General features: G+C 59.2%; 213 protein-coding genes, 1 tRNA gene and 3 pseudogenes (2 of these 217 only partly in view). 116 read left to right on the forward strand and 101 right to left on the reverse strand.

The window, feature by feature from the left end; translation table 11 throughout:
* The 3 genes from HKK55_RS02280 to HKK55_RS02290 all read left to right on the forward strand — a co-directional run.
* A protein-coding gene (locus HKK55_RS02280; RefSeq protein WP_169353178.1) for an efflux RND transporter permease subunit crosses the window boundary here: on the forward strand, positions 1-2,874 show its 3' portion. The gene continues 192 nt to the left of window position 1, outside the view; 2,874 of the gene's 3,066 nt are visible here — the last part of the coding sequence; its start codon lies beyond the left edge, outside the window; its stop codon occupies positions 2,872-2,874.
* 7 nt (positions 2,875-2,881) lie between these two features.
* Positions 2,882-3,508 (forward strand): hypothetical protein, encoded by a 627-nt coding sequence (locus HKK55_RS02285; protein ID WP_169353179.1) that lies wholly within the window; start codon positions 2,882-2,884, stop codon positions 3,506-3,508.
* 64 nt (positions 3,509-3,572) lie between these two features.
* Complete coding sequence (locus HKK55_RS02290) at positions 3,573-4,013, forward strand: hypothetical protein (protein WP_169353180.1); 441 nt, start codon at positions 3,573-3,575, stop codon at positions 4,011-4,013.
* A gap of 708 nt (positions 4,014-4,721) precedes the next feature.
* On the opposite strand, the gene HKK55_RS02295 is transcribed toward HKK55_RS02290, so the two are convergent.
* From HKK55_RS02295 to plsB, 3 genes are read right to left on the reverse strand one after another with little or no spacing between them, the layout of a single operon-like run.
* A complete protein-coding gene (locus tag HKK55_RS02295; protein WP_169353181.1) occupies positions 4,722-5,408 on the reverse strand; it encodes a DUF4197 domain-containing protein in 687 nt (228 codons plus the stop codon).
* 25 nt (positions 5,409-5,433) lie between these two features.
* Positions 5,434-5,835, reverse strand: a complete 402-nt coding sequence (locus tag HKK55_RS02300; protein ID WP_169353182.1) for a YbaY family lipoprotein — start codon at positions 5,833-5,835, stop codon at positions 5,434-5,436.
* A 51-nt stretch (positions 5,836-5,886) separates the two neighbouring features.
* Positions 5,887-8,391 (reverse strand): glycerol-3-phosphate 1-O-acyltransferase PlsB, encoded by a 2,505-nt coding sequence (gene plsB / locus HKK55_RS02305; RefSeq protein WP_169353183.1) that lies wholly within the window; start codon positions 8,389-8,391, stop codon positions 5,887-5,889.
* 192 nt (positions 8,392-8,583) lie between these two features.
* On the opposite strand from plsB, the gene HKK55_RS02310 reads away from it, so the two are divergent.
* Positions 8,584-8,793, forward strand: a complete 210-nt coding sequence (locus tag HKK55_RS02310; RefSeq protein ID WP_017844724.1) for a cold-shock protein — start codon at positions 8,584-8,586, stop codon at positions 8,791-8,793.
* Positions 8,794-8,941: 148 nt separating this feature from the next.
* Here the strand turns inward: HKK55_RS02310 and HKK55_RS02315 are convergent, their stop codons facing one another.
* The 4 genes from HKK55_RS02315 to HKK55_RS02330 all read right to left on the reverse strand — a co-directional run bounded on the left by HKK55_RS02315 (position 8,942) and on the right by HKK55_RS02330 (position 14,187).
* Complete coding sequence (locus tag HKK55_RS02315; RefSeq protein ID WP_169353184.1) at positions 8,942-9,319, reverse strand: hypothetical protein; 378 nt, start codon at positions 9,317-9,319, stop codon at positions 8,942-8,944.
* A 76-nt stretch (positions 9,320-9,395) separates the two neighbouring features.
* A complete protein-coding gene (locus tag HKK55_RS02320) occupies positions 9,396-10,205 on the reverse strand; it encodes a putative RNA methyltransferase (protein ID WP_169353185.1) in 810 nt (269 codons plus the stop codon).
* Entirely contained in the window at positions 10,205-11,356 is a 1,152-nt protein-coding gene (gene dapE / locus HKK55_RS02325; RefSeq protein WP_169353186.1) for a succinyl-diaminopimelate desuccinylase, read from the reverse strand. Before dapE ends, HKK55_RS02320 begins: the two co-directional genes overlap by 1 nt.
* Before the next feature lie 236 nt (positions 11,357-11,592).
* On the reverse strand, positions 11,593-14,187 hold the full coding sequence (locus tag HKK55_RS02330; RefSeq protein ID WP_169353187.1) for a glycosyltransferase: 2,595 nt from the start codon (positions 14,185-14,187) through the stop codon (positions 11,593-11,595).
* 218 nt (positions 14,188-14,405) lie between these two features.
* On the opposite strand from HKK55_RS02330, the gene tcdA reads away from it, so the two are divergent.
* Both tcdA and HKK55_RS02340 read left to right on the forward strand, forming a co-directional pair.
* Positions 14,406-15,215 carry a tRNA cyclic N6-threonylcarbamoyladenosine(37) synthase TcdA gene (gene tcdA / locus HKK55_RS02335; RefSeq protein ID WP_169353188.1) on the forward strand — a complete coding sequence of 270 codons (810 nt, stop codon included), beginning with the start codon at positions 14,406-14,408 and terminating at the stop codon, positions 15,213-15,215.
* Between the two features lie 329 nt (positions 15,216-15,544).
* Positions 15,545-16,491, forward strand: a pseudogene (locus HKK55_RS02340) (IS110 family transposase).
* A 32-nt stretch (positions 16,492-16,523) separates the two neighbouring features.
* On the opposite strand, the gene HKK55_RS02345 reads toward HKK55_RS02340, so the two are convergent.
* The 4 genes from HKK55_RS02345 to HKK55_RS02360 form a co-directional block, all read right to left on the reverse strand.
* Positions 16,524-16,937 (reverse strand): SufE family protein, encoded by a 414-nt coding sequence (locus HKK55_RS02345; RefSeq protein WP_169353189.1) that lies wholly within the window; start codon positions 16,935-16,937, stop codon positions 16,524-16,526.
* Entirely contained in the window at positions 16,934-18,139 is a 1,206-nt protein-coding gene (locus HKK55_RS02350) for an aminotransferase class V-fold PLP-dependent enzyme (protein ID WP_169353190.1), read from the reverse strand. Before HKK55_RS02350 ends, HKK55_RS02345 begins: the two co-directional genes overlap by 4 nt.
* Before the next feature lie 69 nt (positions 18,140-18,208).
* Positions 18,209-19,243, reverse strand: coding sequence for a 2,3,4,5-tetrahydropyridine-2,6-dicarboxylate N-succinyltransferase (dapD, locus tag HKK55_RS02355; protein ID WP_169353191.1), 1,035 nt, complete (start codon positions 19,241-19,243; stop codon positions 18,209-18,211).
* Positions 19,244-19,276: 33 nt separating this feature from the next.
* Positions 19,277-19,639 (reverse strand): ArsC family reductase, encoded by a 363-nt coding sequence (locus HKK55_RS02360; RefSeq protein ID WP_155581625.1) that lies wholly within the window; start codon positions 19,637-19,639, stop codon positions 19,277-19,279.
* A gap of 212 nt (positions 19,640-19,851) precedes the next feature.
* Here HKK55_RS02360 and HKK55_RS02365 point away from each other — a divergent pair, with 212 nt between their 5' ends.
* Positions 19,852-21,495 (forward strand): Na+/H+ antiporter, encoded by a 1,644-nt coding sequence (locus HKK55_RS02365; RefSeq protein ID WP_169353192.1) that lies wholly within the window; start codon positions 19,852-19,854, stop codon positions 21,493-21,495.
* Positions 21,496-21,507: 12 nt separating this feature from the next.
* Here HKK55_RS02365 and dapC read toward each other — a convergent pair whose 3' ends face one another.
* From dapC to map, 3 genes are all read right to left on the reverse strand, one after another.
* The gene (gene dapC / locus HKK55_RS02370) at positions 21,508-22,707 is read right to left on the reverse strand and encodes a succinyldiaminopimelate transaminase (protein WP_169353193.1); all 1,200 of its coding nucleotides are present in this window, start codon (positions 22,705-22,707) and stop codon (positions 21,508-21,510) included.
* 148 nt (positions 22,708-22,855) lie between these two features.
* On the reverse strand, positions 22,856-25,558 hold the full coding sequence (locus tag HKK55_RS02375) for a [protein-PII] uridylyltransferase (protein ID WP_169353194.1): 2,703 nt from the start codon (positions 25,556-25,558) through the stop codon (positions 22,856-22,858).
* A 60-nt stretch (positions 25,559-25,618) separates the two neighbouring features.
* Positions 25,619-26,401, reverse strand: coding sequence for a type I methionyl aminopeptidase (gene map, locus HKK55_RS02380; RefSeq protein WP_155581619.1), 783 nt, complete (start codon positions 26,399-26,401; stop codon positions 25,619-25,621).
* Between the two features lie 385 nt (positions 26,402-26,786).
* Between map and rpsB the strand changes: the two genes are divergently transcribed.
* The 23 genes from rpsB to ispD all read left to right on the forward strand — a co-directional run bounded on the left by rpsB (position 26,787) and on the right by ispD (position 52,989).
* Positions 26,787-27,524, forward strand: coding sequence for a 30S ribosomal protein S2 (gene rpsB / locus HKK55_RS02385; protein ID WP_048719953.1), 738 nt, complete (start codon positions 26,787-26,789; stop codon positions 27,522-27,524).
* A 203-nt stretch (positions 27,525-27,727) separates the two neighbouring features.
* Positions 27,728-28,591, forward strand: coding sequence for a translation elongation factor Ts (gene tsf, locus HKK55_RS02390; RefSeq protein ID WP_169353195.1), 864 nt, complete (start codon positions 27,728-27,730; stop codon positions 28,589-28,591).
* Positions 28,592-28,800: 209 nt separating this feature from the next.
* Positions 28,801-29,544, forward strand: a complete 744-nt coding sequence (pyrH, locus tag HKK55_RS02395; RefSeq protein WP_155581617.1) for a UMP kinase — start codon at positions 28,801-28,803, stop codon at positions 29,542-29,544.
* A complete protein-coding gene (gene frr, locus HKK55_RS02400; protein WP_010176756.1) occupies positions 29,541-30,098 on the forward strand; it encodes a ribosome recycling factor in 558 nt (185 codons plus the stop codon). The genes pyrH and frr overlap by 4 nt, the downstream gene beginning before the upstream one ends.
* 17 nt (positions 30,099-30,115) lie before the next feature.
* The gene (gene uppS / locus HKK55_RS02405; RefSeq protein WP_169353196.1) at positions 30,116-30,871 is read left to right on the forward strand and encodes a polyprenyl diphosphate synthase; all 756 of its coding nucleotides are present in this window, start codon (positions 30,116-30,118) and stop codon (positions 30,869-30,871) included.
* Positions 30,871-31,677 (forward strand): phosphatidate cytidylyltransferase, encoded by an 807-nt coding sequence (locus HKK55_RS02410; RefSeq protein WP_169353197.1) that lies wholly within the window; start codon positions 30,871-30,873, stop codon positions 31,675-31,677. Before uppS ends, HKK55_RS02410 begins: the two co-directional genes overlap by 1 nt.
* Entirely contained in the window at positions 31,674-32,864 is a 1,191-nt protein-coding gene (gene ispC / locus HKK55_RS02415) for a 1-deoxy-D-xylulose-5-phosphate reductoisomerase (protein WP_169353198.1), read from the forward strand. The genes HKK55_RS02410 and ispC overlap by 4 nt, the downstream gene beginning before the upstream one ends.
* A gap of 54 nt (positions 32,865-32,918) precedes the next feature.
* A complete protein-coding gene (rseP, locus tag HKK55_RS02420) occupies positions 32,919-34,271 on the forward strand; it encodes a sigma E protease regulator RseP (RefSeq protein ID WP_169353199.1) in 1,353 nt (450 codons plus the stop codon).
* 74 nt (positions 34,272-34,345) lie between these two features.
* Entirely contained in the window at positions 34,346-36,736 is a 2,391-nt protein-coding gene (bamA, locus tag HKK55_RS02425) for an outer membrane protein assembly factor BamA (protein WP_169353200.1), read from the forward strand.
* Between the two features lie 45 nt (positions 36,737-36,781).
* A complete protein-coding gene (locus tag HKK55_RS02430; protein WP_003219314.1) occupies positions 36,782-37,285 on the forward strand; it encodes an OmpH family outer membrane protein in 504 nt (167 codons plus the stop codon).
* A 3-nt stretch (positions 37,286-37,288) separates the two neighbouring features.
* Entirely contained in the window at positions 37,289-38,344 is a 1,056-nt protein-coding gene (gene lpxD, locus HKK55_RS02435) for a UDP-3-O-(3-hydroxymyristoyl)glucosamine N-acyltransferase (protein WP_169353201.1), read from the forward strand.
* A gap of 110 nt (positions 38,345-38,454) precedes the next feature.
* The gene (gene fabZ, locus HKK55_RS02440) at positions 38,455-38,895 is read left to right on the forward strand and encodes a 3-hydroxyacyl-ACP dehydratase FabZ (RefSeq protein ID WP_169353202.1); all 441 of its coding nucleotides are present in this window, start codon (positions 38,455-38,457) and stop codon (positions 38,893-38,895) included.
* Complete coding sequence (gene lpxA / locus HKK55_RS02445) at positions 38,892-39,668, forward strand: acyl-ACP--UDP-N-acetylglucosamine O-acyltransferase (protein WP_169353203.1); 777 nt, start codon at positions 38,892-38,894, stop codon at positions 39,666-39,668. The genes fabZ and lpxA overlap by 4 nt, the downstream gene beginning before the upstream one ends.
* A 2-nt stretch (positions 39,669-39,670) precedes the next feature.
* Positions 39,671-40,810 (forward strand): lipid-A-disaccharide synthase, encoded by a 1,140-nt coding sequence (lpxB, locus tag HKK55_RS02450; RefSeq protein ID WP_169353204.1) that lies wholly within the window; start codon positions 39,671-39,673, stop codon positions 40,808-40,810.
* Positions 40,807-41,439, forward strand: a complete 633-nt coding sequence (gene rnhB / locus HKK55_RS02455) for a ribonuclease HII (RefSeq protein ID WP_169353205.1) — start codon at positions 40,807-40,809, stop codon at positions 41,437-41,439. Before lpxB ends, rnhB begins: the two co-directional genes overlap by 4 nt.
* Before the next feature lie 75 nt (positions 41,440-41,514).
* Positions 41,515-45,036: a DNA polymerase III subunit alpha gene (gene dnaE, locus HKK55_RS02460; RefSeq protein WP_169353206.1), complete on the forward strand. Its 3,522-nt coding sequence runs from the start codon at positions 41,515-41,517 to the stop codon at positions 45,034-45,036.
* Between the two features lie 138 nt (positions 45,037-45,174).
* Positions 45,175-46,122, forward strand: coding sequence for an acetyl-CoA carboxylase carboxyltransferase subunit alpha (locus HKK55_RS02465; protein ID WP_169353207.1), 948 nt, complete (start codon positions 45,175-45,177; stop codon positions 46,120-46,122).
* 189 nt (positions 46,123-46,311) lie between these two features.
* Positions 46,312-47,631: a tRNA lysidine(34) synthetase TilS gene (gene tilS / locus HKK55_RS02470; RefSeq protein ID WP_169353208.1), complete on the forward strand. Its 1,320-nt coding sequence runs from the start codon at positions 46,312-46,314 to the stop codon at positions 47,629-47,631.
* 273 nt (positions 47,632-47,904) lie between these two features.
* On the forward strand, positions 47,905-49,536 hold the full coding sequence (locus HKK55_RS02475) for a CTP synthase (protein WP_169353209.1): 1,632 nt from the start codon (positions 47,905-47,907) through the stop codon (positions 49,534-49,536).
* 5 nt (positions 49,537-49,541) lie between these two features.
* Positions 49,542-50,387 (forward strand): 3-deoxy-8-phosphooctulonate synthase, encoded by an 846-nt coding sequence (gene kdsA / locus HKK55_RS02480; RefSeq protein ID WP_169353210.1) that lies wholly within the window; start codon positions 49,542-49,544, stop codon positions 50,385-50,387.
* 157 nt (positions 50,388-50,544) lie between these two features.
* Entirely contained in the window at positions 50,545-51,834 is a 1,290-nt protein-coding gene (gene eno / locus HKK55_RS02485; protein WP_169353211.1) for a phosphopyruvate hydratase, read from the forward strand.
* A 172-nt stretch (positions 51,835-52,006) separates the two neighbouring features.
* A complete protein-coding gene (gene ftsB, locus HKK55_RS02490; protein WP_169353212.1) occupies positions 52,007-52,285 on the forward strand; it encodes a cell division protein FtsB in 279 nt (92 codons plus the stop codon).
* Entirely contained in the window at positions 52,282-52,989 is a 708-nt protein-coding gene (gene ispD, locus HKK55_RS02495; protein WP_169353213.1) for a 2-C-methyl-D-erythritol 4-phosphate cytidylyltransferase, read from the forward strand. Before ftsB ends, ispD begins: the two co-directional genes overlap by 4 nt.
* Before the next feature lie 105 nt (positions 52,990-53,094).
* Here ispD and HKK55_RS02500 read toward each other — a convergent pair whose 3' ends face one another.
* A complete protein-coding gene (locus HKK55_RS02500; protein WP_169353214.1) occupies positions 53,095-53,991 on the reverse strand; it encodes a LysR substrate-binding domain-containing protein in 897 nt (298 codons plus the stop codon).
* Positions 53,992-54,099: 108 nt separating this feature from the next.
* Between HKK55_RS02500 and HKK55_RS02505 the strand changes: the two genes are divergently transcribed.
* The 8 genes from HKK55_RS02505 to rpoS all read left to right on the forward strand — a co-directional run bounded on the left by HKK55_RS02505 (position 54,100) and on the right by rpoS (position 61,224).
* Positions 54,100-55,212: an S-(hydroxymethyl)glutathione dehydrogenase/class III alcohol dehydrogenase gene (locus tag HKK55_RS02505; protein WP_169353215.1), complete on the forward strand. Its 1,113-nt coding sequence runs from the start codon at positions 54,100-54,102 to the stop codon at positions 55,210-55,212.
* An 8-nt stretch (positions 55,213-55,220) separates the two neighbouring features.
* Positions 55,221-56,066 (forward strand): S-formylglutathione hydrolase, encoded by an 846-nt coding sequence (fghA, locus tag HKK55_RS02510; protein ID WP_169353216.1) that lies wholly within the window; start codon positions 55,221-55,223, stop codon positions 56,064-56,066.
* A gap of 54 nt (positions 56,067-56,120) precedes the next feature.
* On the forward strand, positions 56,121-56,594 hold the full coding sequence (gene ispF / locus HKK55_RS02515) for a 2-C-methyl-D-erythritol 2,4-cyclodiphosphate synthase (RefSeq protein WP_169353217.1): 474 nt from the start codon (positions 56,121-56,123) through the stop codon (positions 56,592-56,594).
* Entirely contained in the window at positions 56,591-57,649 is a 1,059-nt protein-coding gene (gene truD, locus HKK55_RS02520; RefSeq protein WP_169353218.1) for a tRNA pseudouridine(13) synthase TruD, read from the forward strand. Before ispF ends, truD begins: the two co-directional genes overlap by 4 nt.
* Positions 57,637-58,386: a 5'/3'-nucleotidase SurE gene (surE, locus tag HKK55_RS02525; RefSeq protein WP_169353219.1), complete on the forward strand. Its 750-nt coding sequence runs from the start codon at positions 57,637-57,639 to the stop codon at positions 58,384-58,386. The genes truD and surE overlap by 13 nt, the downstream gene beginning before the upstream one ends.
* A 41-nt stretch (positions 58,387-58,427) precedes the next feature.
* A complete protein-coding gene (locus HKK55_RS02530) occupies positions 58,428-59,063 on the forward strand; it encodes a protein-L-isoaspartate(D-aspartate) O-methyltransferase (RefSeq protein WP_010176736.1) in 636 nt (211 codons plus the stop codon).
* A gap of 211 nt (positions 59,064-59,274) precedes the next feature.
* Positions 59,275-60,111 carry a peptidoglycan DD-metalloendopeptidase family protein gene (locus HKK55_RS02535; protein ID WP_169357767.1) on the forward strand — a complete coding sequence of 279 codons (837 nt, stop codon included), beginning with the start codon at positions 59,275-59,277 and terminating at the stop codon, positions 60,109-60,111.
* Between the two features lie 105 nt (positions 60,112-60,216).
* Entirely contained in the window at positions 60,217-61,224 is a 1,008-nt protein-coding gene (gene rpoS, locus HKK55_RS02540; RefSeq protein ID WP_155581596.1) for an RNA polymerase sigma factor RpoS, read from the forward strand.
* 227 nt (positions 61,225-61,451) lie between these two features.
* Here rpoS and HKK55_RS02545 read toward each other — a convergent pair whose 3' ends face one another.
* Positions 61,452-61,661, reverse strand: a complete 210-nt coding sequence (locus HKK55_RS02545; RefSeq protein ID WP_002554837.1) for a cold-shock protein — start codon at positions 61,659-61,661, stop codon at positions 61,452-61,454.
* 375 nt (positions 61,662-62,036) lie between these two features.
* Between HKK55_RS02545 and dcd the strand changes: the two genes are divergently transcribed.
* Positions 62,037-62,603 (forward strand): dCTP deaminase, encoded by a 567-nt coding sequence (dcd, locus tag HKK55_RS02550; protein ID WP_093412595.1) that lies wholly within the window; start codon positions 62,037-62,039, stop codon positions 62,601-62,603.
* 108 nt (positions 62,604-62,711) lie between these two features.
* Positions 62,712-62,912, forward strand: a complete 201-nt coding sequence (locus tag HKK55_RS02555) for a hypothetical protein (protein WP_169353220.1) — start codon at positions 62,712-62,714, stop codon at positions 62,910-62,912.
* Between the two features lie 57 nt (positions 62,913-62,969).
* Here HKK55_RS02555 and HKK55_RS02560 read toward each other — a convergent pair whose 3' ends face one another.
* The 7 genes from HKK55_RS02560 to HKK55_RS02590 all read right to left on the reverse strand — a co-directional run bounded on the left by HKK55_RS02560 (position 62,970) and on the right by HKK55_RS02590 (position 70,946).
* Positions 62,970-63,734: an ABC transporter ATP-binding protein gene (locus HKK55_RS02560; protein ID WP_155581594.1), complete on the reverse strand. Its 765-nt coding sequence runs from the start codon at positions 63,732-63,734 to the stop codon at positions 62,970-62,972.
* 13 nt (positions 63,735-63,747) lie between these two features.
* Positions 63,748-64,866, reverse strand: coding sequence for a succinylglutamate desuccinylase/aspartoacylase family protein (locus HKK55_RS02565; RefSeq protein WP_169353221.1), 1,119 nt, complete (start codon positions 64,864-64,866; stop codon positions 63,748-63,750).
* A 9-nt stretch (positions 64,867-64,875) separates the two neighbouring features.
* The gene (locus HKK55_RS02570) at positions 64,876-65,586 is read right to left on the reverse strand and encodes an ABC transporter permease (RefSeq protein ID WP_155581592.1); all 711 of its coding nucleotides are present in this window, start codon (positions 65,584-65,586) and stop codon (positions 64,876-64,878) included.
* Entirely contained in the window at positions 65,583-66,311 is a 729-nt protein-coding gene (locus HKK55_RS02575) for an ABC transporter permease (RefSeq protein WP_169353222.1), read from the reverse strand. The genes HKK55_RS02570 and HKK55_RS02575 overlap by 4 nt, the downstream gene beginning before the upstream one ends.
* Before the next feature lie 56 nt (positions 66,312-66,367).
* Positions 66,368-67,147 carry a transporter substrate-binding domain-containing protein gene (locus tag HKK55_RS02580; RefSeq protein ID WP_169353223.1) on the reverse strand — a complete coding sequence of 260 codons (780 nt, stop codon included), beginning with the start codon at positions 67,145-67,147 and terminating at the stop codon, positions 66,368-66,370.
* A gap of 503 nt (positions 67,148-67,650) precedes the next feature.
* Complete coding sequence (locus HKK55_RS02585; RefSeq protein WP_169353224.1) at positions 67,651-70,092, reverse strand: penicillin acylase family protein; 2,442 nt, start codon at positions 70,090-70,092, stop codon at positions 67,651-67,653.
* Between the two features lie 209 nt (positions 70,093-70,301).
* Positions 70,302-70,946, reverse strand: coding sequence for a glutathione S-transferase N-terminal domain-containing protein (locus HKK55_RS02590; RefSeq protein WP_169353225.1), 645 nt, complete (start codon positions 70,944-70,946; stop codon positions 70,302-70,304).
* Positions 70,947-71,081: 135 nt separating this feature from the next.
* On the opposite strand from HKK55_RS02590, the gene HKK55_RS02595 reads away from it, so the two are divergent.
* Complete coding sequence (locus HKK55_RS02595) at positions 71,082-71,633, forward strand: cysteine hydrolase family protein (RefSeq protein WP_169353226.1); 552 nt, start codon at positions 71,082-71,084, stop codon at positions 71,631-71,633.
* 72 nt (positions 71,634-71,705) lie between these two features.
* Here HKK55_RS02595 and HKK55_RS02600 read toward each other — a convergent pair whose 3' ends face one another.
* The 4 genes from HKK55_RS02600 to HKK55_RS02615 form a co-directional block, all read right to left on the reverse strand.
* Positions 71,706-71,906 (reverse strand): SEC-C metal-binding domain-containing protein, encoded by a 201-nt coding sequence (locus HKK55_RS02600; protein ID WP_053254769.1) that lies wholly within the window; start codon positions 71,904-71,906, stop codon positions 71,706-71,708.
* Positions 71,903-72,403, reverse strand: a complete 501-nt coding sequence (locus HKK55_RS02605) for an LEA type 2 family protein (RefSeq protein WP_169353227.1) — start codon at positions 72,401-72,403, stop codon at positions 71,903-71,905. The genes HKK55_RS02600 and HKK55_RS02605 overlap by 4 nt, the downstream gene beginning before the upstream one ends.
* 75 nt (positions 72,404-72,478) lie before the next feature.
* Entirely contained in the window at positions 72,479-72,949 is a 471-nt protein-coding gene (locus tag HKK55_RS02610) for a YchJ family protein (protein WP_169353228.1), read from the reverse strand.
* A 4-nt stretch (positions 72,950-72,953) separates the two neighbouring features.
* The gene (locus tag HKK55_RS02615; RefSeq protein WP_169353229.1) at positions 72,954-73,451 is read right to left on the reverse strand and encodes a DUF6231 family protein; all 498 of its coding nucleotides are present in this window, start codon (positions 73,449-73,451) and stop codon (positions 72,954-72,956) included.
* Positions 73,452-73,642: 191 nt separating this feature from the next.
* Between HKK55_RS02615 and HKK55_RS02620 the strand changes: the two genes are divergently transcribed.
* The 3 genes from HKK55_RS02620 to HKK55_RS02630 all read left to right on the forward strand — a co-directional run bounded on the left by HKK55_RS02620 (position 73,643) and on the right by HKK55_RS02630 (position 75,515).
* On the forward strand, positions 73,643-74,335 hold the full coding sequence (locus tag HKK55_RS02620; protein ID WP_155581583.1) for an OmpA family protein: 693 nt from the start codon (positions 73,643-73,645) through the stop codon (positions 74,333-74,335).
* Between the two features lie 141 nt (positions 74,336-74,476).
* Positions 74,477-74,764 carry a DUF1145 domain-containing protein gene (locus tag HKK55_RS02625; protein WP_169353230.1) on the forward strand — a complete coding sequence of 96 codons (288 nt, stop codon included), beginning with the start codon at positions 74,477-74,479 and terminating at the stop codon, positions 74,762-74,764.
* The gene (locus HKK55_RS02630; RefSeq protein ID WP_169353231.1) at positions 74,757-75,515 is read left to right on the forward strand and encodes a collagen-like protein; all 759 of its coding nucleotides are present in this window, start codon (positions 74,757-74,759) and stop codon (positions 75,513-75,515) included. The genes HKK55_RS02625 and HKK55_RS02630 overlap by 8 nt, the downstream gene beginning before the upstream one ends.
* Positions 75,516-75,635: 120 nt before the next feature.
* Here HKK55_RS02630 and HKK55_RS02635 read toward each other — a convergent pair whose 3' ends face one another.
* A complete protein-coding gene (locus tag HKK55_RS02635; protein WP_169353232.1) occupies positions 75,636-76,100 on the reverse strand; it encodes a CopD family protein in 465 nt (154 codons plus the stop codon).
* A 99-nt stretch (positions 76,101-76,199) separates the two neighbouring features.
* Here HKK55_RS02635 and dinG point away from each other — a divergent pair, with 99 nt between their 5' ends.
* The 6 genes from dinG to HKK55_RS02665 all read left to right on the forward strand — a co-directional run bounded on the left by dinG (position 76,200) and on the right by HKK55_RS02665 (position 84,774).
* A complete protein-coding gene (gene dinG, locus HKK55_RS02640) occupies positions 76,200-78,344 on the forward strand; it encodes an ATP-dependent DNA helicase DinG (protein ID WP_169353233.1) in 2,145 nt (714 codons plus the stop codon).
* Positions 78,345-78,442: 98 nt separating this feature from the next.
* Positions 78,443-80,806, forward strand: a complete 2,364-nt coding sequence (locus HKK55_RS02645; RefSeq protein WP_169353234.1) for a beta-galactosidase — start codon at positions 78,443-78,445, stop codon at positions 80,804-80,806.
* A gap of 83 nt (positions 80,807-80,889) precedes the next feature.
* Positions 80,890-82,035 carry a serine hydrolase domain-containing protein gene (locus HKK55_RS02650; protein ID WP_169353235.1) on the forward strand — a complete coding sequence of 382 codons (1,146 nt, stop codon included), beginning with the start codon at positions 80,890-80,892 and terminating at the stop codon, positions 82,033-82,035.
* Between the two features lie 154 nt (positions 82,036-82,189).
* The gene (locus tag HKK55_RS02655; RefSeq protein WP_169353236.1) at positions 82,190-83,362 is read left to right on the forward strand and encodes an OmpA family protein; all 1,173 of its coding nucleotides are present in this window, start codon (positions 82,190-82,192) and stop codon (positions 83,360-83,362) included.
* Positions 83,363-83,389: 27 nt separating this feature from the next.
* Positions 83,390-84,037: a pyridoxamine 5'-phosphate oxidase gene (gene pdxH / locus HKK55_RS02660; protein ID WP_169353237.1), complete on the forward strand. Its 648-nt coding sequence runs from the start codon at positions 83,390-83,392 to the stop codon at positions 84,035-84,037.
* A 272-nt stretch (positions 84,038-84,309) separates the two neighbouring features.
* Entirely contained in the window at positions 84,310-84,774 is a 465-nt protein-coding gene (locus tag HKK55_RS02665) for a glycine zipper 2TM domain-containing protein (protein WP_133099368.1), read from the forward strand.
* 71 nt (positions 84,775-84,845) lie between these two features.
* Here the strand turns inward: HKK55_RS02665 and HKK55_RS02670 are convergent, their stop codons facing one another.
* The 3 genes from HKK55_RS02670 to nhaA all read right to left on the reverse strand — a co-directional run bounded on the left by HKK55_RS02670 (position 84,846) and on the right by nhaA (position 87,671).
* Entirely contained in the window at positions 84,846-85,097 is a 252-nt protein-coding gene (locus HKK55_RS02670) for a pyocin S6 family toxin immunity protein (protein ID WP_169353238.1), read from the reverse strand.
* Between the two features lie 16 nt (positions 85,098-85,113).
* Entirely contained in the window at positions 85,114-86,313 is a 1,200-nt protein-coding gene (locus HKK55_RS02675) for an S-type pyocin domain-containing protein (RefSeq protein ID WP_169353239.1), read from the reverse strand.
* A gap of 170 nt (positions 86,314-86,483) precedes the next feature.
* Positions 86,484-87,671: a Na+/H+ antiporter NhaA gene (gene nhaA, locus HKK55_RS02680; protein ID WP_169353240.1), complete on the reverse strand. Its 1,188-nt coding sequence runs from the start codon at positions 87,669-87,671 to the stop codon at positions 86,484-86,486.
* Positions 87,672-87,887: 216 nt separating this feature from the next.
* Here nhaA and HKK55_RS02685 point away from each other — a divergent pair, with 216 nt between their 5' ends.
* The gene (locus HKK55_RS02685; protein ID WP_169353241.1) at positions 87,888-88,982 is read left to right on the forward strand and encodes a PLP-dependent cysteine synthase family protein; all 1,095 of its coding nucleotides are present in this window, start codon (positions 87,888-87,890) and stop codon (positions 88,980-88,982) included.
* 83 nt (positions 88,983-89,065) lie between these two features.
* Here the strand turns inward: HKK55_RS02685 and HKK55_RS02690 are convergent, their stop codons facing one another.
* The 3 genes from HKK55_RS02690 to HKK55_RS02700 all read right to left on the reverse strand — a co-directional run bounded on the left by HKK55_RS02690 (position 89,066) and on the right by HKK55_RS02700 (position 92,153).
* Entirely contained in the window at positions 89,066-90,679 is a 1,614-nt protein-coding gene (locus HKK55_RS02690; RefSeq protein ID WP_169353242.1) for an NAD(P)/FAD-dependent oxidoreductase, read from the reverse strand.
* Positions 90,680-90,785: 106 nt separating this feature from the next.
* Complete coding sequence (locus tag HKK55_RS02695; protein ID WP_169353243.1) at positions 90,786-91,457, reverse strand: COG3650 family protein; 672 nt, start codon at positions 91,455-91,457, stop codon at positions 90,786-90,788.
* 60 nt (positions 91,458-91,517) lie between these two features.
* On the reverse strand, positions 91,518-92,153 hold the full coding sequence (locus HKK55_RS02700; protein ID WP_272902589.1) for a short chain dehydrogenase: 636 nt from the start codon (positions 92,151-92,153) through the stop codon (positions 91,518-91,520).
* Between the two features lie 69 nt (positions 92,154-92,222).
* On the opposite strand from HKK55_RS02700, the gene HKK55_RS02705 reads away from it, so the two are divergent.
* Positions 92,223-93,131 carry a LysR family transcriptional regulator gene (locus tag HKK55_RS02705; RefSeq protein ID WP_169353245.1) on the forward strand — a complete coding sequence of 303 codons (909 nt, stop codon included), beginning with the start codon at positions 92,223-92,225 and terminating at the stop codon, positions 93,129-93,131.
* Here the strand turns inward: HKK55_RS02705 and HKK55_RS02710 are convergent.
* The 10 genes from HKK55_RS02710 to HKK55_RS02755 all read right to left on the reverse strand — a co-directional run bounded on the left by HKK55_RS02710 (position 93,128) and on the right by HKK55_RS02755 (position 100,841).
* On the reverse strand, positions 93,128-93,613 hold the full coding sequence (locus HKK55_RS02710; RefSeq protein WP_169353246.1) for a DoxX family protein: 486 nt from the start codon (positions 93,611-93,613) through the stop codon (positions 93,128-93,130). The genes HKK55_RS02705 and HKK55_RS02710 overlap by 4 nt on opposite strands.
* The gene (locus HKK55_RS02715) at positions 93,610-94,386 is read right to left on the reverse strand and encodes a DUF2063 domain-containing protein (protein ID WP_169353247.1); all 777 of its coding nucleotides are present in this window, start codon (positions 94,384-94,386) and stop codon (positions 93,610-93,612) included. Before HKK55_RS02715 ends, HKK55_RS02710 begins: the two co-directional genes overlap by 4 nt.
* Positions 94,383-95,261, reverse strand: coding sequence for a DUF692 domain-containing protein (locus tag HKK55_RS02720; RefSeq protein ID WP_169353248.1), 879 nt, complete (start codon positions 95,259-95,261; stop codon positions 94,383-94,385). Before HKK55_RS02720 ends, HKK55_RS02715 begins: the two co-directional genes overlap by 4 nt.
* Before the next feature lie 23 nt (positions 95,262-95,284).
* Positions 95,285-95,590, reverse strand: a complete 306-nt coding sequence (locus tag HKK55_RS02725) for a DUF2282 domain-containing protein (protein ID WP_169353249.1) — start codon at positions 95,588-95,590, stop codon at positions 95,285-95,287.
* Between the two features lie 256 nt (positions 95,591-95,846).
* The gene (locus HKK55_RS02730; protein WP_155581561.1) at positions 95,847-96,548 is read right to left on the reverse strand and encodes an ABC transporter ATP-binding protein; all 702 of its coding nucleotides are present in this window, start codon (positions 96,546-96,548) and stop codon (positions 95,847-95,849) included.
* Positions 96,549-97,316: a high-affinity branched-chain amino acid ABC transporter ATP-binding protein LivG gene (livG, locus tag HKK55_RS02735; protein WP_169353250.1), complete on the reverse strand. Its 768-nt coding sequence runs from the start codon at positions 97,314-97,316 to the stop codon at positions 96,549-96,551. It lies immediately after the preceding gene.
* Entirely contained in the window at positions 97,313-98,566 is a 1,254-nt protein-coding gene (locus tag HKK55_RS02740) for a high-affinity branched-chain amino acid ABC transporter permease LivM (protein WP_169353251.1), read from the reverse strand. The genes livG and HKK55_RS02740 overlap by 4 nt, the downstream gene beginning before the upstream one ends.
* Positions 98,563-99,486: a high-affinity branched-chain amino acid ABC transporter permease LivH gene (gene livH / locus HKK55_RS02745; RefSeq protein ID WP_088425213.1), complete on the reverse strand. Its 924-nt coding sequence runs from the start codon at positions 99,484-99,486 to the stop codon at positions 98,563-98,565. Before livH ends, HKK55_RS02740 begins: the two co-directional genes overlap by 4 nt.
* Positions 99,486-99,668 (reverse strand): hypothetical protein, encoded by a 183-nt coding sequence (locus tag HKK55_RS02750; RefSeq protein WP_169352802.1) that lies wholly within the window; start codon positions 99,666-99,668, stop codon positions 99,486-99,488. The genes livH and HKK55_RS02750 overlap by 1 nt, the downstream gene beginning before the upstream one ends.
* A gap of 45 nt (positions 99,669-99,713) precedes the next feature.
* A complete protein-coding gene (locus HKK55_RS02755; protein ID WP_169353252.1) occupies positions 99,714-100,841 on the reverse strand; it encodes a branched-chain amino acid ABC transporter substrate-binding protein in 1,128 nt (375 codons plus the stop codon).
* A gap of 341 nt (positions 100,842-101,182) precedes the next feature.
* Here HKK55_RS02755 and HKK55_RS02760 point away from each other — a divergent pair, with 341 nt between their 5' ends.
* A complete protein-coding gene (locus HKK55_RS02760) occupies positions 101,183-101,485 on the forward strand; it encodes a DUF2288 domain-containing protein (RefSeq protein WP_169353253.1) in 303 nt (100 codons plus the stop codon).
* Positions 101,486-101,732: 247 nt separating this feature from the next.
* On the opposite strand, the pseudogene HKK55_RS02765 reads toward HKK55_RS02760, so the two are convergent.
* The 3 genes and pseudogenes from HKK55_RS02765 to HKK55_RS02775 form a co-directional block, all read right to left on the reverse strand.
* Positions 101,733-102,161: pseudogene (locus HKK55_RS02765) on the reverse strand (hypothetical protein); the annotation flags it as partial.
* Complete coding sequence (locus HKK55_RS02770) at positions 102,149-104,413, reverse strand: bifunctional diguanylate cyclase/phosphodiesterase (protein WP_169353254.1); 2,265 nt, start codon at positions 104,411-104,413, stop codon at positions 102,149-102,151. The pseudogene HKK55_RS02765 and the gene HKK55_RS02770, both read right to left, overlap by 13 nt.
* Positions 104,414-104,557: 144 nt before the next feature.
* Positions 104,558-104,926 (reverse strand): YkgJ family cysteine cluster protein, encoded by a 369-nt coding sequence (locus HKK55_RS02775; RefSeq protein WP_169353255.1) that lies wholly within the window; start codon positions 104,924-104,926, stop codon positions 104,558-104,560.
* A 251-nt stretch (positions 104,927-105,177) separates the two neighbouring features.
* Here HKK55_RS02775 and HKK55_RS02780 point away from each other — a divergent pair, with 251 nt between their 5' ends.
* Positions 105,178-106,524, forward strand: coding sequence for an MFS transporter (locus HKK55_RS02780; protein WP_237151312.1), 1,347 nt, complete (start codon positions 105,178-105,180; stop codon positions 106,522-106,524).
* 184 nt (positions 106,525-106,708) lie between these two features.
* Here the strand turns inward: HKK55_RS02780 and rapA are convergent, their stop codons facing one another.
* Positions 106,709-109,555 carry an RNA polymerase-associated protein RapA gene (gene rapA / locus HKK55_RS02785; protein WP_169353257.1) on the reverse strand — a complete coding sequence of 949 codons (2,847 nt, stop codon included), beginning with the start codon at positions 109,553-109,555 and terminating at the stop codon, positions 106,709-106,711.
* 216 nt (positions 109,556-109,771) lie between these two features.
* Between rapA and HKK55_RS02790 the strand changes: the two genes are divergently transcribed.
* The 3 genes from HKK55_RS02790 to ccoM all read left to right on the forward strand — a co-directional run bounded on the left by HKK55_RS02790 (position 109,772) and on the right by ccoM (position 110,784).
* A complete protein-coding gene (locus tag HKK55_RS02790) occupies positions 109,772-110,113 on the forward strand; it encodes an aspartate-semialdehyde dehydrogenase (protein WP_169353258.1) in 342 nt (113 codons plus the stop codon).
* A 249-nt stretch (positions 110,114-110,362) separates the two neighbouring features.
* The gene (locus tag HKK55_RS02795) at positions 110,363-110,524 is read left to right on the forward strand and encodes a hypothetical protein (protein ID WP_090408332.1); all 162 of its coding nucleotides are present in this window, start codon (positions 110,363-110,365) and stop codon (positions 110,522-110,524) included.
* 143 nt (positions 110,525-110,667) lie between these two features.
* A complete protein-coding gene (gene ccoM / locus HKK55_RS29455; protein WP_010176679.1) occupies positions 110,668-110,784 on the forward strand; it encodes a cytochrome c oxidase subunit CcoM in 117 nt (38 codons plus the stop codon).
* Positions 110,785-111,358: 574 nt separating this feature from the next.
* Here ccoM and HKK55_RS02800 read toward each other — a convergent pair.
* Both HKK55_RS02800 and HKK55_RS02805 read right to left on the reverse strand, forming a co-directional pair.
* Positions 111,359-112,834 (reverse strand): inorganic phosphate transporter, encoded by a 1,476-nt coding sequence (locus tag HKK55_RS02800; protein ID WP_155586424.1) that lies wholly within the window; start codon positions 112,832-112,834, stop codon positions 111,359-111,361.
* 368 nt (positions 112,835-113,202) lie between these two features.
* On the reverse strand, positions 113,203-113,403 hold the full coding sequence (locus tag HKK55_RS02805) for a hypothetical protein (RefSeq protein WP_169357768.1): 201 nt from the start codon (positions 113,401-113,403) through the stop codon (positions 113,203-113,205).
* Positions 113,404-114,073: 670 nt separating this feature from the next.
* On the opposite strand from HKK55_RS02805, the gene pcaR reads away from it, so the two are divergent.
* From pcaR to pcaC, 11 genes are all read left to right on the forward strand, one after another.
* Entirely contained in the window at positions 114,074-114,916 is an 843-nt protein-coding gene (gene pcaR, locus HKK55_RS02810; protein WP_169353259.1) for a pca regulon transcriptional regulator PcaR, read from the forward strand.
* 165 nt (positions 114,917-115,081) lie between these two features.
* The gene (locus HKK55_RS02815; protein WP_169353260.1) at positions 115,082-116,428 is read left to right on the forward strand and encodes an MFS transporter; all 1,347 of its coding nucleotides are present in this window, start codon (positions 115,082-115,084) and stop codon (positions 116,426-116,428) included.
* Between the two features lie 147 nt (positions 116,429-116,575).
* Positions 116,576-117,433, forward strand: a complete 858-nt coding sequence (locus HKK55_RS02820) for a CoA transferase subunit A (RefSeq protein ID WP_169353261.1) — start codon at positions 116,576-116,578, stop codon at positions 117,431-117,433.
* A complete protein-coding gene (locus HKK55_RS02825) occupies positions 117,433-118,212 on the forward strand; it encodes a CoA-transferase subunit beta (protein WP_169353262.1) in 780 nt (259 codons plus the stop codon). Before HKK55_RS02820 ends, HKK55_RS02825 begins: the two co-directional genes overlap by 1 nt.
* Positions 118,209-119,414 (forward strand): 3-oxoadipyl-CoA thiolase, encoded by a 1,206-nt coding sequence (pcaF, locus tag HKK55_RS02830; RefSeq protein WP_178128827.1) that lies wholly within the window; start codon positions 118,209-118,211, stop codon positions 119,412-119,414. The genes HKK55_RS02825 and pcaF overlap by 4 nt, the downstream gene beginning before the upstream one ends.
* Positions 119,415-119,442: 28 nt before the next feature.
* Entirely contained in the window at positions 119,443-120,147 is a 705-nt protein-coding gene (gene pcaH, locus HKK55_RS02835; protein ID WP_169353263.1) for a protocatechuate 3,4-dioxygenase subunit beta, read from the forward strand.
* Between the two features lies 1 nt (position 120,148).
* Positions 120,149-120,715 carry a protocatechuate 3,4-dioxygenase subunit alpha gene (pcaG, locus tag HKK55_RS02840; RefSeq protein WP_169353264.1) on the forward strand — a complete coding sequence of 189 codons (567 nt, stop codon included), beginning with the start codon at positions 120,149-120,151 and terminating at the stop codon, positions 120,713-120,715.
* Between the two features lie 186 nt (positions 120,716-120,901).
* The gene (locus HKK55_RS02845; protein ID WP_169353265.1) at positions 120,902-122,197 is read left to right on the forward strand and encodes an MFS family transporter; all 1,296 of its coding nucleotides are present in this window, start codon (positions 120,902-120,904) and stop codon (positions 122,195-122,197) included.
* Between the two features lie 48 nt (positions 122,198-122,245).
* On the forward strand, positions 122,246-123,610 hold the full coding sequence (locus HKK55_RS02850; protein ID WP_169353266.1) for a 3-carboxy-cis,cis-muconate cycloisomerase: 1,365 nt from the start codon (positions 122,246-122,248) through the stop codon (positions 123,608-123,610).
* A gap of 10 nt (positions 123,611-123,620) precedes the next feature.
* A complete protein-coding gene (gene pcaD, locus HKK55_RS02855; RefSeq protein ID WP_169353267.1) occupies positions 123,621-124,412 on the forward strand; it encodes a 3-oxoadipate enol-lactonase in 792 nt (263 codons plus the stop codon).
* Positions 124,413-124,422: 10 nt separating this feature from the next.
* Positions 124,423-124,815 carry a 4-carboxymuconolactone decarboxylase gene (gene pcaC, locus HKK55_RS02860; RefSeq protein ID WP_169353268.1) on the forward strand — a complete coding sequence of 131 codons (393 nt, stop codon included), beginning with the start codon at positions 124,423-124,425 and terminating at the stop codon, positions 124,813-124,815.
* A 25-nt stretch (positions 124,816-124,840) separates the two neighbouring features.
* On the opposite strand, the gene HKK55_RS02865 is transcribed toward pcaC, so the two are convergent.
* The 6 genes from HKK55_RS02865 to emhA all read right to left on the reverse strand — a co-directional run bounded on the left by HKK55_RS02865 (position 124,841) and on the right by emhA (position 134,938).
* Positions 124,841-126,400, reverse strand: a complete 1,560-nt coding sequence (locus HKK55_RS02865) for a M91 family zinc metallopeptidase (protein ID WP_169353269.1) — start codon at positions 126,398-126,400, stop codon at positions 124,841-124,843.
* Between the two features lie 214 nt (positions 126,401-126,614).
* Positions 126,615-127,514 (reverse strand): polysaccharide deacetylase family protein, encoded by a 900-nt coding sequence (locus HKK55_RS02870; protein ID WP_169353270.1) that lies wholly within the window; start codon positions 127,512-127,514, stop codon positions 126,615-126,617.
* Positions 127,515-127,596: 82 nt separating this feature from the next.
* Entirely contained in the window at positions 127,597-128,847 is a 1,251-nt protein-coding gene (locus tag HKK55_RS02875; protein WP_169353271.1) for an OprD family porin, read from the reverse strand.
* A 308-nt stretch (positions 128,848-129,155) separates the two neighbouring features.
* Positions 129,156-130,613: an AdeC/AdeK/OprM family multidrug efflux complex outer membrane factor gene (gene adeC / locus HKK55_RS02880; protein ID WP_169353272.1), complete on the reverse strand. Its 1,458-nt coding sequence runs from the start codon at positions 130,611-130,613 to the stop codon at positions 129,156-129,158.
* Positions 130,610-133,777, reverse strand: coding sequence for an efflux RND transporter permease subunit EmhB (gene emhB, locus HKK55_RS02885; RefSeq protein ID WP_169353273.1), 3,168 nt, complete (start codon positions 133,775-133,777; stop codon positions 130,610-130,612). The genes adeC and emhB overlap by 4 nt, the downstream gene beginning before the upstream one ends.
* Before the next feature lie 3 nt (positions 133,778-133,780).
* Complete coding sequence (emhA, locus tag HKK55_RS02890) at positions 133,781-134,938, reverse strand: efflux RND transporter periplasmic adaptor subunit EmhA (protein ID WP_169353274.1); 1,158 nt, start codon at positions 134,936-134,938, stop codon at positions 133,781-133,783.
* 265 nt (positions 134,939-135,203) lie between these two features.
* Here emhA and emhR point away from each other — a divergent pair, with 265 nt between their 5' ends.
* Positions 135,204-135,836 carry an efflux system transcriptional repressor EmhR gene (gene emhR, locus HKK55_RS02895; RefSeq protein WP_169353275.1) on the forward strand — a complete coding sequence of 211 codons (633 nt, stop codon included), beginning with the start codon at positions 135,204-135,206 and terminating at the stop codon, positions 135,834-135,836.
* Between the two features lie 403 nt (positions 135,837-136,239).
* On the opposite strand, the gene HKK55_RS02900 is transcribed toward emhR, so the two are convergent.
* The 4 genes from HKK55_RS02900 to HKK55_RS02915 all read right to left on the reverse strand — a co-directional run bounded on the left by HKK55_RS02900 (position 136,240) and on the right by HKK55_RS02915 (position 141,432).
* Positions 136,240-138,405 carry an Ig-like domain-containing protein gene (locus tag HKK55_RS02900; protein WP_169353276.1) on the reverse strand — a complete coding sequence of 722 codons (2,166 nt, stop codon included), beginning with the start codon at positions 138,403-138,405 and terminating at the stop codon, positions 136,240-136,242.
* A 451-nt stretch (positions 138,406-138,856) separates the two neighbouring features.
* Positions 138,857-139,912: an alkene reductase gene (locus HKK55_RS02905; protein WP_169353277.1), complete on the reverse strand. Its 1,056-nt coding sequence runs from the start codon at positions 139,910-139,912 to the stop codon at positions 138,857-138,859.
* 25 nt (positions 139,913-139,937) lie between these two features.
* Positions 139,938-141,104, reverse strand: a complete 1,167-nt coding sequence (locus tag HKK55_RS02910) for an MFS transporter (RefSeq protein WP_169353278.1) — start codon at positions 141,102-141,104, stop codon at positions 139,938-139,940.
* 13 nt (positions 141,105-141,117) lie between these two features.
* Positions 141,118-141,432 (reverse strand): helix-turn-helix transcriptional regulator, encoded by a 315-nt coding sequence (locus tag HKK55_RS02915; RefSeq protein WP_169353279.1) that lies wholly within the window; start codon positions 141,430-141,432, stop codon positions 141,118-141,120.
* 157 nt (positions 141,433-141,589) lie between these two features.
* On the opposite strand from HKK55_RS02915, the gene HKK55_RS02920 reads away from it, so the two are divergent.
* On the forward strand, positions 141,590-142,174 hold the full coding sequence (locus tag HKK55_RS02920) for an ACP phosphodiesterase (protein ID WP_169353280.1): 585 nt from the start codon (positions 141,590-141,592) through the stop codon (positions 142,172-142,174).
* A gap of 112 nt (positions 142,175-142,286) precedes the next feature.
* Here the strand turns inward: HKK55_RS02920 and HKK55_RS02925 are convergent, their stop codons facing one another.
* Positions 142,287-143,078, reverse strand: a complete 792-nt coding sequence (locus HKK55_RS02925) for a lysophospholipid acyltransferase family protein (RefSeq protein ID WP_169353281.1) — start codon at positions 143,076-143,078, stop codon at positions 142,287-142,289.
* A complete protein-coding gene (olsB, locus tag HKK55_RS02930) occupies positions 143,078-143,833 on the reverse strand; it encodes an L-ornithine N(alpha)-acyltransferase (RefSeq protein WP_169353282.1) in 756 nt (251 codons plus the stop codon). Before olsB ends, HKK55_RS02925 begins: the two co-directional genes overlap by 1 nt.
* 131 nt (positions 143,834-143,964) lie before the next feature.
* Between olsB and HKK55_RS02935 the strand changes: the two genes are divergently transcribed.
* The 9 genes from HKK55_RS02935 to HKK55_RS02975 all read left to right on the forward strand — a co-directional run bounded on the left by HKK55_RS02935 (position 143,965) and on the right by HKK55_RS02975 (position 153,329).
* Positions 143,965-144,849: an acyl-CoA dehydrogenase family protein gene (locus tag HKK55_RS02935; protein ID WP_169353283.1), complete on the forward strand. Its 885-nt coding sequence runs from the start codon at positions 143,965-143,967 to the stop codon at positions 144,847-144,849.
* 67 nt (positions 144,850-144,916) lie between these two features.
* The gene (locus HKK55_RS02940; protein WP_169357770.1) at positions 144,917-146,011 is read left to right on the forward strand and encodes a serine hydrolase; all 1,095 of its coding nucleotides are present in this window, start codon (positions 144,917-144,919) and stop codon (positions 146,009-146,011) included.
* A complete protein-coding gene (locus HKK55_RS02945) occupies positions 146,008-146,322 on the forward strand; it encodes an amidase (RefSeq protein ID WP_169353284.1) in 315 nt (104 codons plus the stop codon). The genes HKK55_RS02940 and HKK55_RS02945 overlap by 4 nt, the downstream gene beginning before the upstream one ends.
* Before the next feature lie 237 nt (positions 146,323-146,559).
* Complete coding sequence (locus tag HKK55_RS02950) at positions 146,560-147,735, forward strand: M20 aminoacylase family protein (RefSeq protein WP_169353285.1); 1,176 nt, start codon at positions 146,560-146,562, stop codon at positions 147,733-147,735.
* A 56-nt stretch (positions 147,736-147,791) separates the two neighbouring features.
* Positions 147,792-149,102, forward strand: coding sequence for a citrate-proton symporter (locus tag HKK55_RS02955; protein WP_169353286.1), 1,311 nt, complete (start codon positions 147,792-147,794; stop codon positions 149,100-149,102).
* Positions 149,099-150,541, forward strand: a complete 1,443-nt coding sequence (locus HKK55_RS02960) for an amidase (protein WP_169353287.1) — start codon at positions 149,099-149,101, stop codon at positions 150,539-150,541. Before HKK55_RS02955 ends, HKK55_RS02960 begins: the two co-directional genes overlap by 4 nt.
* Before the next feature lie 63 nt (positions 150,542-150,604).
* Positions 150,605-151,375 (forward strand): IclR family transcriptional regulator, encoded by a 771-nt coding sequence (locus HKK55_RS02965; protein WP_169353288.1) that lies wholly within the window; start codon positions 150,605-150,607, stop codon positions 151,373-151,375.
* Positions 151,376-151,579: 204 nt separating this feature from the next.
* Positions 151,580-152,170 (forward strand): YceI family protein, encoded by a 591-nt coding sequence (locus tag HKK55_RS02970; RefSeq protein WP_169353289.1) that lies wholly within the window; start codon positions 151,580-151,582, stop codon positions 152,168-152,170.
* A gap of 1 nt (position 152,171) precedes the next feature.
* On the forward strand, positions 152,172-153,329 hold the full coding sequence (locus tag HKK55_RS02975) for a phosphatidylserine/phosphatidylglycerophosphate/cardiolipin synthase family protein (RefSeq protein ID WP_169353290.1): 1,158 nt from the start codon (positions 152,172-152,174) through the stop codon (positions 153,327-153,329).
* Between the two features lie 161 nt (positions 153,330-153,490).
* Here HKK55_RS02975 and bglX read toward each other — a convergent pair whose 3' ends face one another.
* A complete protein-coding gene (bglX, locus tag HKK55_RS02980) occupies positions 153,491-155,782 on the reverse strand; it encodes a beta-glucosidase BglX (RefSeq protein ID WP_169353291.1) in 2,292 nt (763 codons plus the stop codon).
* A gap of 241 nt (positions 155,783-156,023) precedes the next feature.
* Here bglX and HKK55_RS02985 point away from each other — a divergent pair, with 241 nt between their 5' ends.
* The 4 genes from HKK55_RS02985 to HKK55_RS03000 all read left to right on the forward strand — a co-directional run bounded on the left by HKK55_RS02985 (position 156,024) and on the right by HKK55_RS03000 (position 159,461).
* Positions 156,024-156,632 carry a LemA family protein gene (locus HKK55_RS02985; RefSeq protein ID WP_169353292.1) on the forward strand — a complete coding sequence of 203 codons (609 nt, stop codon included), beginning with the start codon at positions 156,024-156,026 and terminating at the stop codon, positions 156,630-156,632.
* Between the two features lie 21 nt (positions 156,633-156,653).
* The gene (locus HKK55_RS02990) at positions 156,654-157,385 is read left to right on the forward strand and encodes a YgcG family protein (protein WP_169353293.1); all 732 of its coding nucleotides are present in this window, start codon (positions 156,654-156,656) and stop codon (positions 157,383-157,385) included.
* A gap of 28 nt (positions 157,386-157,413) precedes the next feature.
* A complete protein-coding gene (locus tag HKK55_RS02995; protein ID WP_169353294.1) occupies positions 157,414-158,031 on the forward strand; it encodes a TPM domain-containing protein in 618 nt (205 codons plus the stop codon).
* Positions 158,032-158,243: 212 nt separating this feature from the next.
* Entirely contained in the window at positions 158,244-159,461 is a 1,218-nt protein-coding gene (locus tag HKK55_RS03000; RefSeq protein WP_169353295.1) for an SAM-dependent methyltransferase, read from the forward strand.
* A 110-nt stretch (positions 159,462-159,571) separates the two neighbouring features.
* Here the strand turns inward: HKK55_RS03000 and HKK55_RS03005 are convergent, their stop codons facing one another.
* The 4 genes from HKK55_RS03005 to HKK55_RS03020 all read right to left on the reverse strand — a co-directional run bounded on the left by HKK55_RS03005 (position 159,572) and on the right by HKK55_RS03020 (position 164,911).
* Positions 159,572-160,471, reverse strand: a complete 900-nt coding sequence (locus HKK55_RS03005; RefSeq protein ID WP_169353296.1) for a DMT family transporter — start codon at positions 160,469-160,471, stop codon at positions 159,572-159,574.
* 244 nt (positions 160,472-160,715) lie between these two features.
* Positions 160,716-163,277 carry a TonB-dependent receptor gene (locus HKK55_RS03010; protein ID WP_169353297.1) on the reverse strand — a complete coding sequence of 854 codons (2,562 nt, stop codon included), beginning with the start codon at positions 163,275-163,277 and terminating at the stop codon, positions 160,716-160,718.
* A gap of 129 nt (positions 163,278-163,406) precedes the next feature.
* Complete coding sequence (locus HKK55_RS03015; protein ID WP_169353298.1) at positions 163,407-164,375, reverse strand: FecR domain-containing protein; 969 nt, start codon at positions 164,373-164,375, stop codon at positions 163,407-163,409.
* On the reverse strand, positions 164,372-164,911 hold the full coding sequence (locus HKK55_RS03020) for an RNA polymerase sigma factor (protein ID WP_169353299.1): 540 nt from the start codon (positions 164,909-164,911) through the stop codon (positions 164,372-164,374). Before HKK55_RS03020 ends, HKK55_RS03015 begins: the two co-directional genes overlap by 4 nt.
* A gap of 170 nt (positions 164,912-165,081) precedes the next feature.
* Here HKK55_RS03020 and HKK55_RS03025 point away from each other — a divergent pair, with 170 nt between their 5' ends.
* Positions 165,082-165,414, forward strand: coding sequence for a YegP family protein (locus HKK55_RS03025; RefSeq protein ID WP_169353300.1), 333 nt, complete (start codon positions 165,082-165,084; stop codon positions 165,412-165,414).
* Positions 165,415-165,484: 70 nt separating this feature from the next.
* On the opposite strand, the gene HKK55_RS03030 is transcribed toward HKK55_RS03025, so the two are convergent.
* Together HKK55_RS03030 and HKK55_RS03035 are read right to left on the reverse strand one after the other, a co-directional pair.
* On the reverse strand, positions 165,485-166,372 hold the full coding sequence (locus HKK55_RS03030; RefSeq protein ID WP_169353301.1) for a dihydrodipicolinate synthase family protein: 888 nt from the start codon (positions 166,370-166,372) through the stop codon (positions 165,485-165,487).
* Positions 166,373-166,397: 25 nt separating this feature from the next.
* Positions 166,398-167,180, reverse strand: a complete 783-nt coding sequence (locus HKK55_RS03035) for an aldolase (RefSeq protein WP_169353302.1) — start codon at positions 167,178-167,180, stop codon at positions 166,398-166,400.
* Positions 167,181-167,340: 160 nt separating this feature from the next.
* On the opposite strand from HKK55_RS03035, the gene HKK55_RS03040 reads away from it, so the two are divergent.
* Positions 167,341-167,883 (forward strand): helix-turn-helix domain-containing protein, encoded by a 543-nt coding sequence (locus tag HKK55_RS03040; protein ID WP_169353303.1) that lies wholly within the window; start codon positions 167,341-167,343, stop codon positions 167,881-167,883.
* Between the two features lie 141 nt (positions 167,884-168,024).
* On the opposite strand, the gene HKK55_RS03045 is transcribed toward HKK55_RS03040, so the two are convergent.
* Positions 168,025-169,041, reverse strand: a complete 1,017-nt coding sequence (locus HKK55_RS03045; protein WP_169353304.1) for a DUF4917 family protein — start codon at positions 169,039-169,041, stop codon at positions 168,025-168,027.
* Between the two features lie 125 nt (positions 169,042-169,166).
* Here HKK55_RS03045 and yiaY point away from each other — a divergent pair, with 125 nt between their 5' ends.
* Complete coding sequence (gene yiaY, locus HKK55_RS03050; protein WP_169353305.1) at positions 169,167-170,315, forward strand: L-threonine dehydrogenase; 1,149 nt, start codon at positions 169,167-169,169, stop codon at positions 170,313-170,315.
* Here yiaY and HKK55_RS03055 read toward each other — a convergent pair.
* Complete coding sequence (locus HKK55_RS03055; protein ID WP_169353306.1) at positions 170,312-171,469, reverse strand: MFS transporter; 1,158 nt, start codon at positions 171,467-171,469, stop codon at positions 170,312-170,314. The two genes, yiaY and HKK55_RS03055, sit on opposite strands and share 4 nt — an antisense overlap.
* Before the next feature lie 132 nt (positions 171,470-171,601).
* Positions 171,602-172,829: pseudogene (locus HKK55_RS03060) on the reverse strand (aminotransferase class I/II-fold pyridoxal phosphate-dependent enzyme).
* Between the two features lie 346 nt (positions 172,830-173,175).
* Between HKK55_RS03060 and HKK55_RS03065 the strand changes: the two are divergent.
* From HKK55_RS03065 to HKK55_RS03085, 5 genes are all read left to right on the forward strand, one after another.
* The gene (locus tag HKK55_RS03065; RefSeq protein ID WP_169353307.1) at positions 173,176-173,850 is read left to right on the forward strand and encodes an NAD(P)H-binding protein; all 675 of its coding nucleotides are present in this window, start codon (positions 173,176-173,178) and stop codon (positions 173,848-173,850) included.
* Positions 173,850-174,767 carry a LysR family transcriptional regulator gene (locus tag HKK55_RS03070; RefSeq protein ID WP_169353308.1) on the forward strand — a complete coding sequence of 306 codons (918 nt, stop codon included), beginning with the start codon at positions 173,850-173,852 and terminating at the stop codon, positions 174,765-174,767. Before HKK55_RS03065 ends, HKK55_RS03070 begins: the two co-directional genes overlap by 1 nt.
* A gap of 130 nt (positions 174,768-174,897) precedes the next feature.
* Positions 174,898-176,091 (forward strand): CaiB/BaiF CoA-transferase family protein, encoded by a 1,194-nt coding sequence (locus tag HKK55_RS03075; protein ID WP_169353309.1) that lies wholly within the window; start codon positions 174,898-174,900, stop codon positions 176,089-176,091.
* Positions 176,088-177,026 carry a hydroxymethylglutaryl-CoA lyase gene (locus tag HKK55_RS03080; protein ID WP_169353310.1) on the forward strand — a complete coding sequence of 313 codons (939 nt, stop codon included), beginning with the start codon at positions 176,088-176,090 and terminating at the stop codon, positions 177,024-177,026. Before HKK55_RS03075 ends, HKK55_RS03080 begins: the two co-directional genes overlap by 4 nt.
* 60 nt (positions 177,027-177,086) lie before the next feature.
* Complete coding sequence (locus tag HKK55_RS03085) at positions 177,087-178,418, forward strand: MFS transporter (protein WP_169353311.1); 1,332 nt, start codon at positions 177,087-177,089, stop codon at positions 178,416-178,418.
* Between the two features lie 3 nt (positions 178,419-178,421).
* On the opposite strand, the gene HKK55_RS03090 is transcribed toward HKK55_RS03085, so the two are convergent.
* Positions 178,422-178,907: a DMT family transporter gene (locus HKK55_RS03090; RefSeq protein WP_169353312.1), complete on the reverse strand. Its 486-nt coding sequence runs from the start codon at positions 178,905-178,907 to the stop codon at positions 178,422-178,424.
* A gap of 77 nt (positions 178,908-178,984) precedes the next feature.
* Between HKK55_RS03090 and HKK55_RS03095 the strand changes: the two genes are divergently transcribed.
* The 4 genes from HKK55_RS03095 to HKK55_RS03110 all read left to right on the forward strand — a co-directional run bounded on the left by HKK55_RS03095 (position 178,985) and on the right by HKK55_RS03110 (position 181,670).
* The gene (locus HKK55_RS03095) at positions 178,985-179,890 is read left to right on the forward strand and encodes a LysR family transcriptional regulator (protein ID WP_237151354.1); all 906 of its coding nucleotides are present in this window, start codon (positions 178,985-178,987) and stop codon (positions 179,888-179,890) included.
* A gap of 27 nt (positions 179,891-179,917) precedes the next feature.
* Positions 179,918-180,328: a fosfomycin resistance glutathione transferase gene (fos, locus tag HKK55_RS03100; protein WP_169353314.1), complete on the forward strand. Its 411-nt coding sequence runs from the start codon at positions 179,918-179,920 to the stop codon at positions 180,326-180,328.
* Positions 180,329-180,384: 56 nt separating this feature from the next.
* Positions 180,385-181,023: a LysE family translocator gene (locus tag HKK55_RS03105; protein WP_155585016.1), complete on the forward strand. Its 639-nt coding sequence runs from the start codon at positions 180,385-180,387 to the stop codon at positions 181,021-181,023.
* 119 nt (positions 181,024-181,142) lie between these two features.
* Complete coding sequence (locus HKK55_RS03110) at positions 181,143-181,670, forward strand: DUF4142 domain-containing protein (RefSeq protein WP_169353315.1); 528 nt, start codon at positions 181,143-181,145, stop codon at positions 181,668-181,670.
* Between the two features lie 68 nt (positions 181,671-181,738).
* On the opposite strand, the gene HKK55_RS03115 is transcribed toward HKK55_RS03110, so the two are convergent.
* Positions 181,739-182,164, reverse strand: a complete 426-nt coding sequence (locus HKK55_RS03115; RefSeq protein ID WP_169353316.1) for a low affinity iron permease family protein — start codon at positions 182,162-182,164, stop codon at positions 181,739-181,741.
* 178 nt (positions 182,165-182,342) lie between these two features.
* On the opposite strand from HKK55_RS03115, the gene HKK55_RS03120 reads away from it, so the two are divergent.
* On the forward strand, positions 182,343-183,161 hold the full coding sequence (locus tag HKK55_RS03120; RefSeq protein WP_169353317.1) for a GNAT family N-acetyltransferase: 819 nt from the start codon (positions 182,343-182,345) through the stop codon (positions 183,159-183,161).
* On the opposite strand, the gene HKK55_RS03125 is transcribed toward HKK55_RS03120, so the two are convergent.
* The 5 genes from HKK55_RS03125 to HKK55_RS03145 form a co-directional block, all read right to left on the reverse strand.
* A complete protein-coding gene (locus HKK55_RS03125; RefSeq protein ID WP_169357771.1) occupies positions 183,124-183,885 on the reverse strand; it encodes an AraC family transcriptional regulator in 762 nt (253 codons plus the stop codon). The two genes, HKK55_RS03120 and HKK55_RS03125, sit on opposite strands and share 38 nt — an antisense overlap.
* Before the next feature lie 123 nt (positions 183,886-184,008).
* A complete protein-coding gene (locus HKK55_RS03130) occupies positions 184,009-185,238 on the reverse strand; it encodes an FAD/NAD(P)-binding oxidoreductase (protein WP_169353318.1) in 1,230 nt (409 codons plus the stop codon).
* Positions 185,235-185,453: a 2Fe-2S iron-sulfur cluster-binding protein gene (locus tag HKK55_RS03135; RefSeq protein WP_169353319.1), complete on the reverse strand. Its 219-nt coding sequence runs from the start codon at positions 185,451-185,453 to the stop codon at positions 185,235-185,237. Before HKK55_RS03135 ends, HKK55_RS03130 begins: the two co-directional genes overlap by 4 nt.
* A complete protein-coding gene (locus HKK55_RS03140) occupies positions 185,450-186,556 on the reverse strand; it encodes an FAD-binding oxidoreductase (protein ID WP_169353320.1) in 1,107 nt (368 codons plus the stop codon). Before HKK55_RS03140 ends, HKK55_RS03135 begins: the two co-directional genes overlap by 4 nt.
* Entirely contained in the window at positions 186,553-187,485 is a 933-nt protein-coding gene (locus tag HKK55_RS03145) for a 4-hydroxyproline epimerase (protein WP_169353321.1), read from the reverse strand. Before HKK55_RS03145 ends, HKK55_RS03140 begins: the two co-directional genes overlap by 4 nt.
* Before the next feature lie 241 nt (positions 187,486-187,726).
* Here HKK55_RS03145 and HKK55_RS03150 point away from each other — a divergent pair, with 241 nt between their 5' ends.
* The 4 genes from HKK55_RS03150 to HKK55_RS03165 all read left to right on the forward strand — a co-directional run bounded on the left by HKK55_RS03150 (position 187,727) and on the right by HKK55_RS03165 (position 193,064).
* Positions 187,727-188,647, forward strand: coding sequence for a dihydrodipicolinate synthase family protein (locus HKK55_RS03150; protein WP_169353322.1), 921 nt, complete (start codon positions 187,727-187,729; stop codon positions 188,645-188,647).
* A 241-nt stretch (positions 188,648-188,888) separates the two neighbouring features.
* Positions 188,889-190,457 (forward strand): APC family permease, encoded by a 1,569-nt coding sequence (locus HKK55_RS03155; RefSeq protein WP_169353323.1) that lies wholly within the window; start codon positions 188,889-188,891, stop codon positions 190,455-190,457.
* Between the two features lie 29 nt (positions 190,458-190,486).
* On the forward strand, positions 190,487-192,064 hold the full coding sequence (locus HKK55_RS03160; RefSeq protein WP_169353324.1) for an aldehyde dehydrogenase (NADP(+)): 1,578 nt from the start codon (positions 190,487-190,489) through the stop codon (positions 192,062-192,064).
* Entirely contained in the window at positions 192,057-193,064 is a 1,008-nt protein-coding gene (locus HKK55_RS03165) for an Ldh family oxidoreductase (protein WP_169353325.1), read from the forward strand. Before HKK55_RS03160 ends, HKK55_RS03165 begins: the two co-directional genes overlap by 8 nt.
* 137 nt (positions 193,065-193,201) lie before the next feature.
* Here HKK55_RS03165 and HKK55_RS03170 read toward each other — a convergent pair whose 3' ends face one another.
* The 4 genes from HKK55_RS03170 to HKK55_RS03185 form a co-directional block, all read right to left on the reverse strand.
* Positions 193,202-193,684, reverse strand: coding sequence for a methylated-DNA--[protein]-cysteine S-methyltransferase (locus HKK55_RS03170; protein ID WP_169353326.1), 483 nt, complete (start codon positions 193,682-193,684; stop codon positions 193,202-193,204).
* A gap of 98 nt (positions 193,685-193,782) precedes the next feature.
* On the reverse strand, positions 193,783-194,115 hold the full coding sequence (locus HKK55_RS03175) for a hypothetical protein (protein WP_169353327.1): 333 nt from the start codon (positions 194,113-194,115) through the stop codon (positions 193,783-193,785).
* Positions 194,116-194,204: 89 nt separating this feature from the next.
* Positions 194,205-194,615: a type II toxin-antitoxin system HicB family antitoxin gene (locus HKK55_RS03180; RefSeq protein WP_169353328.1), complete on the reverse strand. Its 411-nt coding sequence runs from the start codon at positions 194,613-194,615 to the stop codon at positions 194,205-194,207.
* 130 nt (positions 194,616-194,745) lie between these two features.
* Positions 194,746-195,654: a LysR family transcriptional regulator gene (locus tag HKK55_RS03185; protein WP_169353329.1), complete on the reverse strand. Its 909-nt coding sequence runs from the start codon at positions 195,652-195,654 to the stop codon at positions 194,746-194,748.
* A gap of 255 nt (positions 195,655-195,909) precedes the next feature.
* Here HKK55_RS03185 and HKK55_RS03190 point away from each other — a divergent pair, with 255 nt between their 5' ends.
* The 3 genes from HKK55_RS03190 to HKK55_RS03200 all read left to right on the forward strand — a co-directional run bounded on the left by HKK55_RS03190 (position 195,910) and on the right by HKK55_RS03200 (position 198,849).
* Positions 195,910-197,073: an MFS transporter gene (locus HKK55_RS03190; RefSeq protein WP_169353330.1), complete on the forward strand. Its 1,164-nt coding sequence runs from the start codon at positions 195,910-195,912 to the stop codon at positions 197,071-197,073.
* Positions 197,074-197,173: 100 nt separating this feature from the next.
* On the forward strand, positions 197,174-198,400 hold the full coding sequence (locus HKK55_RS03195; RefSeq protein ID WP_169353331.1) for an MFS transporter: 1,227 nt from the start codon (positions 197,174-197,176) through the stop codon (positions 198,398-198,400).
* A complete protein-coding gene (locus HKK55_RS03200; protein WP_169353332.1) occupies positions 198,397-198,849 on the forward strand; it encodes a GNAT family N-acetyltransferase in 453 nt (150 codons plus the stop codon). The genes HKK55_RS03195 and HKK55_RS03200 overlap by 4 nt, the downstream gene beginning before the upstream one ends.
* Before the next feature lie 50 nt (positions 198,850-198,899).
* Here HKK55_RS03200 and HKK55_RS03205 read toward each other — a convergent pair whose 3' ends face one another.
* The 6 genes from HKK55_RS03205 to HKK55_RS03230 form a co-directional block, all read right to left on the reverse strand.
* On the reverse strand, positions 198,900-199,199 hold the full coding sequence (locus HKK55_RS03205; protein WP_169353333.1) for an addiction module antidote protein: 300 nt from the start codon (positions 199,197-199,199) through the stop codon (positions 198,900-198,902).
* 2 nt (positions 199,200-199,201) lie between these two features.
* Positions 199,202-199,483: a type II toxin-antitoxin system RelE/ParE family toxin gene (locus HKK55_RS03210; protein ID WP_169353334.1), complete on the reverse strand. Its 282-nt coding sequence runs from the start codon at positions 199,481-199,483 to the stop codon at positions 199,202-199,204.
* Between the two features lie 279 nt (positions 199,484-199,762).
* Positions 199,763-199,836: transfer RNA gene (locus HKK55_RS03215), tRNA-Gly, on the reverse strand.
* Between the two features lie 208 nt (positions 199,837-200,044).
* A complete protein-coding gene (locus tag HKK55_RS03220) occupies positions 200,045-200,929 on the reverse strand; it encodes an alpha/beta fold hydrolase (protein ID WP_169353335.1) in 885 nt (294 codons plus the stop codon).
* A gap of 306 nt (positions 200,930-201,235) precedes the next feature.
* The gene (locus HKK55_RS03225; protein WP_169353336.1) at positions 201,236-201,928 is read right to left on the reverse strand and encodes a pseudouridine synthase; all 693 of its coding nucleotides are present in this window, start codon (positions 201,926-201,928) and stop codon (positions 201,236-201,238) included.
* Complete coding sequence (locus HKK55_RS03230) at positions 201,928-202,140, reverse strand: cysteine-rich CWC family protein (RefSeq protein WP_169353337.1); 213 nt, start codon at positions 202,138-202,140, stop codon at positions 201,928-201,930. Before HKK55_RS03230 ends, HKK55_RS03225 begins: the two co-directional genes overlap by 1 nt.
* A gap of 233 nt (positions 202,141-202,373) precedes the next feature.
* Here HKK55_RS03230 and HKK55_RS03235 point away from each other — a divergent pair, with 233 nt between their 5' ends.
* Positions 202,374-202,739 (forward strand): hypothetical protein, encoded by a 366-nt coding sequence (locus HKK55_RS03235; RefSeq protein WP_169353338.1) that lies wholly within the window; start codon positions 202,374-202,376, stop codon positions 202,737-202,739.
* Positions 202,740-202,900: 161 nt separating this feature from the next.
* Positions 202,901-203,335: a DUF3757 domain-containing protein gene (locus HKK55_RS03240; RefSeq protein WP_169353339.1), complete on the forward strand. Its 435-nt coding sequence runs from the start codon at positions 202,901-202,903 to the stop codon at positions 203,333-203,335.
* A gap of 13 nt (positions 203,336-203,348) precedes the next feature.
* On the opposite strand, the gene HKK55_RS03245 is transcribed toward HKK55_RS03240, so the two are convergent.
* Positions 203,349-204,461 carry an enoyl-CoA hydratase/isomerase family protein gene (locus HKK55_RS03245; RefSeq protein ID WP_169353340.1) on the reverse strand — a complete coding sequence of 371 codons (1,113 nt, stop codon included), beginning with the start codon at positions 204,459-204,461 and terminating at the stop codon, positions 203,349-203,351.
* A gap of 135 nt (positions 204,462-204,596) precedes the next feature.
* On the opposite strand from HKK55_RS03245, the gene ung reads away from it, so the two are divergent.
* On the forward strand, positions 204,597-205,289 hold the full coding sequence (gene ung, locus HKK55_RS03250) for a uracil-DNA glycosylase (RefSeq protein ID WP_169353341.1): 693 nt from the start codon (positions 204,597-204,599) through the stop codon (positions 205,287-205,289).
* 52 nt (positions 205,290-205,341) lie between these two features.
* Here ung and HKK55_RS03255 read toward each other — a convergent pair whose 3' ends face one another.
* The 5 genes from HKK55_RS03255 to HKK55_RS03275 all read right to left on the reverse strand — a co-directional run bounded on the left by HKK55_RS03255 (position 205,342) and on the right by HKK55_RS03275 (position 210,788).
* Positions 205,342-206,379: an AbrB family transcriptional regulator gene (locus HKK55_RS03255; protein WP_169353342.1), complete on the reverse strand. Its 1,038-nt coding sequence runs from the start codon at positions 206,377-206,379 to the stop codon at positions 205,342-205,344.
* Complete coding sequence (locus tag HKK55_RS03260) at positions 206,372-207,886, reverse strand: tripartite tricarboxylate transporter permease (protein WP_169353343.1); 1,515 nt, start codon at positions 207,884-207,886, stop codon at positions 206,372-206,374. The genes HKK55_RS03255 and HKK55_RS03260 overlap by 8 nt, the downstream gene beginning before the upstream one ends.
* A 1-nt stretch (position 207,887) precedes the next feature.
* On the reverse strand, positions 207,888-208,346 hold the full coding sequence (locus HKK55_RS03265) for a tripartite tricarboxylate transporter TctB family protein (RefSeq protein ID WP_169353344.1): 459 nt from the start codon (positions 208,344-208,346) through the stop codon (positions 207,888-207,890).
* 130 nt (positions 208,347-208,476) lie between these two features.
* The gene (locus tag HKK55_RS03270) at positions 208,477-209,460 is read right to left on the reverse strand and encodes a tripartite tricarboxylate transporter substrate binding protein (protein WP_169353345.1); all 984 of its coding nucleotides are present in this window, start codon (positions 209,458-209,460) and stop codon (positions 208,477-208,479) included.
* 35 nt (positions 209,461-209,495) lie between these two features.
* Complete coding sequence (locus HKK55_RS03275) at positions 209,496-210,788, reverse strand: OprD family porin (RefSeq protein WP_169353346.1); 1,293 nt, start codon at positions 210,786-210,788, stop codon at positions 209,496-209,498.
* Positions 210,789-211,036: 248 nt separating this feature from the next.
* Between HKK55_RS03275 and HKK55_RS03280 the strand changes: the two genes are divergently transcribed.
* Together HKK55_RS03280 and HKK55_RS03285 are read left to right on the forward strand one after the other, a co-directional pair.
* Positions 211,037-211,708: a response regulator gene (locus HKK55_RS03280; protein ID WP_155584980.1), complete on the forward strand. Its 672-nt coding sequence runs from the start codon at positions 211,037-211,039 to the stop codon at positions 211,706-211,708.
* Positions 211,701-213,086, forward strand: coding sequence for a sensor histidine kinase (locus tag HKK55_RS03285; RefSeq protein WP_169353347.1), 1,386 nt, complete (start codon positions 211,701-211,703; stop codon positions 213,084-213,086). The genes HKK55_RS03280 and HKK55_RS03285 overlap by 8 nt, the downstream gene beginning before the upstream one ends.
* Here HKK55_RS03285 and HKK55_RS03290 read toward each other — a convergent pair whose 3' ends face one another.
* Both HKK55_RS03290 and HKK55_RS03295 read right to left on the reverse strand, forming a co-directional pair.
* Entirely contained in the window at positions 213,087-213,908 is an 822-nt protein-coding gene (locus HKK55_RS03290; protein ID WP_169353348.1) for an HDOD domain-containing protein, read from the reverse strand. It abuts the gene before it with no gap.
* A gap of 36 nt (positions 213,909-213,944) precedes the next feature.
* The gene (locus tag HKK55_RS03295) at positions 213,945-214,886 is read right to left on the reverse strand and encodes a folate-binding protein YgfZ (protein WP_169353349.1); all 942 of its coding nucleotides are present in this window, start codon (positions 214,884-214,886) and stop codon (positions 213,945-213,947) included.
* A 138-nt stretch (positions 214,887-215,024) separates the two neighbouring features.
* Here HKK55_RS03295 and HKK55_RS03300 point away from each other — a divergent pair, with 138 nt between their 5' ends.
* Both HKK55_RS03300 and HKK55_RS03305 read left to right on the forward strand, forming a co-directional pair.
* Entirely contained in the window at positions 215,025-215,279 is a 255-nt protein-coding gene (locus HKK55_RS03300) for a succinate dehydrogenase assembly factor 2 (protein ID WP_169353350.1), read from the forward strand.
* Positions 215,263-215,715, forward strand: coding sequence for a hypothetical protein (locus HKK55_RS03305; protein WP_169353351.1), 453 nt, complete (start codon positions 215,263-215,265; stop codon positions 215,713-215,715). Before HKK55_RS03300 ends, HKK55_RS03305 begins: the two co-directional genes overlap by 17 nt.
* Here HKK55_RS03305 and nadB read toward each other — a convergent pair.
* The gene (nadB, locus tag HKK55_RS03310) at positions 215,684-217,300 is read right to left on the reverse strand and encodes an L-aspartate oxidase (protein WP_169353352.1); all 1,617 of its coding nucleotides are present in this window, start codon (positions 217,298-217,300) and stop codon (positions 215,684-215,686) included. The two genes, HKK55_RS03305 and nadB, sit on opposite strands and share 32 nt — an antisense overlap.
* A gap of 472 nt (positions 217,301-217,772) precedes the next feature.
* On the opposite strand from nadB, the gene rpoE reads away from it, so the two are divergent.
* The 4 genes from rpoE to HKK55_RS03330 all read left to right on the forward strand — a co-directional run bounded on the left by rpoE (position 217,773) and on the right by HKK55_RS03330 (position 221,623).
* Positions 217,773-218,354 (forward strand): RNA polymerase sigma factor RpoE, encoded by a 582-nt coding sequence (rpoE, locus tag HKK55_RS03315; RefSeq protein WP_003172477.1) that lies wholly within the window; start codon positions 217,773-217,775, stop codon positions 218,352-218,354.
* A 32-nt stretch (positions 218,355-218,386) separates the two neighbouring features.
* Positions 218,387-218,974, forward strand: coding sequence for a sigma-E factor negative regulatory protein (locus tag HKK55_RS03320; protein ID WP_169353353.1), 588 nt, complete (start codon positions 218,387-218,389; stop codon positions 218,972-218,974).
* Positions 218,975-218,990: 16 nt separating this feature from the next.
* Positions 218,991-219,950 (forward strand): MucB/RseB C-terminal domain-containing protein, encoded by a 960-nt coding sequence (locus tag HKK55_RS03325; RefSeq protein ID WP_169353354.1) that lies wholly within the window; start codon positions 218,991-218,993, stop codon positions 219,948-219,950.
* A 236-nt stretch (positions 219,951-220,186) separates the two neighbouring features.
* Positions 220,187-221,623: a DegQ family serine endoprotease gene (locus tag HKK55_RS03330; protein WP_169353355.1), complete on the forward strand. Its 1,437-nt coding sequence runs from the start codon at positions 220,187-220,189 to the stop codon at positions 221,621-221,623.
* 64 nt (positions 221,624-221,687) lie between these two features.
* Here the strand turns inward: HKK55_RS03330 and HKK55_RS03335 are convergent, their stop codons facing one another.
* Positions 221,688-223,121 (reverse strand): M48 family metalloprotease, encoded by a 1,434-nt coding sequence (locus tag HKK55_RS03335; protein ID WP_169353356.1) that lies wholly within the window; start codon positions 223,119-223,121, stop codon positions 221,688-221,690.
* A gap of 96 nt (positions 223,122-223,217) precedes the next feature.
* On the opposite strand from HKK55_RS03335, the gene HKK55_RS03340 reads away from it, so the two are divergent.
* Together HKK55_RS03340 and HKK55_RS03345 are read left to right on the forward strand one after the other, a co-directional pair.
* On the forward strand, positions 223,218-223,457 hold the full coding sequence (locus HKK55_RS03340; RefSeq protein WP_003211989.1) for a sulfurtransferase TusA family protein: 240 nt from the start codon (positions 223,218-223,220) through the stop codon (positions 223,455-223,457).
* Positions 223,458-223,499: 42 nt separating this feature from the next.
* Positions 223,500-224,570 (forward strand): AI-2E family transporter, encoded by a 1,071-nt coding sequence (locus tag HKK55_RS03345; RefSeq protein ID WP_169353357.1) that lies wholly within the window; start codon positions 223,500-223,502, stop codon positions 224,568-224,570.
* Positions 224,571-224,690: 120 nt separating this feature from the next.
* Here the strand turns inward: HKK55_RS03345 and HKK55_RS03350 are convergent, their stop codons facing one another.
* Together HKK55_RS03350 and HKK55_RS03355 are read right to left on the reverse strand one after the other, a co-directional pair.
* The gene (locus HKK55_RS03350; RefSeq protein ID WP_155584969.1) at positions 224,691-225,164 is read right to left on the reverse strand and encodes a peroxiredoxin; all 474 of its coding nucleotides are present in this window, start codon (positions 225,162-225,164) and stop codon (positions 224,691-224,693) included.
* 10 nt (positions 225,165-225,174) lie between these two features.
* Positions 225,175-225,431 carry the 3' end of a glycine cleavage system protein R gene (locus HKK55_RS03355; RefSeq protein WP_003172487.1) on the reverse strand. It continues 304 nt past the right edge of the window, so the window shows 257 of its 561 coding nt (coding positions 305-561); the start codon falls outside the window, past its right edge; its stop codon occupies positions 225,175-225,177.

Genomic DNA, 225,431 nt, shown 5'->3' on the forward strand with positions numbered 1-225,431 from the left:
GTCACCGAGCGCATTGAAAAGAAGCTGATGGAGACAGGCGAGTACGAGCGCATTGTTTCCTTCTCGCGGCCGGGTGAATCCCAAGTCACCTTCATCGCCCGGGACTCCATGCATTCGGCGCAAATTCCTGACCTGTGGTATCAGGTGCGTAAGAAGATCAGCGACATTCGCCAGACCTTGCCGCCGGACATCCAAGGCCCGTTCTTCAACGATGAGTTCGGCACCACCTTCGGCAATATCTATGCACTGACTGGTGACGGTTTCGACTATGCCGTACTCAAGGACTACGCCGACCGCATCCAGATTCAGCTGCAACGGGTGCCGGACGTGGGCAAGGTTGAATTGCTGGGGCTGCAAGACGAGAAGATCTGGATCGAGCTGTCCAACCTCAAGCTGGCGACCCTTGGGTTGCCATTGGCAGCGGTGCAGCAGGCGCTGCAAGAGCAGAACGCGGTGTCCACTGCGGGCTTCTTCGAAACCCCGAGCGAGCGCGTGCAACTGCGGGTGTCCGGCAATTTCAAGACCGTGGAAGAAATCCGCAACTTCCCGATTCGTGTCGGTGACCGTACGTTCCGTATCGGCGATGTGGCCGAGATCCATCGTGGCTTCAACGATCCACCCGCACCGCGCATGCGTTACATGGGGGATGACGCGATCGGCCTGGCAGTGGCCATGCGCGACGGCGGCGACATCCTGGTGCTGGGCAAGGCTCTTGAGAACGAATTCGCACGCCTGCAGAAGAACCTTCCGGCCGGCATGGAACTGCGCAAGGTGTCCGACCAACCGGCGGCGGTGAAAACCAGTGTCGGCGAATTCGTCCAGGTTCTGGCCGAGGCCCTGGCCATTGTGTTGCTGGTGAGTTTCTTCTCGTTGGGCGTACGCACCGGCATGGTGGTCGCGTTGGCGATTCCGCTGGTGTTGGCGATGACTTTTGCCACGATGTATTACCTGGGGATCGGCCTGCACAAGATTTCTCTCGGTGCGCTGGTACTGGCCCTTGGTTTGCTGGTGGATGACGCGATCATCGCCGTGGAAATGATGGCGATCAAAATGGAACAGGGTTACGACCGGCTCAAGGCCGCCAGTTTCGCCTGGACCAGTACCGCCTTTCCGATGCTCACCGGCACCTTGATTACCGCCGCTGGCTTCCTGCCGATTGCCACTGCGCAGTCGAGCACCGGCGAATACACTCGTTCGATCTTCCAGGTGGTAACCATCGCGCTGTTGGCCTCCTGGGTCGCCGCCGTGGTGTTCGTGCCTTACCTCGGGGAAAAACTCCTGCCGGACTTGGCGAAGATTCATGCGGCCAAACATGGCGCCGACGGCCCGGATCCCTACGGTACACCGTTCTATCAGCGTGTAAGACGCTTGGTGGAGTGGTGCGTGCGGCGCCGCAAAACGGTGATCGTGCTGACCTTGCTGCTGTTTATTGGCTCGGTGGCGCTGTTTCGTTTTGTGCCCCAGCAGTTCTTCCCGGCCTCCGGGCGACTGGAGCTAATGATCGACTTGAAACTGGCGGAAGGCGCCTCCTTGAGCAACACCGCTGACCAAGTCAAACGCCTGGAAGGACTGCTTAAAGAACACGCCGGGATCGAAAACTATGTGGCTTACGTTGGCACCGGTTCGCCACGTTTCTACCTGCCTCTGGACCAGCAATTGCCGGCCGCGAGCTTTGCCCAGTTTGTGGTTCTGGCCAAGACCATCGAGGAGCGTGAAAGCCTGCGCACCTGGCTGATCGAAACCCTGAATGAACAATTCCCGGACCTGCGTTCACGTGTCACGCGTCTTGAGAACGGTCCACCCGTTGGCTACCCGGTGCAGTTCCGCGTCACGGGCGAACACATCGAGAAAGTACGCGCATTGGCGCGCAAAGTGGCGGCCAAGGTTCGCGAAAATACCCACGTGGTCAATGTGCACCTGGACTGGGAAGAACCGAGCAAGATCGTTTATCTCAATGTCGATCAGGACCGCGCGCGCGCCCTGGGCGTCAGCACCGCCAACCTGTCGAAATTCCTCCAGAGTTCTCTGACCGGTTCCAGCGTCAGCCAATACCGGGAGGACAACGAGTTGATCGAAATCCTCTTGCGCGGCACCGTGCATGAACGCACCGAGTTGTCGTTGCTGCCAAGCCTGGCGGTGCCGACTGACAACGGTAAAAGCGTGGCGCTGTCGCAGATTGCCACCCTGGAATATGGCTTTGAAGAAGGCATCATCTGGCATCGCAACCGTTTGCCAACAGTGACCGTTCGCGCCGATATCTACGGTAAGGAGCAGCCGGCAACCCTGGTCCAGCAAATTCTACCGACCCTGGAAGGCGTACGTGCCGAGCTGCCGGATGGTTACCTGCTGGAGGTCGGCGGCACGGTGGAGGATTCCGCTCGCGGGCAGAACTCGGTCAAGGCCGGGGTGCCGCTGTTTATTGTGGTGGTGTTGACGTTACTGATGCTGCAATTGCGCAGCTTCTCACGCACGGCCATGGTCTTTCTCACGGCGCCCTTGGGCTTGATTGGTGTGACGTTGTTCCTGCTGGTGTTCCGTCAGCCTTTTGGCTTTGTGGCCATGCTGGGCACCATCGCACTGTCCGGGATGATCATGCGCAATTCGGTGATCCTCGTGGACCAGATCGAGCAGGACATCAAGGCTGGGTTGGCGCCGTGGCAGGCGATTATCGAAGCGACAGTGCGGCGCTTCCGGCCGATTGTGCTGACTGCGCTGGCGGCGGTGTTGGCGATGATTCCATTGTCTCGCAGCGTGTTCTTCGGGCCGATGGCGGTGGCGATCATGGGCGGGTTGATTGTAGCGACGGCGTTGACGCTGTTATTCCTGCCGGCGTTGTATGCCGCTTGGTTCAGGGTCAAACCATCGGCTTTGTAGAAGGGCGATGTCGGAAAATGTCGGTGGGTTGGAACTGAGGACGATGTTTTTAACACACAAGAAAGCGTTGCCGTTCAGCGGCAACGCTTTCGTGGGGGAGTGCCTTTCCTGGTCATTGAGCCCCATCTTCAGGAACAAACCAGACATAAGGAATACGATCATGGCTTTCTTTTTACCTTTATTGGCGGCTATTGCTGCGCCAATTCTTAAGGCCATAGGAGTGGGGGTAGTCAGTGGCGCGGCTGCTTTCGGTGCAACCAAGGCGATGGAAGCGATCACCAAAAGTAAGCCCGCCAGCCCGACCAAAGAGGATGATCCTCCCAGTAAGAAAGCTATTGACCTGGCCGACAACATTCAAACGAAGGTCGGGGAGACTCCAGGAGGGGCCCCCGAGAAAACACTCCTCACACCTACAGTGGCAACTGCCCCTGACGCCCCTGCAAAGTTTGCAACCCGCTCAACCCTAGCGCCCCGCACGGCGTTTGCGGTACCTGTGCCTCGCGAAATGCCTGTTGAACAGATATCCCATTCCCCTCTTGCTGAAGCTGAGCCTGCCGCCGCCGTGCCCTCTGCTGGCCCCGCTGTGCTTGCAGGCATATCCCCAGTCATGCCGCTTGCTTCCTTGCCCATTTAGTCGTTAGGGACAGCCTTGTATATGGTCATACATAGCTTTCCCTTGTTGCGGACGGTGCTTACGGTTGTTTCCGTTCTTTATATTCCTCCCTGGCCTAGCGCATCGCCACGGCGCCACCTATCAAAGATGCGCTGCTTGTTACCTGCTCTCTCTTTCCTATCAGTTGTGGCAGCGCAACAACAGCGTCGCCGACTCGACGGGGGACCGTTTCGGTGGGATGTATTTCTTTTTGCTTACCGTCATGAATTCCAAGGGTTTGTTGATTGTTTCGTTTATAGCGCCGGTCAATGCGTTCACCGAACTTGAAGGCTACTTGGCCTTTATGGCCACTCTCGCTGTGGCGATCATTCCCGTTGGCTTCACCTGGATACTGCTGGGTGCGGGATTCAAAAGCCTGCAGCAAACGTGGTTGGCCCCCCTGAAGATCAACCGGGCAGCGTCCGTCGCCATCTGTTGTTTCGCCTTCATCATGATTGGACGATTGGCTGATTCAGTTATCAACTGAAGGTTTTTCCTATGTGGCTGCAGGGTTGCATTTGATGACGCAGGTTCGTCGAGCCCGACGCCCTGCATTTGATGTCACTCAGCGTAGGAAGGTACAGATGTAGTGGCCAGGGTAAGGGGGGAAAGGACGCCTTCCTTATGGATGGGGAAATTTATGGCAGTGGAAAGCTATGACAGTGCATCGGAACCTTTCCTTCAAGTCTTGCCACACAAGGTCTACCTGATATGCAGGTGTTTTTCTTGTGCGTCCTGGCAGAGAAAACTTAAAGAAGACTTAAGGAGTGTTCATATGATACAGGCTCTTATGGCCCCAATAATGGGCCTTATTTCTCCACAAATGTTCCTTGGCCCTCTGTCCCAGAAGGGTATTGAGAAAATGGTGGAGGATGCCCATGACAAATATCATCAAAAGCCTGGCAACGATTGCAAAAAACATGATCACGGAGGCGGCAAGCCTGGTGGCGATTGTCATTCTCATACTGGGCCAAGATCGATTGAGATCTCGGGAACACTAAACATAAGCCGGAACTAACTGACGTGTTATCAGCGTAGCTCCTGAGCGCTGGGTAATACCTGTCCAAGCTAGAACACAAGCTCCCGAGTATTCGGGGGCATGTGTTCTTAAAGGGGCCGGGTTCATGCTTCCAGGAGTTGAGAGGCGCTGGAAGCGTTTGCAATATCGCCCACAAATCGGGGATTTTAAGGGCCTTTACAGCGTCCCAAACACCTTCTTCGCCAGACTGGTAGCTGCCGCTGCCGGGTTCTTGCGAATGGTCTCTTCCTGCTGGGCAATCATCTTGAACAACCCGTCCAGCGCTTGTTCGGTCACGTAGTTTTCGATACTGGCGTTCTTGTCTCCGAGCAGGTTCGCGGGAGCTTTTTTAGCCAGGGCGTTGTACTGCTGGGCCACGCCGACCTTGTCAGTGGATTGCTTGACGATGGGCAGAAACTTGGCGCGGATCTGCTCGCGGCTGCTCTTGTCGAGGTACTGGGTCGCTGAATCCTGGCCGCCGCTGAGGATGCCTTTGGCATCGCTCACGCTCATGTTTTTCACGGCATTTACCAGAATTGGCTGGGCCTGGGTCACGGCAGACTCGGCCGCCTTGTTCATGCTGGTTTCAAGTTGCGTGAGCTGGTCGCCCATGCCGAGCATTTTCAGCGCGCCGGCGGCTTTGTCCAACTTGCCCGGCAAGCCGATTTTTACTTCGGGGTTATTGCTGAAACCACCGGGCACGCCCAGTTGTTTGACGGCAATTTGCGCGCCTTGGGTCAAGGCGTCCTTGAGGCCACCGGTGGCGTCGCCCTGGGACAGGTCGCCCAGTGACAGGGCCATGGCGTTGGCACCGAGCAGCAGACCGGCACACAGGGCGGTCAAGCGAAGAGAGTTACGGAGCATGGGCGCTTCCTTTTGTCTGAGGGAATCAGTGAGCGACCGCATCAACGCGCAGGCGCAACGGTTGGACATCCTGGCCGTTCAACTGCACCGAATGCCGCTCGGTGGTGATAAACAGTAGCTTGCCATCCAGTTCGATGCGAGCGCTGACCGAATAGCTATGGCCGGGTTTGACCTGGGCGGGGTCGTAGCTCAGGTGAAACGGCAGCGGTACCTGGCCTTTGACCGGACCTTTCTGTTCGGCCAGGGTCACGGCAGGTGCGTCCATCAGGGAGACATCTTGCAGGCTGACACTCAAGGTCGCGGCCGGTGGCAGGGCGATGCGTTGCAGGTAGAACACTTCGCCGTCGAGGCTAGCCTTGGGAGTAGGGTTCATGGTGTGGCAGGCTCCCAGCAATGCAGTCAGGCCCAGCAGGATGATTTTTTTCATGGTACAGCTCCTTGTCAACGGCGCCAGAAACAGCCTGGCGCCTTGGTAAATCTAGCGGGTTTCTTCAGGGGCGGCCGGCTTGTCGGCCAGCTCTTCACTGCGATGCAACGCCACCTGGCGAATCGACAGGCGAATCTCCGCCGGCAACACGCGCTTGGCTGCGCCTTCTGCCAGCTCGCCCAGCAATGGGTGATAACTCAGCTTGCCGGCTTCATCGCGGCGCAGCACATCTTGCTCCAGAAGGGTCTGGATGAAGTGTCGGAAAAGGCTCTTGTCGAAGAACTCGGGGGCGTTCAGGCCGTGCAGGATCGACAGGCGCTGGGCCATGACCGTACACAGGTCTTCCAGTTCTTCGGCGCTGATACTGTTTTGGCCACTGTTGAGCAGCAGCGAGATGGCCATATAGAAGCGCTGGAGGGTCTGGGCGATGGTCTTGGATAACAGCGTCAACAGCACGAAGTGCCGCGAGCTGGGTGCCGGACGCAGGTAGACGGCATTTTCAAAGCGCAGCAGGCCCTGTTCGACAAAGGCGTCGAGCCACTGGTCGACCACCGCATCCAGTTCGTCCAGGGACCAGCGGATAAACAGCTCCGACTGCAAGTACGGGTAGAGCGCGCGGGTGTAGCGCAGGATCTGTTCGCGGTTCATGCGCGAGCTGCTCTGGAAGAAACTGGCCAACAACGCCGGCAGGGCAAAGATGTGCAGCACGTTGTTGCGGTAGTAGGTCATCAGGACGGCGTTCTGCTCGTCCAGGTACAGAATCTTGCCCAGGGCATCGCTCTGTTCCGATAGCAGTTGCATGTCCTTGACGTGCTTGATCAGGGCCTGGCCATCACCTTCGGGCAAGGTGGTGTGCGGCGAGTAGGGCACCTTGCGCAGCAGCGCCAAGTACAAGTCCAGCACCCTTGCCATGGCCTGGTCATCCAGGGCCAGGCGACTGGTGGACAGCAGCGCCAGCGCTACCAGGTTGACCGGGTTGATCGCCGCCGCTTCATTCAAGTGCTGCGCCACCCGCTCGCCGAGCCGGTTGGTGGTTTCGTTGAGCCACGCCGGCTTGTAGTTCGGTCCCAGTTCCTGGGCGCGCCAGTCGGGTTGTTCCTGATCGAGGAATTCGGCGAGCTTGATCGGTTCACCAAAGTTCACGGCGACCTGGCCAAAGCGCTGTTTCAAAGCACCGATGACCTTGAAGATATCGAAAATCGACTCTTTCTTCTTGCTGGCACCGCGCAGTTCACCCAGGTAGGTACGGCCTTCCAACACCCGCTCGTAGCCGATATACACCGGCACAAACACGATCGGCATGCGTGAGGAGCGCAAGAAGCTGCGCAGGGTAATCGCCAGCATCCCGGTTTTTGGCTGCAGCATGCGCCCGGTACGGGAACGCCCACCTTCGACGAAGTACTCCACCGGGAAGCCCTTGGTGAACAGGGTGTGCAGGTATTCGTTGAACACCGAGGTGTACAGCGGGTTGCCCTTGAAGGTGCGGCGCATGAAGAACGCCCCGCCACGACGCAGCAGGCTGCCGATCACCGGCATGTTCAGGTTGATCCCCGCGGCAATGTGCGGCGGGGTCAGGCCGTTCTTGAACAACAAATAGGAAAGCAGCAAGTAGTCGATATGGCTGCGATGGCACGGCACATAGATGACTTCATAACCTTGGGCGACTTTTTGCACGCCTTCGATGTTGTTGACCTTGATGCCGTCGTAGATCTTGTTCCAGAACCAACTCAGTACCACTTCCAAAAAGCGGATCGCGGTGTAGGTGTAGTCCGAGGCGATCTCGTTGCCATAGCGCAGGGCCTGGGCCTTGGCTTTTTCCGGGGTGATCTTCTCCCGTTCGGCTTCATCGAGGATCGCCTGGCGCACCAGCGGCATGTTCACCAGGCCCTTTACCAGGTTGCGGCGGTGGGACAGGTCGGGGCCGATCACGGCGGTCTTCAGGTTACGAAAGTGCACCCGCAGGATCCGCTGGGCCATCCGCACGGTGCGTTCGTGGCCTTTATTGTGCTCGATCAATTCGCGCAAGTTAATGGGGGCGGAGAATTGCACCCGGGTCTTGCGGCCGAGGATCAGGATGCTCAGCAACCGGCGCAGGCGGCCAGTGACGGCCCAGCTGTCGGCGAACAGCAGTTTCCATGGGCTGGATTCGCTGTCCGGCGACTGGCCCCAAAACACGCTGACCGGAATGATTTGTGCATTCTCTTCGGGGTGCTCGGTCAGGGCATTGACCAGGTGGGTCAGGGTCGGTGGTGCGCCGCGTTTGTCCTGGCGACCGAGCCAATCCGGGTCCGGGGTCAGGTAAAAGAACGCCGCAGGCTCCAGCAGTGCGCCAACCGATACTGGCAGCACCGGGCGCGGCAGGCCGGCCTTGGTGCACTCGGTATCGACCACGGCCAATTCGGTGAGGGATGGAGATTGCAGGACATAAAACACCGGTCGGCTGCGGTCGAGATTCAGGGTAAGGGACGACTGGTTGATCGTCTCCGAGCGAACCCAGAGGTACAACAGTCGGCGCAAGGTGCCAAATACCAGACGGCGAAATGGAGAACGGGTCATACGGCTTCTGCTTTGAGTGAGGAAAACCGAGCAGTTGCTCGGGCGACTAGTGTGCCGTATTCACCGAAAATCGGCAAAAAAGCAGCGAAGTAATCTTGAGTTGAGAGTTTTTGAGCCTGTCTTATACTCGGCAGTTCAATGCTTACTGACTCAACAAAAAACTCAACAATAAAATCAGGTGGGGGTAAACAGATGACAACGCGCGAGACCGGCAATGTGAAGTGGTTCAACGACGCCAAGGGGTATGGCTTCATCCAGCGTGAAGATGGCAAGGATGTGTTTGTGCACTACCGCGCCATTCGCGGTGAGGGGCACCGTTCCCTGGCCGAGGGCCAGCAGGTGGAATACGCCGTGGTGAGCGGTGAGAAGGGCTTGCAGGCTGAGGATGTGGTGGGGTTGTAAGCCTGAGCAGATCTTGTTCTGGTAACCCGATCAAATGTGGGAGCTGGCTTGCCTGCGATGCAGACACCTCGGTCTATCAGACAGACCACAGTGATGCTATCGCAGGCAAACCAGCTCCCACATTCTTAAACGGGTTCGCAGTTTTAGATCAGGCAGTTTTCCAGGTGATCTGCTCTTCACCGTCTTCGCTGATACGAATCCAGGTGTCGGCGCTTTCTTCACCTTCTTCCTCGACCCAGCTACCCGGCGCGCAGCGCACTTCGACGTTCAGCGCGGCAAAAGCGGCGCGGGCGCAGGCAATGTCGTCTTCCCATGGGGTCTGGTCGCTGTCCAGGAACAGGCTGTTCCACTTGCCTACGGCTTTGGGCAGCCACGTCACGGAGACGCTGCCGGCCTTGCACTTATAGGTCTGGCCTTTCTGGACCCAATCAGTGCACGGGCCCAAAGCGGCGCCCAGCCAGGCGGCAATGCCCTTGTAGTCGACGTCGGCGTCCTTGAGGTAAATCTCGATATCAGGTTGGCGCATGGATGTTCCTCGTTGCGGGATTTCGAAAATCCATTCGCGGGTTCAGGGTAGGCCCCAGAGGCCAAAAAATAGTGGGTTATTGAAGCACGAAATAGTCGTAGCGCATCGAAACGGTGACCAACAGCGGCTCCGGGTCCTCAATCACCTGCGCCCGGCGCTCGGCACTGGCGCGCCAGCCGTGGGGCGTCATGGCTAGCAGGTTGGCGCGGTCCTTGGGGTCGGCCAGGCTGAGCTGGAACTCCAGGGTTTCGCTGTGTTGCAGGCTCATGCCTTCCGGCACCAGGGCCAGGTGCTTATCGTCGGTGTACTCGCGCACTTCGTCGTACAAACGCTCGCGCAACTCCATCAGGTGGCCGCTGGTCGGGCCGACCTTCATCAGGCCGCCTCCGGGGCTGAGCAGGCGCTTGGCCTCTTGCCAGTCCAACGGGCTGAACACGCTGGCGAGGAATTGGCAGCTGGCATCGGCCAATGGCACCCGGGCCATGCTGGCGATCAACCAGGTCAGCGTCGGGTTGCGCTTGCAGGCACGCTTGACCGCTTCCTTGGAAATATCCAGGGCATAACCATCGGCGCGCAGCAGGGCATCGGCAATCTGCGCAGTGTAGTAACCCTCGCCACAGCCGATGTCCAACCAGCGCTGAGGTTTGCGCTCAGCGGCCAGTTGCGCCAGCCGCTTGGCCACCGGGGCGTAATGCCCGGCGTTGAGGAAGTCGCGACGGGCTTCAACCATAGCCAGATTGTCGCCCGGGTCACGGCTGTTCTTGTGCTGCACCGGCAACAGGTTCAAGTAACCCTGGCGCGCCCGGTCGAAACGGTGCCCGGCCGGGCAGGTCACGCCATTGTCCACTTCATTCAGCGGCGCACTGCAAATGGGGCAAGCAAGCATCAGGCGAGCAACTTGATCAGGGTCTGGTAATAAATTTCGGTCAATACATCGAGGTCGCTGGCGAGGATGCGTTCGTTGACCTGATGAATGGTCGCGTTGACCGGGCCCAGTTCCACCACCTGAGTACCGAGGGTCGCAATAAAGCGCCCGTCGGAAGTACCGCCGCTGGTGGAGGCCTTGGTCTCGCGACCGGTGATGGCCTTGATGCTCGCGGAGACGGCGTCCAGCAGTGCGCCCGGCTCGGTGAGGAACGGCAGGCCCGACAGCGCCCACTCCACATGCCAGTCCAGGCCATGCTTGTCGAGAATCGCCGCGACCCTCTGTTGCAGGCCTTCGACGGTGGACTCGGTGGAGAAGCGGAAGTTGAACACCGCCGTCAGGTCACCCGGGATCACGTTGGTAGCGCCGGTGCCGGAATTGAGATTGGAGATCTGGAAACTGGTCGGCGGGAAGAAGGTGTTGCCATCGTCCCAATGCTCGGCGGCCAGTTCGGCCAGGGCCGGGGCCGCGAGGTGGATCGGGTTCTTCGCCAGGTGCGGGTAGGCGACGTGGCCTTGCACACCGCGTACGGTCAACGTGGCGCCGAGGGAGCCACGACGGCCATTCTTGACCACATCTCCCACCAGAGTGGTGCTCGACGGTTCGCCGACGATGCACCAGTCCAGGCGCTCCTTACGGGCCGCCAGGCGTTCGATCACAGCTTTGGTGCCGTGGTGCGCCGGGCCTTCTTCGTCGCTGGTGATCAGGAAAGCCACCGAACCCTTGTGGTCCGGGTAGTCGGTCACGAAGCGCTCCGAAGCCACCAGCATTGCTGCCAGGCTGCCTTTCATGTCTGCTGCGCCACGGCCACAGAGCATGCCGTTTTCGTCGATCAGCGCGTCGAACGGGTCGTTCTGCCAGGCTGTTACCGGGCCGGTCGGCACCACGTCGGTGTGACCGGCGAAGCACAATACCGGGCCTTCGTGTTTACCGTGGGTAGCCCAGAAGTTATCCACATCCTCGATGCGCATTGGCTCAAGCGCAAAACCGGCGTCGCCCAGGCGCTGCATCATCAGCTTCTGGCAATCGGCGTCGACCGGCGTCACCGATGGGCGACGGATCAGGTCGATAGCGAGTTGGAGGGTCGGCGAAAGGTCGGCGTGGGCCGTCATGTAAAAACTCCGGAAGCATGTCAGGGCGCAGGGCTTATGTGGGAGGGGGGTTGTGTGGGAGCGGGCTTGCTCGCGAATACGGAGTGTCAGTCAACGATGCATTGGCTGACCCGGCGCATTCGCGAGCAAGCCCGCTCCCACACAAAGCATTGGCCTGGGCCAAGTCTCACAAAATGGCCGTTATCTTATAGCAAAACGGCGGCCAGAGGCCGCCGTTTAGTGCATTGCGCAGGTTTTTAGCCCACTGGAGCGGGTTCCGGCTCCGGTGCCGAAGGTTTCGGCAGCGACGACAGGAACGCCATGATCAATGCCGCTACGTACGGCAGCGATTGCACCAGCAGCATCACCACCCAGAAGCGTATGTCATTGCTTGGCAGGCCTTGCACCAGGTAAATCCCCAGCGCCGCGCCCCACAACAGAAGCATGATGAACATTTCTTCCCGTGCTTCGGAAATCGCGACCCAGAAGCCGTGGTTATCCGCGTTTTTCGGCGTACGAAAGAACGGAATGCTGGTGGTGAAGAAACCATACAGCACCGCTTTGGCGATGGTGTGGGACAACGCCAGCCCGGCCAGCGCCGCGCAGAACGCATCTTTGAGGTTCACACCCACCGTGCGACGGTAGAGGAAGATGATCTTGCCGACTTTGAACACGAACAGCGCCAACGGCGGGATCGCGAAAATCAGCAGCGGCGGGTCAACCCGCGTCGGCACGATAATCATCGCCGCCGACCACAACAGGGCGCCCACGGTGAAGAAGATGTTCATGCCATCCGCCACCCACGGCAACCAGCCCGCGAGGAAGTGGTAGCGCTGGCCACGGGTCAGTTCGGTGCCCTTACCGCGCAGCAGGCTGGCGGTGTGCCGCTTGATGATCTGAATCGCCCCGTAGGCCCAGCGGAAACGCTGTTTCTTGAAGTCGATAAAGGTATCGGGCATCAGGCCCTTGCCGTAGCTGTCGTGGTAATACGCTGCCGACAGGCCTTTCTCGAATACGCGCAGGCCCAATTCGGCATCTTCACAGATACACCAGTCAGCCCAGCCCAGCTCTTCAAGCACCGAGCGACGGGTCATGGTCATGGTGCCGTGCTGGATGATCGCGTCGCGGTCGTTACGGGTGACCATGCCGATATGGAAGAAGCCTTTGTATTCCGCGTAGCAGAGCTTCTTGAAGGTGCTTTCGTTCTGGTCGCGATAATCCTGTGGCGATTGCACCACGGCGATTTTCGGGTCGGCGAAGTGCGGCACCATGTGCTTGAGCCAGTTCGGCGAAACACAGTAATCAGAGTCGATCACCGCGATGACTTCGGCATCCTTGGCGGTATGCGGGATCAAGTAGTTCAATGCCCCGCCCTTGAAACCAGCCAGGGGCGATACGTGGAAGAACTTGAAGCGCGGGCCCAGGGTTTCGCAGTAGTCGCGCACGGGCTCCCAGACGGCCGGGTCCTTGGTGTTGTTGTCGATGATCAGGACTTCGTAGTCCGGATAGTCGAGGGCGGCCAAGGCGTCTAGGGTCTGTTTGACCATCTCTGGTGGCTCGTTGTAGCAGGGCACGTGGATCGAGACTTTCGGGCGGTAGTCCGAATCACCTTCAACCGGCAGGAATTCACGCCGGCGCTTGTGAGTCCAGACCGCTTCCGCCAGTTCGTGGGCCTCGGTCAGCAACACGATAAACACGCCCAGAGCGCCGAGCGCCAGCAGGAAACCCACTGTCAAACTGAACCAGGTGCTGTATTGCTGGCTGTAGTCGTAGCCGATCCACACCAGTACCGATCCGCAGAGGAAGGCGATAAAGGTCAGGAAGGTCCGTCCACGCTGGCGCAAGGCCGAACCGTCGATCATCAGCAACGTCAGGGACAGCAGCGCCAACACGACCGAGCCGATCGCCAGTACCCGCCATTGCGGGATCGCGACGACCGGGCCATCAAAATTGAATTTCTGTTGGCGTGCGGCGTTGTAAACGCCCCAATAGGCGCCGGCGGAACCTTCGTCACTGACTTTCCAAGGCTGGTCGAAGGCCTCGATCACAAAGTAGTTGTAGCCTTGGCGGTTCAGTTTATTCACCAGCGTACGCAGGTAAATCGCCTGGTCTGCCGGCGACGTTTCATTGCCACCGCGCATACGTCCGTTACTCGGCCAGCCAACTTCCGACAGCAGTAGCGGCTTTTTCGGGAACAATTTCTTCAGGTCCCTGGCACGGTCGAGTACGTACTGGCCAGCCTTATCCATCGGGATAAATTCCCAGAACGGCAGGATGTGGGCGGCGATCAGGTCGACGTGCTTGGCCAGTTGCGGGTTCTTTTCCCAGATGTGCCATTGCTCGGAGGTGGTCACCGGCACCTTGACGGCGGCGCGCACTCGATCCAGCAACACGATCAGCGCTTCAGGAGTGATTTCTTCGCGGAACAGGGCTTCGTTGCCCACCACTACCCGTACTACGCTGCGGGAGCTGTTGGCGATCTCGATGGCACGCTGGATCTCGCGCTCGTTGCGTTCCAGGTCCGGGCTGATCCAGATCCCCAGGGTCACCCGCAGGCCGAACTCTTCCGCCAGCTTGGGGATATCCCCCAGGGTGCCGTCGACCGAGTAGGTACGGATGTTGTCCGTCAGCTTGCTCATGATCGCAAGATCCTGGCGCATCTGGTCGTCGGTCGGGTACTGGTCTTTCTGCGGGAACTGGCCTTGCTGGAACGGCGAGTAGGAAAAACCGGAGATCTGCTCAGGCCAGTTAGGGGTAGTGACCGGGCGGTTGATCAGCGCCCAGAAGCCGGTGAACAGCGCGGCAATTGCCAGCACGACCACCAGGTTAAGTCCAAATTTACGCGATGACATGGCGATTTCGGGTTCCAAAGGGTGTGGAACGAAAAGAGGTGTCGGCTTGCGCCGAACGGCGCGCATCCTACACTGGCCTTTCACTGACCGTACAGCAAGCCGAGAAAAACCGGACATTGGGCAGCGAAAGTCCATCTAAGTTCTTAACTTGTAGCTGGAAGCTTCGAACTTGTCGCGGCAACGCCCTATAATGCGCGCCGGTTTTTGGGGTAATGGTCATGAGTACAGAAGATCCGCGGTTTGCTGGTGTCGCCCGCTTGTATGGCATTGAAGGCCTGGACCGCTTGAAGGCGGCCCACGTGGCGATCGTCGGCGTCGGCGGTGTCGGCTCCTGGGCGGCGGAAGCCATTGCCCGTTGTGGCGTGGGCGAGATTTCGCTGTTTGACCTGGACGATGTCTGCGTCAGTAACAGCAACCGCCAATTGCACGCGCTGGACAGCACCGTGGGCAAGGCCAAGGTCGACGTCATGGCTGAGCGCCTCAAAGGTATCAATCCGGACTGCACCGTGCATGCGGTGGCGGATTTCGTCACTCGCGACACCATGGCTGAGTACATCACCCCCGACATTGATTGCGTGATCGACTGCATCGACAGCGTCAACGCCAAGGCGGCGCTGATTGCCTGGTGCAAGCGGCGAAAGATCCAGATCATCACCACTGGCGGTGCGGGTGGGCAGATTGATCCGACGCTGATTCAGGTGTGTGATTTGAACCGCACGTTCAATGATCCGCTGGCGTCCAAAGTGCGCTCTACCTTGCGTCGTGATTATGGGTTCTCGCGTACCGTGACTCGGCATTACAGCGTGCCCTGCGTGTTCTCCACCGAGCAACTGCGTTATCCGAAGCCGGACGGCAGCATCTGTTTGCAGAAGAGTTTTGTCGGTGATGGCGTGAAGCTGGACTGCGCGGGCGGGTTTGGCGCGGTCATGATGGTGACGGCGACGTTTGGCATGGTGGCGGCCACCAAGGCGGTGGATAAGATTGTGGCTGGGGTGCGCCGGCCGTCGGAGCGGGTCAAACCCACCTAGATTTCAGCACCTTGCAAAGATCCAAATGTGGGAGCGGGCTTGTGTGGGAGCGGGCTTGCTCGCGAATACGTAGTGTCAGTCACCAGATGTTTGGCTGACCCACCGCCTTCGCGAGCAAGCCCGCTTGTATGCTAGGACTTGAAGGGAGGAGAAGGGACAAAGCCCGATTCTGACTGTTGGCGCAGTACAGACCGTGGGAGATTTCGCCCCTCCTCCTTTCACCCAAGCGCCGATAAAGAATGCATCTGGCTATGACCGACGATAGGAACAAGCCTGCGCCTCTGGGTGAGCCCTTCAAGTGCTCAAAACCTTAGCCCGGAGTAAGTCCCATGGCAATGCCAGTTCCCGTCTCAAAGCCGATCGCTGGCGTCGATGTCGCTAAAAATGAGCTGGTGATTTACCACGCCGAGCTCGATTTGCTGGAAGTGATCCCGAACAACAAACCGCTATTAAAAAATGGCTGAAGGCCCTACCGGGCGCCGTGGCGGTCGCGATTGAAGCTACTAACATCTATCACTTGGAGTTCGCTGATCTGGCCTATGAGGCCGACTGCATGATCTACATGGTGGGTGGTTATGAACTCAGCCATTATCGTAAAGGTGTGAATGTCCGGGCTAAAACCGATGCTCTGGATGCCAAGTTGCTCGCACGCTATCTGAAAAACGAAGCCGAGGAGCTTCGCCCCTGGACGCCGCCATCTCCTCTGTATCGCCAGCTTTTGAGCCTTTTCCGTCGCCGGGCGGCCCTGGTTCAAGCACGTGTCAGTCTGACTCAAAGCTGGGCGAATGAGCCGTTGCTGAAGGCCTCTTTTGCTGAGCAAGTGAAGTCGATGCAAAAGCTAGAGGGCCTGATCGAAAAGATGATCGGTGATCGCCTGAAAGAAGCTGGACTCTCGGATCAGCTAAAGCGTTGTTTGAAAGTTGAAGGTATCGGCTTTTTGACTGGAGCCCGCTTGGTTACTACCTTCCAACGAGGTGATTTTAGAAATGCGGATGCGTTTATCGCTTTCTTGGGCATGGATTTACGCGTTTCTAAGTCAGGACAAAAAGATAATCGTCGCAGCTTGAGCAAGCGTGGCGACTCAGAGGCTCGGCGTCTGTTGCACAACGCCGCAATGGCAGCGAGTCGAACGGCTGCATGGAAGGAGTTTTATCAAGCGCAACGGGCGCGGGGTTATAGCACCACACAGGTACTGGTAATGCTGGCCCGTAAGCTTGCTCGAGTGGTATTCGCCTTGCTGAAAGGACAAAGCGAATACCAACCGAAGGTTGGTTGAGGGTTGCCCCTCAACCATAGAATCTCCCACATTTAGATTTGTGTGCGGCTCAGATCCCGCATGCGCTGCAAGACTGCATTGAGGCCGTTACTGCGCGACGGCGACAACTGGCGGGAAAGCCCCAGTTGATTGAACCAGTCGGGCAAATCAACCGCCTGCAACTCAGCAGCAGATAAGCCATTAACCCGCGTCAGCAACAGCGCCACCAGCCCACGAATCAGCCGTGCATCACTGCTGGCAGCAAACTGCCAATGCCCCTGCTGCAAACGCCCCACCAGCCACACCAGGCTCTCACAGCCCTGCACCAGATTAGCGTCGACCTTATCCTCGTCCGCCAAGGCCGGTAGCCGCTCGCCCCATTGCATCAGCATGCGGGCACGTTGCTCCCAACTGACGACTGCCTGAAAGGCTTCCAGCGCTACCACTGCATCCGTCGGCAGGTTCATCGCAGCATGTCCAAGGCCTGGTCCAATGCTTCAAAAAAACGCTCCAAGTCATCGGAGTCGTTGTACAGCGCCAGGGACACCCGGATCGCCCCCGATAACCCCATGTGCTTGAGCAACGGCATCGCGCAATGATGGCCTGCGCGCACGGCAATCCCTTGTTCGGTCAGCAGGTGGGCGAGGTCGGCGTTATGCACGCCGTCCACCACAAAACTGGCCAAGGCCACTTGCGGTGAGCCCAGCAGCCGTACGCCATTGCGCGCTTTCAAGCCTCGCAGCAGATAGGCGTGCAGCGCGGCTTCGTGAGCCATCACCGCGTGCTGATCCAGTGAGGTCAGGTAGTCCAGGGTCGCCCCCAGGCCAATCACGCCGGCAATCGGCGGTGTTCCCGCTTCGAAACCCAGAGGTGCGGGACGGAAGCTGGCACTGTGATAGTCGGCCTGTTGCACCATCTCGCCGCCAAACTGCCAATGACGCAGGTGATGCAGCGCTTCGGTACGGCCGTAAAGCACACCGACGCCGTCCGGGCCGTAGAGTTTGTGGCTGGAAAATACATAGAAGTCGCAGCCCAGAGCCTGTACGTCATGACGACCGTGGACGATGCCTTGAGCGCCGTCGATCACCGTCATGGCGTCGTGAACCTTGGCCAGCGTCAATAACTGCGGCAACGGCTGCCAGGCGCCGAGCACATTGGACAGTTGGCTCACTGCCAGCAGGCGGGTGCGTGGGCCGATCAAGCGGGCAGCTGCTTCCAGGTCGATCAGACCGTCGTTGTCGAGCGGCAACACCACCAGCTCAAGCTCCCGACGTTTGGCCAGTTGCTGCCAGGGCAGCAGGTTGGCGTGGTGTTCCAGGGCGCTGATGACAATCTCATCGCCCGGCTTGAAAAGGTGCTCGAGGCCATAGGCCAAGAGGTTCAGCGCACAAGTCGCGCCGTGGGTGAAGATGATCTGCCCGTCGCCGCCGACATTGAGCCACTGCGCCACTTTGTTGCGGCTGTCCTCAAAGGCCTGGGTCGCATGGGCGCCTGGCAAATGCTGGGCGCGGTGCACATTGGCTGCGCCATTGGCGTAGTAATGACTGATCGCGTCCAGCAGGGCTTGAGGTTTTTGCGTGGTGGCGGCGTTGTCCAGATAGGTCTGGTCTTGCCGTTGCAGGGTGGCGATGGCCGGAAAATCGGCGCGCCAGGGAGAGGGCACAAGCATGATGATCAAGACTCGTATAAGCGAGCTACACCGCAAAGATGCAGCCCGCTAGTGGCATCGAGTTGCTGCTTAGTTGTGAGCGTGCAGCGCTGCGTTCAGCTCGATGGCCGATTTGTGGGTTTTGCATTCCACTGCACCGGTCTCGGAGTTACGGCGGAACAACAGGTCAGGTTGGCCTGCCAGCTCGCGAGCCTTGACCACTTTGACCAGTTGGTTCTGCTCGTCGAGCAGCTTTACCTTGGTCCCGGCGGTCACGTACAGGCCGGATTCCACGGTATTGCGGTCGCCCAATGGGATACCGATACCGGCGTTGGCGCCGATCAGGCAGCCTTCGCCGACCTTGATCACGATGTTGCCGCCGCCCGACAGGGTGCCCATGGTGGAGCAACCGCCGCCCAGGTCCGAGCCCTTGCCGACGAACACGCCAGCCGATACACGGCCTTCGATCATGCCCGGGCCTTCGGTCCCGGCGTTGAAGTTGACGAAACCTTCGTGCATCACGGTGGTGCCTTCGCCGACGTAGGCGCCCAGGCGGATACGAGCAGCGTCAGCGATACGCACGCCGCTGGGCACGACGTAATCGGTCATTTTAGGGAACTTGTCTACCGAGAATACTTCCAGCAGCTCGCCACGCAGGCGGGCTTCCAGCTGGCGTTCGGCCAGTTCGGCGATGTCGATGGCGCCCTGGCTGGTCCAGGCCACGTTCGGCAGTTGCGGGAACACACCGGCCAGGCTCAGGCCATGCGGCTTGACCAGACGATGGGACAGCACATGCAGCTTGAGGTAGGCCTCAGGGGTGGACGTCAGCGCGGCGTCTTCGGCCAGCAGCGTGGCAACCAGCGGCTTGTGGCTTTCCGCCAGGCGGGTGAGCAGGGCGGCCTGGGTTGCGTCGACGCCTTTGAGTGCGTCAGCCAGCTGCGAAGCCTGGGCGACGGTGAAGGTGATCGCTTGATTGCCTTCGCTGTAACCGAGGATCGGTGCGATGGCCGCGACGATTTCAGCCGATGGATTGAGCAGGGGCTGTGCGTAAAACACTTCCAGCCAAGCACCTTGGCGGTTCTGAGTGCCGACGCCGAAGCCCAGGCTGAACAGGGAATTGGACATGATGTTACCTCTACAAAAATGGAGTGGGCTGGCCTACTTGAGGGCCGCCGAATAACTATCTGGCTTGAAGCCAATCAGGGTTCTGTCACCGAGATCGAGCACCGGGCGCTTGATCATCGAGGGTTGTGCGAGCATCAATTCAATTGCTTTCGCCTGGTCGAGATCGGCTTTGCGTTCGTCTTCGAGTTTGCGAAAGGTGGTGCCCGCACGGTTCAAAACCACCTGCCAACCGTGCTCATTGCACCATTGGGTCAAGTGTTCGCGGTCGATACCGGCCGTTTTGTAGTCATGAAACTCATAGCTGACAGCGTGTTCATCGAGCCAGGTGCGCGCCTTTTTCATGGTGTCGCAGGCTTTGATGCCGAAAAGGTGCAACGTTTTGCTTGAAGCGGTCAAGGAATTGCCCCCCTTTGGGTTGCTGAAAATGAAAGACCACGGATTATGCCACGACCGGAAGGATTCGGTGCCGCTCGTCACCCTATGGCGTTAACGGGTGCGACTTTTGTGCAACGGCCAGAGGGCAGCATAGGCGGCTAATATGGCACTTCAACGGCGAGTTGTTGCCTGATGTGTGTTATTGCAAGTCGATTGTCTGGGAATCCCGCGTTATGCAAACCGCTTACACCGTTCTAATCCTGCTGATGTTGGTCAGCGTTTCGCGCCTTGTGGGGCGTGTCATTCCTTTGCCGCTGCCACTGGTGCAGATCGCCGCCGGAGCCTTGCTGGCCTGGCCGACCTTGGGCCTGCATGTGGCGTTGGACCCGGAATTGTTTCTTTTCTTGTTTCTGCCCCCGCTGCTGTTCTCCGACGGCTGGCGTATGCCCAAGCGCGAGCTATGGAGCCTGCGCGGGCCGATCCTGACCCTGGCCGTGGGGCTGGTGTTGTTCACTGTCGTGGGCGCCGGTTACTTCATCCACTGGCTATTGCCGTCTATTCCACTGCCCGTGGCCTTCGCCTTGGCGGCGGTGTTGTCGCCGACGGATGCGGTGGCGGTGTCAGCGATTTCCCAGAACCGTCTGCCGACGCCTTTGATGCATATGCTTCAGGGCGAGGCTTTGATGAACGATGCATCGGGCCTGGTGACGTTCAAGTTTGCCCTGGTGGCGGCGGTGACTGGGGTGTTCTCCCTGGCGAATGCCAGCCTGACCTTCGTGTTGGTGGCGGTGGGTGGCCTGGCTGTCGGTGTGGCCTTGAGTTGGCTGGTGGGCCGCCTGCGGGCCTGGATGATTGCCCGGGGCTGGGATGACCCTGCCACCCACGTGGTGTTCATGTTGCTGCTGCCATTTGCCGCTTACGTGCTGGCTGAGCGCCTCGGTGCTTCGGGCATCCTGTCGGCGGTCGCGGCGGGGATGATGCAAAGCTGGCTGGACCTGCTGCCGCGCCAGACTAGCACTCGCCTGCTCAATCGCAGTGTCTGGTCGCTGTTGGAGTTTGCCTTCAATGGCCTGATTTTCCTGCTGCTGGGTTTGCAGTTGCCGGACATTATCAAGGCGGTGACCAGTCACGAGGCCACGCTGTGGCCGACCTTGATGTATCGCTGCCTGGAGGTGGTCGCGATCTTCCTGGTGCTGGTGGTCTTGCGGTTTATCTGGGTGCAAAGCATTTGGCGCTTGTCAGGCTTGCTGCGGCGGCTGAGGGGCAAAGGTGCGCTGACGCTGGTGCCGACGGCCCGATCCTGCTGGTTGCTGACCGTGGGCGGTGTGCGCGGGGCTGTGACTCTGGCGGGTGTGATGTCAGTGCCGCTGCTGTTAAGCCCTGGCGAGGACTTCCCGGAGCGCGACCTGCTGATCTTCATTGCCGCCGGGGTGATTCTGCTGTCGCTGGTCGCCGCCTGCATCGCCTTGCCGCTGTTGCTGCGGGGTATTGAAAAGAGCCCGGACAACAAGCGTCGTGGAGAGGTGCGAGACGCCTGGAAGAAAACGGCCGAAGCGGCGATTCATGCGCTCGAGGTCGAAGAACCTGCCGATACCGCGCCTCAGGATGCGGCCCAGGCCGCTTTGTCTGCGGAGCTCAAGGCGCGGATCATGTCGGAGTATCGTCATCAGTTGGAGGTTTTCAACGACTCGGCCGAGGCCCAGGCATTGGCGTTCCAGATGGATCAACTGGAGCGCAAGTTACGGCTCAAGGCTCTGCGGGCGCAGCGCCTGGAACTGTATAGCCTGAGCCGCCATCACCAGATTGGCGATGACGTGCTGCGGGAAGTGTTGGCGGATCTGGATATGAGTGAGGCAAACCTGGGTCACGTGAAGTGACCCGCGATCGGCTTAGCGGCGGCGCTGGATAAAGTCGCGAATCCGCTCAGCGGCTTCAACACACTCGGCCAGCGGCGCAACCAGCGCCATGCGCACACGACCGGCGCCAGGATTGAAACCGTCCACTTCCCGGGACAGATACGAGCCTGGCACCACGGTCACATGCTCTTCCACGAACAAGTCCCGACAGAATGCTGCGTCGTCGCCTTCGACATTCGGCCACAGATAGAAACCGCCATCCGGGTTTTGCACATCCAGTACCGGCTTGAGAATCGCCAGCACGGCGTCGAATTTTTCCCGGTACAGGTCACGGTTGGCCTGTACATGGGCCTCGTCCTGCCAGGCGGCAATACTCGCCAATTGGGTTTGTACCGGCATCGCGCAGCCGTGGTAGGTGCGGTACAGCAGGAAGGCCTTGAGGATCTCGGCATCACCCGCCACAAACCCCGAGCGCAGGCCCGGCAGGTTGGAGCGCTTGGAGAGGCTGTGGAACACCACGCAACGCTTGAAGTCTTGGCGACCCAGCTCAACGCAGGCGCTGAGCAGGCCTGGCGGTGGAGCCTGCTCGTCGAAGTACAGCTCGCTGTAGCACTCGTCAGCGGCGATCACGAAGTCATGTTCGTCGGCCAGGGCGATCAGATTTTTCAGTACGTCGACGGGAATCAGTGCACCGGTCGGGTTGCCCGGGGAGCACAGGAACAGGATCTGGCAGCGCTTCCAGACATCGGCCGAAACCGCGTCGAAATCCGGGTTGAAGCCGTTTTCATCCAGGCACGGCAGGTAGTGCGGTTTGGCCCCTGCGAGGAACGCCGCACCTTCGTAGATCTGATAGAACGGGTTCGGGCTGATGACCAACGCGTCATCGCCACGGTTAACCACGGTCTGGGTGAAGGCAAACAGCGCTTCACGGGTGCCATTGACCGGCAGGATATTGCGCGCCGGGTCCAGCCAGCCCTTGGGTACGTTGAAGCGGCGTTCGCACCATGCACCAATGGCCTCGCGCAACGCGGGAATGCCCAGAGTGGTCGGGTACACTGCCATTTGGTCCAGATTGTTGGCCAGGGCCTGGGCGACGAAATCCGGGGATTTGTGCTTGGGTTCGCCGATGGACAGCGCGATTGGGCGCTTGTCCGGGTTCGGCGTGACACTGCCCAGCAGGGCGCGCAATTTCTCGAACGGGTAGGGCTGCAGCTGGTTCAGGGCGTTGTTCATGGAAAATCTCGTTCAATATGGGAGCAGCTTGTGTGGGAGCTGGCTTGCCTGCGATGGTATCAACGCGGTGTACCTGACACCCCGCGTCGCCTGCATCGCGGGCAAGCCCGGCTCCCACATGAGTCCGGGCCGGGGATAGGGGGTTGATTCAAATACTCAGTCGCGACAATTCAACCCCGGGCTCATGGCTGACGCTCAGTTGCTGGACGATTGCATCCTGCAAGCGGCGGCACAGTTCAGGGTCGGAAAGCGGCTGGTTGTCAGCGTCGGTGATAAAGAATACGTCTTCTACTCGTTCGCCCAAGGTCGCAATCTTGGCGTTCTGCAGCGACAGGTCGAACTCCAGGAAGATCGTACCGATCCGCGCCAGCAGTCCGGGTCGGTCCGGCGCGCTGAGCTCCAGCACGGTCACTGGGCGCTGTGCGTCGTTGTGAATGGTCACCTGGGGCGCAAAGGCAAAGTGCTTGAGCTGGCGGGGAACCCGGCGCTGGATAATGGTCGGGTAGTCGTCGGGGTTACGCAGGGCTTCGGTCAGGCCTTCGCGGATCTTCTTCACGCGGGCCGGATTGTCACCAATGGACTCGCCTTCCGTGTCGAGCACGATGTAGGTGTCGAGGGTGAACTGGCTGCTGGACGTGATAACCCGGGCGTCGTGAATGTTCAGGTTGAGCTGGTCCATGGCCGCCACGGTCACGGCGAAGAAGTCGTGCTGGTCTGGCGCATAGATGAAAATTTGCGTACCTCCTTCGAACTCACGCTGGGTGGTCTCCTTGATCAGCACCAGTGGTCCGCCGTCGGCTGGCTGCTGCAGAATTGCGTCGCTGTGCCAGGCCACGTCACCAGCGGTGTGGCGCAGGAAGTAGTCGTCACCCAGCTGTGACCAGAGCTGCTCGACGTCGTCCGGGTCGTTGCCGCCGCGTACCAGGATGTCCAGGGCCGCGCTTTGGGTGCGTCGGATCTGTTCTTCGCGGTCCACCGGGTTCTCCAGGCCGCGACGCAAGGCACGTTTGGTTTCGGTGTAGAGCTGGCGCAACAGGCTGGCGCGCCAGGAGTTCCACAACGTTGGGTTAGTGGCGTTGATGTCGGAGACGGTCAGCACGTACAGGTAGTCGAGACGGGTTTCGTCGCCGACGATCTGCGCGAAATCGTGGATCACCTGCGGGTCGGACAAGTCCTTGCGCTGGGCGGTGGTGGACATCACCAAGTGGTTTTGCACCAGCCAGACAATCAGGCGGCTGTCCCATACGGGCAACTGATGACGTTGGCAGAACGCTTCGGCGTCTACGGCGCCAATTTCCGAGTGATCGCCGTGACGGCCCTTGCCGATGTCGTGGTACAGGCCGGCGAGGTAGATCAGTTCAGGCTTGGGCAGGCGTGCCATGAGCTTGCTGGCCAGCGGGAACTTCTCTGACACCTGGGTGTACTGCAACTTACGCAGATGTTTGATCAGGTTCAGGGTGTGGGCATCCACCGTGTAGATGTGGAACAGGTCGTGCTGCATTTGCCCGACGATAAAGCCGAATTCCGGTAAATAACGCCCGAGAATGCCGTAACGGTTCATCCGTCGCAGGTTGCGATGGATGCCGATCTTGCACTTGAACAGCTCGATAAACAGGCTGGTGTTGCGGATGTCGTTGCGGAAATCGTCATCGATCAGGTGCCGGTTTTCCCGCAGTAGACGAATGGTGTCGGCGCGTACGCCCTTGATCTCCGGCTGCTGGGCCATCAGCACGAAGATCTCCAGCATGGCGAACGGCGTGCGGCTGAACACGTTGTCGTTGCGTGCTTCGATATAGCCGTCGTGCAGTTGGAAGCGCGAGTTGATCGGCGGCGGCGGCGTTTCGTCTTCCGGAGCCAGGATCACTTCTTCGAAGTGTTGGATGATCAGGTCGCTGAGCTGGGCAATGCTCATGACCACCCGGTAGTACTGCTGCATGAAGCTTTCGATACTGGTTTTGGCGTCTTCGCCTTCGAACCCCAGCAGTGTCGCGATAGAGCGCTGGTGGTCGAACAGCAGGCGGTCTTCGGAGCGTCCGGCGAGCATGTGCAGGGCGTAGCGCACCTTCCACAGGAACTCCTGGGATGAAGCCAGCAGGGCGTTTTCACTCTCTACCAGGAAGCCTTCGCCGGCCAGGGCTCGCAGGTTCAGGGTGCCGTATTGGCGCCGCGCGACCCACAAAATCGTCTGGATGTCCCGCAGCCCGCCAGGAGAACCTTTGACATTGGGTTCCAGGTTGTACTCGGTGTCGTTGTACTTGTGGTGCCGGGCCTTCTGTTCGGCGCGCTTGGCCAGGAAGAAATCCTTGCTCGGCCACATGTGGACAGTGCTGGTGACTTCCAGCATGCGCTGGCGCAGGCGCTCGGGGCCACAGATGGTGCGGCTTTCCATCAGGTTGGTGACGACGGTCAGGTCGGCGCGAGCCTCTTCGGCGCATTCGTCCACCGAACGTACGCTTTGGCCGACTTCCAGGCCGATGTCCCACAACAGCGTTAGAAAACGCTCGATGGAATCGCGAAAAATTTCATGATCGGCGCTGTCCAGCAGGATCAGCAGGTCGATGTCGGAGTAGGGGTGCAGTTCGCCGCGCCCGTAGCCGCCAACCGCCACCAGGGCGATGTCGGCGTCTTCACTCCAGTTGAACTGTTCCCAGGCCTTTTGCAGGATGTTATCGACGAACCAGGCGCGGTCCTCGATCAGCCGACGGATGTCCCGGCCACTGCGAAAGCGCTCATCGAGTACTTCCCGGGCCTGGCGGATGGCCTTCTTGAAGGCGGCGATGGGGCTTGCCTTCAGTGCCAGTTCCGCCTGGAACTGGCCACGGTCGAAGAGTTCGGGATCCACCTGGGGCATCGATCGGCTTTCCTTTCTATCTAGTAGGTCACACGCTTTGGGCGAAAACCGACGCAACAATCAGGCCGAAACGCGAGGAATCGTGTCGTCAGCGCGCAAGGTGAAGATCTCGTAACCGGTGTCGGTCACCAGCAGGGTATGTTCCCACTGGGCCGAGAGCTTGCGGTCTTTGGTGATGGCGGTCCAGCCGTCGCCCAGCACCTTGGTGTCGGCCTTACCCTGGTTGATCATTGGCTCGATGGTGAAGGTCATGCCCGCCTTGAGCTCCATACCAGTGCCGGCGCGGCCGTAGTGCAGGATCTGCGGCTCTTCGTGGAACACCTTGCCGATGCCGTGGCCGCAGAACTCGCGAACCACCGAGAAACCGTTCTTTTCGGCGTGCTTCTGGATCACTTCACCGATATCACCCAAGCGGCAGCCGGGTTTGACGATCTCGATGGCCTTGTACATGCATTCCTGGGTGATCTGCGACAGACGCTCGGCCCATACGGGTACGGTGCCGACGTGGAACATGCGGCTGGTGTCGCCGTGGTAGCCGTCCTTGATCACGGTGACGTCGATGTTCAGGGTGTCGCCGTCTTTCAACGGCTTGTCGCCAGGAATCCCGTGGCAGACCACATGGTTGATCGAGGTGCAGATCGACTTGGGGAAGCCTTTGTAGTTCAGCGGCGCGGGGATGGCCTTCTGCACGTCGACAATATAGTCGTGGCAGATGCGGTCCAGTTCTTCGGTGGTAACGCCGGGTTTGACGTGTTCGGCAATCATTTCCAGCACGTCGGCAGCCAGTTTGCCGGCAACGCGCATGCCAGCGATGTCTTCGGCGGTTTTGAGGGTGACGGTCATACAGGCTCTCTCTAGCGCGACGCGCTGAAATCAATACGGTTTACGGGTGTGCGACAAAAGGTTGCTGAATTCGCACAAGCCCAAAAACGCGATTCTAACAGACGCAGGGGGCAAACCATGAGCGTCTGGCTATCGCTTCTATCTATTAAGATGAGGGCATTCTGGCTCTATTCAAAGGCTTGCGCAAAAGCGGTTGTCGGCAAATGCGATTGCGGGTTTCGTTTTTGCCCTTCGTGTGGTATAAAATGCGCCGCTTTCCGGGGATACCCCGCAAAGCTTAAATCCACACACGTGTCGACACGATGACCTGGGTGCCGGAGGCTTGATGCCGCTGGTTGGTCATTGGGATACGTGGAGGCCAAACCCGACTTATTAAGGAACTATCATGTCCCAAGTCAACATGCGCGATATGCTGAAGGCCGGTGTGCACTTCGGTCACCAAACCCGTTACTGGAATCCGAAAATGGGTAAGTACATTTTCGGCGCGCGTAACAAGATCCACATCATCAACCTTGAAAAAACCCTGCCAATGTTCAACGAAGCTCTGACTTTCGTAGAGCGTCTGGCCCAAGGCAAAAACAAGATTCTGTTCGTCGGCACCAAGCGTTCCGCTGGCAAGATCGTTGCTGAAGAAGCAGCACGTTGCGGTTCGCCGTACGTCGATCACCGCTGGTTGGGCGGCATGCTGACCAACTTCAAAACCATCCGTGCTTCCATCAAGCGTCTGCGTGACCTTGAAGTGCAAGCCGAAGATGGTACTTTCGCCAAGCTGACCAAGAAAGAGGCGCTGATGCGCACTCGCGACCTGGAAAAGCTGGATCGTTCCCTGGGTGGTATCAAGGACATGGGCGGTCTGCCTGACGCACTGTTCGTTATCGACGTTGATCACGAGCGCATCGCGATCACCGAAGCCAACAAGCTGGGCATCCCGGTTATCGGCGTAGTCGATACCAACAGCAGCCCGGACGGTGTTGACTACATCATCCCAGGCAACGATGACGCAATCCGCGCTATCCAGCTGTACATGGGTTCGATGGCTGACGCTGTAATCCGTGGCCGCAACCACGTTGCTGGCGGCACCGAGCAGTTCGTTGAAGAAGCTCCGGTAGCAGCAGCTGAGTAATTGACGCCTTGGCGTTGACTCAGTAAGCAAAAAGGGGGCTTGGCCCCCTTTTTGCCACCTCGAAAACCATTTGTCGGTGCTCACTTGTGGCAGCGCAACATTGCGACTGTAACGTGCAGCGGCCTACAAGGGTGATTCGGGAAGAATTGATCGCCCGTTTGATCGGGTGGAATGGTTGAAAACCTATCCAAGAGGATTTTGAAATGGCAGAGATTACTGCAGCGTTGGTCAAAGAACTGCGTGAGCGTACTGGCGAAGGCATGATGGATTGCAAAAAGGCCTTGACCAAGGCCGGCGGCGACATCGAAAAAGCCATTGATGACATGCGTGCTTCGGGCGCCATCAAGGCTGCCAAGAAAGCAGGCAACGTAGCTGCTGAAGGCGCCATCGCCCTGAAGGAAGACGGTAAAACCGCCGTTCTGCTGGAAGTGAACTCGCAGACTGACTTCCTGGCTCTGCAGGACGACTTCAAGGCATTTGTTGCTGCAAGCGTTGAAAAAGCGTTCGCCGACAAGCTGACTGACGTCGCTCCGCTGATCGAAGCTCAAGAAGCTGCTCGCCTGGTACTGGTCGGCAAGGTTGGCGAAAACGTCAACATCCGTCGCCTGGCTCGCGTTGAAGGTGATGTTGTTGGTGGTTACCTGCACGGTAACAAGATTGGCGTTGTGGTTGCCCTTAAAGGCGGCAGCGTTGAGCTGGCCAAAGACATCGCTATGCACGTAGCGGCCAGCAACCCTGAATTCCTACTGCCATCGGAAGTGTCCGCTGAAGCGGTCGAGCGCGAGAAGGCTGTGTTCCTGAGCCTTAACGCTGACAAGATCGCCGGCAAGCCGGAAAACATCGTTGAAAACATGATCAAAGGCCGTATCAGCAAGTTCCTGGCTGAAGCGAGCCTGGTTGAGCAGGCGTTCGTCAAGAACCCTGAAATCAAGGTTGGCGAACTGGCCAAGAAAGCCGGTGCTGAAATCGTTTCCTTCACCTACTTCAAAGTAGGCGATGGCATCGAGAAGCCGGTCGACAACTTCGCTGAAGAAGTTGCTGCCCAGCTGGCTGCCGCCAAGCAATAAGACGGTTTTAACTGTCGCCCAAAAGAGGCTGCCCGCTCACGCGCGCAGCCTCTTTTCAAATGGGATGATCAATTTTATTTGGTTTCCCTTTGGAACTGGCTTACAAAGCCGTGTTCCGATGGCGCTGTGGTAGCGTCCAGCTAGAGTGAACGCAGGCCGTAAACGGCTTGCCAAGAATTTTTAAAAATACGCCGCAGGAGAGATTCGCAATGGCTCAGCAGGGCAGTGGTTATCAGGCTCGCTATAAACGCATTCTACTCAAGCTTAGCGGCGAGGCCCTGATGGGCTCGGAAGAGTTCGGGATCGATCCCAAGGTACTCGACCGCATGGCGCTGGAAGTCGGCCAACTGGTCGGCATCGGTGTTCAGGTCGGCCTAGTGATCGGCGGCGGCAACCTGTTCCGCGGTGCGGCGCTCAGCGCGGCCGGCATGGATCGGGTCACTGGCGACCACATGGGCATGCTGGCCACTGTGATGAATGCCCTGGCCATGCGCGACGCCCTGGAGCGGGCCAATATCACGGCGATCGTGATGTCGGCTATTTCCATGGTGGGTGTAACCGATCACTATGACCGCCGCAAAGCCATGCGTCACTTGGACGCCAAGGAAGTGGTGATTTTTGCTGCCGGTACCGGCAACCCGTTCTTCACCACTGACTCGGCAGCCTGCCTGCGTGGCATTGAAATCAATGCGGACGTGGTGCTTAAAGCGACCAAGGTTGACGGCGTTTACACTGCTGACCCGTTCAAAGACCCGCATGCCGAGAAGTTCGATCATCTGACCTACGATGAAGTGCTGGATCGCAAGCTGGGTGTTATGGACCTGACGGCTATTTGCCTGTGCCGCGACCACAAGATGCCGCTGCGTGTATTTAACATGAACAAGCCCGGCGCCCTGCTGAATATCGTACACGGCGGCGCGGAAGGGACTCTGATCGAGGAAGTCGAACAATGATCAACGAAATCAAGAAAGACGCTCAAGAGCGCATGCAGAAATCCCTGGACTCTCTGAACCATGCTTTTGGTCAGATTCGTACCGGTAAGGCTCACCCAAGCATTCTGGGTAGCGTGATGGTGCCGTACTACGGTGCGGACACTTCCATCACTCAAGTAGCCAACATTACAGTAAAAGATTCTCGCACCCTGCAAGTCGTGGCCTTTGAGCGCAACATGCTCGGCGCCGTCGACAAGGCGATCCAGAGTGCTGGCCTGAACCTCAACCCGACCAACCTGGGCGAGTTGCTGTTGATTTCCATGCCTGCCCTGACCGAAGAAACCCGTAAGGGCTTCACCAAGCAGGCGCGTAGTGCAGCTGAAGACGCTCGTGTTGCCGTGCGCAACATTCGTCGCGATGCCTTGGGTGACCTGAAGAAGTTGGTCAAGGACAAGGAAATCAGCGAAGACGAGGAGCGCCGTGCCGTCGCTGATATCGATAAGTTGACCAAAGACGCCGAGGCCCAGATCACCAAGGCCACGGAAGACAAAGAAAAGGACCTGATGGCCGTATAAGGGGTCAGGACGTTTTCATGGAAAAGACCAAGCAGACTGTGCCCTCCGTGGTGCCGCGCCATGTCGCGATCATCATGGATGGGAATAATCGCTGGGCGAAAAAACGCTTTATGCCGGGTGTCGCCGGGCATAAAGCGGGTGTCGATGCGGTACGTGCCGTGATCGAGGTGTGCGCCGAGGCCAAGGTTGAGGTGCTGACTCTGTTCGCGTTCTCCAGTGAAAACTGGCAGCGCCCGGCGGAAGAAGTCAGTGCTTTGATGGACTTGTTCTTCAAGGCATTGCGTCGTGAGGCCAAGCGCCTGAACGAGAACAACATCAGCCTGCGCATCATCGGTGACCGTTCGCGGTTTCATCCGGAGCTACAAGCGGCGATGCGTGAAGCCGAGGCGATCACCGCTGGCAGTAACCGTTTTGTGCTGCAGATCGCGGCCAATTACGGTGGCCAATGGGATATCGCCCAGGCTGCCCAGCGTCTGGCTCGCGAAGTACAGGCCGGTCACCTGCGGCCGGAAGACATCACGCCCGAACTGCTGCAAACCTGCCTGGTAACCGGCGATCTGCCGTTGCCTGACTTGTGCATCCGTACCGGTGGCGAGCACCGCATCAGCAACTTCCTGTTGTGGCAGCTGGCCTATACCGAGCTGTACTTCTCCGACCTGTTCTGGCCGGACTTCAAACACGATGCCATGCGCAACGCGCTGGCTGATTTCGCTTCCCGTCAGCGTCGCTTCGGAAAAACGAGCGAGCAGATTGAAGCTGGAGCCCGGGTTTAATGCTTAAACAACGAATCATCACGGCACTGATCCTGCTACCGATCGCCTTGTGTGGGTTTTTCCTGCTGGAAGGTTCCGGTTTTGCGCTGTTCATCGGCCTGGTCGTTACCTTGGGCGCCTGGGAATGGGCGCGCCTGGCAGGTTTTGCCGAACAACTGCCGCGTGTGGTGTATGCCGCTGTCGTGGCCTTGTTGCTGTTCCTGATGTACATCCTGCCGGACGTGGCGCCTTGGGTGCTGGGTGCGGCGGTTCTGTGGTGGGGGTTGGCGACGTTTCTGGTGCTGACGTATCCACAGACCAGCGGTCATTGGTCCAGTGTTGCCTGCAAATTGGTGATCGGCCTGTTGATACTGCTGCCGGCCTGGCAAGGGCTGATCTACATCAAGCAGTCGCCTTCGGGTAATTGGTTGATCATGGCTGTGATGATCTTGGTCTGGGGTGCTGATATTGGTGCCTACTTCTCCGGTCGGGCCTTCGGCAAGCGCAAGCTGGCGCCGGCTGTCAGTCCGGGCAAGAGCTGGGAAGGCGTGTTTGGTGGTCTCGCACTGACACTGATCATCACTGCTGTGACTGGCGTTGTCCTGGGTTGGGGCATCAAGCACGTGTTGCTGGCCTTGATCGGCGCGGCGGTGGTTGTGCTGATCTCGGTAGTCGGTGACCTGACCGAAAGCATGTTCAAGCGCGAGGCCGGGATCAAGGACAGCAGTAACCTGCTGCCGGGTCACGGCGGCGTGTTGGACCGTATCGACAGCCTCACTGCTGCTATCCCAATCTTTGCCGTACTGTTGTGGATGGCCGCTTCGTGAACCGCCTGCAACAAGTGACCGTACTGGGCGCGACCGGCTCGGTGGGGTTGAGCACCCTGGATGTGATTGCGCGTCATCCCGAACGCTATCAAGTATTTGCCTTGACCGGTTTCAGTCGCTTGAGTGAGTTGCTGGCGTTGTGTGTGCGTCATGTGCCGCGCTACGCCGTGGTGCCGGAGGCCGCAGTTGCGCGGGGCTTGCAGGATGATCTGCGGGCTGCGGGCCTGTCGACTCGGGTGTTGGTGGGGGAGGAGGGGTTGTGTCAGGTCTCGGCCGACCCTGAGGTCGACACGGTTGTGGCGGCGATTGTCGGTGCTGCCGGCTTGCGTCCCACCCTCGCTGCGGTCGATGCGGGCAAGAAGATCCTGTTGGCCAACAAGGAGGCGCTGGTCATGTCTGGCGCACTCTTTATGCAGGCTGTACGCAGGAGTGGCACGGTGTTGTTGCCGCTGGACAGTGAACACAACGCAATTTTCCAGTGCATGCCCGGGGATTTTGCCCGCGGCCTGAGCCAGGTGGGTGTGCGCCGGATCCTGTTGACCGCTTCCGGTGGCCCGTTCCGGCAGACGCCATTGGCTGAGCTGGAGCACGTATCTCCAGATCAGGCGTGTGCCCATCCCAATTGGTCCATGGGGCGCAAGATCTCGGTGGATTCGGCAAGCATGATGAATAAAGGCCTGGAGCTGATCGAGGCGTGCTGGCTGTTCGATGCGCGACCTGAACAGGTCGAGGTGGTGATCCACCCGCAAAGTGTGATTCATTCCCTGGTCGACTATGTGGATGGTTCGGTATTGGCCCAGTTGGGTAACCCGGACATGCGTACACCGATTGCCAATGCCTTGGCTTGGCCGGAGCGCATTGACTCTGGCGTAGCGCCCTTGGATTTGTTCGCTATTGCCCGTCTGGACTTCGAAGCGCCTGATGAGCAACGCTTTCCCTGCTTGCGTTTGGCGCGTGAAGCGGCCGAGGCGGGTAACAGTGCGCCGGCGATGCTGAATGCGGCCAATGAAGTGGCGGTAGCTGCGTTTCTCGAGCGGCGCATCCGTTTTCCGGAGATCGCGAGTATCATCGAGGACGTCCTGAGTCGCGAGCCGGTGGTTGCTGTGAATGAATTGGGTGCGGTGTTCGAGGCTGATACAAAGGCCCGGGCCCTGACCGAGCAATGGTTGAACCGCAACGCGCGCTAGCCCTGGGATATGTTTGGGCCTGCAAGGCACTGGATTGGAATGCGGAGAAATTAGATGAGTGCGCTCTACATGATTGTCGGCACCCTGGTTGCTCTGGGTGTGCTGGTCACCTTCCACGAATTCGGCCACTTCTGGGTGGCGCGTCGTTGCGGCGTCAAGGTATTGCGCTTTTCCGTCGGCTTCGGCATGCCGTTGCTGCGCTGGCACGACCGTCGTGGCACCGAGTTTGTGATCGCGGCCATTCCCTTGGGCGGCTACGTTAAGATGCTTGACGAGCGCGAAGGTGAAGTGCCGGCCGATCAGTTGGACCAGTCCTTTAATCGCAAGACCGTTCGTCAGCGTATCGCGATTGTTGCCGCTGGTCCCATCGCCAATTTCCTGCTGGCCATGGTGTTCTTTTGGGTGCTTGCGATGCTGGGCAGCCAGCAGGTACGTCCGGTCATCGGTGCGGTCGAGGCGGGTAGCATTGCAGCCAAGGCCGGCCTCAGCGCGGGCCAGGAAATTGTTGCTATAGATGGCGAGCCGACCATTGGCTGGGGGGCGGTCAACCTACAGTTGGTGCGCCGTCTGGGTGAAAGCGGTGTCGTGAAGCTGGTGGTGCGTGAACAGGATTCCACCGCTGAGACCCCGCGCGAGTTGACCCTGGACCATTGGCTTAAGGGGGCTGATGAGCCCGATCCGATCAAGTCCTTGGGGATTCGTCCGTGGCGTCCAGCCCTGCCGCCAGTGCTGGCAGAGCTGGATCCCAAGGGGCCGGCCCAGGCTGCGGGTCTGAAAACCGGCGATCGCCTGTTGGCCCTTGATGGCCAGGTGCTGGATGACTGGCAGCAAGTGGTTGATCAGGTCCGTGTACGTCCTGATACCAAAATTGTGCTGAAAATTGAGCGCGACGGTGCTCAAATCGACATCCCTGTGACCCTGGCGGTTCGTGGAGAAGCCAAGGCCGCCGGGGGTTACCTGGGCGCCGGGGTGAAAGGTGTCGAGTGGCCACCGTCGATGGTGCGAGAGGTCAGCTTCGGGCCTTTGGCAGCAATTGGCGAGGGTGCACGACGCACTTGGACCATGAGTGTGCTGACCCTCGATTCCCTCAAGAAAATGTTGTTCGGCGAGCTCTCGGTAAAAAACTTGAGTGGACCGATAACCATTGCTAAAGTGGCGGGCGCTTCTGCCCAGTCGGGCATGGCTGATTTCCTGAATTTCCTGGCTTATCTGAGTATTAGCCTGGGGGTTCTGAATTTGTTGCCCATTCCAGTATTGGATGGGGGGCATTTGTTGTTTTATCTGGTCGAGTGGGTGCGTGGTCGCCCCTTGTCGGATCGGGTGCAGGGTTGGGGGATACAGATCGGTATCAGTTTGGTGGTCGGAGTGATGTTGTTAGCTCTGGTCAACGATCTGGGACGACTGTAACGCTTCGCTGAATTGCGAATCTGCCGCATTTTGCGGCAGTTTGTTTATTGCCAGTTGGAATAAGAAAGGACTTCATGAAACGTCTGCTGCTAACTGCGGTTCTCACCGTATTGATGATCGCCGAAGTTCACGCCGAGTCCTTCACCATCTCCGATATTCGCGTCAACGGCCTCCAGCGGGTTTCCGCGGGTAGCGTCTTTGGTGCCTTGCCGTTGAACGTCGGAGAACAGGCTGATGACCGTCGCCTGGTGGAATCCACTCGTGCGCTGTTCAAAACCGGTTTCTTTCAAGACATCCAACTGGGTCGCGAAGGTAACGTCCTCGTTATCACCGTGGTCGAGCGACCTTCTGTCGCCAGTATCGAGATCGAAGGCAACAAGGCGATCTCCACTGAAGACTTGATGAAAGGCCTCAAGCAATCCGGCCTTGCCGAAGGCGAGATCTTCCAGCGTGCCACCCTCGAAGGCGTGCGTAACGAACTGCAACGCCAGTATGTTGCCCAAGGTCGTTATTCCGCTTCCGTGGAAACCGAAGTGGTGCCGCAGCCGCGTAACCGTGTCGGCCTGAAGGTCAAGATCAATGAAGGGACCGTGGCGGCCATCCAGCACATCAACGTGGTGGGTAACACCAAGTTTGCTGACGAAGACCTGATCGACCTGTTCGAACTCAAGACCACCAACTGGCTGTCGTTCTTCAAGAACGACGACAAGTACGCCCGTGAAAAACTCTCCGGTGACCTGGAGCGTCTGCGCTCCTACTATCTGGACCGTGGCTATATCAACATGGATATCGCTTCGACCCAGGTGTCTATCACCCCGGACAAGAAGCACGTCTATATCACCGTCAACGTCAACGAAGGCGAGAAGTACCGCGTTCGTGACGTCAAGCTCAGCGGCGACTTGAAAGTGCCTGAAGACCAGGTCAAGTCCCTGCTGCTGGTGCAGAAAGACCAGGTGTTCTCGCGCAAACTGATGACCACCACGTCCGAACTGATCACCCGCCGCCTGGGTAACGAGGGTTACACCTTCGCCAACGTCAACGGCGTGCCTACCCCGCACGATGATGACCACACCGTGGACATCACCTTTGTCGTCGACCCAGGCAAGCGCGCCTACGTAAACCGCATCAACTTCCGTGGCAACACCAAGTCTGCGGACGAAGTGCTGCGTCGTGAGATGCGTCAGATGGAAGGCGGTTGGGCCTCGACTTACCTGATCGACCAGTCCAAGACCCGTCTTGAGCGCCTGGGCTTCTTCAAGGAAGTCAACGTCGAAACCCCGGCAGTACCGGGTGTGGATGACCAGGTTGACGTGAACTATGCCGTGGAAGAACAGGCTTCCGGTTCGATCACCGCCAGCGTCGGCTTCGCCCAGAGCGCTGGTCTGATCCTTGGTGGCTCGATCACCCAGAACAACTTCCTGGGTACCGGTAACAAGGTCAGCATTGGCTTGACCCGAAGCGAATACCAGAGCCGCTATAACTTCGGTTATGTCGACCCCTACTGGACAGCTGACGGCGTGAGCCTGGGCTACAACGCCTTCTATCGCACCACCGACTACAAAGACCTCGATGTCGACGTAGCAAGCTATGCAATCGACAGCCTGGGTGCAGGCGTCAACATCGGTTACCCAATCAGTGAAACCTCGCGTCTGACCTTCGGTCTGACCGCGCAACAGGACAAGATCAAGACCGGTGTCTACACCGTGGATGAGATCTTCGACTTTGTACGTAAAGAAGGTGATCAATTCCTGAACTTCAAGGCCTCGGCCGGTTGGTCGGAATCGACCTTGAACAAAGGGGTCATGGCAACACGTGGTCACTCCCAGAGTTTGACTCTGGAAGCCACTACCCCAGGTAGTGACCTGTCGTTCTTCAAGCTCGATTACCGTGGCCAGGTGTTCGCGCCTCTGACTGAAAACTACACCATGCGATTCCATACAGAATTGGGCTACGGCGATGGTTATGGTTCGACCAGTGGTCTACCGTTCTACGAGAACTACTACGCGGGTGGTTTCAACTCGGTACGTGGTTTCAAGGACAGCACACTGGGTCCACGTGGTACGCCTAGTCGTGGCCAGGCAGTTACCGGTAACGTTGGGACGCAGCTGGATACTGATGACAAGCCGCTCCCATTCGGTGGTAACGTGCTGATTCAAGGTGGTGCGGAAATTCTGTTCCCATTGCCGTTCATCAAGGATCAGCGTTCCCTGCGGACTTCGCTTTTCTGGGATGTGGGTAATGTGTTCGACTCCAAGTGCGAGCAGGTCAGTAACCCAGCGCCTGGTTCAAAGTCCAACACCCAGTGCAACGACGTCAGTTTCAGCAACCTGGCCAGCTCTGTTGGTGTAGGTGTGACCTGGGTTACCGCCTTGGGTCCATTGAGCTTTGCTCTGGCCATGCCGGTGAAGAAACCGGATAACGCTGAAACCCAGATCTTCCAATTCTCCCTCGGCCAGACTTTCTAAGAGTCTGACCCAAGATAACGACAACGGATTCTGTAGGAGTGCATCGTGCGTAAGTTGACTCAATTGGTTCTCCTGGCGACTGTCCTGGTAGCGACCCCGGCCTTTGCCGAAATGAAAATCGCCGTCCTGAACTATCAGATGGCCCTGCTGGAATCCGATGCGGCCAAGAAGTACGCCGTGGATGCCGAGAAGAAATTCGGTCCGCAATTGACCAAACTCAAGACTTTGGAAAGCAGTGCCAAGGGTATCCAGGATCGTCTGGTTGCCGGTGGTGACAAGATGCAGCAGGGCGAGCGCGAGCGTCTGGAGCTTGAATTCAAGCAAAAGGCTCGTGACTACCAGTTCCAGTCAAAGGAGCTGAACGAAGCCAAGGCTGTTGCCGACCGTGAAATGCTCAAGCAGCTCAAGCCGAAACTCGACAGCGCTGTGGAAGAAGTCATCAAGAAAGGTGCCTTTGACCTGGTCTTCGAGCGTGGCGCTGTGATTGACGTCAAACCTCAGTACGACATCACCCGTCAGGTGATCGAGCGCATGAATCAGCTGAAGTAAGCCATGACCGCGACTATCAAACTCGGCCAATTGGCCGAGTTCCTGGGAGCTACCTTGCGTGGTTCTCCAGAGAAAGAAATCACTGGGCTAGCCACCTTGCAGGAGGCTGGCCCAGCTCAGTTGAGCTTTCTGGCAAATCCCCAATACCGTAAATTCCTAGGCGACAGCCAGGCCGCAGCTATATTGCTGAAGGCCGCTGATGCTGAGGGGTTTGCAGGGGATGCATTGATCGTAGCTAACCCGTACCTGTCTTATGCGCGGGTATCGCACCTGTTTGATCCAAAACCCAAGGCGCCGGCCGGGATTCATCCCTCGGCGGTGATCGCTGATGACGCGCAGGTTGATCCGGCCGCGAGCATTGGCGCTTTTGTGGTGATCGAGAGTGGCGCGCGTATTGCTGCTGGCGTGACGGTAGGCGCTCACTGCTTTATTGGTGCTCGCAGCGAAATCGGTGCAGGCGGCTGGCTCGCGCCTCGCGTGACCCTGTACCACGATGTGCGTATTGGCGAACGTGTGGTGATTCAGTCCGGTGCCGTGATTGGTGGTGAAGGCTTCGGCTTTGCCACCGAGAAGGGCATCTGGCACAAGATTGCCCAGGTCGGTGGCGTACTGATTGGCGATGATGTGGAAATTGGCGTCAACACGGCTGTTGATCGCGGTGCTTTGGCCGATACCGTCATCGGCAATGGTGTGAAGCTGGACAACCAGATTCAGATCGCCCACAACGTGCAGATTGGTGATCACACCGCCATGGCTGCCTGCGTGGGGATCTCCGGCAGTACCAAGATCGGCAAGCACTGCATGCTTGCGGGTGGTGTTGGCCTAGTGGGTCATATCGAAATTTGCGACAACGTATTCATCACTGGGATGACCATGGTGACCCATTCGATTACCGAACCTGGGTCCTATTCTTCCGGTACGGCCATGCAACCTGCGGCCGAATGGCGCAAGAGCGCGGCTCGTCTGAGGCAACTCGACGATATCGCTCGACGCCTGAAACATCTGGAAAAGCGTGTTGGGGACGTGACCCCTGGCGGTAATGCTTCATCAGATGGCTGATACCATTTCCATATCAAGTGTGCACAGCCGCTAGACTGCCTCCTTGATTTGCTAGAGGAGCGTGCCTTAGTCCGCGCGCTCCCAATCTTTATTACAGGCTTCCCCCCGAAATGATGGACATCAACGAGATTCGCGAATACCTGCCTCACCGTTACCCGTTCCTGCTGGTGGACCGTGTAGTGGAACTGAATGTTGAGGAAAAGCGCATTCGTGCCTACAAGAATGTCAGCATCAACGAACCGTTCTTCAATGGTCACTTCCCTGCGCATCCAATCATGCCGGGCGTGTTGATCATTGAGGCAATGGCCCAGGCTGCCGGTATCCTTGGTTTCAAAATGCTCGACCTGAAGCCTGCCGATGGAACGCTTTACTATTTCGTGGGCTCCGACAAGCTGCGTTTCCGAAACCCGGTGACCCCAGGTGACCAGTTGATTCTGGAAGCCAGGTTCGTGAGCTGTAAGCGCCAGATCTGGAAATTCGAATGCCAGGCTTCGGTCGATGGCAAACCTGTGTGCTCCGCTGAAATCATCTGCGCGGAACGCAAACTATGAGTTTGATTGACCCTCGCGCAATCATCGATCCGACGGCCATTCTGGCCGCCGACGTCGAGGTTGGCCCATGGTCGATCATTGGTGCTGGTGTGGAAATCGGCGAGGGAACAGTCATCGGGCCGCACGTGATCCTCAAAGGCCCGACGCGGATTGGCAAACACAATCGCATCTACCAGTTTTCCTCGGTGGGCGAAGACACTCCTGACATGAAGTACAAAGGCGAAGAGACACGCTTGGTAATCGGTGATCACAACATCATCCGTGAAGGCGTGACTATTCATCGCGGTACGGTCCAGGATCGCGCCGAAACCACGCTAGGTGACCACAACCTGGTGATGGCCTACGCCCATATCGGGCATGACAGCGTGATCGGCAACCATTGCATTCTGGTCAACAACACCGCGTTGGCCGGCCATGTGCATGTTGATGACTGGGCGATTCTGTCCGGCTTCACTCTGGTTCACCAGTACTGCCATATTGGTGCCCACAGCTTTTCCGGCATGGGCACCGCGATTGGCAAGGACGTTCCGGCATTCGTCACGGTATTCGGCAACCCTGCGGAAGCTCGCAGCATGAACTTTGAGGGCATGCGCCGTCGTGGCTTCAGTGAGGACGCGATTCACGCCCTGCGCCGCGCCTATAAAGTGGTTTATCGCCAGGGGCTGACAGTCGAGCAGGCCTTGGCCGAGTTGACAGAGCCGGCGTTGTTGTACCCGGAGGTCGCGGTGTTTCGTGACTCCATCCAGTCTTCGACTCGCGGCATCACTCGCTAACCATGGCCAAGTTGCGTATTGCGTTGGTGGCTGGAGAAGCTTCCGGCGATATCCTGGGTGCGGGTCTGATGCGAGCACTCAAGGTTCAGCATCCGGCTGTCGAGTTTATCGGAGTGGGAGGCCCTCTGATGCAGGCCGAAGGCCTGACTTCCTACTTCCCCATGGAACGCCTATCGGTCATGGGGTTGGTGGAGGTGCTGGGGCGCTTGCGCGAGCTGCTGGCTCGCCGCAAAAAGTTGATCCAGACCCTGATCGAAGAAAAGCCCGACGTCTTTATCGGAATCGACGCTCCGGACTTCACGCTTAATATCGAACTAAAGCTGCGTCAGGCCGGGATCAAGACTGTGCATTACGTCAGCCCGTCCGTCTGGGCGTGGCGGCAGAAGCGTGTGCTGAAGATCCGCGAAGGCTGCGACCTGATGTTGACCCTGCTGCCATTCGAGGCCAAGTTCTACGAAGAGAAGGGCGTGCCGGTGCGGTTTGTCGGCCATACCTTGGCTGACACCATTGCGCTGCAAGCTGATCGTGCCGCCGCTCGCGCCGAGCTGGGGTTGCCTGACGGTCCTCTGGTGGCGCTGATGCCAGGCAGTCGTGGTGGCGAAGTCGGTCGTCTCGGCGCGTTGTTCTTCGATGCCGCCGAGCGTCTGCAGGTTTTGAAGCCTGGTGTGCGCTTCGTGCTGCCATGTGCCAGCCCTCAGCGTCGTGCACAAATCGAGGCGTTACTGGTGGGGCGTAATCTGCCGTTGACCCTGCTCGACGGTGGTTCACACCTGGCTTTGGCGGCTTGCGATGCGGTGCTGATTGCTTCCGGTACGGCGACCCTTGAGGCCTTGCTCTACAAGCGCCCGATGGTCGTAGCCTATCGCCTGGCGCCACTGACCTATTGGATTCTCAAGCGTATGGTCAAAAGCCCTTACATCTCCTTGCCCAATTTGTTGGCCCAGCGTCTATTGGTGCCTGAGTTGCTGCAGGGTGATGCAACGCCGGATGCCCTGGCGCAGACGTTGCTCCCCTTGATTGAAGGCGGAGAAGAACAAACTCGTGGTTTTGACGAAATTCACCGGACCTTACGCCGCGATGCGTCGAACCAGGCCGCCGATGCGGTCCTGAGCTTGATTGGCCAAAAACAGGAAGCCCTATGAAGACGCAAATGGGCCTGGATTTCAGCCTGGTCGCCGAAGCTCATGAACTGGTTGCCGGTGTTGACGAAGTCGGTCGCGGTCCGCTTTGTGGGGCTGTCGTCACGGCAGCGGTGATTCTCGACCCGAGCCGCCCGATTCTCGGCCTCAACGATTCGAAGAAACTCACCGAAGCCCGCCGTGAAAAGCTCTTTGACGAGATCTGCGAGAAGGCTCTGAGCTGGCACATCGCCCGAGCCGAAGTCGAAGAAATCGACGAGTTGAACATTCTTCATGCCACCATGCTGGCTATGCAGCGCGCCGTAGAGGGCCTGCACATCACCCCCAAAATGGCGATGATCGACGGCAACCGTTGCCCGAAATTGGCAATGCCGTCTGAAGCCGTGGTCAAGGGCGATAGCAAGGTCCCGGCGATCGCTGCTGCGTCGATTCTGGCCAAGGTCAGCCGCGACCGTGAAATGGCCGCTTTTGAATTGATCTACCCCGGTTACGGCATCGGCGGGCATAAGGGCTATCCAACGCCCGTTCATCTGGAAGCCTTGGCTCGACTGGGCCCGACCCCGATTCATCGCCGCTCGTTTGCCCCGGTACGTCTGGCTTACGAGGTGCGGGAGAGTCTCAGCGAGGTTTAGTCGCGAGGCTGATGTTTTTGCCAAGGCCCGGTACAATCCGGGCCTTGTTGTCTCCACGTATTGAACAGGATCACTATGCCGGCTTCATTCGTTCATCTGCGCCTGCACACTGAATACTCCTTGGTCGACGGCCTGGTACGGATCAAACCGCTGGTCAAAACCCTGGTGGGCATGAATATGCCGGCCGTGGCGGTTACCGATCAGAACAACATGTGTTCCCTGGTCAAGTTCTACAAGGCTGCGATGGGTGCCGGTATCAAGCCGATCTGCGGTGCCGACCTGTGGCTGTCGAACAAAGACCCGGATAACCCTCTGAGTCGCATCAGCCTACTGGCGATGAACGCGGTCGGTTATCGCAACCTCACCGAGCTGATTTCCCGTGGCTTTATTGATGGCCAGCGCAATGGCTCGATCATCATCGAGCGCGAATGGGTGGCCGAAGCCAGCGAAGGGCTGATCATGCTCTCGGCAGCCAAGGAAGGTGAAATCGGCATTGCGCTGTTGGGCGGCAATCCTCACGAGGCTGAAGTTCTAGCCCGTGAGTGGATGGACGTCTTCCCCGACCGCTTCTACCTGGAAATCCAGCGCACCAATCGTCCCAATGACGAAGAGCAGTTGCACGCAGCAGTGGCCTTGGCTGAGAAGCTGGGCGCTCCGTTGGTTGCGACCAACGACGTGCGCTTTATCAAGCGTGAGGACTTCGAGGCCCACGAAACCCGTGTGTGCATTGGTGAAGGCCGGGCCCTTGATGATCCGCGCCGCTCGAAGAACTACAGCGAAGAGCAATACCTCAAGACCGCCGAGGAAATGGCCGAGCTGTTCAGTGACTTGCCCGAGGCGTTGGAAAACACCGTCGAAATCGCCAAGCGCTGCAACATTGAAGTGAAGCTGGGCAAGCACTTCCTGCCCAACTTCCCGATTCCCGATGGCATGACCATCGATGAGTATTTCCGCAAAGTTTCTTTCGATGGTCTGGAAGAGCGTCTGAGCGTTCTGCTGCCCAAGGACACCACTGAAGATTACGAGGCTAAGCGCCAGGTCTATGTCGATCGGCTGAATTTCGAGCTGGATATCATTATCCAGATGGGATTCCCCGGTTACTTCCTGATCGTAATGGACTTTATCCAGTGGGCCAAAAGTAACGGTGTACCGGTGGGACCTGGGCGGGGGTCGGGCGCCGGGTCGCTGGTGGCCTATGTGCAGAAGATCACTGACCTCGACCCGTTGGAATATGACCTGCTGTTCGAACGGTTCCTGAACCCGGAACGGGTATCGATGCCCGACTTCGACGTCGACTTCTGCATGGACGGTCGCGACCGAGTCATTGAGTATGTGGCTGAGAAGTACGGCCGCAACGCCGTAAGCCAGATCATCACCTTTGGTTCCATGGCGGCGAAAGCGGTAATCCGCGACGTGGCCCGGGTTCAGGGCAAGTCCTACGGCCTGGCTGACCGTTTGTCGAAGATGATTCCCTTCGAAGTTGGCATGACCCTGGAAAAAGCCTACGAGCAGGAAGAGATCCTGCGGGACTTCATCAAGGTTGATGAAGAAGCGGCCGAAATCTGGGACATGGCCCGCAAGCTTGAAGGTGTGGTGCGTAACGTTGGTAAGCACGCCGGTGGCGTGGTGATCGCACCGACCAAGCTGACCGACTTTTCGCCGATCTACTGCGACGAGGAAGGTGGCGGTCTGGTAACCCAGTTCGACAAGGACGACGTGGAGGCGGCCGGTCTGGTGAAGTTCGACTTCCTCGGCCTGCGAACCCTGACGATCATCGACTGGGCGCTGAAGACCATCAACCGCGAGCGTGCCAAGGTTGATGAGGCGCCGCTGGACATCGCCTTTATCCCGCTGGACGACAAACCGACGTACCAGTTGCTGCAAAAAGCCGAAACCACGGCCGTATTCCAGCTTGAGTCGCGCGGTATGAAAGAGCTGATCAAAAAGCTCAAGCCTGACTGCCTGGAAGACTTGATCGCACTGGTGGCCCTGTTCCGTCCGGGCCCGCTGCAATCGGGCATGGTGGATGACTTCATCAACCGTAAGCACGGTCGCGCCGAACTGGCTTACCCGCACTCCGATTACCAGTACGAAGGCCTCAAGCCGGTACTGGCGCCGACCTACGGCATCATTCTGTATCAGGAACAGGTGATGCAGATTGCCCAGGTCATGGCCGGTTACACCCTGGGTGGCGCGGACATGCTGCGTCGGGCCATGGGTAAGAAAAAACCCGAGGAAATGGCCAAGCAGCGTGGCGGTTTCATCGAAGGTTGCGCCACGAACAATATCGACGCCGACCTGGCGGGTAACATCTTCGACCTGGTGGAGAAGTTCGCCGGTTACGGGTTCAACAAATCCCACTCCGCCGCCTACGGCTTGGTGTCATACCAGACCGCTTGGTTGAAAGCCCACTACCCGGCGCCATTCATGGCCGCGGTACTGTCGGCGGATATGCACAACACCGACAAGGTCGTGACCTTGATCGAAGAAGTGCGGACCATGAAACTGCGCCTCGACGCGCCGGACGTGAACACTTCGGAGTTCAAGTTCACGGTGAACGACGAAGGTCGCATCATTTATGGCCTCGGCGCGATCAAGGGCGTGGGCGAAGGCCCGGTGGAGGCGATTACCGAAGCGCGTCAGGACGGACCGTTCCAGGACCTGTTTGACTTCTGCGCCCGGGTTGACCTCAAACGCATCAACAAACGCACCCTCGATGGCTTGATCCGCAGTGGCGCCCTGGATCGTCTGGGGCCGTATTTCCATGATGAGCCGAAGGCTTACCAGGCCAATATCGACCGTAACCGTGCGGTGTTGCTGACGGCCATGGAAGAAGCGATCAAGGCGGCGGAGCAAACCGCTCGCACCCATGACAGCGGCCACGCCGACCTGTTTGGTGGTTTGTTCGTCGAAGAGGACGCGGATGTCTACGCCAATCACCGCAAGGCCAAGGAGCTGACCCTCAAGGAGCGCCTCAAAGGCGAGAAAGATACCCTGGGCCTGTACCTCACCGGTCACCCGATTGACGAGTACGAAGGGGAAATCCGTCGTTTTGCCCGTCAACGCATCATCGACCTGAAGCCGGCGCGGGATACCCAGACCGTCGCGGGCATGATCATCGCCCTGCGGGTCATGAAGAACAAAAAGGGCGATAAGATGGGCTTTATCACCCTCGACGATCGCTCCGGCCGCATTGAAGCCTCGCTGTTTGCTGACGCGTTCCATTCCGCCCAGTCGCTGTTGCAGACCGATGCCATGGTGGTGGTGGAAGGGGAGGTCAGCAACGATGACTTCTCCGGTGGCTTGCGTTTGCGGATCAAGCGGGTGATGAGCATGGAAGATGCGCGCACCAACCTGGCGGAAAGCCTGCGCCTGAAAGTGCGCACTGAAGCGCTGAAAGGCGATCAGCTACGCTGGTTGGGGGATCTGCTCAAGCGCCATCGTGGTGCGTGCCCGGTGACCATGGAGTACACCGGCAACGATGCCAAGGCCATGCTGCAGTTCGGCGAGACCTGGCGCATTGACCCGGCGGATGGCTTGATTCAAGCATTGCGTGACCAGTTCGGGCGTGACAACGTCTTCCTCCAATACCGTTGACGGTCAGGTGCATGGACAATGCCCTGATCTCGACTAAACATTTAATCTCGACCTTGACGCGCCTCTCCCTTAAGGTGGGCGCGAATAGACAACCGGCTGGCCAGGCACCCCTTGGCCGTCGACCCAAGACGGACGCTTATGAACCCGAATTTTCTTGATTTCGAACAGCCGATTGCTGACCTGCAAGCCAAGATCGAAGAGCTGCGCCTGGTCGGCAATGACAATTCGCTGAACATCGGCGATGAAATCTCCCGCCTGCAAGACAAGAGCAAGACGCTGACCGAGGACATCTTCGGCAAGCTGACCAGTTGGCAGATCGCGCGCCTGGCCCGCCATCCGCGCCGTCCGTACACCCTGGACTACATCCAGCACATCTTCACCGAGTTCGACGAGCTGCACGGCGACCGTCACTTCTCCGATGACGCTGCCATCGTTGGTGGTATTGCTCGTCTGGATGACCAGCCAGTGATGATCATCGGTCACCAGAAAGGCCGCGAAGTGCGTGAGAAGGTCCGCCGCAACTTCGGCATGCCTCGTCCGGAAGGCTACCGCAAGGCCTGCCGCCTGATGGAAATGGCCGAGCGCTTCAAGATGCCGATCCTGACCTTCATCGACACTCCCGGTGCATACCCGGGTATCGATGCTGAGGAACGTAACCAGAGCGAAGCGATTGCCTGGAACCTGCGGGTCATGTCGCGCCTGAAAACCCCGATCATTGCCACCGTGATCGGTGAAGGTGGTTCCGGCGGTGCATTGGCCATCGGCGTTTGCGACCAACTGAACATGCTGCAGTATTCGACCTACGCGGTGATTTCGCCGGAAGGTTGCGCCTCGATCCTGTGGAAAACCGCCGAGAAGGCCCCGGATGCAGCCGAAGCGATGGGTATCACCGCTGATCGCCTGAAAGGCCTGGGTATCGTTGACAAAGTGATCGCCGAGCCACTGGGCGGCGCCCATCGTGACCCGGCTGCCGCTGCTGCGACCATTCGAGCAGAACTCAGCTCACAACTGGCGATGCTCAAGAAGTTCGACAACGATGCGCTGCTGGCTCGTCGTTATGAGCGTCTGATGAGCTACGGTCTCTAAGTCGACGCAGTACTAAATGTGGGAGCGGCGGTGCGACGATTCGACTTGCTCGCGAAAGCGTGGTGTCAGTCACTGAAATATTGACTGATATACCGTGTTCGCGAGCAAGTCGAATCGTCGCACCGCCGCTCCCACATTTGCTTTGTGTATGCTGAGTTATCGCATTCCAGATTGATGGCGTACTTTGCTATGAAGCCCACCTTAACCGCCAAACTTCTGCAAACCCTCGCCCCGTGGCACAATGCCCCTGCCTGGCATATCGCCTTTTCCGGCGGCCTCGACTCCACCGTCCTGCTGCACCTTCTGGCTACTCAGGCCAAAACTGACAAACTCCCGCCACTCAGCGCTATTCATGTCCATCATGGGCTGCAAGCTGCGGCTGACGCGTGGCCGGCTCATTGCCAGGCCCTGTGCGACGCCTTGGGCGTGCCCCTGCAAGTGATCCGCGTGCAGGTGCCGCCTGGTGCAAGCCCGGAGCGCGCGGCGCGTGAAGCGCGGTATCAGGCATTCACCCGGCTCATCGGGGCAGGGGAGTTGCTGCTCACCGGTCAACACCGTGACGACCAGGCTGAAACCATGTTGTTTCGCTTGTTACGTGGGGCCGGGGTGCGCGGACTTGCCTCCATGCCCAAACAGCGGCCACTGGGCGATGGTTGTCTGTTACGGCCTCTGCTGGATATCTCGCGGGCCGAACTGGAAACCTACGCTCGCGAGCAGCAGCTAGTCTGGATCGAAGATCCTTCCAACGCCGACTCGCGCTTCTCCCGCAATTACCTGCGCCATCATGTGCTCCCCCTGCTGACCGATCGCTGGCCCCAAGCCGTCAGCTCCCTGGCCCGCAGCGCCGAGCACCTGAGTGAAGCCCAAGGCTTGCTAGATGAGTTGGCACAAATGGATCTGCAGGCCGCCAGCCAGTCTTCGGCGTTTCCCTGGCTGCCACTGCCATCCCTGTCCCTTGCAGCGCTCTGTGCGCTCTCTGAAGCGCGTCAACGCAACGCCTTGCGGCACTGGCTGGCACCGCTGACGCGTTTGCCCGACAGCGACCACTGGGTTGGTTGGAACACATTGCGCGATGCCAAGAGCGATGCGCAGCCACTGTGGTGCCTGGCCGACGGCCAATTGCACCGTTGCGGCGGGTATATTTGGTGGTTGCCTGCCAGTTGGTCGGAATTTTTCGACGCTCCCTTGAGCTGGCCACAACCCGAAAACCCACTACAGTTACCCGGCAACGGCCATTTGCATTTCAGCGGCAACCCGCCCGTGGGTTTACTGAGTGTTCGCTACCGTCAGGGCGGCGAAATCATGGAAGTGCCAGGCCGAGGTCGGCGCGACCTTAAGCGTTTGCTTAACGAAAGCGGGTTGCCGGGCTTTGTCCGTGGCAGATTGCCGCTGCTGTATCAGGGCCAGCAATTGCTGGCAGTGCCCAACCTGCCGGGGCTGGCGGCAGACGCCCGTGGTGACTGGCAATTGCATTGGATGCCACCAACCTGCGATCAAGGTTTGAGCTGATAGCGCCTTTCCGGTAGACTACGCTCCCTTCTTGATACAACTTCTGTGGATTCGCCTGAATCGCAGTCGTTGCCGATTACCAAGCAGTCTTTGCTGGGCGATTCCAAAAAATGTGTAGCGATCAACGTACCGGTGTTCCATTGCTGGTCTGTCACAACGCGGCGGTTTTTTTGAAAGGTGCACTGTGATTAATGCAGGTGATCGGGGGCTTCGGCCTTCCTTCGCTTTCCCCGGCGGCTCGGACCGCTTTAACGCAGACTTCTAGGGTTTTTCATGACGCGCTACATATTCGTCACGGGCGGTGTTGTTTCTTCATTGGGGAAAGGCATTGCCTCCGCTTCATTGGCGGCCATCCTGGAGGCGCGGGGACTTAAGGTCACCATGCTCAAGCTGGACCCATACATCAACGTTGACCCGGGCACCATGAGCCCGTTCCAGCACGGTGAAGTGTTCGTCACCCACGACGGCGCAGAAACCGACCTGGACCTGGGCCATTACGAGCGGTTTATCCGCACGACCATGACCCAGAACAACAACTTCACCACCGGCCGTGTCTACGAGCATGTGCTGCGCAAGGAGCGCCGTGGTGACTACCTGGGTGCAACCATCCAGGTGATCCCGCATATCACCGACGAAATCAAGCGTCGGATCATCAAGGGCGCCGGCGATGCCGACGTGGCCATGGTCGAGATCGGTGGCACCGTGGGTGACATCGAATCCCAACCGTTCCTTGAAGCCATCCGTCAGTTGCGCTTCGAAGTCGGCGCCAAGCGCGCGATGCTGATGCACCTGACCCTGGTGCCGTACATCGCCACTGCGGGCGAAACCAAAACCAAGCCTACCCAGCACTCGGTCAAGGAACTGCGTTCCATCGGTCTGCAGCCGGATGTACTGGTGTGCCGTTCGGATCACCCGATCGATATCTCCTCGCGTCGCAAGATCGCCCAGTTCACCAACGTTGAAGAACGTGCGGTGATCGCCCTGGAAGACGCCGACACCATCTACAAGATCCCGGGCATCCTGCATTCCCAGGGCCTGGATGATTTTGTCGTCGAGCGTTTCGGCCTGCAGTGCGGCGGTGCCGATCTGTCCGAGTGGGAAGCCGTGGTCGACGCCAAGCTCAACCCTGAGCATGAAGTCACCATCGCCATGGTCGGCAAGTACATGGAACTGCTGGACGCCTACAAGTCACTGATCGAAGCGATGAGTCACGCCGGCATCAGCAACCGCACCAAGGTCAACCTGCGCTACATCGACTCCGAAGACATCGAGAATCAGGGTACCGCGTTGCTCGAAGGTGTGGACGCGATCCTGGTGCCAGGCGGCTTCGGTCTGCGTGGCGTGGAAGGCAAGATCACTGCTGTTCAGTACGCTCGGGAAAACAAGGTGCCGTACCTGGGCATCTGCCTGGGCATGCAAGTGGCGGTCATCGAGTTCGCCCGTAACGTGATGGGCTGGAAAGACGCCAACTCCACTGAATTCGACCACACCAGCGGTCACCCGGTCGTGGGCCTGATCACCGAGTGGGAAGATGCCACCGGCGCGGTCGAGACCCGTACCGAAACCTCCGACCTGGGCGGCACTATGCGCCTTGGCGCGCAGGATTGCCTGCTGACGCCGGGTTCTCTGGTTCATGACTGCTACGGCAAGGACGTGATCGTCGAGCGTCACCGTCATCGCTATGAAGTGAACAACAACCTGCTGCCGAAAATCATGGAAGCCGGCCTGAAAATCTCCGGTCGTTCCGGTGATGGTGCATTGGTTGAAGTGGTTGAAGCCCCGGATCATCCGTGGTTTGTCGCTTGCCAGTTCCACCCTGAGTTCACCTCGACCCCGCGTGACGGTCACCCGTTGTTCAGCGGCTTCGTCAAAGCTGCACTGACGCAACATCAGAAGAAGGCGTAAACCTGATGGCCCAGAAGATCATTCGCGTAGGCGATATCGAGATTGCCAACGACAAGCCCATGGTGCTGTTTGGCGGCATGAACGTGCTGGAAAGCCGCGACATGGCGATGCAGGTCTGTGAAGAGTACGTCAAGGTGACCGAGAAACTCGGTATCCCTTACGTGTTCAAGGCCAGCTTCGACAAGGCTAACCGTTCGTCCGTGGCCTCCTATCGCGGCCCGGGTCTTGAAGAAGGCATGCGGATCTTCCAGGACATCAAGCAAGCCTTCGGCGTGCCGATCATCACCGACGTCCACGAGCCTGAACAGGCTGCCGTGGTCGCCGAGGTGTGCGACATCATCCAGTTGCCGGCCTTCCTGTCGCGCCAGACCGATCTGGTTGTCGCGATGGCCAAGACCGGTGCGGTGATCAACATCAAGAAAGCCCAGTTCCTCGCACCCCAGGAAATGAAACACATCCTGAGCAAGTGCGTGGAAGCAGGTAACGACCAGTTGATCCTCTGCGAGCGTGGTTCGAGCTTCGGCTACAACAACCTCGTGGTGGACATGCTCGGTTTCGGCATCATGAAACAGTTCGAGTACCCGGTGTTCTTTGACGTGACCCACGCGCTGCAAATGCCCGGTGGTCGCGCAGATTCCGCTGGTGGCCGTCGTGCCCAGGTATTGGACCTGGCCAAGGCCGGCATGAGCCAGTCTCTGGCGGGTCTGTTCCTGGAAGCTCATCCCGATCCGGACAACGCCAAATGCGACGGTCCGTGCGCCCTGCGCCTGGACAAGCTGGAGCCCTTCCTGGCTCAGCTCAAGCAACTGGACGAACTGGTCAAGAGTTTTCCGACGGTAGAGACCGCGTAACAGCGATTTCTCCGGTAAAGTATCCCACGCTTAATGCTCAGGCCCCCGGGCCTGAGCCTTGTCGTCTGCAAGTCTGCCCTGTTGTTCCACCCTTGCGGTCGGTCAAAAAATTTCCTACAGCTGCGTCGTTTTCGTCAACTTTGGAGTGTTTACAACAATGGCAAAAATCGTCGACATCAAAGGTCGTGAAGTTCTCGACTCCCGTGGCAACCCCACCGTCGAAGCCGACGTGCTTCTCGATAACGGCATCATCGGCAGCGCTTGCGCGCCGTCCGGTGCTTCCACCGGTTCCCGTGAAGCACTGGAACTGCGTGATGGCGACAAGAGCCGTTACCTGGGCAAGGGCGTGCTCAAGGCTGTAGCCAACATCAACGGGCCGATCCGTGACCTGCTGCTGGGCAAGGACCCTCTGGACCAGAAAGCCCTCGATCACGCGATGATCAAGCTCGACGGTACCGAAAACAAAGGCAGCCTGGGCGCCAACGCCATCCTCGCTGTGTCCCTGGCGGCTGCCAAGGCTGCTGCTCAGGACCAGGACCTGCCGCTGTACGCGCACATCGCTAACCTGAACGGTACCCCGGGTGTGTACTCGATGCCGGTTCCGATGATGAACATCATCAACGGTGGCGAGCACGCCGATAACAACGTCGACATCCAGGAATTCATGGTGCAGCCGGTTGGCGCCAAGACCTTCTCCGAAGGCCTGCGCATGGGCACCGAAATTTTCCATCACCTCAAAGCTGTGCTGAAGGCCCGTGGCCTGAGCACTGCGGTGGGCGACGAAGGCGGTTTCGCACCGAACCTGGCGTCCAACGAAGATGCACTGAAAGTGATCTCCGAAGCCGTGGCCAACGCTGGCTACAAGCTGGGCACTGACGTGACCTTGGCCCTGGACTGCGCGGCAAGCGAATTCTACGAAGACGGCAAGTACAACCTGTCCGGTGAAGGCCACGTGTTCACCTCCGAAGGTTTTGCCGACTACCTGAAAGGCTTGTGCGAACGCTACCCGATCATCTCCGTTGAAGATGGCCTGGACGAGTCCGACTGGGCCGGCTGGAAAGTCCTTACCGACAAGATCGGCGAGAAAATCCAACTGGTAGGCGACGACCTGTTCGTGACCAATACCAAGATCCTGAAAGAAGGCATCGACAAAAAGATCGCCAACTCGATCCTGATCAAGTTCAACCAGATCGGCACCCTGACCGAAACCCTGGAAGCGATCCAGATGGCCAAGGCTGCTGGTTACACTGCCGTGATCTCCCACCGCTCCGGCGAAACCGAAGATTCGACCATTGCCGACCTGGCCGTGGGCACTTCGGCTGGCCAGATCAAGACCGGCTCCCTGTGCCGCTCCGACCGTGTATCCAAGTACAACCAATTGCTGCGTATCGAAGAGCAACTGGGCGGTAAAGCCAAGTACAACGGTCGTAGCGAGTTTCGTGGCTGAGTAGTTGATGGTAAAAAGACAGCAGGTCGTGTCGGAAAATTTACTTAAAGGTGAATTTTCCCACTAATCTGATGCCTATCAAGCACAAGCCTGGATTTTCCAGGCTTCGTGCTATCAGTTACTCAAAAAGTGTTTGCTTGGCTGTCTTTTTTCACTGGATACCCGATATTCGATGCGCAGTCCCAATTGGTTGTTCCTCGTCTTGCTCTTGCTGCTGGCTGGCCTGCAATACCGCCTATGGGTGGGAAATGGCAGCTTGGCGCAGGTAAAGGACCTGACCCAGCAAATTGCTGACCAGCACGCCGAAAACGAGCGTCTGTTGGAGCGCAACCGCGTGCTCGATGCGGAAGTGCTTGAGTTGAAAAAGGGCACGGAGACCGTTGAAGAGCGGGCTCGTCATGAGCTGGGCATGGTCAAGGAGGGCGAGACCCTCTACCAGTTGGCCCAATGAGCAGCAGCTTGCCGGCCTTCTGGGCCGTGATTCCTGCCGCGGGTGTCGGTGCCCGTATGGCTGCGGACCGTCCCAAGCAATATTTGCAACTGGGCGGGCGCACTATTCTCGAACACAGCCTTGGCTGTTTTCTCGACCATCCTGACCTCAAGGGGTTGGTGGTCAGTCTTGCTATCGATGATCCGTATTGGCCACGCCTGGCGTGTGCTGGCGACCCTCGCATCCAGCGGGTGGACGGCGGCGCGGAGCGTTCCGGCTCGGTGCTCAATGCATTGCTGCACTTGCATGAGCAAGGGGCCAATGATGACGACTGGGTGCTGGTGCATGATGCGGCGCGTCCCAATCTGAGTCGCGATGATTTGGACAAACTGCTGGCGGAACTGGCAGATGACCCGGTAGGTGGCTTGCTGGCGGTGCCGGCCCGGGACACTCTCAAGCGGGTTGACAGGCATGGGCGCGTGGTGGAAACCGTTGATCGCACTCTGATCTGGCAGGCCTACACACCACAGATGTTCCGCTTGGGCGCCTTGCATCGGGCCTTGGCCGACAGCCTGGTGGCCGATGCCGTGATCACTGATGAAGCGTCCGCCATGGAGTGGTCCGGCCAAGCGCCGCGCCTGATTGAAGGGCGCTCGGACAATATCAAGGTGACTCGACCTGAAGATCTCGAGTGGCTCAGGCTGCGCTGGGCTAACCGGTTGTAGCCGCTGCCGAGGTACGAGGCTGCGATGGGCTGCGTAGCGGCCCCTACGGCGGTCCTGCGGACCGCATCGCAGCCTCGTACCTCGGCAGCGGCTACAAAAAATCAATCAACCCCCGTACTCCGGCCGCCCAGCCAAGCCGTCCTTCAGAAAATCCACCAGCTTGCGAACCTTCGGCGACAAATGTCGCTGCTGCGGATACAGCGCCCACACCGCAGTATTCGGCGGTTGATGCGCTTCCAGCAGCGACATCAGCGCCCCGCTGTGAAAATGTTCCAGTACGTAATAATCCGGCAACTGACACAACCCCACTCCTTGCAGCGCCGCATCCAGCACTGCTTGCCCGCTGTTGCAGCGCCAATTTCCCTGCACTCGTTGGGAAAACTCTCGCCCGTCCTGGGCCAGTTGCCAAATATCAGAGCTGCCAATCAGGCAGTTATGCCGACTCAACTCCGACAAGCTATGTGGCCGACCATAGCGCTCAAGGTAGGAAGGCGATGCGCACAGGTACATGCGTCGTGGCGCCAGACGGCTGGCAACCATCCGTGAGTCTTGCAGGCGTCCCAGACGAATCGCCAGGTCCAGGCCTTCGTGGACCAGGTCCAGTTGGCGATTACTCAGCTCGATGTCTACCCGCAGTTGCGGATACAGCCCCATGAAGCGCGTCACCAGCGGCACGATAAAGCGTTCGCCATAGGCCACGGCGCAGGTCATGCGCAGCATGCCCTTGGGTTCGCTGGTGAGATCGCCCACGGCTCGCAACGCCTCCTCGCGGCCGTCCTGTAAGCGTTGGCAGTGCTGGAGGAAGGTCTGGCCTGCTTCGGTCAGTGTCACGCGGCGGGTGCTGCGATAGAGCAGGCGGGTTTGCAGGCGGTCTTCCAGGCGCGCCACTTGGCGGCTGATATGAGATGACGAAACGCCGAGGCGTTCGGCCGCCGCCGTAAATTGACTGCATTCAGCCACGGCGACGAACTCGTCGATGCCTTCCCAGCGGTTCTCCTGCACGGTGATTATCCCTATATGGCAATAAAGTTTTGCTTTTGGCTGGATTATTAATCAATCAGGCATGTTTTACACTGCCGTCCTCAGTTTTTTACTCCATGGAGAAATCGGATGATCAAGTCCCGCGCTGCCGTAGCCTTCGAAGCCAAGAAGCCCCTTGAGATCGTTGAAGTGGATGTCGCTTTGCCGAAGGCCGGCGAAGTGCTGTTGCGGGTCGTTGCTTCCGGCGTGTGCCATACCGATGCCTACACCTTGTCGGGCGCGGATCCGGAAGGCATCTTCCCGTCGATCCTCGGACATGAAGGCGGTGCAGTGGTTGAGGCCATTGGTGAGGGCGTGACCTCGGTAGCCGTTGGTGACCATGTGATCCCGCTGTACACCCCGGAATGCGGCAAGTGCAAATTCTGCCTGTCGGGCAAGACCAACCTGTGCCAGGCCATTCGCGCCACCCAGGGCAAGGGCCTGATGCCGGACGGCACTACGCGTTTCTCCTACAAAGGCCAGCCTATTTTCCACTACATGGGCACCTCGACCTTTTCCGAATACACCGTGCTGCCGGAAATCTCCGTGGCCAAGATTCCTAAAGATGCGCCGCTGGAAAAAGTCTGCCTGCTGGGCTGTGGCGTTACCACCGGGATCGGTGCGGTGATCAACACCGCCAAGGTCAAGCCAGGGGATACCGTGGCCATCTTCGGCCTGGGCGGTATCGGCTTGTCAGCGGTGATCGGTGCGGTGAAGGCCAAGGCTGGCCGAATCATTGCCATCGACATTAACCCGGCCAAATTCGAAATCGCCAAGCAATTGGGTGCAACTGATTGCATCAACCCGAAAGACTACGATCGCCCGATCCAGGACGTGATTGTTGATCTGACCGACGGCGGCGTGGACTTTTCCTTCGAATGCATCGGCAATGTCCAACTAATGCGTGCGGCGCTCGAGTGCTGCCACAAGGGCTGGGGCGAGTCGGTGATCATCGGCGTTGCCGGTGCTGGCCAGGAAATTGCCACCCGTCCGTTTCAACTGGTGACCGGTCGCGTCTGGCGTGGTTCGGCCTTCGGTGGCGTGCGCGGTCGCAGCGAACTGCCAAGCTACGTCGAGATGGCCCAGACCGGCGAAATCCCGCTGGATACCTTCATCACCCACACCATGGGCCTGGAAGATATCAACAAGGCGTTTGACCTGATGCATGAAGGCAAGAGCATTCGTACCGTCATTCACTTCTGAGGTCGGCCATGAGTCTGGAAAACCTGTCCTGCCAGAAAAGCTTCGGCGGCTGGCACAAACGCTATAAACACCATTCTGATGTGCTGGGTTGCGACATGACGTTCGCCGTGTATCTGCCGCCGCAAGCGGAGCAGGGTGGCAAGCTGCCGGTGTTGTACTGGCTGTCGGGACTGACCTGTACCGATGAGAACTTCATGCAAAAGGCTGGTGCCCAGCGTATGGCGGCCGAGTTGGGGTTGATTATTGTTGCGCCGGACACCAGCCCGCGCGGGTCAGGTGTGCCGGGCGACCCTGACGGCGCCTGGGATTTCGGTCTTGGCGCCGGGTTTTATCTGAATGCCACCCAGGAACCCTGGGCCAAGCATTATCGGATGCATGACTACGTTGTGCAGGAATTGCCGGCATTGGTCGAAGCGCATTTCCCTGCGTCAGACAAGCGCGGTATCAGTGGCCACTCCATGGGTGGGCACGGCGCGCTGGTCTGCGCCTTGCGCAACCCTGGGCGTTATCTGTCGGTGTCGGCGTTCTCGCCGATCAACAACCCGATGGATTGCCCGTGGGGGCAGAAGGCGTTTTCCCGTTACCTCGGGGATGAGCGCTCGAAGTGGCGCGAGTGGGACGCTTGCGTGCTGATCAGTGACGCGACGCAAAAGCTGCCGTTGCTGGTGGATCAGGGCGATCGTGACGATTTTCTCGCCGTGCAGCTTAAGCCTGAGGCCCTGATCCAGGCGGCGAAGGCGGCGAACCATCCGCTAGAGCTGCGGCTGCAACCGGGCTATGACCACAGCTACTTCTTTATCGCCAGCTTCATCGAAGACCATTTGCGACATCATGGACGCGCTTTGCTCGGTTAATGTCCGGCAAAAGTAGGTAGAATCACGCCCTGAATTAAATCGGGGCGTTTTTTTATGCGTATTGGCCACGGCTATGATGTTCACCGTTTCGCCGAAGGCGACTTCATTACCCTGGGTGGTGTGCAAATCACCCACCACCACGGGTTGCTGGCTCATTCCGACGGCGACGTTGTCTTGCATGCCTTGAGCGATGCCTTGCTCGGCGCGGCAGCGTTGGGGGATATCGGTAAGCACTTTCCAGATACCGACCCGACCTTCAAGGGGGCGGACAGTCGTGTTCTGCTGCGTCACGTGGTCGGGCTGATCCATGCCAAGGGCTGGAAGGTCGGCAATGTCGACAACACCATCGTGGCCCAGGCGCCGAAAATGGCCCCGCATATCGAATCCATGCGCATGCTGATTGCCGCGGATCTTCAAGTTGAGTTGGATCAAGTGAACGTAAAAGCTACCACCACCGAAAAACTAGGGTTTACCGGTCGCGAAGAGGGCATTGCCGTGCACTCCGTTGCCTTGTTGCTGCGCGCATGAATGATCTGCAACTGCTGGGCCCGCGTGCCTATGGCGATGCCTTGGGCAGTGCTGTACTGAAAGCCACTGCCGAAGATTTCCAGGTGGATGAAGTGCTGGATATCCCGCTGACCGGCGAGGGTGAACACCTGTGGCTGTGGGTGGAAAAGCGCGGCCTGAACACTGAAGAAGCGGCGCGACGTATCGCCAAGGCCGCCGGCGTGCCGTTACGCACGGTCAGCTATGCTGGGCTCAAGGACCGTCAAGCGCTGACTCGCCAGTGGTTCAGCGTGCAGCTACCGGGCAAGGCCGATCCTGACCTGAGCGCCGCAGAAAACGACACCCTGAAGATCCTCAAGATTGCCCGCCACAAGCGCAAGCTGCAGCGGGGTGCGCATTCGGCCAACGGTTTCACCCTGCGACTGACTCAGTTCGCTGGCGACAGCGCGGCCATCGACGCCCGCCTGCAACTGATTGCCAAGCAGGGCATTCCCAATTATTTCGGCGCCCAGCGTTTCGGCCATAACGGCGGCAACGTCGTCGATGCTCGGGAGTGGGCGGCCCGCAAGGCTTTGCCGGAGCAGCGCAATGTGCGTTCGCGCCTGCTGTCCACCGCCCGTAGTTTCCTGTTCAACAAAGTGCTGGCGGCGCGGGTCGCTGATGGTTCATGGCAGCGCGCCCAGGTAGGTGATTTGCTGGCATTCACCGACAGCCGCAGTTTTTTCCCGGCAGGGGAAGCTGAATGCAGCGACCCACGCCTGGCCATCCTGGATTTGCACCCTACGGGCCCGCAGTGGGGCGAGGGCGATTCTCCGGCCTCGGGTGCCACTCAGGCTCTGGAACAGGCGGTCGCGGCCAGTGAAGCGGATCTACGGGATTGGCTGGTCAATGCCGGCATGAGCCAGGAACGTCGCATTCTGCGACTGCCCATCGGCGGGTTGACGTGGCATTATCCCGAGTCTGACATTCTGCAATTGGAATTCGTCCTGCCGGCCGGATGCTTTGCCACTGTATTGGTGCGCGAGCTTGTAGATCTGGTGCCGGTGGGGCAGACGGACAGCCCATGCGTATTCTGATATCTAACGACGACGGGGTCACCGCCCCCGGCCTTGCCGCGCTTTATGCTGCGCTGGCGGATTACGCCGAGTGCGTGGTGGTTGCCCCTGACCAGGACAAAAGTGGCGCCAGCAGTTCGCTGACGCTCGACCGTCCGTTACACCCACAGACTTTGGCCAACGGCTTTATCAGCCTGAACGGCACCCCCACCGACTGTGTACACCTGGCAATTAACAGCCTGTTGGACCAGGAGCCGGATCTTGTGGTGTCCGGTATCAACCTGGGCGCCAATCTGGGGGATGACGTGTTGTACTCCGGTACGGTCGCGGCAGCCCTTGAGGGGCGCTTCCTAGGCCGAACTTCGTTCGCCTTTTCGTTTGCCTCCCGTCAGCTGGGCAACCTGCCGACGGCGGCCTATTTCGCCCGCAAGCTGGTGGAGGCCCATGAATCCCTGGCCTTGCCACCGCGTACGGTGCTCAACGTCAATATTCCCAACTTGCCCCTGGACCACATTCGTGGGATTCAGCTGACGCGTCTGGGCCACCGTGCCCGTGCGGCAGCGCCGCTGAAGGTGGTCGATCCCCGTGGCAAGGAAGGGTATTGGATTGCTGCAGCAGGCGATGCCGAAGACGGCGGGCCGGGCACTGACTTTCATGCGGTGATGCAAGGTTATGTTTCGATTACTCCGTTGCAACTTGATCGCACCTTCAGTGATGCCTTCAGTAGTCTCGATGGCTGGCTGGAGGGGCTGCGCTGATGGCTCGTGAACAAGACGACCTGCTGCGCCGGGGCATCGGGATGACCTCCCAACGTACCCGCGAGCGTTTGATTCAGCGGCTTTACGAAGAGGGCTTGTCCAACGCCCAGGTGTTGGAAGTCATCCGGCGTACTCCGCGGCACCTGTTTGTCGATGAAGCCCTGGCACACCGCGCTTATGAAGACACGGCGTTGCCGATTGGCCACAACCAGACCATCTCCCAACCTTACATGGTGGCGCGGATGAGCGAGTTGCTGCTGGCGGCAGGGCCTCTGGACAAGGTGCTGGAGATCGGCACGGGTTCCGGCTACCAGACCGCCGTGCTCTCGCAGTTGGTGGAGCGGGTGTTTTCCGTCGAGCGAATCAAGGTATTGCAGGATCGGGCCAAGGAACGTCTGGTGGAGTTGAATCTACGTAACGTGGTGTTCCGCTGGGGCGATGGCTGGGAGGGTTGGCCGGCATTGGCACCCTACAACGGCATCATCGTGACGGCCGTTGCCACGGATGTCCCCCAGGCATTGCTGGATCAACTGGCACCGGGTGGACGCTTGGTGATTCCGGTCGGGTCAGGCGAGGTGCAACAATTGATGTTGATCATTCGCGAGGAAGAGGGCTTTTCTCGGCATGTATTGGGTGCCGTACGCTTTGTCCCGCTACTTAATGGCCCACTGGCCTGATCATTTATGAGTAGGGCACTGAATTCTATTGCCGGGTATGTGTCTTACTGCGGGGTCTATTAAGTAAACATGATTGGTAATGGGTGTTAAACATGATGAATTTTTCTTTAAGGTCGTGTTTTCGGTAAAAGCTCTACTGCCCGTTATACTTGCGACATATTTCAAGCCTGATACAGGCATTCAGTTTCAGCCACCAAAAAGGGAGCGGCGGGTGAGTCTCACGGTCATTGCGCAGCGTATGAGTAAAACAAGCATTCAGCGACTGGTGATTGGCCTTGTCTTGGGTTCCTTATTGACGGCTTGTTCCAGCACGCCAAGTGGCGGTGCGCGGGTTGTTGATCGCAATAATGCGGTGCCACAAAAGCCGACGGTCACCACCGGGCAATATGTAGTGCGCAAGGGCGATACGATGTTTTCGATTGCCTTCCGTTATGGCTGGGATTACAAGGCATTGGCAGCGCGTAACAACATTCCTGTGCCATATACGATACATCCGGGTCAGACCATTCGTTTTGATGGGCGCACCGGCTCAACACCGACGGCAGTTGTCAAATATTCCGGTTCTTCAGCGTCATCTTCGAGCAGAACCACCATCATCACTCGGCCTGCAGGCACCGCTGCGCCTACGGTTGCGAGTAAACCGGCACCTGCGCCGCTGCCTCCTGCCGGGCCTGCACCCACCGGTTGGGGATGGCCTTCAAATGGCATTCTTATTGGAAAATTCTCTTCAAACGGTAGTTTGAATAAAGGCATTGATATCGCCGGGGATTTGGGACAGCCTGTTTTAGCTGCGTCTGATGGGACAGTGGTATACGCCGGGAGTGGTTTACGGGGCTACGGCGAACTGGTCATCATCAAACACAGCGATACCTACGTCAGTGCTTACGGTCATAACCGCAGGCTGTTGGTTCGGGAGGGGCAGCAGGTCAAAGTCGGACAGACAATTGCCGAAATGGGGTCGACTGGTACAGACCGGGTGAAACTTCACTTTGAGATTCGCCGCCAAGGTAAACCTGTTGATCCACTGCAATTCCTTCCCCGGCGTTGATGTGTTGCCAGCCTGTTCCCTCACGTAGAAGGAACAGGCTCCAGCGTTGCCAAGGATAAAGGCGTCGCTTGAGCTTGAGGTCGAACTCACCAAAGGACTATAACAATGGCTCTCAGTAAAGAAGCGCCGGAGTTTGACATCGACGATGAGGTTCTCCTTATGGAGACCGGCATCGCTATGGATTCGATGTCGAATGATGAGGGATCTGCTACACCTTCAGTTCGTACCAAATCCAAAAACTCCACCGCGTTAAAACAGCACAAATACATTGATTACACGCGGGCGCTTGATGCGACCCAGTTGTATCTCAATGAAATCGGCTTTTCCCCATTACTTACCCCCGAAGAAGAAGTCCATTTTGCGCGCTTGTCGCAAAAGGGCGATCCGGCCGGGCGCAAGCGCATGATTGAAAGCAACTTGCGACTGGTGGTGAAAATCGCCCGGCGCTATGTCAATCGTGGGCTGTCTCTGTTGGACTTGATCGAGGAGGGTAACCTCGGCTTGATCCGGGCGGTGGAGAAGTTCGACCCGGAGCGGGGGTTCCGCTTTTCGACCTACGCCACCTGGTGGATTCGTCAGACCATCGAGCGGGCGATCATGAATCAGACCCGCACCATCCGGTTGCCGATCCATGTGGTCAAGGAGCTCAACGTCTACCTGCGGGCGGCGCGTGAGCTGACACAGAAACTCGATCATGAACCTTCGCCTGAAGAAATCGCCAACCTGCTGGAAAAACCGGTAGGGGAGGTCAAGCGCATGCTTGGCCTGAATGAGCGGGTATCTTCGGTCGACGTCTCGCTGGGTCCTGATTCGGATAAAACCCTGCTGGACACCCTGACCGATGATCGTCCTACGGATCCTTGTGAGCTGTTGCAGGACGATGACCTGTCACAAAGTATCGACCAGTGGTTGTCGGAACTGACAGACAAGCAGCGTGAGGTGGTGATACGCCGCTTCGGGCTGCGTGGCCATGAAAGCAGCACCCTGGAGGATGTTGGCCTGGAGATCGGCCTGACCCGTGAGCGTGTGCGGCAGATCCAGGTGGAGGGTCTCAAGCGCTTGCGGGAGATCCTGGAGAAGAATGGCTTGTCGAGTGAGTCGTTGTTTCAGTAACGAAGCAAGACAAAATGTGGGAGCTGGCTTGTGCGGGAGCCGGGCTTGCCCGCGATAGCATCACCTCGGTGTAACTGACAGACCGAGGTGCCAGTATCGCGGGTAAGCCCGGCTCCCACATAAGCAAGTCCCACATTTTTTATGCCTGGCATTTGGCTGTCCCCAAACGCCAGACGTAAAAAAGCCCCGCTTTTAAGGGCAGGGCTTTTTGACTGGATCAGTACAAGTTAGATAACTTGAACTTCTTCAGCTTGCATGCCTTTCTGACCGCGGGTAGCGATGAAAGAAACCTGTTGGCCTTCTTTCAGGCTTTTGAAGCCGTCGGATTGGATAGCTTTGAAGTGAACGAACAGGTCGTCACCGGATTGTGGAGTGATGAAGCCGAAGCCTTTTTCATCGTTGAACCACTTAACGGTACCAGTTTGGCGATTAGACATGGTGTATCTCCTTGGACAAAGTTAACTGCGACTCAGGAAAAGCCCTGGCCGAGACTGAGTGCAAAGAGCAGGAAAAATTCTTGGAGATGGTTGGATCGAAATTCAACATCGTGTAGAGATTCTCAGTGACACAAGCAGCACAGTGGCGCCACCTTAACCCTTTTTCCGGGACGTGCCAATGATATTTCCGAAGGTTTCTCTATTTTCGTGACTGGCGGTGGTCTGTGAGGGTTTTGGCCGCTTCAATTCAAGCCTCGCCCCACGGGCTGTGGCCTGACAGCCTGCAAGAAAAACCTGCGGCCCTTTGAACCGCAGGGCCGGCCCCGGTAAGATGCCCAACAGAATTTTTCCACCTCGCTATTCAGGACACCCGCCATGAGCATCAAATCGGACAAGTGGATTCGCCGCATGGCGCAAGAGCACGGCATGATCGAGCCCTTCGTAGAGCGCCAGATGCGCGGCGAAGGCACCGAGCGGCTGATTTCGTTCGGGGTTTCCAGCTACGGTTACGACGTACGTTGCGCTGATGAGTTCAAGGTTTTCACCAACATCAATTCGGCCACCGTTGATCCGAAAAATTTCGACGAAAAAAGCTTCGTCGACGTCAAGAGTGACGTGTGCATCATTCCGCCGAACTCCTTCGCCCTGGCGCGTACCGTCGAGTTCTTCCGCATTCCGCGTAATGTCCTGACCATCTGCCTGGGCAAAAGCACCTATGCGCGCTGCGGCATCATCGTCAACGTGACGCCTCTGGAACCCGAGTGGGAAGGCCACGTGACGCTGGAGTTCTCCAACACCACTACCTTGCCGGCGAAGATCTACGCCAACGAAGGTGTGGCACAGATGTTGTTCTTCGAATCCGACGAAGAGTGTGAAGTGTCCTATAAGGACCGTGGCGGCAAGTATCAGGGTCAGCGCGGCGTCACCCTGCCACGCACCTGATCGAAACGTCTTACACGTTAAGGGAATTTGTCTGCGGGCAGGCACTCTATTGAGTGTACTGCTCCGGATCGTGCAAAACGTTCCGGGCCACGCTTGAGGAGTCCCCCTATGAAGCTCGATCCGCGAATCAGCGCCGAACTCGCCCGCCTTGAACCTAACCAGATTGGCGTCATGGCGTGGTCCTTGATGGCGCATCCGTCCGTCAGCGACGGCGGCATTCCCGGCCAGCCTGACGAAGATTATCCCCAGCCTACCGAACCCGGTGAGCCAACCTTGCCAGACGAGCCGCCACCGGCCCCAGTTGCCTGAATCACTCTGGACGCCTCTGAGAGCCTGATGAACGCTGAATGCTTAAGGAAGTGAGCGTTACTTCAGATTGCCGCTGAGGAACTGCTGGAGGCGCTCGCTCTTGGGATTTCCCAGTACGTCCTCCGGCGTGCCTTCCTCTTCCACCAGTCCCTTGTGCAAGAACAGCACCTGGCTCGATACCTTGCGGGCGAAGCTCATTTCGTGGGTGACCATGATCATGGTCCGGCCTTCCTCCGCCAGACCCTGAATCACCTTCAGCACTTCGCCTACCAGTTCCGGGTCAAGGGCCGAGGTGGGCTCATCGAACAGCATCACCTCCGGCTCCATCGCCAGCGCCCGGGCAATCGCCACTCGTTGTTGCTGGCCGCCCGAAAGAAACGCTGGGTATTGATCGGCGACGCGCGCCGGTAGACCCACTTTGTCCAGGTAGCGACGGGCACGGTCTTCGGCGTCCTTCTTGCTGCAGCCCAGCACCCGGCGCGGCGCCATGGTGATGTTTTCCAGCACGCTCATGTGGCTCCACAGGTTGAAGTGCTGGAACACCATTGCCAGCCGTGTGCGGATGCGCTGTAACTCGGCCTCATCAGCCACGCGCATGCCGTGGCGGTCGCTGACCATGCGGATTTGCTGGCCATCCAGGGTCATGGCGCCGTCATCGGGTTGTTCGAGAAAGTTGATGCAGCGCAAAAAAGTGCTTTTGCCCGAGCCGCTGGCGCCGATCAAACTGATCACGTCACCCGTCTTGGCCTTGAGCGAAACACCTTTGAGCACTTCATTGTCGCCATAGCATTTATGCAGGCCTTCAACGGTCAATTTGTACATGGGGCATGCATCCTCAAGGCGAAAGTAGATAGCCGCTGCGATAGGCCTCACGGCCTGCGACATGGGCGATGACCATCCCGGCAGTGGCCATGCGACGCAGTGAGCGGGCGTAAAGCAGGCCGGCATTGCGGCAATGCACCGGCGTTACGCGGTCATGAATGGGGTCAATGATTTCGGCGATCAACTGTCCGGCTTCCACGTACTCCCCCGGCAGCGCGCTGAACACCAGCAAGCCGCCTACGGGCGTGGCAACCGGTTCGACGCCCGCCAACGGTGTGGCGGGGTAGGACAGTTCCGGCAGAGGCGCAGGCTCACCGGTAATCGCCCCGAAGCGAATCAGGTAATCGATGATCGCCTGGCAATCGAGGCTCGCCAGACCATGGTTGACGTCGCCCTGGCCACGCAACTCGAGGGTCACGGAAAAACTGCCCATGGGAATGGTGAATCGATCGCCGAAACGTTGCTGCAATTGCCACCACACCAGCGTGAAACACTCATCGAAGGACTGTCCACCGGAATCGGTGGCCAGCAGACTGGCTTCAGCGCCGATATAGCGGGCCAATGGCTCGACCTGTGGCCACGCTTGGGGTGTGGTGTACAGGTGGGCCACGGCTTCGAAGTCGCAATGCAGGTCCAGCACCATGTCGGCATCACACGCCAGGCGTTGCAACACCAGGCGCTGGGATTGCAGTTGGGTGGCGGGTGTTTGCGCGGCCAGCGCCAGGGCCAGGGCGTCGCGGATCAGCTCAAGGTTGTGCTGCGGATCTTCCCCCAGCAAGTCTTCGACCTGATTGCCGACCTCTTCACTGAGGTCAACAAATAGCCGATTGAAGTTCTGCCCGCTTTCCAGCTCGTAGCGGCCCAGAGGGATATCCATCAATACCTGTTCCAGTCCCGCCGGGTTGGCAATTGGCACCAGTACGATTTCACTGCGTAGGCGCCCGGTGGCGGCCAGTTCGGCCAGGCGAGCCTTCAGGTGCCAGGCCACCAGCATGCCGGGCAGTTCGTCGGCGTGCAGCGAGGACTGGATGTAGATCTTGCCTTCGGCCTGCTCGGGACCGAAGTGAAAGCTGTGAATCTGCCGCTCGGTACCCGGCACCGGCGCCAGTAAGGGATGAATCTGATGACGCATGGAAGCTCCTTAGTGGCTGGGCCCGAGAAAGGCCAGCCAGCGGCGCTCCGCCAGACGAAACAGACCGACCAGGGCAAAGGTCACGGTCAAGTAGATCAGCGCAGCGATGCCGAATGATTGAAAGGTCATGTAAGTGGCGGAGTTGGCGTCCCGGGCGACTTTCAGAATGTCCGGGATGGTTGCGGTAAAGGCCACCGTGGTCGAGTGCAGCATCAGGATCACTTCATTACTGTAGTACGGCAATGAACGGCGCAGCGCCGATGGCATGATCACATAGGCATACAACTTCCAGCCGCTCAGGCCGTAGGCCTTGGCTGCTTCGACTTCACCATGGGCCATGCTGCGGATCGCTCCGGCAAAGATCTCGGTGGTGTAGGCGCAAGTGTTGAGGGCGAAGGCCAGGATGGTGCAGTTCATCGCATCGCGAAAAAATGCATCCAGCACCGGTTGTGCCCGAACCGCCGCAATGCTGTAGATCCCGGTGTAGCAAATCAGCAGTTGGATATACAGCGGCGTCCCGCGAAACAGGTAGGTATAAAACTGTACTGGCCAGCGCACCCAACGATTGCGCGAAACCCTGGCGATAGACAAGGGAATCGACACCAGAAACCCGATGAAGATCGAGGCACTGAGCAGCCACATGGTCATGGCCAGGCCGGTGATGTGCTGGCCGTCGCTATAGAGGAAGGGGCGCCAGTATTGCTGGAGAAGTTCGATCATCGCACGGCCTCCCGTACGCCCGAGGAGTAGCGGCGTTCAAGCCTGCGCAAAACGAAGTTGGAGGCACTGGTGATCAGCAGGTAGATCAAGGCGGCGAGCACCAGGAAATAGAACAGTTGATAGGTGCTCTTGCCCGCATCCTGGGCAGCTTTCACCAAGTCCGCCAGGCCGATGATCGACACCAGCGCAGTGGCCTTGAGCATCACCATCCAGTTATTGCCGATGCCTGGCAGGGCAAAGCGCATCATTTGCGGGAAGGTCACGTAGCGAAAACGCTGTCCGCGCTTGAGGCCATAGGCGGTAGCGGCCTCCAGTTGGCCGCGCGGCACGGCGAGGATTGCGCCGCGAAAGGTTTCGGTGAAGTAGGCGCCGTAGATAAAGCCCAGGGTGATGACCCCGGCGCTGAATGGGTCGATCTCGATGTATTCCCATTCCATGAAGTCGGTAAAACCGGTCAGCCAGATTTGCAGACTGTAGAAAATCAACAGCATCAGCACCAGGTCTGGTACGCCACGGATCAACGTGGTGTAGAGCTGGGCGGGGATGCGCAGGAACGGCACACGGGACAATTTGGCGGTGGCACCGAGCAAGCCCAGTAACACGCTGACGGCCAGAGACGCGACTGACAACTTGACGGTCATCCAGGTGCCTTGCAGCAACAGCGGGCCGAATCCCTTCAGACTGAAGGCGCTCAGTCCCAGGGTTTGCAAAAGATCTTCGAACATAAATCAGGGCCTATGGCGATAAAAAAGCGCCCATCCGGAAGATGGGCGCCAGGGTGTTATTTACCGCTGTACAGGTTCAGGTCACCGAAGTGTTTCTTCTGGATGGTGGCGTAGGTGCCATCATCGTGTAACGCTTTGATACCTTTATCCAACAAAGCCTTCAGGTCTTTGTTACCTTTTTTGATACCGACCGCAGTTTTGGCGGGCAGCAAAGGATCGTCAATGGCCTTGCTGACTTCGTAGTCAGCGCCTGCTGGCGACTTCAAAAAGCCCAGTTCGGCTTGCAGCATGTCCTGCACCGAAGCGTCCAGACGACCCGAGGTCAGGTCGGCATAGACTTGGTCCTGGTTGGCGTAGGCCTTGGTGGTTACACCGGCTTTGTCCAACACGGCCTTGGCGTAGGCTTCCTGGATGGTGCCTTGTTCGTAGCCGACGGATTTGCCCTTGAGGGATTCAGGCGTCGAGTAGCCAGCGCCTTTTTTGAACACCAGGGAGGTAGGGCCGGAGAACAGCTCGTTGGAGAAATCGATCGCCTTTTCACGGGCTGCGGTGACGGTCATGGAGGAAATCACGCCATCAAATTTGTTGGCGTTGAGGCCTGGAATCATGCCGTCGAAGTCACTTTCGACCCATTTGCATTTGACCGCAAGCTCGGCGCAGATGGCATTGCCCAGGTCGATATCGAAGCCCACCAGGCTGCCGTCAGCGGCTTTGGATTCAAATGGTGCGTAGGACGGATCGACACCAAAACGCAATTCCTTGTATTCCTTGGCCAACGCGGAACCTGCGGCCATGCACAGAGCCAGTGCAGAAAGGGTCAGCAATGCTTTTTTCATTATGTATTCCCTGGAAACCAAGATAAGCGCTTGTGGCGCGTTTAGGACTGTTACTGAACGGTGTCAGACGTAACCCAGGTAGCAATTTCTGCACCATAGTTCCGAGTGGTCGTTTTAAAAGGTGGGATCTGGGAAGGGAGTACGTAAGAAATGCCCGAAATCGGGCATTGATGGTTGAGTGCGTCATCTTGGAGCGAGCAGAGTAAAAATGTGGGAGCGGCTTCTACAGCGATGCCTTTCAGGTCTTTGAAAAACAGTTTTTGGCTAATATCGGTCAAGAGGCGAACACTGACCCTGTGGCGAGGGGGCTTGTCCCCCGTTGGGCTGCAGAGCAGCCCCAAAGGATCGCTGAGTTTTTTCAGATAGACCGAGATCGCAGGTTTTAGGGCTGCTTCGCAGCCCAACGGGGGACAAGCCCCCTCGCCACAGGGTCAGTGTTCTCTCTCCAATACGGCTGACTTTTTAAAGACCTTGAAAGGGCTGGCTTCTACAGCGAAACCGTTTTACTTGCCCGGCACCAAGGTCAACCGCGTCTTGCCGTACACCTTGTCAAAATTCTGCGGCTGCATCGGGAAGCTCAGGTATTGCGCCTTGAGCCACGGGTCGATGCCGTTCGCATAGTTCGGGCTGGCAGGGTTGCCGGATTGGCCAATGCCGTTCTGGCCCATCATCGGTTCCACCTCGCTGAAGTCGATAATCATCCGCAGGACTGGCACTTGGACGGTGTCGAAACGTTGGCCCCAGTTGTACGGGGAGCTGTTGAGCGTGTTGTGATCCCCGCCCGCCGCCAGTGGGCCGCGTACGGTCTGGCCGTTGGCGTTTTTCCAGGTGGTGCTGTGGAGCTTGCCCCACTGCCAGGCCTTGTGATCCGTGCCCAATTGACTGTCGCCTGCGGTCATCGCGGCAGCGAGGCTGCGGGCGAGGATCGCCGGTTTGTCTTCTTTTTGCGGCGTGCGTACGTCATCCCAGAACGGGCTGTCTTCGCGCCCCAGCAAGTGATCGGCCTGAGCTGAGTACGACAGGCTGGCGTTGGCGACAAAGGCTTTCCAGGTGGCGTTGTTTTCCGGTCCCAACTCGTCGAGGAAAATCTGCTTGGCACTTTCCTGCAGGAACAGTTCGTAAATCGCCGCGTCGCTGGACGTAGGCGCCAGACGTCCATCGAACGCCATCAAGCGACTGAACGCTTCCTGAGCCTTGGTCCGTTCGGCGGCTGGCAGGGCGTCGATGGCCTGTTTCAGCGGCTGGGCCATACCTGGCGCCTGGAACATCACCTTAAGCTTGGCGGCAAACGTGGTGGTCTGGTCGTACTGCATGGCGATCATGCTGCGGGTGTCGTGCTTACCGGCACCGGCCAGTTGCGCCAGCCGTTCACTGCGCTCGGGGGCGTCCCAAGAGTTGGACAACTGCATGCCGTAGCCCCGTGGGGCGGTACGTTGGTTGGCGGTGCCGAGCCAGCCCTGGGCCGGGTCCTGGTCATAGGGATGCAGCATCGCGTCGGCGTAACCGTCCCAGTCAAAGCGCGCATCCCAGCCCGGCGATGGCAGCAGGCCTTCGCCTTCGCGGCGGTTGGGGAAGCGGCCGGTGACTTGCCAGCCAATGTTGGTGGCGTCGGCGAAGACCATGTTCAGGGCAATGGCGCGGATTTCCCGGGTCGCATCCGAGGCCTTGCCGGCGTTTTGCGCTCGGGACAGGTCGAAGAACGCATCCAGGCTCTTGTCGTCCTTGAAGTCTGCCGTTTGCAGGGCCACGCCGTAGCCAGTGTTCAGGGATTGGCTGCTGTTGAGCAGGGCGCCATGGCGGGTTTCGTACACCACCTCGCGAATCGGACGCTGACCTTTGGCGAAAAAGGTTTCGTTACGCACCACTGCGGGCAGCCATTTTCCGTTGTTCTCGTAGTACAGCGCGCTGCCCTGGCGTTTGATTTTTTCCAGGAACAGGTCCTGGGTGTCGCCTTTGACCGCGCTCATGCTCCAGGCCACTTTGCCGTTGAAGCCGGAAAACAGTGTCGGCAGGCCGGCAATCGAGACACCTGCAGCCTGATATTTCGGGGCGCGAATCTGCACGTAGCTCCACGGCGACGGGGCTTGAGGCTTGGCCGACAGGTCATTGGCCAGCAGGCTTTTGCCGGCGCGGCTACGTTGAGGACCGACGGCCCAGTTGCTGGACGTGGTTACGCCGAGGCTGTTGAGGGCACTCACTTGCTGGGCGACCGTGTCCAGCGCGGCCATGCCGGCAATCTGGCTCAGGTTCACACCCTTGAGTTTCTCGGTCTCGCCCAGAGGCAGCGGCTCGTCTGGGGTGCTTGGGATCAGCCAGGCGAGTTTGTCGGCACCGACTTTTTGCGCCAGCACCAGCGATGACAATTCTTCCTGCAAGTTGGTCGACTCGCTGAAATTCAGCAGGCAGAACAACAGCGCCGAATCTTCCGGCTTCCAGTATTCCGGCTTATAGCCAGTCTGGGCCAGGTCCGGCGGCAGCTTGTCACGGTAGCGGAACAGGTAAGCGTTGACCCCGCGGGCATAGACTTCAAAGAAACGCTTGAGGCGCGGCGACGAGGCGTTATACAGCTCTGCGGCGCTTTTTTTCAGGTTGACCGCCCGCATGAAGCGGTCGACATCCAGCGCCTCTGGCCCGGACATCTCTGCCAGGCGGCCCTGGGCCAGCAGCCTCAGGGTGACCATCTGGTTGATGCGGTCGCTGGCGTGCACGTAACCGAGGGTGAACAGCGCGTCATGGAAGGTATTGCTTTCGATCAGCGGCATGCCCTGGCTGTTGCGGCGCACGGAAACGTTTTGCGCCAGGCCCTTGAGCGGCTGTACGCCGGATACCGGGGGCAGGGTGTCCTGGGTGTTCAGTGACTGGCAACCGACCAGGCCCAAGGCACTGACCACTGCCGCGGCAACGCCGAACCGGGGAAGAAAATGTGAGAGGGCTGGCGAGGCCATGGCAAAGCTCCTGCGGGGGGGTAGCGTCAGTAAAGGCGCTACGTTAGTGAGCGCGGCGAAACGACGCAAGCGGGAGGCGATGCTTATTTGTAGTTTGATCTTGTAGCCGCTGCCGAGGCACGAGGCTGCGATGGGTAGCGAAGCGACCCTCGAGGGCGGTCTTGCGGACACGCATCGCAGCCTCGTGCCTCGGCAGCGGCTACAAAGCATCAGGACTTCGGCGGATTCACTTTTGCCACCAGCTCATAAGCCCGTACCGTCGCCGGCCGTTCCTTGATGTGGCTGAACCAACGCTGCACATGTGGGAAGTCTTCCAGCTTCTGACTCTGCCACTTGTGGGAAACAATCCACGGGTAAATCGCCATGTCGGCGATGCTGTAGTCCTCGCCGCCTACAAACGCGCGGTCGGCCAGGCGCCGATCCAGCACGCCATATAAACGGGCGGTTTCATCGATGTACCGCTTGATCGCGTAGGGGATTTTTTCCGGAGCGAACTGGCTGAAGTGGTGATTCTGCCCAGCCATTGGCCCCAGTCCACCCATTTGCCAGAACAGCCATTGCAGGACTTCCTGGCGAGTGCGCAGGTCTTCGGGCAGGAACTGGCCGGTTTTTTCCGCCAGGTACAGCAGGATCGCGCCGGATTCAAAGAGCGAAATCGGAGCGCCGCCGTCGGTCGGGTTCTGATCGACGATGGCCGGGATACGATTGTTAGGCGCGATTCTCAGGAAGTCAGGTTTGAACTGATCGCCCTGGCCAATGTTGATGGGGTGCACCTCGTAAGGCAGACCGGCTTCCTCCAGGAACAACGAAATCTTGTGACCGTTGGGGGTGGTCCAGTAGTACAGGTCGATCATGAAGCTCTCCAAGGGTGGTAACACTTGAGCGGATAGCAAACAGATGAGTGGGCTGTTTTACTCCCGATGACTTGCCTGTAGGAATAGGTGATGTTCAAGTATCGAAAATTCAATGAAACATTTGGATCTATCGATATGGAAATCCGACCCGGTGCAGCGCTGATCCTGATTGACCAGCAAAAAGGTATTCATCATCCCAAGTTGGGACGGCGCAATAACCCTCACGCCGAGGAGTGCATGCTCGCGCTGTTGGCCCATTGGCGACGCAACGATTGGCCGGTGATCCATGTGCAGCATTTGTCCCATTCACCAGAGTCGGTGTTCTGGCCTGAGCAGTCAGGTGTGGAGTTTCAGGAGGCGTTTTTTCCACAGGCGGGGGAGTGGTTGATTCAGAAGCGGGTACCGGATGCGTTTTGCGGTACGACGCTGGAGACGAGTTTGCGCGATGCCGATATCGGGCAACTGGTGCTGGTAGGGGTGGCGACGAATAACTCGGTCGAGTCCACGGCCCGAACTGCTGGCAACCTGGGATTCGAGGCCTGGGTGGTTGAGGATGCTTGTTATACCTTTGACAAGGCGGATTTCTTTGGCGAACTACGCTCCGCCGAAGTGGTGCATGCCATGTCCTTGGGTAACCTGCACGGTGAATACGCGACGGTTATCTCTTCAGGACAACTGTTGGCTTAGTGCAATCTCTTGCTTTGAACACACCCCCCCCAGCGGGGTGGCGAGGGAGCGCACTCCCTCGCCGCCGAGGCATCACGCCCCGTGGCACTTCTTGAATTTTTTCGCACTGCCGCATGGGCATGGATCGTTGCGGCCTACGTCTTTCAATGTGTTGCGCACCGGCTCCTGGTGAGCGTGGCCGCAGTTCGGGCCGTGGACATGGCCGTGGTCGTGATCATGGTGATCGTGATCGTGGTTACAGTCAGGACCATGGACATGGGGTTGCTGAGTCATCGATGTCGCTCCGGAATAATATCGCCGGGGATTATCTCGCCATTACGCAGCACGTGCACGTCGTTACCGATGAATAATCCGGTTTTCAACTCGCCTTCCAGGCGATAGGGGATGGGCTGGCTTGGATTTTTCAGCATGACAACCAGCTCGCGGATTTGCGGCCACAGGTTGGTCCTTACCGACACCTTGAAAAATTTGTGGCCGCGAGGCGGTACGGTGAGCCACTCGTTAGACTCGCCTTCGGTCAGCAACAGGTCGTCCAAGGTGATTTTGTAGATCAGGCCGCGAACCGTCAGGTCCGAGTCATCACGGTTATCGACGCGAAAGTACAGCTTGAACTTCTGCTCGAGCAATTTGGCCCGGACCAGTTCGACCTTGACCAACTGCACCTGGGGCGCAGGTGTGTCATCGGCGAACCAGGACGCACAGCCGCCAAGCCCGAAGGTGATCGCCAGCAGAAGGCTGAAAGTCCTGAATATCCGTGCCTGAGAAACCATGCCGTTACTCCGTGAGAAGTTTCAGCATAGCAAGGGTGAGCCAGCGGAGTATTGACGAAATTTCTGCGGTGCTGTTCAGAGGTAGCTTGAGCAGCACTTCTTGAATTTTTGCCCACTGCCACACAGGCAAGCATCGTTGCGCCCAGCCTTTACTTCCACCGTCGGATCGATGAAATACCAACGCCCATCATTTTGTACGAAGGATGACTGTTCCCTGTGGCTGTGTTCACCGGTGCTGTCATGCCAGCGGGCGATGAAGGTGACGAAGGCGTGCTCGGGTTGCCCGCCGAATACCTTCGAGCTTTCCACCTCAAGACCCAGCCAGGTGCTTTGGGCGCTCCAGGCGCTGATGGCTTCGCGGTCCAGGCCGGATTGTTGCGCCGGCAGTGTCGTGGCCACCAGATAGTCCACCAGGCCCAGCACGTAGGCGCTGTAGCGCGAACGCATCAGCGCGCTGGCACAAGGCGCGGGGTGGCCGGCGTGATAATGGCCGCAGCAAGCATCCAGCAGGTTGCCACTGCCACATGGGCAAATGGATGTACTCATCGGGTTACCACCAATACTTTCCGAAGTTTTCCGGGTTGGCCCAGAAGCGGGCGTTCAGCCAATCCGGCACCTGTTTATAGTCAAGCAGATCGTAGGTAAACAGCGTCAATACCTGATCATCGCGCTGAAAACGCTCGCTGGCTTGCAGGGCCAGGGAGAAAAAGTCGGTTTCCTTCCAGTCGCACGCGCTCAGGTCCACCAGTACCGCGATACGGCTGGCATTGAGGTTACGAATGCCACCCAGTAGCGTCAGACCCGCAGATTTTGACAGGTGCTCCAGGCAATCAACCACCAGCGCCAGATCAAAGCGCTGCGCAGCCAATGTTTCAGGCAAAGGTCCTGGCTCGGCGAACGACACGACGGTATCGGGATGTGCCTCTTTGAACGCATCAAGGGCCCCGAACTGGCTCGCACCCAATAGCAGCAGGCGTTTTGGGGCATGCAGATCGAGCAAGGCAGCGAGCGCTTGCTGAGGTGTACGGGAAGAAATACCGGCGGTCATCGAAGATCCTCACATCTGGACCGTAGAGACTAGCCTGCCTGAGCGTGCGGGCCTAGAGCGGGGCGCTGGATAAAGTCTGAGAAAAGCAGCTTCGGCCAATGAATACTGGGGTGTGACACGCTGGCGCAGATGAAAAGAGCGGTCTTTACTCCAGCCATCGGCTCCCCGCCGATCCCCTCAGGAGAAATCAGATGAGCATCATGCGGACAGCTCTACCCTTGGTTCTGCTAACCGGAGTATTGACAGGTTGCGCAGGCTTGCAGAAAACCGATTGGCCCACCTGCGCCGCTGTCGGCGGGGTGACCGGCGCCGCCCTCGGCGCGACCGAAAGCTCGTCATGGGCGGGCGGTGGCGCACTGTTGATCGGTGGTATGGCTGGCGCCTGGTGCTGGGTCCATGGCGACGGTGACGAAGACGGCGATGGCGTGCCGGACAGCCGTGATAAATGCCCCGGCACTCCCAAAGGCGTGCAGGTGGATGCCAATGGCTGCCCACCGGTACCTGTAGCGGTGGTCGAGGAAGTGGTGGTGGTCAAGGAAGAAACCATCGTGATTCGCGATGTTCACTTTCAGTTCGACTCAGCCAAGCTCACGGCGGCGGACAAAACCAAACTCGACATCATCGCCACTCGTCTGAAAAAAGAAGCCCCGAGTGCGCAATTGCGTGTCAGCGGCCATACCGACAGCGTTGGCAAAGATGCCTACAACCAGAAACTCTCGGAAAAACGCGCCCATTCGGTGACCGATTATCTGGTCAGCTCCGGCGTGCCCCGCAGCAGCTTCGTCTCGGTAACCGGGGCGGGTGAAAGCCATCCGGTGGCGGACAACAAAACTGCCGAAGGCCGCGCCCTCAATCGTCGGGTTGAGATTCAGATCAACCGCTGACAGACCCATTGCCCCTGTGGGCTCCACAGGGGCTTTGCTGGCGAAGACCTGGCATCAAGTTTTTTTATCCTTCACTGGCAAATCGCCTGTAGAAGTCGTTACTGTGCGCCCAAAGAATAATGTGCAAGGGGAGCGTGCGGGATGAAGGTATTTTGGGGGTTGGGGAAGTTCCTGACATTGTTGTTCTGGGTTGTAGTGGTGATCAACTTGTTCAAGCCACTGATCAATCCGTTTCATTTGTTGGTCAACCTGGCCGGCAGTCTTTTGCTTGTGACTCATCTGTTGGAGTTGCTGTTATTCAACGGCAGCGTGAAAAACCGTGCCCATCCCTGGCGTGACCGCTTGCAGATTCTGCTGGTAGGTATGTTCCATTTGCAGAGCCTTCCGGCGCCCGTTGTTGATGTCAATGAGGAGGCCAATCATGCATAAGACTTTTCTATTGGCCCTGCTGGTCAGTCCCCTGGCCATGGCCCAGAGCGTCAGTGTCGAGACCAACTCATTGATGCGCCTGCCCAACAGTAGCAGCGTGTTGCAACTGGAACGGCTGGATGTGGCTGATTACGGCACTTTGCTGATTCCTTCCACGGTCACCCAGGTCAATGTCGACGAACTGCACCTGGGCCGCGAAGCCCGGATCGCCATCGTGCCCAGTAGCACCGTCCTGCAACTGCAGGTGCGCCACGCGCAACTGGAGCATGGCAGCCAGATCACCTCTCGCGGCGCCCCTGGTACTCACGAGAAACCGGCCAAGCCGGGGCGTGACCTGAGCTTGCGTATCCAATCCTTGAGCGCTGATGAACTGTCGGTGGACGCCCGTGGTGGCGCCGGAGCCCAAGGTTATTCCGGCCTCGACGGTGCCAACGGTGAAGACCCTGGTTGTACCTGGGGCTCGGCCGGGCGCGGTGCCAATGGTGACAACGGCGGTGACGGGCTGGCAGGTGCGGCGGGTGCGCAGGTACGAGTCGAATTGCCTCAGGATTATCCGAGCGAGCAGATCAAGGTCTGGGTGGATGGCGGCGCCGGCGGTTTGGCGGGCACTGCGGGCAAGCCTGGGAAGGGTGGGCAGTCCAAGGGCTGCCTGGTGTATCGCGCCGATGGCGGCGAGAAAGGCCGGTCGGGGCTTGAAGGGCAGCCGGGTGTGGCAGGGCCTGCGGGTTCTGTAACCGTTCAGCGCCTCTGAATCGAATGATCTGACGCCTTCGCGAGCAAGCCCGCTCCCACACTTGACCGTGTACATCCTGAAGGAATGCGGTCGAAATGTGGGAGCGGGCTTGCTCGCGAAGGCGGTGTATGGGGCGCTTCAGAACATCGGCCGTGCCGAAGCCACTGTCACCAACACCAACCCGACAATCAGATTGATCCCCACCAACTTGCGGATTTGCCCCAGGGCAGCAGCGCCTGCCGGCCAATCCTCAGCCGCCACCGCCGTGCGCAGCTCCGGCAGCTTCAGTGCCTGGATGCGGATAAACAGCGCCGTCATCACCAGATACAAGCCCATCATGATCTGCACATAACGCGGCGCGGTCTCAAACCCGTTGAAGCGCAATTGCAGCAGGCCGACGCCGCTGATCGGCAATACCAGCACCGCCACCCAGACCCACACGAAAAAACGTTGAAACACATTCACCCACAGTTTCAGTCGGGCAGGGCCCTCAAGCGCGGCCATGGCGGCCGGGCGCAGGATCATCCAGGCGAAAAACATACCGCCGACCCAGATCAGGGCGGCCAGTACATGCAGGGTGTAAGCGAGGCTAAAGACGGTCATTGGGGTACTCCGTTCTGCGCGGGATTAATTAGCGGGGTATGATAGCGGCCGATCCGAACCACTGAAAATTTATCCAGCGTTTTTTGCGCCCGACTATCCATGATCAGCACTGAACTCAAAACCACGATCCAGGGCGCCTACACGCGTTTTCTCGAAGCCAAGAGCTTGAAACCGCGCTACGGCCAGCGCTTGATGATCGCTGAAGTCGCCAAGGTCCTCGGGGATATCGACACCGACGACGAAGGCCGGCGCAGTGGCGACCCTGCGGTGGTGGCCGTCGAAGCCGGCACCGGTACCGGGAAAACCGTGGCCTACAGCCTGGCTGCGATCCCTACCGCCAAGGCCGCGGGCAAGCGCCTGGTGATTGCCACGGCCACCGTGGCCCTGCAGGAACAGATCGTCTACAAAGACCTGCCGGACTTGATGCGCAACAGCGGCCTGAACTTCACCTTCGCCCTGGCCAAGGGTCGTGGGCGCTATATGTGCCTGTCCAAGCTCGACGTGCTGTTGCAGGAAGGCCATGCGCAAACTGCCACGGCGTCGCTGTTCGAAGAAGAAGGCTTCAAGATCGAGGTCGATGAGGCCAGTCAGAAGCTGTTTACCAGCATGATCGAGAAGCTGGCCGGTAATAAATGGGACGGCGACCGTGACAGCTGGCCCAATGCCCTGGAAGATGCCGACTGGGCACGCCTGACCACCGACCACAGCCAATGTACCAACCGTCACTGCCCCAACTTCGGCCAGTGCGCCTTCTATAAGGCGCGGGAAGGCATGGGCAAGGTCGACGTTATCGTCACCAACCATGACATGGTCCTGGCGGACCTGGCCCTGGGCGGCGGTGCCGTGCTGCCGGACCCGCGCGACACGCTCTATGTATTCGACGAAGGTCACCACCTGCCAGACAAGGCCATCGGCCACTTTGCCCACTACACCCGGCTGCGTTCCACCGCCGACTGGCTGGAAACCACTGCCAAGAACCTCACCAAGTTGTTGGCCCAACACCCGCTGCCCGGCGACCTCGGCAAGTTCATCGAGCAGGTCCCGGAACTGGCGCGGGAGATCAAGACCCAGCAACAGTTCATGTTCAGCGCCTGCGAGCAGGTAGCGGACTTCAAACCCGGCGAAGATGTGGAAGGCCGTGAGCGTCCGCGCCACCGTTTCGTCGCAGGGATGATTCCCGAACATATGCGGGAAATGGGCATTGAACTGAAGAAGGGCTTTTCGCGCCTGACCGACCTGTTCACCCGCCTCACCGATCTGCTCAAGGAAGGTATGGACGGCGAGGTCAACATCGGCATCGCCAGCAACCAGGCCGAAGAGTGGTACCCGCTGTTTGGCAGTCTGTTGTCTCGTTCCCAGGGTAACTGGGAGCTGTGGACCGCCTTCACCGCCGAAGACCCGGAAGACAACCCGCCAATGGCTCGTTGGTTGACCCTGTCGGAAAGCGGCGCACTGTTCGACATCGAGGTCAACGCCAGCCCGATCCTTGCGGCGGAAATGTTGCGACGTAACCTGTGGAACGTGGCCTACGGCGCTTTGGTCACTTCGGCAACGCTGACGGCCCTGGGTACCTTCGACCGCTTCCGTATGCGTGCCGGCTTGCCAAAAACGGCCGTCACTGCGGTGGTGCCAAGCCCATTCCATCACGCCGATGCTGGCGTGCTCCGTGTCCCTGACCTCAAGGCCGACCCACGGGACGCACCGGCCCACACGGCGGCGATCATCCGCGATCTGCCTTCATTGGTCGAAGGTTCCAAAGGTACCTTGGTACTGTTCTCGTCTCGTAAGCAGATGCAGGATGTGTTCGACGGCCTCGACCGCGATTGGCGCAAGCAGGTGTTTATCCAGGGCAACCTGTCTAAACAGGAAACCCTGAACAAGCACAAGGCGCGGGTCGACGGCGGTGATTCCAGCGTGTTGTTCGGCCTGGCGAGTTTCGCCGAAGGCGTGGACTTGCCTGGTGCCTACTGTGAGCACGTGGTGATCGCCAAGATTCCGTTCTCGGTGCCTGATGATCCTGTGGAAGCCGCATTGGCCGAGTGGATCGAAGCGCGTGGCGGTAACCCGTTCATGGAAATCTCGGTGCCGGACGCGTCCTTGAAACTGGTCCAGGCCTGCGGTCGCCTGCTGCGTACCGAACAGGATCGCGGCACCATCACCTTGCTTGACCGGCGCCTGGTCACCCAACGTTACGGCAAAGCGATCCTTAACGCGTTGCCGCCGTTTCGCCGCGAAATATCTTGAACCACCGTGGGCGAAATCGCCCACTTCGTGGTCTATCTCACCGTTATTGATTTATGTCATCAGGCCATTCATCGGCCGTTTGGGAGAACCTTGTTCGTATGATTCGCACGCTGCCCGCTCTTTTTGCCTTGCTGTTCGCCGCGCCGTTGCTGGCTGCGCCTGCCGGACAGCAAACGTTGTTCAACTTTGTCCGGCCTGCCGACGTGGTCAAAGTGGCGACCCAGGACGCCAGCCTGCCGCAATACAACGCAGAACAAACCCCGGAAGGCGAAGTGCTGCGCCGTATTACCTTCAACCCTGCGGCAGAGCCGAGCCTGGTGCTCAGTCCGCAGACTGGCGCCTGGGATTGGTCCCAGTCCAGCGCCATGAGTTTGCGTATCCAGAGTGCGATGGATTGGGCGCTGACCCTCTACGTCAAGGTCCAGAGCAATGACGGCAAGACCCTGGTCAGCCGTATCGACTTGCCGGCAGGTCCGGCGCAGACCCTGCTGATCCCGTTGCAAGCCAACTCGCCCCTGACTCAGGGCATGAAGGCGGGGCCGCTGATGCCGATGATGGTGGAGGGCCAGCGTGTGTTGCTGGCCAGCAGTGCAGGGGAGGTCAACCGCAGCCAGATAGTGTCGGTGACACTGTCGATGATCCAGCCCAACGTAGCCCAAAGCATCCTGCTGGAGCGCTTCGGCGTGCAGGACAGCGAGCCGGTGCTCAAGGCCGTCTACAGCGACCTGGTCGATGCCTATGGGCAGTCCAGTCGTGGCAAGTGGCCGGAGAAAGTCAGCAGCGATGAGCAGTTGAAAGCCGCAGCGACTAAGGAGCAACAACAACTCAAGGGTTGGCTCGCTGAACGTGACCGTTCTTCCCTGGACAAGTTTGGCGGCTGGAACAAAGGCCCGGCCTTCGAGGCCAGTGGTTTTTTCCGCACCGAGAAGCGAGAGGGTCGCTGGTACCTGGTGACTCCGCAAGGTCATCCGTTCTATTCCCTGGGGGTCAACACCGTCGCCCCGGATAACAACCAGACGTATGTGGCAGGACGCGAATGGATGTTTGCTGCACTGCCCAAGGCCGGTGAGCCGTTCGACAAGTATTACGGCAGTAGCGACAACCGTAGCGGCAACGGCGCCGATCAAGGGCGTGGTTTCAACGCCGGCCGTTGGTACGATTTCTATGGCGCCAACTTGCAGCGCACCTACGGCCAGCCTTGCGTGCCCGGCGTACACCAGGCCGATGAAGCGAAAGCCGAGGCGACTGCGCCTTGCACGCCAGAAGGTTTCGACCAGAAACGGTGGGTCAATCACACCCTGGACCGCCTGCAGGCCTGGGGATTCAACACTGTTGGCAACTGGAGCGCTCCTGAACTGGCAACCGCTGACCGTGTGCCGTACACCTTGCCGCTGTCGATTGTCGGCGATTACGCGAGCATCAGTACCGGTACCGATTGGTGGGGAGGAATGCCCGATCCCTTCGATCCGCGCTTTGCCATGGCTACCGAGCGTGCAGTGGCGATTGCTGCCCGAGACCATCGTGACGATCCGTGGCTGATCGGCTTTTTTGCCGATAACGAACTGGCCTGGGCCGGTCCGGGAGACGACGCGAAGTCCCGTTACGCCTTGGCCTATGGCACCTTGCGCATGACCACTGACGTACCGGCCAAGCGGGCATTTCTCAAGCAACTGCGGGACAAATATCGCAACCAGGAAGGTCTGTCGCGGGCCTGGGGCATTGATCTGCCGGCTTGGGAATTGATGGAAGACCCGGGCTTTGTGCCGCCGATGCCGAGTCCTGAACACCCGGAAATCGAAGCGGACTTCAAATATTTCCAGAAGACCTTCGCCGATGCTTATTTCAAGACCATCTCCGACGCGCTGAAATGGCATGCACCCAACCAACTGTTGCTGGGTGGCCGCTTTGCTGTGAGCACGCCGGAGGCCGTGGCGTCCTGTGTGCAGTATTGCGACGTGTTGAGCTTTAACATGTACACCCTCAAACCCCAGGACGGTTACGACTTTGCCGCCTTGCGCGCGCTGGACAAACCCGTGCTGATCACCGAATTCAACTTCGGCTCGAACGATCGTGGCCCGTTCTGGGGCGGCGTGACCCAATTGGCCCGGGAAGAAGACCGTGGCCCGGCGTACGCCAACTTCCTCAAGCAGGCCATGGCCGAGCCGTCGATCGTTGGCGTGCACTGGTTTCAGTACCTTGACCAGCCTGTCACCGGTCGGCTGCTGGACGGTGAAAACGGTCACTTTGGCTTGGTGGGCATCACTGACGTGCCGTTCCAGGGCTTTGTCGACAGCGTGCGCAAAAGCAACATGGCAATGGTCGATCAGTTGGGCAAGGAAGCTGAAAAAGCCAAGGCGGCCAGTGCAGCCCACGCCGGTGACGGTGGCAAGTCCGGCCATGAAGGTAAAGGCGCCGGGCAGGAGGCTGGACATGCTGGTGGGCATTCGGGAAATGGTCATTGATTCATCGGTAACGGGTTTCCAAATTCCATAATCGCTGGAACAATGTCGGCCACTTTATGCGGTACTTTTCCTAGGGGGCTTCGGTGCAGATTCAGGGTCATTACGAGCTTAAGTTCGAAGCGGTGCGTGAAGCCTTTGCCGCGCTGTTCGATGACCCTCAGGAGCGTGGCGCCGCGTTGTGTATCCAGATTGGCGGTGAGACGGTCGTTGACCTTTGGGCGGGTACTGCGGACAAGGATGGCAGTGAGGCCTGGCACAGCGACACCATTGCCAATCTGTTCTCCTGCACCAAGACCTTTACCGCGGTCACCGCCCTGCAACTGGTGGCTGAGGGCAAGTTGCAACTCGACGCACCCGTGACCAGGTATTGGCCGGAGTTCGCCGCGGCCGGCAAGGAGTCCATCACCCTGCGCCATCTGCTCTGCCATCAGGCCGGGTTGCCGGCGTTGCGAGAGACGCTCCCTGCCGAAGCCCTGTACGACTGGCAAATGATGGTCGACGCACTGGCCGCCGAAGCGCCGTGGTGGAAGCTGGGCGAAGGCCATGGTTATGCCGCGATCACCTACGGCTGGCTGGTGGGAGAGCTGTTGCGCCGGGCCGACGGTCGAGGGCCGGGAGAATCCATCGTGGCGAGGGTTGCACGGCCACTGGGCCTGGACTTTCACGTCGGGCTGGCCGATGAAGAGTTTTATAGAGTCGCGCATATCGCCCGAGGCAAGGGCAATATGGGCGATGAGGCGGCGCAGCGTTTATTGCAAGTAACAATGCGCGAACCCATGGCCATGACTACGCGTGCATTTACCAATCCACCGTCTATTCTCACCAGCACTAATAAACCTGAATGGCGGCGCATGCAGCAGCCGGCGGCAAATGGTCACGGTAATGCCCGCAGCCTGGCGGGCTTTTATAGTGGGTTACTGGACGGTAGTTTGCTGGAGGCGGATATGCTCGAAGAGTTGACCCGCGAACACAGTATTGGCCCAGATAAAACCTTATTGACTCAAACCCGATTTGGCCTGGGCTGCATGTTGGATCAACCCCAGGTGCCGAATGCGACTTTCGGCCTTGGCCCACGGGCTTTCGGGCATCCGGGGGCGGGCGGTTCAGTGGGCTTTGCGGATCCGGAACATGATGTAGCCTTCGGTTTTGTGACTAATACCCTGGGACCTTATGTATTGATGGACCCGAGAGCGCAAAAGTTAGTAAGAATATTGGCCGGTTGTCTGTAAATAGCTTGCTGTTACGTGATTTTTTGTTACAAAGGCGTCTATAAAGCGTTGCTCAAAAAGACGCCGGACGAAATGCTGTAACTTTAATGTTCTAGAAGCGTCTGTTTAACGGGTCATCTAGACCCTTGGTTTTTTCTCATTTTGTGGAAATCTCATGTTATCGAACAAGTCCTTGGCATTGGCGCTCTGCCTCACTATTACCGGTTGCGCACAAACTCCGCAGAATGATGCGGAAGGTGGGCATTGGTGGTCATTCGGTTCCGACAAGACAGCTTCCAAGGACGACTCAGTCGTAGCCGGCGCTAAGCCGGATGCCAAACCAGATGCCAAGTCTAGCGTTACAGCCAAGGCTGATGCGCCTGTAAAAGCCGACGCTGCTGTGCCTGCGCCGGTTGCCAAGGCAGACACCAGCTACAGCTGGTGGCCTTTCTCCGCGAAAAGCGCTGACGAAAAGGCTGCTGATGCCAAAGCTGACCTGAAGGCCGATCTCGCGGCTGCAACCCCAGCATCGACTGCCGCGCCGGTTGCCAAGACCGATGCCGAGCCTCGCTGGTGGTGGCCGTTCGAAAGCAAGCCAAAGCCGTTGGCCAAGGTCGACGTGACCAACGTCCCGATGCCTGACCCGAAAATCACCCAGGCTTGGCTGGACGACTATGAGCCGCGTCTGCGCACGGCCATCAAGGGCACCAATCTGGTACTTGAACGTCGCGACAACGTACTGGTGGTGATTGCCCCGGTTGATGGTTCCTACAACCCGAAGCGCCCAGCCATGTTGCTGCCGGTAACCCTTGGTCCTTTCACCCGTGTAGCCAAGGCGGTTGAGAGCGATCCAAAGACTGCTGTTTTGGTTCTGGGCCACGTTGATGCCACGGGTACCGCTCCTCAGAGCCAGGCGCTGACCAAAGAACGCGCGCAATCCATCGCTTCGATTTTCAGCCTCAGCGGTCTGAAACAGGATCGCCTGATGTTGCGTGGCATGGGTGACCTGATGCCGCGTGCCGCCAATGACAGCACTCAGGGCCGTGCCTTGAACCGTCGTATGGAAATCATGTTCACCCAGCGCACCACCATGTTGGCCTTGCTCAGCAAGTACAACTCGGCGAACCCGCCGAAGGCTGAAATGGTGGCTGTACAGGACGTTCCGGCACCTGTTGCTCCGGCTGCGAAAAAAGCTGCCACAGCGAAAAAGGCACCGGCCAAGAAAGCTGCCGCCAAGCCTGCTGCCAAGACTGCGGCTAAAAAAGCCCCAGCCAAAGCAGCCGCGAAAAAGCCAGCACCGGCCAAGGCTGCTGCACCAGCGGTGTCGAACGACCAGGCAAAAAACTGATCCGCTGAGCAAGAAGGATAAAGCCGCATGACCCAGGCACTGGCCGATATGCGCCGTGACTACATACGGGACGGTTTGAGCGAGGCCCAGGCCCCGGACGAACCGTTTGCCTTGTTCCACCAGTGGTTCAGCGATGCGGTGAAAACCGAGCAGCCACCGGTGGAGGCCAATGCCATGACCTTGGCCACAGTCGACCAGGACGGTCGACCGCACTGCCGGATCCTGCTGCTCAAGGGGCTGGATGCACAGGGCTTTACCTTCTTCACCAATTATCAGAGTGCCAAGGGCGAGCAACTCGCCGCTTGGCCCTTTGCTGCCATGACCTTCTTCTGGCCAACCCTGGAACGCCAAGTGCGTATCGAGGGGCGGGTGGTCAAGGTTACGCCGCAGGAATCGGACGCTTACTATCAGGTCCGCCCTCTGGGCAGCCGCCTGGGCGCCTGGGCCTCCCCACAGAGCCGGGTGATCAAGGACCGCGAGCAGTTGCAAGACTTGCTCAAGGCCACCGAGCAGCGTTTCAGCGACACCCAGCCTGACTGTCCCGAACATTGGGGTGGTTATCGCTTGCTGCCGGAGCGCATCGAGTTCTGGCAGGGCCGCGCGAGCCGCCTGCATGATCGGCTGAACTACCGCTTGCAGGGCGCCGACTGGACCCGTGAGCGGTTGGCACCGTAATACCTGTTGATTACCCGTGGCCGTTTGCGGCTACGGGACTTCGTAATCATGCGCTGTGTCCTGCAGCCATTGCGGCAAATCCCTGCGCTTGACCTGCTCACCCCGAGCCTTGTCCAACTGTCTGTAGGCGTTGCAACGTGCTACCGTTCGTCGAGTTTTGCGGTACAGGTAGTCTGTACTAGGGCTGAATGAAAGCAATTTTATGCCGGGCATGCCGTGACAGGCGTAAAGCTGCGGAGTTTAATGAATACTTGTCCTTTGGAGTTGATGCTATGCGTAAGTCTGTTTTACTGGTTGCCTGCTTTACCACCATGTCGTTGCTGCTGGGTGGCTGCGCCTCGAGTCTGACGGGCGACTCCTATTCCCGTGACGAAGCGCGTCGTGTACAGACCGTGCGCATGGGCACCATCGAATCCCTGCGTCCGGTGAAAATCGAAGGCACCAAGACCCCAATCGGCGGCGCTGCTGGCGCCGTCATCGGTGGTGTTGGCGGCAGCGCCATCGGCGGCGGTCGTGGCAGCATCGTCACCGCAGTCATCGGCGCCGTAGCCGGCGGCCTGCTGGGCTCGGCCACTGAAGAAGGCCTGACCCGCACCCAAGGCGTTGAAATCACTGTTCGCGAAGACGATGGCAGCATGCGCGCCTACGTTCAGGCCGTTCAGGAAAATGAAATCTTCCGCATCGGTGATCGTGTTCGCATCATGACCGTTGACGGGACCAGCCGCGTTACTCGTTAAGGGTCAATGCAGCGGGAAAAGAAACCCCAACCGGGTGACTGGTTGGGGTTTTTTGTTTGGGGGGCGCTTTTTCATTGTTGTGTGCGTGTTCCGATGAAGTACTCCAGATCGTCGCGTAGGCTGATATTGAGCAGAGTCGCTAACTGTGACACTTGGTGTTTTGTAAGCTCCAACTCTCCAGGCGCCAGTTCTGCAAGAGGCTTTGACTCTGTGAGTTGTGCTGCGGCCTGGTTAAGCTGGTCCCCTTCAATATCAAATTTGAATTGCAGCGAATCGTCTTTTTTCTCGTCAGGGTAAAAACCCGTAATTGATAGGTACACCATAGGGTTGCTCTCATGATTATTGACGTGTGGTGGTTCTTCCCGGCTTTGCTTCTTTGGTTTGTTCACCGGTTATATGGTTGAACTCGCCAAGGTGAACCGCAAACCTGTCGAACTTTTCTACTGCGTTACTTTCATAGTCCCATTCGTAAATTCTCCCTTTTTTATCAACCCACCTTGCCCTTCTTTTGCCTCCGCCCCGGACAGAGGTTTTAGATTTGACGGGTAATGCATCAGGGAAGGCTGGGAGTGTTGCGGGGGCACCGTAGTACTTATGATCTCCCGGTCGAACACTTACCACCACGTACAGCGGTCTAACCCCGGAGTCCGCCGGAAACACCAGAATGAAATCCCGGTACTCCGGCGGGTAGATTGGGTCGACGATGATGTTGGCTGCTGCCTCAGTCGGCGGATACACCCAGATATGGGGAGACTGCGGCGCCGACTCCAGCGCAGGTATGCCGAGGGTGTCAGCAGGATCAAGAGCGGGTGTCCAGATCAGCTCAACGCCCTCACCCAGGGCGGCCACGTATTGCGTGCCACGCAGACCAAACTGCACGACATCGACCATTTCCCAATCGGGGGTCTTCCCGGTGTAGAACGCGTAGCCTTTGAGGCTGCCGCTGGCCTGTTGCTCGATATGCAAGCGAACCCGTGTGCGGGCTTGAGGCAGGGCACGAAGTTGTTCATCGCTATAAAGCGCACCATCACCGAGGCTTGAAGGCCAGAGCAGTGCTGCCAGGCCCACCATCAATCCGGTCGCGACAGTACCTGCCGCTGCTCCGGCAGCGGTGGTAATGCTCGAACCGCTCAGGGCGAATGTTCCCAGGCCGGCAGGCAGTGCGCTGCCACTTATTTTCTTGAGGTGCAGCAGCCCTGCGCCATCCGTCTCGCGGCCGCCAAGCAGGACATGCTCGCCGTAGTCCATCAAACGGTCAGTGGGTATGAAACCAGAGGGATTGCTGTAGTTGATGATCGCGTTCGGCAAGTTGCAGGACTTGACGAATACACAACCCGCAATGGGGGGCAGGGTAGGTTGTGGCTCAACCTTGATACGAGTCTCGTAAGCCTCCTGGCGGGTAAGCATGGCGTCGTATGCGTTTTGCCTGGCCTCACTGTCCGCCAGTTCGCGCGCGTTCATGTGCTCGAGGCGTCGATAGCCTCCGGTCCCGGTTCCGTAGGATCGCCAGACCTGGGGAACATCCTTGTTGTTTGCCATCGCGCCCTCCTGGCTTCATAACGAAGTCCGGCTCAATGCCGGGGGCACGACGTTATTGGAGGCGCAGGGAGAGGGATGTAGGAGGGTTCTGTGAGGAGGTGATGAACTGGCTGAAAAGGTAAGTGCTCCGGTGTGAACGCAAGTGCGCCACACCGGAACCGCAGCGGGGTTTAAGGCTGAACCACCGCCTGCTTGCGACTGGCCATTGCGGTCACCGCATAACCAATCAGCGCAGCCAGGATGGAACCGGTAAGAATACCCATGCGGTCCATGCCTGCGTATTCACTGCTGCCCGGTACGAACGCCAGGGAGCCGACAAACAGGCTCATGGTGAAGCCGATACCACACAGGATCGCGACCCCCAGCACCTGGCCCCAATTGGCGCCGCTGGGCAGGGCTGCGAGGCCGGCTTTCACAGCGAGCCAGGTCAGGCCGAAGACACCGATGGTCTTGCCCACCAGCAAGCCGGCAGCAATGCCCATCGGCACATGGTGGGTGAAGCTTTCCAGGTTGACCCCGGCCAGCGACACGCCGGCGTTGGCGAAGGCGAACAACGGCAGGATGCCGTAGGCCACCCAGGGGTGCAGGGCGTGTTCCAGGTTCAGCAGCGGCGAGGGTTCAGCGTTTTTGGTGCGCAGCGGAATGCAGAACGCCAGGGTGACACCCGCCAGCGTGGCGTGAACGCCGCTCTTGAGCACACACACCCACAGGATCAAGCCGATGATCATATAGGGCCCGAGCTTGACCACTCCCAGCCGGTTCATTGCAATCAAGGCGATCAGGCAGGCCCCCGCGCCGGCCAACGAGGCTCCGGACAGGTCGCTGGAATAGAAGATCGCGATGACGATGATTGCACCGAGGTCATCGATGATGGCCAGGGTCATCAGGAACAGCTTCAACGAGACCGGTACCCGCTTGCCCAGCAGGGCAAGAACGCCCAGGGCGAAGGCGATATCGGTGGCCATGGGGATCGCCCAGCCACCGAGCGCCGCCGGATTGTCCTTGTTCAACGCCCAGTAGATCAACGCCGGAACGACCATGCCGCCAATAGCGGCTGCGCCCGGCAGTACGATCTGCGAAGGCTTGGACAGGTGGCCGTCGAGCAACTCGCGCTTGACCTCCAGGCCGATCAGCAGGAAAAACAGGGCCATCAGGCCATCGTTGATCCACAACAACGCCGGCTTGGCGATTTTCAGCGCACCAATCTGTGCCACCACGGGCACATCGAGGAAACCGGCATACAGGTGCGACAACGGCGAATTATTGATGATCAGGGCCAGCGCGGCGGCGGCGATCAATAACAGACCGCTGGCGGCTTCCAGCTGGAAGAAACGGGTGACAGTGCTACGCAGAGGCAAGGGATGCTCTCCAATCAAGGTTCAATAGGTGGGTACCCTAACCCGTACCGTTAGTTGTTAAAACAAAAGTTATATTCTTTTTTGTTATAAGAAGAAGGTAGAGTGGGTATTGCGCCAGAGCCCAGCAATTGTGTGTCCAATTGAGTCTGGACTGTATCTGTGTGAAGTGTAGGAAACATCCTAAGATCGAGATTGAAAACCTTAGAGAAGCCAACCATGAGCGACAACCGACCTTGGGCCCGCGAAGCCATTCGCATTATTGAAGCGGACTTTCAGCGCAGCGCCGATACTCACCTGATCCCCTTGCCGTTGCCGGGCCTGCCGGGTATCGAGTTGTACTTCAAGGATGAGTCGAGTCACCCCACCGGCAGCCTCAAACATCGGCTGGCCCGTTCATTGTTCCTCTATGCATTGTGTAATGGCTGGCTCAAGCCCGGCGCGCCAGTGATCGAGGCGTCCAGCGGTTCCACGGCGATTTCCGAGGCGTATTTCGCGCGTCTGCTGGGCCTGCCGTTTATTGCGGTGATGCCGGCAAGCACGTCCCAGGAAAAGATTGCCCAGATCGCCTTTTACGGCGGCAAGAGCCACCTGGTACAGGATCCGACGCAGATTTACGCTGAGTCCGAACGCCTGGCCCGGGAAAGCGGTGGTCACTTCATGGACCAGTTCACCTACGCCGAACGCGCCACCGACTGGCGGGCGAACAACAATATTGCCGAGTCGATCTTCCAGCAGCTGCGCTTCGAACGGTATCCGGAGCCGAGCTGGCTGATTTCCAGCCCGGGCACCGGGGGCACAACGGCAACCCTGGGGCGGTATGTGCGTTATCGCCAGCATTGCACCCGTGTGCTGTGCGCGGATGCCGAGCGCTCGGTGTTCTTTGACTATTACTTGACCGGGGACGCGACGCTGCGCCTGGACTGTGGTTCGCGGATTGAAGGCATTGGCCGGCCACGGGTTGAGGCGTCGTTCCTGCCCAAGGTGATTGATGCCATGGTCAAGGTGCCGGACGCGTTGTCGCTGGCAGCCATGCATTATCTGGCGCAACGCTTAGGGCGGCGAGTGGGCGGTTCCAGTGGGACCAACCTGATTGGTGCCTTGATGGCGGCGCAGCAGATGAAGTTGGCGGGGGAAAGCGGGTCGATCGTGGCAATCTTGTGCGATGGCGGTGAGCGGTATGCCACCACCTATTACGATCCGGCGTGGCTGGCGGCGCAGGGGTATGAGCTGGACGGATTGATGGCGGCTGTTGCGGCCAGCGTGGAGCGAGGAGAAGCGCTGCCGGACAGCGTGTTGCGCGCGAATATCTAAGGTCTTCCAGGTCACCTGAATCAGTGTGGGAGCCGGGCTTGCCCGGCTCCCACATTTGATGGGTGTCACTTTCGGAATGGGTATCAGGCCTCGATGCCCAACATATCCCGTGCCACGGCCTCGGCAATCCGAATCCCGTCGACACCCGCCGACAGAATCCCACCGGCATAACCGGCACCTTCACCCGCCGGAAACAGGCCCTTCACGTTCAAGCTCTGCATCGTTTCGTTGCGCGTAATCCGCAGCGGCGATGAAGTGCGGGTCTCGATGCCGGTCAATACCGCGTCGTGTAACGAGTATCCCTTGATCTGCTTCTCGAACGCCGGCAACGCCTCGCGGATCGCTTCGATGGCGAAGTCCGGCAAGGCCAGGGCCAAGTCACCCAACGCCACGCCTGGCTTGTAGGACGGTTCTACAGTCCCGATGGCGGTGGACGGCTTGCCGGCGATGAAGTCACCCACCAGCTGCGCTGGGGCCTCGTAGTTGCTGCCACCGAGGATGAACGCGTGGGACTCCAGGCGCTCCTGCAACTCGATCCCGGCCAGCGGGCCACCTGGATAATCCACTTCCGGGGTGATGCCCACCACGATCCCGGAGTTGGCATTGCGTTCGTTACGCGAGTATTGGCTCATGCCGTTGGTCACGACACGGTTTGGCTCGGACGTCGCTGCTACCACCGTACCGCCCGGGCACATGCAGAAGCTGTAGACCGAACGTCCGTTCTTGGCGTGATGCACCAGTTTGTAATCGGCGGCGCCGAGCTTTGGGTGCCCGGCGTATTTGCCCAGGCGTGCAGCGTCGATCAGCGACTGCGGGTGCTCGATCCGGAAACCCACCGAGAACGGCTTGGCTTCCATGTACACACCACGGCCATGCAGCATGCGGAAGGTGTCGCGAGCGCTGTGGCCGAGGGCCAGGATCACGTGCTTGGACAGAATCTGCTCGCCGCCATCGACCACCACGCCATTCAGTTGGCCGTCTTCGATCAGCACGTCAGTCACACGTTGTTCAAAACGCACTTCACCACCGAGGGCGATGATCTGCTGACGCATGGTTTCCACTACACCCGTCAGGCGGAACGTACCGATGTGCGGCTTGCTGACGTAGAGAATCTCTTCCGGGGCTCCGGCGTTGACGAACTCGTGCAGGACTTTACGCCCGTGGAACTTCGGATCCTTGATCTGGCTGTAGAGCTTGCCGTCGGAGAAGGTCCCGGCGCCACCTTCACCGAACTGCACGTTAGATTCCGGGTTAAGCACGCTTTTGCGCCACAGCCCCCAGGTGTCCTTGGTGCGCTGGCGCACTTCCTTGCCGCGCTCGAGGATGATCGGCTTGAAGCCCATCTGCGCCAGCAATAGGCCGGCGAAAATCCCGCAAGGGCCAAAACCGACCACGATCGGTCGCTCAGTCAGACCTTCCGGCGCCTGACCGACCACTTTATAGCTGACGTCCGGTGCCGGATTGATGTTGCGATCATCGGCGAACTTGAGCAGCAGGGCCGCTTCGCCCTTGACGTTCAGGTCGACGGTGTAGATGAAGCACAGCTCCGATGATTTCTTGCGGGCGTCGTAGCTGCGTTTGAACAGGGTGAAATCGAGCAGGTCATCACTGGCGATGCCCAGGCGCTGCACAATGGCAGGCCGCAGGTCTTCTTCGGGATGGTCGATGGGCAGCTTGAGTTCGGTGATTCGTAACATGACAGGATCCGGTATGCGGCGTTGGTTGCGGCCGGCGGTTTTGCAAACCGGCGATTATAAGCCCCAATAGCGGTTTACGGTCATGTTAAAACAACCCGGGCCTGAATCAATCGTCCCGGGAACCGCCGAACGCCGCGCAACCACGCTGTACCTGGCCATTGACCCGCAGCTCTGCGCTCATGTGTTGCAGGCTGCCGCTGACGCTGTCAACACACCGTTGCGGGGCAACCCACAGTTCGATGTGCTGGTTATTGGCTTCAGTCATGAGATTGAAGCGGCCATCACCCGACTGCTCTTCCACATAAGGCACAGCCAGCGGTTGTTGGCCCTCACGCTCCAGGACCATGCCCTTGGCGGTGACATTCAATGCCCAGGCCGGCTTGTGGCCGTTGGCCCGCAGGATCATGCGCTTGAAGTCGGGGTCATCGCAGGCGGAGGTCGAGCGTTCAACACGGTAGAGCTGTTGCAGGTCGACTTGGCCTTGGGTCCCGCTGGCGACACCGGAGAATTTGCCGCGCAAGTCGGCAAACAGGGCGCCTTGCTGGCCCGCGAGTGAGGCCGCTTCCTGCAGGATGCTGGTGCCGCCGGTGTCGTTGACCACATAGTTGCGCTGGTCATGGCAGGGTTGGAACAGCAGTTTGTCGCCGACGGCTGTCAGTTCACCCTGCATACGGGTCAGGCTTGCGAGGGACGGCTTGGCCGGCTCGCTTTCGAACATCTGGCAGGCAGAGAACAGGGGGAGCAGGGCAATCAGCACTAGGGAACGGGCGGCACGCATTATCGGGTCTCCTGATAAGTGCCGCCACGTTACGCAGGCTGGCGGTGCATCACAAGCCCGTTACCCCACGATATAGATCTGTCCGGTTTGCAGGCCTTCCACGCTTTTTGCGTAGGCCAGTCCCACCTCCGCTCCCGGAACCGGTTTGAAACCGCGGAAGTACGGTGCGTAGCTGCCCATGGCCTCCAGCAGTACGGTCGGGCTGACCGAGTTGATACGCAGGCCTCGTGGCAACTCAATCGCCGCTGCTTTCACGAAGGCGTCGATGGCACCGTTGACCAGCGCGGCCGAGGCGCCGGTGCGAATCGGGTCACGGTTGAGGATGCCGCTGGTGAACGTGAATGATGCGCCATCGTTGGCGAACTCACGGCCAATCAGCAGCAAGTTGACCTGGCCCATCAGCTTGTCTTGCAGGCCCAGGTCGAAGTCGGTTTCGCTCATGTCGGCCAGGGGCACAAAGTTGACGCTGCCGGCCGCGCAGACCAAAGCGTCGAACTTGCCGGTTTGCTCGAACAACCGGCGAATCGAGGCGCTGTCGCTGATGTCGACTTGGAAGTCGCCGCTCTTGCGTCCGATGGCGATGACCTCGTGGCGCTGGGACAGTTCTGCCTTGACCGCCGAACCCACGGTGCCGCTGGCACCAATCAATAGGATTTTCATCGTGCCGTTCCTCCAGAGATGTAGGTGAGATTTCAGTCTAGAGTGGTTTTTTCATTGGATAAACGCGCTAATAGGCAACCTTTGGTTTTCAAATGGAAACAATCCATGAGCGAAATGGATGACCTGGCGGCCTTTGCCGTGTTGATCGAAGCGGGCAGCTTTACCCTGGCGGCCGAGCAACTGGGGTGCAGCAAGGGGCAACTGTCCAAGCGCATCAGCCAGTTGGAGGCCCGATTTTCCGTGGTGTTGCTGCACCGCACCACCCGCAGGCTCAGCCTGACCGCGGCGGGTGCGGCCTTGTTGCCTCAGGCCCAGGCGTTGGTCGTCCAGGTCGAACGGGCCCGTCAGGCATTGGCCCGGCTCAAGGATGACTTGGCTGGGCCGGTGCGTATGACCGTTCCGGTTTCCTTGGGTGAAACCTTCTTCGATGGCTTGTTACTGGAGTTTTCAAGGCAGTACCCGCAGGTGCAGATTGAGCTGGAGCTCAATAATGGTTATCGAGACCTGGCCCGGGATGGTTTTGATTTGGCGGTGCGCTCAGGAGCTGCGGATGACGAGCGGTTGGTGGCCAAGCCTCTGTTGGCCTGGCACGAGATGACATGTGCGAGTCCGGCCTACCTGGAACAGTACGGTGAGCCAGCGACGCCCGCGGAGTTGGCGGGGCATCGCTGCTTGCTCAACAGCCATTACAGCGGTCGCGAAGAGTGGCTGTATCACCAGCAGCACGAACTGTTGCGGGTTCGGGTTTCCGGGACGTTTGCCTCGAATCACTACAACCTGCTGAAAAAGGCTGCCTTGGTGGGCGCCGGTATCGCGCGTCTGCCGTCCTACGTCTTGCAGGCGGAATTGGCTGATGGCCGTTTACGCTGGCTCCTGCGTGACTATCAGACCCGGAGTATGCCGATGTACCTGGTCCACCCTTATCAAGGAGGGCTGCCGCGCCGGACCCAAGTGCTGGCGGATTATCTGGTGCACTGGTTCAAGCGCAGCGGCGAAGCGCTGGATCGGCTTTAGTGGAAGCGCCGGGCAATCCAGTGATCAAGGGACAGGCGGCCTGGCCCCTTGGCCATCAATAGCAGCAGCAGGGCAATCCAGGTGCCATGGGTGGGATAGGCGTCCGGGTAGACGAACAGTTGAATGGTCAGCGTCATGCCCAGCAATGCCAATGCCGAGAAACGGGTAGCGAAGCCCGCCAGGATCAGGATCGGGAAAAAGTGCTCGGCGAAGGCGGCCATATGGGCTGCCACTTCCGGCGATAGCAACGGTACGTGATATTCGCTGCGAAACAGTGGCAGGGTGGAGTTGGCCAGGCGTGGCACTCCCAGTTCAAAGGTGCCGTTGATCAGGTCCACGGCAAAGCCCTCAACCTTGGTTTGGCCGGACTTCCAGAACACGGCCGCAATCGAAAAGCGTGCGATGAAGGCGATCAGGCTGTAGGGAATTCTTTCGAAAAGCTGGATGACCCGTTGGATCAGGCACGGCGGGGCAGTGTTCATGGCGATACCTTTTGTTCGGTGTGTAAATGAGTGATGGCGCCGTAGCCGATCAGCAGGGCCAGGCATTGGTGCAGGTCGAATTCGGCGGCAGCGTCCAGGGCGTAGGCCAATGACATTTCCATTGGCCAGCCGTTGTTGAGGCTGTTGATAAAGGCCACCGAACCGCTGTCGATGGCGAACACCTTGACCTCCAGACCGTTGCGCAGAACCAGGGCGCTTTGGGCGTGCAGGGGATTGAGCGTGGCCCAGGACTCTCCTGTCTGGTGCGCGGCCCACAACCCCACCACGGCATAGGCCGAGTTCAGGGTCGCGACGCAGGGATGCAGTTGCAGGCGCAACTCGCCCAGGGTGGACTGTTGTTGCAAGGCGGTGATAACGGCCTGCTGATCCAGGGACAACACATCTGCCGCGTGATAGGCCTTCACCCGCAGACGCTCCAGCCGTGCCACATCGGCCAGGTACGGCACGCTGGCGGCGGGGGCAAAGCCCTGGATAAAGTCGGCGAAATCATTGCCGTACTCATTGATCAGTGGGCTGCCTGGCGGGAACGCCTGGACGTAGAGTCCCGCCATGGCCCGGAAAAACGCTTCGCCCACCAGTTGCAAGGTCACCGGATAACCGGCAGCCAGGGCGTTGATCAATGAGCTGTGAACGTTGTTGCGATAGACCGCAAAACGACTGGCCGGGTCAGCACCATTGCTGCTGAACAGGCCTCCGGGGCAAGGCCTCTCGAGTGCCAGCAGAGCATTGGCAAACTCATCCTGACGGCTCACGAGAGCACCTCCATCAGATACCGGTCGGCCTGGCGTGCTTCGGCATGCAGCACGCTGAAAGCAGGCACCTGATTATCCCGCTCGATCAACGTGGCCACTGGTCCGGTTCGCTTCAGCACATGTTGGTACAGGTGCCATACGGCGTTGTCGATGGGTGCGCCATGGTCATCGATCAGAAGGCGCTCACCAAGGCTGTCAGTGTCTTCAGCAAAACCTGCCAGATGAATCTCACCCACCGCGTGAAGTGGCAAGGCATCGATGTAGCTTACGGGATCACGCTGGTGGTTGATGCAGGAGACGTACACGTTGTTGACGTCCAGCAGCAGGCCGCAACCGGTGCGCCGAATGACTTCGCTGATGAAGACCGTTTCGTCCAGGGTGGAGGAGTGGAATTGCAGATAAGTCGACGGGTTCTCCAGCAGCATTGGCCGATTGAGGGCGGTTTGCACCTGGTCGATGTGCTCGCACACACGGTTCAGGGTTTCGTGATCGTAGGCCAGGGGCAGTAAATCGTTGAGGAACACCGGGCCATGGCTGGACCAGGCCAGGTGTTCGGAAAAGGAGTGGGGTTGATAGCGTTCGATCAGCATCGCCAGGCGTGCCAGGTGTTCGCGGTTCAGTGGGCCTTCGCCGCCGATAGACAGGCCGACACCGTGCAGCGACAGTGGGTACTGCTCGCGAATCAAACCCAGGTAGTGATGAAAAGGACCACCGGCCACCATGTAGTTTTCGGCGTGGACTTCAAAGAAACCGACATCGGGCAGGGTCTCGAGCACTTGCGTGAAGTGCTCGTTCTTGAGGCCCAACCCTGCCCGGCGGGGAAGGCCGGGCGCCTGAGTCTGGGAGGCGGAGCGGGGGGATGAAAGCGTCATCATCAGTACTCAGGCGAAGGGCTGTTTCAGGACTTGGCGGTGAAGGCCGCTTCCTGGCCGAAACCCGTCGGCGAGGTGGTGCTTGGGGTTTTGAGGCAGGTACCGGCCGGGACCAGTTTCCAGGCATTGGCCTGATCCTTGGTTTTCGAGGTTCCCGCGCAGGAAGTGCCAGCGCCCGCAGCGCAATCGTTCTTGCCGGCTGCGGCGACGCCGAAGCATTTCTGCATGTCGTCGGCAGCGTGGGCGGTGGTGGTCAGGGCAGACAAGCTCAGGGCGGTACCCAGGGCCAGGGCGAGGGTGGCAGCGGACAGGGAGCGAGTGGTGGTGGTCATGATGTTTCTCCAGCAGTGAGGTTGAGTAAGGAAGCGTTTGTGCTTGCTTACACCACTAGAGAAAGGGGGAGGGGAACCGTTACAGGCTCATCAAGAAAAAACTCAGATATTGCAAAACTGAAGGGGGCACGCAAAACAAATGTGGGAGCGGGCTTGCTCGCGAATGCGGTGAATCAGCCACCAGATGTATCAACTGATACACCGCATTCGCGAGCAAGCCCACTCCCACACAATCTCACTTATTATTCCAGAATGCTTAGCCGCCCAGGTAGGCCTCACGCACCTTTGGATCGGTCAGGAGTTGTTCGCCACTGCCCTGCATCACCACCCGACCGTTTTCCAGCACGTAGGCACGGTCGGCGATTTTCAGCGCCTGGTTGGCGTTCTGTTCCACCAGGAACACCGTGACACCGTCCTTGCGCAGTTGCTCGATGATGTCAAAGATTTGCTGGATGATGATCGGTGCCAGTCCCAGGGACGGCTCGTCCAACAGCAACAGTTTGGGCTTGCTCATCAGTGCCCGGCCGATGGCGAGCATTTGCTGCTCCCCGCCGGACATCGTGCCGCCACGCTGGTTGAAGCGCTCCTTGAGCCGCGGGAACAGGTGCAGCACCTTATCCATCTGTTCCTGATAGTCACCCTTGTCGGTGAAGAAACCGCCCATGGCGAGGTTTTCTTCCACGGTCAGGCGGGCGAACACGCGACGGCCTTCCGGCACCACCGCGATGCTCTTGCGCATGATGTCCGAGGAGTGTTGGCCCACCAATTCTTCACCCAGGTAGCGGATGCTGCCGCTATAGGCCTGGGGCGAACCGCACAGGGTCATCAGCAGGGTGGACTTGCCGGCACCGTTGGCACCGATCAGCGTGACGATCTCGCCCTGGCGCACTTCGACGTTGACGTCATGCAGGGCCTGGATCTTGCCGTAGAAGGTGGAAACGTTTTCGAATTGCAGCATTTACGCTTCCCCCAAATAGGCTTTGATCACTTCCGGATTGTCGCGGATCTGCTCCGGTGTCCCGTCGGCCAATGGCGTGCCCTGGTTGATCACCACGATATGGTCGGAAATGCTCATGACCAGTTTCATGTCGTGTTCGATCAGCAGCACGGTGGCGTTGTTTTCTTCGCGCAGCACACCGATCAGCGCCTTGAGGTCCTCGGTTTCGCGAGGGTTCAGGCCGGCGGCCGGCTCGTCGAGCATGAGGATCCGCGGGCGGGTCATCATGCAGCGGGCGATTTCCAAGCGGCGTTGCTGACCATAGGCCAGGGTCCCGGCAGGGCGGTTGGCAAACTCGGTGAGGTTGACCTTGTCCAGCCAGTACTCGGCGTACTCCATGGCCTCGCGCTCGCTCTTGCGGAACGACGGAGTCTTGAACAGGCCTGCAAAAAAGTTGGTGTTCAGGTGACGATGCTGGGCGATCAACAGGTTCTCGACCGCCGTCATGTCCTTGAACAACCGCACGTTCTGGAAGGTCCGCACCACGCCCTTGCGCGCAATCTCGTGGCCGGCCAGGCCCTGGATCGGCTGGCCGTCCAGCAGGATGGTGCCGCCAGCCGGCTTGTAGAAGCCGGTCAGGCAGTTGAACACCGTGGTCTTGCCGGCGCCGTTGGGGCCGATCAAGGCCACAACCTGTTTCTCTTGCACGGTCAGGGCCACGCCGTTGACCGCCAGCAAACCGCCGAAGCGCATGCTCAAGTTTTCGACTTTCAGGATCTCGCGGTTCATTTGCGCAGCTCCATGTGTGGACGTTGCATGGGCAGCAGGCCTTGAGGGCGCCAGATCATCATCAGCACCATCATGGCGCCGAACATCAACATGCGGTATTCGCTGAACTCACGCATCATTTCCGGCAGCAGGATCATCACGATCGCGGCGAGGATTACCCCCAGCTGCGAGCCCATGCCACCCAGTACCACGATGGCGAGGATGATTGCCGACTCGATGAAGGTGAATGACTCCGGTGTCACCAAGCCCTGGCGCGCGGCAAAGAAGCTGCCAGCGAAACCGGCGAATGTTGCCCCGAGGGTGAATGCCGAAAGTTTGATGATTGTCGGGTTCATGCCTAACGCACGGCAGGCGATTTCATCTTCGCGCAGCGCTTCCCACGCACGGCCGATCGGCATGCGCAGCAAACGGTTGATCACGAACAAGGCCGCCAGCGCCAGCAACAACGCCACCAGGTACAGAAACACCACTTTGCTCACCGGGTTGTAGTCGATCCCGAAGTACTCATGGAAGGTCTGCATGCCTTCGGCCGCGGTGCGGTCGAACGACAGCCCGAAGAACGTCGGCTTGGGGATGCTGCTGATGCCGTTGGGGCCGCCGGTGATATCGGTGAGGTTACGCAGGAACAGACGGATGATTTCGCCGAAGCCCAGGGTCACGATCGCCAAATAGTCACCACGCAAGCGCAGTACCGGGAAGCCCAGCAGGAAGCCAAATGTGGCCGCCGCCATGCCGGCCAGTGGCAGGCAGATCCAGAAGCCCCAGCCCAGGTAATGCGAGAGCAGCGCGTAGGTATAGGCGCCCACGGCATAGAAACCCACATAACCCAGGTCGAGTAAGCCGGCCAGGCCCACCACGATGTTCAGGCCCAGGCCCAGCAACACGTAGATCAGGATCAGCGTTGCGATATCCACCGCGCCACGGGAACCGAAGAACGGCCAGATCAACGCGGCCACGATCAGGCCGATGATGATGTAGCGCTGGGTGCGCGGCAGGGTCAGGAACTGGCTGACCTTGGGCGACACCAGTGGGCCACGATTGCCCTTGAACAAGGCACCGACCTGCTGACTAAACAGCACTCGCAGGAACATCAGTACCGAGCACAGGGCAATGAGGGACAAGGTCAAGGGGCCGGTGCCATGTACTTCAAGGTTGATCCCGACAATGCTCAGCTTCAGCCCGAGTACCGGGAAGGCCACGGCCCACACCAGTAAGGCGCTGAACAGCGCCTGTTTAAGATATTTACTCATACTTTCTCAACCTCCGGACGGCCCAGAATGCCGGTCGGCCGGAACAACAGCACCAGAACCAAAAGACCGAATGCCACCACATCCTTGTACTGGTCACCGAACACATCGGCGCCAAAGGCTTCGGCCACCCCCAGCACCAGCCCACCGAGCATGGCGCCCGGAATGCTGCCGATGCCGCCCAATACCGCCGCGGTGAAGGCCTTCAGGCCCACCAGGAAACCGGCGTTGGGGTTGATCACGCCATACTGCATGCTCAGCAACACAGCAGCGACGGCCGCCAGTGCGGCACCGATGACGAAGGTCAGGGCGATGATGTTGTTGGTGTTGATCCCCAGCAGGTTGGCCATCTTGATATCTTCGGCGCAGGCCCGGCAGGCGCGCCCCAGACGAGAGCGGGAGATGAACAGGGTCAGGCCCAGCATGGCCACCAGGGTGACGACGAAGACCAGGATCTGCATGTAGGAAATCAGCACTTCTTGTGCGCCGCCTGGACCAAAGGAGATGCTCCCCGGGATCAGGTTGGGAATGGATTTGTCCTTGGAATCCTGGGACAGCAATACGGTGTTCTGCAGGAAAATCGACATGCCGATCGCAGAGATCAGCGGGATCAAGCGGTTGCTGCCACGCAAGGGGCGGTACGCAACGCGTTCGATACTGTAGCCATAGGCACTGGTTACGACGATGGACGCCAGGAACGCAGCGGTCATCAACAGCGGCAGGGAATGGATACCCAGCATGGCCAGCCCGGCAAGGGCGATGAAGGCCACGTAGGAACCAATCATGTACACCTCGCCATGGGCGAAGTTAATCATTCCAATGATGCCGTAAACCATTGTGTAGCCAATGGCTATCAAGGCATAGGTGCTGCCAACGGTCATGCCGTTAACCAGCGTTTGGAAAAAATGATAGATCTCAGGCATTACAGCGCTCCTAAAAACCCGATACGCATTTCACTGGTGGAGTCAATTTCCGGCTCGGTGCCCTGTTCTGTGGCCAGGTTGCACGAAGCGTTTGCCAGCGAACCGCTGGTGACGGTTTTAAGATTTTCAGGTGAGCCAGCACCCGGATCGCGGGTGCGTGGCTCATAAACCTCGTAAAACAAAGCCCACTGCTTGCACAGTGGGCTTGTTGACCAGTAACGCCTGGCTTACTGAGGGGAGACTTCGGTTTTTGGTTTGCCGAAGTGCCATTCGTAGACGACGAATTTGAAGTCCTTCAGGTCGCCCTTGGCGTCGAAGCTCAGGTCGCCAGTCGGGGTCTTGAAGGTACCGGCGTGGATGGCAGCAGCCACCTTGGCGGTGTCTTCGCTCTTCGCGGCAGCGATACCGCCGGCGATCACTTCAACAGCCGAGTAGGCCGGGAACACGAACGGACCGGTTGGATCCTGCTTGTTCTTGGTGAACTCTTCAACGATTGCCTTGTTGGCAGGATCGGTGTCGAATGACTTCGGCAGGGTGACCAGCAGGCCTTCGGAAGCGCCCTGGGCGATTTGCGAGATGGAATCGTTGCCGACGCCTTCTGGGCCCATGAACTTGGCATTCACGCCTTTTTCCTTGGCTTGGCGCAGGATCAGGCCGAGTTCAGGGTGGTAGCCGCCGTAGTAGACGAAGTCGACGTTGGCTTGCTTGAGCTTCTGAATGAGCGAGCCGAAGTCTTTGTCGCCAGCGTTGATGCCTTCGAAGAGGGCAACTTTCACGCCTTTCTTCTCGAGGGTCTGTTTAACGGCGGTGGCGATGCCTTCACCGTATTGCTGTTTGTCGTGAATAACGGCTACGACTTTCGGCTTCACGTGGTCGGCGATGTAGTTGCCGGCTGCTGGGCCTTGAGCGCTGTCCAGGCCGATGGTGCGGAAGATCAGCTTGTAGCCACGGGAAGTGATTTCCGGGCTGGTGGCAGCCGGGGTGATCATGATCACGCCTTCGTCTTCATAGATGTCGGACGCTGGCTGAGTGGAGCTGGAGCAGAGGTGACCGACTACAAACTTGACGCCGTCGTTGACCACTTTGTTGGCTACGGCAACGGCTTGTTTTGGATCGCAAGCATCATCGTATTCCTTGGCTTCGAGCATTTTGCCATCTACGCCGCCCTTGGCGTTGATGTCCTCGATTGCCTGTTTGGCACCCATGAACTGCATGTCGCCGTACTGGGTCACCGGGCCGGTTTTAGGGCCGGCGATACCGATCTTGATGGTGTCAGCTGCGAACGAATGGCTGGCAACCCCGGCCAGAACCATAGCGGCAAACAGTTTGGAAATCTGCTTAGTAGCCTTATTCATAGTGCTCCACTCTTACTGTTGTATTTTTTATAGTTCTAGCGGCCTTGTGGGCTACAGAACCGGATCAGATATCTCGGATATCCCCCGGCAGCGGCCTGGCAACTGTACCGGTACAGTGTAGAGCGCCGGTTGATCGCTTGAAAAGCTAGCTGCTGGGGGCAAAACCCGGGCGTGTCGCTTAAATGAAAGAAAAAGACAGAATTGCGGCGGGGTCATGCCGGAGTTTCGGGCAATCCTTGGCTTTCCTGGCACTTTCTATCGGGACCTCATTTGCAACTGGGTTTTTCTACCTGGGGCTCGACGGTATGATTGCGCCGATTTTTTTCCTCAGGTGAACTCCCATGACGCAAGAACCTAGCACCCTCTATGCCAAGCTGCTCGGCGAGACCGCCGAAATCTCCTGGAAGGAGCTTGAGCCGTTCTTTGCCAAGGGTGCCCTATTGTGGGTCGACACCCGTCTGGATTTGATCGAGGCCGCCGAAGCGATGGCTGAAGATAATCGGGAGAAAGTCGCGGGTTGGCTGGCTTCAGAGATCTTTGGCGAGGTGTCTGCGACGCGGGCATTGGACCTGGTTGAGCGTGATCCGGCACTGTGGGCGGTGGTGGTTTCGCCTTGGATTCTGATCCAGGAAAGGGCGGCGTAAGAAAAGCCTGCACGAAAATAGTGCGTGAATTTTCCGGCAGCAAGTGTGTAGCGGAGTAACTGCTTTCACCATGATGGCATCTTGCCCGTGGAGAAAGGTCACAGGCGAGGGTGACGTGCGCGTCATGGGAACAGTTTTGCGGGTGGCGGAAGCGTAGGCGAATTGTTTCCGGGTGTGGCAAGGATGCGGTTATCTGGTGGCTGACAGGTCCCCTTCGCGGGCTTGCTCGCGAAGGGGGCGACGCGGTCTAGGCTGTCTTCCCCGTAGGGTTATTCAACGAAATCACCTTGGTCTTCCCAATCCGGTGACGATAAATCTCGCGCAAGTACTTGATCGCCTTCTTCACACAATCCCGAGACAGGCGAATGTCATTGATCGAGACAAACTTCTCTTTGTCATTGATCAGCTCGCGGTACTTCTTCTCATACATCGGCTTGATCGCGTGCCAGTTGGTGTCGAGGATTTTCGCCGGGTTTTCGAACTCATTGAGCAATTCGTCGATGCGGTCTTCGTCGAAATCCTCGTGGATGATGAAGTCCAGTATCGAGTTATCCAGCGTGTCATCAAACCGATACGGGTTGCGCGCAAAGCAGCGTTTTATAAAGGCGACGATTAGCGTCAGGAAATCGTCCGACAGGCACGGGCTCTTGGCGATCAGGGTGGTCAGCGAATTGGCCTTACCACAGAAGTTGAACCTGAACGACCGGGCGCGGGGTCCTGCAGCAGCCTGACATCCTTACCTCCCGCCAGGCTTAACGGGTTGAGCAGGTTGCGCTGATCCAGGCCCGCGATAACCGCAGTGATGTCGCTGACCGGCACCGCGGCGCTGAGCAGGTAACCCTGGACGAAGTCGCAGCCGTGTTTTTGTAATATCTCCAGTTGTTGCACGGTTTCGACACCTTCGGTGATCACCTGCAGGTGCAGTGTGTGGGCCATGCCGATGATCGCCTGGACAATCTCGATATCGGGGGTGGATTTGGGAATGTCCTGGATGAATGATCGATCGATTTTCAAGGTATTCAGCGGCAGGCGTTTTAAATAGGCCAGGGATGAGTAACCGGTGCCGAAGTCGTCGATGGACAGCGAGACGCCTAAGGCGCGGATTTGCCGCAGCAGCACCAAGGTACTGCTGATATTGCCCATCAACGCGTTTTCGGTTACCTCCAGTTCCAGGCGGTTGGCGGCGATTCCGCTACTGCGCAGGGCGCTTTCGATCTCATCAGCCAGCTCATCCCGTGCAAGGTTGAGCGCCGAGCAGTTCACCGCCACGGTCAGTTCGGGGTAGCCCCGCTCGGACAATAGGCTCAGGTCGGCACAGGCCTGGCGCAGAACCCAATTGTCCAGTTCACCAATCAACCCGTTGTGTTCGGCAATGCTGATAAAGCGATCTGGCATCAGTAGCCCGTGTTGCGGATGTTGCCAGCGCACCAGGGCTTCGAGCCGGGTGACTTTGCCTTTTTGCAGGTCAAGGATGGGTTGGTAGTAGAGCACCAGCTCGTTCCTGTCCCGCAGGGCGCTGCGCAGCTCTTCTTCCAATTGAAGCTCAAGAAAGGCTCGGGTTTTCAGGTTGGAGCTGAAGAAGTTCAGGCTGTTTCGGCCGGCGTCCTTGGATTGGTAGAGCGCAAGATCAGCGGTTTTCAGCAGCTCCTCGCTGGTACTGCCATCCTCGGGAAACAGGCTGATACCGATGCTGGTGGTCATTACCATGCGCCGCCCGGCCAGTTCTATCGGGTCTTTCATCTTCTGCATGATGCGCTGAGCCATATGCCGCGCTTCGTCGCGATGATGAATGCTGATCAGAATGCAGAATTCGTCGCCGCCAAAACGGGCGACCACGTCATCGTGGCTGCGTACTGAGCCTTTGATTTGGTTGGCGAGGACGGTGAGCAGTTGGTCGCCGGCGTCATGGCCGAGGCTGTCGTTGATGCGTTTGAAGTGATCGATATCGAGGAAGATCACCGCGAGCATACCTTCGCTCTGCGTCTTTTCAGCGAGCTTCTCGGCGAAGATCTGATTGAAACCACGACGATTGAGCAGGCTGGTCAAGGCATCGTAATGGGCCACCTGCTGCAGGGACGCCCGGGCCTGGTCCAGTTCGCTGAGCAGCGCGTTGACCCGCCGCAGGTCAGTTTCTTTGTGTTGCAGCTTTTTGTCCGCCAAGGCGGCGCTGACGCTGCTGCCAATCACCAGCAGGGTGATCACTGCCATCATCAGCCCCAGTTGCATGGGGTTGTTGTCCAAAGGCACCGAGGGGGCCACACCGCTGGGGAGCATCAGCTTCATCGCAGCCATGCCGGTAAAGTGCATGGTGAGAATGCCAGCACCGAGCACCAGACAGGCGGCGTATTTGAGCAACTGATGGAACATGCCACTGCCGTTGCGCAAATAGCGCGATAGCAAGAGCGCCGCCAGGCTGGCGCCCATCGCAATCACAATGGACAGCACGAGCAACCCAGTCTCGAAGTACGGCACCGCCTCGGAACGCATGGCGCCCATACCGACGTAGTGCATCAGCGCAATGCCCAGTCCCATCCATACCGAGGCCAGCAGGTATTGGTGCCAATGCAGTTGCGCATGACTGAGGGTTTGCATGGCGAACAACGACGCGATCAGCGCGATCAGCAATGAGGCGAACGTCATGGTCAATTCGTAGTGAATGGCAACGGGCGTCTGGAAGGCCAGCATGCTGATGAAATGGGTGGACCAGATGCCGCCTGCCAGACAAGCCGCACCGAGCCAGCGCCAACGGCGCTGTGCTGTGGGATTGTCGACATGACCGACCCGTTCGGCCATGTTGAGGGTGCCAAAACTCGCCGCACAGGCGACCAGATACGCCAGTAGCACCAGAAAGGGGTTATGACTGCAATTGAGTAATAAATGCCCGTTCTCTGGAAGGTCGGTAAAAAAATGCAAACCAAGCCATTCCATAGCATGTCCCGTTACAGAGTCATCTTGTGTCACTGCCAGTGGCTATGACCTATGACGTCCAGTATAGAAGCCTCGGGCGAATCACAAGGGGATAGTGGCATTTTGATTGCAATTATTTTGGCATGCCAGCGATAACGTTTAATACTAAGCGCTGATGGGTAGCTCGAACGCGTAGATTGGCTCCAGAAGCGGTGGCAATCCGAATGCCGCCCGAGCCGCATCACAATCGACATTCGCCTCGCCCTGGCTCCATGACGACTCGAATTCCCGGCAGACACTGGAGCGCTGCTGATAGATCGAGCAACTCGTGCTTTTTCCCACTTCTCCCTCGAGGCTGCAGCAACGCGCGGGTTTGGCGTCGGTACCGATCATTGCCACCCGGCTGGGATTGATCTGTACCACCAGGTCATCGGGCACCGTTCCACCCGATGAGGCGCATTCGCCCCAAAAGAAAGACACGCGAAAGTGTGAACAGCAGGCACCGCAACTCAGACACGGACTGGCTTCGGACATGGGCGTCTTCAATAAGAAAGGCAAGGAGGAGGGGGGAACGGAAGGCTCGCCATTCTAATCGTGTTGCAAGCCTTGGGAAGGGGGCCAGCGCTTATATTTCTGTGGGCCGAAGCCTTGCCTGCGGGAATGAAATTACGCCCTATCAGCTTTACGAATCATTACAGACAACCGGGTCGTGGCTGACTAGATTGCAGGTTCCGGGCAGGATGCGTCGGGCATCGCAGCTCTATAACAATAAAAGAGACGGACCCATGCAGAACTCGACCCAAGCGGCGAATGCCTGGCGCATTCTGTTCCTGCTGTTCCTGGCCAACCTGTTCAACTTCTTCGATCGCACCATCCCCGCGATCATCATCGAACCGATCCGTATGGAGTGGCACCTCAGCGACTTCCAGCTGGGCATCATCGGTACCGCCTTTACCATCGTCTATGCCATTGCCGGCCTGCCCCTGGGCCGCATGGCCGATACCGGTTCGCGCAGCAAACTGATGGGCTGGGGCCTGGCGGCCTGGAGCGGGCTGACGGCGGTCAATGGTTTGGTGGGCAGTTTCTGGACCTTCCTGCTGGTGCGCATGGGCATCGGTATCGGCGAAGCCAGCTATGCGCCAGCGGCCAATTCGTTGATTGGCGATCTATTTCCGGCCCACCGTAGGGCCAGGGCCATGGGCATTTTCATGCTGGGCCTGCCCTTGGGCCTGTTACTGGCGTTCTTCACTATCGGCGCGATGGTCAAGGCGTTCGACAGCTGGCGCGCACCGTTCTTTATTGCCGCCGTGCCGGGGTTGATCCTTGCGGTGTTCATGTTCTTTATCAAGGAGCCCAAGCGTGGCGCAGCGGAAACCGTGCAGGTTTCCCAAGAGCGTGTGGATCGTCCGGTTCGCCGCGTGTTGGCCATTCCAACTTTTCTCTGGCTGGTGCTGGCTGGGTTGTGCTTCAACTTTGCGACGTACGCCTGCAATTCATTTCTGGTGCCGATGCTACAGCGCTACTGTCTGATGCCATTGCAGGAGGCGGCTGTCGCGACCGGGGTAATTGTCGGGGTGACGGGCTTGGTAGGCCTGACTTTAGGCGGATGGATTGCTGACAAGATCCATCAGCGAATTGCCAACGGTAGGCTGTTGTTCGCCGCGTTCAGCCTGATCATCTCCACCGTCACCACCGCGTGGGCGTTACATGCCGGACGGATTGAGATCGGGGTGTTTGTGGCGCTGTTCAGCGTCGGCTGGTTGTTTGCCTACAACTTCTATACCTGTGTCTACACCGCGATTCAGGATGTGGTGGAGCCACGCCTGCGGGCCACGGCCATGGCGCTGTATTTTGCCGGGTTGTATTTGTTGGGCGGCGGTTTGGGGCCGGTGGTGGTGGGGGGATTGTCTGATCACTTTGCTCATTCGGCGATGTACGCGGCGGGTACCGAACAGATGACTGAGGCTTTTAAAGCCGTGGGGCTGCATGACGCCATGTACCTGATCCCGGTGGCGTTGTTTTTGACCATGCTGTTTCTGTTCCAGGCGTCGCGGTGTTTTGTGAAGGATGCCAAGCGAATGAAGGAAGGGTTGGTGGCGGAGGCGGTGCCGGGCCCGGCAGTTACGGCTTGAGACCGAGGTGAGGCTATCGCAGGCAAGCCAGCTCCCACAGTTGACCGAGGATAACTGGAGTAATTCGGTCAGCTGTGGGAGCCGGGCTTGCCCGCGATGAGGTCATCAAGGCCAACGCTGGAATTAAGTGATAAAAAAGGCCCGCATTGTGCGGGCCTTTCTATTCAGCAGGGCAGAGCGGTCATCAGCCCGCTACCAGTACCCGAATCGCTTCCAGTCGCAGCGCCGCCTTGTCGAGCATGGCCAGGCCTTGCTCGCGTTGCTGGCGCAGGGCAACCAGTTCGCTGTCACGCACGGTCGGGTTGACCGCTTGCAGTGCGGTCAGTCGCGCCAGTTCTTCGTCGGTGTCAGCGGCCAGACGACGCTGGGCCTCGGCCACACGCTCGGCGTGACGCGGGAAGATTTTCTCTTCACCGGCGTTGATCCGTGGCGTCAGCTGGTCGCGCTGGGCCTGGACGAACTTGTTGGCGCTGGCCCGTGGCACACTTTCCAGTTGGTCGTTCAAGGTTTCGAACGAGACCCGGCCCGACAGGTCATTGCCGTTGGCGTCCAGCAGGCAGCGCAGCGCGGCCGGTGGCAGGTAGCGGCCCAGTTGCAGCGAGCGCGGGGCAACCACTTCACTGACGTAGAGCAGTTCGAGCAATACGGTGCCGGGTTTGAGCGCCTTGTTCTTGATCAGCGCCACGGCGGTGTTGCCCATGGAGCCGGACAGCACCAAATCCATGCCGCCCTGGACCATCGGGTGTTCCCAGGTGATGAACTGCATGTCTTCGCGAGACAGCGCCTGGTTGCGGTCGTAAGTGATGGTCACGCCTTCGTCGTCGCCGAGCGGGAAGCTGGCATCGAGCATTTTTTCGCTGGGCTTGAGGATCAGCGCGTTTTCCGAATGGTCTTCGCTGTCGATGCCGAAGGCGTCGAACAGGGTTTCCATGTAGATCGGCAGGGCGAACTGATCGTCTTGCTCAAGGATGTCCTCGACCAGTGCGTCACCTTCGCCAGCGCCGCCGGAGTTGAGCTCCAGCAGACGGTCGCGACCGGTGTGCAGTTCGGCTTCCAGGCGCTCGCGCTCGGCGCGGGCTTCATCGATCAGCGCTTGCCACTCGCCGTCATCGGCGTTTTCCAGCAGCGGCAGCAGGCGTGGGCCGAACTGATGCTGCAGGGCGTTGCCAGTCGGGCAGGTGTTGAGGAAGGCGTTCAGCGCTTCGTGGTACCACTGGAACAGCCGCTCTTGCGGACTGGTTTCCAGGTAGGGCACGTGCAGTTCGATCACATGTTTCTGGCCGATCCGGTCCAGACGTCCGATCCGCTGTTCCAGCAGGTCCGGGTGGGACGGCAGGTCGAACAGCACCAGGTGATGGGAGAATTGGAAGTTGCGGCCTTCACTGCCGATTTCCGAGCAGATCAACACTTGGGCGCCGAACTCTTCATCGGCGAAGTACGCCGCAGCGCGGTCGCGCTCGAGGATGTTCATGCCTTCGTGGAACACCGTGGCCGGGATACCGGAGCGCACGCGCAGGGCGTCTTCCAGGTCCATCGCGGTTTCGGCGTGGGCGCAGATCACCAGGACCTTGGTGCGCTTGAGCATTTTCAACTGGTCGATCAGCCACTCGACCCGTGGGTCGAAACGCCACCAGCGTTGTTCTTCGTCGACGTCTGGCTGAGACTGGAAGCTGACTTCAGGGTACAGCTCCGCATGTTCGCCCAGCGGCAGTTCGAGGTACTCGTCCGGGCACGGCAGCGGGTAGGCGTGCAGTTTGCGCTCCGGGAAACCTTGCACGGCGGCGCGGGTGTTGCGGAACAGCACGCGGCCGGTGCCATGGCGGTCCAGCAGTTCGCGCACCAGACGGGCGCTGGCTTCGGCGTCGCCATCGTTAACGGCAGCCAGCAGGGCTTCGCCTTCGTTGCCGAGGAAACCCTGGATAGTCTTATGGGCTGCTGGGGACAGACGGCCCTTGTCCAGCAACTCCTGGACGGCCTCGGCCACCGGGCGATAGTTTTCGCTCTCCGCGCGGAAGGCGTGCAGGTCATGGAACCGGTTCGGGTCCAGCAGGCGCAGACGCGCGAAGTGACTGTCCTGGCCCAGTTGCTCCGGGGTCGCGGTGAGCAGCAGTACGCCTGGAATCACTTCGGCCAGTTGTTCGACCAGCGAATATTCAGGGCTGGCTTTTTCTTCATGCCAAACCAGGTGGTGGGCTTCGTCGACCACCAGCATGTCCCAGCCGGCTGCGAACAGCGCGTCCTGGGCCTTCTCGTCGTCCACCAGCCATTCCAGGGCCACCAGCGCGAGCTGGGTGTCTTCGAAGGGGTTGGCGGCATCGCTTTCGATAAAGCGTTCTTCATCGAACAGCGCAACCTGCAGGTTGAAGCGGCGGCGCATTTCCACCAGCCATTGGTGTTGCAGGTTTTCCGGGACCAGGATCAGCACGCGGCTGGCACGACCCGACAGCAACTGGCGATGGATCACCAGGCCGGCTTCGATGGTCTTGCCCAGGCCTACTTCATCCGCCAGCAAAACCCGTGGCGCGATACGGTCGGCGACTTCACGGGCAATGTGCAGTTGGTGCGCAATAGGCTGCGCACGTACGCCACCCAGGCCCCAGAGCGAGGACTGTAACTGGCGGCTGGTGTGTTCCAGGGTGTGGTAGCGCAGGGAGAACCAAGCCAGCGGGTCAATCTGCCCGGCGAACAGACGGTCACTGGCCAGACGGAACTGGATGAAGTTCGACAGTTGGGTTTCTGGCAGGGTGACCTGCTCGTTCTGCCCATTGAGGCCGTGGTAGACCAGCAGGCCGTCGACATCGTCGACTTCGCGCACGGTCATTTTCCAGCCTTCGAAATGGGTGATGGTGTCACCCGGCGAGAACCTCACACGAGTGAGGGGCGCATTCCGTAGCGCATACTGGCGGGTGTCGCCAGTGGCCGGATAGAGCACGGTTAACAAGCGGCCGTCCTGTGCGAGAACGGTGCCTAACCCCAGCTCTGCTTCGCTGTCACTAATCCAGCGTTGCCCCGGTTGATACTGCTGCGCCATGCTGCCTGACTCCCGCCGTGAAAAAGCCGACTATTCTAACGGAACACGGCTTCCAGACCAAAAGGAATAGGTGCAGCTTCAAGCTTTAAGCTGTAAGCGGCAAGAAAAAGGGCGGTGCGTTCGTCAGATAGATGACGATTGGTTCACAAGTTGGCGAGCGCAGGCTCAAGTCGTTACCTCGCCAGCCGACAGCTTGCTGACAGGAGACCGATAATTATGCTGCCACCCATGCTGCCCTTGAGTGTTGTGCCCGTGACGTCGCAACTTGATCCGGCACGCCAGAAACCCGATATCCCTCCCGTGGCGCCGGTTCAACCGGGCTCCAACCAAAGCACCATCGACTTGAAAAAAGGCGATGCCGAACAGTCGACTTTGCTGCTGCGCGAGGAACAGCGACGTCAGCAGGAACAGCAGAAGCGTCGGCGTGAAGCCAACGAAGATGCTGAACAGCACCTGGCTATTCCTGGCGATGAACTCAACGCCGACAATACCGTGCCGGTGATACCGCTGATCGAGGATGCGCCCCGGCAAGGGTTGTGGGTGGATGTCGAGGTCTAACGTAGCCGCTGAAGTACGAGCTGCATGGGCTGCCGCTTGGTAGACCCTGAGGGCTTCAAAGGCGCGCAGGGGGCAGCAAGGGCAGAAGATCCTTGTGCAGTAACACGTTGTGGGGCCGTTGGGTCAGTGGGAAAGTCCGATTTTGCAGGCAAATCGGGCCGATGACATGGATTTTGTTGACGGGCTGTTTGCGGCACGGCAAGTCAGGCCGCATTATTGAGGCATTCCAGCCACTGCGTAAGCCAAGCCATGAGTGACGATGACAAGCTGATTGACCTGAATGCCGAACGGGCCAAACGTGTGCATGACCTCAATGACAAGCGCCTGAATGAAGTACGCCAGGCGTTTGAACAGGCGATGCCGTTAGGGAAAGCCAAGAAAAAGTCGAAAAACAAACCGAAAAAGCGTTGAAATGCCCTGCACCTATTGATGCAGGTCAGTTATTTCCCTTCTTTACGCCCCGTCGCGGGCGACATTGATCCTTGTCAATTTCTCCTCTCGTCTTCTTGGTTAACTTAGCCCTATCGCAACAGGGCAAGAGCAGGAGGCCGGTCATGTTTTTCGATAATGTGGTATTTGCCGGAGTGCTGACGGTTGGCCTCATGGTGATGTTCTTTGTAGGGTTTGGAATTTTTATCTGGAAAGACGCTAACAAGCGCAAGAAGCCTTAGGTCTTTCCGGATTACATGAGCACGCAAGGCATTTTGGGCGACTTCGGTCGCCCTTTTTTTGCTTGGGATTTGATGGGGGGTATTTGGCAAGGATGAGTACATATCCGTTGTTGCGGTTACGGCTGCTATTGGTTCCGTTCTTACAGCGGATCACTTTTGGCTGGGCCGGCATTCCGGGCTCTTTTCCAAAAGTGACTCGCTGTAAGAGCCAGCTCTTTCAAGGTCTTTGAAAAAACAGTCATTAGAGGTGCACATTGACCCTGTGGCGAGGGGGCTTGCCCCCGTTGGGCTGCGAAGCGGCCCCAATAGGATCGCTGAGTTTCTTCAGATAGACCGAGATGGCAGGTTTTAGGGCTGCTCCGCAGCCCAACGGGGGCAAGCCCCCTCGCCACAGGTCAGTGTTCTCTTTCCAAGTACGGCTGCGTTCTCAAAGACCTTGAAAGGGCTGGCTGTAAGAGCGAAACCAATAGTAGCCGTAACCGCAACAACGGATATGTACTCAACCAACCGACCGACCAAGCATAAAAAAGGCACGACCCTCACAGGTCGCACCTCTTTTATCACAGCCGAACGATCAGCTACCCAACGCCTTGGACGCCAACCAGAACAACCCGGCCGACAAGGCCACAGTCGCCGGCAGCGTCAGCACCCAAGCCATCAGAATGGTCTTCACGGTGCCGCCTTGCAGCCCACTCTTGTTGGCTACCATGGTCCCGGCCACACCCGACGACAACACGTGAGTAGTCGAAACCGGCAGGCTGTAGATGTTGGCCAGGCCAATCATAGTGGCGGTAGTGATCTGCGCCGACATGCCCTGAGAGTAGGTCATGCCTTGCTTGCCGATCTTCTCACCAATGGTCAGTACCACACGCTTCCAGCCCACCATGGTGCCCAGGCCAAGGGCCAGTGCCACAGCCAGAATCACCCAGAACGGAGCGTATTCGGTGGTGGCGGTCAGGTCTTTGCGCAGCTTGTCCAGGTCGGACTTCTCACGGGCATCAAGGCCAGGCAATTTGCCGACTTTCTTCGCCGTGTCGTCCAGGCAGAGCAGGTAGCGACGCACTTCAATGCGGTGATCGGAGGTCAGAGAATGGTAGTCGGAGACCCCCTTCAATGTGCCAAGCAGCGCGTTGATGGTGGGTTCAGTCTGTTGCGGGTTGCAACGGAACTTGCCCGGCAGGTCGTCTTTGACGCTTTTGCCCAGGGCGAGGAATTCGCCGAGGGTTTCGTGGTTACGCTGGTAGAACTGATTGAGGTGCAGGGTGGCGTCGCGGGTGCGCTCGATCTGGTAAGTGGTGCTGCCCAGATCGAGTACGAACTGCGCGGGCACGATACCAATCAGCACCAGCATGATCAGGCCGATACCTTTCTGACCGTCGTTGGAACCGTGCACGAAGCTCACAGCCATGGCGGAAATCACCAACACCAGACGGTTCCAGAACGGTGGGTGTTTCTTGTCGTCCAGTTTGCGGCGTTGGTCCGGAGTCTTGTGCATCTTGGACAGCGGACGCCACCATTTCAGGCCGATCAGCACCAGGGCTGCCACCAGGAAACCGGCCATGGGTGAGAACACCAGCGAGGCGCCGATATCCACAGCCTTCTGCCAGTTGACCCCGTCAGCCAGTGGGATGTCGTTGATCAGGGCGTTGGCCAGGCCGACACCGAGAATCGAGCCGATCAGGGTGTGGGAACTGGACGCCGGGATCCCGAAATACCAGGTGCCCAGGTTCCAGGTGATCGCCGCCGCCAGCAATGAGAAGACCATGGCCAAGCCGTGGCCGGTATTCACATTGATCAGCAACTCCACCGGCAGCAAATGCACGATGGCATAAGCGACACCTACGCCGCCGAGCAATACGCCGAGGAAGTTGAATACCCCGGAGAAGAACACGGCCAGATGTGGTGGCATGGCTTTGGTATAGATGACTGTGGCCACCGCGTTAGCGGTGTCATGAAAGCCATTGATGAACTCGAAGGCGAGGACAAAGGCCAGGGCGAGCAACAGGCTCACTAGAACCCAAGCATCCAGTCCGCTGAATAAATCGATCATGAAGGTTTTCTGACCCGGTCGTAAGGGGGCGCGATTATGCCAGAAAACCTTGGTAATCGATGCACTAGCTGCTCATCGGTAACATTCTTCAACGAAAAAGTTTGTGGGACGGGCGCGCGTCCCAGGGTTTACGGGGCTTTGGCAAGTCATTGATTTATAAAGCCAAGGCCCGGCCTGTCGGGGTGTAGCAGGTGTCGGGATAACGTCTGAAACAAACGTATGAAATTTCGACAAGGCAGGGGCGGGGCCTGCTGGAGGGTTTGCCGAAGCCGTTGTAAGGGCAAATATAAGGGGCAGGCGGGATGCCCTCCCGGCCGGCCGTGCGTTGGCGGGGAGGTGGCGAACCCTGGGGACTCAACCCGAAGCGCTTATGGCTCTTCGGTTTTGAGGTCCTGTTCGATCTTTTGAATTTCCTGCGCAAAAGCCTGGTCCAGCAGGCTGGCCCGTTTGCGCCATGGCTTGCGTTCAGGTTCCGGCTGGGCGGCGTAGGTGGTGACTTCCCCGCCGTAAACATCCTTGTAACGTTGTTCCTGGCGCTCAAGTTCCGCGCGCAGTTCGTCTTTCGTCACATTATTACCTAATTGAGTTGAGTTTGATTCCAATGCCGCACGATGCCAAAAAGTCGGCCTCGAGTTCTCGCCATATTGAACAGTCAGGCTGCTCAGCATTTGAGGGTATACACGATAAACCACTTCTTTATTGCAGGCGGCCACAGCACCGGAGAAGAACAGCTGTCGTAGCAGCAGTTTTCTTTCAGGTCGCAGTAATAGGCAAACATTTGAAATGAGTGTCAGGTACTTGCGACGATGCATGCACAAAGCAGGTGCACAACCTACGGGGAATAGTGCGGGGCTTGAGGCCCATACGCATCCTCGTAGGATGCATTATAGCGATGCATTTGAATAACTCTATCACCGGCAAGTTAAAAATCGTCAACTTTGTGTGAGAGTTTTGTTACGTGTACAGGTGGGTATTTCCAAAGCTCGGGTGCTGTACTTGCTTATTCTTCGACAAATATCAGTTGCGGCAATAACTTCATTTATCAAACCACTGACTCGAAGAGTCAGGTGGCTTCAACCTGTGTGGTGAGGCCGATCAGGCCAGGCCTGAAAAGGACGGTCGTGGAAAATTGCGATTATCGGATGATCGTCCGATAATCGCCCAATGTTGGCGGGCCGGCCTTGTGTATCGATTGCCAGGCGGCTTGTAATAGCGGTTGAATCTTGAGAAGGATCTGAAATGAACGATCAATTGCGCAACTCCTTCGCGTCAGTGGCGCCACCGATCGTTGCCTCTCCTGCCAAGCGTATCCAGGCGTTCACCGGTGATCCGGATTTCATGACCTCTCTGGCCCGTGGCCTGGCAGTGGTGCAGGCATTCCAGGAGCGCAAGCGTCACCTGACCATCGCCCAAATCAGCCATCGCACGGAAATCCCCCGCGCTGCTGTACGGCGTTGCCTGCATACCTTGATCAAACTTGGCTACGCCACCACCGATGGACGCACCTATTCGCTGCTGCCCAAGGTTCTGACCCTCGGCCATGCCTATCTGTCCTCCACGCCGTTGGCGGTTTCCGCTCAGCCTTATCTGGATCGCATGAGCGAGCAACTCCATGAGGCCTGCAACATGGCGACCCTGGAAGGTGACGACATCCTTTATATCGCCCGTTCGGCGACCACTCAGCGCCTGATCTCCGTCGACCTGTCGGTGGGCGGGCGCTTGCCGGCTTATTGCACATCCATGGGCCGGATCCTGCTGGCGGCGCTCGATGATGCCTCGCTGCAGGACTACCTTGATCATGCCGACCTGCAAACCAAGACCAGCCGTACCGTCACCACGCCCCAAGCCTTGCTCGAATGTTTGCAACAAGTGCGTCAGCAGGGTTGGTGCATCGTCGATCAGGAACTGGAGCAAGGCCTGCGCTCCATCGCGGTGCCGGTGTATGACGCCTCGGGTCAGGTGCTGGCCGCACTGAATGTCAGCACCCATGCCGGGCGGGTCAGTCGCAGTGAGTTGGAGCAGCGTTTCCTGCCAAGCATGCTCAGCGCCAGTCGAGAGTTGAGTACTCAGCTATTTGCTTAAGTTGTTCGGTAAACGCCCATATCTCGGTTTGATGAATTGACGGTGTTTCCTCTGGCTCATTAATGTCGCGGCAGCGCATTTGACCGCGATGGCTCAAATCGCGCCCCAATAATAATGATGAGGCTCAGCCTCGTTCGCCCGCCCCTTGGTGTGGAAATAAAAATAATGAATCAGCCTTCTCCTTCTGTCGGCACTTGCCTGGACGTGCAGTCCTTTATCAATGCCCAGCCGCTGTCGCGTTATCAGTGGCGGGTGGTGATCCTGTGTTTCCTGATTGTCTTCCTCGACGGTCTCGACACCGCAGCCATGGGTTTTATCGCGCCGGCGCTGTCTCAGGATTGGGGTATCGACCGTGCCAGCCTGGGGCCGGTGATGAGTGCCGCGTTGATCGGCATGGTGTTCGGTGCATTGGGTTCCGGCCCGTTGGCTGACCGTTTTGGCCGCAAAGTGGTGTTGGTGGGTGCGGTACTGGTGTTTGGCGCCTTCAGCCTGGCTTCGGCCTATAGCAGCAACGTTGACCAACTGTTGGTGCTGCGTTTTCTTACCGGCCTGGGCCTGGGGGCGGGGATGCCGAATGCCACCACCTTGCTGTCGGAATACACCCCGGAGCGTCATAAGTCGCTGCTGGTGACCAGCATGTTTTGCGGTTTCAACCTGGGCATGGCCGGTGGCGGGTTTATTTCGGCCAAGCTGATTCCTGCCTTCGGCTGGCACAGTCTGTTGATGATCGGCGGTATCTTGCCGTTGATCCTGGCGGTGGTGTTGTTGGTGTGGTTGCCGGAGTCGGCGCGGTACCTGGTGGTGCGCAACCGCGGTACCGACAAGGTGCGCAAGACGTTGTCACCCATCGACCCGGGCATCGTCGCCCAAGCGTCCAGCTTCAGTGTCCCCGAGCAGAAGACCGTCAAGGCCCGCAACGTGTTTGCGGTGATCTTCTCCGGCACCTACAGCGCCGGCACCTTGCTGTTGTGGCTGACGTACTTCATGGGTCTGGTGATTGTTTATCTGCTGACCAGTTGGCTACCGACCCTGATGCGCGACAGTGGAGCGAGCATGGAGCAGGCCGCGTTTATCGGTGCGCTGTTCCAGTTTGGCGGTGTATTGAGCGCTGTTGGCGTTGGTTGGGCGATGGACCGGTTCAATCCCCACAAGGTCATCGGCATCTTCTATTTGCTGGCCGGGGTATTTGCCTACGCTGTGGGGCAGAGCCTGGGCAACATCACCTTGTTGGCGACCCTGGTGCTGGTCGCCGGCATGTGTGTCAACGGTGCGCAATCGGCCATGCCGTCCCTCGCCGCACGGTTCTACCCGACCCAGGGGCGCGCCACGGGCGTGTCATGGATGCTCGGTATTGGCCGTTTTGGTGCGATTCTCGGGGCGTGGATGGGCGCTACCTTGCTGGGCCTGGGCTGGAACTTCGAGCAAGTCTTGACCGCGCTGGTGGTCCCGGCCGCAGTGGCGACCGCAGCAGTGGTGATCAAGGGCATGGTCAGCCATGCGGATGCGACCTGACAGCAATCGATAGCTTGCCAACAATCTGTTCGATAATCGAACGCTCAGTCGATTATCGGATTGTTTGGTCTTTTCTCCCGGCTTAATCTTCAAGCACTTCGGCGCTATCCACGGCGCCTTTTTCGATCCAACCGGGAGCCCAACCCCATGGCTGAAATCCTATCGCTGGCTGATGCGGTGAAGCGGTTCGTCAATGACGGCGATACCGTCGCGCTCGAAGGCTTCACCCACCTGATCCCTACGGCGGCAGGTCATGAAATCATTCGTCAGGGCAAGAAAGACCTGACCCTGGTCCGCATGACGCCCGACCTGATCTACGACCAACTGATCGGGGCCGGCTGCGCACGCAAGTTGATTTTCTCCTGGGGCGGTAACCCGGGTGTGGGTTCCCTGCATCGCCTGCGGGATGCGGTAGAGAAGCAATGGCCACAGCCGTTGGAGATCGAAGAACATAGCCATGCCGACCTGGCCAATGCCTATGTCGCTGGCGCATCCGGCTTGCCATTCGCGGTATTGCGGGCTTACGCCGGTTCCGACCTGCCCAAGGTCAATCCGCTGATCAAGACCGTGACCTGCCCGTTCACCGGCGAAGTGCTGGCAGCAGTGCCGTCGGTGCGCCCGGACATCACCGTGATCCACGCACAGAAGGCCGACCGCAAGGGCAACGTGTTGCTCTGGGGCATTCTCGGGGTGCAGAAGGAAGCGGCCCTGGCGGCCAAACGCTGCATCGTCACCGTCGAAGAAATCGTCGATGACTTGAATGCACCGATGAACGCCTGCGTGCTGCCGACCTGGGCCCTGACTGCCGTTTGCCATGTGCCCGGCGGCGCGCATCCGTCCTACGCACACGGTTACACCGAGCGCGATAACCGTTTCTATCAAGCCTGGGACCCGATCGCTCGGGACCGTGGGACTTTTACCGCCTGGATCGACGAATACATCCACGGCACTGCTAACTTCAGTGAATTCCAGGCCAAACTGGCTGCCGCGCAGGAGGCCAAGTAATGGCTTACTCAACCAACGAAATGATGACCGTCGCCGCCGCGCGCCGCCTGAAGAATGGCTCGGTATGCTTCGTCGGCATCGGCTTGCCCTCCAAGGCGGCCAACCTGGCACGCCTGACGTCGTCGCCGGACGTGGTGCTGATCTACGAGTCGGGCCCGATTGGTGCCAAGCCTTCGGTGTTGCCGCTGTCCATCGGTGACGGCGAACTGGCGGAAACCGCTGACACCGTCGTCCCCACCGGTGAGATCTTTCGCTACTGGTTGCAGGGTGGGCGTATCGATGTCGGCTTTCTCGGCGCGGCCCAGGTGGACCGTTTCGGCAATATCAACACCACCGTGGTCGGTGATTATCACCAGCCCAAAGTGCGCCTGCCGGGTGCCGGTGGCGCGCCGGAGATCGCAGGCTCCGCCAAGAGCGTGCTGATCATCCTTAAGCAATCGGCGCGTTCGTTTGTCGACAAGCTCGACTTCATTACCTCGGTGGGTCACGGCGAGGGCGGCGACTCGCGCAAGCGTCTCGGTTTGCCAGGTGCGGGCCCGGTAGGAATCATTACCGACCTGTGCATCATGGAACCAGAGGAGGGCAGTCACGAATTTGTGGTCACCGCGTTGCACCCCGGCGTGACCCGCGAGCAAGTGGTAGCGGCCACCGGCTGGGCGATTCGTTTTGCCGATCAGGTCAGCACCAACGCCGAACCCACCGAAGTCGAACTGACCGCCCTGCGCGATCTTGAAGCCCGCACGGCCGCCGCCCATGGCCAAACTCCCGGAGAAGCATGATGCGTGACGTATTTATCTGTGACGCCATTCGTACCCCCATCGGCCGTTTCGGCGGTGGGCTGTCCACCGTACGTGCCGATGATCTGGCCGCGTTGCCGATCAAGGCGCTGATGGAGCGCAACCTGTCTGTGGACTGGAGCGCTGTCGACGAAGTATTCCTCGGCTGTGCCAACCAGGCCGGCGAAGACAACCGCAATGTTGCCCGCATGGCGCTGCTGCTGGCCGGCTTGCCTGAAAGCATTCCCGGCGTGACCCTCAATCGCTTGTGCGCTTCGGGTATGGACGCCATTGGCACCGCGTTTCGCGCGATTGCCAGCGGTGAGATGGAGCTGGCGATTGCCGGGGGCGTCGAGTCGATGTCCCGCGCACCGTTCGTAATGGGCAAGGCCGATGCCGCGTTCTCGCGCAACATGAAGCTGGAAGACACCACCATCGGCTGGCGTTTTATCAACCCGTTGATGAAGGCCCAGTACGGCGTCGATCCAATGCCGCAGACGGCTGACAACGTGGCCGACGACTATAAAGTCACCCGCGCTGATCAGGACGCTTTTGCCTTGCGCAGCCAACAACGTACCGCTGCCGCACAAGCCGCCGGGTTTTTCGCTGAAGAAATCGTTCCGGTGCGTGTCGTCCATAAAAAAGGCGAAACCGTGGTCGAGCACGATGAGCATCCACGGGCCGATACCACCCTGGAAGCCTTGACCAAACTCAAACCGGTCAACGGTCCAGACAAGACGGTCACCGCCGGCAATGCCTCCGGTGTGAACGACGGCGCCGCCGCGCTGATTCTTGCGTCTGCTGAAGCCGTGAAAAAACACGGCCTGACTGCCCGTGCCCGGGTATTGGGCATGGCCAGCGCCGGTGTCGCGCCGCGTGTGATGGGCATCGGTCCCGTGCCCGCCGTACGCAAGCTGGTGGAACGCCTGGGCTTGGCGGTCACCGATTTTGATGTGATCGAACTCAACGAAGCCTTCGCCAGCCAAGGCCTGGCGGTGCTGCGTGAATTGGGGATCGCGGACGACGCTCCTCAGGTCAACCCGAACGGCGGTGCTATCGCCTTGGGTCATCCGCTGGGTATGAGCGGTGCGCGTCTGGTACTGACGGCCCTGCATCAGCTTGAGAAAACCGGTGGCAGAAAAGGCCTGGCGACTATGTGTGTCGGCGTTGGCCAAGGCCTGGCGCTGGCCATTGAGCGCGTCTGAGATCCATAAGAAAAACGAGGATTGATTCATGAGTGACAAGCCCGGTTACCGGCGCCCGCAAGCGGGTACTCAGCCTGACTACCTGCACCCGGCCTACCAGTCGACGAACCTGCGTTCGCCGTCCAAGCCGTTGGTGTTTCTGCCCCATTCCTTGTCGGAAATTACCGGCCCGACTATTGGTGCCGAATACCTGCAAGAAAACGACAACGACCTGACCGCCCAACACGTTGGCGAGCCTCAGGGCGAACGCATCATCATTCATGGCCGCGTGCTGGATGAAAACGGCTTGCCCGTTCCCGGCATCCTGGTGGAAATCTGGCAGGCTAACGCTGCTGGTCGCTACAACCACAAGCGCGATGTGCACGACGCGCCCCTGGACCCGAACTTCACCGGCACCGGCCGCACCGTCACTGACGCTGATGGTTGGTACCAGTTTCAGACCATCAAGCCCGGCGCCTACCCGTGGGGCAACCACCACAATGCCTGGCGCCCGGCGCACATTCACTTCTCGCTGTTCGGCCCCAGTGTGCTGACGCGTCTGGTGACCCAGATGTATTTCCCTGGCGACCCGCTGCTGGCCTACGACCCGATCTACAACTGCGTCCCGGACACATCCGCCAAGGAGCGCTTGATTGCCAGTTTCGACCTGGAAAATACCATTGCGCACTATGCCCTCGGCTACCGCTGGGACATCGTCCTGCGCGGCCGCGATGCCACGCCGATGGAGAAATGAGATGACCCTCAACGCGACTACGTCCCACACCGTCGGGCCCTATTACCACATCGGCCTGACCTGGCTGAACCGCGAAGACCTGACCGTTACCGAAACCCTGGGCGAGCGCGTGGCGATCACCGGGCAAGTGGTGGACGGCAATGGCGACTTCGTCAACGACGCCATGCTGGAAGTCTGGCAGGCCAATGCTGCGGGTAAGTATGACCACCCGGAGGATGAGCAGGACAAAGCGCTGGACCCGCACTTTGAAGGTTTTGGTCGGGTGCCAGTGGACGCCGAAGGGCGGTTTCGGTTCACCACGATCAAGCCGGGCAGTGTGCCGGGGTTGAAAGGTACGACCCAGGCGCCGCATTTGGTGGTGCTGGTGTTTGCCCGTGGGCTGGTGAAGCATTTGTTGACGCGGATTTATTTTGACGGTGACGCGGCGAATGGGGATGACCCGTTGTTGGCGTGTGTTCCGCAAGAGCGGCGGCGGACGTTGATTGCCAAGGCGGATACGACCGGTGCGTATCAGTGGAATGTGATCTTGCAGGGCACAGACGAAGAGACAGTGTTCTTTGATTATTGAGTTGGCTTGAGATTTATCGCGGGCAAGCCCGCTCCCACATGTTGATGTGTGAATACCGTCAAATGTGGGAGCTGGCTTGCCTGCGATGAGGCCCGCCCAGGCAACAAATATCCAAAAGTCTGCTTGCGGAACATGGTTGTTGCAAAGTATGTCTAGGCTATAACCGTTCCCACTGAGTGAAAAACCATGACAACAAAAACGAGTCACTACACCGGAGAAGAGCGCAGCAAACGGATTTTTGCCATCGTCGGTGCGTCCTCCGGCAACTTGGTCGAGTGGTTCGACTTCTACGTCTATGCCTTCTGCGCCATCTATTTTGCCCCGGCGTTTTTCCCGTCGGATGACCCCACGGTCCAACTGCTCAACACCGCCGGTGTATTCGCCGCCGGCTTCCTGATGCGTCCCATCGGTGGCTGGCTGTTTGGCCGGGTGGCCGACAAACACGGTCGCAAAAATTCGATGATGATCTCGGTGCTGATGATGTGCGCCGGCTCGCTGGTTATCGCCTTTTTGCCCACCTATAAAGACATCGGCGCCTGGGCCCCGGCCCTGCTGTTGGTGGCTCGGCTGTTCCAAGGGCTTTCGGTAGGCGGCGAATACGGCACCACCGCGACCTACATGAGTGAGGTCGCCCTCAAGGGCCAGCGCGGTTTCTTCGCTTCGTTCCAGTACGTCACCTTGATCGGCGGGCAATTGCTGGCAGTGTTGGTGGTAGTGATCCTGCAACAGATCCTGACCGAAGACGAACTGCGAGCCTGGGGCTGGCGGATTCCATTCGTGATCGGCGCCATTGCGGCGGTGATTTCGCTGTTGCTGCGCCGCACGCTGAAAGAAACCACTAGCAAGGAAATGCGTGAAGACAAAGACGCCGGCAGCATTGCCGCGTTGTTCCGCGACCACAAGGCCGCCTTCATCACCGTACTTGGATACACCGCTGGCGGTTCGCTGATTTTCTACACCTTTACCACCTACATGCAGAAGTACCTGGTGAACACCGCCGGGATGCACGCCAAGACGGCCAGCTACATCATGACCGGCGCGCTGTTCTTCTATATGTGCATGCAACCGGTGTTCGGCATGTTGGCGGACAAGATCGGCCGACGTAATTCGATGCTGTGGTTCGGCGCCCTGGGTACGCTGTTTACCGTGCCCATCCTGCTGACCTTGAAAACTGTCACTAGCCCGTTCCTGGCCTTTGTGCTGATCACCCTGGCGCTGGCCATTGTCAGTTTCTATACCTCCATCAGCGGCCTGGTGAAAGCGGAAATGTTCCCGCCACAAGTGCGTGCGTTGGGTGTGGGCCTGGCGTATGCGGTGGCTAACGCGATTTTCGGTGGTTCGGCGGAATACGTCGCACTGGGGCTGAAAACGATCGGTATGGAAAACACCTTCTATTGGTATGTCACCGGCATGATGGCGGTGGCCTTCCTGTTCAGCTTGCGCCTGCCGAAACAGGCGGCGTATTTGCACCACGATCTGTAAACGGTCGGCGCATGCCTCTGGAAGGCATGCGCCACCTGGGGATGGTTTATGACATTGCGCACGAGCAATCAGTTGTTCGACGCCTATTTCACGGCCAATAGCATGGCCGAGGTGTTCTGCGATCAGGGGCGCCTGCAGGGCATGCTGGATTTTGAAGCCGCGCTGGCTCGGGCCGAGGCTCAGGTGGGGGTGATTCCGCAAGCGGCCGTCGCGCCCATTGCCCAGGCATGCCTGGCTTCACTCTACGATGTTGATGCCCTTGGCGAGGCGATTGCCACGGCGGGGAATTCTGCAATTCCGTTGGTCAAGGCGCTGGGCAAGCTGATTGCCAGTGAAGATGCCGGCGCCGAACGTTATGTGCACTTGGGCGCCACCAGCCAGGATGTGATGGACACCGGCCTGGTGCTGCAATTGCGCAATGCCGTGGCGCTGATCGAAAGCGACCTGTCACGTCTGGGGGAAATCCTTGCGGCACAGGCGGTACGTTACGCCGCGATTCCATTGGCCGGCCGCACTTGGTTGCAGCATGCGACGCCCGTCACCTTGGGCATGAAAATCGCTGGCTGGCTGGGCGCGGTGACCCGCAGCCGACAACGTCTCACGCAGCTCAAACCGCGCTTGCTGGTGCTGCAATTTGGCGGTGCCTCCGGAACCCTGGCGGCGTTGGGCGAACAGGCGATGCCCGTGGCCGAAGCGTTGGCCGCCGAGCTGCAACTGAGCTTGCCGGAGCAACCTTGGCACACCCAGCGTGATCGTCTGGTGGAGTTTGCCTCGGTACTCGGTTTGATCGCTGGCAGCCTGGGCAAATTGGGCCGGGATATCAGCCTGCTGATGCAAACCGAAGCAGCGGAAGTGTTCGAGCCATCGGCTCCCGGCAAAGGTGGGTCCTCGACCATGCCCCACAAACGCAATCCGGTGGGCGCCGCTGTGTTGATCAGCGCCGCGACCCGCGTTCCCGGTCTGGTGGCGACGATGTTCAACGCCATGCCCCAGGAACACGAGCGCAGCCTGGGCCTGTGGCACGCGGAATGGGAAACCCTGCCGCAGATTTGCCGGCTGGTGTCCGGTGCCTTGCATCAGGCGTTACTGGTGAGCGAAGGCTTGGAGGTGGACGCTGAACGCATGGCGCGAAACCTCGACCTGACGCAAGGTCTGGTACTGGCCGAAGCGATCAGTATCGTCCTCGCCCAGCGCCTGGGCCGTGAAACTGCGCACCATTTATTGGAGCAGTGCTGCAAGCGTGCAGTTGCCGAACATCGCCATCTGCGTGCGGTGCTCGCCGATGAGCCACAAGTGACTGCCGAACTGTCGCCCGCTGAACTCGATCGCCTGCTGGACCCAGCGCATTACTTGGGCCAGGCCCGAACCTGGGTCGCCCGCGCGGTTGCCGAACATGTTGCATTGATTGCCTGAGGAGGCTGCTGTGGGATTTGTACAACTCGCCGATGGCGAACTGAACTACCAACTGGATGGCCCTGAAGGTGCGCCGGTATTGATGCTGTCCAACTCGTTGGGTACGGACCTGCATATGTGGGATACCCAGATTCCGGCCTTCACCCAGTATTTTCAGGTACTGCGTTTCGACACCCGTGGGCATGGCAAATCCCTGGTCACCGAGGGTCCCTACAGCATCGAACAACTGGGCCAGGATGTTTTGGCGCTGCTGGATGCGCTGCATATCGAACGGGCGCATTTCTGTGGGCTGTCCATGGGTGGTCTGATTGGGCAGTGGTTGGGCATCAACGCCGGTGAACGCCTCAGGCGTCTGGTGGTGTGCAATACGGCGGCGAAGATCGGTACACCTGAGGTGTGGAACCCTCGGATTGAGATGGTCCTGCGCGATGGCCCAGCAGCGATGGTCGCGTTGCGCGATGCCTCGATTGCCCGCTGGTTTACCGCCGATTTTGCTGAGGCCAATCCTGGCCAGGCCACGTTGATCACCGACATGCTCGCGGCCACATCGCCTCAAGGTTATGCCGCCAACTGTGCGGCGGTACGTGACGCCGATTTCCGTGAGCAGTTATCGTCGATCAAGACGCCGACGCTGGTGATTGCCGGTACCGAAGACGCGGTCACGCCGCCGTCCGGTGGGCACTTTATCCAGGCGCATGTAAAAGGTGCCGAGTACGCCGAGTTTTACGCCGCGCACCTCTCCAACGTGCAAGCCGGTGCCGCGTTCAGCGACCGGGTGCTGGAATTTCTGTTAGCCCGCTGAGGAGTCTTTCGTGGACGAGAAACAACGTTACGCCGACGGCCTGCAGGTGCGTCGCGAGGTGCTGGGTGACGCGCATGTCGACCGTAGCCTGAATGCCCTGACCGAGTTCAATGCCGAGTTTCAGGAAATGATCACCCGTCATGCCTGGGGTGATATCTGGACCCGCCCGGGCTTGCCCCGGCACACCCGTAGCCTGATCACCATCGCCATGCTGATCGGCATGAACCGCAGTGAAGAGCTGAAGCTGCACCTGCGGGCCGCCGCCAGCAACGGCGTGACGCGAGCTGAGATCAAGGAAGTGCTGATGCAGAGCGCGATCTACTGCGGGATTCCGGCGGCCAATGCGACGTTTCATCTGGCGGAATCGGTGTGGGATGAGTTGGGGGTTGAGTCGCTGGATTGATGACTATTAACCCCCTCATATCCGCTCACTCCCCATCAGAGAGAAAGTAAGAGTTACGCCGTGGAAAGCCCGTTTCTTCACGGAGTGCGTTCTCAGTAAACGGTTTGGGGTTGCTTGTGGTGCGGGGAGTCGAAGGGTTGTTGTCAAAATCAAAGGCGGGTGCACTCGTCTCCAACCCAACCGCCTGTCGCTCCCCATTTGGCTCCCCTTCGGTCATGCCTGGTAAAAATGTGCCATTGGCGCCGTTATAGGCGTGGCTCATTTCATGGTAGAGGCTAATGGCCGGAGGTTCTCGGAAGATAAAACCTGGATTGTTATGTATCGTTGCGCCAGTTGCTACCGAGCCCTTCGTATTGCCTTGGACGAACCCTAGCAGGGGGGACTCTGCGATATCGTCATAATCTTTTAGTTGTTTGTCATGCTCTCTTGTGAAGTTATTGGTAAATGAATAGTTATGGCGCCCCGTGGTTTCTCGGATATTGATGGGAGAGCCGTTGCGTTCGGCGGCCTGGTCCAACTCATTCAGCATCTTTTGTGCCGTCGGCGAGTTTCTGAAAAATTCAAGGTCGTCCTGGACTTGCTGCTTGAACTTGTCTGAACCTTCAATGTTCAAGCCTTTGTGGCCGGCATTGCTTATTTCAACTTGTCTTAGTGTAGAACCGGCAACCCTGGCGATCCGATCACCTGCGTCGGCGTAGATCTTATCGCTGGCATTATTTGCCAAGACGGTGTCTCGACCTCGACCAGTGTAGAAAGTGGTCGGTCCTTTTCCGTACATCAAATCTGCACCGGCGCCACCATGCATCAGATTCATGGGACTTTCACTGACCATGATATCGTTGCCGTTGCCGCCATCCATATAACTGAAGGTTCCCTTGCTGCCGGAGCCGGAGAACATCACGTCGTTGCCGTTATTGCCATACATAACGGTTTTGCCGGTCCCACCCCTCATTGTGTCGTTGCCGCTATTACCTTCGGCATAGCTGTCACCGCTACCCAATGTTATGTCGTCATCTCCCGAACCACCATAGACACGGGTGTCACCACTGCCAAGGGTTTCAATCCGGTCTCGGCCCCTGCCGCCCTCAATGGTAATAGGGATAGTCACGCGAGGATCAACCCTGATCTGGTCATCGCCACCTTTTGACTTGATGTGCAGTGATTCCGGGTAGTCTTCGTGGTTATTGATTTTTAATCTGTAATGAATGCCATTGACTTCCAGGTGAATATCGTTGCCCGAAGAAGCGCTGACTTTTATGATGTCAGATTTTTCACCTGTTTCAATTTGAAGAACATTGTCTCTATTTATATGTCCGGGAGTTTTGGGCGTTTCCCATGTGGTTTTGTGGGTTATTTTTATGTTGCTGTCATTAAGTAGGGGGGTGGAGTTTGTATAGGTAGGATATTTCTCTACGTAGTTTTGGTCTGTGGTTAGTTTTGAACGTGGTGTGAAAAAAGCGTCAGCTTCTTGCAGTACTGGGCTTTGAATAATTATGGGGTTTGATGCTGAGTTTTCAGTTGGTGCTGTAATGGGGTGATTTGAGATGGGGTGGTTTGAATTTTGTGAAACGCCTGGGATTACCATTGCAAACTCTCGATATGGTGTGTGAGTTTTGAGAGATAGTGGTTGGCTGGTAAGGGACGTTCCGCAGTAAACTAATACTGTTTTTTTCGGCTGGACGTGGCCTGCAAGGTATTGGTATTAAAGCGTTGATGTAAGGGGCAGGGTTGTAAGTTATTTATGTCGTTTAATTTTTCAGATGTGCGGGGAGAGTTGTTCAGCGTCGCTGATCACAGTTTCAGTGGGAGTCGGCGTCCCATACCCAATTCCACACACCGGGCAAATGTACTACCTCATTGATGTCAGCCACTGTGCGGGCCATGGCGGCCCGCTGCAATGCCGCGTGGTCCGTGTAGAACGGTTCGGCGGCGGTATGCACTCCGGTCGCGCGAGCGCTGTCCATCAGGATCTGCAAGTACTCCTGCAGATGCCGCGCGGTGTAGCGGTTGATGTCGTGGAACGTCACGACCACCGGTATCACGCCGTCCACCGTCGGCAACTCTCCCAGGGCGATGCGCTCGCGTACCACCGACAGTTGCCGATACAGATTGGCCCGTCGACGCGGGCTGCCATTGAAGCCCCAGATTTTGCCGTCATTGGCGCTTAAGTCCGTCAGCAATACGTGCATGCCGTGGCGCTGGTAGGCGGCGAAGGTGCGTCGGTCGTAGTTCCAGAACGGCGGGCGTACCAGGGTGGGCGGCGCGCCGGTGATCGAGGCAATATCGGTCGCGCCCTGAGTGAGGGTGCGTTCAAGCTCCGCGTCGTTCAGCCAGCGGTGGTTGGTATGAAAGGCCGTGGCGGTGTGGAACGCCAGGATATGTCCAGCTGCGTATTCACGTTCCATAGTCTTGCGACCCCGGGGGTTGCCGCCTGAGCGGGACGCTTCGGTCTGCAGGAAAAATACCGCTTTGATGCCTGGCAACACCGGATTGTTCGCTAGATCAGTGACCACCGAACGGCTCGGGTTGTTATAGCCCGAGGCACTGGGGCCATCATCGAAGGTCAGCAGAAAACGGATCGGTGCCTGAGCTTGCAGGCGTTGTTCGGTCTGTGGTGTCAGGGCGATGGGGGCGCTGATGCAGCCGCTGAGGCTCAAGACAAGGGCAAGCAGGGCGGAGGTAAGGGCGAAGAATTTCATGGTGTAGGCCGGGCTCGTCGGGAGACCGCTGCTGAGTCAGCTCAGCAGCAGGCGCGCACCATACCGCAAGGTTGTCGTGGGTTTACAGCAGACTTATCGGATAGCTGACGATTAACCGGTTTTCATCAAACTCGTTGTTGTTGTAGTCGCGGCGCATGCTGGAATTGCGCAGCCGTAGGTTGAGGTTTTTCAAGGTGCCGCTTTGCACGGTGTAGGCCACTTCGCTTTCCCTGCCCCATTCTTTGCCGTCGGTCACGATGCCGCTGTGTACGTTACTGCCGCTGATATAGCGGTTCATCACCGTCAGGCCGGGAACACCGAGGGCCGCAAAGTTGTAGTCGTGGCGCACTTGCCAGGATTTCTCTTGGGCGTTGTCATAGCTGGCGTTGTAGCTGTCGTTGGCCAGGGTGCCGCCGCTGGTGCCGTTGACGCGCATCCAAGCGCTGTTTCCAGTGAGTTTTTGCAGGCCAACGTAGAAGGTGTTGCCACCGTATTTGGCCGAGAACAGGCCGGACCAGGTCTTGTTGTCCAGGCTGCCAGCGCGGGCGCTGCCGTCGTCCTTGCCGTAGAAGAACCCGAGGTTGGCGCCCAGGGTCCAGTCGCCCACAGGCTGGCTGTGGATCAGGTTGAGGTATTGCTGGCTGTAGATGTCTTTGAGTTGGGCGTTCCACACCCCGACCTGTGTGCGCTTGTCATTGAAGGCGTATTCCGCGCCCTGGAAGTTGAAGCGGTCCGAGGTGAACGCTGTTTTACCGAACATCGACATGTCGGTCATGCTGCTGTCGTCCCGCGGGCTGTTGGCGCGGAACTGGCCACCGTAGAGGGTCAGGCCGTCGATCTCTTTGGAGGTGATCTGCCCGCCGCGCAAGGTTTGCGGCAGCGAGCGACCGTCATCGGAACGTAGGATCGGTAGCACCGGCATCCATTCGCCGACCTTGAGTTCGGTCTTCGATAGCCGGGCTTTAAACGCCACCCCCAGGCGGCCGAAGTCATCGGCAGGCCGTCCGTCATGGTCCAGCGGCAACAACTGAGTGCCGCCAGTGCCTCGCCCACCATCCAGTTTCAACGAGTACAACCCCAACACGTCCACGCCGAAGCCAACCGTGCCTTGGGTAAAGCCTGACTTGGCGTCGAGAATGAAACTTTGCGTCCACTCCTGCGCACCGCCCTGGGCCTTGGTCGGGTTGGTGTAATTGCGATTGAAGAAGAAATTGCGCAGGTTCAGGTTGGCGCTGGCGTCTTCCAGGAAACCGTGTTCTTCAGCCATAGCCGGAAGCGCGAGGCTGGCGACGACGGTGGCCAACAGCAAGTGGCGGGCGGGGAGGGTGCTCATGGCGTCGGGTCTCTCTAATTGTTAGGGATGAAGCAGGGTGTTGCCGCAACGAGGGTTGCAGACAAGATTCAGTCCTGGGGAAAACGGAAGGCTGTCGTCAGCCCGAAAGCGCGGGGCGGGCAGTCATGATTGCGTACCTGTTGTTATTGGTTTTGCAGGTGCGGGCCATGGTGCGGGGCAGCGGCAGGGGGATTCAATCGGGCAGGGCGGGTTTTGGGCGGTGATCGAACGAAAGTAGTCAGGCGCTGCCCCGGCGGCTGGAAAACAAAAAGCCCACCAAAAGGTGGGCTTCGTTTTTGCCGGTGTTATCAGAACAACTTCAACTTCGGCGCTTCTTCTTTCAACGGCTCATTTTTCGCCGTCTGTTCGTTCCAGCCACCACCCAGCGCTTTATACAAAGTCACTTCGCTGGTCAGCTGTGCCAGGCGGTCGGTGATCAGCGTTTGCTGGGCACTGAACAACTGGCGCTGGGCGTCGAGGAAGGTCAGGTTGCTGTCGACACCAATGCGGTAGCGGCGCTCGGCCAGACGGTAGTAGTCCTGGTTGGCGGAGACGAAATCACGCTGGGCCTGCAACTGTTGGTTGTAGGTCGCGCGTGCTGTCAGGCCGTCGGAGACTTCCTGGAAGCCAGTCTGGATCGCTTTCTCGTAGGTCGCGACGTTGATCTCTTTCTGGATTTTCGAGTAATCCAGGCTGGCACGCAGGCTGCCGGCGTTGAAGATCGGAATGTTGATCTGCGGCGCAAACGACCAGGTGCCCGAGCCGCCTTTGAACAGGCCGCCGAGGTCCGGGCTCAGGGTGCCGGCGTTGGCCGTCAGGCTGATGCTCGGGAAGAACGCAGCCCGTGCCGCGCCAATGTTGGCGTTGGCAGCCTTGAGGTTGTACTCGGCTTGCAGGATGTCGGGACGACGTTGCAGCAGGTCCGAAGGCAGACCGGCCGGTACTTCGCTCAACAGGTCATCAGCCAATGGGCGGCTGACAAGGTTTGCCGGCAGGCCGGTGCCCAGTAGCAGGGTCAGGCTGTTTTCGTCCTGCGCCACCTGGCGGGTGTAGCGCGCCAGTTGGACCCGGGCGCTTTCCACCGAGGTACGTGACTGACTCAAGTCCAGAGCCGAGGCCACGCCGACTTCGTTGCTGCGAGAGGTGAGCCGATAGCTCTCCTCGTAGGCACCCAGGGTGTCCTGGGTCAGTTTCAGCAGTTCCTTGTCGGCCTGCCAGGTCAGGTAGGCGTTGGCCACGCTGGCCACCAGGCTGATCTGCGTGCTGCGGCGAGCCTCTTCGGTGGCAAAGTACTTCTGCAGCGCTTCTTCGCTCAGGCTGCGAACCCGACCGAACAGGTCGAGTTCATAGGAGCTGACGCCGAGGGTGACCGATGCCGAACTGGTGATGGTCTCCGAACCGGTTGACGACATATTCGCCGGCGTACGCTGGCGACTGCTGCTGCCATTGGCCGAAACCGCCGGGAACAGGTCAGCGCGCTGGATGCGGTACTGGGCAGCGTAGGCGTCGATGTTCAGGGCCGCGACACGAAGGTCACGGTTGTTCACCAATGCAGTCTGGATCAGCTGTTGCAGGGCAGGGTCATGGAAAAACTGCTTCCAGCCTTGCTCGGCAGCGGCCTGGCCCGGTGCCTGGGCCGACGAATACGCCGGCCCCTGCGGGAACTGCGCGGCCACCGGCGCTTCGGGGCGCTGATAGTCAGGTATCAGCGAGCAGCCACTAAGCACGAATGCCGTAACTGCCAGGGAAAGTAGCGACTTGCTCATCGGCCAGCCTCATTGTGTGGAGTTTCAGTGTCGTCTGGTTTGTCCGCATTTTTCCTGCGGCCCATGGACGATACCGTGACGAAGAACAGGGGTACCCAGAAGATCGCCAGGATGGTAGCGGTGATCATACCGCCGATCACTACGGTACCGATGGCGTGTTGGCTTCCCGAGCCCGCGCCCGTGGAGATGGCCAGTGGCACCACGCCGAGAATAAACGCCAGGGACGTCATGATGATTGGACGCAGACGCATGCGGCAGGCCTCAATGGCGGCCTCCTGCAAGCTCTTGCCCTGTTCATGAAGGTCTTTGGCGAACTCGACGATCAGGATGGCGTTTTTCGCCGCCAGACCAATGGTGGTCAACAGACCCACCAGGAAGTACACGTCGTTGGACAGACCGCGCAGCGTGGTCGCCAGCAGCGCACCGATAATCCCCAGCGGCACCACCAGAACAACCGCGATCGGAATCGACCAGCTTTCGTACAGTGCCGCCAGGCACAGGAACACCATCAGCAACGATAGGGCAAACAAGGCCGGTGCCTGGGAACCTGCCAGACGTTCCTCGTAAGACAGGCCGGTCCAGGAGATACCGACACCTTTTGGCAGTTTCGCGGCGATACGCTCAACTTCCGCCATGGCCTCACCGGTACTGTAGCCAGGCGCCGGAGCACCGAGGATTTCCATCGCTTCCACGCCGTTGTAACGGGCCAGTTTCGGCGAACCGTAGACCCACTCACCCTTGGCGAAGGCAGAGAACGGCACCATGGTTCCGGCGCTGTTGCGCACGTACCATTTCTTCAGGTCTTCCGGACTCATGCGAGAGTTATCGCGACCTTGCAGGAACACCTTCTTCACCCGACCGCGGTCGATGAAGTCGTTGACATAGCTACTGCCCAGCGCAATCGACAGGGTGTTGTTGATGTCAGACAGGGTCACGCCCAAGGCGCTGGCCTTCTCGTCGTCGACCTCCAACTGGTATTGCGGTTCGTCGTTCAGGCCGTTTGGACGGACCTGGCTGAGGATCTTGCTTTGCGCCGCCATGCCCAGGAACTGGTTACGCGCTTCCATCAGCTTCTCGTGGCCGATACCGGCACGGTCTTGCAGGAATACGTCGAAACCGGTGGCGTTACCCAACTCCAGTACGGCCGGCGGAGCAAAGGCAAACACCATTGCATCGCGGAAGCTGAAGAAGTGCATCTGTGCACGTTGGGCCAGCTTGAACACGCTGTTGTCAGCGTTACGCTCGTCCCATGGTTTGAGCATGATGAACGCCATACCCGAACTCTGGCCACGACCGGCGAAGTTGAAGCCGGTCACGGTGAACACCGAGTTCACAGCGTCACCCTCACCACCGTCCTTGGCTGGACGCAGGAGGTATTCGCGCATTTCGTCGACCACCACCTGGGTACGTTCGGCACTGGAACCGGCTGGCGTCTGGACCTGGGCAAACAGCACGCCTTGGTCTTCTTCCGGAAGGAAGGACGACGGGATACGCAGGAACATCCAGATCATGCCCACGAAGATGATCACGTAGATCAGCAGGTACGGTGCCTTGTGCCGTAGGATATTGCCCACGCCACGCTCGTAGCTCTTCACGCTGCGGTCGAAAGTGCGGTTGAACCAGCCGAAGAATCCGCGCTTTGGCGTGCCGTGTTCACCCTTGGGAATGGCCTTGAGCATGGTGGCGCACAGGGCAGGGGTGAAGATCAGGGCAACCAGTACGGACAGCGCCATGGCTGACACGATGGTGATCGAGAACTGTTTGTAGATTACGCCGGTGGAGCCGCCGAAGAACGCCATCGGCAACAGTACGGCCGACAGCACCAGCGCGATACCCACCAGCGCACCCTGGATCTGCCCCATCGATTTGATGGTGGCATCCTTGGGTGACAGGCCTTCCTCACTCATCACCCGTTCGACGTTCTCCACCACAACGATGGCATCGTCCACCAGCAAGCCGATGGCGAGCACCATTGCGAACATGGTCAACGTGTTGATGCTGAAACCGAAGGCCGCGAGGATCCCGAAGGTACCCAGCAATACCACCGGTACCGTCATGGTGGTGATCACCGTGGCGCGGAAGTTTTGCAGGAACAGGAACATCACCAGGAACACCAGCACGATCGCTTCGACCAGGGTTTCAACTACACCCTTGATCGACTCGGTCACCACTGGAGTGGTGTCGTACGGGAATACCACTTTCATCCCAGCAGGGAAGAAGGGTTCCAGGTCGGCGATGGTCTGGCGCAACGCTTTTGCGGTGTCCAGGGCGTTGGCGCCGTTGGCCAGTTTCACGGCCAGGCCGGAAGCCGGGCTGCCGTTGAACTGGGCGCTGATGCTGTAGTTTTCACCACCGAGGCCAACATCGGCCACATCACCGACGCGCACTTGCGAGCCGTCAGCGTTGACCTTGAGCAGGATCGCCTTGAACTGCTCGGCAGTCTGCAGGCGGGTCTTGCCAATGATCGTGGCGTTCAGCTGTGTGCCTGGGGCTGCCGGCAAACCACCCAGTTGCCCGGAGGACACCTGTACGTTCTGCGCGGAAATAGCGTTCTTCACATCGACCGGAGTCAGGTTGAAGTTGTTCAGTTTGGCCGGATCGAGCCAGATACGCATGGCGTACTGGGCACCGAAGACTTGGAAGTCACCTACACCGGCAGTCCGCGAGATCGGGTCCTGCATGTTGGACACGATGTAGTTGGACAGGTCGTCCTTGGTCATGCTGCCGTCGGTGGATACCACACCGATCACCAGCAGGAAGTTCTTCACGGCCTTGGTGACGCGGATACCCTGTTGCTGCACTTCTTGAGGCAGCAGCGGGGTGGCCAGGTTCAGCTTGTTCTGCACCTGAACCTGAGCGGTGTCCGAGTTGGTGCCTTGTTCGAACGTCGCGGTAATGGTCATGCTGCCGTCGGAGTTACTTTCCGAGGAGACATAACGCAGGTTGTCGATACCGTTGAGCTGCTGCTCGATAACCTGCACCACGGTGTCCTGCACGGTTTGTGCAGAGGCGCCTGGGTAGGTCACGGAGATGGCGATCGCCGGTGGGGCGATGCTCGGGTACTGGTTAATGGGCAACTTGAGGATCGATAGAGCACCGACCAGCATGATCACCAGGGCAATTACCCAGGCGAAAATCGGGCGGTTGATGAAAAAGTTCGACATGGTTTACTCCCCTTTGCCGCCCGCAGCTTTATCAGTTGCCGGGGCAGGGGCCGGGTTTGCTGCCTTCACGTTAGTCGCTTCGGTAGCCTTGACTTCAACGCCAGGGCGCACGAATTGCAGTCCTTCAGTGATCACGCGATCACCGGCTTTGAGGCCGTCTTCGATCAGCCATTGGCTGCCAACGGTACGGCTGGCCTTGAGCTGGCGCAATTCGACCTTGTTGTCCGCACCGACCACCAGAGCAGTTGGCGTGCCTTTGAGGTCACGGGTCACACCCTGTTGCGGGGCAAGAATCGCCGCGCTGTTCACACCGGCCTGCAATTGCGCGTGGACAAACATGCCCGGCAGCAGGGTGTGGTCAGGGTTGGGGAACACGGCACGAATGGTCACGGAACCGGTGGTTTCGTCGACCGAGACTTCCGAGAACTCCAGCTTGCCGTCGAGGCTGTACGGGCTGCCATCTTCCAGGGTCAGTTTGACCTTGGCCGAGTTGTCACCGGCTTTTTGCAGGCGACCGCTTTCCAGCTCGCGGCGCAACTCCAGCAGTTCAACCGAGGACTGGGTGACGTCGACGTAGATCGGGTCCAGTTGCTGGATCACCGCCATGGCGTTGGTCTGGCCGTTGCTGACCAGGGCACCTTCGGTGACCGAGGAGCGGCCAATGCGGCCAGTCAGCGGTGCGTAGACCTTGGTGTAGCGCACGTTGATATCGGCGCTTTGCAAGTTGGCTTCCGATGTCAGGCGGTTGGCGACGGCAGTGTCGTACTCCTGCCGGCTGACAGCCTGTTCGTTGACCAATTGCTTGTAGCGATCGGAAATCGACTTGGTCTGTTGCAGGTTGGCCTGGGCGCTTTTCAGGGTGGCCTCATAGACCGACGGATCGATCTGATAGAGCTGCTGGCCTTCTTTGACGTCACCGCCTTCCTTGAACAGGCGTTTGAGAATGATGCCGTTGACCTGAGGACGGACTTCCGCGATGCGGTAAGCCGTGGTGCGGCCCGGGAGCTCGGACGTCAGGGTGAAGGCTTGAGGTTGAATGGTGACCACGCCGACCTGAGGGGTTTGAGCGGGCGGAGCCGCTTCTTCCTTTTTACATCCGCTGAGCAGCGATGCCAGGGCGACGGCAGTGACCAGAGCGGTAACAGCTGGCTTAAGTTGCATGAAGATCCTCGGGTCAGGCGCGCAAAGTGCGCACAAGAATGGTGGAAGGGTAAAAAACAGGCACTGAGTGGATAAGTAGCTTGCTACGCAATATACTTACGTTCATGGTTGTTTGTAAACTCTTGACAGGCGTCCAGGATTCGTAACAAACCCGCCTCGAAAGCCACGATTTTAGTACGTTCGAAGCCCTTGATGGCCTCGTCCCATAATTATTCAGATGATCCTTAGCGATCACTCCATGTGTTCTGATTGAGGTTTTACTGCCATGGTCCGTCGTACCAAAGAGGAAGCTCAGGAAACGCGCAAACAGATACTTGAAGCCGCCGAGCAAGCCTTTTACGAGCGCGGGGTTGCGCGTACCACGCTGGCGGATATCGCAGCGTTGGCCGGTGTGACGCGCGGTGCCATCTATTGGCATTTCAGCAATAAGGCCGACCTGGTGCAGGCGATGCTCGACACCTTGCATGAGCCTCTGGACGAAATGGCCAGGGCCAGCGAGAGCGAGGACGAAGTCGACCCGCTGGGCTGTATGCGCAAGTTGCTGATTCATCTGTTCCGTCAAGTGGCCCTGGATCCGAAAACCCGGCGCATCAATGAGATTTTGTTTCATAAGTGCGAATTCACCGATGAAATGTGTGATCTGCGCCGTCAGCGTCAGACGGCCAGCCTTGAATGCAATTTGCGCATCGGGTTGGCCCTGCGTAACGCGGTCCATCGCGGGCAGCTACCGGAAAACCTCGACACCGTACGTGCGGCGGTGTGCATGCATGCCTATATCGACGGGATCCTCGGCCAGTGGCTGCTGGTGCCGGACAGTTTTCAGCTACACCAGGAGGCTGAGCGCTGGGTCGATATCGGGTTGGACATGCTGCGCTTGAGCCCTGGCCTGCGCAATTAAGACAAAATGCGTAATTGAGTCTAGTTGTGTCAACAGTAAAGACTCAAGGCGCTCAATCGAACCTGCGCCTGATTTTCTGGGGTGACGTTATACGTCAGGTTGATACGTAGCCGGCTAAGTATTTTGTAGCGATATTGTTGCAAGGCTGTGAAGGAGTGTTTCCCGTCGCCTTTATAAGAGTGAACTTGCTTTGGGCGCCGTCTCTCCTGCGGGTTCTACCTTTGTCTTCTTTAGAACGTTGAGATGCTGGCGCATGTCTCGTTGAGATTCAAGCGCATCAGGCTACGTGCCTTCTTGAGGGGCGACTTCATTGGGGTACCAAGGCGTTGCACCATGAAAAAGCCGGCGGCCCCAAACGAGGCTGCCGGCTTTCAGGTGTCATCAGCTCACCCTACGTGGGTCATTACGCCGCGTGAGTCAGTTCTGACTCCAGAATCAGGCTCGGAACTGCTACCCAGGTATTGATACCACCATCGGTTTCAACAACGACGCTCAGGTCCAACTCCGGGTGTATGTCGTTGATGGAAGGCAGCGTCATTTCACCGGCAAACAACTCGCCCGATGCATCCTGTAGCAAGTCGGACAACGACAGAGCCAGGGGCACCACGTCACTGGTGGTGTCGTCTTGTACTGCGGTCATCAATATTGATTCATCATCAATGCCAATGTGCAGAGTGAAAGGCGTCGAGTCGCTTACACCGTCGGACACAGTGAACACATTATGACCAGAAGCCAGCGAGCGGTTGCTATCTACACCCACTTCCCATGTCCCGTCTGACTGCACTACACCGCTACCGACCAGCAAGCGATCTCCGCCAGTGCTCACAAACAAGAACACCGGCGCATCCGGTTCACCATGGCCGTGGAAGACCGGCTGATGCTCGTCAGTGGCGCTACCGTCGCCAATCATTCCAGTCATCGGGCCTGTCAGGTCAAATGCTGACTCGATCACCAACGTTGCCGCTTGCGGAGCGTTAATCACGGTCAACACGAACGGATCGGACACCACATCATCCCCTCTCACGGTGAAAACGTGTTCGCCGGGTGCGAGGGCGCGTGGCGAGAGCAAGTTCCAACTGCCATCATCAGCCACTACGGTACTCACCATGTACCTGCCGTCTACGTACAGGGATACCGTGGTGTTCGGTTCGCCACGACCCTGCAGCGTCGGCCGCGCGTCGTCGGTGGTAGCACCGTCGCCAATCAAACCAGTATTGGCACCGATATTATCCAGCGCAGATTCGATCACTGGCTTGCCAAGGGTCGCTTCGGTCACGTTCAACACGAACGGTTCCGAACGATCGCCATTGTTGTCCGTCAGCGTAAACACGTGATTACCTGGCGCCAGGGAAACCTGATCGCTGATCGTCCAGTTGCCGTTCGCATCTACCAGGGTAGTAGCAAGGCGAGTGTCGCCCTCATAAAGGTAAATGCGAATACCTGGCTCGCCCTTACCGGAGAATGACGGGGTGCTGTCATCCGTACTACCACCGCTGATGACCGTGCCCGGTTCACCCCTATCGTCGTAAATTGATTCGATCACTGGCTTGCCAAGGGTCGCTTCGTTCACGTTCAACACGAACGGTTCCGAACGCTCGCCGTTGTTGTCCGTCAGCGTAAACACGTGATTACCCGGCGCCAGGAAAACCTGATCGCTGATCGTCCAGTTGCCGTTCGCATCTACCAGAGTAGTAGCAAGGCGAGTGTCGCCCTCGTAAAGGTAAATGCGAATACCTGGTTCGCCCTTGCCGGAGAATGACGGGGTGTTGTCATCCGTACTACCGCCGCTGATGACCGTGCCCGATTCACCGTTATCGTCGTAAATCGATTCGATTACTGGCTTGCCAGAGGGTTTTTCAGGAACTCCGGTCACGTTCAGCACAAACGGCTCCGAATGCTCACCTCCGTGGGCCCTCACTGTGAATACGTGCTCGCCAGACGACAGTTGATTTGAATCAATCGTCCAATTGCCGTCTGCATCCGCTAAGGCCCTGGAGACAACCTGATTGTCTTCATACAGGTAAACGTAGGTGCCAGGCTCACCCTTGCCGGTGAAAGTCGGGGTGTCGTCGTCAGTATTACCATCGCTGATGATCGTGCCTGTTTCGCCCACATTGTCGTAAGCCGAGGTGATTACGGGCTGGGCGACGTCCATCGCCGTTACCGTCACATGGAACGGTTCGGAACCCTCACCTGCTTCGTTGACCACGGTAAAGGCATGTTCACCTGGCTCGATCAGGGTGTCGAAGAAAAATACCTGTAGGCTCCAGCCGCCTGCCTTGTCGACGAGCGTCTGTCCCAGTACCTGGCCGTTGTCGTAGATCGTCACTACTGAACCTGGCTCACCTTGGCCACGCAACTGCGGAGCGGGATCGTCCATGCTGCCGCCGTTATTGACGATTTGCGAAGCGCCGTGTTTATCCAGTATCGCGGTGATCGACGGCGTTGATAATAGACCCGCCCCCAGACCGACCGGGTTGCTGCTGTTTAACATTTCGACCAGCGCACTCCCGACTCCTGCTTCAACAATCAACTGTGCTGGATTGATACTCTTGTCATTCGGGTTCATTTGAGATCCTTGATTATTTGTAATTGGATGTAGTGATCTCTCCGGGCATGTACCTAACCGAAAAATGATCAGGGCTCCATCTGGGCAGAGAAAATCCTGAGCCACACAGGACATCTCCATGGATCCTGACTCTTGAGTGCACTGAACGAAGGGGCGTTACATTTTTCTTGCGAAAAAGTTTCCGCTTAACTGAATGCATGATCACCGCCAACATTTGTGTGAGCAGTCGTCGTGCTGGCGAGGGAGTATTGGCGGGGAGCGACGCAAGCGTCGCTACGCTATATGGCGTCAATGGAAACAGCCCTCAACGAGGGGCCGTGACCGGATTGGAAACAGCTTGGATTGATCTCAATATTGGAGCGCGGTAATCCGGCTAAGTCGTATAGCCCGAACCGCCGTAGGATGATGAGAGGGCGGTGGTTGTGAGGCCACCCCCACTCGATTCAGCAGATCAGAGTGCCAGGGTCGGGTAGTCGATGTAGCCGACCGGGCCCTTGGCGTAGAACGTCTCAGGATGCGCTTCATTCAGTGGCGCATCGGCCTTCAGGCGAGCCGGCAGATCCGGGTTGGCAATGAAGGGCACACCAAAGGCCACCGCATCCGCTTTGCCCGAGGCCAGCCAGGCATTGGCGCTGTCCTTGGTGAAGCGTTCGTTGACGATGTACGGGCCGCCGAACGCTGCCTTGAGCTGTGGGCCCAGGCTGTCGCCGGCTTCTTTCTCACGGGAGCAAATGAAGGCGATGCCACGCTTGCCCAGTTCACGAGCGACGTAGGTGAACGTTTCCGACAGGTTTTCATCGCCCATGTCGTGAAGATCGGCGCGGGGCGACAAATGCACACCCACACGGCCAGCGCCCCAGACTTCGATCGCCGCGTCAGTCACTTCCAACAGCAGGCGGGCACGGTTTTCCACGGAACCCCCGTAGTTGTCAGTGCGCTGGTTGCTGCTGCTTTGCAGAAACTGGTCGAGCAGGTAGCCGTTGGCCCCGTGGATCTCTACACCGTCAAAACCGGCGGCCTTGGCATTCTCGGCACCTACGCGGTAAGCGTCGACGATGTCGGCGATTTCAGCGGTTTCCAGGGCGCGCGGAGTAGGGAAGTCGGCCAGCGGGCGGACCAGGCTGACGTGGCCCTTAGGCTGCAGGGCGCTCGGGGCCACCGGGGTCTCGCCGTTGAGGTAGGACCCGTGAGAAATCCGGCCGACGTGCCACAGTTGCAGGAAGATCTTGCCGCCTGCGCCGTGTACGGCTTTGGTCACGTTGGCCCAGCCGCGTACCTGGTCGTTGGACCAGATGCCCGGGGTGTCCGGGTAACCCACGCCCATCGGCGTCACGGAAGTCGCTTCGCTGAGGATCAGCCCGGCGGACGCCCGTTGTACGTAGTATTCAGCCATCAGCGCATTGGGGACGCGACCGGCGTCGGCACGGCAGCGGGTCAGCGGCGCCATGATGATGCGGTTCGACAGTTCCAGGTCGCCCAGTTTGATCGGATCGAAAATAGTCGTCATGGGAAACACCCTTCTCTTTAGTTGATCAGTTAGTCGCAGGGGCCAGGTCGGCATCGCCGCTCTGACGGAAAGTAATCAGGGTCACCAGCAGGGCGAGGACCGCCAGGACTGCAGCGGCCAAAGGCACGCTGGTCAGGCCGAAACCATGGGCGATCACGCTGCCGCCGACCCAGGCACCGAGGGCGTTGCCGACGTTGAAAGCACCGATGTTCAAGGTGGACACCAGGTTGGGGGCCGCCTTGCCGAAGGTCACCACGTTGATCTGCAGCGCCGGTACGGCGGCAAACGAGGCGGTGGCCCAGAGGAACAGGGTGATTTCAGTCGGGATCAGCGCGACGCTGGTCCAGGTCAGCACCGTGGAGACCACCGCCATGCTGATAAACACACCGATCAGGGTGGCCGCCAGGCGCTTGTCCGCCAGCTTGCCGCCAATGATGTTGCCGACAGTCAGGCCGAGGCCGATCAGCAGCAGGGTCCAGGTCACACCTTTGGGCGAGACGCCAGTGACATCCCCCAACAACGGTGCGACGTAGGTGAAGAGGGTGAACATGGATGCCGAAAACAGCGCGGTCATGGTCAACGACAGCCAAATGCCGGCGCCCTTGAGGGCCTTGAGTTCGGCACGCATGTCGAGTTTTTCTTCATCGCGCTTGGCCGGCAAGAAGCGGATCAGACCGATCAAGGCGACTACGCCAATCACGGTTACCGCCCAGAAGGTCGAGCGCCAGCCGGCTTCCTGACCCAGCGCGGTACCCAGCGGTACGCCGAGGACGTTTGCCAAGGTCAGGCCGGTGAACATCAAGGCCACGGCCGAAGCGCGCTTGTTGGCCGGCACCAGATTGGCTGCCACGACCGAACCGATACCAAAGAAGGCACCGTGGCACAGCGCGGTGACCACACGGGCAAGCATCAGCACGTTGTAGTCGCTGGCCATGGCACAGAGCAAGTTGCCGATGATGAAAATGCCCATCAACACTACTAGTGCGGCCTTGCGCGGCAGCTTGGCGGTGGCCAGTGCCATGAAGGGCGCACCGATGGCCACACCCAGGGCGTAGCCAGTCACCAGCCAGCCGGCGCCGGGAATCGATACACCCAGGTCGGCCGCCACATCGGGCAGCAGGCCCATGATGACGAACTCGGTGGTACCGATGGCGAAGGCGCTTAAGGCCAGGATGAGTAGCGAGAGGGGCATTGTCAGGTCCTTGTTACAGCGGTGTGCTGAGTTCTTCGGTGAGCGCTTTGAGGAAGGCTTGGATCACATCCTCGTTGCGTTTGAAAAAGTGCCATTGGCCGGCCTTCTGGCTGCTGATCAGCCCCGCCCGTTGCAAGTTGGCCAGGTGGGCTGACACGGTCGACTGGGACAAGCCGCAGCGCTGGTCGATCTGCCCGGCGCAAATGCCGTATTCGTGGTTGTGCAGTTGCTCGGGGAACTGCACTTTCGGGTCTTTCAGCCAGTTGAGGATGTCTCGCCGTACTGGGTGCGCCAGGGCTTTTATTATTTCGTCGAGGTCGATGGACATGGCAGTGGTGCTCGGTTTTGGTAAAACGTTATATCGCGATGAAGCGAACTTTAAATCGTTATATCTCGATACACCAATATGATTTTGGTCTTAAACCAGATTAAATCGGTATATCGGGTTATAACGATACGTTAGCGGCAGTGTTAGACTGCGCGCCATGAATTATCTCGCACATCTGCACCTGGGCGGCCAACTTCCTGCTCAACTGCTCGGCAGCCTGTATGGCGACTTCGTTAAAGGTCGCCTGCAAGGCCAGTTCAGCCCGCAAATCGAGTCGGCGATTCAACTGCATCGCTCAATCGATCGCTACACCGATAGCCACCCGCTTGTAGGGGCGGCGCTGTCGCGTTTCAGCCTGACCCGTCGACGCTACGCAGGAATCGTCCTTGATGTGTTTTTCGATCATTGCCTGGCGCGGGATTGGGCGTTGTATGCCGATCAGCCACTGGAGCGGTTTACGTCGGATGTGTATCGGGTGCTGGCGGCGGAACCGGCATTGCCGGGGAGGCTGGCGCAGATTGCGCCGTATATGGCGGCGGATGACTGGTTGGGTTCTTATCGCGAATTTGCGGTGATGGAACAGGTACTTCGGGGAATCGCCCGGCGCCTGACACGGCCCGAGGAATTGGGCCATGCCATGCAGGAATTGCGGCAGTTGTATGAGCCACTGAGTGAGGATTTTCGAGTGTTCTACCCACAATTGCAGGCGTTTTCGAACAGCCAACTGGCAACACAGAGCTAAATGTGGGAGCTGGCTTGCCTGCGATAGCGGTCTGCCAGTTGATATCTCTATTGCTGATCCATTGCTATCGCAGGCAAGCCAGCTCCCACATTTGAACCGTGTTCATATCACTTCAAGCCGCAAACGCTGGCCGAACCGGCATTCTTTCGGTCTCAGGCACCGCCCCAAACAACGCCTTCTGCACTGCCTGCTGCGCCTGAAACGCCAGCGCCGCACGCTCCTGCCCACCACAGACAATCGGCTTGAGCAGATGAATCTCCACATCCCCCTGATCATTGCTAAACAAGCGCATCAGGTGCGAGAGCAAATCATCATCCCCAATAAACGGCGCCAGCGGATCAATCTGTCCGTCACGCAGATAACGAATCGCCACCGGTTGCAACGACACCTCGGCTTCAATTGCACTGGCCAGCAACCGGCCGTGAAAAGTCCGCAAGGCGCGCCCGTCGGTGGTGGTGCCCTCCGGAAACATCAGCAGCGGGTGCTTTTGCTCCAGATGTCGGGTCATCTGCTTGCGGATCAACTGGCTGTCGCCCGAGCCGCGCCGGATAAACAAACTACCGGCCTTCGCCGCCAGCCAGCCCGCCACCGGCCAGGTGCGCACCTCAGCCTTGGACAGAAACGACATCGGCGCCACCATCCCCAACAACGGGATATCGGTCCAGGACACATGATTGCTGACCCACAACATCGACTGTTGCGGCAACTCACCGTGAACCGTCACACGAAAGGGCAGGGCATTGCTCAGTCGCGCCATGAAAAACCGCGACCAGCGCTGGCGCCGGACCATGGAGTTGGCGACCCTCAGGCGTTCGAACAGGCCAAACACACCGGCCATGCTCAAACCCAGGGCCACCACCAACAGTACGCGGGCGATCCGCCCGTAGACCCGAAGGCGGCTCATCACATGGCTGCCTTGAAGTGGCGGGCGTAGCGCGGGCACAGTTCGTCGCGCTTGAGCAGGATGAACACGTCGGCCACTTGGAAGTCTTCGTCCCAGCACGGCTCGCCGCAAATCTTCGCCCCCAGGCGCATGTAGGCCTTGAGCAAAGGCGGCATTTCGGCGATGACGTTGGAGGGCAGGTCGAGGCTTGGCAGCGGCTTTTTCGGCTCGGCCCGCAGGTGTTCGTTGCACAGGTAGCGCTCGCGCAAGCGCTGCATGATGGCGTGAGCCTGGATACCACCATCGTGCATCGGAATGCTCGCGCAGCCCATCAGGTAGCTGTAGCCGCCCTGGTTGAGGACCTCCGCCAATTCGCCCCACAACACGGCGATGGTGCCGCCGTTGCGGTAGGCCGGGTCGACGCAGGTGCGACCGATTTCCAGGATCGGCCCCTGCAAGTGGCCCAGGCCATGGAGGCTGAATTCTTCTTCACTGTAGAACCGGCCCAACGTGCTGGCAGCCTGGTGATCCAGCAAACGGGTGGTAGCCACCAGTCGACCGCTGTTCAAGTCCCGCACGCCGATATGGCTGCAGTGAACATCATAGTCATCCATGTCCAGGCCCAGTTCCGCGCCTTTCAGCTTGGCGTTGAATTCGCCGCTGAACACGTTGAAACGCAGGGCCTGGGCTTCCTGCAAAGCCTGGGCACCGATTAGGCGTTCGGCTTGCAGACGGCGTTCATTGCCGGTGTCGCTGATGCGGGCGATCTGAGTCATAGCGAGTCTCCAGGTGCCGGCCAGGGTTGCGGCCAGTCGACTTGTTTGTGCAAAGTCAGGCTATGTACCCCCGGTGTCATCTCCATGAAGTTACGATGACGCTTAGATGACAGCCCTTTGAGGACGCCCCCATGCCTTGGCCCGCCTTGCTCGATCGCCCCGACCGCCTGCCTGCCCATGCTGACCTGGCTGAGGGCTACAGCGTTTTGTTACAGCGACTGGGGCCTATGACCCCTTTCGAATTGGCAGTGCGGGGCGGGCACCTCATGACGACGCCGGGCTTGGCGTTTCTGGTGGGTTACCAGGCAGCGTTGCGCGCCCTGTGGCCCAGCGCGCCCCATAGCCTCGGCGCTTTATGTGTGACGGAGCAGCGCAGCCTGCGGCCGGTGGATATGCAAACGCGCCTGGATGATTTGCGCCTGACGGGCCGCAAGGATTTCGTCACCGCCGGCGATGCTGCCGACTGGCTGTTGGTGGCCGCCCGTTGCGAAGGTCCGGATGAGAAACCACGGCTGAGCCTGGCGGTGGTCCTGGCCGGTGATACGGGTGTGCGTCTGGAACCGCTGCCCGCCATCGCGCTGATGCCGGACATCAGCCATGGCCGGGTGCACCTGGATAACGTGTTGTGCGAGCGTTTACCGGGAGACGGTTGGGACCATTACGTCAAACCCTTCCGCACCCTGGAAGACACTTATGTACTCAGTGCGATGACCACCTGGCTCTATGGCGTCGGCCAGGAATGCGATTGGCCACAAGGCTTGCGTCTGCAATTGTTGGCGTTGTTGGCGGGGTGCGCGGAGGTCAGTCGCCAGCCAACGGCGTCCGGCGCCGGGCATGTACTGCTGGGGGGCTTGTTTGCGCAGTTTGAGGCACTGAAAGGGCAGGTTAATGACGCGCTGCTCAAAGGCCCCGCGTCCTGGGCAACGATGTGGCAGCGCGACCAGGCGGTGCTGGATCTGGCGGCCGGCGCGAGGGCCAAGCGGCTGGAGAAGGCCCTGAATCCTGCGCACAATTGAGGTGTCGCCAAACCGTCATTTTCCTCGGCTAGGCTCGCGGGCTTGAATGCCCCCCGAGTTCCTCTCCATGGTCAAAGGCCTGTTTTGCGTCGCCTTGCTGTTATTCACCATCACCGCCCGCGCCGAAAACTGGCCGACTAAAGACTGGTCCCGAGGGCAGGTGCTCAGCGGCCCTGCCGTCAAGGCCCTGGAAGACTACGCCTTTGCTGCGCGTGATGACGTCACGCGCAAGGGCATCCGTACCGATGCCTTGCTGGTGATTCGTGACGGCCAAGTGATCTACGAACGTTACGTCGCCCCAACCACTGCCAGCACCCCGCACCTGACCTGGTCCGTCAGCAAAAGCATCATGGCTACGGTGCTGGGCGTGGCCTTCAGCGATTACCGCTTCAAATTGAAAGACCCGGTTGCGCGCTTTTACCCACCGATGAAACAACACCCGACAGTCACCATGGCTGATCTGCTGCACTGGGCCTCGGGCCTGGATTGGCAGGAAGACTATGAGTTTGCCCCGCTGAAGTCCTCGGTGGTGGCGATGCTCTACACCCGTGGCCGGGGCGATATGGCGGAGTTTGCTGCCGATACCGGCACCTTCAGCGGTCCCGGGCAGGCCTTTCGTTATTCCAGCGGCGATACCAATCTGCTGTCCGCCGCCCTCAAAGGCATGCTCGGTCACAAGGCCTATGTCGATTACCCATGGACCGCATTGTTCAAGCCTTTGGGTATTCGCAACGCCACCTGGGAAGCCGATGCCGACGAGACCTTTGTTGCCTCGTCCTACGCCTACCTCACTGCCCGGGACTTGGCGCGGATCGGCCTGTTGATGCAACGGGGCGGGCGTTGGGGCGAGCGGCAGTTGGTGCCCAAGGAGTGGGTCGACTTCAACCGCCAGCCCTTCGATAAATACAGGGCGGGCCAGGACGAAGCGGTTCCTGGCGGCCACTGGTGGCTCAACCGCGAAGTGCAGGGCGCCGCCAAGCCTTGGCCGGATGCACCCGCCGATACCTTTGCCGCCCTTGGCCACTGGGGCCAGGCGCTGTATGTGATGCCCGCCGAGCAGTTGGTGATCGTGCGCTACGGCGATGACCGCGACGGCAGCTATCGCCACAACGAACTGCTCAAACGCGTATTGGCCGCAGTGGCCGGGCAGGTGCAGCCATGATCCGTCGCCATCCGCTCATCAGCCTGTTGCTCTTACTGTTGCTCGCGCTGCTGGGGTGGATCTGGCACGAGCGGGTCAACCTGCAATCCTTCCCCGACATCATCGCCGCCTACACCGCCAAGGAGTACTGCTCCTGCCGCTATGTGGAAGGCAACCCGGGCGAGTATTGCCTGGGTTATGTGAAGCAATACGTGCCCACCAGCGCCTTTGCCGACGACCCGGAGAAACGCCTGGTCACCACCAGCGGACTGGGCCGTACCCACAGTGCCCAGTGGCTGGGTGAACGCCAGGGTTGCCGCCTGACGCCCTGATCGCTGCTGCTGATCGGCTTTTTGTGGCGAGGGGGCAAGCCTCCTCGCCACAGAAAGCCCCGTTGCCACACAGACTCGCCAGCCACAACGGGTCTGTTTGAAGCACAACGAGCCTCCTGAGGTTCCACAGGGTGGAACCACCTTTGATTGTCCTCGTACGCACATCGCGGTTATCTGACGGTGTCGTGCCAAAAACGCAAAAAAGAACGGGAATACCCGCCTGCGAGGAGAATCACCATGAGCCCACACCAGCACATCCTGGATTGGCTGAGCGATGTCGCCAGCGACTTGCACGCCGTGCGCCAGGACATCCATGCCCACCCCGAATTGGGTTTTGAAGAAAACCGCACCTCGGCCCTGGTGGCAAACGCGCTCAGGGAGTGGGGCTATGAAGTCCACACCGGCATCGGCCAGACCGGCGTAGTGGGTGTGCTGCGCAACGGCAGCAGTTCACGAAAGCTGGGGATTCGTGCCGACATGGATGCCTTGCCGATCATCGAAAACACCGGCGTCGCCTACAGCAGTCAACACAGCGGTTGCATGCATGCCTGTGGCCATGACGGCCACACCACGATGCTGTTGGGCGCCGCTCGCTACTTGGCGGCGACTCGCCAATTCGACGGCACCCTGAACCTGATCTTCCAGCCCGCCGAAGAAGGCCAGGGAGGCGCCGAAGCCATGCTCGCCGACGGCCTGCTGGAACGCTTCCCCTGCGATGCACTGTTTGGCATGCACAATATGCCGGGGCTGCCGGCCGGCCATCTGGGCTTGCGGGTCGGGCCGATGATGGCCTCTCAGGACCTGCTCACCGTGACCCTCGAAGGCGTTGGCGGCCACGGCTCCATGCCGCATCTGACCGTGGACCCGCTGGTAGCGGCGGCCAGTATGGTCATGGCCTTGCAGACGGTGGTGGCGCGCAATATCGATGCCCAGGAAGCTGCCGTCGTCACGGTCGGTGCCCTGCAAGCCGGCCAGGCCGCCAACGTGATTCCCCAAGAGGCGCTGTTGCGCCTGAGCCTGCGGGCGCTGAACGCGACGGTCCGTGAGCAGATGCTGGAGCGGGTCAAGGCCATCATCCTCACCCAGGCCGCGAGCTTCGGCTGCACCGCGCAGATCGAACATCGCCCGGCCTACCCGGTGCTGGTCAACCATCCCGAAGAAACCGAATTCGCCCGCCAGGTCGGCGTCGCTTTGCTCGGCGAGGACGCTGTGGATGGCGACACCCGCAAGCTGATGGGCAGCGAAGACTTCGCCTGGATGCTGCAACGATGCCCCGGCAGCTACCTGTTTATCGGCAACGGCGTCTCGCGGCCGATGGTCCACAACCCCGCCTATGACTTCAACGACGACATCCTGTTGACCGGCGCCGCCTACTGGGGCGCGCTGGCCGAGAGCTGGCTCAAACCTGCCTGACGAACCCTTTTTCTGCCGCTGGACCTTTCCCCAATTGGTTGAATGGAGTGTTCCTCATGCAGACTTCAAAACAAGGCGTTTCCCGTACCCGCCAAGTGGTGGCGGCCGTGATCGGCAATGCGCTGGAATGGTATGACTTCATCGTTTATGGCTTTCTCGCCAGCATCATCGCCCGGCAGTTTTTCCCGTCGGACGATGAGTACGCTTCGCTGTTGATGGCGCTGGCCACGTTTGGTGTCGGTTTCTTCATGCGTCCGGTGGGCGGGATTTTGTTGGGCATCTATTCAGACCGCAAAGGGCGCAAGGCCGCGATGCAGTTGATCATCCGGCTGATGACCCTCTCTATCGCGCTGATCGCCTTTGCCCCTCCCTATGCGGCCATTGGCATGGGCGCGCCGCTGTTGATCGTGGTTGCGCGGATGCTCCAGGGGTTCGCCACGGGCGGTGAATACGCCAGCGCCACGGCGTTCCTGGTGGAAAGCGCGCCGGCCCATCGCAAAGGTTTGTATGGTTCCTGGCAGTTGGTGGGGCAGTGCCTGGCGGTGTTCGGCGGCGCGGCGATGGTGGCGTTGGTCACGCATTTCTTCTCCCCGCAAACCCTTGACCTGTGGGGCTGGCGCCTGCCGTTTATCTTCGGCTTGCTGATCGGCCCGGTAGGGTTGTGGATTCGCCGCCACATGGAAGACCCGGAAGAATTTATCGAAGCCCGCAAAAAAGCCACCGGCCCGGCGCCTACCCTGATGGAGGTCCTGCGCGACCATCGGCGCAGCATTCTGGTGTCCATGGGCTTGGCTTGCGGGGCGACGGTCTCGTTCTATGTGGTGCTGGTGAATATGCCAACCTTTGCCCACAAGAACCTCGGCCTGCCCCTGGATCAGGTATTGATGGTGCAAATGTTCGCCGTGGCGCTGATGACCGTGGTGATTCCGTTGTCCGGCCTGTTATCGGATCGGCTGGGACGGCGGCCGGTGTTGATGGCCTTCACCTTGGCGTTTTTCGTGATGGTCTATCCGCTCTATGTGTGGGTTGCCGCGGCGCCGTCCATCGAACGTCTGCTGGTGATGCAGGTGATGTTGTGCACCGCCATTGGCGGCTTCTTCGGCCCGGCGCCAACGGCCCTGGCCGAGCAGTTTCCCATCGAGGTGCGTTCCACTGGCGTATCGGTGGCCTACAACGTGGCGGTGATGGTGTTTGGTGGCTTTGCCCCGTTGATCGTGACCTGGCTCAGCAAGGTGCTGGGCACTCCGGTGGCGCCGGCGTTTTATGTGCTGTTCGCTTGCGTCCTGACGCTGCTGGGCACTTACTGCATGCATGAGGCGCCACGGGCGAAAAAGCCGCTGCCCTTTTCCAGCGAGGTGAAGCCTTGAGTATTGTTGATTGGGATGCCATCGAACTGTCGCGTGCGATCCATGCCCGGCAGGTGTCCTGCCACGAGGTGATGCAGGCATATCTGGCGCAGATCGAGCGCTTCAATCCCGTGGGCAATGCGCTGGTGTCGTTGCGCCCTCAGGACGAAGTACTGGCCGAGGCCCGAGCCTGTGATCAGGAATTGGACCGGGGCCACTCCCAAGGTTGGATGCACGGCATGCCCCAGGCGATCAAGGACCTGGCGGCCACCCGGGGTTTGCGCACCACCCTCGGTTCGCCGCTGTTCGCCGAGCAGTTGCCGGCCGAGGACGCCATCAGCGTGGCGCGCGTGCGGGCCAGCGGCGCGATCATTATCGGTAAGACCAACGTGCCGGAATTCGGCCTGGGCTCGCAGACCTACAACACGCTGTTTGGCACTACGGGTAATGCCTACGATCCGACCTTGATCGCCGGCGGCAGCAGCGGCGGTGCTGCGGTGGCCTTGGCGTTGCGCATGCTGCCGGTGGCCGACGGTAGCGACATGATGGGCTCGCTGCGTAATCCGGCGGCGTTCAATAACGTGTTCGGCCTGCGCCCCTCCCAGGGCCGCGTGCCCCATGGTCCGGCGCCTGAGCTGTTCGTCCAGCAACTGGCCACCGAAGGCCCGATGGGCCGCAGTGTGGCGGACGTGGCGCGACTGTTGAGTATTCAGGCCGGCTACGACCCTCGGGTGCCGCTGTCGCTCAAGGATGATCCCGCGGTGTTTGCTGAAAGCTTGCAGCGTGACTTCAAGGGCACACGGCTGGGCTGGCTGGGCGACTACAACGGCTACCTGGCGATGGACGACGGTGTGCTAAGCCTGTGTGAATCAGCACTGGCCGACTTCAGCGCCTTGGGCTGTGACGTCGAAAGTTGCCAGCCGGATTTTTCCCTGGAGCGTTTGTGGCAGACCTGGCTGGTTCAGCGCCATTGGTTGGTCCAGGGTTCACTGGGAGCGGCCTACGCCGACCCGCAAAAACGTGCGCTGCTCAAACCTGAGGCGCAATGGGAAGTGGAGGGTGGTTTGTACTTGAGCGCGGCGGATGTTTTCCAGGCCTCGGTCAGTCGCAGTGACTGGTACCGGGCCTTGGGCAAACTGTTCGAACGTTACGATTTCCTGCTGTTGCCCACCGCCCAAGTGTTCCCTTTCGATGCACAACAACCCTGGCCGCGCCTCGTTGGCGGGCGTGAAATGGACACCTACCACCGTTGGATGGAAGTGGTGATCGGCCCCACACTGGCCGGTCTGCCGAGCATGAGCGTGCCGGTGGGCTTCAACCCCCAAGGCTTGCCCATGGGTCTGCAAATCATCGGCCCGGCCCAGGCGGACCAAGCCGTGCTGCAACTGGCCTATGCCCATGAACAACTGACCCGTTGGGTACAACGCTGCCCTCCTGGATGCCTGGCGCCGACCGGCTGAATCCAGACGGGCCTGTATCTTGCTGTGAAAAAAGATCATCCATCCGCATCAAGGAGATCGACCATGGGCAGCAACGCCGAGACAGGCACCGTGCGCTCAGTGGAGCGGGCACTGGCGATCATCGAATTGCTCGGCGAGCATCAGGCGCTGGGGCTGGAAGAGTTGCATTACCTGACCCGCCTGCCCAAGGCCACGGTGTCGCGGATGCTGCTGACGTTGCAGGATCAGGGCTGGGTTTACCGCGGCCTGAGTGACCGTCGTTACCGGCTCACCGCGCAGCGACTGTTTGGCGACACCCAGCAACGCTTCAAGCGCCATCTGGTGGAGCGTGCGGCGCCGTGGCTGCTGGAGTTGAGTGAGCGCACCGGGTTGGTGGCGGATCTGTCGAGCTTTGATGGCGAGCGGCTGGAGGTAATGGAAAGCGCGATCCCCACGGTGTTGCGCAAGCTGTACCCGAACAACTGCCAGATCGTCGGTCAGCATGCCAGTCTGTTTCATTCGGCCATGGGCAAAGCGTGCCTGGCGCAACTGGCTCCGGATGAAGTGCAGCGCCTGGCGGGCCGGGATCATGTGGCGGCGGATGAGCAATATCGGGCCTGCGAGCAATCTCAGCATCAAGGCTTTGGCCAGCGCACGGAGGGTTATTGGGAGTACCCGGTGCGTTTGCCGTTCCTGATCCGCGCCGTGGCCTTGCCGGTTCGGGCCAATGGCCGGCTGGTGGGCAGCATGGCGTTGCATTGGCCGATGCATCAGGCGCCGGTGGAGCGGGTGTTGAGCCTGCACCTGGCGAGCCTGGAGTCGGCGATTCGGGATGTGCAGCAGGCGTTGGCTTGACATGTGGGAGCGGGCTTGTGTGGGAGCGGCGGTGCGACGATTCGACTTGCTCGCGAAGGCGGACTGTCAGTCAACTATGTATCAACTGACCCACCGCATTCGCGAGCAAGCCCGCTCCCACATTAGTTCTGTGTTGTCAGTTACATTGCGCCCGGTTAATGGCCCAGTTAAGGTTCGTTCAGGTTTATCGCCCAACGAGTCTTTATGTTCAACGTGTCCCTGCTCAAACCCTTCGCCTTCCTCCTCCTGGCCTGTGCAGCCTTGCCTGCCCACGCCGACTGGTACCTGGACAACGAATCCTCGCGCCTGTCATTCGTTACCACCAAAAATACCGATATTGCTGAAGTTCATCGCTTTCTGGTGTTGCACGGTAAGGTCGACAGCCAAGGTGCGGCGCAGTTGGAAGTCGAGCTGGAATCGGTCAACAGCGGCATTCCACTGCGCGATGAGCGCATGCGTAATGAGCTGTTCGAGATCAAGACCTTCCCCGACGCGTTGATCAATGCGCAGATCAATCTGCAACCAATCAACGACCTGGCGGCCGGTGCCCAGCTTGAGCTACGGCTGCCGGTGTCGGTGACGCTGCACGGCAAGACCCAGACCTATAACGCCGAGCTCTTGGCCACTCGCCTGGACGACCGACGTTTTCAGGTGGTGACCCTGGAACCGCTGGTACTGCACGCCGAAGATTTCGATTTGCTGCCGGGTGTGGCCGCGCTGCGCAAGGCGGCTGGTTTGGCGCAGATCAGCTTGTCAGTGCCGGTGGGTGCGGTGCTGATTTTCACGGCGCGCTGACATGAGCGGCGCGGTGTTCCCCTGGCGCAGTGCCAACCGTTTCGAGTTGCTGATCGACGGCCCAAATTTCTTTCCGCAGATGCTGGTGGGCATTGCCCGGGCCGAGCGTCAGGTGGAACTGGAACTGTACCTCGTGGAGGCGGGCGCGTGTGCCGAGGCCATGGTCCAGGCCTTGGTGCAGGCTGCCGAGCGTGGCGTGCGGGTGCGTTGCCTGTTCGATGATTACGGCAGCCTGGCGTTTACCCTGGGTTTGCGTCGGCGCTTGATCGAGGCCGGCGTGGAGCTGCGCTTCTACAATCGCCTGAGCTGGCGCCGTTGGATGCGCAACCTGTATCGGGACCACCGCAAACTGCTGCTGATTGACCAGAGCATCGCCGTGGTCGGCGGTACCGGTGTGACCGACGAATTCTGGACGCCCGGGCAAGACACCTGCGACTGGCACGAGGTGATGGTGCAGATTACCGGCCCGTTGGTGTTGGACTGGCAGGCGTTGTTCGACCGCCAATGGCTGGCTAACAAAGCCCGTACCGCCTGGAAACCGGCGACTTACTTTGGCCTGTCACGCTTGCCCAAGGTACCGGCCACCGGGCCGGGGCTGGGCCGTGTGGCCTATGCCGACGCCCGTCAGCATCGGGACATTTTGCAATCGTTGATTCGTGCGCTTAACAGCGGCCAGCGACGCATCTGGCTAGCAACGCCGTATTTCCTTCCAACATGGAGCGTTCGTCGCGCCTTGCGTCGTGCAGCCGCACGGGGTGTGGACGTGCGCCTGCTGCTGACCGGGCCGCGTACCGATCACCCGTCGGTGCGCTATGCCGGGCACCGTTACTACCCGCGCCTGCTCAGGGCTGGGGTGAAGATCTTTGAATACCAGCCGTGTTTCCTGCACCTGAAAATGGTGTTGGTGGACGATTGGGTGAGTATCGGCTCGTGCAACTTCGATCACTGGAACCTGCGGTTCAATCTGGAGGCCAACCTGGAAGCGCTGGATCCTGAATTGACGCTGGCGGTGGAGGGCAGTTTTGAGCGTGATTTTGCCCAGAGTCAGGCGGTGAGCCTGGAGGCGTGGAAGGCACGGCCGTTATGGCGGCGGGTGAAGCAGCGGGTGTGGGGCTGGATTGATCGGTTGGTGGTTAATCTGCTGGATCGGCGGGGGTAGTGAGCTAAGGGGAGGCGGCGGACTTGTTGTGGCGAGCGGGCTTGCCCGCGTTGGGCTGCGCAGCAGCCCCAAAATCTGTCACCGCAACCTGAGTGAAAAATCGCGGTGATCTTATTGGGGCTGCTGCGCAGCCCAACGGGGGCAAGCCCCCTCGCTACAGGTTAGAGCAGTTCGAAACTCTGCTGCTTCACATCCTGAGAATCCAAGCCAATCTGCACATTGAACTCGCCCGGTTCCGCCGCAAACTTGAGCTGGGTGTTGTAGAACTTCAAGTCATCTTCGGAAATGCTGAAGTGCACCACGCGTTCTTCACCCGCTTTGAGCATGATTTTCTGGAAGTTCTTCAACTCCTTCACCGGGCGAATCATCGAGCCGGCCACGTCCTGGATATACAGCTGCACCACAGTTTCGCCATCCACCTTGCCGGTGTTTTTCACCACCACACTGGCGTCGAGCTTGCCGGTCTTGTTCAGGGTGGTGGATGACAGCGCCATGTCCGACAAGCTGAACGTGGTGTAGCTCAAGCCATAGCCAAACGGGAACAGCGGACCTGTGGTGTCATCGAAGTACTGCGAGGTGTAGTTACCCGGCTTGCCCGGCGTGAACGGCCGGCCAATGCTCAGGTGGTTGTAGTAGGTCGGAATCTGCCCCACCGAACGCGGGAAGGTGATCGGCAGCTTGCCGGACGGGTTGTAGTCACCGAACAGCACGTCGGCAATTGCATTGCCGCCTTCGGTACCGGCGAACCAGGTTTCCAGAATCGCGTCAGCCTGTTGGTTCTCATCGAGAATCGACAGTGGGCGGCCGTTCATCAATACCAGCACCAGCGGCTTGCCGGTGGCTTTCAAGGCCTTGATCAGGTCGCGCTGGCTTTGCGGGATGTTCAGGTCGGTGCGGCTAGACGACTCGTGGGACATGCCACGGGACTCGCCCACGGCGGCCACGACCACGTCAGCGTCTTTGGCGGCCTTGACCGCTTCATCGATCAGCACCTGTGCCGAGCGCGGATCGTCCACCACTTCCGGGGCGTCGAAATTGAGGAAGTTCAGGTAGTCGACCACCTTCTTGTCATTGGTGATGTTGGCGCCACGGGCGTAGATCACTTTGCCTTTGTCACCGATGACGGCGTTCATGCCGTCCAGCAGGGTCACCGATTGCGCGGGTTTACCGGCGGCGGCCCAACTGCCCATCATGTCGATCGGTGCCTTGGCCAGTGGGCCCACCAGGGCAATGGTCGCGGATTTTTTCAGCGGCAGGGTGTCGTTCTGGTTTTTCAGCAAGACCAGGCTGCGGCGTGCCACGTCACGGGCATCGGCGCGGTGCAGACGGCTGTCGGCATAGGTGTCGGCCGGGTCATCCTCGGCTTTGCCGATACGCAGGTACGGGTCGGCGAACAGGCCCATGTCGTACTTGGCGCCGAGCACTTCGCGCACGGCATTGTCGATGTCGCTCTGCTGGATCTCGCCGGACTTGAGCAGGCCGGGCAATTCCTTGCCGTAGAGCTGGTCATTCATGCTCATGTCGATGCCGGCCTTGATCGCCAGCTTGGCCGCTTCGCGACCGTCCTTGGCCACGCCGTGCTTGATCAGCTCGAAGATAGCGCCGTGATCGCTCACCACCAGGCCCTTGAAGCCCCACTCCTTGCGCAGCAGGTCATGCATCAGCCAGGTGTTGGCGGTGGCGGGCACGCCGTTGATCGAGTTCAGGGCAACCATCACGCCACCGGCGCCGGCCTTGATCGCGGCGTGGTAGGGCGGCAGGTAGTCCTGGTACATCTTGACCGGGCTCATGTCGACCACGTTGTAGTCGCGACCGCCTTCCACTGCGCCGTACAGGGCGAAGTGTTTGACGCTGGCCATGAGGCTGTCGGCGTTGGCGGGGCTGGTGCCCTGGAAGGCCTTGACCATCACCTCGGCAATGCGCGACACCAGGTAGGTGTCCTCGCCAAAGCCTTCGGAGGTACGGCCCCAGCGTGGGTCGCGGGAAATATCGACCATCGGCGCAAAGGTGATGTCGAGGCTATCGGAGGCGGCTTCCTGTGCGGCGATGCGCCCGGAGCGGCCAATGGCGTCCATGTCCCAGCTCGACGCCAGGGCCAGGCTGATCGGGAAAATCGTCCGATGGCCATGGATCACGTCATAAGCGAAGAACATCGGGATCTTCAACCGGCTGCGCATGGCGGCGTCCTGCATCGGACGGTTTTCCGGGCGAGTGATCGAGTTGAAGGTGCCACCAATGCGCCCGGCCGCGATTTCCTTGCGGATCAGTTCCCGAGGCATTTCCGGGCCGATGCTGATCAGGCGTAACTGGCCGATCTTCTCATCGAGGGTCATCTGCTTCATCAGGTCGCTGACGAAGGCGTTCTTGTCCTTGAGCGCAGCGGGCTTGGTCTCGGCAAATACAGCGTGACTGGCCAGAGTGGCAACAAGGCCCAGCAAACACAGCTTCTTCATGAATATCCTTTCTCGCAGTCTTGGGGCCGACGCTGAGCGCTATGGAGCCAAAGTCTGGGGAGCGTCTATTGTTGTTCGGGTATTGTTCAGATAAATGCAGCACACTTCTGAACTCTTATTCGCGCTGGGCATCTTTTAGCTGATTGGCTCGATGCAATCCAGTGGGTGGTGGCGGATTATGCCCCAGGCGCGAGATGTATAGGGTTACCAAATTCCATAGGGTTGAGCAGGGAGAAACACAATGTCAGTCATTCAAGGTTACCGCTGGGGCTTCAAGGCTGCGGCATTGTTGCTGCTCGGCACGGTGCTCAGTGGTTGCGGTATCAACAATATTCCAACCCTGGACGAGCAGGCCAAGGCGGCCTGGGCTCAGGTGCAGAACCAGTACCAGCGGCGCGCCGACCTGATCCCCAACCTGGTGGAAGTGGTCAAGGGCTACGCTGCCCATGAACAAGACACCCTGACCGCCGTGATCGAGGCGCGGGCCAAGGCCACGTCGATCCAAGTGGATGCCAGCACCCTGGACAACCCGGAAAAACTCAAGCAGTTCCAGCAAGCCCAGGATGGCTTGAGCGGTGCCCTCAGCCGTCTGATGGTGGTGTCCGAGCGCTATCCGGACCTGAAGGCCAACCAGAACTTCCTGGCCTTGCAATCGCAACTTGAAGGCACGGAAAACCGCATCAGCGTGGCCCGTCGTGACTTTATTGCCGCCGTGCAGGCTTATAACACCGAGATCCGTACGTTCCCTGGCCGTCTGTGGCACACCGTGATGTACAGCGATTTGCCGATCCGCGCGAACTTCGAAGCTACCAGCGCTGATGCTGATAAAGCACCGCAAGTGAAGTTCTGATAACGCTTCAATGAGGTGTCGATGCGTTTACTACGGATAGGCCTGGCGCTGTGGCTCCTGGCATGTGTAACCACCGTCCAGGCGGCGCTGACGTTTCCTGCGTTGACTGGGCGGGTGGTGGACACCGCCCAGATGATCGACCCGGCCGTGCGCGAGCAACTGACCCAGCAATTGCAGGCGCTGGAGCAGACCAGCGGTGACCAGATCGTGGTGGTCACCGTGCCCGACCTGCAGGGCGTTCCCATTGAAGACTACGGTTATCAATTGGGCCGCCAGTGGGGCATTGGCCAGAAGGGCAAGGACAACGGCGCGCTGTTGATCGTTGCCCGTGATGAGCGAAAATTGCGCATCGAAGTCGGTTACGGCCTGGAAGGCGTGCTGACGGATGCGCAGTCTTGGGTGATCATCAACCAGGTGATGGCGCCGTCGTTCAAGGCCGGCAACTACAGCAAGGGCATCAGCGATGGTGTCGGGGCGATGTTGCAGGTGGTGGGCGGTGATCCACTGGCCGTGCCGGCGCGCGTGGCAGACCCCAATTTTGCCAAGGATAATCCGGCGTTTTCCATCGGACTGTTCGTGCTGTTGCTGATCGTGTTGTGGTTGTGCAACCGCATGGGCCTGCCGGTAGGTGCCATCCTCCTCGCCATTCTCAGCAGCAGTGGGCGAGGTGGCGGCGGAGGCGGTGGCGGCGGCGGTGGATTCAGCGGGGGCGGTGGTGGTTTCGGCGGTGGCGGGGCCTCGGGCGGCTGGTAATGACAATAACTAAAGAGCATCTGCAACCATGGCACTACTGACCGAACACGAACAACGCCAGGTCGCCGAAGCGATCGCCAAGGTCGAGCAACAGACCGACGCGGAGCTGGTGACCGTGCTGGCCGCTCGGGCCGACGATTACGCCTACATCCCGCTGCTGTGGGCCAGCTTGTTGGCGCTGGTGGTGCCGGGGATCATTCATTACCTGTCCGGCTGGATGACCATGCACACCTTGCTGTTGGCGCAATGGGCGACCTTCATTGTGTTTTGCCTGTTGTTCCGTTTGCCGAAGATCACCACGCGGTTGATCCCGCGTTCCGTGCGGCACTGGCGGGCCTCGAACCTGGCGCGGCGGCAGTTTCTGGAGCAGAACCTGCACCACACGGTGGGCAGCACCGGCGTGCTGATTTTTGTCAGCGAGGCCGAGCGTTATGTGGAAATCCTGGTGGATGACGGCATTTCCAAACGCCTGGACAACAGCAGTTGGGATGCCATCGTCAAAGCCTTCACCCAGCAGGTGAAACAGGGCCAGACACTGGCCGGGTTTATCGCCTGCATTGAAGCCAGCGGGGAATTGCTCAAGGTGCATGTGCCGCTGACGCAGACCCGCAATGAGTTGCCGAATCGGTTGGTGGTACTCGAATAGAACCAGCGCCGCGAAACAAATGTGGGAGCGGGCTTGCTCGCGAATACGGAGTGTCAGGCAAATATGTATCAACTGACCCACCGCCTTCGCGAGCAAGCCCGCTCCCACATTGATTTGCGACGTGGCTTTTACCGTTGATCAAATAACCCCGTGCCCTAAAGCCCCATCCCCCCTAAAATGCCCGGCATTCCCTGCCCGAGGCGTTTTTGTTCATGTCCGTTACCGCTAAACCTGCCAGCCTTGCGCCGGATCATCACGCACAGTTCCTCGAACTGCTGCGCGCCAGCCTCGAGCAAACCGCCTTTATCAAGCTGGTGCTGGCCAAGTACGTCGGCAGTGAAGCAGACCTGCAACGGCTGATCATCAAGCCGACGACGGTCAAGGACCAGCCTTGCCTGTCCTTCGTCTATCGCTACAAGACCCGTGACATCACCAAGAACTTCTCCCTGGCCGATGGCGTAGCGGCGATTGCCGAGCTGTTGCCGGCGTCGTTCAAGAACGCGCACTTGCTCTCTGTGACCGACGAAGCCCAGCTGGAATACAGCAAGAAGAACAAAAGCTCGTTGTTCAAAAGCAAGCCGCAGCAATTGCGTGAAGCGCCGTCCGCTGAGCACAACCGCGAGAAACACCGCTTCCTCGACCTGAGCCGGCCGTTTCTCGCCGACCTGGGCGTGACCAACGCCAAGCACGAGCTGATCCCGGCGATGTCGCGCAAGTGGAAGCAGATCAACAAGTTCATCGAAGTGTTCAGCCATGCGCTGACTTCCTCACCCTTGAAGCTGGACCAGCCGGTACGGGTCGCAGACTTCGGTTCGGGCAAGGGCTACCTGACGTTCGCCATCCACGATTACCTGCGTAACACCTTCAAGGCTGAGGGCCAAGTAACCGGTGTCGAATTGCGCGAAGACATGGTCACGTTGTGCAACGCCGCCGCCGCCCATCTGGAGCATCCGGGACTGGTGTTCAAGTGCGGTGACGTGCGCAGCGTGGCGCCCAGCGAGCTCGACGTGATGATCGCCCTGCATGCCTGCGATATCGCCACCGACTACGCGATCCATACCGGTATCCGCTCCGGTGCGTCGATCATCATGTGCTCGCCGTGCTGCCACAAACAGATCCGCCTGCAAATCCAGAGCCCGGTGCTGCTCAAGCCGATGCTGCAATACGGCCTGCACCTGGGACAGCAGGCGGAAATGGTTACCGACAGCCTGCGGGCGTTGTTCCTAGAGGCTTGTGGCTACGAGACCAAGGTCTTCGAGTTCATCTCGTTGGAGCACACCAACAAGAACAAGATGATCCTCGCCGTCAAACGCGCCGAGCCGTTGGACAACGCGCAGTTGCTGGCGAAAATCCAGGAGCTCAAGGCGTTCTACAGCATCACTGAACATTGCCTGGAAACCTTGCTACGGGCTGACGGTTACCTGGCCTGATTGCAATCAAAATGTGGGAGCTGGCTTGCCTGCGATGCATACGCCTCGGTGCTTCAGGTAAACCGTGTCGATGCCATCGCAGGCAAGCCAGCTCCCACATTGTTTTGTGTTTACACCGGGGTGATATTTACCACAGGCGCTGGCCGCACCGCCGTCTTGCGCCCCAGCATCACCGTGATAATCACCCCACAGGCAAACAGCCAGGTAATCGGCTCGATGTGTTCGCCAAAGAACAGCGCTGAAAAGGCGATGGTGAAGAAGATCTGCAACAGCTGAATCTGGCTGACCCGGGCGATGCCGCCCATGGCCAGTCCGGCGTACCAGGCAAAGAAACCAAAGAACTGGGAAAACAGCGAGACGTAACCGAACGCCCACCACGTGCGCGGGGAAATCGGTCCTTCATGCTGGATTGCCAGGTACAGCACCGGGCCGATCAATACCGGCGTCGACAACACTAGCGCCCAGCAGATTACCTGCCAACCGCCCATTTCCTTGGCCAATCGGCCGCCCTCGGCGTACCCCAGACCACCCACGGCAATCGCCCCGAGCATCAGCAAATCGCCCGCCTGAATACTGCCGGCTCCGGTGATCAGCGCATAACTCAGCACCAATGCACTGCCCAATGCCGCGCAGGCCCAGAAGGCTTTTGACGGCCGCTCGTGGGACAACCACGCCGCGTACAACGCCACGCACAGCGGTTGCAGACCGTTGACCAGCGCGCCGTGGGACGCCGGCAGGGTTTGCATGGCCCAGGCCGACAGCACCGGGAAGCCAAGGATCACCCCGGCGATCACCAGCGTCAGGCCACGGACCTGGCGCCAGGTCGGCCACTGCTCGCGCCGCCACAGCAACAGCAATGCCGCTGGAACTGCTGCAAACAGTGCTCGGCCCAGACCATTGAGCAACGGATGCATTTCCTGCACCACGATACGGGTGAAGGGCAGGGTCAGGCTGAAGATGATGACGCCCAGCAAGCCGAGGGCCATGCCGGTGTTTTCGCGGGAGCTCATGGGGGGACCAGAATCTGAAGGGCCGGGAGTGGGTCTTCATCTAGCCACAAAGCCCGAAAAGCGAGTGCCTACAGCTGGGTACAGATTTATCCGTACAGTTGCGGATTCTGTAGAACACCGCCGGACTAATGTGGGAGCGGGCTTGCTCGCGAATGCGGAGGGTCAGTCTCCAAATTTTTAACGGACCCACCGCTTTCGCGAGCAAGCCCGCTCCCACATTCTGATCGCAGTTCAACCTGAGGACTTAGAAGAAACGCGTCACGCTGATCTTGGCATTGCGCCCCTCGGTGTAAGCCATATCGCCACTCAACGCCGGTCGGTAATTATTGTTGAACAGGTTGTCCACGGTGAAGTTGACCTCTGTGCCTTTCAGGTAAGCCTGCTGCGGCTTCCAATTGGCGAACAAACCCTGGGTGTTATAGGCACGGTTATCGTACTGATCGTAGAAGGTATCGCCGATGCTGCTGCCCGGGCCACTGGAGTACTTGTCGCTGGGCAGGCGATCGGTCTGGCGAACGAACTGCCCTTGCCAGCCCACTTGTGCATCCCAGCTTGGGATCTTGGTCCCCAGCACCACCACCCATTTGGCCGGCGGAATATCGCGTGCCCAAACATCCGGTCCCCATGGGTTGGTGTAGGCACCTTCATGTTTGCCGGTGGCGTAAGAGTAAGACAGGGACCCGAACAGGTAGGTCGAATCGTAGTAGCCCTCGACCTCGAAGCCCTTGATGGTCAGGCCGCCAATGTTGCGGTAGTTGGACATCGGCCCCATGCCTTGGCACGCGCTCGAAATACTGCCGCCATTGAGTGCCTGGTTTTCACAGCCAACACCGGTGGCTTTGAAAATCTCGTCTTCGATCTTGTTGTGGAACAACGTGGTACGCAGTTGCAGGTTGTCGCCGCTGACAATCACGTTGGCGAAGCTGGTGATGTTGCCCAAGGTAATGGAGGTAATGCGCTCCGGGTTCAGGTTGACACTGGTGGCGGTGCGGTTGCCCAGGCCCTGGACTTCGTATTGCTCGTCGATCACCGGGGCGCGCCAGGTTTTGCTCCAGTTGGCGAACATCGCCACGTTCGGCGTGACGGTCCAGAACGCTGCCAGGCGCGGCGACCAGCCGGTGTAGGTGCGGTCGCTGTAGTCGTGGCCGACGCTTGGGGCCGGGTTGTTGTAGTACGGCGCATCGTTGCCTTCGCCACGGTTGCGCACATGGTCATAGCGCAGGGAGGGCGTGATCGTCACGTCGCCCAGGGTCACTGCGTCCTGGACAAAGAAGCTGTTGGTGTCGACCTTGCCTTGGGGCATGAACGCCGGCTGGAAGCGCCCGTAGTTGTATTTTGGCGTGTTGTAGCTGCTGCCGGGCATCCACATCTCGGTTTCACGGGTGTGCCGGCGGATCTGCATGCCGGTGGTCACGGCGTGCTCCAAAGGCCCGCTGGTGAACAGGCTGATATTGCGTACGTCGAGATTCTTGTCGTCGTAGGAGGTGTCCATCTTCCGACCGCCCGTGGCCATCTGGAAGAACGCCGTGGCGTCGCGTTCGTCGGTCTGCTCGGTATTGGACTGGGAGTATTTGACCGTCAAATCCACCAGTGGGTTGTCCATTGGCTGGTATTGGTACTTGGTCGACCAGGTGGTGTCGACGGTGTCGCGATTGGCCAGGAAGCGTTTCAGCGCGCCCTCATAACCATACCTGTCGATGTTGGCCTGGCTCGGCGGCGAGGGATAACTGGTGGCCGAGAAGGGTGCCCAGCGCTGGCTGTGGGAGCGGGAGTAGGAGAGGCCGACGCTGTGCTCGTCGTTGAGGTGCATGTTCAGTTTGAACAGCTTGCCATCTACATCCTGGGCGCTGTTGGGCAGGCGCTTTGGGTTGATCGGGTAGCGGTTGTCAGGATCGGGCAAGGTGCCGGCCAGCTTCATGTCGCCGCCGTCGCGCTGGGTCAGGTAGGCCAGGGCGTCGAAGCGGCCGTCATCGGTACGGCCATAGACGGCGCCACTGTAGACCTGTTCATGGTCGTTGCTGGAGTAGCCATATTTGAGCATCGCACCGCTGTTGCGGCCGTCCTTGAGCAGGTCTGGCGCATCCTTGGTGGTCATGTTGACCGTGCCGCCAAAGCCGCCGTTACCGGTAAAGGCAGAGTTCGGGCCCTTTTCCACCTCGATGCTCTTGATCAGCTCGGGCTCGATAAATACCGTGCCTTGCTGATAGCGCTCGAAACCGCTTTTGGTGGCGCCGTCGACCGTCAGCGGAACATCTTCGGCATCCCCCAGGCCGCGAATGTTGATGGTCTGGCCGCCGGGTTTGAGCGAGCCGCCCATGCTGACCCCGGGCAAGGTCTGCAGCAGGCTGGGGATGTTATTGGACTGGTAACGGTCGATATCAGCTTGGCTCAGGGTGGAGCGGCCGACGGTACTGGAGTCGACTTCGTTACCTGTGCCAATCACGCTCAACGCATCCAGTTGCAGGGCACCGCTGTTGGTGGTCTTGCCTTCGTCGGGGCGCACGACGTAGGTGCTGCCGACCTTGATCAGGGTGAATTCACCGTTCTTCAGCAAGGTACGGATCGCCACTTCCGGGGTGTATTCGCCTTTGAGGGCGGGCGCCTGGACGTTTTTCAGCAGGGCTTCATCAAACAGCAACTGGATTTTCGCCTGCTGCGCCACCTGACTCAGGGACGTGGCCAGGGACTGGGCGGGCAGTTGCAGGGTGAACGACTCGGCCTGGGCGTGCAGGCTGAAAGCCAGGCACGAGGCGATGAGCGTCGGTCGAAGAAGCAGGTGCTGGACGTGGTAAGGCGCGCGAAACATGAAATCCCCCAAAGCGGCAAAAAGTGCCAGAAAGGCATGCGTATCAAACGCAGACGGGAGGAAGACGTGGCAGGGAAAAAAATCCTCACATGAGAATGAAAAATATTCTCAAATGAGAGGTTGAGGACGCTACTTGCGGGCTTCGATCCTGATTTTTCCGTCGGCCAGGGCCACGGTTTTCACCGGTAGCAGGGCCGGTAGCGCGTTGAGCAGGGCATCCGGATCGTTCACGTCCAGATTGCCCGAGACCTTCAACTGCGCCACGGCGTTGTCCACTTGAAAGCTGGCGGTGGGGTGGTACAGGCCCAGTTCATCGATCAGGCTGGCCAGTTCGCGATTGCGAAACGACAGGTGCCCGCTGCGCCAGTCGGCGACCTCGCCAGCATTGAGTGTTTGTTGTTGCAAGGTGCCCTTTGCGTAGCTCCAAACGGCTCTTTGTTGTGCGCCGAGCAGGGTGGCGGCAATCTTGGAGTTCGGGTCGAAGGCCACCTGGCCGTGGGCGACGCTGACGACCAGTTGCTGCTGGCTGCGCCGCACATCGAAACCGGTGCCCACCACCCGTACATTGGCCTCGCCGGCCTGTACGAACAGCGGCCGTTCCTTGTCGGCAGCCACATCGATGTACAACTGGCCCTGCTCAAGGTGAACGATGCGTTGATGGGCATTGAAGTCCACCCGCAGACGCGTGTTGGCATTGACGTACAAGGTGCTGCCATCGGGCAGGTACAGGGTGCGCATGCCTGTGTGATGGGCCGCGATCTGGGTGTGGAACAGCGTCCGTGGCGCACCGATATTACTGGCCAACAGGGCGCAGACCAGAGCGCCCGCCACCGCCAGTGCCGGGCGCCAGACTGTGGGCTTGCGGGTGGGCAATGCCACCGGTTTATTCAGTTGCTGCAATTGGGCGAGGTCAGCCCACAGCTGTTCGAATTCAGCATAGGCTCGGGCATGGGCGGGCACGGCTTGCCAGGCGGCAAAGGCCTTGCGGTTGGTGCGACTGCTGTCGTTGCGGTTACGCGCAAACCAGCTGGCAGCCTGGGCATCGATGGAGTCGTGCGCTTCGATTTCACAGCGGTCGATGTCGCTCAAGCGGGTCATTCTGGCTGCTCCTTGCCGGGTATGTGTTGAAGTCGCTGCTTGCAGTGCAGCAGGGCAAAGGCGATGTGCTTCTCCACCATACTGATCGAAACCCCCATGCGCGCGGCGATCTGCGCCTGGCTCAAGCCTTCGAAGCGGTGAAGCATAAGGGCTTCTCGCCGGCGGGGCGAGAGTTCGGCGAGGACTTCTTTCAACTGTTCCAGGCGTTGCAAGCGTTGGGCGCCAGCCATGGGGTCGTTTTGCTCGTCGGTGACAGGCTCGACATCCCGGTCGGCCTGTTCGTGATGGACGGTGCTGCGCACCTTCTGTTTGCGCCAGTGATCACGCAGCAGATTGCGCGCCATCTGGAACAGAAATGCCCGTGGCTGTTCGACCTTGGCGCGGTCGCCGTAATCCAGCCATTGAGTGAAGACATCCTGGGTCATGTCCGCCGCGTCGCTGGCGTTGTCCGTGCGCTTGCGCAGGAAATGCAGGATGTCTGCATAGAGCCCGCGAAAGGCATCGGCCGACACCGGATCGGGCTTGGGACGAGACATGAATATCCTTCTTGACGAAGCACGCAGTAGAAAGGCTGCGAATGATATCGAGAATTATTGCTATTTGTCTCTAGGCAAATACCGGTGACGGGTCTTGGCTGGCAAAAAGCTGAGCATGGCCTTTAATCCTACGGGTCGTTGACGATATTCGTATTTAAAGGGAGCAGATCATGTCTGGATGGTATGAGTTAGCAAAAAGCAGCAATGGGCAGTTTCGTTTTGTCCTCAAGGCAGGCAACGCGGAAACCATTTTGACCAGCGAGCTTTACACCACCCGCAGCGCCGCTGAAAACGGTATCGCCTCGGTTCAGACCAACAGCCCGATCAATGAACGTTATGAGAAAAAAGTCGCCAAGAACGGCCAGCCGTACTTCAACCTCAAGGCTGCCAACCATCAAGTGATCGGTAACAGTGAGCAGTACTCGTCGGAAGCGGCGCGGGACAAGGGCATCGAAAGCGTCAAGACCAACGGCCCCACCACGACCATCAAAGACAAGACCTGACGGTTCCTCACCAACACGAAAGCCCCGACGCGTGAGCGCCGGGGCTTTTTTGTGGCGCAATCGTTATGGCTTAACGCAACTTGGCCAAGAGTTCACTCAGTTGAGTGCAACCAGCCTCGGCCAGCGGGAACACCGGCAACCGCGGATCACCCGCTTCCAGGCCGGTCAGCCGCAACCCGGCTTTGATCGTCGCCGGCAAGCCGCCCTTGAGGATGAAGTCCAGGAACGGCAACTGGCGATAAAACAGCTCCCGTGCCTTCGTCAGGTCGTTGGCCAGCACCGCCTGGTACAGGTCCAGGTTGAGCTGTGGAATCAGGTTCGCCGCCGCTGTGCACCATCCTTTGGCACCGGCCGCAAACGCTTCCAGGGCCAGCGGGTTGCAACCGTTGTAGAACGGCACCTGGCCATCGCTCAGGCGGTGCAACTGGTGCATACGCTGAATGTCGCCAGTGCTCTCCTTGACCATGGTCACGTTGTCGACCTGCTTGAGAATACGCAGGATCAAGTCCACCGACATGTCGGTGCCGCTGGTGGCCGGGTTGTTGTAGAGCATGATTGGCACGCCGACGCTGTCGCCGATGGCGGCATAGTGGGCGAGGATTTCCGCTTCGCTGAGTTTCCAGTAAGACGTCGGCAGGACCATCACCACATCGGCACCGTGGGCTTCGGCGAAGCGCGCACGGCGTACGGCCTTGGCGGTGGTCAGGTCGGAGACGCTGACGATGGTCGGCACGCGCTTGGCGACTTTTTGCAGGCTGTAGGCGCTGACTTCGTCCCACTCTGCATCGTTCAGGTAGGCGCCTTCGCCGGTGCTGCCCAGTGGCGCGATGGCGTGTACGCCGCCGTCGATCAAACGGTCGATGGAACGGCCCAGGGCGTCGAGGTCAAGGCGTTCACCGCCGGCGCTGAAAGGGGTGATGGTGTAGCCGATAATGCCGTGAATAGAAGGGCTGGACATGGAAAGTCTCCGGTCGAAAAGGGTTTCAGTTCAGGCAATCGGCGTGTTGACGCAGGTTCTGCCGAGCGTAGTAGTTAAAGGCGGCAGCATGGCGCTTGGGCTTGGAAATCCAGTCATGGGCCTCACGCCCCAGGGCCGGTAGGATCGATTTGACGGTGCCAGCCGACATCGCCAGCAACTGCAACTTGGCCGCGCGCTCGATCAACTGGGCGATCACGCACGCTTCTTCGATGGTGGTACCGGTGGACAGTTGGCCGTGGTGGGAAAGCAGAATGGCGCGCTTGTCACCCAAGGCGGTGGTGATGATTTCGCCTTCTTCATTGCCGACCGGCACGCCGGGCCAGGCTTCCAGGAAGGCACAATCTTCATACAGCGGGCAAAGGTCCATGTGGGACACCTGCAGCGGCACTTCGAGCATCGACAGCGCGGCGATGTGGGTCGGGTGGGTGTGAATGATGCAGTTCACATCCGGCCGGCCACGGTAGACCCAACTGTGAAAACGGTTGGCCGGGTTGGGCATGCCATGGCCTTCGAGGACTTCCAGATCTTCGTTGACCAGCAGCAGATTGCCAGCGGTGATTTCATCAAAACCCAGGCCCAGTTGTTGGGTGTAGTAGGTGCCAGGCTGCGGGCCGCGGGCGGTGATTTGCCCGGCGAGGCCGGAGTCGTGGCCGTTCTCGAACAGAATACGGCAGGTCAGCGCCAGCTTTTGCCGGTCGGTCCACGTATTATCCGCCAGGGTGTTTTGCATCTGGCTCAGCGCTTGCTTGACCAGTTGGTCTTTGGGGAGTGCTAATGTCTTGGCCATGTTGGTGTCCTTTGGCTAGTTCAATGGACGTCGGATGTGTTCGTTCCCCGTTGCTCGCAAGGTCGTTGGGTGAACGCAAATGACACTTAAGAGACTATATGACACAAAGTGTCATTGGCAAGCACTCATCATCGCCTCTTTCATGGATTAACCGCTGCACATGTCTATCCGTTTGAAAATACTGAGAAAAAAACTTGGCGTGACCTTGGAGGCCCTGGCCGAAAAGTCCGGGATGACCAAGAGCTACCTGTCGAAAGTCGAACGCGGCCTCAATACGCCGTCGATTGCCGCCGCGCTGAAACTGGCCAAGGCGCTGAACGTGAAAGTCGAAGAGTTGTTCAGCGAAGACAACGTCAGCCTCGACAGCTACAGCCTGGTGCGCAGCCACGAGCGTCAGGCGTTGTCCGGCACCGATGCGTCACCGGGTTACGCGGTGTTGGCCCATCAGGTCAGCGAGCGCAGCCTGTTGCCGTTCATCATCTACCCGCCGGCGGAGTTCACCGACAAGACCTTCAAGGAGCACTTGGGGGAGGAGTTTCTGTTTGTCCATGAAGGCCGGGTGGAGGTGGACTTCATGAACGAGCGGGTGATTCTGGAGCGGGGCGATGCGCTGCATTTCAATGCGCAGAAGCCCCACCGCATCAGGTCGGTGGGGGAGGTGCAGGCGCAGTTGTTGGTGGTGGTGCACAGCAGCGAAGAATGACCGCCACCTTGTTTTGGAATCCGGTCAATGTGGGTGTCGAGCTTTAGCGAGGCTGCGATAGGGTCACCACGGTGTACCTGTCAGACCGCAGCGCCTGCATCGTAGCCTCGCCAGGGCTCGACAACTGCTACGTTTAGAGGATTAGCGTTCCACGGGAACCGACAATGCCGGATTGCCCAGTGCATGCGTGCGCGCATCAAAGAACCGCAACTGCACGTCCATCCCTTCGAACAGCCCGGCATAACGCCGCTTTTGCTGCTGAATAAACCCTTCGCTGCGACCAAACACCGAAATCGCCAAGGTCTTCACCTTGGCCTGTCGAATCGCTTGCACCAGGTGTGAATCCTGCGGCCCCAGGTGATGCCCGAAGATGCACAGCGCACCTTCATGGTTCAGCAACTGCTCGTAGCAGAACGACAGGTAATCGGAACTGCGGATGGTCTTGAGCTTCTCCTCAACCTTGCCTTCGCTGACAAACAGCGGCACGTCGTCCAGGGTTTTGATCGTATTGTTGATCGCAAAACTGCTGAGCAAGGTGCTGTCGGTGGTCGGTAATTTACGCGCAGTTCCGTCCAGGTTGCGCACCAGATGCAGGCCGCCGTGCAGGTACAGAATACGACTGTTGTTGCTCACGGTATTACGCAGGTCAAAGCTGGCGTCGGCGCTGCGAAACAGATCATCGATACCGGGTACCTGCAGGACCGACCAGTAGTTGAGCAGGTCGTAGTTACTGGTAAATACCGTGGAATAGCTGGCCAGTTCCTGATTCATCGTCGCAAGCAGCGACGGCTGCACTAGGCGCCACGGAATATGCACGCCGTGGATGGTGTTGATCAGTGCTTCCTTGATTGCGTAGTAACGATTACGCGGCGCCGCCGAGCTGACCGCCAGGGCTTTGTTGACCCGACTGGTGGTTTTCAGCGCCCCCAGCACCTGCTCGAAACTGCGGGTCTGCATCGCGTCGAACACGCTCAGCTCGGATTGACTGAGCGGCTTTTCTTCCACCGTGCGGGCGTTTTCGAACAGGGAGTCGTAGGCAAAGTCTTCCCACACCGCACGGCTGGCGCCGTTGCCGATCAGAATCCCATTGAAGTCGGTGCTGCTGCGCAAGGCGCTCCAGTCTTCAAGGTGGGCGTCAACATCCTGGAAATCCTTCATTGCGGCGGGTCTACTCAAAAACGGCTGGGGGGGGACTTTATCATGAGCAGGGCTTGATCCTTGTCAAGATGCTACAGGCGAGGGAGGTCAATGCTGTAGCCATCAACGCTCCCAGAGGATTCTTCATGAGCAGCACCTTCTTCATCCCTGCGGTCAACATCATGGGCATCGACTGCCTCGACGAAGCCATGTCTGCCATCCGCAACTACGGCTTTCGCAAGGCGTTGATCGTCACCGACACGGGGTTGGTCAAGGCGGGCGTGGCCGGCATGATCGCCGAAAAGCTGGCGATGCAAGACATCGACTCGGTGATCTACGATGGCGCCAAGCCCAACCCCAATGTCGAGAACGTCGAAAAAGGCCTGGCGCTGCTGCAGCAAAGCGCCTGCGATTTTGTGGTGTCCCTGGGCGGTGGCTCGCCCCATGATTGCGCCAAAGGCATTGCCTTGTGCGCCACCAATGGCGGGCACATCGGCGACTATGAAGGTGTCGACCGGTCGACCAAGCCGCAACTGCCACTGGTGGCCATCAACACCACTGCCGGTACCGCCAGCGAGATGACCCGTTTTTGCATCATCACCGACGAAACCCGTCATGTGAAAATGGCCATTGTCGACCGCAACGTCACACCGTTGCTGTCGGTCAACGACCCGGCGCTGATGGTCGGCATGCCCAAGGGCTTGACCGCCGCCACTGGCATGGATGCCCTGACCCACGCTATCGAGGCCTACGTATCCATTGCCGCTACGCCGATCACCGACGCCTGTGCGATCAAGGCCATCGAACTGATCAGTGCCAACCTGCGCCTGGCGGTACGTGATGGCAACGATATGGCCGCCCGGGAAAACATGGCGTATGCACAGTTTCTCGCCGGCATGGCTTTCAACAACGCCTCCCTGGGCTTCGTGCACGCCATGGCGCACCAGTTGGGCGGCCTGTATGACTTGCCTCACGGCGTTTGCAATGCCGTGCTGTTGCCCCATGTACAAAGCTTCAACGCCAGCGTCAGCGCCGAGCGCCTGAGCGATGTCGCCCGGGCCTTGGGCGCGGACATCAAGGGTGTGACCCCCGAAGAGGGTGCACAAGCCGCTATTGTTGCCATTCGTAGCCTGTCCCATGACGTCGACATCCCCGTCGGCCTGCGGGAGTTGGGCGCCAAATTGCAGGACATCCCGCTGCTGGCCAGCAACGCGCTCAAGGATGCTTGTGGGCTGACTAACCCACGGCGCGCCGATCAGCGCCAGGTTGAAGAGATCTTTCGCAGCGCCTTTTAATCAGCTCGGGATCGGGCGACGCACAGCAGTGCGCCGCCCGCCAGTGCCACACATAGCAGCGCCAGTGGCCATGCTTGCTGACTGGCCAGTAAGCTGGCGACACCGCCGATCATGGCGGCCGTCAACTGATGCATGAAACCGCTCAACGCTATGGCGTAGGACCCACTCACCGGTGATGCATCATTGGCCAGAGACAAGCTGATGGGGTAGCTCATCGATTGTCCGAACACGGCCAGGCAATACGGCAGCCACAACAGGACTGCCAGGCCGCTTGCGAACACGCTGCCCAGCAACATCGTGGCACTGCCGCACATCACCAGCGCCACGCCCCAACTCATCATCGACAGGCGCCCAGTGCGTGCGACGAAACGATTGACCATCAGCGCGCCGGCCAGATACGCCGCGCTGATCGGCCAGCCCAACAGTCCATATTCTGCTGCGCTCCACGCGAAGTGCCCTTGCAGGATCAACGGTGCACAGGTATTGAATGCGATGATCACGCCATAACCCAGGCCTCCTGCCAGGGCCGCCCGCAGGAATGCCGGATGGCGCAGGATCGTGCCGTAGATTCGCCAGGCGGACATTTGCCCAGGCACTTTCAATAAGGCGGGGAATGCGACCCGCTGCAACGCAATCATCAGCCCGATGGCCGCGAGTGCCAGCCCATAAAAAATTGCTTTCCAGCCGAACGCTACCTGTAGCAATGAGCCAATAAACTGACCGATCCCCAGAGCGATCACGAAGGTCATTCCCAGCCACGACAATCCCTTGGCCAACAGCGCACCGCTGAAACTGTCGCGGACCAGCACCCGCGCCATCACCGACACACCGCCCGCGCCCAGGCCCTGAATCAAGCGCAGAGCCAGGAAGGATTCGAGGTTGTAAGCCGAGGGAATCGTTGCGGTGGCCAAGACATACAAGGCTAATGCCGCGAACAACACGGGCTTTCTACCCACTCGCTCTCCAAGGCTGCCCCACAACAGCATCGGAAGGGCCATGCCGATCAGGTAAACCGCCAGGGCCAGCGCCACCTGATCTTCAGCTGCCGGCAACGCCTGGGCAATCGCCGGGACGGCGGGCAAGTAAATACTGATGCCGACTTGGGACAAAAAGGCAGCGCTACAGGCGATTGTCAGGGTTGTGGTGCTTTTCAAGGGCAGAATATCCTTACTGTAGTAAGTCTCTAGTAGAAGGTTGGGAGAGTGTTTGTCTTGCGGTTTTACCGTTTAAGCGTTTGCCCGGTAATATGCTGGTCTGCGTTTTTAGTGTCTCGGTATTTTGGCTTTTTAATGGTTATCTGCTTCGATGTGCTGCTTCATTAAGTCGGTTAGTTTGGTGCAGAATAAGCGAATTAGTGAGTGGGGCATATCTGCTCGTAATGTGATACGTATGGCGGCTTTTCCTCGTGGTACCACCGGAAAGAATACGGCTGAGGTAAAGAATCCATTGTTCGCGAGTTTGATGGCTAGCGTGTTTGCTGTTTTAGCGTCGCCACAAGTGATCAGGCGGATTGCGGTGTTTGCTCCCGATTGCTCTGTTTTTATTAGGCTGTCGAAAAGTTTGATGTTGGCCTGAAGTGTTTTTTGAAGAGTGGCGAGTTCATCTGTCTTGTGTATTTTGATGGATGCCAATCCTGCTCCGATGGCCGCAGAGTTTAAACTTTGGGACCAGTTGTTAGACCCTCCGTAGCGATATATGAGCTTTTTTTGACGCTCGCTACCAAACATGACTAAGCCGCCGCTTGCTCCAAACGATTTGCCAAGCGATGCGACTATAATAATTTGATCATCTAGCTGTGAAAGTCGTGGTCGTACATATCCTCGCCCACCTCCTCCTACTGCCGATAAAGCATGAGAGTCGTCTAGATAAAGGAATAGCCCATAGCGTGACTTCAAATAAAGTAGGTTCTCCAAGTCGGCAACACCGCCCATGCTATATATGCCATCAGCTACGTACGCAATTTTTATGCTTTTTACATAAATCTTCGAGAAATGAGATGTCATTATGAGGTGCAGTAATCACTTCTGTCTCATCGGCGCATGAGGCTTTAAGGTGATTCATTGAATAATGGGATTTTTTATCGAATACCATGACGGGAGGAGTGTTGTCTGTAAATACACCGCTGGCAAGCAAAGGTAATATTCCAGAACTGGCAGCGCTACAAGAAAGGGTGCTCAGGCAAATCGCACTAAAAAGTTCGGAAAGTTCTGTTTCATATTGGTCAAGTATGGCGAGTTTGCAGCGATTTTTAGAGTTTGCAATGCGTAATGTTCCGGCGTTTTGTATGCCGCAAATCGCACCTTTAAGAATTTTTTTGTGGTAATCCAGTCCTAGATATGAGGTCGTGCAAAAATGATAGATGTTTCGTCCATACTGATCGGTAAGAAGGTTGTTGCTGTCTACTGAGACATTTAATTCGCAGATTCGGCCTGATTTTGCCGTTTGCCAGTCATTATCTGCTAGTTGAATTATTTTTTTGTAGTTTGTGAATTTGTTGAATGAAGAGCTATCCATCGCTGATTTGTACTTTATGTTTGTAGGGGCAGAACCTTAGCGAGTAAATGTATTTTGAAAAAGTCGGGCGTTTCCCATGCGTCTTATTCAGGTTGGAGTTTTTGATGTGGGTAAGGTCCTACTTTTTTATGGTGAAATTGTCGCTTCGTTTGTTTTTAGGGAGTCTGTAGATATCGCACCCTATGGGCGGCAGTGCCGTTCAGTGGGCGGGGCAAAATAATATGGTTTTCGAAAGCTGTTACCACACACGCTTGGGTTCAGTGTTAACTTGCAGAATTATTGTGCCCAGAAGAGAGGGCGCGAGGATCGTTTACCGTTCAGTAAACACCTGAGCCGGGGAGTTTTTATGAGAGTTCTGTTATTCGGTGCCACCGGTATGGTCGGCCAGGGCGTGTTGCGCGAGTGCCTGCTGGCCAGTGATGTGCAGGAAGTGGTGGCGGTCGGCCGTACGCCCCTGACCCAGGAACACGACAAACTGCATCAGGTGCTGCACGCCGACATGCTCGACTTCCAGCCCCTGGAAAACCTGTTGCAAGGGTTTGATGCCTGCTTCTTCTGCCTGGGCGTGTCCTCGGTGGGCATGGATGAAGCCAAGTACACCCACCTGACTTACGACCTGACCCTGGTGGCTGCCAGCACCCTGGCCCGGCTCAATCCACAGATGACCTTTGTCTACGTGTCTGGTACCGGCACCGACAGCTCGGAGACGGGCAAGGTGATGTGGGCCCGGGTCAAGGGCAAGACTGAAAACGCCTTGCTGCGCCTGCCGTTCAAGGCGGTGTATCTGTTTCGTCCTGGCATCATTCAGCCACTCCACGGCGTGCGCTCGAAAACCCCGCTTTATCAGTCGATCTATACCGTGACAGGCCCGCTGCTGTCGCTGGTCCGCCGCACACGGCCAGGTTGGGTGGTGAGCACCGAAACCGTAGGCCGGGCGATGTTGACGGCCGTTCGTCACGGCGCTGCGCAGCCGGTGGTGGAGCAAGTGGATATTAATCGCCTGGCCTCTGAGCCCGTCTGATGCTGCAAAAAAGCCTGATCCGCCGCCTTGACCTGATCACTCTGCAGCTGTTTGTCGCGGTCCACGAAGAGGGCACTCTGACCCGCGCCGCCGCCCGTGAGGCCATTGCGGTCTCGGCCGCCAGCAAGCGCCTGATGGAGCTGGAGCAGGTGCTGGGTGTGAGCCTGTTTGTACGTCAGGCCAAGGGCATGAACCTCACGGCCGCTGGCGAAACCTTGCTGCATCACGCGCGGCAGATGTTGTTCAACGTCGAGAAAATGGGCCTGGAACTGGGCGAACACAGCCATGGTGTACGCGGCTATGTGCGTATGTTGGCTAATCTCTCGGCGATCATTCAGTTTCTTCCTGAAGATTTGCGGGATTTTTCCGGGCTGCACCCTCAGGTGAAAACCGACCTGGAAGAACGTCCCAGCCGTGGCGTGGTTCAAGGCGTGCTCGACGGCGTTGCAGACCTGGGCATCTGCTCCAGCGATACCGACACCAAAGGCTTGCTCAGCGTGACCTACCGCCGAGACAAACTGGTGGTGTTGATGCCGGCGGGTCACCCATTGGCCAGCCGTGAAACCCTGGCCTTTGCCGACACTCTGGACAGTGACTATGTCGGTCTGCATTCGGCCAGTTCCATCAATATGCGCACCCACGCTGCCGCACGTGAGGCCGGCAAACTGTTGCGCCTGAGGATTCATGTGCCGGGGTTTGATGCGATGTGCCGGATGGTCCAGGCCAACATGGGCATCGGCATCCTGCCGCAAAAAGCCTATGAACTGTTCGGCCGGGCCTTGGGGTTGCAGGCCGTGCCGTTGACGGATGAGTGGTCGGACCGGCGGTTGATTCTGGTGATCCGCAATGAGGCTTCGTTGTCACCGGTCAGTCGATTGCTGTTCGAATATCTACAAGGCACTGAAGCACAAGTCTGACGGATCGGTGCGTCAGGCAATGCTCTGTGCATTCGCGTTTCGCGAACGCTCGTTGCCAACTGAAGATTGGATTTATACCGTCGTCGTCCTCTAGCCTTGGCCCACATTCCAAGAATAAGAGGCACACCCCATGACAGCTCCCCTGAGCGGCATCAAGGTGATCGAGATCGGCACGCTGATCGCCGCGCCCTTTGCCGCACGGCTGCTGGCCGAGTTTGGCGCCGAGGTGATCAAGGTCGAGGCCATGGGGCAGGGCGATCCGCTTCGCAAATGGCGAAAGCTGCACGAAGGCACGTCGCTGTGGTGGTACCTGCAATCACGCAACAAAAAATCCCTGGCCCTGGACCTCAAGTCTGCCGAAGGCATCAGCTTGATCAAGCAATTGCTGGCCGACGCCGACGTGCTGATCGAAAACCTGCGCCCCGGAGGCCTGGAAAAACTCGGCCTGGGTTGGGATGTATTACACGCCCTCAATCCCAAGTTGACCCTGGTGCGTATCTCCGGCTACGGCCAGACCGGCCCTTATCGTGACCGGCCAGGTTTTGGCGCCATCGGCGAGGCCATGGGCGGGATTCGCTACACCACCGGCAATCCCGACTCACCACCGGCGCGTGTTGGCGTCAGCCTCGGCGATTCCCTGGCCTCGTTGCACGGGGTGATCGGCGCGCTGATGTCGTTGTTGCGGGTCAAGACCGGCCAGGGCGATGGCCAGATGGTGGACGTGTCCCTGGCGGAAAGCGTGTTCAACCTGATGGAAAGCCTGGTTCCGGAATACGACATGCTCGGCCATGTCCGTGAACGCAGCGGCGGTGCCTTGCCGGGTATCGCGCCGTCCAACACCTACCTCACGGCGGACGGCGCGTATGTGGTGATTGCTGGCAACAGTGACCCGATCTACAAGCGCCTGATGACCACCATTGGTCGCGTCGATCTGGCCGAAGCCGAGGAGTTTGCCCACAACGACGGACGCGCGGTCAAAAGCGGCCTGCTGGACGCGGCAATCACCCATTGGACCAGTAGCTTGCCCATCGACCAGGTGCTCAGTGCCCTGGAAGCGGCCGAAGTACCTGCCGGGCGCATCTACTCCGTGGCCGATATTGTCGCCGATCCGCACTATCAGGCCCGGGACATGCTGCTCAACGCTGACCTGCCCGGTGGCCTGACGGTGAAGATGCCCGGCATCGTGCCCAAACTTTCGGAAACCCCAGGGGCGGTGAACTGGCAGGGGCCCAGTCTGGGGCAACACACGGATGACATCCTCGCTGACCTGGGCCTGACGGTGGCTGATATTCAACGCCTGAAAGCCTCGGGGGTGGTTCAATGAAAAATTATGCAGACTCGCTGATCGTGCAAGAAGTCTCTCCTCGTGATGGGCTGCAGATCGAGCCGACCTGGGTCGAGACCGCCGATAAGATCGCCCTGATCGACCAGTTGTCCCTGGCTGGATTTTCTCGAATCGAAGCCGGCTCGTTCGTTTCGCCCAAGGCCATCCCGGCACTGCGCGATGGTGAGCACGTCTTCCAGGGCATCACCCGTCGCCCAGGTATCATTTACGTGGCGCTGATTCCCAACCTCAAGGGCGCCATGCGCGCGGTCGAGTCCAGGGCCGATGAGTTGAACCTGGTGATGTCCGCCAGCCAGACCCATAACTTGGCCAATATGCGCATGCGCTGCGAAGCTTCCTTGGCGGCCTTTGGCGACGTGGTCAGCTTTGCCGCCGACCACCCGGTGAGGCTCAACGGCAGTATCGCGACCACCTTCGGCTGCCCATTCGAAGGCAAGGTCGACGAAGACCATGTGCTGCAATTGGTGGACGCCTATCTGGCGTTGGGTATCCAGGGTGTGACGCTGGCCGATACCACGGGCATGGCCAATCCGCGTCAGGTCGAGCGCTTGGTTAAACGGGTGCTGGAGCGTGTGGGTGCTCATGATCTGACCCTGCATTTTCACAACACTCGAGGCCTGGGTTTGTGCAACGTACTGGCCGCCTATGAAACCGGTGCCCGGCGTTTTGACGCGGCCCTCGGTGGCCTGGGTGGCTGTCCGTTTGCGCCAGGGGCGTCGGGCAATATCTGCACCGAAGACTTGGTCAATCTGTGTGATGAAGTCGGTATTCACACCGGCATCGACCTGCCTCACCTGTTGCACATGTCCCGGCAACTGCCGGCGCTGCTCGGCCACGAATTGCCTGGCCAGGTGGCCAAGGCGGGGCGCAACTGCGATCTGCATCCGGCGCCGGGCTATATCGCGACGCTGTAAGTCTCAACCAGACAACAAAAACAATCGGACACCTGCGGGCAGTCCGCCTGGAGAAAAACAATGAGCCTTAATACGTTGGAGGCCGGCGTGCGCCCGGTCGCTGAGCACGATGCTGAAAAAGCCCTGGTCAGCAAGGTCGCCTGGCGCCTGATGCCGCTGATCATGGTGTGCTACCTGTTCGCCTTTTTTGACCGCATCAACATCAGCTTCGCCAAGTTCCAGTTGCAGACCGACCTGAGCTTGAGTGACACCGCCTACGGCCTGGGGGCAGGGCTGTTTGTCGTCGGCTACGTGATCTTCGAAGTGCCGAGCAACATGATGCTGTACAAGGTCGGCGCCCGTCGCTGGATCGCGCGGATCATGATGTCCTGGGGCCTGGCCACGGCGGCTATGGTATTTGTGACCGCCGAATGGCAGTTCTACGGGCTGCGTTTCATCATCGGCGCAATGGAGGCCGGATTTGCTCCCGGTGTGTTGTATTACCTGACCCTGTGGTTCCCGCAAAACTACCGTGGGCGCATCACCTCAATGTTGTTCCTGGCCTCCGCTTTTGCCGGATTGGTGGGCGCGCCGTTCTCCGGCCTGGTGCTGGAGCATCTGGACGGCGTGCTGCAGATGCGCGGCTGGCACTGGTTGTTCCTGCTGGGTGGTTTGCCCTGCATCGGCCTGGGCTTCCTGGTGCTGATCCTGCTCAAGGACCGCATTGAGGACGCCCACTGGCTGAGCACGTCAGAAAAGGCCTTGCTGTCCAGCCGCATTGCCCAGCATGAACCGAACAAACATGGCGGTTCGCTGCTGGCGGCGATACGTATTCCGGGCTTCCTGATGCTTGGGTTTATCTACTTTCTGATCCAGGTCGCGTCTTACGGCCTGAACTTCTGGGCGCCACAACTGATCCGCAGCGCCGGTACCGAAAGCCCGGTGATGATCGGCTTGCTGACGGCTATTCCCTACGTGTGCGGAGCCATCAGCATGGTGGTGATCGGACGTTTATCGGACGCCACCGGCGAGCGTCGCAAGTTTGTCAGCGGCTTGGTGGCCCTGGGCGCGGTGGGGTTCTTCTGTGCCGGGATCTTTGCCGATCACACCACGTTCCTGATTGTCGCCTTGGGCCTGTTGGGCGCGGGCATCATCGCCTCAATTCCGACTTTCTGGACCTTGCCACCGAAACTGCTGGCCGGCGCAGGAGCAGGGGCGGCAGGCGGGATTGCAGTGATCAATACTCTGGGTCAGTTCGGCGGCATTGTCAGCCCGGTGATGGTCGGCCGGATCCGCGACCTGACCGGCAGCACCACGCCAGCCCTCTATGTCATCGGCGTGTGTGCGCTGATCGCAGCCGCGCTGTTGCTCTGGGGCTTGCCGCAAAAGTTGCGGACACTGGACAAGTTCTGATCATCAAGCGGCTGCCAGGACTTTACTCGGCACCGCACTGAACTGAATCAGCGCCACGCCTGCGATCAACATCAGTGCCCCGATCAACCGGGGCGCTGTCAGTTGCCGCTCCACCAGGCCGAACAGCCCGAAGTGATCCAACAGCAGTGAGGCAATGATTTGCCCGGCCATGGCCAAGGCGATAAACCCCGACGCCCCGAGCTTGGGCAGCAGGATCAGTGCCAGGGAAATGAAGCACACCCCGAACGCGCCGCCGGCCCACATCCACAAGGGCGCCTTGGTGATGAAGTCCAGGCTGGGCAGTGGCAAACGCAGCGCCACAATGACGGGCAGCAACACCACGATACTCACCAACAATGAGGCCAGGGTTGCCCATAACGGGTGCCCCAGCCCACGCCCGAGATTAGCGTTGATCGCGCTTTGAAACGGAACCACCGCGCCTGCTATCACCGCCAACAGCAACAAGCCTACCCAATGCAACGTGGTCATGAAGATTCTCCCAGAGGTTTTTCTGGACTCTAGAGCATTCGTCGCGCAAATTTAAATTCCAAGTTCTTATGCTGGACATGCACCGGATGAATGATCTGCGCCGCATCGACCTCAACTTGCTGGTGATCCTCGACGCCTTGCTCAGCGAGCAACATGTCACCCGCGCCGCTGAGCGTCTGCACTTGAGCCAGCCGGCAGTGAGCCATGCGCTGGCGCGTTTGCGCGACTTGCTGGGGGATCCGCTGTTGGTGCGCCAGGGCGGCGCATTGGTGCCCACGGCTCGCGCCCTGGAGCTGGCCACGCCGTTGGCCGATGCCCTGGCCCAAGTGCAAGCGTTGCTGGCACCGAACCGCTTTGATCCCGCCTCGGCCAAGCGTACCTTTCGCCTGGCCATGTCGGACTACGGCGCTGCTCTGTTGTTGCCGGGACTGGTACGCACCTTGCGTCGGGAAGCTCCTGGGATCGATCTGTTGATCATCCCTGCCAGCCGCGAAGGCATGGTCGAAGGTGTGCTCAACGGCGATATCGACCTGGCTGCCGGCGTGTTTCCCGACCTGCCTGCCGAACTGCGCAGCACACCCTTGTTCGAAGAGCACTATGCCTGCCTGGTAGACCGCGACAGCCTGCCCGCCGATGGCATCCTCGACTTGCCCACTTACCTGGCGCGTCCCCATGTACTGCTGGAAATGCGCGGCAGCGGGACCCCGGAAATCGAACGGGCGCTGACGGCGATTCGTGAACGTCGACATGTCGCCATCAGCCTGCCGCATTGGGGCGTGGCTCCCCAACTGATCCAGGGGACCGACCTGATTCTCACCGTCTCGTCCCGCAGCCTGCTCGACATTGATCAGGAGCGGCTGCTAGCCGTGTCGCCGCCGTTTCCTATCCCGGCCTTTGCCTTCGTGCTGGCCTGGCATTCGCGGCGGGGAGGGGATCCGGCGTTGCAGTGGTTGATTGAGCAGGTTGAGAATGTATTGTCTTGATGTTCACGCCCAAAAAGGACTCACAACATGCTCTCAGGCCTCAACCACCTGACCCTGTCCGTCACCGACCTGAATCGTAGCGTCGGCTTCTACCACGGCCTGCTGCACCTGCATCTTGATGCCACGTGGGACAACGGTGCCTACCTCTCGCTGCCCGGGCTCTGGTTGTGTCTGTCGCTGGACCCGTTGCGCCCCTGCGCGCCAGTGGCCGAATACACCCACTATGCATTCAGCGTGGTCGGCGCCGACTTTTCGGCTCACGTGGAGCGTCTGCGAGCCGCCGGCGTGCAGGAATGGCGGGATAACCGCAGTGAAGGCGCCTCGTTCTATTTTCTCGATCCCGACGGTCATAAGCTGGAAATCCATGTCGGTGACCTGGCGTCACGCCTACAGGCCTGTCGTGATAAACCTTACGCAGGAATGAAGTTTTACCCGTAGCCACAGAACATGCAGAATCAACCGACCCGCTTTCCCTCTGCCAGAGCCAAACGCCCATGACTTCATCCTTGTTGTTTGCCGTCCTCGCCTCGGGTTTTATCTATGCCATTACGCCTGGCCCCGGCGTGCTGGCGGTGTTCGGCATTGGTGCCGCACGCGGCCGTCGTGCCGGGGCCGGTTTTTTGTGCGGGCATTTGCTGGGGGATGTGGTGTGGTGCAGCACCGCGTTGATCGCCATCGTCGGCGCCCGGGAAATCGGCAGCAGCGCTTTTGATGTACTGGGCGTGCTGAGCGGTCTGTATCTGTTCTGGCTTGGCTGGCGCGCTATCCGCACCCAGCGCAGCAGCGGGGAAACGCCTCAGGGCGCGGCGCGTAAACCGTTCTGGCACGGCATCCTGTTCGGCCTGACCAACCCCAAGGCGTATCCGGTGGCCGTGGCGACCTTCACCGCGTTGCTCTCCAGCCGCGCTGAACTGCTCACCTGGTCGATGCTGCCGTGGCTGATCTTCATCAGCTTTGTGGGCGGTATTGCCGCTTACGCGATCCTCATTGGGGTGGTCGGTGCTCGGCAGGTGCGTGCGGTTTATCAGCGTCATGAAGTGATGATCACTCGACTGTGCGGGGTGATGTTTATCGGCTTTGCCATCAATGCCCTGGCTCATGCATTGCCGGGATTGTTCGGGCACAAGGCGTGAGCCACCGACGACCGTTCGTCGCACTGGCCAGTTTTTTCTAAACCTTTGCCGCCTTGAAAATTCAAATTCAGGGCGGGGTTCGTTCCCCTACACCTGTTTATTACTTGGAGGAACCCATCATGAGCCGCATGGCTATCCGGTTACGCACCGCCAGTTTCGCGATGCTGCTGGGCCTCGGCGCCAGCAATGCTTTCGCCCAGTCGCCCGCCGAATTTATCGAGCAGGCTTCGGCCAAGGGCATGGCCGATATCGAAACCAGTCGCATGGCCCACGCCAAGACCTCGTCCCAGGAAATCAAGGACTACACCATCGAGGTGATCAACGAGCGCACCACCGCCAACCAGCACCTGGCGGCGATCGCCAAGAAGCTCGACCTGCCGGTGGCCCCTCGGGAGAAAATCGTCGACAAGGCTGAAAGCCTGATGCCCGAACTCAAGGACGGTGACTCGTTCGACGCGGCGTACACCGCGCAGCAGGTCAAGGCCAATGAAGACGCCATCGCCTTGTTCAAGCAGGAAGGCGCAGCGTCCGAGGTGCCAGAAATCAAGGCGCTGGTGGACGAAACGCTGCCCAAGCTGGAAACCCAATTGGAAAAGGCCAGGGCGCTGGCCTCGACTTATGGAAAAGGTCACCAGGGAGAAGGCTGATTCCGGCGATAGAGCCGTTAAGGGCCAAATGAAAAACGGCGGTTGGACCTACTCCAACCGCCGTTTTTTTACGCCTGATTCAGGTCGGTCTTGCTCTGTGCGCCGTCTTCGGACACATCCGTGACCAGGGTTGTGGGTGTGATCGTTTCATTGTCGCCGATGGTCTTGTACTCGCCGCGCAGCTTTTCCAGCGTCTTGCGATCCAAGCCATCCAGGCTCAATACCGCGTTGTGTGCGTCCTTGGTGGCGCGCAGCAACTCATCAATCTTGATATGCAAAATATCGTTGTCACGGTTTTGCGTGTTCTGAATCAGGAACACCATCAGGAACGTAATGATGGTGGTTGAGGTATTGATGATCAGTTGCCAGGTGTCGTTGTAGTGGAAATACGGTCCACTCAAACTCCACAGAAAAATCAACGCCACTGCCGCGTAGAACGTCCGGGCACTGCCTGCCCAGCGGGACAAGGATTGTGAGACTGCGGAGAATTTCATGGCCGTTTCCTTAACGGGTGGGTGATGAAAATACTGACCTCGACGGTGCTCTGAAATTTCTTTTTACAAACTGAAAAATGGACAAACGTATACGATTTTTCGTCGGGCCTTTTCGGAAAGCATTTACGGTGCCTTTAAGCGGTGTCGCCAAGACTGGGTTTTTGCCCGGACCCCCGTTATGCACGCCATTGGCCCCCTCGATCTCGCCAGCCTTTATCACCAGACCGAACACCACTATTTCGCTGTGACATGCCCGTTGCACCGGCGCTTCAACGCCTGCGTAAACGGGTATTTCGCTGATCTGCACATCAATGAGTGGAACCTGCTGTTTATCCGGGTGGGCAGCGGCCTCCTGGGTGACGGGTTGGATGCCATTCTGGAGCTGATCCCCCGCACCGTGGTGCCGGTGCGCACGATGGTCCACCGGGATAAGATCGGGTGTGTGCAGGAACCCCTGGCGAACCTGGGGTTTACTGTTATCGAGACCACAACGGCGATGGTGCTTGACCTGGCAACCTTTGCACCTGCAGCAGCGAGGGGTGCCCCGCCGCAGATCAACCTGACCTACAACCTCGACGACTGGGCGGGTCCCGTGGGCAGCGCGTTCGCGATGTCTGCCGAATGGACCGCGCACTATCAAGCCCGGCATCAGTTGGCCATGGACGGTGGTGAAGACCTTTACCATTTCACCGCGACAATACAGGGGACGGTGGTGTGCGCACTGACCTTGTCGATGATTGACCAGGTGGCCCGGCTCAACGATGTGGGCACTCATGCGGCTTTTCGCGGCCGGGGTTATGCGACGCAGTTGATGCAGGCCTCCCTGGCGCATGCCATGGGCCTTGGCGCGCGCTGGTGTTTCCTTGAGGCCTCCGCCCTGGGGGTTTCTCTGTATCGCAAGATGGGCTTCAAGGACTTGTTCGAATACCAGGCGTTTTGGCGCGGGCCGCTGCCGGCACTTACCCCGCCGCACTCTGGCGAAACTGCCGTGGGCTGACCCCCGTCAGCGACTTGAACTGACGGCTGAAGGCGCTGTGATCGGTATAACCGCATTGCAACGCCACGTCGGTGATCGGTAACTCACCGAGCAGTAAGCGTGATGCATGTTCCAGGCGTACTTTGTGGATCATCTGCCGCGGCGTCAGGTGGAAGATCCGTTTGCAGTAGCGCTCCAGTTGCGCCACCGATAGGTCGGCGATGGCCGTCAGGTCATCCATGCGAATCGCTTCATTGTAATGCTCGCGGATATACCGGTCGACAGCAGCCAGGCGTTGATAGGCCGGGTGCGCATCACGTGCCGCCTGCAGGTCGAAGGAGATGCCGGCCATACCGATGATCTGCCCGTCGCATCCATACAGCGGCAGCTTGTGGGTCAGGCACCAACCCGGTTCGCGGCTGCCATACAGGTGCAACTCCAGTTGGCCTTTGATGGTAATGCCCTGGCGCAGCACGCGTTGATCCTGCTCGGTGTAGACCGGCCCCAGAACCGCCGGGAAGACTTCGGCGGAGGTCTTGCCCAGCAACGGGGCCACTGTCTTGAAACCGCAGCGCTGGGCCAGGGTCAGGTTGGCCGTCAGGTAGCGGGCTTGCAGGTCCTTGATGAAAAACACCGTGCTGGGAATGCTGTCCAGCAGTGGCAGGATCAACCCGATGCTGCCCAGCAGGCTGTCGATATCCTGGGGAGCGGCGGTGAGGCTGTTGAGCAGCACGGTGTCGTTCATGTCTGTGCCTATGTTGTGTAGTCGCTGCCGGTGGCTGTAGCCGCTGTCGAGGTACGAGGCTGCGCTGGGCTTGGCGAGGGCGGTCCTGCGGACACGCATCGCAGCCTCGTGCCTCGGCAGCGGCTACAGGAGGGTACTGATCCTGGCCGGCACTAATGGCGAGCGTGGCAGCGGAGCGTCCCAGCCAAACAGGGTTTGCGCGGCGGTGCCACACACGCGGCCCTGGCAAGCGCCCATGCCGCAGCGGGTTTGCAGTTTGGCGGCGGTCCAGGAGCTTTCGCAAGCCATGGCAGCAAAGGGCACATCCTCGCAGCGACACAGTAGCGTATCAGGCTGTGCCAGGCGGTGGATCGCCGGGTTCAGCGCAAAGGCTTGCCTGACCTGATCGGCAAAGGCCTGCCAATGGTCGCGACGCACAAGCAGTGCCTCAATCTCTGGGTGTTGCCCACTGGCCGCCAGCCCGGCGATCTCTCCCTCGATCAACGCCAGTTCGCTGCCCCCGACGCCGGTGCATTCTCCCGCGGCATACACCTCGGGCAGGCTGGTGCATTGCCGTGAGTCGACCGCTATGGCGGTGCCTTGCAGTTCACACCCCAAGTGCGCCGCGAGGGTGGTGTTGGGCACCAGCCCGAAACCGCAGGCCAGGCGCTCACAAGGGATTTCCTTGAGGCGGCTACCGACCTTGATCCGTACCGCTTCCAGCCGCTGGTCACCCAGGGCCTCGACCACGTGACTGTTCCAGCGATAGGCCGTGGTGGCGAGGTCGAGGGCTTGGCGAATCTTCGTCGGCCAACGCCACAGTTGCGCGGCAAATCCCGTGACGGATCTGGCGCAGGCCTGCTCCAGCACGTTTTCAACCTGAGCCCCGGCTTTACGTGCCGTGGCTGCACTGGCCAGCAACAGCGGGCCACTGCCGGAAATCAGCGTGCGTTCGCCCTGTATGGACAAGCCATTTTTCACCAGGGCTTGCAGGGCGCCGGCACCAGTGACACCCGGCAGGGTCCAGCCGGGGAAGGGCAGTAACAATTCCCGGGCGCCGCAGCAGAGAATCAGCCGACGGTACTCCATGACAAAGCCATGCTCGGCATTCTCCAGCAGCAGCGATCCTGGCTGGAGTGCCGCCACCACGCGCGTCCCCGGCAGGTAGCGAATCGACGGCTGTTCCAGCACCGCCAGGCGTTCCAGCACCGTAGGTTCCAGTTGAGTATCCGGTCCGTTGCGCCAGATCTGTCCACCGGCACGCGGGTTATCGTCGATCACGGTGATATGCAATCCCGCGCGGCTGGCGGCACGGGCGGCGGCCAAACCGGCGGGGCCGCTGCCCACGATAAGAATGTCGCACGCTTGATTCATACGCTGCGCTCCACCTGCATGCCTTCGCGGCACAAGGTCTGGCAGGCCAGCTGGCGCCGGCCGTTGATGGTCATCCGGCATTCCTGGCAAATACCCATGCCGCAAAACGCTGCTCGAGGCTGGCCGGTGCAGGACGTGCGAGTGACCGTCACCGCAGCGGCGACGGTGATGCCGTCGCGCACCGTCAGCGGTTGGCGCTCCAGGTAAATAATCATGCGGTCACTCCAGCGAAGCGCTCGGGAAGGTAAGGGCGAATATCCAGGTCGGGTGTTTCACCCAACATTTGCGCCGCCAGCAGGCGGGCGCTGCCGGGGGCGGTGGTGACACCCAGGCCTTCGTGCCCGACCGCCAGCCACAGGCCTTTTTGCTGTGGATGCTCGCCGAGGATGGGCAGGCCGTCCGGTGTCGCCGCACGAAATCCGGTCCAGGCGCGAATGCCATTGAGGTCGCTCAACCCCGGCAAATATTCCACGGCCCGCTGCAACATTCGCGCGAGTACGGCGGGCTCGACCGCATGCTCCAGGGTGTCGAATTGACGAGACGAGCCAATCAGCAATTGCCCCGTGGGACGCGGCTGCACATTGAACGCCACCGAGGTGCCGTCGCTGGCATGGGCGCTGGCGGCGTAGCCCAGTTCCACCAGTTGATGGCTGACCTGCACCGGGTAGCGATCAGTGATCAACAAGTGGCCCTTTTTTGGCCGCAGTGGTAATTCCGGCAGCAACGTCCGGGCGGGATAACCATTGGCCACGACCACGTATTCGGCCGACAACGTGCGCTGGTCGGCCAGTTGCACGCGTTGCGGACCGACGGCCTGGACGTCGGCCTGGAGCTGGCTGATCAGTGGGTGTTTTTGCAGCAGCCATTGGGCGGTCGCCGGGGCGTAGAGAATGCCGTCGCCGATGATTTTCAGAGCGCCACCCAGGCCTTTGCGCAGCATCGGTTCCATTTGTGCCAGTTGTTCGCGGTCGAGCAATTGCCCATCAATGCCATGGTCGGCCAGGGTGCGCTGCTTGGCCCGTGCCAGGTCCATCTCGGCATCATCGGCGGCCAGCCACAAGGTGCCGCAGTTGCGGTAAGCGCAGGCGGCGGGCATCTCGTCGCGCAGGGCATTCCACAGGCCAATGGAATAGTGACTCAGGGCCAGTTCGGCGGCGTTGTCATCCATCGCCACCAGGTGGCCCATGCCGGCACCGGTGGCGCCACCGCTGGCGTTGTCCAGCACCAACACTTTCAGGCCGCGCCGGGCGAACTCGTGGGCGCAGGCCGCACCGACAATCCCGGCGCCGATCACGATCACATCGGCCTCGGCGTTCACAGCACAATGCCCCAGGCGAACGGGTCGCTGTCTTCGATCAGCAAGGTGGCTTCGGCGCTCAGGTGGGCGGTGCCGCGCAGCGTCGGGATGATCTGCTCGCCCACCACGTCATAGTGCGCGGTGAACTGGCTGCCGATCACGCTGGCCTGGGTCCAGGTTGCCCCTTCGGCCAGTTTGCCGTCAGCCGCCAGGCACGCCAGTTTGGCGCTGGTGCCGGTACCGCAGGGAGAGCGGTCGTAGGCTTTGCCGGGGCACAGCACGAAGTTGCGGCTGTCGGCCTGGGCGTCGTCGGCGAACAGTTCGATATGGTCGATCACACCGCCATCCTTGCCGGTGATATGGGCCGCCTCCAGGGCTTCACGCACTGCCCAGGTGTAGTGAGTCAGTGCCTCGACGTTATCGCCGGCAATGCGCTGACCATGCTCGCTGATCAAGAAAAACCAATTGCCGCCCCAGGCAATATCGCCCTGGATCACGCCGTGGCCAGGCACGCTCAGTTCGACCGCTTTGCGATAGCGATACGCGGGCACGTTGCGCACGCTCACCGACAGGTCGTCGTGCAAGGTAGCTTGTACGGTGCCCACCGGGGTTTCGATGTTATGCACGCCTGGCGTGATGCGCCCCAGATGATGCAGCGAGCGCACCAGGCCGATGGTGCCGTGGCCGCACATGCCCAGGTAACCGCTGTTGTTGAAAAAGATCACACCAGCACAGGCGTCGGCGGCTCGCGGTTCGCATAACAACGCGCCCACCAGCACGTCGCTGCCCCGAGGTTCGAGCACGCAGGCGGCGCGCCATTGATCGTGGTCGCGCTCAAGGATCTGCTTGCGCTCGGCCATGGAGCCCTGGCCCAGATCCGGGAAGCCTGCGATCACCAGGCGAGTGGGCTCGCCCCCGGTATGTGAGTCGATGACGGTGATTTTTTTCATGGCAGCACCTGATGAGAATGGCCTACAGAGTGGCTCGCATCGGGACGGATTCGCTTGTTGTTTTTCGCGGGTTGGCATGACGAAATCGGCACAATTGCCGTGGTTGAGGTGCCGATCGTGATTGTGCCGATTTCGTCTCCTTCAAGTAGGAAAAGTCTCAAGCTGCATCGGCGCAAAAGGCGGAATCTGTTTTACGTTTCCAACGCCAGTCGGCCAGACCGACCCTAATAAGGACAAGACCATGAGCCGTAAAGCCATTCATTGGAGCGGGGTTTTTCCCGCTGTCAGCACCCAGTTCAAGCCAGACTTTTCCCTGGACCTGGAAGCCACCCATGCCGTGATTCGCAACCTGGTGGAAGACGGTGTTTCCGGCCTGGTGGTGTGTGGCACCGTCGGCGAAAACACCTCCCTGAGCACTGCAGAAAAGCTCTCGGTCATCGAAGTGGCCAAGGATGCAGCCGCTGGCCGCATCCCGGTGATCGCCGGCATTGCCGAGTTCACCACTGACTTCGCCCGCAACACCGTCAAGGAAGCTGCCCGCGTGGGCGTCGATGGCGTGATGGTAATGCCGGCCCTGGTGTACTCCGCTACCGCACGGGAAACCGCTGCGCACTTCCGGGCGATTGCCACCAGCACCGATTTGCCGGTGATGGTCTACAACAACCCGCCGATCTACAAAAACGACGTGACACCGGACGTGCTGGTCGCTCTGCAGGATTGCGAAAACATCGTCTGCTTCAAGGATTCTTCCGGTGATACCCGACGGTTTATCGACCTGCGCAACGCCGTGGGCGATCGCTTCGTACTGTTTGCCGGCCTGGACGATGTGGTGGTGGAGAGCATCGCCGTGGGGGCTGAAGGTTGGGTCTCGGGCATGTCCAACGCTTTCCCGAAAGAGGGCGAAACGTTGTTCCGCCTGGCCAAGGAAAAGCGCTTTGAAGAGGCGTTGGCGCTGTATCGCTGGTTTATGCCGTTGCTGCACCTGGATGCACGTCCTGACTTGGTGCAGTGCATCAAGCTGTGTGAAGAGCTGGTGGGGCGTGGCTCCTCGATCACGCGTCCGCCGCGTCTGGCGTTGCAGGGCGAGACGTTGGCCGGGGTGAAAGCCATCGTTGCCAAGGCGCTGGCCGAGCGGCCGGCATTGCCGGATGTGGGGCTGTAAAGACTCTATGTGAGTGAATACTTGTGGCGAGCGGGCTTGCCCGCGTTGGGCTGCGAAGCAGCCCCAAAACCTGCCGCTGTGGTCTGTCTGTAAGGCTGAGTCGGGCCTGCAGGGACTGCTACGCAGCCCAACGCGGGCAAGCCCGCTCGCCACAAAGAAGCCTGCTCAACACAACAAGATTTTGCTGTGAAAGACATTTCGATCTGCCTATTCCAATAACCACATAAAAGAAGGCGCGCCTATGTCAGGCCAAGGCAAGTTCAAGAAACAGTTATCGCTGGTCGACCTCACCTTTATCGGTTTGGGGGCGATCTTTGGTTCCGGCTGGCTGTTCGCCGCCAGCCATGTCTCGGCGATTGCCGGGCCGGCAGGGATCTTTTCCTGGTTGCTGGGTGGCTTTGCCGTGTTGCTGCTTGGCATCGTCTATTGCGAGCTCGGCGCGGCCTTGCCTCGAGCGGGCGGAGTGGTGCGTTATCCGGTGTTTTCCCACGGGCCGTTGCTGGGCTACTTGATGGGCTTTATCACACTGATCGCCTTCTCCAGCCTGGTAGCGATTGAAGTGGTCGCCGCACGCCAATACGCCGCCGCCTGGTTTCCCGGCCTGACTCATGAAGGCAGCAGCAACCCGACCATCATTGGCTGGTTGATGCAGTTCGCCTTGCTCTGCCTGTTTTTTGCGCTGAACTACTACAGTGTCAAAACCTTCGCCAAGGCCAACAACGTCATCAGCCTGTTCAAGTTCATCGTGCCGTTGCTGGTGATCGGTGTGCTGTTCACCTTTTTCAAACCCGACAACTTTCATGTCCAGGGTTTTGCGCCGTTTGGTCTGTCGGGCATTGAGATGGCGGTCTCTGCAGGCGGGATCATTTTTGCCTACCTGGGGCTTACACCGATCATTTCCGTGGCCAGTGAAGTCCGCAATCCTCAGCGCACGATTCCCATCGCGCTGATCCTTTCGGTACTGCTCTCCACCCTGATCTACGGCCTGCTGCAACTGGCTTTCCTCGGCAGCATTCCCACCGAAATGCTCGCCAATGGCTGGGGCGCCATCAGCAAGGAATTCTCCCTGCCATACCGCGATATTGCGCTGACCCTGGGTGTGGGCTGGCTGGCCTACCTGGTGGTGGCAGACGCGGTAATTTCCCCCAGCGGCTGCGGCAACATCTACATGAATGCCACGCCGCGCGTGGTCTACGGCTGGGCACGCACTGGCACGTTCTTCAAGATTTTTACCCGCATCGATGAGAAGTCCGGCATCCCGCGTCCGGCGCTGTGGCTGACCTTCGCCTTGTCGGTGTTCTGGACCTTGCCGTTCCCGTCGTGGGAAGCCCTGATCAACGTGGTCTCGGCCGCCTTGGTGCTCAGTTACGCCATTGCCCCGATCTCCGTGGCTGCGTTGCGCAAGAGCGCGCCAGACCTGCCTCGTCCGTTTCGCGTCAGCGGTTTTGCCGTGCTCGGCCCGGTGTCGTTTGTGATCGCGGCGCTGATCGTCTACTGGTCTGGCTGGGGCACGGTGTCGTGGCTGCTGGGCCTGCAAATCCTGATGTTTGTGATCTACCTGGGCTGCAAGCGCCTGGTGCCCACCGCACACTTGAGCCTGGGGGAACAAGTGCGCTCGTCGCTGTGGCTGATCGCTTTTTATGCCCTGACGATTTTGATTTCCTACTTGGGCAGTTTCGGCGGCATCGGTGCGTTGGTGCACCCGTACGACACCCTGGCGGTGACGGTCATGGCCCTGGGCATTTACTACTGGGGCGCCAACACCGGCGTGCCAGCCCACAAGCTGGTGCTGGACGGCGACGAAGAATGATTTTCCTGACGTATAGCGAGAGGTAACCCATGTCCATGACAGGTCAACTGCTGATCGGCCAACGTGCGTGTCGCGGTGAAAACGGTGAACTGCGCGGGCTGGATGCCGCCACCGGGCAGGCATTGGAGCCCTCATTCGGGGGCGCCAGCCTGGCGGATCTGGATCGCGCCTGTGAGCTTGCCGAGGCTGCATTCGATGACTATCGCGCACGGCCGCTGGAGCGACGGGCGGCGTTTCTGGAGAGCATCGCCAGTAACATCCTCGCCCTTGGTGATGAACTGATCGAGCGTTGCATGCAGGAAACCGGGCTGCCTCGTGGCCGTATCGAAGGTGAGCGCGGGCGCACCGTTGGACAGCTGCGGCTATTCGCCGAGGTGGTGCGCAAAGGTGACTTTCTCGATGTGCACATCGACCCGGCCCAGCCTGACCGCACACCGCTGCCGAAGGTCGATTTGCGTTTGCGCAACATCGCCATCGGCCCGGTGGCGGTGTTCGGTGCGTCGAACTTTCCCCTGGCGTTCTCTGTGGCTGGGGGCGATACCGCTTCGGCGTTGGCCGCAGGTTGCCCGGTGATCGTCAAGGCGCATTCGGCGCATCCCGGCACGTCGGAGTTGGTGGGGCGGGCGATTCAGCAGGCGGTGAGTATCCATGGTTTGCCGGAAGGGGTGTTTTCGCTGCTGTTCGATACCGGCCGCAGTATTGGCCAAGGGTTGGTGGCGGATCGTCGGATCAAGGCGGTGGGCTTTACCGGTTCGCGAACCGGCGGCGTGGCGTTGATGAAAATTGCGGCGGGTCGCGAGGAGCCGATCCCGGTGTATGCCGAGATGAGTTCGATCAATCCGGTGCTGTTGATGCCCCATGCATTAGGGGAGCGGGGCGCTTCGATTGCGAGTGGTTTTGTGGCTTCGTTGACCTTGGGCGCGGGGCAGTTTTGCACCAATCCCGGATTGATCCTGGCGATTGACGGGCCGGCGCTACGGTTGTTTGAGGGGGCTGCTGTCGATGCTTTAGAGAAGGTCGCCGCCAATACGATGCTGACACCGGGAATTCATGGCAGTTACTGTCAGGGTGTCGAACGCTTGTTGGCGCATGCCGAGGTCGAGACGTTGGGGCAGGGGCTTGCGGGTGATCGCTATCAGGCCCGAGCGGCGTTGTTCGCCACCTCCGCGGTGGCCTTCTTGCAGCACTTGGCATTGCGTGAAGAAGTGTTCGGCCCTGCATCGTTGATCGTACGCTGCTCTGACGAGGCTCAACTCAAGCAATTAGTGAGCGCCTTGGAAGGTCAACTGACCATCGCCTTGCACATCAGCGAGGCGGATTACCCGCAAGTCCGTGCGTTGTTGCCCACCCTGGAAAACAAAGCCGGGCGCTTGCTGGTCAATGGCTTTGGCACGGGTGTCGAAGTGGGTCATGCCATGGTGCATGGCGGCCCGTTTCCAGCCACCTCGGACACCCGCACCACATCGGTGGGCGGCCTGGCGATTAATCGGTTTTTACGACCCGTGTCGTATCAGGATTTGCCTGCGGCACTGTTGCCGCTGGAGTTGGCGGACAGTAATCCCTTGAATGTGCCTCGGCGGGTCAACGGTGGACGTGCTCATGACTGAGCGCCTTTCGCTGGACGAGGTCCACCACTTGGCGTTGAGCGTGCTGACTCATCACGGCCTGTCCGACGCCCACGCCGAAGCTATTGCGCAGGTCATCACCAGCGCCCAGCGGGATGAATGCCATTCCCATGGTGTTTATCGCCTGCTGGGCTGTGTGCGGTCTTTGCGCCAAGGTAAGGTCGATCCGTCGGCCTCGCCCTCCGTGCGCCACCTTTCGGCGGGTGTGGTGGAAGTGGACGCTCACTATGGCTACTCACTGCTGAGCTTCCAGACGGGCTTGCCATTGTTGGTGGAAAAAGCGCGCAGCCAAGGCTTGGCCGCCATGGCGATCAAGCGCTGTTTTCACTTCTCGGCGCTATGGCCGGAGGTCGAAGCCATCGCCGCAGCAGGACTGGTGGGCATCGCCATGAACCCCAGTCATAGTTGGGTGGCCCCGGCGGGTGGTAGCAAACCGGTGTTCGGCACCAATCCACTGGCGTTCGCCTGGCCAAGACCCAATGGCAACCCGTTCGTCTTTGACTTCGCTACCAGCGCCATCGCCCGTGGCGATATCGAACTTCATGCGCGTCAGGGTTTGGCGATCCCTGCTCATTGGGCGATCGACGCGGACGGCCAACCCACCACCGACGCCAACGCGGCGCTCAAAGGCGCGATGCAAACCTTCGGTGGCCACAAAGGCTCGGCGTTGGCAGCAATGATCGAGTTGCTGGCGGGGGCGTTGATCGGGGATTTGACCAGCGCTGAGTCGATGGCCTTTGACGACGGCGTGGGCGCGGCGCCGTGTCATGGGGAGTTGGTGTTGGCGTTTGATCCCAAGGTGTTTTTGGGGGACGACTATGAGCAGGGATTGCAGCGGGCAGAAGGGCTGTTCGAGGCCATTACCGGGCAGGGCGCGCGGCTGCCTTCCCAGAGGCGGTTTGAGGCGAGGGCGCGGAGTTTGAAGCGCGGGGTTCAGATCCCGAAGGCGTTGTTGGCGGATATTCGGGCGCTGCTCAGTTAAGTGACTCGACGATGCGCTGATCTCGCTCTGTAGCCGCTGCCGAGGCACGAGGCTGCGACGGGCTGCGTAGCGGCCCCAGGGGCGGTCCTGCGGCCCACATCGCAGCCTCGTGCCTCGGCAGCGGCTACAGGGCGAAATCAGACAGCAAGTTCCAGCTCCAGCAAATACTGCTTGGCCTCAAGCCCACCGGCAAACCCGGTCAAGCCGCCCGACGCACCAATCACCCGGTGGCACGGCGTAACAATCGAAATCGGGTTACGCCCGTTGGCGGCGCCCACCGCACGCACGGCTTTCGGGTTGCCGATCTGCAAGGCGATCTGGCTGTAGCTGCGGGTTTCACCGTGGGGAATGGTCAGCAGTGCCTGCCAGACTTTCTTTTGGAAGTCGGTGCCGGCAAAGTCCAGTTCCAGCTCGAAACGATTGCGGGTGCCGGCAAAGTATTCCTTCAACTGCCGCTCGGTTTCCAGCAGCACCGGACTGTCGCTTACCTCCTGCAACGGCCCCAGGCGCACGCGATTGGCGCGTTCGTTTTCCCACAGAATGGCCGCGAGTTTCCCGCCCCGGGCGACAAGGGTCAGTTGGCCGACCGGAGAGGGTATGAGTTTGTATTCGCAAGACATGATCGGACTCCTTGATGAGCAGGTGTGAACGGTACGACGCCACTGTAGATCGGGCAGTCCAGGGAGAAACTACGTTTCTTGCGATCAAATTCGTCGGGTTAGAAGTTCCAGTAAAGCCAGTTGGAGAAAGGCGGGTAGGCATAAAGCCAGACAATGATATAGAGCGCCCTGAGTACCGATGGCGTGCCCAGGGTAGCCATCGAGAGAAGATTGAGCAGCGTGATGATCACGGCGAATATCGTCAGCCACCGACCAGCATTGCTTATGGCAAACCAAACGCCATAAATCGACGACGCGATAGCGGTCATGCTCATGGTTATGGCCAGTAAAGTTGGCAGCTTTACCAGCGTGACCAGCAGTGGGAGAAGCAGCACCAAAGCTACCACCTTTCTGAGTACGGCTTTTGAACCGTGCTGGTTTGACGAGAGCATACTGATTGTTCCCGATTCAGTGTTTGAGGGTTTTGGCAATCATCCGGGTCTAGTCCCACCGCAGCATTCAGAACTTTCTCAAAACGCCTTCATCGATCCTGTTGCAGCACCTTGAGCGCCGCCGAGGCAAGAAAGCCCGAGCGGCTTTTCTCTTCCGGGTGATTCAATACATATTCATCAATCCGGTTCAGCAGATAGCCGGGCAGGGTGATGTTGAGTTTCTGCGCTTTGCCCAGGTATTTGGTGACATCAATACCTACCACCGCCCAGGTACAGCCGGCGTACTGCGGATTGGCCGCGTGCAGGGTAACTTTTTGCGCACTTGGAATCGGTGCACCGTCTTCCGCAAGGATCTCGAAGTGGCCTTCGATGGCTTCGCGGGCCATGGACATGGCTTCGTCCAGGTCATCTCCGGCGCAGAAGCAGCCAGGAATGTCTGGTACTTCCACACCCCAGGCGTGGTCCTCGTCACCGTTTGAAATTGCAATGGGGTACAGCATACTGGTGCCCTCAAAAGGGTGTTTACTATAACCACACAAGACGAGTTATCAACACGATACCTACCTCTAGCGATGAGAGGTTTTTCGCAATGGCGTGTATGAAATGTATGGACCATTAGAGCCTGATGTTTCAGGCGTGTTGGCGAGCCCGCAACCGCTCATCAATCACCGCCATAAACGCCTCGACCAACAGGTTTTGCCCTTCAGCGCGGGTGAGCACCAGCAACTGCGCACAAGCATCAGGATCCGTCAGCGGTCGATAGGTCACGCCTTTGTTCCTCAAACTCTGGGTGCATTCGGGCACCAGTGCGACACCTTGGCCGGCCGCAACCAAAGCAATGATCGAGGTAATTTGTCGCCCGGACGGCCCAGGGCGCAAGGGCAGGTCATTGCGTCGGTAGAGTTGTTCGATGGACTGGTTAAGCCCCGAACCGTAATCGGCCGGGAACAGAATCAACGGATAGGCGCTGAGCTGGGCCAGGCTGACCTCGTCCTGGCTGGCCAGCGGACTATCACTGGAGAGTGCAGCCACCAGCCGTTCCTCACCCAGTGACAACGCTTGCACATCCGTCTGCCCGTTTTGCGGCAATAACCGGCTCAGGCCGATATCCAGGCGTCCATCGGCCACTTGTGAACCCAGGCTGCCGGACGCACATTCCACCAGCGTCAGTTGCACATCGGGAAACCGCTGGGCAAAGGCTTGAATGGTTTGGCTGAACAAGTCAGAAAGAGCAATCGAGCTGACATAACCCAATGCCAGTTGCCCGGCCGAACCGTTGGCCAGTTTGCCCGCGATGACTTCGGCCAATTCAACTTGCTCCAGCACAGATCGGGCATACGGCAAGAAGGATCGACCTTGGGCGGTGAGGGAAACGGTGCGACTGGTGCGGTCGAACAGACGAAACCCCAGCTCGGTTTCCAGTGCTGAAATCTGCCGGGTCAAGGGTGGCTGTGCCAGGTGCAGGCGCAGGGCTGCGCGGCCGAAGTGCAATTCTTCGGCTACGGTGAGAAAGTAACGCAGCTTGCGTAAGTCGAGCATCCTGGCCCTCGTGTCCTGTCTCATGAATACGATTCTCTTTTGACGAGTGGCTGTTTTCGTCAGACAAGGCGCCGCGACGACTCATAGCTTGCTATGGGGAGGAGCGGCAACGCAGTATGACGACAACAGACGCCGTCAAAAAGGATCAGTATTTGTGAGGCAGGACACGGAAGTATTGATCGGTCCGAAATCGGTATTGGTTCTAGACCCACTGGGCATTCTATAAAGCCTTCTCAAAATAAAACGAGAGGTTTCATGAAACCGCATCTGCATTGTGCCCGTCTTGCGCTGTTCCTGTGTGGATGCGCAGCGTTTCTCAACCTCTACGCCACCCAGAGCATCCTCCTGAACCTGGCCGTGCGCTTTCATGTAAGCGCCAACGCAGCGGGGTGGAGCATTATGGTTACCACCCTGGCCGTGGCCATCACCGCACCCTTTGTCAGCCGTCTGACCGCACGCTTTGAGCAACGGACGGTGATCGTCGCCGCAGCGATGTTGTTGGCGCTGCCCTCGTTGATGATCGCCTATACCAACAGCTTTGCCCTGATGTTGGCTTGGCGCTTTATCGAGGGCATGTTGATTCCGGTGGTGTTTGCCACCAGCGTGGCCTACATCGGTGATCGCTGGAGTGGCGGCACCGTCACCGAAGTCACCAGCCTTTACGTTGCCGGGACCGTATTGGGCGGCTTTGCCGGACGCTTTGTGACCGGCGTAATGCTTGAATACGTTGGCTGGCGCGAAGCGTTTGAGTTGTTGGCGGTGTTGAGCCTGGTGGTGGGTGGGTTTATCCAGTTCCTGTTGCCGACCAACTCGAACCGAGTGGTGCGGGTGGCTGCCACCCGTGCAAGCCTTCTCGCCAAACCGCTATTGGCCGCCTATGCCGTAGGCTTTTGCGTGTTGTTCTCCCAAGTTGCGACTTTTACCTACGCGGGGCTCTACCTTGGTCGGGAGCCGTTCAACCTTGGACCCGCCGCCTTGGGAACTATCTACATGGTGTTCCTGCTGGCCTTGGTGGTCACGCCCATTGCTGGCCGCCTGGGCAAATCCCGACCGCAGTCTGAACTGCTGGCGGTCGCCGCGGTGCTCGGCGTCATCGGTTCGGTTCTGACCCTGTTGCCGTCCCTGTGGTACATCGTCCTGGGTTTGGCCCTCAGCTCCACCGGCGTGTTCCTCGCCCAGGCCGCGGCCAATGCTTTTACCACCGCCACTGCCGGGGATAACAAAGCGGGTGCGGTGGGGTTGTACCTGACCTGTTATTACCTGGGTGGCAGCTTCGGCGCCATCGTCCCTGCGATGATTTGGGGACGTTGGGGTTGGGCAGGGTGCGTGGCACTGATTATTGGATTCCAATTGCTGTCATTGCTGATCGCCCTGGTCGGTTGGAAGAAGCCATCAGCCTCCACACTCACTACCACGTAGCAGCTGTCGAGCCCTGGCGAGGCTGCGTAGGCGGCCTGTCTGACACACTGAGTAGCTGCTACGCCAACGTTTCCTTCCCGACAACCGGCGCCTGCCCGAGATGACTGACACAACCTCTCTATCCGTCACGCCAGTTACCGACAGTTCAGTCCGGCGCCGCTCCCTGGTCGCCGGTTGCAGCGCCCATGCCGTCCACGATGGCCTCACTGATGTCATCTATGTGCTGCTGCCGATCTGGCAAACCCAGTTCGCCATGACCTACGCCCAGGTTGGCCTGCTACGGGGCGCCTATTCCGGAATGATGGCCGGCTTCCAACTGCTCGCCAGCCGGGCCGCCAAACGTTGGGGGCGAACGCCGATGCTGGTGGTGGGGACGGCGTTGGCCGGTGTTGCTTATTTGTTGGCGGGGCAGGCTGTTGGGCTGGTGACGTTGCTGTTGGCACTGCTGTTGGGTGGCTTGGGTGCCAGCACCCAACACCCGCTGGCCTCCTCGATGATCACTGATACCTATGAGGATGGCGGCGGTGTCAAGGAAGCCCTGTCCCAATACAACTTCGCCGGCGATATCGGCAAAACACTGGTTCCGGGACTGGTTGGGCTGTTGCTGACAATGATCAGTTGGCGGGCCAGTGTCACGGTTTTAGGTGTGCTTGGCCTGGCGGCGGCGGGGTTGCTGTGGTGGTTGATTCCAACACGAACCTCTACGTCGACCTCTGGAAAAGCCGCTAAATCCCTCACCGGAACCGGCTCCCCTGGCGGCCTGCGCGCCCTGGTTCTCACTGGCACCCTCGACAGCGCCGTGCGCATGGGCTTTCTCACCTTCCTGCCATTCCTGCTCAAAGCCAAGGGTGCTGGCACCGCAGGCATCGGCTTGGCGCTGACTCTGCTGTTTATCGGCGGCGCCTTCGGAAAATTGCTCTGCGGCTACCTCGGCGCACGCATCGGCATGATGAAAACCGTCTGGCTGACGGAAACCAGCACAGCAGTGCTGATCATCGCGGCGGTGTACTTGCCACTGACAGGGTTGATGGTGATGTTGCCGCTATTGGGACTGGCACTGAATGGCACGTCTTCGGTGCTGTATGGCACGGTGCCGGATCTGGCGGGAGCGGAGAAACGGGATCACGCGTTTGCAGTGTTTTATACCGGGACGATTGGAGGAGGGGCGCTGGCCCCCGTATTGTTTGGTGGGCTGGGAGATGTGACCGGGATTCCCGTCGCGGTGATGCTCTTGGCGGGGACTCTGCTGCTGACGCTACCGTTGTCCTGGGTAGTGCAACGGGGATTAGTGTCTGAGGTATCACGCGTCAGGACTCAGGAACAATGACAAGCCACGACAGCGGGGAAAACGCGGTTCTACTTACCCGAGAGGCGAAGCCTGACGACGTGCAAGCGATGCTTGAATTGGATGTCTATGCGCAATCGAATCCCGGCCGTGGCGCTGTTATTCGCGAGGCGGTTGATAAGCGCCAATGCCTGGTGGCGGTAGAGTTGGGTCGCCTTGTCGGTTACCTCGTGCTGACCCACGATTTTTTTGAGAATGGCTTTATTTCGCTGGTGGTGGTTTCCCCTGCACATCAGCGCAAAGGCGTGGCGCTTCAGCTGTTTGCGGCGGCGCAGCGGGCCTGCAAAACGGCCAGGCTGTTCACCTCGGCGAACGAATCGAATCTGGCTTCCCGAAAGCTCATTGCCAAGGCTGGCTTTGTGCCGAGTGGCGTTATTGAAAATCTGGATGAGGGGGATTCGGAACTGGTGTATTTCAAGTTTGTTCGGTGATCGGTTGGGCATGGTTTATAGGAACCGCGTGAATGAATTGATTCATCCCTTTACCGGTTGGCGACATGCCCAGGCTGGGCCAGCAGATCAATACCCAATGAGTGAAGCACCTTGAGAACTGTTTCGAAGCGAGGTTTTGCCCCAGGAGCAAACGCCTTGTACAGGCTCTCACGGCCCATCCCGGTGCCCGTGGCGATTTTCGCCATGCCACGGGCTTTGGCCACATACCCAACCGCCCGGAGGAACTCCTCGTTGTCGCCGTCAGCCAGGACCTGAGAAAGGTATTCGCTGATGGCTTCGTCACTGTCGAGCAGCGCTACCATGTCAAATGTCGTCAGTGTTTGGCTCATGATCAAACCTCCTTTGCCAGTTTCTTTGCCCGCCGGATGTCGGCGTCTTGTGAGGATTTGTCGCCACCTGCCAGCAATACGATGACCGTTCTACCGCGCACGCGATAGCCGACACCGACATCCACACGCATTTCCGAAACACCCCCTCCTACCGTTTTTATATCGCCCAGATTGCCAATGGATGCGCGATCGATACGACGTGCAATAGCGATCTTAGCTCGCAAATCACGTATTGCTGTGTGCCAGGTAATAAAGGTTTGCGTTTGCTGGATAAGGTAGTTCACGGAGTCTCACTGTATCCACATGGATACTTTCTGGCAATAGAGATGAGCCTGTGAGGGCTTCGGTGAGGCGCCGGAGAATGATGTGAGTGGGCCTTTGATTTCAAACGCTGTCTTGTTGCGAGCGATTGCAGCCTTGAGTTCATGCTGATCAGATCGCGGAAAGGGGGGCGGATTGATTTATCACTAAATCCCGCCCATAAAAAACCGGCCATTAAGAGCCGGTTTTTTCTGCTTCTAGATCCCCCGCCAAAACATCCGAGCGTGAGACCAAAATCAAATTGGAGCGGGTGAAGGGAATCGAACCCTCGTTATCAGCTTGGGAAGCTGGAGTAATGCCATTATACGACACCCGCTCAGAGCGGCTGACTTTGTACCAGATGTGCGCGGGGATTTGAAGTTTTTCTTTGGGAAATGTGTGGGTTGCGCTGGTCGGCCGAAGCCGTGAGCGCGCCCTCTGTAGGAGCGAGCTTGCTCGCGATGGATTCAAGAGCGCCGCGTTTACCAGTAAACACGTGTCATCGACCATCGCGGGCAAGCCATGCTCCCACAGGGGATCTCGGTTCAGATCGCGAAAGCATGCTGGGCCTGAGCCTGGTGGTAACGAAGCCGACTTGGTTGTTGCTCCGGCCGCAAAAAACTCATCAACGCCTGCCGACTGTCTCGGCATGCCGCTTTATGCTCCATATCCAGAAAGTGCCCGGTCGCCTGGATCGTCCCGAAGCTGCTGTTCGCCACGTGCTGGCCAAACAACTTGGCATCCTGGGCACTGGTGTACTCGTCCCATTCCCCGTTCAGAAACAACACCGGAATGTCGATCTGCTTCGCCGCCTTGAGGTAGCACAGGCGGTCGCTGTTAAGCACATGGCTGATGTGAAAGTGCATCTGCCCATATTCATGCTCGGCCAGGCTGCTCACATGCTTGTAGTTGTAGCGCTTGAACAGCGACGGTAGGTGTTTGCCGATGGTGCTGTTGACCAGATGCCCCACGCGGTCACCGTCGAGGTTGCCGAGGTAGTCGACGCCACGCTCCAGGTAATCACGCATGGGGGCGTTGATCACCGGAGAGAACGAGCTGATCACGGCCTTTTCCACGCGGCGGGGGCGGTGGGCGAGGGCGACCAGGGTGGCGGCGCCGCCCCAGGAGAAGGACAGCACGTGTTCGGCGGCGAAGTGGTCGATGAGTTCCAGGAGGACCTGGCCTTCGACTTCCTTCGTCAGCATTTTCTCGTGACGATTGTGGGCTTTGGAGCGACCGGCGTAGGGCTGGTCGTACAGAACCACGTTGAATTGCGGGTGCAGGCTTTTCACGGTTTGCGCGAAAGACGCGGTGGTGGCCATGGAGCCGTTGACCAGGATGATGGTCTTTTCTGCAGCGTCCGCGCGATAGAACTCCGTGTAAACCCGATACTGACCCTGTATATCCAGCACAGCGATTTCTGGCCTCATGTCGTAAGACTCCTGGCAAGCGGGTGGTGCGCGCAGATCACTCTGCACGAGCTTTGTGACAGGTAGGCATACGCCTGGAAGTGAGGGCCCATGTCGGTCCGGTGTTGGCTGGCCGACGGGTGTTGTTATGGCGGGCAATTTGCCGAAGATGCCCGCAGATCAAGCGGCGCGGGCTGGCAAAGTGTTTCTTGGAAGGTTATGGGTGACTCACCAGTCACTTTGCGGCTGGCGTTTGGATTCAAGCAGGATGGGGGCCAGGTCGCCAGTCGAAAACGTGGTTTTTTTCCATCATCGGCTGAACGGTCATCAGACCTGTTGGATTTCAGCGTCTGTCAGCGCCCGGTACTGGCCAGGGGCAAGGTTTTCATCGAGTACCAGCGGCCCCATGCACTCGCGGTGCAGGCGCATCACTTTGTTGTCGAAGTGGCCGAACATGCGCTTCACCTGGTGATAACGCCCTTCAATGATGCTCAGGCGCGCCGTTCTGGGGCTTAGCACCACCAACTCGGCCGGTTGGGTGGTGAGGTCTTCGAAGGCGAAGTACAGACCTGCCGCGAAGGTCTGCGCGTACTCGGGGCCGATGTCTTGCTCGGTCTCGACGTAGTAGACCTTGGGCAGTTTGGTCTGCGGTTGGGTCAGGCGTCGCGACCACTGGCCATCGTTGGTGATCAACAGCAGGCCCGTGGTGTTGAAGTCCAGGCGTCCGGCGATGTGCAACTCGCCCTTGTTCGGTTCATCCAGCAGATCGAGCACCGTGGGGTGTTGCGGGTCAGCGGTGGCGCTGACGCAACCCTGGGGTTTGTGCAGCATGAAGTAGCGCGCGGGTTTGCCGGTTTGCAGGACTTCGTCGTCCAGCGAGACATGGCTGAACTCGCGGACTTCGTGGTGGGGATCGCTGACCACATGGCCGTCGACCCTGATCCGCCGCTCCACCAGCAGCAGGCGTACTTGTTGGCGATTGAAGCGGGGTAGATTGCTGAGGAAACGGTCGACACGCATTACGGTTGCTCGGCCCCACGCAGTTGCTCGTCTACCTGGGCACAACGCGGGCACAGGCAGGCCTTGTTGCGCAGTTCATCAGGCAGCGCTTGGAGCACGGCCGGGTCGATGGTGACGCTGTAGCACCAGCAGGCCTGGTCGGCAGTACGCGGATCGGCCAGGGCGCAGTCGTTGCGGGCGCCGCAGGCGGGGCAAAGTTGAGGTGTGGTCATCGGTCGGTTCAGGCTGTATCGGACGAGTCCCGGTGGAACCCAGTGTGCCTTGCACGATACAGCTCCGATTCTTTATTGCAAACGAAGGACTATCACGTCAGGCAGATGTATCAATCTATGTCCAAATCGCACCAGATTCGGTTTTTGATGTCAGATGTTTCGTCAGTCAGTGAAAGCTGATTGCTGCCCCCAGCGTCGCTGGTGTGTGCTTTCTCGCGGTCCAGGAGGCCGCCATGTATCGTCGACTGCTTCTCATCGCTGTGCTCGGCCTGACCCTTTCTGCCTGTGTGCCCTATTACGACGGAGGCGGGAGTTACTACCGTTCCGAGGTCTATACCTCGCCGGCACCGGTCTATTACAACGGCTACTACGGCGGTGGCCCGACCTACTACCGGCGTGGTTACTATGCGCCATCACCGCGTTACTATTCGGCGCCGCGTTATTACCAGCCGGCCCCTCGTTATTACCCGGCGGGGCCGAGGGGTGGTTACCGTCCTTACTCCCATCAGGGAGGGGGTGATCACTGGGGTAATGGTGGCCGTGGCCGGGGGGATGGCCGAGGCGGTGACCACGGTGGAGGCCGTGGCGGACACCGGTAATCAGTTTTGATTTTAAGCGGCGCTTGATGCGCCGCTTTTTTGTGGACGTTGTATATCCGTACTGTCAGATTTCACAGCTATCTTAAGGCCCTGGATTGTAGTCCCCTGTGGAAAGAGACGTTGTTCTTTGCCGATCTGACAGTGAATTCACGGAACGAAATATGAATATTCGGGAATTGTGTTTATTTTTCCTGGGGCTGGCCTGGACCGCTCAAGCTATTGCGCAGCAAGGTTGTCCTTATCCGTCGTCGGTCAAATACATTGAGGATGCTTTTCAAGCGGGCAGTGCTCGTTCGCTTTGGAAAAGCCCAAAGATGAAGACTCAGGATTTTATCGACAGGTTTGTAGGCGCCATCTTTGTGCCCAGTGACGGGCAAGAGCGCAAGAGCGGTTACCTGGAAAAATGTATCTACCTGACAAACAGGGGCCGTCCCGTGACCTTGAGGTATGGCATGGAGGAGGAAGTTCTGAACATGTCGTTGGTCGATACCACTTACTGGCAGCCCGCCATCGACTTGTTCGGTCTGAATATCTATGTGTGTGACGACCGTCAGCCGGACAATTGTTCGTTCACGGTCGATGAATCACGGCGCTGATCAGCCCCAACGTTCAATAGTCAGACAAGTCTGCCAGCGGGTGCCTACCTTCCCACACCTTGTGGAAATGAGCCTCCACCATCGCCTCCGGGATAGCGTTGATGTTCGGCCAATGCCAATGAGGCTGTTGGTCCTTGTCGATCAACCGCGCCCGTACCCCTTCGCTGAACTCCGGATGCCGGCAGCAATTGAGGCTCATGGTGTATTCCATCTGGAACACCTGGGCCAGGGACAGATGCCGCGCTCGCTGAATCTGCTCCCACACCAAATGTGCCGTCAGCGGACAGCCTTCGCTCAGGGTCTTGCCCGCACGGCTGAATAGCGGATCGGCGTGTTCGCGCAGCTGACTCAAGGCGCGCCAGGCACAGCGCACATCACCGACATCCAACCATTCGTCGATCTGCGCGCGGCGTGGTAGCCACTGGGCTTCGGGTAACTGGTCGCTGGCTTCCTGGGCCAGGGCCTTGAGCAGACTATTGAGCTGCATCGCGGTTTGCTCCTGCCAGTTCAATTGCAGCAGACCGTCGATCAGTTCGTCCTGTTGTTCATCGCGCAAGAAACGGTCGGCAAGGCCCAGGTCCAGGGCGTCGCGACCATTCATCTGGGCACCGGTGAGGCCGAGGAACAAACCGAGCTTGCCGGGCAGGCGCGACAGAAACCAACTGGCACCTACGTCCGGATACAGTCCGATGCTGATTTCCGGCATGGCCAGGCGGCTGCTCGGTGTGACAATGCGCACCGAGGCACTTTGCAGCAAGCCCATGCCGCCGCCCAGCACATAACCATGGCCCCAGCAGATCAGCGGCTTGGGGTAGGTGTGCAAGCGATAGTCGAGTCGGTATTCGGCCGCAAAAAAAAGCTCGGCCAGGGACGGCACTTCGCCGGGCTGCTCACGACAGGCCTGCACCAGGCTGCGCACTTCGCCGCCGGCACAAAACGCCTTGGGACCGTTGCCACGCAACAGCACACAGACGATCTGCGGGTCCTTGGCCCAGGCGTCAAGGCGCTCGGCCAAGGCCAGGATCATGGGCAGGGAGAGGGCGTTGAGGGACTTTTCAGCATTCAGACTGGCGATGCCGATGCGGGCGCCACCTGTGCCGGTCAGTTCTTCGAAGTGCAGGTTCATCGTGACCTCAATCGATAAATTGAACGTTCAGTATGATCCCTTCGTGGGAAAGTGCCGGTTCTGCGTCAGATCAATTGACAAGCCGGGTAGGCTTTCCTAGGGTTCGCCTCATTCTTTTGACTAGATGATGCAACCATGACCACTGACGACCGTATCAAACTCGAACCCAGCTGGAAACACGCCCTGCGGGATGAGTTCGACCAGCCGTACATGGCCCAGTTGCGTGAGTTCCTGCGCCAGGAACACGCGGCTGGCAAGGAGATCTACCCGCCGGGTCCGATGATCTTCAATGCGCTCAACTCCACGCCGCTGGACAAGGTCAAGGTGGTGATCCTCGGCCAGGACCCGTACCACGGCCCGGGCCAGGCCCATGGCTTATGTTTTTCGGTGCAACCCGGCGTGCCGGCGCCGCCGTCCCTGGTCAATATCTATAAAGAACTCAAGCGTGACCTGAATATCGACATCCCCAGCCACGGCTACCTGCAAAGTTGGGCCGACCAGGGCGTGCTGATGCTCAACACCACCATGACTGTGGAGCGGGCCAACGCCAACGCCCATGCGGGCAAGGGCTGGCAGTTCTTTACCGATCGGATTATCGAAGTGGTCAGCGAGCATCAGCCCCATCTGGTGTTCCTGCTGTGGGGCGCTCATGCCCAAGGCAAGCAGAAGCTGGTGGATGCCACCAAACATCTGGTGTTGACGTCGGTGCATCCGTCGCCATTGTCGGCATACCGTGGGTTTATTGGATGCGGGCATTTCAGCCGGACCAACAAGTTTCTTGAGCAGAATGGCGAGACGCCGATTGAGTGGCGATTGCCGCCGGTGTGAGAAGAGGGTTTGTGGGGCTCGACAGCTCCCACATTTTGACTGTGTTACGGCTTTAAATTTTTTCCGGCTGCCTGTTCCAATGCTTGAACAACGGCTCCGCCAGAAACAACACAAACAGCAAGCGCATGACCTGCATCGCGGTCACCAACGGCACCGACAATTGCAGGGTTTCCGCTGTCAGGCTCATCTCGGCAATGCCACCGGGCATCATGCCCAAGGTCAGCGAGCGTAGATCCAGGTGGGTCAAGGCGCTCAAACCCACTGCCGCGAGGGTCGCGATCAACATGGTCAACGCCGTGCCGATCAAGGTACGGCCCATGAACAGCGGCGCGCGGCGAAAGAATTGCCGGTTGAAGTGGCAACCCAGGCCGCTACCGATCAGCCATTGGCCAATCTGACTGCCGCCGTCGGGCAAGCCGATGTGCAGGTCCCAGGCCACGCTGGCCGTGGCGGCGACCAACAGCGGTCCAAATAGCCAGGGGTTGGGTTGACGCAAACGCTGCCAACCCCAGGCCACTAACGCACCCACGGGAAACAGCAGCGCCAGCCAGGCCCAGTCGACGGCTGCCGGATGAAACTGTGGCGTACCGCCTCCCAGCAGATATTTGAAAATGGCCGGCACACACAGCACCACCACCAATACCCGCAAACTCTGACCCGCCGCGACGCGGCTGAGTACCGCACCATTGCGGGCGCCGAGGTTGACCATCTCCCCGGAACCGCCCGGCATGCTGGAGAAAAACGCGGTGGCGCGGTCTTCGCCACTGCGGCGCATCAACCACACGCCGACAATGCTCGACAAGCTGGTCACCAGCGCGCCAACGAAGATCAAGCCGAAATGGCTCATCACCTGCTCGATCACCACGGGGGTGAAGTGCAGGCCGATACCGATACCCACCACCCATTGGCCGCATTTACGCCCGCCAGGAATTTCCGCCAGTTGCCAGGGGGTCAGGCAGCGCACCAGGATGATCGCCAGCAACGAGCCGACCATCCACGGCAGCGGCCAGCCGATCTGGCTGGCGAGGTAACCCCCCAGCAGACCGACCAGCGGGGTTCCCCACCAGTTTTTAAAAGTGGCCTCAGACATCGGCCACGGCACGACGCTGCAGGGAACGCTTGCGGTAGATACGCACGAGCGGGAACAGCAGCATCAACGCAGTCAGTACCCACACACCGAAGGTGATCGGGCTCGACCAGAGGATTTGCAGTTCGCCATTGGAGATCGACAGCGCACGGCGCAGGTTCTGTTCCATCAGGCCGCCGAGGATGAAGCCCAGCAGGACCGGCGACAGCGGGAAGTCCAGCTTGCGCAGGATGTAGCCGAAGATACCAATACCGATCATCAGGAACAGGTCGAAGGTGGTGGCGTGAACGGCATAGACGCCAATCGCGGTGATGATGGCGATCACTGGCACCAGCGCCCAGTTCGGCACGGCAAGGATGCGGGTGAAGATGCGGATCATCGGGATGTTGAGGATCACCAGCATGATGTTGGCGATAAACAACGAAGCGATCAGGCCCCAGACGATGTCCGGTTGCTGTTGGAACAACAACGGACCTGGCGTGATGTTGTACAGCGACAGTGCGCCGATCATCACCGCCGTGGTGCCCGAACCCGGTACGCCGAGCGTCAACATCGGCACTAAGGCGCCGCAGGCGGAAGCACCGATGGCGGTTTCCGGTGCAGCCAGGCCGCGCATGTCGCCCTCGCCGAATTTACCGCTGGCACCGGCCAGGCGTTTCTCGGTCATGTAGGCAACGGCTGACGCCAAGGTCGCACCGGCACCCGGCAACACGCCCATGATGAAGCCCAGCAGGCCGCAGCGAATGTTCACCACGAACACCGACGAGGCTTCCTTGAAGTTGAACATCATGCGCCCGGTGGCTTTCACGGCTTCCTGGCCACGGTGGGTTTTTTCCAGCAACAACAGGATCTCGCTGATGGAGAACAGGCCCAGCACCAGCACTACGAATTGAATACCGTCGGTCAGGTGAATGTTATCGCCGGTGAAGCGGTACACGCCGCTGTTGGCGTCGATGCCCACCGCTGACAGAAACAGGCCGATCAACGCGGCGACAAAGGTTTTCAGCGGCTTGTCACCGGCCATGCCGCCCAGGCAGACGATGGCGAACACCATCAGTACGAAATACTCCGCAGGGCCGAAGGCAATTGCCCACTTGGCCAGCAGCGGGGCAAACAGCACCATGCCGCAGGTGGCAATAAACGCACCGATGAACGAGCTCCAGGCCGACAAGGACAAGGCCACGCCGGCCAGGCCTTTACGGGCCATCGGGTAACCGTCGAGGGTGGTCATTACGGTGGAGGCTTCGCCCGGAATGTTCAGCAGGATCGAGCTGATCCGGCCGCCGTATTCGCAGCCCAGGTACACGGCCGCCAACAGGATCAAGGCCGATTCAGGCGGCAGCCCGAGGGCGAACGCGATGGGGATCAACAGCGCCACGCCGTTGATCGGGCCCAGGCCTGGCAACAGGCCGACCACGGTGCCGATCAGGGTGCCGCACAGTGCGGTCACCAGGTTGTAAGGGCTCAGCGCGACGCCGAAACCCTGGCCCAAATAGCCAAAAGTATCCATATCAATTCTCCAGAACGTCGAGCAGGCCGAGGGGCAGTGGCACGTCCATGGCTTTATCGAACAGCAGATAAAGGCCGACGCTCATCAAGGTGATGATCACCACGCTGGGCAGCCAGCGTCCGCCGTACAGGCGGGCCATCGGGATGCCGATCAACATGCTGCTGAGAATGAAACCCAGGGGTTCGAAGGTGCCAGCAAACACCAGCAGCAGTGCTACGCAGATGCCGATTTTGATCAGGGTGTCGCGGTCCAGCGGCGGCTCTTCTTCACTGTGTTTGGTCGCTTGCGGACGAATCAGCATGTAGATCAACGCCAGGCTCATCAGCCCGAGCATCAGCAATGGGTAGGCCCGAGGTCCGACGGGCTCGTAGGAAAATGACGCCTGATACGGCCAGGCCATCAGCGCCAGGCAGGCACAAGCCAGCAACAGCACGGCAGCGAAAATGCGTTGTAAGAGCATGGGGAACTCCTTGGAGACTCTTGTAGGCGCGAGCTTGCTCACGAAGAACACAAGGATGTCGCGTGTATCCATGCAGCACGCGTCATCGTTGAAGTTTTTCTCGAGCAAGCCCGCTCCCACAGAGGGGCGATTACTGGATCAGGCCGAACTCTTTGGCCAGCACTTTGTAGTCAGCCACCTGTTTCTTCACGTAGGTGTCCAGCTCTGGGCCGGTCATAGCAAACGGGAACAGCTCGCGCTGGTCACGCAGCTTGGCGAAGTCTTCGGACGCCAGCAGTTTGTCGAAGGCAGCTTTCCACCAGGCGTAGTCTTCGTCGCTGACTTTTGGCCCGAGGTAGAAGCCACGGACTACCGGCCAGACGATGTCGTAGCCTTGTTCCTTGGCGGTCGGAATGTTCTTCATTTCCGGCTCGTCCAGGCGTTCCTCGGAGAACACCGCCAGCAGGCGCATGTCACCGCTGAGGATGTGCGGCATGGAGTCGGAGATATCGGTACTGCCCACTTGGATATGGCCGCCGAGCAGTGCAGTGGCGATTTCACCGCCGCCTTCCAGTGCCACGTAACGCAGGTCCCGCGGGTTGATCCCGGCGGCCTTGGCGATCAGCGCGGTTTGCATCCAGTCCTGGCTACCGACGGTGCCGCCGGAACCGATGACCACTTTGCTCGGATCTTTCTTCAGCGCCTGGACCAGATCGTCGAGGTTCTTGTAGGGCGAGTCGTTTTTCACTGCGATGGCACCGTAGCTGGTGCCTACCGCCGCCAGCCAGCGCACGGCGCTTTCGTCGAAGCGACCGAACTTGCCCTGGGCCAGGTTCAGCAGCGAACCGCTGGACCAGGCCACCAACGTGCCAGCGTCGGCTGGACGCTGAGCCACCACGGCGTTGTAGGCCACTGCACCCACGCCGCCAGGCATGTAGGTCACGCGCATCGGCTTGCTCAGCAGTTTTTCGTTGACCAGCGCGCTTTGCGCCAGTTTGCAGGTCAGGTCAAAACCACCGCCTGGCGAGGCCGGGGCGATGCATTCCGGGCGCTTGGGCTCGCCGGCGGCCAGCAGTTGGCCGGCGAACAACATGCAGCCGGCGGCCAGGGCAAATTTACGCAGTGAAAGGGTCATGGGTTTCTCCGTCATTGTTGTTATGAGGTGGGCTACTACCACAGTGCGACGCTGTAACTGACCAGCAAGCGCACTTCATCCGCATCACGGGCCGAATAGTTGGAGCGGTACGTGGCGTTACGCAGGCGCACGGCCACATCCTTGAACGTGCCGCTTTGCACCACGTACTTGATCTCGCTGTTGCGTTCCCACTCTTTGCCGGTCTCGCCGTTCTTGAGCTTGATGTTGTCGCCGGACAGGTAACGGCTCATGAAACTCAGGCCGGGAATCCCCAGTTTGGCGAAGTCGTAGTCGTAGCGGGCTTGCCAGGAGCGTTCTTCGGCGCCGGCAAAGTCGTTGATCTGCACGAAGTTGACCAGGTACGGGTCGCTGCCATCCACGTACGGGAAAGCGCTGTCACCGGACATGTGCTGGTAGCCGGCGCTGAGCTTATGGCCATTGAGGGCATAGCTGAAGATGCCGTTGAGGGATTTGTTATCAATATTGCCGCCGCGCGCGCTGCCGGTGTCATCGCTGATGGCCAGGCGCAGGTCGGCGGCGAATGTGCCTGGGCCCACGGGGCGTGAAGCTACGAGGCCGAGGAAGTGCTGGCGGTACACGTCGTCGAGCTGAGCGAAGTGGTAGCTGCCGGTGATCTTGTCGGCGAACTTGTAGTCCACACCGCCAAAGTTGAAATGCTTGCCGGTGGCACCGCTGACGAAACGGCTGTTCTTATTGTTGAGGGCGATGTCTTCGTAGTTGCTGTCGTCACGGTCCTTGGCCTTGTCCAGGCGGCCGCCGGTGAACACCAGGTTCTTGAACTCCTTGGAGGTCAGCAGGCCACCGTTGAAGGTCTGCGGCAGGATACGGCCATCGTTGGGCTTGAGGATCGGCAGTTCGGGGATCAGCGAGCCGATTTTCAGCTCGGTGGCGGAGATCTTCATCTTGCCGGTGACGCCCAGCTTGGAGTACTGATTGGCCGCGCGCCCGTCATCGTGGGTGGGCAGCAGGCCAGTGCCGGTGCGGTCGGGGCTGGAATCGAGCTTGACCCCGAGCATGCCCAGCGCATCGACGCCAAAGCCGACGGTACCGTCGGTGTAGCCCGATTGCAGGTTGAGCATGAAGCCTTGGGCCCACTCGTCACGTTTGGATTGCTGCGCGCTGGTGCCGTCGCGAAAGTCGCGGTTGAAGTACATGTTACGGGTTTCGAGGGTCGCGCTGCTGTCTTCAAAGAAGGCGGCTTGGCCAAGCGGTGAAAAACCGGCAAGGGCGGCGGCACTGGCGAGGGCGGTCTGGGTCAGGCGAGAAAAACGAACAGGCGGGCAAGCCTGTGGCTGTGAGGACAGCATCGTTGGAGTACTCCCGTTATTGTTCTTATTTGACGAAAACGCATCGAGGCGTTTTTCGGGTGCTATCGGTGAAATAGCTCGGCGGACGTAACCCACCGTGGTTGGATGCTAAAGGGCGAAGCTTTCACTAACCTTTCAGTTGTCTTTCAATGTTTTCGGGCTTCACAGCGCAGGTAGCGCCTGTAAACTCGCGGGCGAGTTGGTCAACAAAGGGCGGCGCCGTCCACCCCTGAACGAGGTACAGATCCATGCGTGTCCTTCTGGTCGAAGACCATTTGCAGCTAGCCGAAAGTGTCGCCCAGGCGCTCAAGAGCACGGGTTTGACCGTCGATGTGCTGCACGATGGGGTAGCGGCGGACCTGGCCTTGAGCAGCGAGGAATATGCGGTGGCAATCCTCGATGTGGGTCTACCGCGCATGGACGGTTTTGAGGTGCTGGCGCGTTTGCGGGCCCGTGGGAAAAATCTTCCGGTGTTGATGTTGACGGCCCGCAGTGATGTGAAGGACCGGGTTCATGGCCTGAATCTGGGCGCTGACGACTACCTGGCCAAGCCCTTCGAACTCACCGAGCTGGAAGCCCGGGTCAAGGCGTTGCTGCGCCGTAGCGTGCTGGGCGGCGAACGACAGCAAGCATGCGGGGTTTTGGTTTATGACCTGGATACACGGCGCTTTACCTTGGGCAGTGAATTGCTGACCCTGACCTCCCGTGAGCAGGCGGTGCTGGAAGCCCTGATTGCCCGACCAGGCCGGGTCATGAGCAAGGAGCAACTGGCATCCCAGGTGTTTGGTCTTGATGAAGAAGCCAGCCCCGACGCCATCGAAATCTATGTTCACCGCCTGCGCAAAAAACTCGACGGTCAGCCGGTGGCCATCGTTACTTTTCGTGGTCTGGGCTATTTGCTGGAAGCCCGCGATGCATAAGCCCAGCAGCCTGCGTTGGCGCTTGCTGTGGAACCTGGCGTTGTTGCTGGTGGTGCTGATGATTGCCAGTGGTTTGAGCGCTTACTGGAATGGTCGTGAGGCCGCAGATACGGCCTATGACCGAACGCTGCTGGCATCGGCACGCACCATCGCCGCCGGGCTGTCCCATCGCGACGGCACCCTCAGTGCGGATGTGCCCTACGTGGCCCTGGATACGTTTGCCTACGACAGCGCCGGACGGATTTATTACCAGGTCAACGATATTAATCAGAAGCTGATTTCCGGCTACGAAAACCTGCCCGGCCCACCGCCGGGTACGCCACGCACCGACGACTATCCGGCGCTGGCGCGGTTCTACAACGCCAAGTACCAGGGGCAGAATGTGCGGGTGGTGAGCCTGCTCAAGGCCGTGTCCGAGCCGAACATGAACGGTATGGCGGAAATCCGCGTGGCAGAAACCGATGAGGCACGGGTCAGCATGGCGCGTAGCCTGATGGCAGACACCTTGTTGCGCCTGGGCATGCTGGCCATTGGCGCGTTGTTGTTGGTGTGGTTCGCGGTCAGCGCCGCGCTGCGGCCGCTGGAGCGTTTGCGCACGGCGGTGGAGGAGCGTCAGCCAGATGATTTGCGGCCGTTGCCATTGGTGGAGGTACAACATGAGTTGGGGCCTTTGGTACGTTCCCTCAACCATTTCACCGAACGTTTGCGTGGGCAGTTCGAACGTCAGGCGCAATTTATCGCGGATGCTGCCCATGAGCTTCGTACACCGTTAGCGGCACTCAAGGCCCGCCTGGAACTGGGCTTGCGCGCCGAAGACCCGACGACCTGGCGCAGTACCTTGGAAACGGCCGCCCAAGGCACCGATCGTCTGACCCACCTTGCCAACCAGTTGCTGTCCCTGGCCCGTATCGAAAACGGTGCCCGGGCGATTGCTGAAGGTGGCGCACAGCTGCTCGATCTCAGTCAGTTGGCTCGGGAGCTGGGCATGGCCATGGCACCCTTGGCCCACGCCCGCGGCGTCGCCCTGGCGCTGGAGGCGGATGAACCGGTTTGGCTACGGGGCGAGCCGACCTTGTTGAACGAGCTGTTGAGCAACCTAGTGGACAATGCCCTGGCCCACACGCCACCGGGCGGTAATGTGATCCTGCGGGTTGCCGCGCCGGCGGTACTGGAGGTCGAAGACGACGGTCCGGGAATCCCGCTGGATGAGCGGGATCGGGTGTTCGAGCGCTTTTATCGGCGCAATCAACTGGGCATGGGGTCGGGGCTGGGCCTGGCGATTGTCGGGGAAATCTGCCGGGCGCATCTGGCGCAGATCAGCTTGCATGATGGTGAGTTGGCGGGGTTGAAAGTACGGGTGAGCTTTAACGCAGGATAGTCAGTAAAACATCGACCGTGCTTCATCCAGGTCGGTATTGAACGTACGGCTTTGCGGGTCGATGCGCAGCTTTTTGAAGGCCGGCAAGGTCGACAGGGGCACCGTGGCCAGCGGGTGATCAGTGCCTTTGTGGCAATACAGAACCGCTACCTGGACAACATCGATGTAATCGAGTTTTTCAGAGTCGCGTGTCAGGTCCAGATATTGCCCCGGCACGTCCACCAACATCTCCGGAAAGTCCCAGACCCGCAGCAGTTTATCCCCCAGCAGCGGGTGGATGCTTTCAATCACATGGTTGAGGCTGACCGGATCGGCCAGCAGCTCGTAGCGATCTTCGGCATAGGTCAGGATCGGCAGCACGCCAATCTGATGCACCAGGCCACCGAGAGCCGCTTGGTCAGGTTTCAGTTGGCTGTGATTACGACACAGGGCATAGCTGACGCCCGCCACTTCCAGGCTGCGGCGCCAGACATCGCGCATCTTTTGTTCGACGACATCGGAGCGGGCGTGGAAGATCTGCTCCATTACCAGGCCGATGGCCAGATTGCTGCTGTAGTTGGTGCCCAGCCGGGTGATGGCGGTGTGCAGGTCGGTGACTTCCTGGGTCGCCCGCAGCAACGGGCTGTTGACCACTTTGATCAGCCGCGCCGACAGGGCGGTGTCGCGGCCGATCACTTTGCTCAAACGGCTGATGCTGATCTCCGGGTCTTCAGCGGCCTGACGAATTTTCAGGGCCACTTCCGGTAACGTTGGCAGAACCAGGTCATCGTTATCGATGGCCTCAACCAAAGCCTGTTGGACTTTTTCCGCCAGCTTGTTCATTTCTAATCTCTAGGGTGCTGCAAAAAAGTACGGCGATTAACGCTGGATCTCACGATCACGGTCCAGTGAGTAGGGCAGGTCGAGCAAGTGCAGGCCTGGTCCTTCCAGCGTACCCACATGCACATCGCCGGCGTCTGCTGCTTCGGCTTGCAGTACCGCTAGAAGTTCAATCGTTTGATCGGCCCGCGCGGCGATCACTACCTCGCCGATGGCGCTGTTATGGCTGGGTGAAAACAGCGGTGTCCCTGGCTCGGGTAGCTCGCCGGCGTTCAGGCTCAGTCGATACAGACGACGCTTGAGCTTGCCCAGGTATTGCATGCGGGCAACGATTTCCTGGCCGGTGTAGCAACCTTTCTTGAAGCTGACACCGCCAACGGCTTGCAGGTTGAGCATCTGCGGGATGAACAGTTCGCGGGTCTGGGCCATGACCTGGCCGATCCCGGCGCGGATCTGCCCCAGCAGCCACTGATTCAGATCACCTTCTTTCAGGTGTGCGGCCAGGTGGCTGCGCACGGTGTCGGCTTGTGTGGCAGGTGCCCAGAGTTCGGCGCGGCCAGGGGAGACACGAATGGCGATCAGCTCGTCAGTACGGGCGACGCTGTCGGTTTCAGGTGGTAGTTTCAGGCCGAGGCTGACCAGTGTCGAATCCGCATCCGACAGACCGAAACGCACCCAGGCGGCGCTTTCGTCGGTCAGTTTGGATTTGGAAAACACGGCGTATTTCTTCAGGTCCGCCAGTTGTGGCTCCAGCAGTTCGCTGGCCATGGCCAACAGCACGCCGTCGCCTTGCAACAGGATGCGAAAGCTCGACTGCATGCGGCCTTTCTGGGTGCAGCGGGCACCGAGGCTGGCCTGGGTGTCGCTCAGGTAATTGAGGTTGCAGGTCAGTTGTCCCTGCAGGAACTTGGCAGCGTCAGCGCCGCGGACGGCGAGAACGCCTTCGTGGGACAGGGGGCAGAAGAAAGCAGAGTCAGCCATGGGTCATCGCAGGTTGAAAAGTTATGAGTGCATCATAGAGGGGCGTCCGGCAAATGGGTAGTTTCCATATGCCGACCAAAGCCGACTGTTCCGAGCTTCTTGGGCCTGTATACTTGCGCTCTATTTGAGGAGCGCTCCATGGTCGAAGATGTAGAACTCAATCGCCTGTACTGGCACAGCCGTCGTGGCATGCTTGAGCTGGATGTGTTGCTGGTACCGTTCGTCAAGGAGGTCTATGCGCACCTCAATGACGTTGACCGCGACTGCTACCGCAAGCTGCTGGAGTGTGAAGATCAGGACATGTTCGGCTGGTTCATGGAGCGGGCCGAATCGGAAGACCCGGAGCTGCAGCGCATGGTTCGGATGATTCTGGATCGTGTCCAGCCCAAGTAATAGCTTCGAATGCCGCTGGCAGGCCTCACGGCTGTTGCTGGCGGCGTATCTCCTTGCCCAGCTGTTCGCGCTGGGTGCATTGATGGTGCTTGCTGTTTCCCTTTGGGCCGCTGTGCTGGGAGCCATCTTTTGCCTGGCTCATGCGGGCTGGGTCCTGCCGCGCCATATCCTGTTGACTCACCGTTCGTCGATTCGTGGCTTGCGTCGTGATGCTGAGGGTTGGCAGCTCTGGAGCGCCGAACGGGGCTGGCACGCAGTGCAATTGCGCCCCGACAGCCTGGCGTTGCCGTTGATCGTGGTGCTGCGCTTTCGCGTGCGGGGAGAATGGCAGGTACGGTCGATCTGTGTGCCGCGGGATTCGCAGGTCGCCGATGTGCATCGGCGCCTGCGGGTGCGCTTGAAGTTCAGTCGCCGTAGGTGGCTGGCACCAGAATAGTGTCCCGGGCCTCGGGCAGCATCTGCGGGTAGTCAAGGGTGTAATGCAGGCCTCGGCTCTCCTTGCGCTCCATGGCTGAACGGATCATCAATTCGGCTACCTGGGCCAGGTTGCGCAGCTCGATCAGGTCGCGGCTGACCTTGTAGTTGCTGTAGAACTCGTCGATTTCGTCCAACAGCAATCTCACCCGGTGCTGCGCCCGTTGCAGGCGCTTGTTGGTGCGCACAATCCCTACGTAGTCCCACATGAAGCGCCGTAGCTCGTCCCAATTGTGGGCGATGATCACGTCTTCGTCGGAGTCGGTGACCTGGCTGGCGTCCCAGCGGGGCAGTGCGGACGGCACCGGGATACGCGGCAGTTGTTCTAGGATGTCGGCAGCCGCAGAACGGGCATAGACGAAACACTCCAGCAGTGAGTTGCTGGCCATGCGGTTGGCGCCGTGCAGGCCGGTGAAGCTGGTCTCGCCGATGGCGTACAGGCCGGGCACATCCGTGCGGCCTTGCTGGTCGACCATCACGCCGCCGCAGGTGTAGTGCGCCGCCGGGACCACCGGGATCGGGCCTTTGGTGATGTCGATATTGAAGGCCAGGCAGCGCTCATAGACTGTCGGGAAGTGCGTCTTGATGAAGGCTTCGGGCTTGTGGCTGATGTCCAGGTAGACGCAGTCGATGCCCAGGCGCTTCATCTCGTGGTCGATGGCTCGGGCCACTATATCTCGAGGTGCCAGCTCGGCCCGTGGGTCGAAGCGCTGCATGAAGCGTTCGCCGTTGGGCAGTTTCAGGTGCGCGCCTTCACCGCGCAGGGCTTCGGTGATCAGGAAGCTCTTGGCTTGCGGGTGATACAGGCAGGTGGGGTGGAACTGGTTGAACTCCAGATTGGCCACCCGGCAGCCCGAGCGCCAGGCCATGGCGATGCCGTCACCGCAGGCGCCGTCGGGGTTGCTGGTGTAGAGGTAGACTTTGGCTGCGCCGCCCGAGGCCAGAATGGTGAAGCGGGCACCGTAGGTGTCGACTTCGCCACTGGCACGATTGAGCACGTAGGCGCCGAGGCAGCGTTCTCCCGGAAGGCCCAGGCGCTTTTCGGTGATCAGGTCGACGGCGACGCGCTGTTCCAATAGTTCGATGTTGGGGCGCTGCCGGGCCTGGGCGAGCAGTGTCTTGAAAATGGCCGCGCCCGTGGCATCGGCAGCATGGATGATGCGCCGATGGCTGTGGCCGCCTTCGCGGGTCAGGTGGAACTCGAAACCACCGTCGTCGGTGCCGGACTCTTCGTCCCGGGTGAAGGGCACTCCTTGGTCGATCAGCCACTGGATGGCTTCGCGACTGTGCTCGACGGTAAAGCGCACTGCGTCTTCGTTGCACAGGCCGCCACCGGCGTTAAGGGTGTCTTCAACGTGGGATTGCACGGTGTCGGTGTCATCCAATACCGCAGCGACACCACCTTGGGCCCAGAAGGTCGAGCCATTGGCCAGGTCGCCTTTGCTCAGTACGGCTATGCGCAAATGGCTCGGCAAGGTCAGTGCAAGGCTCAACCCCGCCGCACCGCTGCCAATCACCAGAACATCGTGTTGAAACTGTTGGCTCATTTGAAGGATTCCGCAAAAAGCGATCCGAAGGGTTGGCGCAAACAGGACGCCTGGATCGGCGAATCAAAGGGTCACACGGCCCACTAGTATATAGAGAGGGGGATCGGCACAATAGCCGGGCATTCGTGGCATTGTGAGACTACCGTCAACGAACTGCACGGCTTTCAGAAAACAGCCTGGTGTGAGTGGGGGGAACTTTTTGCATGAGCTCCGACTCAATAGCAGGTTGCCCGAAAGCTGGGAAAGCGTTGGATTTACTGGTCGGCCTTGAATATGGGGCGCGTCAGAAAACTGGCGAAAAGATTATTCGCGCAGCCGGGGTTGCCCGTGCTGCGTTTTTCGTGTGTGCCAAAACAGTGCGCACCGGAAACTTGCTTGGAGGGGGAGAACTTTTGCGAAAAGCCCGAGTCTATGTTTGCAAGCCTGATCGTTTAGTTATGCAAGCTTCCTCCAGGTACAACGAGGAGTGTTCATGCTAACCCAGGAAGAGGATCAGCAGCTGGTCGAGCGTGTTCAGCGCGGCGATAAGCGGGCATTTGATCTGCTAGTGCTGAAATACCAGCACAAAATTCTCGGGTTGATCGTGCGGTTTGTGCACGACACCCATGAAGCCCAGGATGTTGCGCAGGAAGCCTTTATCAAGGCGTACCGTGCACTTGGCAATTTTCGCGGTGACAGTGCGTTTTACACGTGGCTATACCGCATCGCCATCAACACGGCGAAGAACTATCTGGTTTCTCGCGGTCGCCGCCCACCCGATAGTGATGTGAGTTCGGAAGATGCAGAATTTTACGATGGTGATCACGGCCTCAAAGATCTCGAGTCGCCGGAGCGTGCATTGCTGCGCGACGAGATTGAAGGCACGGTCCATCGAACTATTCAGCAACTGCCAGAAGATTTGCGTACGGCATTAACTTTACGTGAGTTCGATGGTCTGAGTTACGAAGACATTGCGAGCGTTATGCAGTGTCCGGTGGGGACCGTTCGCTCCCGGATTTTCCGGGCCCGGGAAGCCATCGATAAAGCCCTGCAGCCGTTGTTGCAGGAAAACTAAAGACAGCGGCGACAGCCAAGAGAGGAACCGCCATGAGTCGTGATGCCCTGCAGGAATCGCTGTCCGCAGTGATGGATAACGAAGCGGATGAATTGGAACTTCGTCGGGTGCTTAATGCATTTGACGACGCCGAAACCCGTGATACCTGGTCTCGTTACCAAGTCGCTCGGGCGGTGATGCACAAGGATCTATTAATCCCTCGTCTGGATATTGCTGCGGCCGTTTCTGCTGCGCTGGCTGATGAAGCCGTTCCGACAAAGGCTGCTCGCGGTCCTTGGCGTAGCCTGGGTCGCCTGGCAGTAGCTGCCTCGGTGACCGTCGCTGTATTGGCCGGTGTTCGCCTGTACAACCAGGACGAAATCGCCGGTGCCGAACTGGCCCAGCAAACCCAGCAACCGGTCATGGCCGGCCCGCAGGTCAAGGGCCCGGCAGTGCTGGCAGGCTACAAGGAAAGCTCTGACGCTACCGGGCCAATGGCCAATGGTGTGCTTCAAGGTCAATCCGGCTGGCAGGATCAGCGTCTGCCAGGTTATCTGCGCCAGCACGCCCAGCAATCGGCGCTCAAAGGCACCGAAAGCGCTCTGCCATACGCCCGCGCTGCAAGCCTGGAAAACCGCTAAACCGCTAAGGAGCCTTATGCGCGCCATACCGCTCCTTGCGCTCTTGCTCAGTGGCTGGTTTGCAGTACCTGCCCATGCCGACGAAGCCCAAGACTGGCTGACTCGTCTTGGGCATGCAGAGCAGCAGCAAAGCTTCCAGGGCACCTTCATCTACGAGCGTAACGGTAGTTTTTCTACCCATGACATCTGGCATCGCGTCCAGAATGGTCAGGTCCGTGAGCGGCTGTTGCAGCTCGACGGCTCCGCCCAGGAAGTTGTGCGTGTCGATGGACGCACCCAGTGCGTCAGCGGCACTTTGGTTGCCGGACTCGGCGACTCACCTGACGCCTCCGCCCGCGCCCTTGATCCACAAGCACTTAAAGCGTTCTACGACCTTGCCGTGATAGGCAAGTCGCGTGTCGCTGGCCGTAATGCCGTGATCGTGGCTCTGACGCCCCGTGACCAATATCGCTATGGCTTCGAGCTGCATCTGGACCGTGAAACCGCGCTGCCACTGAAATCCTTGTTGCTCAATGATCAGGGGCAGTTGCTGGAGCGTTTCCAGTTCACTCAATTGAATACCTCTGATGTACCCGACGATCATGAGTTACAGCCCAGCGGCGACTGTAAGCCGGTAGTGGCCTCCAGCAATAAAGAGTCGGAGGTTGATACCCCCCAAGCATGGAATCTGGATTGGTTGCCGCCGGGCTTCCAGTTGACCAGCAGTCGCGCCCGCAAGGACTCCAAGACCAACGTTGTCGTCAACAGCCTGATGTATGGCGACGGGCTGGCGCGCTTCTCGGTGTTTTTTGAGCCACTCAACGGTGCTGCGGTCACCGAGACTCGTACCCAGCTAGGGCCGACAGTCGCTGTTTCACGACGCCTGACCGCTCCTGAGGGTGAAGTAATGGTGACGGTAGTTGGCGAAATCCCCATCGGTACCGCTGAACGAATAGCCCTGTCTGTACGCAGTGGTACGACGCCCGCCAAGCCGTGAGTCGTTAATCCTATGTTCATCCTGATATTTCAAAGTTGCGCAGGAGAAAGTCGATGCCTGCGGAGAACATGAAATGTCTGGACAGCATTTTCACTTGCAAAATGTTCTCATGTTTTTTATAGGTCAGTGCTTCTCGGCTCTGGCCTTGTTTTGTTCGTGGAACAAAAATGTCGGGCGCAGTTTCCGGCGTTTATTGAACCCTGTCGCTCAACCCTGCTCGTCGTAACGGGAGCTGTATGTCGATACCACGTTTGAAGTCTTACCTATCCATAGTCGCCACGGTGCTGGTGCTGGGTCAGGCCGTTACCGCGCAAGCGGCCGAGCTGCCTGACTTCACCCAACTGGTGGAGCAGGCATCGCCTGCCGTGGTTAACATCAGTACCACCCAGAAGCTGCCGGATCGCAAAGTCTCCAATCAGCAGATGCCTGACCTTGAAGGCTTGCCGCCGATGTTGCGGGAGTTTTTCGAGCGTGGCATGCCACAACCGCGCTCGCCCCGTGGCGGTGGTGGTGGTCAGCGTGAAGCGCAATCCCTGGGGTCGGGCTTCATCATCTCGCCGGACGGCTACATTCTTACCAACAACCACGTGATCGCCGATGCTGACGAGATTCTCGTACGTCTGGCTGACCGCAGCGAACTCAAGGCCAAGCTGGTTGGCACTGATCCTCGCTCTGACGTGGCCTTGCTGAAGATCGAAGGTAAAGATCTGCCGGTGTTGAAGCTGGGCAAATCCCAGGACCTGAAAGCCGGGCAGTGGGTGGTTGCCATCGGTTCGCCGTTTGGTTTTGATCACACCGTGACCCAGGGCATCGTCAGCGCTATCGGTCGCAGCCTGCCGAATGAAAACTACGTGCCGTTCATCCAGACCGACGTGCCGATCAATCCGGGTAACTCCGGTGGTCCGCTGTTCAACCTGGCGGGCGAAGTAGTCGGTATCAACTCGCAGATCTACACGCGTTCCGGTGGTTTCATGGGCGTGTCCTTTGCGATCCCGATCGACGTGGCCATGGACGTTTCCAATCAGCTGAAAAGCGGTGGCAAAGTCAGTCGTGGCTGGTTGGGCGTGGTGATCCAGGAAGTGAACAAGGACCTGGCTGAATCCTTCGGTCTGGACAAGCCGGCCGGTGCTTTGGTCGCGCAGATTCAGGACGATGGCCCGGCTGCCAAGGGTGGCCTGCAAGTAGGTGACGTGATCCTGAGCATGAACGGCCAGCCAATCGTCATGTCGGCTGACTTGCCGCATCTGGTGGGCGCGCTCAAGGCGGGCAGCAAGGCCAAGCTGGAAGTCATCCGCGAAGGCAAGCGCCAAACTGTCGAGCTGACTGTAGGCGCCATTCCGGAAGAAGGTTCGACGCTTGACGCCTTGGGCAACAAGTCCGGTGCCGAGCGCAGCAGCAACCGCCTTGGCATTGCCGTGGTCGAGCTGACCGATGAGCAGAAGAAGAGCTTCGACCTCAAGAGCGGTGTGGTGATCAAGGAGGTTCAGGATGGTCCTGCTGCCTTGATCGGCCTGCAGCCGGGTGATGTCATCACTCATCTGAACAACCAGGCCATCAACTCCACCAAGGAATTCACCGACATCGCCAAGGCGTTGCCGAAGAATCGCTCGGTGTCGATGCGTGTCCTGCGTCAGGGTCGTGCCAGCTTCATTACCTTCAAGCTGGCTGAATAAGCCGCTAGTCGTAGCCCAATAAAAAGCCCCGCTTTAGAGCGGGGCTTTTTATTGGGTGAGAGGCTTAGCTCATCATCCCTTTGACCAGGCGTTCCTGCTCGATCAACTCGCGCTGGCGGGCGTCGATGCGTGACGACAGTGGGAAGTTGCTGCCGGCACGGCGCTTGGCGAAGTCCAACTGCTGAATGGCCTGTTGGAAGTCGCCCACCAATGCGAAGTATTCGGCGCGGGCTTGATGCAGGCCAATGATATTGCCTGACAAACCGCGGGTTTCTGCGACTTGGTACCAGACGTCTGGATCGTCGGGACGAGACTTGAGCAAACCCTCCAAGGCTTTTTCCGCATCAGCGGTGCGGTTTTGCTTGAGCAGCAGGTCCACCCGCACCTGATTCAACGGATAGTTGCTGGGGTATTGGGTCAGCATCCGGTCTGTGCGCTGCTGGGCGTCAGGCAGGCGGTTGTTGGTGATATCCAGTTCGATCTGCGCCAGATTGTAGGTGATGTCGTTGGGAGCTTTGGCCAGCAGTGGTTTGAGGTTCTCCCGGGCATCATTAAGCTGAGTGCCTTTGATCTGGGCGATGGCCAGGCCGTAGCGCGCTACGTCGCTTTTCGGATTTTCATCTAATTGGGCGCGAAAGCGCTTGGCCGCCAGTCCCGGGGTGTCTTCGTAATACAGCTGAACCCGGGCGCGAATCAGTTGATAGCGCAGGCTGTCTTCCTTGCCCCCGGGTTTGGACTGTTCGGCGCGGTTGCGGGTGTCGGCGATCCGCGATTCGGTGACCGGGTGGGTCAGCAGGAACTCCGGTGGCTTGGCGTCGAAACGGTATTGGCGCATCAGGCGTTCAAACATGGTCGGCATGGAGCGTGGGTCGTAGCCGGCTTTCTCCAGGTTGAGAATGCCGATACGGTCGGCCTCTTGTTCGTTTTGCCGGGAGAACCGCCGTTGCTCCTGGATCGCTGCCGCCTGGCTGCCGGCAATCGCGGCAATACCTGCGTCGCCGGCACCCGCGGCGGCGGCGATGATGCCGCCGAGCAGGGCTGCCATCATCGGGATCTGCATGCGTTGCTGCGCTTCCATGCCCCGGGCGAAGTGGCGTTGGGACAAGTGAGCCAATTCGTGGGCCAACACCGAGGCGTACTCGCCTTCGGTCTGGGCATTGAGGAACAGGCCACCGTTGACCCCGACGATACCGCCAGGCGCCGCGAAGGCGTTCAATTGCGGGCTGTTGATCAGAATGAACTCCAGGCGCCGGTCGTTGACCTGGCTGGTCTCCACCAGTTTGTAAACGCTGGTTTCGACGTAGTCCTTGAGCTGCGGGTCGTTAAGTTGAGAGACCTGGCCGCGCAGATAGGCCAGCCACGCTCGGCCCAGTTGGTATTCCTGTTGTGGCGAGACAATGGCAGAACTGGCGTCGCCAAGTGACGGCAGCTCGTCAGCGAAGCCTGGAGAGGCAAGCAGGCAAGCCAGCGTCAGCAGGGTAGGGCGCAAAAAAGTCATGCACAAAGCCTTTCGACAAAGAGCTTACTGTAGCCGGACACTGAGCTTCGGACCAGATATTCTAAGCGACCCACGATGCCTTTCCGGAGTAGAACCATGACTGACGCTGTAGCCTTTGATGCCGAACTCGATGCCAGCGGCCTCAACTGTCCGTTGCCCCTGCTCAAGGCGAAGCTGGAGCTCAATCGGCTGGCCAGCGGCGCGGTACTCAAGGTGATTGCGACGGACGCGGGTTCCCAGCGGGATTTCCGGACCTTCGCCAAACTGGCCGGCCATACGTTGCTGCATGAAGAAGACGAAGCTGGCGTCTATCGTTACTGGTTGCGCAAGGCCTGAAACCTTTCGAGTGTGCCTGTCCCCATTGCCCGAGGTTGATTGATGTTCAAAGTGTTACGTGACTGGATTCAGCGCTACTTCTCCGACGAGGAAGCCGTGGTGCTGGCAGTCCTTCTGTTTCTGGCCTTCACCGCCGTACTGACCTTGGGCGGCATGCTGGCGCCTGTCTTGGCGGGGATGGTGCTGGCTTACCTGATGCAAGGCCTGGTCACTATCCTGGAGCGTTTGCGACTGCCCGGCGGAGCTGCGGTGGGCCTGGTGTTTGCCTTGTTCATGGGCGTGCTGCTGGTGTTTATCGTGGTGGTCGTGCCGCTGTTGTGGCATCAGGTGATCACCCTGTTCAACGAACTGCCGGGCATGCTCGCCAAGTGGCAGTCGCTGTTGCTGCTATTGCCTGAACGCTATCCGCATCTGGTGTCGGACGAGCAAGTGTTGCAGGCCATTGAAGTGGCGCGGGGAGAGATCGGAAAGTTCGGGCAATGGGCGCTGACATTTTCCCTGTCCAGCCTTCCGCTGCTGGTCAACATCATGATCTACCTGGTACTGGTACCGATCCTGGTGTTCTTCTTTCTCAAGGACCGGGAAATGATCGGTCGCTGGGTGCGTGGTTACCTGCCACGGGAGCGGGCGCTGATTACCCGTGTCGCCCAGGAAATGAACCGGCAGATCGCCAACTACATTCGTGGCAAGGTCATTGAGATCTTTATTTGTGGTGGCGTGACCTACATCGGCTTTGTCGCGTTGGGGCTGAATTACGCAGCCCTGCTGGCACTGCTGGTCGGTGTGTCGGTGGTGGTGCCCTATGTCGGTGCCGTGGTGGTGACGGTACCGGTGCTGTTGATTGCGCTGTTCCAGTGGGGCTGGAGCGACCAGTTCATCTACCTGATGGCGGTCTACGGCATCATTCAGGTTCTGGATGGCAACGTGCTGGTGCCGCTGCTGTTCTCCGAGGCGGTGAACCTGCATCCGGTGGCGATCATCTGTGCGGTGTTGTTGTTTGGCGGGCTGTGGGGCTTCTGGGGGGTGTTCTTTGCGATTCCCCTGGCGACGTTGTTCAAGGCTGTGCTGGATGCGTGGCCGCGGCAAGAACCTGTAGTTGCGCCATTACTTTAATAGATGGGGCGAGGCTGATGGCCCCATCGCAGGCAAGCCAGCTCCCACATGATTGACCGAGTTGCATCAAATATGGGAGCAGGCTTGTCTGCAATAGCTATCTAACGGCCATCGCCGTAATCAAGCCTTGCTCAATGCCTGCGCCGCCGCCAAAACCGCGTCTACATGGCCTGGCACTTTCACGCCACGCCATTCCTGACGCAGCACCCCATCCTTGTCGATGAGAAAGGTGCTGCGATCAACACCCAAGTATTCCTTGCCATACAGCTTCTTCAGCTTGATCACATCAAACAGCTGGCAGACAGCCTCGTCCTTGTCGCTGATCAGCTCGAAGGGGAATTCCTGCTTGCCCTTGAAGTTCTCATGGGACTTCACGCTGTCTCGGGACACGCCAAATACTTCAGTGTTGGCGGCTTTGAAGGCTGCGTACTGGTCACGGAAACCCTGGCCTTCGGTGGTGCAGCCCGGGGTGCTGTCTTTCGGGTAGAAGTAGATCACCACTTGCTTGCCCTTGAGCCCGGAAAGGCTGAAGGTCTGCCCGCTGGTGGCCTGGGCTTCGAAGTCGGCTACCGGTTTGTCGATGACTACAGCCATGAAAACTTCCTTACATTGGGTTCTGTGGGCGCCATGGCTCGATCAGTGCGTCGAGGTTCAGGGCATCGGCGAAATCCAGGAACTGGTCACGCAGCCAACTGATCTGCACGCCGGCCGGCAAGGTCACGGTAAAGGTGGCGTTAAGCATGGTGCCGCCGGTCTGTGGGGCCTGATAGGTGTCGCAGGTCAGGTTTTCCAGCTCGACGTTATGGTCGATAAAGAACTGGCACAGCTCGTTGACGATGTCCGAGCGGTAGGCCGAACTGA

This window comes from Pseudomonas sp. ADAK18, from assembly GCF_012935695.1.
Taxonomy (GTDB): Bacteria; Pseudomonadota; Gammaproteobacteria; order Pseudomonadales; family Pseudomonadaceae; genus Aquipseudomonas.

Excerpts from the sequence above, each read along its gene's own strand:
- HKK55_RS02285 (WP_169353179.1), top strand. The coding sequence starts at position 2,882 with ATGTCGGAAAATGTCGGTGGGTTGGAACTGAGGACGATGTTTTTAACA.
- HKK55_RS02295 (WP_169353181.1), bottom strand. The coding sequence starts at position 5,408 with ATGCTCCGTAACTCTCTTCGCTTGACCGCCCTGTGTGCCGGTCTGCTG.
- HKK55_RS02300 (WP_169353182.1), bottom strand. The coding sequence starts at position 5,835 with ATGAAAAAAATCATCCTGCTGGGCCTGACTGCATTGCTGGGAGCCTGC.
- plsB (WP_169353183.1), bottom strand. The coding sequence starts at position 8,391 with ATGACCCGTTCTCCATTTCGCCGTCTGGTATTTGGCACCTTGCGCCGA.
- HKK55_RS02310 (WP_017844724.1), top strand. The coding sequence starts at position 8,584 with ATGACAACGCGCGAGACCGGCAATGTGAAGTGGTTCAACGACGCCAAG.
- HKK55_RS02315 (WP_169353184.1), bottom strand. The coding sequence starts at position 9,319 with ATGCGCCAACCTGATATCGAGATTTACCTCAAGGACGCCGACGTCGAC.
- HKK55_RS02320 (WP_169353185.1), bottom strand. The coding sequence starts at position 10,205 with ATGCTTGCTTGCCCCATTTGCAGTGCGCCGCTGAATGAAGTGGACAAT.
- dapE (WP_169353186.1), bottom strand. The coding sequence starts at position 11,356 with ATGACGGCCCACGCCGACCTTTCGCCGACCCTCCAACTCGCTATCGAC.
- HKK55_RS02330 (WP_169353187.1), bottom strand. The coding sequence starts at position 14,187 with ATGTCATCGCGTAAATTTGGACTTAACCTGGTGGTCGTGCTGGCAATT.
- tcdA (WP_169353188.1), top strand. The coding sequence starts at position 14,406 with ATGAGTACAGAAGATCCGCGGTTTGCTGGTGTCGCCCGCTTGTATGGC.
- HKK55_RS02345 (WP_169353189.1), bottom strand. The coding sequence starts at position 16,937 with ATGAACCTGCCGACGGATGCAGTGGTAGCGCTGGAAGCCTTTCAGGCA.
- HKK55_RS02350 (WP_169353190.1), bottom strand. The coding sequence starts at position 18,139 with ATGCTTGTGCCCTCTCCCTGGCGCGCCGATTTTCCGGCCATCGCCACC.
- dapD (WP_169353191.1), bottom strand. The coding sequence starts at position 19,243 with ATGTCCAATTCCCTGTTCAGCCTGGGCTTCGGCGTCGGCACTCAGAAC.
- HKK55_RS02365 (WP_169353192.1), top strand. The coding sequence starts at position 19,852 with ATGCAAACCGCTTACACCGTTCTAATCCTGCTGATGTTGGTCAGCGTT.
- dapC (WP_169353193.1), bottom strand. The coding sequence starts at position 22,707 with ATGAACAACGCCCTGAACCAGCTGCAGCCCTACCCGTTCGAGAAATTG.
- HKK55_RS02375 (WP_169353194.1), bottom strand. The coding sequence starts at position 25,558 with ATGCCCCAGGTGGATCCCGAACTCTTCGACCGTGGCCAGTTCCAGGCG.
- map (WP_155581619.1), bottom strand. The coding sequence starts at position 26,401 with ATGACCGTCACCCTCAAAACCGCCGAAGACATCGCTGGCATGCGCGTT.
- rpsB (WP_048719953.1), top strand. The coding sequence starts at position 26,787 with ATGTCCCAAGTCAACATGCGCGATATGCTGAAGGCCGGTGTGCACTTC.
- tsf (WP_169353195.1), top strand. The coding sequence starts at position 27,728 with ATGGCAGAGATTACTGCAGCGTTGGTCAAAGAACTGCGTGAGCGTACT.
- pyrH (WP_155581617.1), top strand. The coding sequence starts at position 28,801 with ATGGCTCAGCAGGGCAGTGGTTATCAGGCTCGCTATAAACGCATTCTA.
- frr (WP_010176756.1), top strand. The coding sequence starts at position 29,541 with ATGATCAACGAAATCAAGAAAGACGCTCAAGAGCGCATGCAGAAATCC.
- uppS (WP_169353196.1), top strand. The coding sequence starts at position 30,116 with ATGGAAAAGACCAAGCAGACTGTGCCCTCCGTGGTGCCGCGCCATGTC.
- HKK55_RS02410 (WP_169353197.1), top strand. The coding sequence starts at position 30,871 with ATGCTTAAACAACGAATCATCACGGCACTGATCCTGCTACCGATCGCC.
- rseP (WP_169353199.1), top strand. The coding sequence starts at position 32,919 with ATGAGTGCGCTCTACATGATTGTCGGCACCCTGGTTGCTCTGGGTGTG.
- bamA (WP_169353200.1), top strand. The coding sequence starts at position 34,346 with ATGAAACGTCTGCTGCTAACTGCGGTTCTCACCGTATTGATGATCGCC.
- lpxD (WP_169353201.1), top strand. The coding sequence starts at position 37,289 with ATGACCGCGACTATCAAACTCGGCCAATTGGCCGAGTTCCTGGGAGCT.
- fabZ (WP_169353202.1), top strand. The coding sequence starts at position 38,455 with ATGATGGACATCAACGAGATTCGCGAATACCTGCCTCACCGTTACCCG.
- lpxA (WP_169353203.1), top strand. The coding sequence starts at position 38,892 with ATGAGTTTGATTGACCCTCGCGCAATCATCGATCCGACGGCCATTCTG.
- lpxB (WP_169353204.1), top strand. The coding sequence starts at position 39,671 with ATGGCCAAGTTGCGTATTGCGTTGGTGGCTGGAGAAGCTTCCGGCGAT.
- rnhB (WP_169353205.1), top strand. The coding sequence starts at position 40,807 with ATGAAGACGCAAATGGGCCTGGATTTCAGCCTGGTCGCCGAAGCTCAT.
- dnaE (WP_169353206.1), top strand. The coding sequence starts at position 41,515 with ATGCCGGCTTCATTCGTTCATCTGCGCCTGCACACTGAATACTCCTTG.
- HKK55_RS02465 (WP_169353207.1), top strand. The coding sequence starts at position 45,175 with ATGAACCCGAATTTTCTTGATTTCGAACAGCCGATTGCTGACCTGCAA.
- tilS (WP_169353208.1), top strand. The coding sequence starts at position 46,312 with ATGAAGCCCACCTTAACCGCCAAACTTCTGCAAACCCTCGCCCCGTGG.
- HKK55_RS02475 (WP_169353209.1), top strand. The coding sequence starts at position 47,905 with ATGACGCGCTACATATTCGTCACGGGCGGTGTTGTTTCTTCATTGGGG.
- kdsA (WP_169353210.1), top strand. The coding sequence starts at position 49,542 with ATGGCCCAGAAGATCATTCGCGTAGGCGATATCGAGATTGCCAACGAC.
- eno (WP_169353211.1), top strand. The coding sequence starts at position 50,545 with ATGGCAAAAATCGTCGACATCAAAGGTCGTGAAGTTCTCGACTCCCGT.
- ftsB (WP_169353212.1), top strand. The coding sequence starts at position 52,007 with ATGCGCAGTCCCAATTGGTTGTTCCTCGTCTTGCTCTTGCTGCTGGCT.
- ispD (WP_169353213.1), top strand. The coding sequence starts at position 52,282 with ATGAGCAGCAGCTTGCCGGCCTTCTGGGCCGTGATTCCTGCCGCGGGT.
- HKK55_RS02505 (WP_169353215.1), top strand. The coding sequence starts at position 54,100 with ATGATCAAGTCCCGCGCTGCCGTAGCCTTCGAAGCCAAGAAGCCCCTT.
- fghA (WP_169353216.1), top strand. The coding sequence starts at position 55,221 with ATGAGTCTGGAAAACCTGTCCTGCCAGAAAAGCTTCGGCGGCTGGCAC.
- ispF (WP_169353217.1), top strand. The coding sequence starts at position 56,121 with ATGCGTATTGGCCACGGCTATGATGTTCACCGTTTCGCCGAAGGCGAC.
- truD (WP_169353218.1), top strand. The coding sequence starts at position 56,591 with ATGAATGATCTGCAACTGCTGGGCCCGCGTGCCTATGGCGATGCCTTG.
- surE (WP_169353219.1), top strand. The coding sequence starts at position 57,637 with ATGCGTATTCTGATATCTAACGACGACGGGGTCACCGCCCCCGGCCTT.
- HKK55_RS02530 (WP_010176736.1), top strand. The coding sequence starts at position 58,428 with ATGACCTCCCAACGTACCCGCGAGCGTTTGATTCAGCGGCTTTACGAA.
- rpoS (WP_155581596.1), top strand. The coding sequence starts at position 60,217 with ATGGCTCTCAGTAAAGAAGCGCCGGAGTTTGACATCGACGATGAGGTT.
- HKK55_RS02545 (WP_002554837.1), bottom strand. The coding sequence starts at position 61,661 with ATGTCTAATCGCCAAACTGGTACCGTTAAGTGGTTCAACGATGAAAAA.
- dcd (WP_093412595.1), top strand. The coding sequence starts at position 62,037 with ATGAGCATCAAATCGGACAAGTGGATTCGCCGCATGGCGCAAGAGCAC.
- HKK55_RS02555 (WP_169353220.1), top strand. The coding sequence starts at position 62,712 with ATGAAGCTCGATCCGCGAATCAGCGCCGAACTCGCCCGCCTTGAACCT.
- HKK55_RS02560 (WP_155581594.1), bottom strand. The coding sequence starts at position 63,734 with ATGTACAAATTGACCGTTGAAGGCCTGCATAAATGCTATGGCGACAAT.
- HKK55_RS02565 (WP_169353221.1), bottom strand. The coding sequence starts at position 64,866 with ATGCGTCATCAGATTCATCCCTTACTGGCGCCGGTGCCGGGTACCGAG.
- HKK55_RS02570 (WP_155581592.1), bottom strand. The coding sequence starts at position 65,586 with ATGATCGAACTTCTCCAGCAATACTGGCGCCCCTTCCTCTATAGCGAC.
- HKK55_RS02575 (WP_169353222.1), bottom strand. The coding sequence starts at position 66,311 with ATGTTCGAAGATCTTTTGCAAACCCTGGGACTGAGCGCCTTCAGTCTG.
- HKK55_RS02580 (WP_169353223.1), bottom strand. The coding sequence starts at position 67,147 with ATGAAAAAAGCATTGCTGACCCTTTCTGCACTGGCTCTGTGCATGGCC.
- HKK55_RS02585 (WP_169353224.1), bottom strand. The coding sequence starts at position 70,092 with ATGGCCTCGCCAGCCCTCTCACATTTTCTTCCCCGGTTCGGCGTTGCC.
- HKK55_RS02590 (WP_169353225.1), bottom strand. The coding sequence starts at position 70,946 with ATGATCGACCTGTACTACTGGACCACCCCCAACGGTCACAAGATTTCG.
- HKK55_RS02595 (WP_169353226.1), top strand. The coding sequence starts at position 71,082 with ATGGAAATCCGACCCGGTGCAGCGCTGATCCTGATTGACCAGCAAAAA.
- HKK55_RS02600 (WP_053254769.1), bottom strand. The coding sequence starts at position 71,906 with ATGACTCAGCAACCCCATGTCCATGGTCCTGACTGTAACCACGATCAC.
- HKK55_RS02605 (WP_169353227.1), bottom strand. The coding sequence starts at position 72,403 with ATGGTTTCTCAGGCACGGATATTCAGGACTTTCAGCCTTCTGCTGGCG.
- HKK55_RS02610 (WP_169353228.1), bottom strand. The coding sequence starts at position 72,949 with ATGAGTACATCCATTTGCCCATGTGGCAGTGGCAACCTGCTGGATGCT.
- HKK55_RS02615 (WP_169353229.1), bottom strand. The coding sequence starts at position 73,451 with ATGACCGCCGGTATTTCTTCCCGTACACCTCAGCAAGCGCTCGCTGCC.
- HKK55_RS02620 (WP_155581583.1), top strand. The coding sequence starts at position 73,643 with ATGAGCATCATGCGGACAGCTCTACCCTTGGTTCTGCTAACCGGAGTA.
- HKK55_RS02625 (WP_169353230.1), top strand. The coding sequence starts at position 74,477 with ATGAAGGTATTTTGGGGGTTGGGGAAGTTCCTGACATTGTTGTTCTGG.
- HKK55_RS02630 (WP_169353231.1), top strand. The coding sequence starts at position 74,757 with ATGCATAAGACTTTTCTATTGGCCCTGCTGGTCAGTCCCCTGGCCATG.
- HKK55_RS02635 (WP_169353232.1), bottom strand. The coding sequence starts at position 76,100 with ATGACCGTCTTTAGCCTCGCTTACACCCTGCATGTACTGGCCGCCCTG.
- dinG (WP_169353233.1), top strand. The coding sequence starts at position 76,200 with ATGATCAGCACTGAACTCAAAACCACGATCCAGGGCGCCTACACGCGT.
- HKK55_RS02645 (WP_169353234.1), top strand. The coding sequence starts at position 78,443 with ATGATTCGCACGCTGCCCGCTCTTTTTGCCTTGCTGTTCGCCGCGCCG.
- HKK55_RS02655 (WP_169353236.1), top strand. The coding sequence starts at position 82,190 with ATGTTATCGAACAAGTCCTTGGCATTGGCGCTCTGCCTCACTATTACC.
- pdxH (WP_169353237.1), top strand. The coding sequence starts at position 83,390 with ATGACCCAGGCACTGGCCGATATGCGCCGTGACTACATACGGGACGGT.
- HKK55_RS02665 (WP_133099368.1), top strand. The coding sequence starts at position 84,310 with ATGCGTAAGTCTGTTTTACTGGTTGCCTGCTTTACCACCATGTCGTTG.
- HKK55_RS02670 (WP_169353238.1), bottom strand. The coding sequence starts at position 85,097 with ATGGTGTACCTATCAATTACGGGTTTTTACCCTGACGAGAAAAAAGAC.
- HKK55_RS02675 (WP_169353239.1), bottom strand. The coding sequence starts at position 86,313 with ATGGCAAACAACAAGGATGTTCCCCAGGTCTGGCGATCCTACGGAACC.
- HKK55_RS02685 (WP_169353241.1), top strand. The coding sequence starts at position 87,888 with ATGAGCGACAACCGACCTTGGGCCCGCGAAGCCATTCGCATTATTGAA.
- HKK55_RS02690 (WP_169353242.1), bottom strand. The coding sequence starts at position 90,679 with ATGTTACGAATCACCGAACTCAAGCTGCCCATCGACCATCCCGAAGAA.
- HKK55_RS02695 (WP_169353243.1), bottom strand. The coding sequence starts at position 91,457 with ATGCGTGCCGCCCGTTCCCTAGTGCTGATTGCCCTGCTCCCCCTGTTC.
- HKK55_RS02705 (WP_169353245.1), top strand. The coding sequence starts at position 92,223 with ATGAGCGAAATGGATGACCTGGCGGCCTTTGCCGTGTTGATCGAAGCG.
- HKK55_RS02710 (WP_169353246.1), bottom strand. The coding sequence starts at position 93,613 with ATGAACACTGCCCCGCCGTGCCTGATCCAACGGGTCATCCAGCTTTTC.
- HKK55_RS02720 (WP_169353248.1), bottom strand. The coding sequence starts at position 95,261 with ATGATGACGCTTTCATCCCCCCGCTCCGCCTCCCAGACTCAGGCGCCC.
- HKK55_RS02725 (WP_169353249.1), bottom strand. The coding sequence starts at position 95,590 with ATGACCACCACCACTCGCTCCCTGTCCGCTGCCACCCTCGCCCTGGCC.
- HKK55_RS02730 (WP_155581561.1), bottom strand. The coding sequence starts at position 96,548 with ATGCTGCAATTCGAAAACGTTTCCACCTTCTACGGCAAGATCCAGGCC.
- livG (WP_169353250.1), bottom strand. The coding sequence starts at position 97,316 with ATGAACCGCGAGATCCTGAAAGTCGAAAACTTGAGCATGCGCTTCGGC.
- HKK55_RS02740 (WP_169353251.1), bottom strand. The coding sequence starts at position 98,566 with ATGAGTAAATATCTTAAACAGGCGCTGTTCAGCGCCTTACTGGTGTGG.
- livH (WP_088425213.1), bottom strand. The coding sequence starts at position 99,486 with ATGCCTGAGATCTATCATTTTTTCCAAACGCTGGTTAACGGCATGACC.
- HKK55_RS02755 (WP_169353252.1), bottom strand. The coding sequence starts at position 100,841 with ATGAATAAGGCTACTAAGCAGATTTCCAAACTGTTTGCCGCTATGGTT.
- HKK55_RS02760 (WP_169353253.1), top strand. The coding sequence starts at position 101,183 with ATGACGCAAGAACCTAGCACCCTCTATGCCAAGCTGCTCGGCGAGACC.
- HKK55_RS02770 (WP_169353254.1), bottom strand. The coding sequence starts at position 104,413 with ATGGAATGGCTTGGTTTGCATTTTTTTACCGACCTTCCAGAGAACGGG.
- HKK55_RS02775 (WP_169353255.1), bottom strand. The coding sequence starts at position 104,926 with ATGTCCGAAGCCAGTCCGTGTCTGAGTTGCGGTGCCTGCTGTTCACAC.
- HKK55_RS02780 (WP_237151312.1), top strand. The coding sequence starts at position 105,178 with ATGCAGAACTCGACCCAAGCGGCGAATGCCTGGCGCATTCTGTTCCTG.
- rapA (WP_169353257.1), bottom strand. The coding sequence starts at position 109,555 with ATGGCGCAGCAGTATCAACCGGGGCAACGCTGGATTAGTGACAGCGAA.
- HKK55_RS02790 (WP_169353258.1), top strand. The coding sequence starts at position 109,772 with ATGCTGCCACCCATGCTGCCCTTGAGTGTTGTGCCCGTGACGTCGCAA.
- HKK55_RS02795 (WP_090408332.1), top strand. The coding sequence starts at position 110,363 with ATGAGTGACGATGACAAGCTGATTGACCTGAATGCCGAACGGGCCAAA.
- ccoM (WP_010176679.1), top strand. The coding sequence starts at position 110,668 with ATGTTTTTCGATAATGTGGTATTTGCCGGAGTGCTGACGGTTGGCCTC.
- HKK55_RS02800 (WP_155586424.1), bottom strand. The coding sequence starts at position 112,834 with ATGATCGATTTATTCAGCGGACTGGATGCTTGGGTTCTAGTGAGCCTG.
- pcaR (WP_169353259.1), top strand. The coding sequence starts at position 114,074 with ATGAACGATCAATTGCGCAACTCCTTCGCGTCAGTGGCGCCACCGATC.
- HKK55_RS02815 (WP_169353260.1), top strand. The coding sequence starts at position 115,082 with ATGAATCAGCCTTCTCCTTCTGTCGGCACTTGCCTGGACGTGCAGTCC.
- HKK55_RS02820 (WP_169353261.1), top strand. The coding sequence starts at position 116,576 with ATGGCTGAAATCCTATCGCTGGCTGATGCGGTGAAGCGGTTCGTCAAT.
- HKK55_RS02825 (WP_169353262.1), top strand. The coding sequence starts at position 117,433 with ATGGCTTACTCAACCAACGAAATGATGACCGTCGCCGCCGCGCGCCGC.
- pcaF (WP_178128827.1), top strand. The coding sequence starts at position 118,209 with ATGATGCGTGACGTATTTATCTGTGACGCCATTCGTACCCCCATCGGC.
- pcaH (WP_169353263.1), top strand. The coding sequence starts at position 119,443 with ATGAGTGACAAGCCCGGTTACCGGCGCCCGCAAGCGGGTACTCAGCCT.
- pcaG (WP_169353264.1), top strand. The coding sequence starts at position 120,149 with ATGACCCTCAACGCGACTACGTCCCACACCGTCGGGCCCTATTACCAC.
- HKK55_RS02845 (WP_169353265.1), top strand. The coding sequence starts at position 120,902 with ATGACAACAAAAACGAGTCACTACACCGGAGAAGAGCGCAGCAAACGG.
- HKK55_RS02850 (WP_169353266.1), top strand. The coding sequence starts at position 122,246 with ATGACATTGCGCACGAGCAATCAGTTGTTCGACGCCTATTTCACGGCC.
- HKK55_RS02865 (WP_169353269.1), bottom strand. The coding sequence starts at position 126,400 with ATGGTAATCCCAGGCGTTTCACAAAATTCAAACCACCCCATCTCAAAT.
- HKK55_RS02870 (WP_169353270.1), bottom strand. The coding sequence starts at position 127,514 with ATGAAATTCTTCGCCCTTACCTCCGCCCTGCTTGCCCTTGTCTTGAGC.
- HKK55_RS02875 (WP_169353271.1), bottom strand. The coding sequence starts at position 128,847 with ATGAGCACCCTCCCCGCCCGCCACTTGCTGTTGGCCACCGTCGTCGCC.
- adeC (WP_169353272.1), bottom strand. The coding sequence starts at position 130,613 with ATGAGCAAGTCGCTACTTTCCCTGGCAGTTACGGCATTCGTGCTTAGT.
- emhB (WP_169353273.1), bottom strand. The coding sequence starts at position 133,777 with ATGTCGAACTTTTTCATCAACCGCCCGATTTTCGCCTGGGTAATTGCC.
- emhA (WP_169353274.1), bottom strand. The coding sequence starts at position 134,938 with ATGCAACTTAAGCCAGCTGTTACCGCTCTGGTCACTGCCGTCGCCCTG.
- emhR (WP_169353275.1), top strand. The coding sequence starts at position 135,204 with ATGGTCCGTCGTACCAAAGAGGAAGCTCAGGAAACGCGCAAACAGATA.
- HKK55_RS02900 (WP_169353276.1), bottom strand. The coding sequence starts at position 138,405 with ATGAACCCGAATGACAAGAGTATCAATCCAGCACAGTTGATTGTTGAA.
- HKK55_RS02905 (WP_169353277.1), bottom strand. The coding sequence starts at position 139,912 with ATGACGACTATTTTCGATCCGATCAAACTGGGCGACCTGGAACTGTCG.
- HKK55_RS02910 (WP_169353278.1), bottom strand. The coding sequence starts at position 141,104 with ATGCCCCTCTCGCTACTCATCCTGGCCTTAAGCGCCTTCGCCATCGGT.
- HKK55_RS02915 (WP_169353279.1), bottom strand. The coding sequence starts at position 141,432 with ATGTCCATCGACCTCGACGAAATAATAAAAGCCCTGGCGCACCCAGTA.
- HKK55_RS02920 (WP_169353280.1), top strand. The coding sequence starts at position 141,590 with ATGAATTATCTCGCACATCTGCACCTGGGCGGCCAACTTCCTGCTCAA.
- HKK55_RS02925 (WP_169353281.1), bottom strand. The coding sequence starts at position 143,078 with ATGAGCCGCCTTCGGGTCTACGGGCGGATCGCCCGCGTACTGTTGGTG.
- olsB (WP_169353282.1), bottom strand. The coding sequence starts at position 143,833 with ATGACTCAGATCGCCCGCATCAGCGACACCGGCAATGAACGCCGTCTG.
- HKK55_RS02935 (WP_169353283.1), top strand. The coding sequence starts at position 143,965 with ATGCCTTGGCCCGCCTTGCTCGATCGCCCCGACCGCCTGCCTGCCCAT.
- HKK55_RS02940 (WP_169357770.1), top strand. The coding sequence starts at position 144,917 with ATGGTCAAAGGCCTGTTTTGCGTCGCCTTGCTGTTATTCACCATCACC.
- HKK55_RS02945 (WP_169353284.1), top strand. The coding sequence starts at position 146,008 with ATGATCCGTCGCCATCCGCTCATCAGCCTGTTGCTCTTACTGTTGCTC.
- HKK55_RS02950 (WP_169353285.1), top strand. The coding sequence starts at position 146,560 with ATGAGCCCACACCAGCACATCCTGGATTGGCTGAGCGATGTCGCCAGC.
- HKK55_RS02955 (WP_169353286.1), top strand. The coding sequence starts at position 147,792 with ATGCAGACTTCAAAACAAGGCGTTTCCCGTACCCGCCAAGTGGTGGCG.
- HKK55_RS02965 (WP_169353288.1), top strand. The coding sequence starts at position 150,605 with ATGGGCAGCAACGCCGAGACAGGCACCGTGCGCTCAGTGGAGCGGGCA.
- HKK55_RS02970 (WP_169353289.1), top strand. The coding sequence starts at position 151,580 with ATGTTCAACGTGTCCCTGCTCAAACCCTTCGCCTTCCTCCTCCTGGCC.
- HKK55_RS02975 (WP_169353290.1), top strand. The coding sequence starts at position 152,172 with ATGAGCGGCGCGGTGTTCCCCTGGCGCAGTGCCAACCGTTTCGAGTTG.
- bglX (WP_169353291.1), bottom strand. The coding sequence starts at position 155,782 with ATGAAGAAGCTGTGTTTGCTGGGCCTTGTTGCCACTCTGGCCAGTCAC.
- HKK55_RS02985 (WP_169353292.1), top strand. The coding sequence starts at position 156,024 with ATGTCAGTCATTCAAGGTTACCGCTGGGGCTTCAAGGCTGCGGCATTG.
- HKK55_RS02990 (WP_169353293.1), top strand. The coding sequence starts at position 156,654 with ATGCGTTTACTACGGATAGGCCTGGCGCTGTGGCTCCTGGCATGTGTA.
- HKK55_RS02995 (WP_169353294.1), top strand. The coding sequence starts at position 157,414 with ATGGCACTACTGACCGAACACGAACAACGCCAGGTCGCCGAAGCGATC.
- HKK55_RS03000 (WP_169353295.1), top strand. The coding sequence starts at position 158,244 with ATGTCCGTTACCGCTAAACCTGCCAGCCTTGCGCCGGATCATCACGCA.
- HKK55_RS03005 (WP_169353296.1), bottom strand. The coding sequence starts at position 160,471 with ATGAGCTCCCGCGAAAACACCGGCATGGCCCTCGGCTTGCTGGGCGTC.
- HKK55_RS03010 (WP_169353297.1), bottom strand. The coding sequence starts at position 163,277 with ATGTTTCGCGCGCCTTACCACGTCCAGCACCTGCTTCTTCGACCGACG.
- HKK55_RS03015 (WP_169353298.1), bottom strand. The coding sequence starts at position 164,375 with ATGACCCGCTTGAGCGACATCGACCGCTGTGAAATCGAAGCGCACGAC.
- HKK55_RS03020 (WP_169353299.1), bottom strand. The coding sequence starts at position 164,911 with ATGTCTCGTCCCAAGCCCGATCCGGTGTCGGCCGATGCCTTTCGCGGG.
- HKK55_RS03025 (WP_169353300.1), top strand. The coding sequence starts at position 165,082 with ATGTCTGGATGGTATGAGTTAGCAAAAAGCAGCAATGGGCAGTTTCGT.
- HKK55_RS03030 (WP_169353301.1), bottom strand. The coding sequence starts at position 166,372 with ATGTCCAGCCCTTCTATTCACGGCATTATCGGCTACACCATCACCCCT.
- HKK55_RS03035 (WP_169353302.1), bottom strand. The coding sequence starts at position 167,180 with ATGGCCAAGACATTAGCACTCCCCAAAGACCAACTGGTCAAGCAAGCG.
- HKK55_RS03040 (WP_169353303.1), top strand. The coding sequence starts at position 167,341 with ATGTCTATCCGTTTGAAAATACTGAGAAAAAAACTTGGCGTGACCTTG.
- HKK55_RS03045 (WP_169353304.1), bottom strand. The coding sequence starts at position 169,041 with ATGAAGGATTTCCAGGATGTTGACGCCCACCTTGAAGACTGGAGCGCC.
- yiaY (WP_169353305.1), top strand. The coding sequence starts at position 169,167 with ATGAGCAGCACCTTCTTCATCCCTGCGGTCAACATCATGGGCATCGAC.
- HKK55_RS03065 (WP_169353307.1), top strand. The coding sequence starts at position 173,176 with ATGAGAGTTCTGTTATTCGGTGCCACCGGTATGGTCGGCCAGGGCGTG.
- HKK55_RS03070 (WP_169353308.1), top strand. The coding sequence starts at position 173,850 with ATGCTGCAAAAAAGCCTGATCCGCCGCCTTGACCTGATCACTCTGCAG.
- HKK55_RS03075 (WP_169353309.1), top strand. The coding sequence starts at position 174,898 with ATGACAGCTCCCCTGAGCGGCATCAAGGTGATCGAGATCGGCACGCTG.
- HKK55_RS03080 (WP_169353310.1), top strand. The coding sequence starts at position 176,088 with ATGAAAAATTATGCAGACTCGCTGATCGTGCAAGAAGTCTCTCCTCGT.
- HKK55_RS03085 (WP_169353311.1), top strand. The coding sequence starts at position 177,087 with ATGAGCCTTAATACGTTGGAGGCCGGCGTGCGCCCGGTCGCTGAGCAC.
- HKK55_RS03090 (WP_169353312.1), bottom strand. The coding sequence starts at position 178,907 with ATGACCACGTTGCATTGGGTAGGCTTGTTGCTGTTGGCGGTGATAGCA.
- HKK55_RS03095 (WP_237151354.1), top strand. The coding sequence starts at position 178,985 with ATGCACCGGATGAATGATCTGCGCCGCATCGACCTCAACTTGCTGGTG.
- fos (WP_169353314.1), top strand. The coding sequence starts at position 179,918 with ATGCTCTCAGGCCTCAACCACCTGACCCTGTCCGTCACCGACCTGAAT.
- HKK55_RS03105 (WP_155585016.1), top strand. The coding sequence starts at position 180,385 with ATGACTTCATCCTTGTTGTTTGCCGTCCTCGCCTCGGGTTTTATCTAT.
- HKK55_RS03110 (WP_169353315.1), top strand. The coding sequence starts at position 181,143 with ATGAGCCGCATGGCTATCCGGTTACGCACCGCCAGTTTCGCGATGCTG.
- HKK55_RS03115 (WP_169353316.1), bottom strand. The coding sequence starts at position 182,164 with ATGAAATTCTCCGCAGTCTCACAATCCTTGTCCCGCTGGGCAGGCAGT.
- HKK55_RS03120 (WP_169353317.1), top strand. The coding sequence starts at position 182,343 with ATGCACGCCATTGGCCCCCTCGATCTCGCCAGCCTTTATCACCAGACC.
- HKK55_RS03125 (WP_169357771.1), bottom strand. The coding sequence starts at position 183,885 with ATGAACGACACCGTGCTGCTCAACAGCCTCACCGCCGCTCCCCAGGAT.
- HKK55_RS03130 (WP_169353318.1), bottom strand. The coding sequence starts at position 185,238 with ATGAATCAAGCGTGCGACATTCTTATCGTGGGCAGCGGCCCCGCCGGT.
- HKK55_RS03135 (WP_169353319.1), bottom strand. The coding sequence starts at position 185,453 with ATGATTATTTACCTGGAGCGCCAACCGCTGACGGTGCGCGACGGCATC.
- HKK55_RS03145 (WP_169353321.1), bottom strand. The coding sequence starts at position 187,485 with ATGAAAAAAATCACCGTCATCGACTCACATACCGGGGGCGAGCCCACT.
- HKK55_RS03150 (WP_169353322.1), top strand. The coding sequence starts at position 187,727 with ATGAGCCGTAAAGCCATTCATTGGAGCGGGGTTTTTCCCGCTGTCAGC.
- HKK55_RS03155 (WP_169353323.1), top strand. The coding sequence starts at position 188,889 with ATGTCAGGCCAAGGCAAGTTCAAGAAACAGTTATCGCTGGTCGACCTC.
- HKK55_RS03160 (WP_169353324.1), top strand. The coding sequence starts at position 190,487 with ATGTCCATGACAGGTCAACTGCTGATCGGCCAACGTGCGTGTCGCGGT.
- HKK55_RS03165 (WP_169353325.1), top strand. The coding sequence starts at position 192,057 with ATGACTGAGCGCCTTTCGCTGGACGAGGTCCACCACTTGGCGTTGAGC.
- HKK55_RS03170 (WP_169353326.1), bottom strand. The coding sequence starts at position 193,684 with ATGTCTTGCGAATACAAACTCATACCCTCTCCGGTCGGCCAACTGACC.
- HKK55_RS03175 (WP_169353327.1), bottom strand. The coding sequence starts at position 194,115 with ATGCTCTCGTCAAACCAGCACGGTTCAAAAGCCGTACTCAGAAAGGTG.
- HKK55_RS03180 (WP_169353328.1), bottom strand. The coding sequence starts at position 194,615 with ATGCTGTACCCCATTGCAATTTCAAACGGTGACGAGGACCACGCCTGG.
- HKK55_RS03185 (WP_169353329.1), bottom strand. The coding sequence starts at position 195,654 with ATGCTCGACTTACGCAAGCTGCGTTACTTTCTCACCGTAGCCGAAGAA.
- HKK55_RS03190 (WP_169353330.1), top strand. The coding sequence starts at position 195,910 with ATGAAACCGCATCTGCATTGTGCCCGTCTTGCGCTGTTCCTGTGTGGA.
- HKK55_RS03195 (WP_169353331.1), top strand. The coding sequence starts at position 197,174 with ATGACTGACACAACCTCTCTATCCGTCACGCCAGTTACCGACAGTTCA.
- HKK55_RS03200 (WP_169353332.1), top strand. The coding sequence starts at position 198,397 with ATGACAAGCCACGACAGCGGGGAAAACGCGGTTCTACTTACCCGAGAG.
- HKK55_RS03205 (WP_169353333.1), bottom strand. The coding sequence starts at position 199,199 with ATGAGCCAAACACTGACGACATTTGACATGGTAGCGCTGCTCGACAGT.
- HKK55_RS03220 (WP_169353335.1), bottom strand. The coding sequence starts at position 200,929 with ATGAGGCCAGAAATCGCTGTGCTGGATATACAGGGTCAGTATCGGGTT.
- HKK55_RS03225 (WP_169353336.1), bottom strand. The coding sequence starts at position 201,928 with ATGCGTGTCGACCGTTTCCTCAGCAATCTACCCCGCTTCAATCGCCAA.
- HKK55_RS03230 (WP_169353337.1), bottom strand. The coding sequence starts at position 202,140 with ATGACCACACCTCAACTTTGCCCCGCCTGCGGCGCCCGCAACGACTGC.
- HKK55_RS03235 (WP_169353338.1), top strand. The coding sequence starts at position 202,374 with ATGTATCGTCGACTGCTTCTCATCGCTGTGCTCGGCCTGACCCTTTCT.
- HKK55_RS03240 (WP_169353339.1), top strand. The coding sequence starts at position 202,901 with ATGAATATTCGGGAATTGTGTTTATTTTTCCTGGGGCTGGCCTGGACC.
- HKK55_RS03245 (WP_169353340.1), bottom strand. The coding sequence starts at position 204,461 with ATGAACCTGCACTTCGAAGAACTGACCGGCACAGGTGGCGCCCGCATC.
- ung (WP_169353341.1), top strand. The coding sequence starts at position 204,597 with ATGACCACTGACGACCGTATCAAACTCGAACCCAGCTGGAAACACGCC.
- HKK55_RS03255 (WP_169353342.1), bottom strand. The coding sequence starts at position 206,379 with ATGTCTGAGGCCACTTTTAAAAACTGGTGGGGAACCCCGCTGGTCGGT.
- HKK55_RS03260 (WP_169353343.1), bottom strand. The coding sequence starts at position 207,886 with ATGGATACTTTTGGCTATTTGGGCCAGGGTTTCGGCGTCGCGCTGAGC.
- HKK55_RS03265 (WP_169353344.1), bottom strand. The coding sequence starts at position 208,346 with ATGCTCTTACAACGCATTTTCGCTGCCGTGCTGTTGCTGGCTTGTGCC.
- HKK55_RS03270 (WP_169353345.1), bottom strand. The coding sequence starts at position 209,460 with ATGACCCTTTCACTGCGTAAATTTGCCCTGGCCGCCGGCTGCATGTTG.
- HKK55_RS03275 (WP_169353346.1), bottom strand. The coding sequence starts at position 210,788 with ATGCTGTCCTCACAGCCACAGGCTTGCCCGCCTGTTCGTTTTTCTCGC.
- HKK55_RS03280 (WP_155584980.1), top strand. The coding sequence starts at position 211,037 with ATGCGTGTCCTTCTGGTCGAAGACCATTTGCAGCTAGCCGAAAGTGTC.
- HKK55_RS03285 (WP_169353347.1), top strand. The coding sequence starts at position 211,701 with ATGCATAAGCCCAGCAGCCTGCGTTGGCGCTTGCTGTGGAACCTGGCG.
- HKK55_RS03290 (WP_169353348.1), bottom strand. The coding sequence starts at position 213,908 with ATGAACAAGCTGGCGGAAAAAGTCCAACAGGCTTTGGTTGAGGCCATC.
- HKK55_RS03295 (WP_169353349.1), bottom strand. The coding sequence starts at position 214,886 with ATGGCTGACTCTGCTTTCTTCTGCCCCCTGTCCCACGAAGGCGTTCTC.
- HKK55_RS03300 (WP_169353350.1), top strand. The coding sequence starts at position 215,025 with ATGGTCGAAGATGTAGAACTCAATCGCCTGTACTGGCACAGCCGTCGT.
- nadB (WP_169353352.1), bottom strand. The coding sequence starts at position 217,300 with ATGAGCCAACAGTTTCAACACGATGTTCTGGTGATTGGCAGCGGTGCG.
- rpoE (WP_003172477.1), top strand. The coding sequence starts at position 217,773 with ATGCTAACCCAGGAAGAGGATCAGCAGCTGGTCGAGCGTGTTCAGCGC.
- HKK55_RS03320 (WP_169353353.1), top strand. The coding sequence starts at position 218,387 with ATGAGTCGTGATGCCCTGCAGGAATCGCTGTCCGCAGTGATGGATAAC.
- HKK55_RS03325 (WP_169353354.1), top strand. The coding sequence starts at position 218,991 with ATGCGCGCCATACCGCTCCTTGCGCTCTTGCTCAGTGGCTGGTTTGCA.
- HKK55_RS03330 (WP_169353355.1), top strand. The coding sequence starts at position 220,187 with ATGTCGATACCACGTTTGAAGTCTTACCTATCCATAGTCGCCACGGTG.
- HKK55_RS03335 (WP_169353356.1), bottom strand. The coding sequence starts at position 223,121 with ATGACTTTTTTGCGCCCTACCCTGCTGACGCTGGCTTGCCTGCTTGCC.
- HKK55_RS03340 (WP_003211989.1), top strand. The coding sequence starts at position 223,218 with ATGACTGACGCTGTAGCCTTTGATGCCGAACTCGATGCCAGCGGCCTC.
- HKK55_RS03345 (WP_169353357.1), top strand. The coding sequence starts at position 223,500 with ATGTTCAAAGTGTTACGTGACTGGATTCAGCGCTACTTCTCCGACGAG.
- HKK55_RS03350 (WP_155584969.1), bottom strand. The coding sequence starts at position 225,164 with ATGGCTGTAGTCATCGACAAACCGGTAGCCGACTTCGAAGCCCAGGCC.